The organism is Roseibium sp. MMSF_3544, from assembly GCF_030732845.1.
GTDB lineage: Bacteria > Pseudomonadota > Alphaproteobacteria > Rhizobiales > Stappiaceae > Roseibium.
This window is the reverse complement of record NZ_JASHKA010000007.1, coordinates 1-226,437: the sequence shown is the minus strand read 5'-3', so window position 1 is coordinate 226,437 and position 226,437 is coordinate 1. Positions and strand designations below refer to the sequence as shown.

The 226,437-nt window shown below is 58.0% G+C and carries 221 protein-coding genes, 3 tRNA genes, 1 other RNA gene and 2 pseudogenes (1 of these 227 only partly in view); 94 read left to right on the top strand and 133 right to left on the bottom strand.

Annotated features, from left to right (window positions below; genetic code table 11):
• The 7 genes from RBB47_RS12675 to RBB47_RS12645 form a co-directional block, all read right to left on the bottom strand.
• Positions 1-1,025: the 5' portion of a UDP-N-acetylmuramoyl-L-alanyl-D-glutamate--2,6-diaminopimelate ligase gene (locus RBB47_RS12675; RefSeq protein WP_305986170.1), read on the bottom strand. The gene continues 445 nt to the left of window position 1, outside the view; the window shows 1,025 of its 1,470 coding nt (coding positions 1-1,025); its start codon is at positions 1,023-1,025; its stop codon lies beyond the left edge, outside the window.
• 98 nt (positions 1,026-1,123) lie between these two features.
• Positions 1,124-2,836: a penicillin-binding protein 2 gene (locus tag RBB47_RS12670; protein ID WP_305986169.1), complete on the bottom strand. Its 1,713-nt coding sequence runs from the start codon at positions 2,834-2,836 to the stop codon at positions 1,124-1,126.
• An 11-nt stretch (positions 2,837-2,847) separates the two neighbouring features.
• Positions 2,848-3,204, bottom strand: a complete 357-nt coding sequence (locus tag RBB47_RS12665) for a hypothetical protein (protein ID WP_305986168.1) — start codon at positions 3,202-3,204, stop codon at positions 2,848-2,850.
• 2 nt (positions 3,205-3,206) lie between these two features.
• On the bottom strand, positions 3,207-4,247 hold the full coding sequence (rsmH, locus tag RBB47_RS12660; RefSeq protein ID WP_305986167.1) for a 16S rRNA (cytosine(1402)-N(4))-methyltransferase RsmH: 1,041 nt from the start codon (positions 4,245-4,247) through the stop codon (positions 3,207-3,209).
• Positions 4,244-4,711 carry a division/cell wall cluster transcriptional repressor MraZ gene (locus RBB47_RS12655; protein WP_305986232.1) on the bottom strand — a complete coding sequence of 156 codons (468 nt, stop codon included), beginning with the start codon at positions 4,709-4,711 and terminating at the stop codon, positions 4,244-4,246. The genes rsmH and RBB47_RS12655 overlap by 4 nt, the downstream gene beginning before the upstream one ends.
• A gap of 452 nt (positions 4,712-5,163) precedes the next feature.
• Positions 5,164-8,229, bottom strand: coding sequence for a hypothetical protein (locus tag RBB47_RS12650; RefSeq protein WP_305986166.1), 3,066 nt, complete (start codon positions 8,227-8,229; stop codon positions 5,164-5,166).
• A 270-nt stretch (positions 8,230-8,499) separates the two neighbouring features.
• Entirely contained in the window at positions 8,500-9,177 is a 678-nt protein-coding gene (locus RBB47_RS12645) for a helix-turn-helix domain-containing protein (RefSeq protein WP_305986165.1), read from the bottom strand.
• Between the two features lie 186 nt (positions 9,178-9,363).
• Between RBB47_RS12645 and RBB47_RS12640 the strand changes: the two genes are divergently transcribed.
• Complete coding sequence (locus RBB47_RS12640; protein ID WP_305986164.1) at positions 9,364-10,953, top strand: ABC transporter substrate-binding protein; 1,590 nt, start codon at positions 9,364-9,366, stop codon at positions 10,951-10,953.
• Between the two features lie 59 nt (positions 10,954-11,012).
• On the top strand, positions 11,013-13,004 hold the full coding sequence (locus tag RBB47_RS12635; protein WP_305986163.1) for a CocE/NonD family hydrolase: 1,992 nt from the start codon (positions 11,013-11,015) through the stop codon (positions 13,002-13,004).
• Between the two features lie 44 nt (positions 13,005-13,048).
• Here the strand turns inward: RBB47_RS12635 and RBB47_RS12630 are convergent, their stop codons facing one another.
• Entirely contained in the window at positions 13,049-14,044 is a 996-nt protein-coding gene (locus tag RBB47_RS12630) for an AraC family transcriptional regulator (RefSeq protein ID WP_305986162.1), read from the bottom strand.
• 164 nt (positions 14,045-14,208) lie between these two features.
• On the opposite strand from RBB47_RS12630, the gene RBB47_RS12625 reads away from it, so the two are divergent.
• Both RBB47_RS12625 and RBB47_RS12620 read left to right on the top strand, forming a co-directional pair.
• Positions 14,209-14,655, top strand: a complete 447-nt coding sequence (locus tag RBB47_RS12625) for a cupin domain-containing protein (protein ID WP_305986161.1) — start codon at positions 14,209-14,211, stop codon at positions 14,653-14,655.
• A gap of 30 nt (positions 14,656-14,685) precedes the next feature.
• Positions 14,686-16,173 carry an NAD(P)/FAD-dependent oxidoreductase gene (locus RBB47_RS12620; RefSeq protein WP_305986160.1) on the top strand — a complete coding sequence of 496 codons (1,488 nt, stop codon included), beginning with the start codon at positions 14,686-14,688 and terminating at the stop codon, positions 16,171-16,173.
• Positions 16,174-16,182: 9 nt separating this feature from the next.
• Here the strand turns inward: RBB47_RS12620 and rnpB are convergent.
• An RNA gene (gene rnpB / locus RBB47_RS12615) (RNase P RNA component class A) lies at positions 16,183-16,580 on the bottom strand.
• 33 nt (positions 16,581-16,613) lie between these two features.
• The gene (locus RBB47_RS12610) at positions 16,614-16,775 is read right to left on the bottom strand and encodes a hypothetical protein (RefSeq protein WP_305986159.1); all 162 of its coding nucleotides are present in this window, start codon (positions 16,773-16,775) and stop codon (positions 16,614-16,616) included.
• A 159-nt stretch (positions 16,776-16,934) separates the two neighbouring features.
• Between RBB47_RS12610 and RBB47_RS12605 the strand changes: the two genes are divergently transcribed.
• From RBB47_RS12605 to RBB47_RS12590, 4 genes are all read left to right on the top strand, one after another.
• On the top strand, positions 16,935-17,501 hold the full coding sequence (locus tag RBB47_RS12605; protein ID WP_305986158.1) for a carboxymuconolactone decarboxylase family protein: 567 nt from the start codon (positions 16,935-16,937) through the stop codon (positions 17,499-17,501).
• Between the two features lie 53 nt (positions 17,502-17,554).
• Positions 17,555-18,136 (top strand): TetR/AcrR family transcriptional regulator, encoded by a 582-nt coding sequence (locus RBB47_RS12600; RefSeq protein WP_305986157.1) that lies wholly within the window; start codon positions 17,555-17,557, stop codon positions 18,134-18,136.
• A 128-nt stretch (positions 18,137-18,264) separates the two neighbouring features.
• Positions 18,265-18,927 carry a CoA transferase subunit A gene (locus RBB47_RS12595; RefSeq protein WP_305986156.1) on the top strand — a complete coding sequence of 221 codons (663 nt, stop codon included), beginning with the start codon at positions 18,265-18,267 and terminating at the stop codon, positions 18,925-18,927.
• Positions 18,917-19,567 (top strand): 3-oxoacid CoA-transferase subunit B, encoded by a 651-nt coding sequence (locus RBB47_RS12590; protein ID WP_305986155.1) that lies wholly within the window; start codon positions 18,917-18,919, stop codon positions 19,565-19,567. Before RBB47_RS12595 ends, RBB47_RS12590 begins: the two co-directional genes overlap by 11 nt.
• Before the next feature lie 11 nt (positions 19,568-19,578).
• On the opposite strand, the gene RBB47_RS12585 is transcribed toward RBB47_RS12590, so the two are convergent.
• Positions 19,579-21,048, bottom strand: a complete 1,470-nt coding sequence (locus RBB47_RS12585; protein ID WP_305986154.1) for a PLP-dependent aminotransferase family protein — start codon at positions 21,046-21,048, stop codon at positions 19,579-19,581.
• Positions 21,049-21,130: 82 nt separating this feature from the next.
• On the opposite strand from RBB47_RS12585, the gene RBB47_RS12580 reads away from it, so the two are divergent.
• Positions 21,131-21,805, top strand: coding sequence for a pyridoxamine 5'-phosphate oxidase family protein (locus RBB47_RS12580; protein ID WP_305986153.1), 675 nt, complete (start codon positions 21,131-21,133; stop codon positions 21,803-21,805).
• A 113-nt stretch (positions 21,806-21,918) separates the two neighbouring features.
• Here RBB47_RS12580 and RBB47_RS12575 read toward each other — a convergent pair whose 3' ends face one another.
• The 3 genes from RBB47_RS12575 to RBB47_RS12565 form a co-directional block, all read right to left on the bottom strand.
• Positions 21,919-22,530: a lytic transglycosylase domain-containing protein gene (locus RBB47_RS12575; RefSeq protein WP_371932780.1), complete on the bottom strand. Its 612-nt coding sequence runs from the start codon at positions 22,528-22,530 to the stop codon at positions 21,919-21,921.
• A 471-nt stretch (positions 22,531-23,001) separates the two neighbouring features.
• Positions 23,002-23,766: an N-acetylmuramoyl-L-alanine amidase gene (locus RBB47_RS12570; protein WP_305986152.1), complete on the bottom strand. Its 765-nt coding sequence runs from the start codon at positions 23,764-23,766 to the stop codon at positions 23,002-23,004.
• The gene (locus tag RBB47_RS12565) at positions 23,763-24,455 is read right to left on the bottom strand and encodes a DnaJ family molecular chaperone (RefSeq protein WP_305986151.1); all 693 of its coding nucleotides are present in this window, start codon (positions 24,453-24,455) and stop codon (positions 23,763-23,765) included. Before RBB47_RS12565 ends, RBB47_RS12570 begins: the two co-directional genes overlap by 4 nt.
• A 643-nt stretch (positions 24,456-25,098) precedes the next feature.
• Between RBB47_RS12565 and RBB47_RS12560 the strand changes: the two genes are divergently transcribed.
• Positions 25,099-27,177, top strand: coding sequence for a bifunctional diguanylate cyclase/phosphodiesterase (locus RBB47_RS12560; protein WP_305986150.1), 2,079 nt, complete (start codon positions 25,099-25,101; stop codon positions 27,175-27,177).
• 213 nt (positions 27,178-27,390) lie between these two features.
• Here RBB47_RS12560 and arsC read toward each other — a convergent pair whose 3' ends face one another.
• The 3 genes from arsC to RBB47_RS12545 form a co-directional block, all read right to left on the bottom strand.
• Positions 27,391-27,798, bottom strand: a complete 408-nt coding sequence (gene arsC / locus RBB47_RS12555; RefSeq protein WP_305986149.1) for an arsenate reductase (glutaredoxin) — start codon at positions 27,796-27,798, stop codon at positions 27,391-27,393.
• Positions 27,795-28,148 carry a helix-turn-helix transcriptional regulator gene (locus tag RBB47_RS12550; protein WP_305986148.1) on the bottom strand — a complete coding sequence of 118 codons (354 nt, stop codon included), beginning with the start codon at positions 28,146-28,148 and terminating at the stop codon, positions 27,795-27,797. The genes arsC and RBB47_RS12550 overlap by 4 nt, the downstream gene beginning before the upstream one ends.
• Positions 28,149-28,213: 65 nt before the next feature.
• Entirely contained in the window at positions 28,214-28,672 is a 459-nt protein-coding gene (locus RBB47_RS12545; RefSeq protein WP_305986230.1) for a winged helix DNA-binding protein, read from the bottom strand.
• A 241-nt stretch (positions 28,673-28,913) separates the two neighbouring features.
• Between RBB47_RS12545 and RBB47_RS12540 the strand changes: the two genes are divergently transcribed.
• The gene (locus RBB47_RS12540) at positions 28,914-30,380 is read left to right on the top strand and encodes a glycosyltransferase family 39 protein (protein ID WP_305986147.1); all 1,467 of its coding nucleotides are present in this window, start codon (positions 28,914-28,916) and stop codon (positions 30,378-30,380) included.
• Positions 30,381-30,424: 44 nt separating this feature from the next.
• On the opposite strand, the gene RBB47_RS12535 is transcribed toward RBB47_RS12540, so the two are convergent.
• Positions 30,425-30,805, bottom strand: a complete 381-nt coding sequence (locus tag RBB47_RS12535; RefSeq protein ID WP_305986146.1) for a hypothetical protein — start codon at positions 30,803-30,805, stop codon at positions 30,425-30,427.
• A 237-nt stretch (positions 30,806-31,042) separates the two neighbouring features.
• Between RBB47_RS12535 and RBB47_RS12530 the strand changes: the two genes are divergently transcribed.
• Positions 31,043-34,627, top strand: a complete 3,585-nt coding sequence (locus RBB47_RS12530) for a hydantoinase B/oxoprolinase family protein (RefSeq protein WP_305986145.1) — start codon at positions 31,043-31,045, stop codon at positions 34,625-34,627.
• Between the two features lie 116 nt (positions 34,628-34,743).
• Here the strand turns inward: RBB47_RS12530 and RBB47_RS12525 are convergent, their stop codons facing one another.
• Positions 34,744-35,382 carry a DUF1062 domain-containing protein gene (locus tag RBB47_RS12525; protein WP_305986144.1) on the bottom strand — a complete coding sequence of 213 codons (639 nt, stop codon included), beginning with the start codon at positions 35,380-35,382 and terminating at the stop codon, positions 34,744-34,746.
• Between the two features lie 350 nt (positions 35,383-35,732).
• Positions 35,733-36,509: a HugZ family protein gene (locus RBB47_RS12520; RefSeq protein ID WP_305986143.1), complete on the bottom strand. Its 777-nt coding sequence runs from the start codon at positions 36,507-36,509 to the stop codon at positions 35,733-35,735.
• Between the two features lie 181 nt (positions 36,510-36,690).
• Here RBB47_RS12520 and RBB47_RS12515 point away from each other — a divergent pair, with 181 nt between their 5' ends.
• From RBB47_RS12515 to RBB47_RS12505, 3 genes are all read left to right on the top strand, one after another.
• Positions 36,691-37,116 carry a BA14K family protein gene (locus RBB47_RS12515; protein ID WP_305986142.1) on the top strand — a complete coding sequence of 142 codons (426 nt, stop codon included), beginning with the start codon at positions 36,691-36,693 and terminating at the stop codon, positions 37,114-37,116.
• 473 nt (positions 37,117-37,589) lie between these two features.
• A complete protein-coding gene (locus RBB47_RS12510) occupies positions 37,590-38,018 on the top strand; it encodes a BA14K family protein (RefSeq protein WP_305986141.1) in 429 nt (142 codons plus the stop codon).
• Between the two features lie 158 nt (positions 38,019-38,176).
• Positions 38,177-38,923, top strand: a complete 747-nt coding sequence (locus RBB47_RS12505) for a hypothetical protein (RefSeq protein ID WP_305986140.1) — start codon at positions 38,177-38,179, stop codon at positions 38,921-38,923.
• Between the two features lie 8 nt (positions 38,924-38,931).
• Here the strand turns inward: RBB47_RS12505 and RBB47_RS12500 are convergent, their stop codons facing one another.
• Positions 38,932-39,696, bottom strand: coding sequence for an extensin family protein (locus RBB47_RS12500; RefSeq protein ID WP_305986139.1), 765 nt, complete (start codon positions 39,694-39,696; stop codon positions 38,932-38,934).
• A gap of 89 nt (positions 39,697-39,785) precedes the next feature.
• On the opposite strand from RBB47_RS12500, the gene RBB47_RS12495 reads away from it, so the two are divergent.
• Positions 39,786-40,412, top strand: coding sequence for a LysE family translocator (locus RBB47_RS12495; protein WP_305986138.1), 627 nt, complete (start codon positions 39,786-39,788; stop codon positions 40,410-40,412).
• 13 nt (positions 40,413-40,425) lie between these two features.
• Here the strand turns inward: RBB47_RS12495 and RBB47_RS12490 are convergent, their stop codons facing one another.
• The 7 genes from RBB47_RS12490 to RBB47_RS12460 form a co-directional block, all read right to left on the bottom strand.
• Complete coding sequence (locus RBB47_RS12490) at positions 40,426-41,571, bottom strand: DUF2336 domain-containing protein (protein WP_305986137.1); 1,146 nt, start codon at positions 41,569-41,571, stop codon at positions 40,426-40,428.
• A 763-nt stretch (positions 41,572-42,334) separates the two neighbouring features.
• Positions 42,335-42,934 (bottom strand): FMN-dependent NADH-azoreductase, encoded by a 600-nt coding sequence (locus RBB47_RS12485; RefSeq protein WP_305986136.1) that lies wholly within the window; start codon positions 42,932-42,934, stop codon positions 42,335-42,337.
• A 207-nt stretch (positions 42,935-43,141) separates the two neighbouring features.
• Positions 43,142-44,560, bottom strand: a complete 1,419-nt coding sequence (locus RBB47_RS12480; RefSeq protein ID WP_305986135.1) for a carnitine 3-dehydrogenase — start codon at positions 44,558-44,560, stop codon at positions 43,142-43,144.
• Entirely contained in the window at positions 44,557-45,468 is a 912-nt protein-coding gene (locus RBB47_RS12475; RefSeq protein ID WP_305986134.1) for a 3-keto-5-aminohexanoate cleavage protein, read from the bottom strand. The genes RBB47_RS12480 and RBB47_RS12475 overlap by 4 nt, the downstream gene beginning before the upstream one ends.
• Positions 45,469-45,479: 11 nt before the next feature.
• Positions 45,480-46,262, bottom strand: coding sequence for a carnitinyl-CoA dehydratase (locus tag RBB47_RS12470; RefSeq protein WP_305986133.1), 783 nt, complete (start codon positions 46,260-46,262; stop codon positions 45,480-45,482).
• Complete coding sequence (locus RBB47_RS12465; protein ID WP_305986132.1) at positions 46,255-48,291, bottom strand: acetate--CoA ligase family protein; 2,037 nt, start codon at positions 48,289-48,291, stop codon at positions 46,255-46,257. The genes RBB47_RS12470 and RBB47_RS12465 overlap by 8 nt, the downstream gene beginning before the upstream one ends.
• A 3-nt stretch (positions 48,292-48,294) precedes the next feature.
• Entirely contained in the window at positions 48,295-49,455 is a 1,161-nt protein-coding gene (locus tag RBB47_RS12460; protein ID WP_305986131.1) for an acyl-CoA dehydrogenase family protein, read from the bottom strand.
• A gap of 77 nt (positions 49,456-49,532) precedes the next feature.
• Here RBB47_RS12460 and RBB47_RS12455 point away from each other — a divergent pair, with 77 nt between their 5' ends.
• Positions 49,533-50,480: a GlxA family transcriptional regulator gene (locus RBB47_RS12455; protein ID WP_305986130.1), complete on the top strand. Its 948-nt coding sequence runs from the start codon at positions 49,533-49,535 to the stop codon at positions 50,478-50,480.
• A 191-nt stretch (positions 50,481-50,671) separates the two neighbouring features.
• Positions 50,672-52,624 carry a cytochrome c3 family protein gene (locus tag RBB47_RS12450; protein WP_305986129.1) on the top strand — a complete coding sequence of 651 codons (1,953 nt, stop codon included), beginning with the start codon at positions 50,672-50,674 and terminating at the stop codon, positions 52,622-52,624.
• A 207-nt stretch (positions 52,625-52,831) separates the two neighbouring features.
• On the opposite strand, the gene RBB47_RS12445 is transcribed toward RBB47_RS12450, so the two are convergent.
• The 11 genes from RBB47_RS12445 to RBB47_RS12395 all read right to left on the bottom strand — a co-directional run bounded on the left by RBB47_RS12445 (position 52,832) and on the right by RBB47_RS12395 (position 65,280).
• The gene (locus RBB47_RS12445; RefSeq protein WP_305986128.1) at positions 52,832-53,218 is read right to left on the bottom strand and encodes a hypothetical protein; all 387 of its coding nucleotides are present in this window, start codon (positions 53,216-53,218) and stop codon (positions 52,832-52,834) included.
• Positions 53,218-53,976: a hypothetical protein gene (locus RBB47_RS12440; protein ID WP_305986127.1), complete on the bottom strand. Its 759-nt coding sequence runs from the start codon at positions 53,974-53,976 to the stop codon at positions 53,218-53,220. The genes RBB47_RS12445 and RBB47_RS12440 overlap by 1 nt, the downstream gene beginning before the upstream one ends.
• Before the next feature lie 71 nt (positions 53,977-54,047).
• Positions 54,048-54,605 (bottom strand): hypothetical protein, encoded by a 558-nt coding sequence (locus RBB47_RS12435; RefSeq protein ID WP_305986126.1) that lies wholly within the window; start codon positions 54,603-54,605, stop codon positions 54,048-54,050.
• Positions 54,605-56,590 (bottom strand): hypothetical protein, encoded by a 1,986-nt coding sequence (locus RBB47_RS12430; RefSeq protein ID WP_305986125.1) that lies wholly within the window; start codon positions 56,588-56,590, stop codon positions 54,605-54,607. The genes RBB47_RS12435 and RBB47_RS12430 overlap by 1 nt, the downstream gene beginning before the upstream one ends.
• Before the next feature lie 352 nt (positions 56,591-56,942).
• Positions 56,943-58,349, bottom strand: a complete 1,407-nt coding sequence (locus RBB47_RS12425; protein ID WP_305986124.1) for a hypothetical protein — start codon at positions 58,347-58,349, stop codon at positions 56,943-56,945.
• A 116-nt stretch (positions 58,350-58,465) separates the two neighbouring features.
• Complete coding sequence (locus RBB47_RS12420) at positions 58,466-58,960, bottom strand: hypothetical protein (protein WP_305986123.1); 495 nt, start codon at positions 58,958-58,960, stop codon at positions 58,466-58,468.
• Between the two features lies 1 nt (position 58,961).
• A complete protein-coding gene (locus RBB47_RS12415) occupies positions 58,962-61,394 on the bottom strand; it encodes a hypothetical protein (protein WP_305986122.1) in 2,433 nt (810 codons plus the stop codon).
• Positions 61,391-61,978 (bottom strand): hypothetical protein, encoded by a 588-nt coding sequence (locus tag RBB47_RS12410; RefSeq protein WP_305986121.1) that lies wholly within the window; start codon positions 61,976-61,978, stop codon positions 61,391-61,393. The genes RBB47_RS12415 and RBB47_RS12410 overlap by 4 nt, the downstream gene beginning before the upstream one ends.
• Positions 61,979-62,001: 23 nt before the next feature.
• Complete coding sequence (locus tag RBB47_RS12405; RefSeq protein WP_305986120.1) at positions 62,002-62,340, bottom strand: hypothetical protein; 339 nt, start codon at positions 62,338-62,340, stop codon at positions 62,002-62,004.
• Between the two features lies 1 nt (position 62,341).
• On the bottom strand, positions 62,342-64,813 hold the full coding sequence (locus RBB47_RS12400; RefSeq protein ID WP_305986119.1) for a hypothetical protein: 2,472 nt from the start codon (positions 64,811-64,813) through the stop codon (positions 62,342-62,344).
• Positions 64,810-65,280 (bottom strand): hypothetical protein, encoded by a 471-nt coding sequence (locus RBB47_RS12395; protein ID WP_305986118.1) that lies wholly within the window; start codon positions 65,278-65,280, stop codon positions 64,810-64,812. Before RBB47_RS12395 ends, RBB47_RS12400 begins: the two co-directional genes overlap by 4 nt.
• A 390-nt stretch (positions 65,281-65,670) precedes the next feature.
• Here RBB47_RS12395 and RBB47_RS12390 point away from each other — a divergent pair, with 390 nt between their 5' ends.
• Positions 65,671-66,237 (top strand): cadmium resistance transporter, encoded by a 567-nt coding sequence (locus RBB47_RS12390; RefSeq protein WP_305986117.1) that lies wholly within the window; start codon positions 65,671-65,673, stop codon positions 66,235-66,237.
• A gap of 19 nt (positions 66,238-66,256) precedes the next feature.
• Here the strand turns inward: RBB47_RS12390 and RBB47_RS12385 are convergent, their stop codons facing one another.
• The 6 genes from RBB47_RS12385 to RBB47_RS12360 all read right to left on the bottom strand — a co-directional run bounded on the left by RBB47_RS12385 (position 66,257) and on the right by RBB47_RS12360 (position 71,231).
• Positions 66,257-67,150, bottom strand: coding sequence for an aminoglycoside phosphotransferase family protein (locus tag RBB47_RS12385; protein ID WP_305986116.1), 894 nt, complete (start codon positions 67,148-67,150; stop codon positions 66,257-66,259).
• A 48-nt stretch (positions 67,151-67,198) separates the two neighbouring features.
• Positions 67,199-67,825: a LysE family translocator gene (locus tag RBB47_RS12380; protein ID WP_305986115.1), complete on the bottom strand. Its 627-nt coding sequence runs from the start codon at positions 67,823-67,825 to the stop codon at positions 67,199-67,201.
• A gap of 177 nt (positions 67,826-68,002) precedes the next feature.
• The gene (locus tag RBB47_RS12375) at positions 68,003-68,605 is read right to left on the bottom strand and encodes a hypothetical protein (RefSeq protein ID WP_305986114.1); all 603 of its coding nucleotides are present in this window, start codon (positions 68,603-68,605) and stop codon (positions 68,003-68,005) included.
• A gap of 115 nt (positions 68,606-68,720) precedes the next feature.
• On the bottom strand, positions 68,721-69,182 hold the full coding sequence (locus RBB47_RS12370; RefSeq protein WP_305986113.1) for a hypothetical protein: 462 nt from the start codon (positions 69,180-69,182) through the stop codon (positions 68,721-68,723).
• Between the two features lie 14 nt (positions 69,183-69,196).
• Entirely contained in the window at positions 69,197-70,777 is a 1,581-nt protein-coding gene (locus RBB47_RS12365) for a hypothetical protein (RefSeq protein WP_305986112.1), read from the bottom strand.
• Entirely contained in the window at positions 70,749-71,231 is a 483-nt protein-coding gene (locus RBB47_RS12360) for a hypothetical protein (protein ID WP_305986111.1), read from the bottom strand. Before RBB47_RS12360 ends, RBB47_RS12365 begins: the two co-directional genes overlap by 29 nt.
• A 160-nt stretch (positions 71,232-71,391) precedes the next feature.
• On the opposite strand from RBB47_RS12360, the gene RBB47_RS12355 reads away from it, so the two are divergent.
• Complete coding sequence (locus tag RBB47_RS12355) at positions 71,392-71,904, top strand: hypothetical protein (protein WP_305986110.1); 513 nt, start codon at positions 71,392-71,394, stop codon at positions 71,902-71,904.
• A gap of 241 nt (positions 71,905-72,145) precedes the next feature.
• Here the strand turns inward: RBB47_RS12355 and RBB47_RS12350 are convergent, their stop codons facing one another.
• The 9 genes from RBB47_RS12350 to RBB47_RS12310 all read right to left on the bottom strand — a co-directional run bounded on the left by RBB47_RS12350 (position 72,146) and on the right by RBB47_RS12310 (position 80,452).
• Entirely contained in the window at positions 72,146-72,970 is an 825-nt protein-coding gene (locus RBB47_RS12350; RefSeq protein ID WP_305986109.1) for an ABC transporter permease, read from the bottom strand.
• Complete coding sequence (locus RBB47_RS12345) at positions 72,963-73,730, bottom strand: ABC transporter ATP-binding protein (protein WP_305986108.1); 768 nt, start codon at positions 73,728-73,730, stop codon at positions 72,963-72,965. The genes RBB47_RS12350 and RBB47_RS12345 overlap by 8 nt, the downstream gene beginning before the upstream one ends.
• Before the next feature lie 85 nt (positions 73,731-73,815).
• A complete protein-coding gene (locus RBB47_RS12340) occupies positions 73,816-74,832 on the bottom strand; it encodes an ABC transporter substrate-binding protein (RefSeq protein WP_305986107.1) in 1,017 nt (338 codons plus the stop codon).
• A gap of 39 nt (positions 74,833-74,871) precedes the next feature.
• Complete coding sequence (locus RBB47_RS12335) at positions 74,872-75,537, bottom strand: GntR family transcriptional regulator (protein ID WP_305986106.1); 666 nt, start codon at positions 75,535-75,537, stop codon at positions 74,872-74,874.
• Positions 75,538-75,665: 128 nt separating this feature from the next.
• Positions 75,666-77,135 (bottom strand): aldehyde dehydrogenase, encoded by a 1,470-nt coding sequence (locus RBB47_RS12330; protein WP_305986105.1) that lies wholly within the window; start codon positions 77,133-77,135, stop codon positions 75,666-75,668.
• Positions 77,136-77,144: 9 nt separating this feature from the next.
• Complete coding sequence (locus tag RBB47_RS12325) at positions 77,145-78,179, bottom strand: LLM class flavin-dependent oxidoreductase (RefSeq protein WP_305986104.1); 1,035 nt, start codon at positions 78,177-78,179, stop codon at positions 77,145-77,147.
• A 2-nt stretch (positions 78,180-78,181) separates the two neighbouring features.
• Complete coding sequence (locus RBB47_RS12320; RefSeq protein WP_305986103.1) at positions 78,182-79,105, bottom strand: flavin reductase family protein; 924 nt, start codon at positions 79,103-79,105, stop codon at positions 78,182-78,184.
• Entirely contained in the window at positions 79,102-79,881 is a 780-nt protein-coding gene (locus RBB47_RS12315) for an alpha/beta fold hydrolase (protein ID WP_305986102.1), read from the bottom strand. The genes RBB47_RS12320 and RBB47_RS12315 overlap by 4 nt, the downstream gene beginning before the upstream one ends.
• A complete protein-coding gene (locus tag RBB47_RS12310; RefSeq protein ID WP_305986101.1) occupies positions 79,853-80,452 on the bottom strand; it encodes an amino acid synthesis family protein in 600 nt (199 codons plus the stop codon). The genes RBB47_RS12315 and RBB47_RS12310 overlap by 29 nt, the downstream gene beginning before the upstream one ends.
• A gap of 172 nt (positions 80,453-80,624) precedes the next feature.
• On the opposite strand from RBB47_RS12310, the gene RBB47_RS12305 reads away from it, so the two are divergent.
• Positions 80,625-81,521, top strand: coding sequence for a LysR family transcriptional regulator (locus RBB47_RS12305; RefSeq protein ID WP_305986100.1), 897 nt, complete (start codon positions 80,625-80,627; stop codon positions 81,519-81,521).
• A gap of 36 nt (positions 81,522-81,557) precedes the next feature.
• Here RBB47_RS12305 and RBB47_RS12300 read toward each other — a convergent pair whose 3' ends face one another.
• The 4 genes from RBB47_RS12300 to RBB47_RS12285 form a co-directional block, all read right to left on the bottom strand.
• Positions 81,558-81,902 carry a DUF6362 family protein gene (locus tag RBB47_RS12300; protein WP_305986099.1) on the bottom strand — a complete coding sequence of 115 codons (345 nt, stop codon included), beginning with the start codon at positions 81,900-81,902 and terminating at the stop codon, positions 81,558-81,560.
• Between the two features lie 159 nt (positions 81,903-82,061).
• Entirely contained in the window at positions 82,062-82,226 is a 165-nt protein-coding gene (locus RBB47_RS12295; RefSeq protein WP_305986098.1) for a hypothetical protein, read from the bottom strand.
• A gap of 162 nt (positions 82,227-82,388) precedes the next feature.
• Positions 82,389-82,751 carry a hypothetical protein gene (locus tag RBB47_RS12290; protein WP_305986097.1) on the bottom strand — a complete coding sequence of 121 codons (363 nt, stop codon included), beginning with the start codon at positions 82,749-82,751 and terminating at the stop codon, positions 82,389-82,391.
• Positions 82,752-82,804: 53 nt separating this feature from the next.
• On the bottom strand, positions 82,805-83,167 hold the full coding sequence (locus tag RBB47_RS12285; protein ID WP_305986096.1) for a hypothetical protein: 363 nt from the start codon (positions 83,165-83,167) through the stop codon (positions 82,805-82,807).
• Between the two features lie 162 nt (positions 83,168-83,329).
• Between RBB47_RS12285 and RBB47_RS12280 the strand changes: the two genes are divergently transcribed.
• From RBB47_RS12280 to RBB47_RS12270, 3 genes are all read left to right on the top strand, one after another.
• Positions 83,330-84,055, top strand: a complete 726-nt coding sequence (locus RBB47_RS12280; RefSeq protein WP_305986095.1) for a LexA family transcriptional regulator — start codon at positions 83,330-83,332, stop codon at positions 84,053-84,055.
• A 153-nt stretch (positions 84,056-84,208) separates the two neighbouring features.
• Positions 84,209-84,535 carry a hypothetical protein gene (locus tag RBB47_RS12275; protein ID WP_305986094.1) on the top strand — a complete coding sequence of 109 codons (327 nt, stop codon included), beginning with the start codon at positions 84,209-84,211 and terminating at the stop codon, positions 84,533-84,535.
• A gap of 173 nt (positions 84,536-84,708) precedes the next feature.
• Positions 84,709-89,106, top strand: coding sequence for a P-loop NTPase fold protein (locus RBB47_RS12270; RefSeq protein ID WP_305986093.1), 4,398 nt, complete (start codon positions 84,709-84,711; stop codon positions 89,104-89,106).
• Positions 89,107-89,116: 10 nt separating this feature from the next.
• On the opposite strand, the gene RBB47_RS12265 is transcribed toward RBB47_RS12270, so the two are convergent.
• Together RBB47_RS12265 and RBB47_RS31015 are read right to left on the bottom strand one after the other, a co-directional pair.
• Complete coding sequence (locus RBB47_RS12265; RefSeq protein ID WP_371932779.1) at positions 89,117-89,686, bottom strand: IclR family transcriptional regulator; 570 nt, start codon at positions 89,684-89,686, stop codon at positions 89,117-89,119.
• A 12-nt stretch (positions 89,687-89,698) separates the two neighbouring features.
• Positions 89,699-89,872 (bottom strand): annotated as a pseudogene (locus RBB47_RS31015) (helix-turn-helix domain-containing protein); the annotation flags it as partial.
• Between the two features lie 177 nt (positions 89,873-90,049).
• Here RBB47_RS31015 and RBB47_RS12260 point away from each other — a divergent pair.
• The 11 genes from RBB47_RS12260 to RBB47_RS12210 all read left to right on the top strand — a co-directional run bounded on the left by RBB47_RS12260 (position 90,050) and on the right by RBB47_RS12210 (position 99,511).
• Positions 90,050-90,889 carry a cyclase family protein gene (locus RBB47_RS12260; RefSeq protein WP_305986092.1) on the top strand — a complete coding sequence of 280 codons (840 nt, stop codon included), beginning with the start codon at positions 90,050-90,052 and terminating at the stop codon, positions 90,887-90,889.
• A 65-nt stretch (positions 90,890-90,954) separates the two neighbouring features.
• Complete coding sequence (locus RBB47_RS12255) at positions 90,955-91,302, top strand: cupin domain-containing protein (protein WP_305986091.1); 348 nt, start codon at positions 90,955-90,957, stop codon at positions 91,300-91,302.
• On the top strand, positions 91,302-92,102 hold the full coding sequence (locus RBB47_RS12250; protein ID WP_305986090.1) for an SDR family NAD(P)-dependent oxidoreductase: 801 nt from the start codon (positions 91,302-91,304) through the stop codon (positions 92,100-92,102). Before RBB47_RS12255 ends, RBB47_RS12250 begins: the two co-directional genes overlap by 1 nt.
• 3 nt (positions 92,103-92,105) lie before the next feature.
• On the top strand, positions 92,106-93,029 hold the full coding sequence (locus RBB47_RS12245; RefSeq protein WP_305986089.1) for a 3-hydroxyacyl-CoA dehydrogenase family protein: 924 nt from the start codon (positions 92,106-92,108) through the stop codon (positions 93,027-93,029).
• Positions 93,030-93,071: 42 nt separating this feature from the next.
• Complete coding sequence (locus tag RBB47_RS12240; RefSeq protein WP_305986088.1) at positions 93,072-94,358, top strand: ABC transporter substrate-binding protein; 1,287 nt, start codon at positions 93,072-93,074, stop codon at positions 94,356-94,358.
• A 63-nt stretch (positions 94,359-94,421) separates the two neighbouring features.
• Positions 94,422-95,150: an ABC transporter ATP-binding protein gene (locus RBB47_RS12235; RefSeq protein WP_305986087.1), complete on the top strand. Its 729-nt coding sequence runs from the start codon at positions 94,422-94,424 to the stop codon at positions 95,148-95,150.
• Entirely contained in the window at positions 95,137-95,847 is a 711-nt protein-coding gene (locus RBB47_RS12230; RefSeq protein ID WP_305986086.1) for an ABC transporter ATP-binding protein, read from the top strand. Before RBB47_RS12235 ends, RBB47_RS12230 begins: the two co-directional genes overlap by 14 nt.
• 1 nt (position 95,848) lies before the next feature.
• Complete coding sequence (locus RBB47_RS12225) at positions 95,849-96,712, top strand: branched-chain amino acid ABC transporter permease (RefSeq protein ID WP_305986085.1); 864 nt, start codon at positions 95,849-95,851, stop codon at positions 96,710-96,712.
• Complete coding sequence (locus tag RBB47_RS12220) at positions 96,712-97,725, top strand: branched-chain amino acid ABC transporter permease (protein WP_305986084.1); 1,014 nt, start codon at positions 96,712-96,714, stop codon at positions 97,723-97,725. The genes RBB47_RS12225 and RBB47_RS12220 overlap by 1 nt, the downstream gene beginning before the upstream one ends.
• Positions 97,726-97,734: 9 nt before the next feature.
• Complete coding sequence (locus tag RBB47_RS12215; RefSeq protein WP_305986083.1) at positions 97,735-98,673, top strand: 3-keto-5-aminohexanoate cleavage protein; 939 nt, start codon at positions 97,735-97,737, stop codon at positions 98,671-98,673.
• A gap of 25 nt (positions 98,674-98,698) precedes the next feature.
• On the top strand, positions 98,699-99,511 hold the full coding sequence (locus tag RBB47_RS12210; RefSeq protein ID WP_305986082.1) for a glutathione S-transferase family protein: 813 nt from the start codon (positions 98,699-98,701) through the stop codon (positions 99,509-99,511).
• A gap of 313 nt (positions 99,512-99,824) precedes the next feature.
• Here the strand turns inward: RBB47_RS12210 and RBB47_RS12205 are convergent, their stop codons facing one another.
• A complete protein-coding gene (locus RBB47_RS12205) occupies positions 99,825-100,304 on the bottom strand; it encodes an RNA polymerase sigma factor (RefSeq protein ID WP_305986081.1) in 480 nt (159 codons plus the stop codon).
• A gap of 517 nt (positions 100,305-100,821) precedes the next feature.
• Here RBB47_RS12205 and RBB47_RS12200 point away from each other — a divergent pair.
• From RBB47_RS12200 to RBB47_RS12190, 3 genes are all read left to right on the top strand, one after another.
• Positions 100,822-101,124 (top strand): hypothetical protein, encoded by a 303-nt coding sequence (locus RBB47_RS12200; RefSeq protein WP_305986080.1) that lies wholly within the window; start codon positions 100,822-100,824, stop codon positions 101,122-101,124.
• Positions 101,125-101,586: 462 nt separating this feature from the next.
• Positions 101,587-107,094: a 5'-nucleotidase C-terminal domain-containing protein gene (locus RBB47_RS12195; protein ID WP_305986079.1), complete on the top strand. Its 5,508-nt coding sequence runs from the start codon at positions 101,587-101,589 to the stop codon at positions 107,092-107,094.
• A 179-nt stretch (positions 107,095-107,273) separates the two neighbouring features.
• The gene (locus RBB47_RS12190; protein ID WP_305986078.1) at positions 107,274-108,530 is read left to right on the top strand and encodes a hypothetical protein; all 1,257 of its coding nucleotides are present in this window, start codon (positions 107,274-107,276) and stop codon (positions 108,528-108,530) included.
• A 31-nt stretch (positions 108,531-108,561) separates the two neighbouring features.
• Here the strand turns inward: RBB47_RS12190 and RBB47_RS12185 are convergent, their stop codons facing one another.
• From RBB47_RS12185 to RBB47_RS12160, 6 genes are all read right to left on the bottom strand, one after another.
• Entirely contained in the window at positions 108,562-109,968 is a 1,407-nt protein-coding gene (locus RBB47_RS12185) for a PolC-type DNA polymerase III (protein WP_305986077.1), read from the bottom strand.
• 5 nt (positions 109,969-109,973) lie between these two features.
• On the bottom strand, positions 109,974-110,495 hold the full coding sequence (locus RBB47_RS12180; protein ID WP_305986076.1) for a hypothetical protein: 522 nt from the start codon (positions 110,493-110,495) through the stop codon (positions 109,974-109,976).
• A gap of 60 nt (positions 110,496-110,555) precedes the next feature.
• The gene (locus RBB47_RS12175; protein WP_305986075.1) at positions 110,556-112,385 is read right to left on the bottom strand and encodes a DUF294 nucleotidyltransferase-like domain-containing protein; all 1,830 of its coding nucleotides are present in this window, start codon (positions 112,383-112,385) and stop codon (positions 110,556-110,558) included.
• Between the two features lie 105 nt (positions 112,386-112,490).
• Positions 112,491-114,278: a sodium:solute symporter family protein gene (locus tag RBB47_RS12170; protein WP_305986074.1), complete on the bottom strand. Its 1,788-nt coding sequence runs from the start codon at positions 114,276-114,278 to the stop codon at positions 112,491-112,493.
• Positions 114,279-114,291: 13 nt separating this feature from the next.
• Complete coding sequence (locus RBB47_RS12165; RefSeq protein WP_305986073.1) at positions 114,292-114,552, bottom strand: DUF4212 domain-containing protein; 261 nt, start codon at positions 114,550-114,552, stop codon at positions 114,292-114,294.
• 693 nt (positions 114,553-115,245) lie between these two features.
• The gene (locus RBB47_RS12160; protein ID WP_305986072.1) at positions 115,246-115,773 is read right to left on the bottom strand and encodes a CGNR zinc finger domain-containing protein; all 528 of its coding nucleotides are present in this window, start codon (positions 115,771-115,773) and stop codon (positions 115,246-115,248) included.
• Positions 115,774-115,902: 129 nt separating this feature from the next.
• On the opposite strand from RBB47_RS12160, the gene RBB47_RS12155 reads away from it, so the two are divergent.
• Together RBB47_RS12155 and RBB47_RS12150 are read left to right on the top strand one after the other, a co-directional pair.
• The gene (locus tag RBB47_RS12155; protein WP_305986071.1) at positions 115,903-116,553 is read left to right on the top strand and encodes an AzlC family ABC transporter permease; all 651 of its coding nucleotides are present in this window, start codon (positions 115,903-115,905) and stop codon (positions 116,551-116,553) included.
• The gene (locus tag RBB47_RS12150) at positions 116,543-116,851 is read left to right on the top strand and encodes an AzlD family protein (RefSeq protein ID WP_305986070.1); all 309 of its coding nucleotides are present in this window, start codon (positions 116,543-116,545) and stop codon (positions 116,849-116,851) included. Before RBB47_RS12155 ends, RBB47_RS12150 begins: the two co-directional genes overlap by 11 nt.
• Positions 116,852-116,866: 15 nt before the next feature.
• Here the strand turns inward: RBB47_RS12150 and RBB47_RS12145 are convergent, their stop codons facing one another.
• Positions 116,867-118,090 carry a pyridoxal phosphate-dependent aminotransferase gene (locus RBB47_RS12145; protein ID WP_305986069.1) on the bottom strand — a complete coding sequence of 408 codons (1,224 nt, stop codon included), beginning with the start codon at positions 118,088-118,090 and terminating at the stop codon, positions 116,867-116,869.
• An 11-nt stretch (positions 118,091-118,101) separates the two neighbouring features.
• On the bottom strand, positions 118,102-118,746 hold the full coding sequence (locus RBB47_RS12140; RefSeq protein WP_305986068.1) for a TetR family transcriptional regulator C-terminal domain-containing protein: 645 nt from the start codon (positions 118,744-118,746) through the stop codon (positions 118,102-118,104).
• A gap of 247 nt (positions 118,747-118,993) precedes the next feature.
• Between RBB47_RS12140 and RBB47_RS12135 the strand changes: the two genes are divergently transcribed.
• The gene (locus RBB47_RS12135) at positions 118,994-120,160 is read left to right on the top strand and encodes a M20 aminoacylase family protein (RefSeq protein WP_305986067.1); all 1,167 of its coding nucleotides are present in this window, start codon (positions 118,994-118,996) and stop codon (positions 120,158-120,160) included.
• A 22-nt stretch (positions 120,161-120,182) separates the two neighbouring features.
• Here RBB47_RS12135 and RBB47_RS12130 read toward each other — a convergent pair whose 3' ends face one another.
• Positions 120,183-121,133 (bottom strand): LysR family transcriptional regulator, encoded by a 951-nt coding sequence (locus RBB47_RS12130; protein ID WP_305986066.1) that lies wholly within the window; start codon positions 121,131-121,133, stop codon positions 120,183-120,185.
• 98 nt (positions 121,134-121,231) lie between these two features.
• Here RBB47_RS12130 and RBB47_RS12125 point away from each other — a divergent pair, with 98 nt between their 5' ends.
• Genes RBB47_RS12125 through RBB47_RS12050 form a run of 16 tightly spaced genes read left to right on the top strand, consistent with a single transcriptional unit; the run spans position 121,232 to position 136,438 of the window.
• Positions 121,232-122,107, top strand: coding sequence for a dioxygenase (locus RBB47_RS12125; protein ID WP_305986065.1), 876 nt, complete (start codon positions 121,232-121,234; stop codon positions 122,105-122,107).
• Positions 122,104-123,165: a maleylacetate reductase gene (locus tag RBB47_RS12120; RefSeq protein ID WP_305986064.1), complete on the top strand. Its 1,062-nt coding sequence runs from the start codon at positions 122,104-122,106 to the stop codon at positions 123,163-123,165. The genes RBB47_RS12125 and RBB47_RS12120 overlap by 4 nt, the downstream gene beginning before the upstream one ends.
• Before the next feature lie 24 nt (positions 123,166-123,189).
• Positions 123,190-124,470: an ABC transporter substrate-binding protein gene (locus RBB47_RS12115; protein WP_305986063.1), complete on the top strand. Its 1,281-nt coding sequence runs from the start codon at positions 123,190-123,192 to the stop codon at positions 124,468-124,470.
• Between the two features lie 53 nt (positions 124,471-124,523).
• A complete protein-coding gene (locus RBB47_RS12110; protein ID WP_305986062.1) occupies positions 124,524-125,243 on the top strand; it encodes an ABC transporter ATP-binding protein in 720 nt (239 codons plus the stop codon).
• Positions 125,243-125,950 (top strand): ABC transporter ATP-binding protein, encoded by a 708-nt coding sequence (locus tag RBB47_RS12105; protein WP_305986061.1) that lies wholly within the window; start codon positions 125,243-125,245, stop codon positions 125,948-125,950. Before RBB47_RS12110 ends, RBB47_RS12105 begins: the two co-directional genes overlap by 1 nt.
• Positions 125,947-126,810, top strand: coding sequence for a branched-chain amino acid ABC transporter permease (locus RBB47_RS12100; RefSeq protein WP_305986060.1), 864 nt, complete (start codon positions 125,947-125,949; stop codon positions 126,808-126,810). The genes RBB47_RS12105 and RBB47_RS12100 overlap by 4 nt, the downstream gene beginning before the upstream one ends.
• A 12-nt stretch (positions 126,811-126,822) precedes the next feature.
• Positions 126,823-127,896 (top strand): branched-chain amino acid ABC transporter permease, encoded by a 1,074-nt coding sequence (locus RBB47_RS12095; protein ID WP_305986059.1) that lies wholly within the window; start codon positions 126,823-126,825, stop codon positions 127,894-127,896.
• 1 nt (position 127,897) lies between these two features.
• The gene (locus RBB47_RS12090; RefSeq protein ID WP_305986058.1) at positions 127,898-128,476 is read left to right on the top strand and encodes a VOC family protein; all 579 of its coding nucleotides are present in this window, start codon (positions 127,898-127,900) and stop codon (positions 128,474-128,476) included.
• Positions 128,477-128,497: 21 nt separating this feature from the next.
• Positions 128,498-130,255 (top strand): FAD-dependent monooxygenase, encoded by a 1,758-nt coding sequence (locus tag RBB47_RS12085; RefSeq protein WP_305986057.1) that lies wholly within the window; start codon positions 128,498-128,500, stop codon positions 130,253-130,255.
• Positions 130,256-130,265: 10 nt separating this feature from the next.
• Positions 130,266-131,153, top strand: coding sequence for an intradiol ring-cleavage dioxygenase (locus tag RBB47_RS12080; RefSeq protein ID WP_305986056.1), 888 nt, complete (start codon positions 130,266-130,268; stop codon positions 131,151-131,153).
• A gap of 1 nt (position 131,154) precedes the next feature.
• On the top strand, positions 131,155-132,000 hold the full coding sequence (locus tag RBB47_RS12075; protein WP_305986055.1) for a 3-keto-5-aminohexanoate cleavage protein: 846 nt from the start codon (positions 131,155-131,157) through the stop codon (positions 131,998-132,000).
• Positions 132,001-132,009: 9 nt separating this feature from the next.
• A complete protein-coding gene (locus tag RBB47_RS12070; protein ID WP_305986054.1) occupies positions 132,010-132,666 on the top strand; it encodes a malonic semialdehyde reductase in 657 nt (218 codons plus the stop codon).
• Between the two features lie 12 nt (positions 132,667-132,678).
• A complete protein-coding gene (locus tag RBB47_RS12065; protein ID WP_305986052.1) occupies positions 132,679-133,071 on the top strand; it encodes a YciI family protein in 393 nt (130 codons plus the stop codon).
• A 26-nt stretch (positions 133,072-133,097) separates the two neighbouring features.
• Positions 133,098-134,147, top strand: a complete 1,050-nt coding sequence (locus RBB47_RS12060) for a C4-dicarboxylate TRAP transporter substrate-binding protein (RefSeq protein ID WP_305986051.1) — start codon at positions 133,098-133,100, stop codon at positions 134,145-134,147.
• Between the two features lie 15 nt (positions 134,148-134,162).
• On the top strand, positions 134,163-136,124 hold the full coding sequence (locus RBB47_RS12055) for a TRAP transporter large permease subunit (protein WP_305986050.1): 1,962 nt from the start codon (positions 134,163-134,165) through the stop codon (positions 136,122-136,124).
• A gap of 8 nt (positions 136,125-136,132) precedes the next feature.
• Positions 136,133-136,438 carry a YciI family protein gene (locus RBB47_RS12050; protein ID WP_305986049.1) on the top strand — a complete coding sequence of 102 codons (306 nt, stop codon included), beginning with the start codon at positions 136,133-136,135 and terminating at the stop codon, positions 136,436-136,438.
• Positions 136,439-136,482: 44 nt separating this feature from the next.
• Here RBB47_RS12050 and RBB47_RS12045 read toward each other — a convergent pair whose 3' ends face one another.
• The 14 genes from RBB47_RS12045 to RBB47_RS11980 form a co-directional block, all read right to left on the bottom strand.
• Complete coding sequence (locus RBB47_RS12045) at positions 136,483-137,178, bottom strand: RraA family protein (RefSeq protein WP_305986048.1); 696 nt, start codon at positions 137,176-137,178, stop codon at positions 136,483-136,485.
• Positions 137,175-137,870, bottom strand: coding sequence for an alpha/beta fold hydrolase (locus RBB47_RS12040; protein WP_305986047.1), 696 nt, complete (start codon positions 137,868-137,870; stop codon positions 137,175-137,177). Before RBB47_RS12040 ends, RBB47_RS12045 begins: the two co-directional genes overlap by 4 nt.
• Positions 137,867-139,000 (bottom strand): cobalamin-independent methionine synthase II family protein, encoded by a 1,134-nt coding sequence (locus RBB47_RS12035; RefSeq protein ID WP_305986046.1) that lies wholly within the window; start codon positions 138,998-139,000, stop codon positions 137,867-137,869. The genes RBB47_RS12040 and RBB47_RS12035 overlap by 4 nt, the downstream gene beginning before the upstream one ends.
• Before the next feature lie 48 nt (positions 139,001-139,048).
• Complete coding sequence (locus tag RBB47_RS12030; RefSeq protein WP_305986045.1) at positions 139,049-140,014, bottom strand: cupin domain-containing protein; 966 nt, start codon at positions 140,012-140,014, stop codon at positions 139,049-139,051.
• Positions 140,015-140,036: 22 nt separating this feature from the next.
• Positions 140,037-141,005 carry an ester cyclase gene (locus tag RBB47_RS12025; RefSeq protein ID WP_305986044.1) on the bottom strand — a complete coding sequence of 323 codons (969 nt, stop codon included), beginning with the start codon at positions 141,003-141,005 and terminating at the stop codon, positions 140,037-140,039.
• Positions 140,992-142,023 (bottom strand): LacI family DNA-binding transcriptional regulator, encoded by a 1,032-nt coding sequence (locus tag RBB47_RS12020; RefSeq protein ID WP_305986043.1) that lies wholly within the window; start codon positions 142,021-142,023, stop codon positions 140,992-140,994. The genes RBB47_RS12025 and RBB47_RS12020 overlap by 14 nt, the downstream gene beginning before the upstream one ends.
• Entirely contained in the window at positions 142,023-142,790 is a 768-nt protein-coding gene (locus RBB47_RS12015; RefSeq protein WP_305986042.1) for an SDR family NAD(P)-dependent oxidoreductase, read from the bottom strand. Before RBB47_RS12015 ends, RBB47_RS12020 begins: the two co-directional genes overlap by 1 nt.
• Entirely contained in the window at positions 142,787-143,836 is a 1,050-nt protein-coding gene (locus tag RBB47_RS12010) for an ester cyclase (RefSeq protein WP_305986041.1), read from the bottom strand. Before RBB47_RS12010 ends, RBB47_RS12015 begins: the two co-directional genes overlap by 4 nt.
• A 2-nt stretch (positions 143,837-143,838) precedes the next feature.
• Positions 143,839-145,149: a histidinol dehydrogenase gene (gene hisD / locus RBB47_RS12005; protein WP_305986040.1), complete on the bottom strand. Its 1,311-nt coding sequence runs from the start codon at positions 145,147-145,149 to the stop codon at positions 143,839-143,841.
• 144 nt (positions 145,150-145,293) lie between these two features.
• Complete coding sequence (locus tag RBB47_RS12000) at positions 145,294-145,830, bottom strand: ester cyclase (RefSeq protein ID WP_305986039.1); 537 nt, start codon at positions 145,828-145,830, stop codon at positions 145,294-145,296.
• Positions 145,831-145,872: 42 nt separating this feature from the next.
• Positions 145,873-147,039, bottom strand: a complete 1,167-nt coding sequence (locus tag RBB47_RS11995) for a carbohydrate ABC transporter permease (RefSeq protein ID WP_305986037.1) — start codon at positions 147,037-147,039, stop codon at positions 145,873-145,875.
• The gene (locus RBB47_RS11990) at positions 147,036-148,061 is read right to left on the bottom strand and encodes a carbohydrate ABC transporter permease (protein WP_305986036.1); all 1,026 of its coding nucleotides are present in this window, start codon (positions 148,059-148,061) and stop codon (positions 147,036-147,038) included. Before RBB47_RS11990 ends, RBB47_RS11995 begins: the two co-directional genes overlap by 4 nt.
• 71 nt (positions 148,062-148,132) lie before the next feature.
• A complete protein-coding gene (locus tag RBB47_RS11985) occupies positions 148,133-149,338 on the bottom strand; it encodes an ABC transporter substrate-binding protein (RefSeq protein WP_305986035.1) in 1,206 nt (401 codons plus the stop codon).
• Positions 149,339-149,417: 79 nt separating this feature from the next.
• Positions 149,418-150,473, bottom strand: coding sequence for an ABC transporter ATP-binding protein (locus RBB47_RS11980; protein ID WP_305986034.1), 1,056 nt, complete (start codon positions 150,471-150,473; stop codon positions 149,418-149,420).
• Positions 150,474-150,623: 150 nt separating this feature from the next.
• Here RBB47_RS11980 and RBB47_RS11975 point away from each other — a divergent pair, with 150 nt between their 5' ends.
• Positions 150,624-151,613, top strand: a complete 990-nt coding sequence (locus RBB47_RS11975; RefSeq protein WP_305986033.1) for an ester cyclase — start codon at positions 150,624-150,626, stop codon at positions 151,611-151,613.
• Between the two features lie 70 nt (positions 151,614-151,683).
• Here RBB47_RS11975 and RBB47_RS11970 read toward each other — a convergent pair whose 3' ends face one another.
• The 11 genes from RBB47_RS11970 to RBB47_RS11920 all read right to left on the bottom strand — a co-directional run bounded on the left by RBB47_RS11970 (position 151,684) and on the right by RBB47_RS11920 (position 161,080).
• A complete protein-coding gene (locus tag RBB47_RS11970; RefSeq protein WP_305986032.1) occupies positions 151,684-152,094 on the bottom strand; it encodes a universal stress protein in 411 nt (136 codons plus the stop codon).
• A 31-nt stretch (positions 152,095-152,125) separates the two neighbouring features.
• Positions 152,126-153,133, bottom strand: a complete 1,008-nt coding sequence (locus RBB47_RS11965; RefSeq protein ID WP_305986031.1) for an Ldh family oxidoreductase — start codon at positions 153,131-153,133, stop codon at positions 152,126-152,128.
• Between the two features lie 51 nt (positions 153,134-153,184).
• Positions 153,185-154,366: a UxaA family hydrolase gene (locus tag RBB47_RS11960; RefSeq protein ID WP_305986030.1), complete on the bottom strand. Its 1,182-nt coding sequence runs from the start codon at positions 154,364-154,366 to the stop codon at positions 153,185-153,187.
• Between the two features lie 12 nt (positions 154,367-154,378).
• A complete protein-coding gene (locus RBB47_RS11955; protein WP_305986029.1) occupies positions 154,379-154,669 on the bottom strand; it encodes a UxaA family hydrolase in 291 nt (96 codons plus the stop codon).
• Between the two features lie 10 nt (positions 154,670-154,679).
• A complete protein-coding gene (locus RBB47_RS11950) occupies positions 154,680-155,675 on the bottom strand; it encodes a zinc-binding dehydrogenase (protein WP_305986028.1) in 996 nt (331 codons plus the stop codon).
• The gene (locus RBB47_RS11945; RefSeq protein WP_305986027.1) at positions 155,672-156,442 is read right to left on the bottom strand and encodes an SDR family NAD(P)-dependent oxidoreductase; all 771 of its coding nucleotides are present in this window, start codon (positions 156,440-156,442) and stop codon (positions 155,672-155,674) included. Before RBB47_RS11945 ends, RBB47_RS11950 begins: the two co-directional genes overlap by 4 nt.
• Positions 156,429-157,742, bottom strand: a complete 1,314-nt coding sequence (gene hisD, locus RBB47_RS11940; protein WP_305986026.1) for a histidinol dehydrogenase — start codon at positions 157,740-157,742, stop codon at positions 156,429-156,431. The genes RBB47_RS11945 and hisD (RBB47_RS11940) overlap by 14 nt, the downstream gene beginning before the upstream one ends.
• A gap of 8 nt (positions 157,743-157,750) precedes the next feature.
• Complete coding sequence (locus tag RBB47_RS11935) at positions 157,751-159,082, bottom strand: TRAP transporter large permease (RefSeq protein ID WP_305986025.1); 1,332 nt, start codon at positions 159,080-159,082, stop codon at positions 157,751-157,753.
• A gap of 11 nt (positions 159,083-159,093) precedes the next feature.
• On the bottom strand, positions 159,094-159,609 hold the full coding sequence (locus tag RBB47_RS11930) for a TRAP transporter small permease (protein WP_305986024.1): 516 nt from the start codon (positions 159,607-159,609) through the stop codon (positions 159,094-159,096).
• Positions 159,610-159,726: 117 nt separating this feature from the next.
• On the bottom strand, positions 159,727-160,869 hold the full coding sequence (locus RBB47_RS11925; protein WP_371932775.1) for a TRAP transporter substrate-binding protein: 1,143 nt from the start codon (positions 160,867-160,869) through the stop codon (positions 159,727-159,729).
• 28 nt (positions 160,870-160,897) lie between these two features.
• Positions 160,898-161,080 carry a hypothetical protein gene (locus tag RBB47_RS11920; RefSeq protein ID WP_305986022.1) on the bottom strand — a complete coding sequence of 61 codons (183 nt, stop codon included), beginning with the start codon at positions 161,078-161,080 and terminating at the stop codon, positions 160,898-160,900.
• Positions 161,081-161,210: 130 nt separating this feature from the next.
• Here RBB47_RS11920 and RBB47_RS11915 point away from each other — a divergent pair, with 130 nt between their 5' ends.
• Entirely contained in the window at positions 161,211-162,269 is a 1,059-nt protein-coding gene (locus RBB47_RS11915; RefSeq protein ID WP_305986021.1) for a LacI family DNA-binding transcriptional regulator, read from the top strand.
• A 43-nt stretch (positions 162,270-162,312) separates the two neighbouring features.
• On the opposite strand, the gene RBB47_RS11910 is transcribed toward RBB47_RS11915, so the two are convergent.
• Positions 162,313-162,867 carry an RNA polymerase sigma factor gene (locus tag RBB47_RS11910; protein ID WP_305986020.1) on the bottom strand — a complete coding sequence of 185 codons (555 nt, stop codon included), beginning with the start codon at positions 162,865-162,867 and terminating at the stop codon, positions 162,313-162,315.
• A gap of 368 nt (positions 162,868-163,235) precedes the next feature.
• On the opposite strand from RBB47_RS11910, the gene RBB47_RS11905 reads away from it, so the two are divergent.
• Positions 163,236-163,625, top strand: coding sequence for a helix-turn-helix transcriptional regulator (locus tag RBB47_RS11905; RefSeq protein WP_305986019.1), 390 nt, complete (start codon positions 163,236-163,238; stop codon positions 163,623-163,625).
• Positions 163,622-163,975, top strand: coding sequence for a hypothetical protein (locus RBB47_RS11900; RefSeq protein WP_305986018.1), 354 nt, complete (start codon positions 163,622-163,624; stop codon positions 163,973-163,975). The genes RBB47_RS11905 and RBB47_RS11900 overlap by 4 nt, the downstream gene beginning before the upstream one ends.
• A gap of 107 nt (positions 163,976-164,082) precedes the next feature.
• Here RBB47_RS11900 and hisI read toward each other — a convergent pair whose 3' ends face one another.
• Together hisI and folE are read right to left on the bottom strand one after the other, a co-directional pair.
• Positions 164,083-164,559, bottom strand: a complete 477-nt coding sequence (gene hisI, locus RBB47_RS11895; RefSeq protein WP_305986017.1) for a phosphoribosyl-AMP cyclohydrolase — start codon at positions 164,557-164,559, stop codon at positions 164,083-164,085.
• Positions 164,556-165,197 carry a GTP cyclohydrolase I FolE gene (gene folE, locus RBB47_RS11890; RefSeq protein ID WP_305986016.1) on the bottom strand — a complete coding sequence of 214 codons (642 nt, stop codon included), beginning with the start codon at positions 165,195-165,197 and terminating at the stop codon, positions 164,556-164,558. Before folE ends, hisI begins: the two co-directional genes overlap by 4 nt.
• 394 nt (positions 165,198-165,591) lie before the next feature.
• Between folE and RBB47_RS11885 the strand changes: the two genes are divergently transcribed.
• From RBB47_RS11885 to RBB47_RS11870, 4 genes are read left to right on the top strand one after another with little or no spacing between them, the layout of a single operon-like run.
• The gene (locus RBB47_RS11885; protein ID WP_305986015.1) at positions 165,592-165,945 is read left to right on the top strand and encodes a nuclear transport factor 2 family protein; all 354 of its coding nucleotides are present in this window, start codon (positions 165,592-165,594) and stop codon (positions 165,943-165,945) included.
• 57 nt (positions 165,946-166,002) lie between these two features.
• Positions 166,003-167,181, top strand: a complete 1,179-nt coding sequence (locus RBB47_RS11880) for a GTP-binding protein (protein WP_305986014.1) — start codon at positions 166,003-166,005, stop codon at positions 167,179-167,181.
• Entirely contained in the window at positions 167,178-168,167 is a 990-nt protein-coding gene (locus RBB47_RS11875; RefSeq protein ID WP_305986013.1) for a GTP-binding protein, read from the top strand. Before RBB47_RS11880 ends, RBB47_RS11875 begins: the two co-directional genes overlap by 4 nt.
• Positions 168,164-168,439, top strand: a complete 276-nt coding sequence (locus tag RBB47_RS11870) for a nitrate reductase (RefSeq protein ID WP_305986012.1) — start codon at positions 168,164-168,166, stop codon at positions 168,437-168,439. Before RBB47_RS11875 ends, RBB47_RS11870 begins: the two co-directional genes overlap by 4 nt.
• A gap of 188 nt (positions 168,440-168,627) precedes the next feature.
• Here the strand turns inward: RBB47_RS11870 and RBB47_RS11865 are convergent, their stop codons facing one another.
• The 7 genes from RBB47_RS11865 to RBB47_RS11835 form a co-directional block, all read right to left on the bottom strand.
• Positions 168,628-169,791, bottom strand: a complete 1,164-nt coding sequence (locus RBB47_RS11865; RefSeq protein ID WP_305986011.1) for an S-(hydroxymethyl)glutathione dehydrogenase/class III alcohol dehydrogenase — start codon at positions 169,789-169,791, stop codon at positions 168,628-168,630.
• Positions 169,792-169,908: 117 nt separating this feature from the next.
• Positions 169,909-171,171: a metal ABC transporter solute-binding protein, Zn/Mn family gene (locus RBB47_RS11860; protein WP_305986010.1), complete on the bottom strand. Its 1,263-nt coding sequence runs from the start codon at positions 171,169-171,171 to the stop codon at positions 169,909-169,911.
• 11 nt (positions 171,172-171,182) lie between these two features.
• Complete coding sequence (locus RBB47_RS11855; RefSeq protein WP_305986009.1) at positions 171,183-172,052, bottom strand: metal ABC transporter permease; 870 nt, start codon at positions 172,050-172,052, stop codon at positions 171,183-171,185.
• Positions 172,049-172,792 (bottom strand): zinc ABC transporter ATP-binding protein AztA, encoded by a 744-nt coding sequence (gene aztA / locus RBB47_RS11850; protein WP_305986008.1) that lies wholly within the window; start codon positions 172,790-172,792, stop codon positions 172,049-172,051. Before aztA ends, RBB47_RS11855 begins: the two co-directional genes overlap by 4 nt.
• Complete coding sequence (locus RBB47_RS11845) at positions 172,789-172,917, bottom strand: hypothetical protein (RefSeq protein WP_305986007.1); 129 nt, start codon at positions 172,915-172,917, stop codon at positions 172,789-172,791. The genes aztA and RBB47_RS11845 overlap by 4 nt, the downstream gene beginning before the upstream one ends.
• A complete protein-coding gene (locus RBB47_RS11840; RefSeq protein WP_305986006.1) occupies positions 172,914-173,315 on the bottom strand; it encodes a Fur family transcriptional regulator in 402 nt (133 codons plus the stop codon). The genes RBB47_RS11845 and RBB47_RS11840 overlap by 4 nt, the downstream gene beginning before the upstream one ends.
• 196 nt (positions 173,316-173,511) lie before the next feature.
• Positions 173,512-173,588: transfer RNA gene (locus RBB47_RS11835), tRNA-Ile, on the bottom strand.
• 324 nt (positions 173,589-173,912) lie between these two features.
• Here RBB47_RS11835 and RBB47_RS11830 point away from each other — a divergent pair.
• Together RBB47_RS11830 and RBB47_RS11825 are read left to right on the top strand one after the other, a co-directional pair.
• Entirely contained in the window at positions 173,913-174,983 is a 1,071-nt protein-coding gene (locus RBB47_RS11830; RefSeq protein ID WP_305986005.1) for an AI-2E family transporter, read from the top strand.
• Positions 174,984-175,100: 117 nt separating this feature from the next.
• Entirely contained in the window at positions 175,101-175,862 is a 762-nt protein-coding gene (locus RBB47_RS11825) for an SIMPL domain-containing protein (RefSeq protein WP_305986004.1), read from the top strand.
• Positions 175,863-175,940: 78 nt separating this feature from the next.
• On the opposite strand, the gene RBB47_RS11820 is transcribed toward RBB47_RS11825, so the two are convergent.
• On the bottom strand, positions 175,941-176,918 hold the full coding sequence (locus RBB47_RS11820) for an NAD(P)/FAD-dependent oxidoreductase (RefSeq protein ID WP_305986228.1): 978 nt from the start codon (positions 176,916-176,918) through the stop codon (positions 175,941-175,943).
• A 6-nt stretch (positions 176,919-176,924) separates the two neighbouring features.
• Positions 176,925-177,053 (bottom strand): annotated as a pseudogene (locus RBB47_RS11815) (NAD-binding protein); the annotation flags it as partial.
• Between the two features lie 102 nt (positions 177,054-177,155).
• On the opposite strand from RBB47_RS11815, the gene RBB47_RS11810 reads away from it, so the two are divergent.
• Positions 177,156-177,497: a MerR family transcriptional regulator gene (locus RBB47_RS11810; RefSeq protein WP_305986003.1), complete on the top strand. Its 342-nt coding sequence runs from the start codon at positions 177,156-177,158 to the stop codon at positions 177,495-177,497.
• 41 nt (positions 177,498-177,538) lie between these two features.
• Here the strand turns inward: RBB47_RS11810 and RBB47_RS11805 are convergent, their stop codons facing one another.
• Entirely contained in the window at positions 177,539-178,390 is an 852-nt protein-coding gene (locus tag RBB47_RS11805; protein WP_305986002.1) for an ABC transporter substrate-binding protein, read from the bottom strand.
• A 287-nt stretch (positions 178,391-178,677) separates the two neighbouring features.
• On the bottom strand, positions 178,678-179,199 hold the full coding sequence (locus tag RBB47_RS11800; RefSeq protein WP_371932774.1) for a GNAT family N-acetyltransferase: 522 nt from the start codon (positions 179,197-179,199) through the stop codon (positions 178,678-178,680).
• Between the two features lie 249 nt (positions 179,200-179,448).
• Here RBB47_RS11800 and speD point away from each other — a divergent pair, with 249 nt between their 5' ends.
• Positions 179,449-180,006, top strand: coding sequence for an adenosylmethionine decarboxylase (speD, locus tag RBB47_RS11795; RefSeq protein ID WP_305986000.1), 558 nt, complete (start codon positions 179,449-179,451; stop codon positions 180,004-180,006).
• Positions 180,003-180,875: a polyamine aminopropyltransferase gene (speE, locus tag RBB47_RS11790; RefSeq protein ID WP_305985999.1), complete on the top strand. Its 873-nt coding sequence runs from the start codon at positions 180,003-180,005 to the stop codon at positions 180,873-180,875. Before speD ends, speE begins: the two co-directional genes overlap by 4 nt.
• Before the next feature lie 5 nt (positions 180,876-180,880).
• Here the strand turns inward: speE and RBB47_RS11785 are convergent, their stop codons facing one another.
• On the bottom strand, positions 180,881-181,732 hold the full coding sequence (locus tag RBB47_RS11785; RefSeq protein WP_305985998.1) for a LysR family transcriptional regulator: 852 nt from the start codon (positions 181,730-181,732) through the stop codon (positions 180,881-180,883).
• A 119-nt stretch (positions 181,733-181,851) separates the two neighbouring features.
• Here RBB47_RS11785 and RBB47_RS11780 point away from each other — a divergent pair, with 119 nt between their 5' ends.
• A complete protein-coding gene (locus tag RBB47_RS11780) occupies positions 181,852-182,859 on the top strand; it encodes a DMT family transporter (RefSeq protein WP_305985997.1) in 1,008 nt (335 codons plus the stop codon).
• A 59-nt stretch (positions 182,860-182,918) separates the two neighbouring features.
• Here the strand turns inward: RBB47_RS11780 and RBB47_RS11775 are convergent, their stop codons facing one another.
• Positions 182,919-183,911, bottom strand: coding sequence for a GNAT family N-acetyltransferase (locus RBB47_RS11775; protein ID WP_305985996.1), 993 nt, complete (start codon positions 183,909-183,911; stop codon positions 182,919-182,921).
• Between the two features lie 297 nt (positions 183,912-184,208).
• Positions 184,209-185,111, bottom strand: coding sequence for a cupin-like domain-containing protein (locus tag RBB47_RS11770; RefSeq protein WP_305985995.1), 903 nt, complete (start codon positions 185,109-185,111; stop codon positions 184,209-184,211).
• Positions 185,112-185,280: 169 nt separating this feature from the next.
• On the opposite strand from RBB47_RS11770, the gene RBB47_RS11765 reads away from it, so the two are divergent.
• A complete protein-coding gene (locus tag RBB47_RS11765; RefSeq protein WP_305985994.1) occupies positions 185,281-186,624 on the top strand; it encodes a lipopolysaccharide biosynthesis protein in 1,344 nt (447 codons plus the stop codon).
• Between the two features lie 249 nt (positions 186,625-186,873).
• Here the strand turns inward: RBB47_RS11765 and RBB47_RS11760 are convergent, their stop codons facing one another.
• Entirely contained in the window at positions 186,874-187,971 is a 1,098-nt protein-coding gene (locus tag RBB47_RS11760; RefSeq protein ID WP_305985993.1) for an FAD-binding oxidoreductase, read from the bottom strand.
• 242 nt (positions 187,972-188,213) lie between these two features.
• The gene (locus RBB47_RS11755) at positions 188,214-189,128 is read right to left on the bottom strand and encodes a MurR/RpiR family transcriptional regulator (RefSeq protein ID WP_305985992.1); all 915 of its coding nucleotides are present in this window, start codon (positions 189,126-189,128) and stop codon (positions 188,214-188,216) included.
• Positions 189,129-189,293: 165 nt separating this feature from the next.
• On the opposite strand from RBB47_RS11755, the gene RBB47_RS11750 reads away from it, so the two are divergent.
• The 7 genes from RBB47_RS11750 to RBB47_RS11720 all read left to right on the top strand — a co-directional run bounded on the left by RBB47_RS11750 (position 189,294) and on the right by RBB47_RS11720 (position 196,027).
• Positions 189,294-189,797 (top strand): TRAP transporter small permease, encoded by a 504-nt coding sequence (locus RBB47_RS11750; RefSeq protein ID WP_305985991.1) that lies wholly within the window; start codon positions 189,294-189,296, stop codon positions 189,795-189,797.
• Positions 189,794-191,080, top strand: coding sequence for a TRAP transporter large permease (locus RBB47_RS11745; protein WP_305985990.1), 1,287 nt, complete (start codon positions 189,794-189,796; stop codon positions 191,078-191,080). Before RBB47_RS11750 ends, RBB47_RS11745 begins: the two co-directional genes overlap by 4 nt.
• Positions 191,081-191,107: 27 nt before the next feature.
• The gene (locus RBB47_RS11740) at positions 191,108-192,154 is read left to right on the top strand and encodes a DctP family TRAP transporter solute-binding subunit (RefSeq protein ID WP_305985989.1); all 1,047 of its coding nucleotides are present in this window, start codon (positions 191,108-191,110) and stop codon (positions 192,152-192,154) included.
• A 72-nt stretch (positions 192,155-192,226) separates the two neighbouring features.
• On the top strand, positions 192,227-193,693 hold the full coding sequence (locus tag RBB47_RS11735) for a M81 family metallopeptidase (RefSeq protein ID WP_305985988.1): 1,467 nt from the start codon (positions 192,227-192,229) through the stop codon (positions 193,691-193,693).
• A complete protein-coding gene (locus tag RBB47_RS11730; protein WP_371932773.1) occupies positions 193,690-194,748 on the top strand; it encodes a D-TA family PLP-dependent enzyme in 1,059 nt (352 codons plus the stop codon). Before RBB47_RS11735 ends, RBB47_RS11730 begins: the two co-directional genes overlap by 4 nt.
• A 51-nt stretch (positions 194,749-194,799) precedes the next feature.
• On the top strand, positions 194,800-195,186 hold the full coding sequence (locus tag RBB47_RS11725) for a RidA family protein (protein ID WP_305985987.1): 387 nt from the start codon (positions 194,800-194,802) through the stop codon (positions 195,184-195,186).
• 151 nt (positions 195,187-195,337) lie between these two features.
• On the top strand, positions 195,338-196,027 hold the full coding sequence (locus RBB47_RS11720) for a dimethylsulfonioproprionate lyase family protein (protein WP_305985986.1): 690 nt from the start codon (positions 195,338-195,340) through the stop codon (positions 196,025-196,027).
• Positions 196,028-196,037: 10 nt separating this feature from the next.
• Here the strand turns inward: RBB47_RS11720 and RBB47_RS11715 are convergent, their stop codons facing one another.
• The 5 genes from RBB47_RS11715 to RBB47_RS11695 all read right to left on the bottom strand — a co-directional run bounded on the left by RBB47_RS11715 (position 196,038) and on the right by RBB47_RS11695 (position 200,242).
• Complete coding sequence (locus RBB47_RS11715) at positions 196,038-196,886, bottom strand: transglutaminase-like domain-containing protein (protein WP_305985985.1); 849 nt, start codon at positions 196,884-196,886, stop codon at positions 196,038-196,040.
• Positions 196,887-196,896: 10 nt separating this feature from the next.
• On the bottom strand, positions 196,897-198,018 hold the full coding sequence (locus RBB47_RS11710) for a permease (RefSeq protein WP_305985984.1): 1,122 nt from the start codon (positions 198,016-198,018) through the stop codon (positions 196,897-196,899).
• Positions 198,019-198,023: 5 nt separating this feature from the next.
• Complete coding sequence (locus RBB47_RS11705) at positions 198,024-198,341, bottom strand: helix-turn-helix transcriptional regulator (RefSeq protein ID WP_305985983.1); 318 nt, start codon at positions 198,339-198,341, stop codon at positions 198,024-198,026.
• A gap of 306 nt (positions 198,342-198,647) precedes the next feature.
• Positions 198,648-199,322: a GntR family transcriptional regulator gene (locus RBB47_RS11700; RefSeq protein WP_305985982.1), complete on the bottom strand. Its 675-nt coding sequence runs from the start codon at positions 199,320-199,322 to the stop codon at positions 198,648-198,650.
• A gap of 125 nt (positions 199,323-199,447) precedes the next feature.
• A complete protein-coding gene (locus RBB47_RS11695; RefSeq protein ID WP_305985981.1) occupies positions 199,448-200,242 on the bottom strand; it encodes a glutaredoxin domain-containing protein in 795 nt (264 codons plus the stop codon).
• Between the two features lie 406 nt (positions 200,243-200,648).
• On the opposite strand from RBB47_RS11695, the gene dctP reads away from it, so the two are divergent.
• The 4 genes from dctP to trxB all read left to right on the top strand — a co-directional run bounded on the left by dctP (position 200,649) and on the right by trxB (position 204,587).
• Positions 200,649-201,656: a TRAP transporter substrate-binding protein DctP gene (gene dctP / locus RBB47_RS11690; RefSeq protein ID WP_305985980.1), complete on the top strand. Its 1,008-nt coding sequence runs from the start codon at positions 200,649-200,651 to the stop codon at positions 201,654-201,656.
• 93 nt (positions 201,657-201,749) lie between these two features.
• On the top strand, positions 201,750-202,280 hold the full coding sequence (locus tag RBB47_RS11685; protein ID WP_305985979.1) for a TRAP transporter small permease subunit: 531 nt from the start codon (positions 201,750-201,752) through the stop codon (positions 202,278-202,280).
• Positions 202,270-203,559 (top strand): TRAP transporter large permease subunit, encoded by a 1,290-nt coding sequence (locus tag RBB47_RS11680; protein ID WP_305985978.1) that lies wholly within the window; start codon positions 202,270-202,272, stop codon positions 203,557-203,559. Before RBB47_RS11685 ends, RBB47_RS11680 begins: the two co-directional genes overlap by 11 nt.
• An 83-nt stretch (positions 203,560-203,642) precedes the next feature.
• Positions 203,643-204,587, top strand: a complete 945-nt coding sequence (gene trxB / locus RBB47_RS11675) for a thioredoxin-disulfide reductase (protein WP_305985977.1) — start codon at positions 203,643-203,645, stop codon at positions 204,585-204,587.
• A gap of 125 nt (positions 204,588-204,712) precedes the next feature.
• On the opposite strand, the gene RBB47_RS11670 is transcribed toward trxB, so the two are convergent.
• From RBB47_RS11670 to RBB47_RS11630, 9 genes are all read right to left on the bottom strand, one after another.
• Positions 204,713-205,096 carry a nuclear transport factor 2 family protein gene (locus RBB47_RS11670; protein ID WP_305985976.1) on the bottom strand — a complete coding sequence of 128 codons (384 nt, stop codon included), beginning with the start codon at positions 205,094-205,096 and terminating at the stop codon, positions 204,713-204,715.
• 22 nt (positions 205,097-205,118) lie between these two features.
• Complete coding sequence (locus tag RBB47_RS11665) at positions 205,119-206,564, bottom strand: aldehyde dehydrogenase (protein WP_305985975.1); 1,446 nt, start codon at positions 206,562-206,564, stop codon at positions 205,119-205,121.
• Between the two features lie 22 nt (positions 206,565-206,586).
• Positions 206,587-207,366: a coniferyl-alcohol dehydrogenase gene (locus RBB47_RS11660; RefSeq protein ID WP_305985974.1), complete on the bottom strand. Its 780-nt coding sequence runs from the start codon at positions 207,364-207,366 to the stop codon at positions 206,587-206,589.
• Positions 207,359-208,108 carry an ABC transporter ATP-binding protein gene (locus RBB47_RS11655; protein ID WP_305985973.1) on the bottom strand — a complete coding sequence of 250 codons (750 nt, stop codon included), beginning with the start codon at positions 208,106-208,108 and terminating at the stop codon, positions 207,359-207,361. The genes RBB47_RS11660 and RBB47_RS11655 overlap by 8 nt, the downstream gene beginning before the upstream one ends.
• A complete protein-coding gene (locus tag RBB47_RS11650) occupies positions 208,108-208,839 on the bottom strand; it encodes an ABC transporter ATP-binding protein (protein WP_305985972.1) in 732 nt (243 codons plus the stop codon). Before RBB47_RS11650 ends, RBB47_RS11655 begins: the two co-directional genes overlap by 1 nt.
• Positions 208,836-209,762, bottom strand: coding sequence for a branched-chain amino acid ABC transporter permease (locus RBB47_RS11645; protein WP_305985971.1), 927 nt, complete (start codon positions 209,760-209,762; stop codon positions 208,836-208,838). Before RBB47_RS11645 ends, RBB47_RS11650 begins: the two co-directional genes overlap by 4 nt.
• Positions 209,759-210,622 (bottom strand): branched-chain amino acid ABC transporter permease, encoded by an 864-nt coding sequence (locus RBB47_RS11640; protein WP_305985970.1) that lies wholly within the window; start codon positions 210,620-210,622, stop codon positions 209,759-209,761. The genes RBB47_RS11645 and RBB47_RS11640 overlap by 4 nt, the downstream gene beginning before the upstream one ends.
• Before the next feature lie 68 nt (positions 210,623-210,690).
• Positions 210,691-211,908 (bottom strand): amino acid ABC transporter substrate-binding protein, encoded by a 1,218-nt coding sequence (locus RBB47_RS11635; protein WP_305985969.1) that lies wholly within the window; start codon positions 211,906-211,908, stop codon positions 210,691-210,693.
• Between the two features lie 32 nt (positions 211,909-211,940).
• A complete protein-coding gene (locus RBB47_RS11630) occupies positions 211,941-213,365 on the bottom strand; it encodes an aldehyde dehydrogenase family protein (RefSeq protein WP_305985968.1) in 1,425 nt (474 codons plus the stop codon).
• Positions 213,366-213,473: 108 nt separating this feature from the next.
• On the opposite strand from RBB47_RS11630, the gene RBB47_RS11625 reads away from it, so the two are divergent.
• Together RBB47_RS11625 and RBB47_RS11620 are read left to right on the top strand one after the other, a co-directional pair.
• A complete protein-coding gene (locus RBB47_RS11625; RefSeq protein WP_305985967.1) occupies positions 213,474-214,337 on the top strand; it encodes a helix-turn-helix domain-containing protein in 864 nt (287 codons plus the stop codon).
• Positions 214,338-214,440: 103 nt separating this feature from the next.
• Positions 214,441-216,048 carry an FAD-dependent monooxygenase gene (locus RBB47_RS11620; protein WP_305985966.1) on the top strand — a complete coding sequence of 536 codons (1,608 nt, stop codon included), beginning with the start codon at positions 214,441-214,443 and terminating at the stop codon, positions 216,046-216,048.
• 21 nt (positions 216,049-216,069) lie between these two features.
• On the opposite strand, the gene RBB47_RS11615 is transcribed toward RBB47_RS11620, so the two are convergent.
• From RBB47_RS11615 to RBB47_RS11605, 3 genes are all read right to left on the bottom strand, one after another.
• Complete coding sequence (locus RBB47_RS11615; RefSeq protein ID WP_305985965.1) at positions 216,070-216,867, bottom strand: SDR family NAD(P)-dependent oxidoreductase; 798 nt, start codon at positions 216,865-216,867, stop codon at positions 216,070-216,072.
• Positions 216,867-217,847 (bottom strand): LLM class oxidoreductase, encoded by a 981-nt coding sequence (locus RBB47_RS11610; protein ID WP_305985964.1) that lies wholly within the window; start codon positions 217,845-217,847, stop codon positions 216,867-216,869. Before RBB47_RS11610 ends, RBB47_RS11615 begins: the two co-directional genes overlap by 1 nt.
• 93 nt (positions 217,848-217,940) lie before the next feature.
• A complete protein-coding gene (locus RBB47_RS11605; RefSeq protein ID WP_305985963.1) occupies positions 217,941-218,243 on the bottom strand; it encodes a DUF1330 domain-containing protein in 303 nt (100 codons plus the stop codon).
• A 128-nt stretch (positions 218,244-218,371) separates the two neighbouring features.
• Here RBB47_RS11605 and RBB47_RS11600 point away from each other — a divergent pair, with 128 nt between their 5' ends.
• Positions 218,372-219,280 (top strand): LysR family transcriptional regulator, encoded by a 909-nt coding sequence (locus RBB47_RS11600; protein ID WP_305985962.1) that lies wholly within the window; start codon positions 218,372-218,374, stop codon positions 219,278-219,280.
• Between the two features lie 12 nt (positions 219,281-219,292).
• On the opposite strand, the gene RBB47_RS11595 is transcribed toward RBB47_RS11600, so the two are convergent.
• The gene (locus tag RBB47_RS11595; RefSeq protein ID WP_305985961.1) at positions 219,293-219,766 is read right to left on the bottom strand and encodes a DUF6428 family protein; all 474 of its coding nucleotides are present in this window, start codon (positions 219,764-219,766) and stop codon (positions 219,293-219,295) included.
• Between the two features lie 79 nt (positions 219,767-219,845).
• Between RBB47_RS11595 and RBB47_RS11590 the strand changes: the two genes are divergently transcribed.
• Positions 219,846-220,172 (top strand): helix-turn-helix transcriptional regulator, encoded by a 327-nt coding sequence (locus RBB47_RS11590; RefSeq protein ID WP_305985960.1) that lies wholly within the window; start codon positions 219,846-219,848, stop codon positions 220,170-220,172.
• Between the two features lie 177 nt (positions 220,173-220,349).
• Positions 220,350-221,165 carry a universal stress protein gene (locus RBB47_RS11585; protein WP_305985959.1) on the top strand — a complete coding sequence of 272 codons (816 nt, stop codon included), beginning with the start codon at positions 220,350-220,352 and terminating at the stop codon, positions 221,163-221,165.
• Between the two features lie 358 nt (positions 221,166-221,523).
• On the opposite strand, the gene RBB47_RS11580 is transcribed toward RBB47_RS11585, so the two are convergent.
• On the bottom strand, positions 221,524-221,958 hold the full coding sequence (locus RBB47_RS11580; RefSeq protein WP_305985958.1) for a ketosteroid isomerase-related protein: 435 nt from the start codon (positions 221,956-221,958) through the stop codon (positions 221,524-221,526).
• A gap of 368 nt (positions 221,959-222,326) precedes the next feature.
• Between RBB47_RS11580 and RBB47_RS11575 the strand changes: the two genes are divergently transcribed.
• The 6 genes from RBB47_RS11575 to RBB47_RS11550 form a co-directional block, all read left to right on the top strand.
• A tRNA-Thr gene (locus tag RBB47_RS11575) sits at positions 222,327-222,402 on the top strand.
• Between the two features lies 1 nt (position 222,403).
• Positions 222,404-222,469 (top strand) — tRNA-OTHER (locus RBB47_RS11570).
• Positions 222,470-222,937: 468 nt separating this feature from the next.
• Positions 222,938-224,092 (top strand): slipin family protein, encoded by a 1,155-nt coding sequence (locus tag RBB47_RS11565; RefSeq protein WP_305985957.1) that lies wholly within the window; start codon positions 222,938-222,940, stop codon positions 224,090-224,092.
• Positions 224,093-224,289: 197 nt separating this feature from the next.
• Complete coding sequence (locus RBB47_RS11560; RefSeq protein WP_305985956.1) at positions 224,290-224,841, top strand: RNA 2'-phosphotransferase; 552 nt, start codon at positions 224,290-224,292, stop codon at positions 224,839-224,841.
• 196 nt (positions 224,842-225,037) lie between these two features.
• Positions 225,038-225,646: a cytochrome c oxidase assembly factor Coa1 family protein gene (locus RBB47_RS11555; protein ID WP_305985955.1), complete on the top strand. Its 609-nt coding sequence runs from the start codon at positions 225,038-225,040 to the stop codon at positions 225,644-225,646.
• Positions 225,647-225,780: 134 nt separating this feature from the next.
• A partial coding sequence (locus RBB47_RS11550; RefSeq protein ID WP_305985954.1) for a M91 family zinc metallopeptidase occupies positions 225,781-226,437 on the top strand: 657 nt, incomplete at its 3' end.

Sequence of the window (226,437 nt, the reverse complement as noted above, 5' to 3'; positions counted from 1 at the left end):
TTTCCGGCGAGTTCCAGCCGCCCCGGCGCTCCTTTCAGGTTCTCAAGCGAGCGCAGGACCAGGCCCATATCCGTTCCGGCGGCAATCGCCAAACCGGCGGCAATCAGTGCATTGGAGACCTGGAACCTGCCGATCAGCGGCAATGTAATCTTGTATTCACCGCGCGCGGTCTGCAGCGTCAGTTCCTGACCGGCGCCGCTTGGCTTGAGGCCAGTCAGTTTCAGATCAGTGCCGGTCTCACCAACCGAAAACACCGGGAGGCCGCGGTCTTCGGCAACCTGCAGGACGCGATCGGCATATTTTTCGCCCGGATCGACCACGACCATGCCGCCATCCGGCAAGAGATCCTTAAACAGACGCAGCTTGGCCTGCAGGTAATCCTCCATGGTCGGATGATAGTCCATGTGGTCCCGGCCGAGATTGGTGAAGGCCGCCGCCGTCAGCCGCACCCCGTCCAGGCGGAACTGATCAAGGCCGTGGGAAGACGCCTCCATCGCGGCGTGATTGATCCCCTTTTGCTTGAGTTCGGCAAGTTCCTTGTGAAGCGCAACGGGATCCGGTGTCGTGAGGCCGCCATAGCTGATGCCGTCGGGCTTGACCGTTCCGAGTGTGCCGAGGCTGGCTGCCGGATGCCCTGCAGCCTGGAAGATCTGGCGGACAAAATGGGCGACAGAAGTTTTTCCCGCGGTTCCGGTCACCGCAACGATGATATCAGGCTGCGCACCGTGGAACCGTGCCGCCATTTTGGAAAAGACCTGCCGAGGCTCTGTCACGGGAATGACGGCAACGTCTTGCCGTACGCTTCTTCGGACAGTGTCGGCGGCGTTTTCGGCGCACAGGATCGCCACGGCACCAGCCTCCGCTGCGCCCGGCGCAAACCGTATTCCGTCAACGACCGCACCCTTGAACGCGGCAAATAGGAAGTCGGGCCCTACATTCCGGCTATCTGCCGTGAGCCCTGAAATTTTCAGATCCTTCGCCGACTCAGGCAATTCAATGCCGCCGGCAAGAGTTTCAAGATCCATCACACCTGATCGTTCGGTTTGTGCGTCGTCGTCTGCAAGCTTTGATCCCGGTAATCGGCTGCGACCCCGCCGGTGACCACTGCTTTCCTCATGTCTCCTTAATAGGAAATCTCGATCGGTTCATCCCCCTTGCCGAAACGCGGCATCACTCCAAGCATCGGTGCAGCGCGCCGGATGATCGCCCCTGTCGTCGGTGCGGTGTTCAGACCTGCCGTTGCACCAATCCCCTCGCGCTCCGACTTCGGCTCGTCAAGGACGACCAGCACCACGTATCTCGGATCATCCATCGGGAAGGCCGAAAGGAAGGAGTTCCGGCGCTTGTTGCTCACGTAGCGGCCGTTCTCGATCTTCTCGGCGGTGCCGGTTTTGCCGCCAACGGTATAGCCCGGAACGTCTGCCCGGCGCCCTGATCCAGACAGGACATTCAGGCGGAACAGGTAACGCATCATGCGGCTGACTTCCGGGGAAATGACTTGTTTTCCAACCGCTTGAACCTCTTCAGGGCTTCTTGGCAGGAAGGTCGGCGGCAGCAGGGTTCCACCATTCACGACAGCGGCGGCAGCAACGGCAGTCTGCATCGGCGTCACCGAGAGGCCGTGGCCGAAGGAGATGGTCATCGCGGCCAGCTCGTTCCATTTCGGAGGAAGCAATGGCGCGGCATTTTCCGGCAGTTCCGTCTTCAACCGGCTGGTCAGGTGCAAGCGCTCGAGAAACTCCTTCTGCCGAGCAACACCTGTTGCCAGCATCATTTTCGCCGTTCCGATGTTGGACGAATAGATGAAGATTTCCGGCACCGAGAGGATGCGGTTTTTCCCGTGGAAATCCGTAATCGTGCGGCCCGCGGCCCGGATCGGACGGGTCGCGTCGAAGCTGTCATTGATGGTGACGGAGCCGGAATCAAGTGCCATTGCCGTTGTGAAGGCCTTGAACACCGAGCCCATTTCGAAAACCCCGCCGGTTGCGCGGTTCAACCGGTCACGCTCCAGCGCCTGCGACCTGTCATTCGGGTCGTAGTCCGGCAGAGAGGACATGGCGACGACTTCGCCGGTCTTTGCGTCAAGCACGATGCCGGCAGCGGCAATTGCCCTGTAGCGCTCCATGGCCTTGACCAGTTCGTCGCGCACTACGTGCTGGACGCGCAGGTCGACCGACAACCGGACAGGCTCCATGGTTCGGCCAGACGCAAAGCCAAGCGATTGCAGATCCCCAAGCCATTCGTCGTCGATGTGCTTTTCAATTCCGGCAAGGCCCTGATTGTCGACATTCACCGACCCGACAATGTGCCCTGCCGTCGGACCACCTGGATAAAACCTCTGGTTCTCGGACAAGAACCCGATCCCCGGCAGTCCGAGATTATGAATTTCATCGGCCTTCTGGCGGGTCATTTCCCGCTTCAGCCAGACAAAGCCGGCGCCGCTTTCAAGACGGCGGCGAACCAGTTTCTCGTCCAGGTCCGGAAGTGCACGGATCAGACCCTCGACAGCCTCGTCGACGTCCAGGATCCTGCGCGGCTCGGCATAAAGAGACGCGGTCTTGATATCGGTTGCCAGAATTTCGCCGTTCCGGTCGATCAGGTCCGGCCTTGAGGCCGAAACGGAGTCCTGCGCGGAGATCCAGGCACGGGAGGGCGCTTCTTCCATTTGCGCCAGAAGCACAAGACGTCCCCCGATGGCCGCATAGACACAGGCGAAAGCCAGCATGGCCACATAAACCCGGGATTTGACGGCACTGGAAGAGACCGAACCGCGCACGATCTTCGGATTTGCGCGTCTGACCTGAAGGAAGCTTGTCGGTTCACTTATCATCGTCATCCGTCAGCCCCTCACTGGATTGCCGAAGACGAGCCGGCATAACCGCCCATCTGGTTGGGGCCACCGATCGGCTCGAGCATCACGGGCCGGGCCGGAAGCTCTTCCGGCGTCACGATCTGCTTCACGTCGAGCGCTTCGAGTTGAAGATAGTCGTTGTAGCGTTCCACAAGACCCTGAAGGCGCTCCGGCTTGTTCAGCTTGCTCCACTCGGCTTTGAGATGCCGGATCGCGTCGCGTTCCTCGTCGATCTGACGCTGAAGATCGGCAACTTTCTCTGCCGACTTCGTCGCCGCCAGTTTCATGTCGTAAACCGTCGCAGCTCCTATCACGACCGCCAAGATGAACAGGATGTTCAGCGTTCGCACCATCTTCAGCCCCCTAACCCATGAAACTCTGCAAGGCGCGGTACGCCGGCAGCATGGATATCCAGTTCTCGTGCCGGCGCATCCGTGCGCCGCCCTGCCCTGAGTTTTGCAGACCGCGCGCGCGGATTGGCCTCTGTTTCTTCAGAAGCCGCCTCGACCGCCTTGCGCGTCATCAGCTCGAATGTTGCCGGTGGAACCTCTTCCTCCGGCATATGACGGGACCCACCACCCCTGGTTCGGGTCCGATCCTGGAAGAACCGCTTCACGATCCGGTCTTCCAGGGAATGAAAGCTCACCAGAACCAGGCGTCCACCGGGCCTCAAGATGCGCTCCGCAGCGCCAAGTGCCTCCGCCGCCTGGTGAAGTTCTCCGTTCACGTAGATCCGCAATGCCTGGAAGGTGCGGGTCGCCGGATGGATCTGCGCTTTCTTGGGCGAGCGGCCGAGCACTTTTTCGATAAGGTTCGCAAGTTCCAGGGTGCGCGAAAACGGTTTTTCCTTGCGCGCGCTGTCAATCGCATGCGCGACGGAAGTCGCCCGCTTTTCCTCACCGAGCAGGCCGATGACACGGATCAGATCCCTGACCGGGAGACTGTTGACGATATCCGCCGCTGAAGGGCCAGCCTGCTCCATGCGCATGTCGAGCGGCCCGTCGCGCAGGAAGGAGAATCCGCGCCCAGCCTCGTCGAGCTGCATGGACGACACACCGAGGTCGAGAACCACACCGTCCACGGCATCGAAACCGCTTGCACGGGCGTGGTCTTCCAGTCCCGAAAATTGCCCGGGAACCAAAATCAGGTCTCCACCGGCCTCCTTGACCATTGCCTGACCTGCGGAAATCGCATCGGGATCGCGATCGATGCCAATCACCCGAGCCCCTCTTGCGAGGATCGCCCGGGAGTAGCCGCCCGCTCCGAATGTGCCGTCGATGATTACCTCTCCAGGCTGCGGCTCAAGCCAGTGCAGTACTTCACTCAGGAGAACCGGCACGTGACGCCCGGGTCCGCCAGCGGCAGAAGCTGCATCCCTGTCGCCGAGCGCCATCATGACGGCTCTCCCTGTGAAGGTGCGGGGGCTTGCCCCGACAGCATCGCGAGCGCACGCCTTTGGGCCTCTGCGCGATACTCGCGAAACTTTTCCGGTTCCCAGATCTGGAACTTGTAATTCATCCCGACGAAGGTGACGTGGTCGGTAATGCCCGTGTGATCCCGGATCATGTCGGAAATGGTCATTCGGCCATCTCCGTCGATTTTCGGGCTTTCGCTTGCTCCAAACAGTGCAACGGCAAGCGCGTCATGATCTGGAGACAGTTTTGTAAAGGCCTCCGAGCGCTTGTTGATCTCGGCGAGCAGGTCATTGCCGCCCGCATCGACGGCGTCGCAATGGGAAGACGTGATACAATAAAGGCCCTCAAATCCGTCTCTCGCCAGCACCGCGCGGAAGGATGCAGGGATCGACACGCGACCCTTGGCATCCAGCCGGTTGGTAAAGTGAGCAACAAAGCCGGCCATAAATCCCCGCAAGACGGGTCCCCACCCGTCAAAATCCCCTAAATCACCTCCGGGAAGAAGCGGCCAAAGCAGGCCAAGGACATGCAATTTGCAAAACCGGCCGCTGCCCAGCCGTCAATCCGATGCCCCGAACCCTGCTAAAATGGGTCCGCACTCCCCTTTCTGGGTTCTTATGGGATACCATGGGAAAACATGGGCGGTCAATGGAATCTCATGGATTCCGGCTCGATTTGATCGCGCACGACCCCGTCGATCCACCTTAGTGGAAACATGTTTAATGAAGCCTTGACAGAAAGCGAGAATCGGATTCGCAGGATTACGGAGGTTTTGGTGTCCGCCCTCGCCAAACCCGGCAAAAACTGCCCAGTAATCCTTGAGTCTCAATGACCTGTGGAGAACAAAAAACGCCGCGCAGTGGCGCGGCGTTCCTTGCAGAAATTCTCGTTTGGCTATCAGGTAAGCAATTCGGAATTCCCCAGACCTGCCAGTTGTTCGGCAATGCCACCGGTGTCGGTGACAATCGAATTCCAGTCAGCCGCCGTCAGATTGGCAAGAGACAGATCTTCCGCCTGCACGCCCTCCAGCAGATAACTGTGACCGCCATTGTTCTCGACCGTTATCATCAGGTCCCCGCCAACCTCACCGATCGAAACATCCGAAGCTGACAGGCTACCGAAATTTATGACGTCCTCCCCCGGATTGAAGGCCTGGACCGCAAACTTGCGCCCCCAGTCCCAGGTCACGAGCACGGTATCGGGCCCGTTCTGAAGCACGATGTCGTCGTCGCTGACCGGTGGAACCACAGGAGTATCCGGGGTGTCGGGCGTATCCGGAGTGTCGGGCGTGTCTGGACCCCCGACTGCTCCGACACCTTCCCTCACCTGATGACCATCCGTTGTTTCACCCGGAGGAGCAGCCGGGGTCAGTAGTTCCGCACGGGAGACGAGGGAAACATCATTCTGGTCGATGCCGAACGGCGCCTCCAGATTGTCCTCCATCACCTGGTCGTGGTGGAATTCGAGATTTCCCGGAATAAGATCGGCTTTCGACACGCCGGGGAACGCGAAGCTCTGTCCGCTTGGAAGCGAACTGATCACCATGCCTTCCGGCGTATCCTCGACACTGAGCCGCTCACGCGTACCGAAGTAAAGAAAGCTTATCTTCTGAGTCGCCGGATCAAAGTCGTTGACGACCTCCGAGACACCGTATTCGTGGGACCGGATATAGACCGTGCCTGCATCTCGCGGCCCGACGTCGGTGATCCAGGAAAGGATCCCGCCAAGATCCTGCCGCAAATGTTCATTTCCCACCACGCCAAAATTCTCAATCGAGAGTTCCGAGAGTTGTACGCCCTGGAGGATCTGCATGTCCGGTCCCCAGGGGTTGTCGATCACCGGCTCGCCGTTTGGCGTCATGTTCAGGATCATCCCGTGCACCGAAGCATTGCCGAAGTCGATTTCATCGGTTGCCGGATTGAACCCGATAATGTCGTCGGCGCCGAAATCAGCAGCGAATTTCACCCCGCCGAGATCGCTTGCACCGGTTGGAACCGGCGGGTTTGACCCGTCTGCGTCGTAGATGACATCGAAGCCGCCCGTATCGGGCGTCACGATGGACTGCCCCAGAAGGCTGGCGACTTCGTTGAGTGCGGATTCTTCGGCCACCATGAAGTTGTTCATGCTGAGATCCGCGGCGTCGATCCCGACAAGCAATGTCTCGCTGGCGATTTCGCCGGTCGGGGTCAGGACACGAACCGTCAAGCCGTCAGCCACATCGGCGATCGTGATCGGATATTCCCCGAACTCCAGCCGCTCGGCGATAATCCCGCTTTCCAGATGGATCATGTCCGTTGCCGGATTGAAGTTGTCGATCACTCGCGACGGGCTGTTCGGCATGATCATGATCATCTGCGGTCCGACCGGATCAACCGGATCAACTGGATCAACTGGATCAACCGGGTCGACGGGGTCGACAGGGTCCACCGGATCCGGGCCGCCATCCCCGGAGCCGACCTGAGTGAGGATCTCCTGCCCGGTTGCTTCACTCATGATGGTGAAGTTCGCCGGTGAGAGATCGCTCAGCGAAATGCCCTCAATCGTCACCGTCTGGTTGTTGGACGCCATCGTGAAGACGACGTTGCCGCCACTCTCTGTAACGTCGATCGCTTCCGGACCGAACCAGTCGATGAAGATGGTGTCGCTCTGAGGGTCGAAATCGGAAAGCGTCCGGTTCGCTCCCCAGGCCCAGGTGATCACAAGCGTGGCTGAAGCAGCTGTGACACCGGCTGTTCCGTTCCAGTTGTCTCCGGCCACGCCACCGCCGGTATCGCCTGTCCCGTCATCGGTATCGCCGGTACCGTCATCGGTGTCACCAGTGCCGTCATCGGTGTCACCAGTGCCATCATCAGTGTCGCCGGTACCGTCGTCAGTGTCACCCGTTCCACCGGAACCATCCCCGACCAGGCCGAGCACTTCCGCAGCCGCGGTGGCATCGAGGATCGTGAAATTGTCAGCGCTCAGATCGCTGAGCTGGATGCCGGCAAGTGTTGTCGTCTGGTTGTTGGATGGCACGGCAAATACGACACCCGCCGGCGTTTCGGAGACCTCAAGGTCACCCGCACCGATCCAGTCGATGAAGATCGTGCCGGTCGCCGGGTCGAACCCGTTCACCACGGCGTCCTGCCCCCAGGACCAGGTGATCACAACATCGGCGTCGTTTTCGGTGACGTCGGCTCCGCCATTGCCACCGTTGCCGCCATCGCCTGTACCACCTGTTCCGGGTGTCCCGCCTGGCGTTCCGAGCCCCTCGTCCCCCGTCAGCCGGTCTTCGTAAAAGGCAATCATCTGCTCGACGGATGGCGATGAGAAGCCTCCGAACTGATCGATATATTGCAGGATTGAGGTGCCGTATTCATCGGTGCTGACGGCGCCGCTTTGAAGAAGAGACGCCGTTCCCCAGGCACCGCGCAAATGCGCTGCCGCAAGAATGCCGGTCAGCGTCAGCTCGACGGTCACGGTTTGACCGTTCTGGGTGTAGCTCGCCGTCTGACCAATGAAGTCGCTGAGCGATTGCCCACTATTGCCCAGCTGGTTTTCCAGGACCTGCAGGTTGTAGCCAAAGGCCTCCTGGATCGCGACGGTTTGCGCCTCCTTGGTCATGAATTCCTCGAGGGAATCCACACCGTTCTTGCCCGTCCAGGCCCCGTCCCAGGTGTTAGAAGCGGCCCCGTTTCCATAGAAAACGTCGTCGTCGTAGTAACCGAGGTCGATCAGCAGCGCTTCCCCGAACTGAAACCCGACGAACCCAAGTGAGTTCATTGAGCGATAGGCCATGGTCTCCCACTCAACGTCGGTTAACTGCGACCAACTGTTGTATTGAGGAAAGTGGCTCTCCACGGCACCACCAGCCCACTGGTCCAGCTGCCAGTCCTGGATCACGCCGGCATTATACCTGTCCCTGTCCCATCCGGACTCAAATGCCAGCAAAGCAGCAAGAAAGTCGTCGAAAGTTCCTTCCATTATCGTCCCGCCTGTATTGAATTGTAAGATTCAAGACTAGAAAGGAAGAAAGAGAGCAACATGGACAAAACATTAAATGTTCAAGGCCATATGGTGGCTACTTCGTCACAATTTCCGCAAATTTACGGACAGGAAAAACTGCCGAATACATAAAACACCTCAAGGCAAAAAACCTTCCCCCGCAAACCAAAAAATTTCCCTCGACCACAATCAGGGATTAAGCGCCGACAAAAAACTCTTGATGATAGCAACTGTTCTGCCAGCGAGGCTTTAGTCTTGAACCGATGGGCCGACTCGCTGGCTCAGACCATCTGCTTCAGCAAGGTCCTTTGGGATCACCACCGGAGACACAGCCCAGATCAGCTTGCAAATCCGGTCGGTTCGGTTGCGCGCGTGGTGCGGAATACGGGCATCGAAACTGTAGCTGTCGCCCTCGCGCAACGTAATGATTTCGTCGGCAATCTGGATTTCCAGTTCGCCTTCGATCACGAGGCCGTGCTGCTCCCCGTCATGCCTCTGCAGCCGGTTATCAGGCGTTTCGGAGTTCGGCTCGTAGACCGCGAGACCCATATAGAATTCACCGCCGACAGAACTCGAGAGAAGCGAATCCGTATAGCCAAGCTCAGATGCATTTTGCCCATAGAGCGAATTGAGGTTGCGGCGGTTTTGCGAGCGGACGACGTAGGCGCGTTCCATCGGGCCGGCACCGGGCCGCCTGGCAAAAAACCAGTCGGGCGACACAGAAAGGGCGACAGAGAGCCTTTCCAGCACATCCATGGAAGGGTTCGACGCTCCGCGTTCAATCGCACTGAGATGACTGAGTGAAATACCGCTCGCCTTGGTGAGATCCTTGAGCGTCATTTGCCGGGCCTTGCGCAGCTGGCGGACTTCCGAGCCCAAAGACAGCAGATTTTCAGCGAATGAAACCACCTTGTCGGCCTCGGCCATATATCTAACCCGTCGCTTGCAAAGAAAACTCCGCCCGAGGGTAGCGGACCACAATTTAATTTCAATAACGAGCTCAAAAAAGAATTTTTGCAAAAAATTCTTTTTTGAGCGTAATATAAAACTTAAGACGCTACTCAGAACAAAAGAAAGGCGTCCGCTAGTCCATTCCAGAAGGTGAAAAAAGTCATGAACGATTCGAAGTTGGCGCACCTGAAATCATTTGCCGCATCAGGTGTTTCTCGCCGCGATTTCATGCGTACCACAGCCGGTGCAGGCGTCTCCATTGCCCTAGCGGGCGGGGTCTGGTCCGAAGCCCGGGCAGCGACACCGGCAAAAGGCGGAACATTGAAGGCCGGCGCCGATGGCGGCGCGACCACGGACACTTTCAATCCGATTGAAATGAACGGGGCCGACCATCCGACACTTTCAATTCTCTCAAGTTTCGACACCCTTACGGAGATCGACGATGCAGGTGCTCCGGTTCCCTCCCTTGCGGAGAGCTGGGAGAGCAATGCCGATGGGACCTGGGCATTCAAGCTGCGCAAGGGCGTTGAATTTCATGACGGGAAAAGCCTGACAGCGGATGATGTTGTCTGGTCGCTCAATCGTCACCTGAACAAGGACAACCGGGTCGCAGAAGCACAGCAAATCGTTCAAAACTTCGATGAACTGCGCGCCGACGGCCCCGACACGGTTCTGATCAAGCAAAAAGAGATCAACTTCGATCTGCCGTCCCATCTTTCGTCATATGCGATGATCATCGGCAAGGAAGGAAACGAAGATTGGGCGTCGGGCATCGGCACAGGCCCCTACGTCAAGGAAGACTGGGAGCCGGGCGTGCGCTACCTCGGACGCAAGCATGCCAATTTCTACCGGGACGATCAGGGCCATTTCGACGACGTCGAGATACTGAACATCACCGATCCGGGCTCTCGGATGTCGGGCCTTTTGTCCGGAACGTTGCACGCCATCGGCTCGCCTGAAACAAAGACCGCAAACCGTCTCGCGCAGGCACCGGGTTTCGAACTGGTTCAGGTTCCGGCCACCCAGCATTTCACCTGCGACATGCGCGCGGATATGGATCCGTTCACGAATTCCCATCTGCGCCAGGCCGTGAAGTGGGGCATCAATCGTCAGGAAATTGTCGACAAGGTGTTAAGTGGTTTCGGGACGACCGGAAACGATCTACCCATCAGCCGCGGACAACAATTCTACAACGACCAGCTGGAACAGCGTGAATTCGATCCGGACAAGGCACGCTTCCATCTGAAGGAAGCCGGCCTTGAGAGCGCCGATCTAACCCTGGCAACAAGTGACGGCGCTTTTGGCGGTGCTGTGGATGCCGCGTTGCTCATGCAGAACTCCATGGCAAACGCAGGCATGAATGTAACCGTTGATCGCCGCCCAGCAGATGGCTATTGGTCCGAGGTCTGGCTCAAAGTGCCGTGGTGCATGGTTTATTGGAACGGGCGCCCAACCGTGGACTGGATGCTGAGTTCAACCTACACATCCGATTCTGCATGGAATTCAAGCGCCTTCCGAAACGAGACCTTCGACAACCTGCTCGTTGCCGCCCGGTCCGAAGCCGACGAAAACAAGCGCCGCGACATGTACTTCGAGGCCCAGCGTATTTTCTGGGAAGAGAGCGGCACCGCCGTTCTTGCTTTCGCGAACATCCTGATCGGCCAATCCGACAAGCTCGGGCACGGTGCAGTTGGCGTTACACGCAGAATGGACGACAGCCGCCTGCCGAGGCGTTGGTGGTTCAAGTCTTAACGTTTCAAGCGGGGCGCTCAAGACCGGGCGCCCCGAAGTGAACTGAAACCCGGATCACAATGAACAAGCATTTCACTGGCATTCACCGCGTGCACGAGACCGAACACGTGTGGATTCCGATGCCGGATGGGACACGCCTTGCGGCCCGTTTGTGGCTGCCGGCCGGGGCACACGAACAGCCGGTTCCCGCGATCGTGGAATACATTCCCTACCGCAAGCATGACATGGTTCGAGCCAGGGACGAAAGGAACCATCCCTACTTTGCTGAACACGGCTATGCCTGTCTCAGGGTCGACATGCGTGGGTCGGGGGACAGCGAAGGCGACATGCCGGACATGTACTGCGAAAACGAACTTGCCGACGCGCGCGACATGATCAACTGGATCGCCGGTCAATCCTGGTGCAATGGCCGCGTCGGCATGTTCGGCACCTCCTGGGGCGGCACGGCGAGCCTTCAGGCAAGTATCGATGCACCGGCAGCGCTGAAGGCCGTTGTCGCCGTCTGTGCAACGCATGATCGATATGAAGACGACATTCACCACAAAGGTGGTTGTCTTCTGACGGACACTTTCGAATGGGGGGCAACACTTCCGGCCATTCTCGCCTCCCCGCCGTCTGATCATGTGGGACCGGACTGGATGGCGCGCTGGAAGTCCCGGCTGGAGACGCTGACCTTCCCGGTTGAGAACTGGGTCAGAGAAGAAGCGCGCGGTACCTTCTGGCGGCACGGCTCCGTCAAGTATCAGACAGACCGGCTGTCCTGCCCGGTTTTAGCGGTCGGCGGCTGGTCGGATCGTTACTCAAACTCCGTTATGTCACTCGTCGATGCCAGGCCTGACCTGGTTTGGGGGATCGTTGGCCCATGGGGTCACCATTATCCCGATCAGGCACATCCCGGGCCGGGAATTGGATTTCAGAGCCTGGCGCTGGAATGGTGGGATCAATGCCTCAGGCACGAAACCGTTCCCGACTGGCCACGATTGCGGGTGTGGTTGCGCGAGTTTGAAGAGCCTGCGGATGTGATCGACACGCGCAAGGGCCACTGGATTGAAAGCGGCCCGGCCCGCAGCGAAACCACTCTCAAGCGCCTGTCTCTCTCATCAGGCGGCTTGTCACACAGTCCGTCGAGTGAAACCTTCGACGTCGAGCCCGATCTTGGCGTTGGCCAGGCATCCGGAGACACCGGATATTTCGGGCGCTTTGGCGGCCTCCCGCTTGACCAGTCCGAAGACGACGCACGGTGCCTTGCGCTCGACACCCCCACTCTGGATGAGGATCTCATCCTGTTCGGCAGCGCCGAAGTGACTTTGACGGTGTCTGCGGAATTCGATCGCAGCCAGCTCTGCCTAAGGCTGTGCGATGTCGCGCCAGACGGACGCTCGAACCGCGTTGCTTTGGCTGTTCGAAATCTTGCGCTGGACGATGAGCTGGATGAACCGGATACGTCCTTTGGCAGCGCGCCTCGGGAAATCCGCATCAGGTTTCACACCAAGGCCTATCGCTTCGCCAAGGGGCACCGTATCAGGCTTGCCATCGGGACCTCTTACTGGCCGCTTGTCTGGACGCCGCCCGAACAGGGTTCTGTCCGGATACTGGAAGGCTTTTTGGATATGCCCTGCTCTGCTGGCAAAGCCACCACTTTGAAAACGGACATGCCCCTACCGGAAGATCTTCCGGCCCAGAAGTCACACGAAGTTCTCGCTGCCCCGAAACTTTCACGCTACGGGTATGACGACGAAAGCGGCGGGCTATCCAGTGGTTGGCACCAGGGTGAGACCGCAGTGCGCCATGATGCGATCAACACGACATTCGCCTATGAAACAACCGGTGATATGCACCTCCACCCGCACGATCCGCTGTCTGCAAAATGCGACTTCAGGCATCGGATGCGGTTCGAGCGGCCGGATGGCACAGCGCATATTGACTCGACCCTTAAGGCCCGCTGCACCGGGGACACCTATTCCCTCGACGGCGTCTTGGTAGTTCGCTGGAACGGATCGGTGTTGCACGAAGCGACCTGGAAACGCTCCATTCCAAGAAAGCTCTCATGAAGCCGTAGGTGGTCTAATTTACGGTAGCGCCAGATCCAAACCCTTTAGCCGAAAGGGCGACCGCGCAAGGTATCGCGAGGCGACTCTCCAAAGCGTGCCTTGTAGCTGACGGAAAACCGCCCTGCATGCCTGTGCCCCGAATGCGATGCAATGTCTGCGATGGACGCGTTGCCGCCTTGCGACAGCAACAGGTGGCGGGCGTAAGTCAGGCGGACGTCCTGCAATTTCTCCATCGGGCTACAACCCAGCTCGCGCTTGAAAAGGATCTGCAGATTGCGGGGTGTCGTGCCGGCATAAGCGCAGATGTCCAGGAGACTGAGATCGTCTTCAAACCGTTCGTTGATCAAATTAAGCGCCCGCCTCAGAACTGCCGGTGCAGCGCCGGTGAGACCTCGGCCGAGCAGCGGTGAAACCGTGCTGGGTTGAGCCTGCAACAAAGACGTCACGAGCGTTTCTTCCAACATGCGCTGATGCGTTTCTTCGGGAAGGCGGAATATTTCTCCATCATCCGCGGCTCCGTAAAGGCCGCGTAACAGTCGCGCCCAGGCAGCAACGGACGGATTTTGCATATCAAGTTCCGGCGCAAAGCGCACCGTCGTGAGGTCCGTTCCGGCCATCCGAACTGCGACCTCCTGCATGAAAGTCTTTTCGATCTGCACCAGCACCTGCTCGCAGCCCTCGTGCCACTGCATGGTGGTGCTTCGGTCGGGATTGAGCACAGATCCCATGAAGGGTGTCGAATAAACCGACCGGACCCCGTTCCTCACCTGGGCCGTCCCGGCTATCGGGATCTGTATCAGATAGAAATGCGATAACTCGCCCGGATCGATGGTCACGTCGGCGCCATACCGGATGTAGTTCAGCGAAAGTCTTTTGCCCGGGACCCTGTTCTGACACGCGTCGAACCGGTCAGAGGCGGATCGTCGCTCCAGCCGGTGGCTGCAAAAGTGCCGCGCAACGATCTCGCGTGCTTCGTCAACGTCATATGTTTGAAAGCACCGGAAGTCGCTGAGTGGAGGTCTGTGGTCTGTCACGGACATGCCCAAAGGATGCCTCCGTCCACGGTTTCATTCAAGTATTTGAAAACCTGCACTGCGGCACTTTAATGCACCGGGTCAGTTTTTTTCGCATTCCGGATAAAACCAATCCGCCGGTCTCGCTTAGCATTTTATCGCCAACACACCGCATGAGTGAGGGGAACAAAATGCAAAACGGAGCTGGCATCACATCTGCCGAGGCAGGTCTCGACGGCACAAGCTGGAACGTCGTCGGTCACACCTACACACCCAAGGTTCATTCCACCAACGCCTTCATCTGGCACGCCGTTGTCCCTGCGGACACGTTCGTGCCGCCCCATATTCACCCCACACAGGACGAGTGGATCGTCATGCTGGACGGTGAACTTGAAGTGGAGATGGGCGGACAGACTCACACGGCGAAGGCCGGCGACACGGTGCGCATGCCGATGGGTGAAGCGCACGGGATCTTCAATCGCTCCGGCAAGACAGCGACATGCGTCTTTGGGGTCGCTCCGGCACGAAAGCTGTTCGATCTCTTCGGAGCGCTCGACGGCATCACCGACCCTCAGGAACTTGTCAGGCTTTCAGCATTGCACGAGGTCGATTTTCTTCCACCACCGGACCAGGCCTGAAACGCAGGTACGAACAGGAGGAAGCTGACCATGACGAAACGCAAGAACGTTGCCGTTATCGGTGGCGGTGTGAGCGGTCTTGCCGCCGCCAAGGCCTTTGACGAACGTGGGCACAGGGTTTTCGGTTTTGAACGAAGCCACGATTTCGGAGGCGTGTGGGAACTCTCGCGGTCCTATCCCGATGTGCAGACCCAATCGCCGAAAGATCTCTACCGCTATACCGATCTTGCCATGCCCGGGGACTACCCCGAATGGCCCAAAGGCCCACAGGTGCATGCCTACCTTCATGCCTATGCCGCCAAGCACAAATTGGCACGGCTGTTTCAGCTAAACACCAATGTCGTCTCCATGGACCGCAGGCAAGATGGCCTGCCCGGCTGGACGCTTGAGCTGGAAGCAGCCGGCAAAACCTGGACACAGGACTTTGATTTCGTTGCGGTCTGCACCGGCCAGTTCTCGGACAAGAACATCCTCACCCATCCGGGTCAGGACGCGTTCACGGCCGCCGGCGGCAAGGTCATGCACAGCTCCGAATATACCGATCCGGCACTGGTCAGGGACAAGAACATTGTCGTTCTCGGAGGTTCCAAGTCCGCCACCGATATCGTTGTCAATGCCGCCAGGAACGGCGCGAAATCCGTGACACTTGTCTACCGCGAACCGGTCTGGCGGGTGCCCTACTATGTCGGCGGGATCAATTTCAAACGGTTGTTGTACATGCGGGCTCAGGAACAGCAGTTCAACGGCTGGGGCGGTACACCTCTCGGCAAAGCAATGTTTACAGCTTTCAAACCGCTGATCTGGGCGAATTTCCGCGGCCTTGAGACCCTGCTCAAGCTTCAGCTCAAGTTGAAGAAGTGGGACATGGTGCCTGATGTTCCGATTGAAAAGGACGCCTCCTGCTCATTGCCGATCGTGACGCCGGGCCTGTTTGAAGGGTTTGAGGATGGCTCGATCAAACCGATCCGAGGAACCTATGATCGCTATGAGAACGGCGAAGTTGTTCTCACCAACGGTGATCGGGTGCCTTGCGACGTGTCGATCCTGGCCGTCGGCTGGAAACTCGGCGTTCCTTATCTGGCACAGGAATTTCAGGACAAGCTGATCGAGCCGGACGGACAGTATCGTGTCTACCGCCTTGCCGTGAACCCGGATTTGCCGGACATGGGATTTGTCGGCTTCAACTCCAGCTTCTGCACGATTTTGTCGGCTGAAATGATCGCAAACTGGCTGGTACGCTATGCGGACGGCAAGCTGGCAAAGCAGCCCAGCGCAGAGGAAATGAAGAAGAACATCGATGACATGCTGGTGTGGCGCCGAACGGAACGCCCCGCAGCCAAGGTTTATGGTGGTCTTTGTTCTGCACCGTTCCATTTCCGGCACTTCGATGAGCTGCTTTCGGACATGGGCGCAGCCAAAGTGAAGCGCTCAAATCCGATTGCCGAGCAGTTCTCCTATCCGGACGCAGATGCCTACGGAACGTTTCTGGCAAGCGCGCCGCAATATTCGGCGGGATGAACAACAAAAAAAGCCAGCCGGCCTGTAAGCCGGGTTCTGTATGGCCCGCTTTCGCGGACGCGACAGCCATTCATCTGGGACGCCTGTTGCCAGGCACCTCGCGCAACCAACCCGGACAACTGGCCTGGAAACCGGCCTGGCCCGGGATTGCTCCCGGAGCCGCGCTGTCCCTATTCGGTCTTGCTCCCGGTGGGGTTTGCCATGCCGCTGCTGTTACCAGCCGCGCGGTGGGCTCTTACCCCACCCTTTCACCCTTACCCCGGCACGCCGGGGCGGTTTGCTTTCTGTGGCACTTTCCCTGAGGTCGCCCTCGCCGGGTGTTACCCGGCACCGTGTTTCCTTGGAGCCCGGACTTTCCTCCCCCGCGGCCTTTCGGCACTTGCGGCAGCGGCTGTCCGGCCGACTGGCGCTTGCGGACTTAAGTGGCTTTCGGACCAAGGTCAAGCAAAGGCAGAGCCGATCGGCCTGTTTCCATAAGAAGTTATGATGTTTCCAAGCCGCATCTCCTGCAGCTCCAGCATCGATCTGCGGGCCGTATGCGCATCTGCGTCTTGCAAGCGTGTTGCTGCTCTTTGGCCTTCAAGAGCTCCCAGGCGGAGCATGGCACGATCCTGATCACGTTTGATTGAAGTTGGCATAAACGCGCAGATTTTTGCCGTTTTCTTTTATCGATTAATTTTTGACTAGTCAGTACAGAATACCTATATCGCGTTTGCCGATGATCGGCACCACAGATGCGACCACCACAACAGGAGATGCAAATGACCGACTTCACGCTTCATACTCAGGACTCCGCCCCGCAGGACAGCAAACCGCTTTTGGACGGTTCGCTGAAAGCTTTCGGCATGATCCCCAATCTGCATGCCGTCATGGCAGAATCCCCGCAACATCTGGAGGCCTATCAAAAGCTCCATGAGCTGTTCCAGCAGACAAGCCTGACACCGGTCGAGCAAACGGTCGTCTGGATGACGATCAACGTCGAGCATGCCTGCCACTATTGTGTCCCCGCCCATACGGCGATTGCGCATATGCAGAAAGTTGATGGTGACATCATCGAAGCGCTCAGAAATGCGGCACCTATCGGTGATGCGAAATTGGAGGCGCTGCGCCAGTTTACCCTGAAAGTGGTTCGCCAGCGCGGCGTCGTCTCCGATGCGGATGTCGAGGCATTTCTGGCGGCGGGCTACACCAGGCGGCATGTTCTTGACGTCATCCTTGGCGTTGCCCAAAAAGTCATGTCAAATTACGTCAATCACTTGGCGGACACACCGGTTGATGCTCCGTTTCAGAAATTCGACTGGAAACCGGCTGCGACCGCAGCTGCATAATCGCACAGGCTCCGGCGACCCCGATTGCCGGAGCCTGTTCAGAACGAGGAAAAATGGCCGGACGTCCCAAATCCTTTGACATGGACAAAGCTCTGGATGCCTTCGTGGATGTCTTTTGGACGAAGGGATACCAGAATACGTCCATTGACGACTTGCAGGCGGCGGCCGGGATCAAGAGAGGCAGCTTTTACGCAACGTTTGGCTCCAAGGACGATGTCTTTGCGACGATCCTTGAAAAATACTGGCACGAGGCAACCGAGCTTGGCTTGTCCCATATGGACAGTGCTCCGGACCCGCGCCAGGCCGTTGCCGGGCTGATCCGTCACGTTGGAACATTCATGAGCCGGAATATCCCGCGCGGATGTCTTCTTCTGACCTCATCAGGCAATACGGTGAGCGAGCAAACGAACGATGCGGCCATTGCGCGTGAACGCATGGGCATGCTCGAAAAGCGCATATTCGATACGCTTGCCCGCGATGACAGCCTAAGCGAAGACAAGGCACGTGATCTCGCAGCGTTCGCGGTGTCGTGCCTTTTGGGCTTGAACGCCTTGGCGCGCCTGGGCCAGCCAAGCGAAAAGATACTCGCTGCCGCGGACTACGGAGCCGGATTTTTTGAAACGCCTGGCATTTAGTCAGCCGCTTCCCCCTAATGCAGTTGCCGCTCGCCTCAGTAGTACCACTGCGTCGCACAATTTTCATTTTTCACGAGGCGTTTCAGACGCTAACGTCCTGCTAACGGGTTGAATTGCGGGGACGCACCATGAAACACGCGATCAAGGCCGCGGAAGCAGCCGAGCTCATTCCGGATGGATCGACACTGCTCATCGGCGGCTTCATGGGGGTCGGGTCACCCCACCGGCTGATTGACGCCATCGTCGACAAGGGAGCAAAAGACCTGACCGTTGTTGCAAACGATACCGCGATGCCGGGCCGCGGGATCGGCAAACTTGTTACAGCTGGTTGTCTTTCCAAAGTGGTCGCTTCTCATATCGGTCTCAATCCCGAAACCCAGCAGAAAATGATCTCCGGCGAGATCGAAGTCGACCTGGTTCCACAGGGAACGCTCGTCGAAAGGATCAGGGCAGCAGGTGTCGGGCTTGGCGGCATCCTGACGCCGACGGGCATTGGAACGCTGGTGGCGGACGGCAAGCAAACGGTGTCGGTAAATGGTGAGGACTTTCTTCTGGAAGAGCCGATCCCAGGTGATTTTGCGCTGATTGCGGCGCACCAGGCGGATTACGTGGGCAATCTGGAATACTCGCTCACAGCACACAATTTCAATCCGATCATGGCGCTTGCAGGTGCAACGGTAATCGCCGAACCGCACACCATTGTACCGATCGGTGTCATTTCGCCGGACAGCGTGAAGACCCCCGGCATTCTTGTCGATTATCTTCTGGAGAGGCAGCCCGATGGAAGCTAAGGAAATCATCGCCCGGCGTGTGGCTCAGGAAATTGAGCCCGATACGCTCGTCAATCTCGGTATCGGTCTGCCTTCGATGGTTGCCAACTATCTGCCAAAGGAAGTTCACGTCTTCTTCCAGGCTGAAAACGGGGTAATCGGTCTTGGTGCCCGTCCTCCCGAAGGCATGGAGGACCCGGACCTGACGGATGCCGGAGGCGGTTTCGTGACTGCTGTTCCCGGTGCGGCTTCGATCGATAGCGCGATGAGCTTCGGCCTGATCCGCGGCGGTCACCTGGATATGACCGTTCTCGGCGGCCTCCAGATCGACGAGCGCGGTTATCTCGCCAACTGGATGATCCCCGGCAAGATGGTGCCCGGTATGGGTGGCGCCATGGATCTGGTTGCCGGCGCGAAGCATGTGGTTGTTGCAATGGTGCACACTGCAAAGGGCAAGCCAAAGATCTTGAAGGAATGCAACCTGCCCCTCACCGCCCAGCGCCGGGTCAGCCTTATCGTCACAGAGATGGCTGTTATTGAACCGACAGAAGCCGGACTGGTTCTGAAGGAGACCGGACCGGACGCGTCTGTTGACGATGTGATCTCGGCAACGGAAGCCAGTCTGATTGTTCAAGGCGACGTGCCGAAAATGCGGCTCTGACATACAGCTTGTCAGGACTGAAATTCATCCAGGATAGCGCCCAGGGCATTCACCCCCTGGGCGATTTGTTGTGGCGTCGCATCCGCAAAACCGATGATCAGACCAGACAGGCTGTTTTCCCCCAGATAACAATTGCTGAGCGGCGACACGGAAAATCCGCGCTCCTGCATGGCTCTGGCAACGTCAATGTCGTTCAGAGGCCCGCGAAATTTCACGGAAACCTGAACATTGCCATTCGGCGGTTCGGCCTCGATCCGGTTTCCAAGCCGCTCTGTCAGGCTCCGAACCAGCAGGGCACCCCGCTCCTCATAGATTTTCCGGATGGTCCTGAGGTGTTTCTGATAAGCGCCGCTTTCCATGAACCGGGCGAGTGCAGCCTGCGCCTGGACATTGGCTGCACACCCCATGTTGCGCAGCATTCGCATCAGTGGATCGACCAAAACCGCTGGGACAACACAGTAAGCCACCCGAAGCCCCGGCATCAGGCTTTTTGAAAACGTGCCGAGATAGATGACCTGACCTTCTTCCGCCAATCCGTAAAGCGCAGCGACCGGGCGCCCCGAAAACAGGAATTCACTGTCGTAATCATCTTCCAGGATCACGGCACCGGCGAGGCGTGTCGCTTCAAGCAACGCCAATCGACGCGCCAGCGGCATTCGAACCCCCAGCGGATACTGGTGCGACGGCGTCACGTATATCAGCCTGGGCGCCACACCCGTGTTCGCCAGTCTGGTGACATCCGCACCCAGCTGATCCGTTGGCAAAGGCCGAATGCGCAGACCTGCGACCCGAAAAGCTGTTCTGGCGCCGAGGTAACCCGGTTCCTCGAGCCAGGCTTCGTCTCCCGGATCTGCGAGCGCCTGTGACAAGAGGGACAGGCTCGCCTGCATGGAGCTTGTGATGAGGATCTGTTCCGGCTCGGCCCGAACGCCTCGCTCGGCGGCAAGATGGTCCGCAAGCTGTTGCTTCAAGGCAGGAATTCCGGAGTAGTTCTGATATTGAAGATCGGAGCTGCGCTCCATTCTGGCAGCACGGCGCAAGCACCGCGCCCACTCCTCATAAGGAAAGCAATCGAGCGCCGGGGCTCCCGGTTGAAGCGCCCCGTGGCGGGACGCCGCCCCCTCGCCGCGCACGTTTTCCGACATCTGCAGACCGCGGCCGGACAGTCCCGGAGAGTGCTGAGGTTCCGCATTTCGTCCCGGACTGCCCTCAAGCGGCAAGCCTTCGGTGATCCTCGACGCCGCTCCCACCTTGACCGAAATTATGCCTTCTGCCTCAAGCAGCTCGTAGGCTGCATTCACGGTGTTTCTGGCAACGCCGAGAGACGTGGCAAGCCGTCGGGTCGACGGCAGTCTGGTCCCCGAAGGCATCAAGCCGCCACGGACCGCGCTTCGAAACGAGCGGTAGATCTGCTCAGACAGGGGAACATGTCCCGATCTGTCCAACGTCAGGATACCTTCGGGGACAACTGGTTCTTTCATTTTTTAAAAACCGGATCTTTTACTGAACCAATTTATCAGGGAAACACTTGCTGACAAGACCAATAATCACTTGGAGAAAGCCATGTCCTCTTTGGAAAAACGTCAAGAGGCAGACCTGCCAGGGTATGCGAAAATCCGGCAAATGAACCGGGGCAGTTATGATCGTGGCCTCGCTTACGAAATCCTGGACGCGGGCCTTGTCGCGCATTGCGGCTTCATTCACCAGGACAGGCCGATGGTGATCCCCATGGTCTATGCCAGGGTTGAGGACAAACTCTATATTCACGGCGCCAGCACAACCCGGATCGTCAAGGACAATGCCAAGGGTGTCCCGGCGAGCCTGACCGTCACGCTTCTCGACGGTCTCGTTGTCGCCCGCTCTGCCTTCCACCATTCCATGAACTACCGGTGTGCCATCGTGCACGGTACGGCCCGGTTGGTTGAAGATCGCGACGAGCAGATCATGGCACTCGCGGCAATTACCGACCACATGCTTCCCGGTCGCTGGGACGAATGCCGCGAGATGATACAAAAGGAGCACAAGGCAACCGGTGTTCTTGAGATGGACATGGAACACGTGAGCACAAAGGTGCGCACCGGTGGACCTGTCGATGACAAAATTGATCTGGGAACGGATCTTTGGGCTGGTGTCGTTCCGGTTACCACCGCACTCGGACAACCCTTCAATGCCTATGATGTGCCGGACGGAACGCCTATCCCGGCATCGATACCGGCGGCGCGACGCAAGTTCGCCTGAAAACTTACCGGACCAACAAAAAACCCCGCTGCCTTGGCAGCGGGGTTTCGCTTTGCCCACGAATACTAGGGTCAGTCGAAATTGACGTCTTGCCTGACCGCCCTGCCAGGCAATCAGCTGGATGCCATGATCCGCTTGACCTTGCTGCAGTAACGGCGGCTGATCGGATTCATCCGTTTGGCGTAGTGTCCGGCATTGTAACGCAGGATCGTGCCGCAAAGATCGCCTCCTGCTCGCTCATGCGCCCCGGCCAGGTATTTCATGCCCCATTCGATATTGGTTTCCGGATCATAAAGCGCCTTTGTGGATCCGCGATAGCCGATGCCACGTGCGGTCGCCGGCTTGATCTGCATGAGACCGACTTCGCCGGCGCGCCCGCGCGCCCGCGGATTGAAGTTGCTTTCCACTTCGACAACCGCTTTTGCGATATTGATCGGAACGCCGTGTTTGGAAGCCGCCTTGCGGATCAGCTTGGCAAATTCTTCCTTCTTGGCCGGTATATTTTTAGCTTGCGTGCTCTTGGCCGGCGCTTTTTTCGTAACTTTAGTCGTCGCTTTTGGTTTGGCCTTCGAAGTGGCCTTCGCTGTCGACTTTGGTTTCGTGGCCGCCTTTTTGGCTTCCTTGCTGCCCGACGTCTCTTCGTCATTGCGAAGGACGTGCAGAACAGGTTTCTTGCCCGTCCCTGCCTTGTCCTGCGATTCCAGAGCTTCGGCCGTCTTGGCCATTTTCTCCGGATCGATGATGTGAAGGATCGGGTCCGAACCCGACCCAGCCGCCACGACAGTTGGCGTAATTGCTGCAGTTGCGAAGGCGAAAAGGCAAAGCGCCCCAGTGAGTTTGTTGAGTGACCGTAACATCCGTCCAGCCCTTTGGTTTTATTGCGGTTGAAGTCGGGACGGAGAAATGAAGGACCGTTTGGACGAAATTTGGCGCTGTCTAATCACGATTTATTTCAAGTTCTTACAGTTTTTTACCACCAATTCGGGCACGAATTTGTCGGCTCAGCGGGTTTGTGACCAAATCGTGCCCGGTTTCCGGCGACTCGCAGACTTTCTGGAGAAGATCTGTGACAGGCATGGATCCTGAGGATTTGAAAAATGCTGCAGCGCACTCACATCTTGAGAGTGCTCCAAACGACCGAGAAATCGCGGAACGCTCGGCAGCCTCCTAGACCGCTCTTGCCAAGAGAAAAGCGATCAGGTGGAAAAGGAGGGCAGTTGCCGAAGAAGCGTGTTCAGTGTCTCGATCGTCGAATGGTCGGCGACCCCATCCACTTTTTCCTGCCTGAAATGACGCTGGAAAGCCGTGACCACGTCGCGCGTCTTCTCGTCGAAGTGACCGTTGATATCGACGTTGTAGCCATAAAGAGCGAGCATGGACTGAAGGGCTTCAACCGGCTGCCCGCTGTCCCCCTCCTGCATCAGCAGCCCGGCAACGATAGGATAGGCTTCGACGGAAAGCCCGACACCGGCGTCGGCAAGACGGTTCCAGGGAAACAACTCGCCCGGGTCTTCCTTTCGTCCAGGTGCGATATCGGAGTGAGCAAGCACCATCCAGGGATGGATATCGTGTCGACGGCAAATGTCCAGCCCGAGCCGGATGACGGCCTCGATCTGTTCGTCCGGAAACGGTCTGTATCCGAATTCATGGCCGGGATTGACAATTTCAATCCCGATCGACCTCGAATTAACGTCGGTTTCCCCCTTCCAGAAACTGTTGCCGGCATGCCAGGCCCGTCTTGCCTCGGGAACACATTGCAAGATGGTGCCATCCTCGTGCACCAGGTAATGGGCAGAAACCTCTGCACGCGGATCACACAATCTTTGAAGCGCTGTTTCCGCCGTCTGCATGCCGGTGTAGTGCAATATGATCATGTCGATCGGCGCGCCTTGCGCACGCTCGCCGTGATTGTGCGACGGATGTACGCGTGCGTCCACGCTTGTATCGGTTGCAACGCTCATATGCCTCTTTCCGCGCAAATCTTTGCCCAGGCCTCGTTCAAGGCGGCAAGACGATCATTCGCGATCCGGACAAATTCTTCCGGCACCCCTCGCGCGATCAACCGGTCGGGATGGGTTTCCTGAACTTCGCGCCGATAGTGCGCCTTCAGATCCGCGTCACTGGATTCCGGGCCGAGCCCGAGCACTTCGTAGGGATTGCCGTCGCTGCGGACATGCCGGGCGAGCACTTTCGCGAACTCGCGGTCGTCCAGACCAAAAACCTCGGCGACTTTGGCCAGATAGCCGACTTCACTCTCGTGAACGACACCGTCAGCCTTTGCAATGTGAAACAGGCCATCAAGGATATCGAGCAATGTCTTGCGATCATACGGAAACAGATCGGCGAGCTTTTTGGCATAGACCTCAAAACCGGCGACATCTTCCTGGGCAAGATTGAAAAGCCGCGTAACGTTGCGCTCCTCCTTGGGCGGCACTTCAAAAAGTTCCCGAAACGCAATTATCTCGTCCGTGGTGACGACACCGTCTGCCTTTGCCATCTTTGCCGACAGCGCGATCATTGCAACGGTGAAGCCGACGCTGCTGGTTCCCTCGGGACGCGCAAGAACCAGCTGTACCAGCCTGTCGACAACTTGAGCGCCGCCGGTTCCGATCGCACTCACGATACTGCCGATACTGCTCCAGACGCTCACCAACAAGCTCCCGTTGGACTCGAAGACCGGTCTGGTTCATTCGCAATTGACCGGACGAATCAAATTTCCCGTTTCACTCTTATCGGCAGCCGCCGGATTTGACCAGAGTACGGACTGAGAAATGAAGCTGGTTTTGTTCGGATCGTTTTTGCCAGATGCGAGAAGCGATGAGGTGGGAATTGTGTTTCGTTTTCAAGTCCTTCGCGGCGCGTAAGACGGTCAACCCGGCCAGATCCGAGGGACGGCAGGTCGCCGCCCCAAGCAGCGCCAAGGCGCTTCAACGGGCCAATAAGCCAACTCTTCACACGCGTCTTTACAAGCTGCCGTCGTTTCAACCGTCAAATCAAAATCGTGTATGAGGCCGCCCCTCAGGAGGGAGGTGAAACGAAACAAACGCTCCTGAAATATCGGCTCTGTAACAGCGGCCAAATATCCTGCTTTCGCGTAGATCAAACCCTCACGAAGACAATGCTCAATGATTCATGATGGTTAAAGACTTTCTGCTTAGGATTGAATCACACGTGTTCGAAGAATGGTAACGAGCCGAATGGCGCACCCACTCGTAAGAAGCAACATTGTCATATTTTTCGTATCCATGTCGCTGGTCCTTACGCTGGCGCTTGGAGTCTATGTGAGCAATCGAATGCTCACCGATTGGCTTTTGATGCGCGGGCTGGAACAGGAGTACAGCCTTCAGCAAGCAAGCGTTCAGGAAATACTGGCCACGTCGGCTGTCGAAGGATCCGCCCCGACGTCCACCAACCTTCAAGGCTTGCGTCTGACCCGTACTGATGCGGCACCGGCCAATCAGCCGATCTCGGCGGCCCAACTGGAAAGGTTGCAGCGCAGTCTGCAACGGGAAGCCGCCAACTCGGAAATTGTGGAAACGGCGCTGGTTTACCCGAAGGCCGCGATCGCCAGCAATCCGCAACTTCCTGCGTTTGCACAAATCGACTGGCTTTCGAAAAACGAGCTTCGCTCTGTACGAACGCTGAACCGGGCCTGGTCGGCTTTCAATTCGAAACGTTCACTTGCAGTCATTCCGGATATGACCTGGTACGGCTCTTTCGGAAACAACGCCGTCGTCGTCTTCAAACCCGCGCAATCCAGTGCGTTGGCGCCCAGCCTGGTGCTTCTGGTCGACCAGTCCGCCATTCTGGCAAGCCTGGCCGGATTGATATGGTCGATCAGCGCAACCATCGGAGCCTTGTGCCTGATCTCGTTCGCCTTTGCTGCCATCCTTCTCTGGATGCGGTACTACGATCAGGTCAGAACCAACAGCAATATCGAATATCTCGCCCATCATGACACGCTGACAGGGCTCCCGAACCGGGCGGTCTTCAATGCGCGTCTGGCAGGTGCACTGCGCCACGCCCAGGCAAAAGCGTCCAATGTCGGTGTCATGCTGATCGACGTCGACAAGTTCAAGGAAATCAACGACACCCACGGCCACGGCATTGGTGACGTCTTCCTCCAGATCGTCGGCGAACGCCTGCAAACCGTCTTTCACAAACACCTTGTCGCCCGGTTGTCCGGTGACGAGTTTGCCGTCCTCTTGGAATCCGTTTCTGATCCTGCACGCATGACCCGTCTGGCGACGGACATGATTACCGCGACGTCGGAGCCTTGCATAATCGATGGACGGGAAATCAAGCTTTCGCTCTCGATCGGAATTGCGCGCGCCACAGATGGGTCCTGGCGTGTCTCCAGGTTGCTGCATTGCGCCGATCTGGCCCTTTATCACGCCAAACACAGCGGCCGTTCCACATTTGCCTGGTACACGCCAGGGCTGGATGCGGAAGCACAAAAGCGCAAGGAAGTGGAAAACGGACTGGTCAAAGCGCTCAAGCTGGACCAGTTCAAGCTGGTGTATCAGCCGCAATATGCCCTGCGTGACGGTACGCTGAAGGGATATGAAGCGCTCGTGCGGTGGGAGCATCCGAGCAAGGGCGAGATCAGACCGGATCTGTTCATTCCAATCGCGGAAGACTGCGGCCTGATCGACGAAATCGGCACGTGGGTGCTGAACCACGCATGCCGCGAAGCAATGCTGTGGAACGATCAGAGCCGTCGCGTTGCGGTCAACATTTCCGCAGCCCAGTTCATCGCCGGCGAAACGCAAAAACGTGTTGCCCAGGCCCTGCTCAACTCCGGGCTGGACCCGCGCCGCCTGGAAATCGAAATCACCGAGAGCCTGCTTATCTCGAACACTGACGCTGTCATCGAAACCTTGCGGCAAATCCATGAAATGGGCGTTTCGATCGCCATGGACGATTTCGGGACAGGGTATTCCTCGCTCAGCTATCTCAGCCTGTTCCCCTTCGACAAGATCAAGATTGATCAGGCCTTCGTGCAAAATCTCGGCAAGGACACCAGTACGGACGCAATCGTCACGTCGATCGTGGGTCTCGGGCGTTCACTGAATGTCACGATTACGGCCGAAGGCGTCGAGACGGAAAATCAGGCCGTGCTTTTGAGTGCTGCGGGCTGCGATCTCGTCCAGGGGTACATGTTCGGAAAACCGGCCTCCGTTGCCCAGCATGAAGCAGACTATCCGGTCTTTCCGCACAACAAAGATGGCGGCTTGTGGTTTCCGCAAAAGAAGAAAGCAGCTTTGGAAGCACCAAAGATTTCGCTGTCACCGGAACTTGCTCAGGTCGCGACGCTCGCGACACCGGAAACCTCTGCCAGCCAGGACAGCAACGAAGCCGCGACCGTCTGATCGCGTGCCGTTGGCGCGACGATGACCTGACCCCGATCAGGGTCAGGCGAAACAAGTTTGTCGTCATTCCCCAAGCGCGGACTTCGGGCTGAACACAATCGCGCGTGGAGCCGCCACGTCCGGAAAAACCTGCTCGCAGAAAACCTTTGCCGGGCGCCGGCAGTCGCCAACCATCACCAGTTCAGGTCTGTTTCCATGAGGAGCCGCGCCGGGTTACGCCTTGCTGGACGATACGACTTCACCGTCTTCCTTCGTGAACGAGCCGATATCGGCGGGTAGCAGATCCATCACTTTTTCCGACGGCCGGCACAGACGGACACCCTTTTCGCTGACGACGATCGGCCGGTTGATCAGGATCGGGTGCTCCATCATGAAATCGATAAGCTGGTCGTCTGTCCATTTGTCCTCGCCGAGTCCCAACTCGTCATAGGGCGTTCCCTTCTGGCGTAGAAGATCACGTACAGAGATCCCCATGCGTTCGATCAGATCGACCAGCTTTTCCCGGTTTGGCGGTGTCTTGAGATACTCAATGACCTCAGGCTCGACACCGGCCTCGCGGATCATCGCCAAAGTGTTCCGGGACGTGCCGCATTTGGGATTGTGATAGATCGTAATGCTCATTTCGTGTCCTGCAATGTGTTGGGAGAATGTGTCATATCGTTTGCGGATAACCCGCAGATGACAGGGTTGCTGCCACAGCAATCTTCCATCAGGAACTTCAGCAGATGTCTCATCTGGCCATAGTCAACGGCATATCGGATGAGCCGCCCTTCCCTTTGCGCCGTCAATAACCCCGCCCGTTCCAGCGTGGTGAGGTGAAAGGACATGCGCGTTGGCTGCACATCAAGCCTGTCTGCGATGACACCCGAGGGCAACCCTTGCGGGCCCTGGCTTACAAGAAGCCTGAACGCCGCAAGCCGGTCTTCCTGTGCGAGTGCGCCAAGTGCGGCAATGGCTGTTTGTTCCTTCATATTTCGATCCTACAAGAATTTTTGCAGTATACAACGCAAGAACCTGCAGTGCAGGCGCCCAAATTTCACATGGCTGCGGCGGCGCGCGCAGCCTGATCGTAGTTTCCGGAAACGAGACGCAGGGTAGCAGCAAGCCGTGAGAGTTCGGTTTCATCGAGGCCCAGCGCTTTCATGGGCTCAACCAGAAGGGCCTCGCGCAACTTCTTGTATTCCATGCAGGCCGTCTCACCTGCGGCGGTTATCTCGGCTGTTTTCTCTTTTCCCCGGCGTCCGGACTTGATCAATTTGGCCCGTTCCAGCTTCTTCATCGAATAGGTCACCGTGTAGGTGTCTTCGATGTTCAGCACCAGGCAGATGTCCGAAAGCGTCTTGGCGCGGCCTCGGTGGTTCACGCTGTGCAAGACGATCACATCGAGGGGGCTCAGCCCCTCCGATCCGCTGGCTGCCATGCACCTGACCATCCACCGATGATAGGCATTGACCATCATGGTGACGGCAAACTCGACTTCCGACAACGCCGGCATGGCACCGGAGGCGAGATGGGCTGCAGACACGACGGGCCCAATGCTGGTCTCTGACCCTGCAGATGATTTGGGTTCGGACTTATCGGACAAGCGGAAAACCTCAGACTCAGTATCTTCAAAACGGCTTCAAGAGCTTAGCGGCAAATGTGCGGGCTCAAAATCCCCTGACAAAGATAATCTTTTCACCGGCCGCCGGATTGGCTAGCGTTCAGCCCTCTCAATCTCAAGAGGACACGGCTGCGTGCGACCGGCAGACAAACAGTACATTTCGGATCTGGCCGCGAGCGTTCTTCTCCTGATCATATTGGCCGTTGCAGCTGCAATCCGTTTTCAAGATCTGGCGAGAACCAGTCTCTGGTACGACGAGGCCGTTTCGTGGAGCCAGTCCAATGGGTCCTTTGCAGACCTGCTTGCCTCCGTTGCCGCGGACAATTACCCGCCGCTTCATAATGTTGTGCTGTGGCAGACCATGCCGCTGATCGGTGACAGTGAAACAGCACTGCGTCTGCCGTCTGCTCTTCTGGGTGTTCTGTCCGTCTGGCTCGTTTATCTGATTGGGCGCCACCTGCGCGACAAGACGACCGGGCTGCTGGCAGCGGCCCTGCTCACATTTTCGCCGTTTCACATCTGGTACTCGACAGAAGCCCGAATGTACGCGCTTCTCGCGGCCTGCGGCCTCGCGTTTCTCTTGGCTGCGCTGAAAGTCTTGAAAAAGCCGTCGGCGATCTGGGTGGTGCTTTTGGCGCTCAGCGGGGCGTTGTTCTTATACAGCCACGTCTATGCCCTTTTCGGGTTTGCATGTGTTGGTTCGGCTTGCGCGGCATTTGCACTCAAGGATGTCCTCGATCCGGAGAAGCGACTGCGGTCCAGCGCGCTGGTGGCTTGTCTTGCGATGGCCGCAAGCGTTGTTTTGTTTGCACCTTGGCTCGTCATTCTTGCCGGACGCGCAAGGTCCGTTGCCAACGAAGGTTTCTGGATCGCCTTCCCTGACCTGACGTTCCTGCGCACGACCGCCTTCACGCTGTCGGGATCTCTCGTGCTCTTCTGGGTGCTTGTGGGCCTCGCCGTCGTCGGGGTCGTGTCAACGCTTCTCAAACGGCCTCATCACGGCGACAATTCAGTAGAAGCAAGGCAGTCGGTGGTGATTTGCGTCGCCTATACGCTCGGTCCGGCATTGCTCGCCTATTTCTATTCAATTCTTGTCCAGCCGATCCTGTTCGACCGGTATCTGATCGCGGCCTGGCCGGGATTGCTTTTGCTGGCAGCGCTTGGCGCCGGTTTTGGCTTTCCGCGTTTAGCGCCACTTGCGCTGTTCGGTGTGGCGCTGGTTCTCACCTATCCGCAGCTGAAATTTACCCTTACCGAGAAGATCAGGCCGGAGTGGCGGGAGGTTGCTGCCTATTATCTGGAGAACCGGGAACCGAACGATCGGCTTGTCCTTTACAAGGGTTTTGCCGAACCCGTCCTTTCCTATTACCTGCGCGGCGAAAACCAGTTCGAGGCCGTCGAAAGCGTCGACGCGGTACCGCATCTCTCATACGTTCCTGAAACCGGAAACACATGGTTGTTGCTCGCTCACCTCAGCGGGCGGGAAACAGATGATGCAAGACAGGCATCCGCGACAGAGAGCGTCCCTCCCGCAATCCAGAGATTTGGCTGGGGTGCAAGCGGCCTCACGCTTCTAAAGTCCGGTCCGGCGCCGAAATAAGGGTATTTTCATAGCGCAGCTCCAGACACACCAACCGGTACCGTTTATGAAAACACGTCCGGCGTCAGTTTCGGCCTGCCCGGCACAAAGAGCAGGACCAGAACAAATACGAGGTTGACGAGTGGTACATAGGCCAAATGGGCCAAGAACCGCGAACAGCCCACATCCTGAAGCCGCATGATCTGAAATCGCATATTGAAAAAACCGATCACGAGACCGCCCAGCAGCACGATGAGGACACCGGCAAAGCCTTCGTCCGGCTGATTGGCCACAACGAAGACGAGCGCCGTGCCGGCCGCCAGCAGGATCAGAAGTCGAACGAAAAACGCCAACCTGTTGAGAGTGCGATCCAACGCCGTCGTGAAATAGGCGGCAAGGAAAAGAACGGCGGGTATCACGACAAACTGCAATACCAGAAAACCCATGCACCGCCCCTCTCAAAAACCTGTTTTGTCTCAAATGTCTCTGTCAGTTCCAGACCGCATCTGAAATTGAAAGGTTACATTCAGTTCCTCAGCATTGAGTTCGCCCAAACAGTTTCTTTGAATTTTTCATCGACAATTTATCGATAAAATGTCAATGTAGTTTGAGAATGACCTTGCAAGGTTCGCTCGTGTGCGACCGGGTCATATCTTTTGATCGGCAAATCTGAGGGATTGAACATGACATCCAGGTGGGATTTTTGGGTCGACCGCGGCGGCACATTTACCGACATTGTCGGGCGCGCGCCCGACGGTACGCTGCATGCACATAAGGTCCTGTCTGAAAACCCCGAGGCCTATCGCGATGCCGCCATCCAGGGAATACGCGAGATCCTTGGCCTGGAAAGCGGCGCGCCAATTCCGTCTGAAAAAATCGCGACGGTGAAGATGGGAACGACCGTTGCGACCAACGCGCTCCTTGAGCGCAAGGGGGAACGGACAGCCCTGTTCATCACGAAAGGTTTTCGCGACGCACTCGAAATCGGCTACCAGGCCCGCCCCAAAATTTTTGCCAAGGAAATCATCAAGCCCGAGCTGCTGTACGAAAGTGTTCACGAGATTTCCGAGCGCGTGCGTGCCGACGGAACGGTGGAACTGACGGTCGATGAGACAGACGCACGCAGACAGATGCAGGAAGCCTGGGACAACGGCATCCGGTCCATCGCCATCGTCATGATGCACGCCTATGCCTTTCCGGCACACGAACAGGTTTTGAAAACAATTGCCGAGGACATCGGCTTTCCGCAGATTTCCGTCTCTCACGAAGTTTCACCGCTCATGAAACTGGTCGGGCGCGGCGACACAACTGTGGTGGATGCCTATCTCTCCCCGATCCTGCGCCGTTATGTCGATCAGGTTCAGGAAGAACTCGGTGAAGGTCCAAGGCTGATGTTCATGCAATCGTCGGGCGGTCTGACGGCTGCCGATCTTTTCCAGGGAAAGGACGCGATCCTCTCGGGCCCGGCCGGCGGCGTTGTCGGTGCGGTGGAAACCTCGCGCATGGCCGGCTTTGACAAGATCATCGGCTTCGACATGGGCGGCACGTCCACCGATGTCTGCCATTATGACGGCGAATACGAGCGCGCCTTTGAGACCGAAGTAGCCGGAGTGCGCATGCGCGCGCCGATGATGATGATCCATACCGTTGCAGCAGGCGGTGGTTCGATCCTGCACTATACGGATGGTCGCTTTCAGGCTGGTCCGGACTCTGCCGGAGCGAATCCCGGGCCGGCCTGTTACCGCCGCGGCGGTCCCCTTACTGTGACAGATGCCAATCTGATGACGGGAAAACTCGCACCGGAGTTCTTTCCCAAAATCTTCGGCCCGAACCAGGACCAGCCGCTGGACGGCGACGTTGTCCGGCAAAAATTTGCCGACCTTGCCAATGAAATCGGCGATGGCCGTTCGCCAGAGGAAGTCGCTGACGGTTTCCTCAAGATCGCCGTTGAGAACATGGCAAATGCCATCAAGAAGATCTCGGTTCAGCGCGGCTACGACGTGACAGAATATGCGCTGACCTGCTTCGGCGGCGCCGGCGGGCAGACGGGTTGCCGCGTTGCGGACAGTCTCGGCATGAAAACCGTCATCCTGCACCCCTTTTCTGGCATACTGTCAGCCTACGGTATGGGGCTCGCTGACATTCGCGCAGACCGGCAACAGGCCGTGGTCAAAGTCTTGAGCGAAAGCCTCATGCCGGAGTTGCTGGCGCTTCGCGATCAATTGGCTGCCGTCACCGAAGCTGAACTCGACCGGCAGGCAATTGCCGCAGTTGAGCGCCGGACAACCGCAACAGCTCATTTGCGCTACGATGGCACAGACACGCCTCTTCCGGTGCACCTCGGCAGTGTCGACGCGATGCGCAAGGCGTTTGAGGAAGCCCACAAAAAGCAATTCGGCTTCGCCTATGACAATAAACCGATTGTTGTGGAAGCCCTGGAAGTGGAAAGTGCGGGCGGCGGCGCCGGTCTTGTTGAGCCCGACCTAAACCTGTCCTCCGAAGGCGCTGCGCCCGCGACAACAACACGGATCTATTCGGAAGGTGTCTGGCACGACGCGCATATCTATCGGCGCGAAACGCTGAAGCCCGGAATGAAGGTCGCTGGTCCGGCGGTGATTATCGAATCTCACGCAACCATTGCCGTTGAAGACGGGTGGCAGGCTGAGATTAACGCGAAGGATCATGTGGTACTGCACCGGATCGTGCCACTGAAACGCGCGGACGCCATCGGCACGCACGCCGATCCGGTGATGCTGGAAGTCTTCAACAACCTGTTCATGTCGATCGCCGAACAGATGGGTGTCACCCTGCAAAACACCGCCTATTCGGTCAACATCAAGGAACGCCTCGATTTCTCCTGTGCCGTCTTCAATGCGGACGGAGCGCTGGTCGCCAACGCGCCGCACATGCCCGTGCATCTCGGTTCCATGGACCGGTCGGTCGAAACCATCATCAAGCTGAACACGGGCAAGATCAAACCGGGTGATGTCTTTGCGCTGAACGCGCCTTACAATGGCGGCACGCACCTGCCGGACATCACCGTTGTCTCGCCTGTCTTCGATGACGAGGGCAAGGACATTCTGTTCTGGTCCGCGTCGCGGGGGCACCATGCCGATGTCGGGGGCTCCGCGCCCGGTTCCATGACCCCGCGCGCAACCAATGTGGATGAGGAAGGTGTCCTCTTCGACAATTTCAAGATCGTCGATCAGGGCCGGTTCTGCGAGCAGGAGCTGATCGATCTTCTGACCAACCACCCCTACCCGGCCAGAAACCCGCACCAGAACGTCGCCGACCTCTCGGCCCAGATTGCCGCCAACGAAAAGGGCATTCAGGAACTGAAGAAAATGGTGGCGCATTTCGGGCTGGACGTGGTTCAGGCCTATATGGGCCACGTTCAGGACAATGCGGAGGAAAGCGTCCGCCGGGTCATCGAGGCCCTGAAGGACAGCGAGTACGAATACCCCACGGATCAGGGCTCGGTGATCAAGGTCAAGATTACGGTCGACAAGGACAAGCGGGAAGCAACCGTCGACTTCACCGGTACGTCTCCGGTAAAACTCAACAACTTCAACGCACCGGAACCGGTAACCCGAGCGGCCATCCTGTATTGCTTCCGCGTGATGGTGAACGGCGACATCCCGATGAACGCCGGCTGTCTCAAGCCAATCCACATCAACATTCCGGACGATTGCATGCTGCGTCCCTCCTATCCGGCAGCCGTTGTCGCGGGGAACGTGGAAACTTCGCAGCACGTCACGAATGCGGTCTTCGCAGCCCTTGGAGCCATGGCGAACGCACAGGGGACGATGAACAATCTCACCTTCGGCAATGACACCTACCAGTACTATGAGACCATTTGCTCTGGCTCGCCGGCCGGACCCGGGTTCAACGGTACCGATGGCGTCCACACGCACATGACGAATTCCCGTCTCACGGATCCCGAAGTGCTGGAGTTCCGTTTTCCGGTCCTCCTGGAGGATTTCCATATCAGGAAAAAGTCCGGCGGGCGTGGCAAATGGTCGGCCGGCAACGGCACGCGCCGGACACTGCGGTTCCTGGAAAAAATGGATTGCGCCATCCTGTCATCCCACCGGACGATCAGGCCGAAAGGGATGCAAGGCGGAGAAGACGGCGAACTCGGCAAGACTGAGGTGCGCCGTTTGACCGGAGCCGTGGAGGTGCTGGAGGGCTGTGATCAGACAGTGCTGGAACCGGGAGAAGCGGTGACGGTGATCACCCCGACAGCCGGAGGCTGGGGTTCGGCATAAAGCGTACAGCGAACCTGGTGCCGCCCTGAAAACTTCAGGATACGGACCCTAGCGCCACATTGGGACGGATGTGACCGGAACGCAAACGTTCCGGTCACCAGACAGGTTGAGACCGCTCATTCGAGCGGATGCACCAACCCGAAAAGCCTGTGTCTCAGGTCCGGAACAGCGCTTGGCTCAAAGCTGAAATTGACGCGCATCTTGTGACGAAGTGGTTTTTTCAGAGCCTTTTTGGAGCCATCGATCAACAGGATCACGCCATCATCTGCCAGTTGGTGGATAAGGCGCCGTGAGAGGTTCAGGCCTTCGGCAAGAACCCGGTCCAAACGGACGCGGCACGCACCGGGATTCAGGAGTGTCAGACTGAGTGGGGCATCGCTTTCGACAGAAAGGCCTAAAAGCTTCTTTTCGATCGAAAAAGCCATGTCTGTGTCAGCCGCCAGCCCGGTGGAGGCTGTTGGCAGATCAACGGCAACCTTCCTGGCGAGGGCAGGATCGTTGGTTTGCAGCGATTGAAGCAAATCGTCGGAAATCGACTGGCGCGCGCGCCGTTCAAAGAACGGGCGGTTCCAGCGGTTCCCGCATTTGGCGCAGACATAAATCAGCCAGGCATCGAGGCGGTTGCCATTGGCATTCAGCCTGAATTTCCCGGTGGACGAAAAAGGTTGAACATGGCCACAGCGTCCGCATGGGCGCTTGACGCGCGGCGTTTCTACCGTGCGCACGGTCCATTCAACATGCAAAAAAGAGGACATTCCGTCGGTCTTCCTTCTAAAGGAAGTCCGTCAACGGTCAGTCGGGATGCCACGGCAAAAGGGCCGAAGGCGCTCGGTCTGGCTTTTGTGAAAATTTGAATTGAAGGCGTATCGGACGTGCAATACGGCAGGGCCAAGCCACACCGGTCCCGATCCGCCGCATGACGAACAAGTCAGATCGCACTCAAGGGTGGGTCGCACACTGGAGTGACAAGCGGATACAAAGACCGGTCAGAGCGTAGGCAATTCAGTCGTCCTGATTGAAAAAGGAGGCTTGTTCTAACCGATGGTGGTGGCACGGGCAAGATTTGCAAGGCGACATATTTCGTCCCCAGCGCTTGCTGGTTCGATCAGGTGCGACGCGCCTCTTTAGCAAGATCCACCAGAACCGGGCGGACATCGCTGGGCGCTTCAAGGGGTTCGGCAAACCAGAGCCGTTCGATCCTGTCTCCCGCAACCAGATCCAGTCCTTCCGGATCGAGACCGGCAAGGTTCCAATTCGCGGTATCAGCCTTGCAAAGCACTTCGGCGTACAATTTGATCGCATCGCCGTGGTCTTCATTCATATGCGCAACGGCACCACCTTCCATCGCCTCCCAGCCCTTCGCATCACCCAGATCGGTCAGCAGATCCGGCTGTTGCAATTCAAAGGCCTTGCCGAAACCGCCGTTCAGGCTGGCGCGCTCAAGTTCCAGCCGAAAAAATGCAAAATCTCCGAAATCTGCGTAAAGCGAAGCCTTCGGGTGCCGAAGCAAATAGCGCCGTCGGGCCCGCTGGTGAGCATCGCTATCTCGTGCGATTCTGGCGGCGTTGCAAAAAAGCGAAATTCTGGGATGCGCCAGCGGATCGCCTTTTCCGGGCTCCCCGACCAGCAGCGAACAGGCGGGCGTCTCCAGTATTGCCGAGGTGTGACCGGACAGGGTGCTTGTCAGGATGAGCGGTGTTCCGTCGAGATCCGTCGCGACCGCGACACGGCTGGCAAGCGGGTGCCCGGTCCCGGCCTCGATTGCTGCGAGGGCACCGAAACGGGCGGTCCTGATCAGGGTCTTGGCCATCCGGCGCGCCTGATCGTCCGTCGGACGTATGACGGACTTGGGTTCTTTGCCGGTGTCGTTGCCTGGTTCCACGGGTGATCTCCTGCGCTGGCACTACGTGCCGAACTCCCCCTCCGGGCCAAAAAACACCACAGCACAAACCTGAACGCAAGATGAACGGCCATCTCAGAACCGGTTCAGGGCGCTTGTGCGATTGTCGCATCATCAGTTACGGCGCCAGGAAAAAAGGCGCGGGCAGTTGGAGATGAAACCGATGAAGACTTTGAGCAAACGCCTACTTGCCGTCGCCTTGTCCGGCGCCCTGATCGTGCCGACAATCGCCACAGCCGAAGCAGGCCCCAGGCATGGCTGGAAAGGCCAGCAGCACCACCATCATCACCACCACTACAATCACAAGCGCTACAAAAAGAACAACAATGCAGGCGCCGCTGTTGCTGCCGGTGTGATCGGTCTTGCCGCAGGTGCAATCCTGCTCGGTGCCGCCAATCAGCCGCGCTACGCCGGCCCGCCGCCGGTAAACTACTACCCGCCGGCGCCCTATCCGCCGGCTCACTACCCGGCAGCGCCTTATCAGCCGGCGCCCTATCCGGGACAGGTCAGCGGTCCGGGCGGCTACCAGCCTTATGCCCCGGGATGCTCGATCTACCACCTGAACGGAACCTGCGCCGACCGTTACTAAGTCGCCAGTATGGTCACAGTGCCTGCAATTGCCCCTGAACCACAATGGGTTACCTCGGATGAGGAATCCGTACCTACCCTGAAAGGCACTGTGGCCGCCCGTGGCGCGCGCCCTCAACGAGAATTTCGGAAACCGGCCGGAAGACAATGCAACGCTGCTCAAAAAATCACGAGCATCCGGCCCTCTCAGGTGACGCCTGGACCACCAGCCTGGCGTCACCTGAGCTGAACCAAACGGTCGCTCCCGGGCCTGTTGGGCGGTTCCCATCGCGCTCTCTTTTTTGATCGCCGAGCTCCGTTACCGGGGACATGACCCTTAAGACAGATCGCCGACTTTTCTGGCAAATGTATCCGCAGCAGAAATCTGAACGTCAGATGAACGAGCATCTCAGAACCGGTTCAGGGCGCTTGTGCGAAGTTTGCAGCATCAGCCACGGCGCCGGAAAGAGGCGCGGGTACCTGGAGACGAAACCGATGAAGAATTTGAGCAAACGACTGCTTGCAGCTGCCCTTTCCGGCGCCCTGATCGTGCCGACCATCGCCACGGCCGAAGCCGGTCCGAAGCGCGGGTGGAAGGGGAAACAGCATCACCATCATCACCACTACCACAATCAAAAGCGTCACAAGAAAAACGACAACCTGGGCGCTGCCGTCGCCGCCGGTGTCATCGGTCTGGCAGCGGGCGCAATCCTGCTCGGTGCGACCAGCCAGCCAACCTATGCCGCTCCGCCGCCGCCAAATTATTACCCGCCGGCTCCCTATCCCGGCCGGGTGCACGGCGCCGTCGGCTACCAGCCCTGGAGCCCTGCCTGGTACCAGTACTGTTCGAACAAATTCCGGTCCTTCAATCCCTCGACCGGCACCTACACCACCTACCGGGGCGAACAGCGTTTCTGCCAATAACTTTCCGAGCTCGTCCCGAAACTTCCGGCAACAGGCAACCCGTCAGCCCAACTGACTTCCAGCCTGTTGCCGCTTTCTTGTTTGGCGGCCGGTATGCAGAAAACCCGCAAAAACGACTGCACGTTGACAAGTGAAAACTGAAACGCCTTAAGGTAGGCATGCGCCGGTTGCTGCTGCACGCCTCAATTTTTTCCGTTCTGACCCTACTCACCCAGGTTGGGGGCATCGCCTGGTTACTCTCGCTCTTTGCAAGGCGAAGGTTGATTGCCTTTGTTCTGGTGTACGCAGTCTTGACAGTTGTGACCGTGCAAGTCGCCCCGATGTTCGGGCGTGTGCCACTGTCCTGCTGGACCGGAGACACACTCAGAATGCAATCCGGTCTCTATTGTGTGCTCAACAGAAACTATGTCTCACCCGAGCTGCGAACCGTCGTGCACGATTTGGCAGATCACATGTCTCGGCAGCACCCTGGAACCGTGACGCTTGCGTTGGATGGCAGTTTCCCGTTTTTCGACGGGTTTCCCCTTTTGCCGCATCTGTCCCACGACGACGGACGAAAACTTGACCTTGCATTCTACTATCAGGACGAGACGGGTTACCTGCCCGGTCAAACAGCGTCCCCAATTGGCTATTTTGATTTCGAAGACGGACCCACCTCCTGTTGGGACACCTGGAAGACAATGCGATGGAACTTGCGATGGCTACAGCCACTATGGCCTGACTACCAATTGGACCGGCTTCGAACGAAATCCGCTGTCACTTGGCTCGCAAGAGACGCGCGTGTCGAGAAGGTGTTTCTTGAACCTCACCTGCGTGACACTTTGCAAGTCGGATTTGGCAAGGTCAGGTTCCAGGGGTGCTTTGCTGCCCGCCACGATGACCACATCCACTTTCAGATCTACTGAGACAGCTCTCACTGGCAGATCAAATAGGTGCAATCCTTGCCATGACAGCCGATATCGAGATGCAGGTGGGACTGGTGAAAAGCGTCGCCTTCCGGACTGAGAACCGTGGTGAACCGCTTGCACGCGCTGGCGTGGATCGTCTTCAGAAACCGGCCTTTCTTCGTATCCTTGCCCCAGTCCTTTTCGACAGAAACAAAGGTACCGTCGCTCAGCCGAAACCCTGAAATGTCGATTGCCTTGCCCAGCGCATGCTCTGACAATTTGCCGTCCGGCTGGTTGTTCCTTCTTCGGCACTGATACCCGGGCCCGGTCGCGATTGTCTCGATTCTTGCGTCGAAGTGTTTTTCGGAAATGGAAAGGACGTCGGAGCGCACCCAGTCTGTCACGATTTTTGCGAAATCGCAGGAGATCGTGACGGTGCCTCTGAAATTCACGCGTTCGGCGCCTGTTTCGATCGCCGTTACGGCAACCGGCTCCTCAATACCGCAGCCGGCATCGCCGGACTGTTCACCTGAAATCGGAGTCCTGATCTCAAAGACCGCGCCTGCAAGGTCGCAGGCCGCCTTTTCCACTCTTTCCTGCTTCGCGGAGGCTTTAGCTGCCTTTTCAGGCACCGGCTTGCGCAGCGGAACATCGACACCTTCAACAAAGCGCGTGTTGCCAGGGACCTGCAGCGGCTTGGGCGCTGGGACCGGCTCTTCAGCAATCGAAGGAACGGAAAGCGCCATGCCGATCGCCAAAACGAAAACACTCGGCAGCGCGATTTTCAGCATCCGTGTTTCACCCTCTTGCGGCAAGACTCTTTTTATGGATCACTGCCGGCAAGCATTAATGAATGATCTTCTTTTGTCGAGCCATCCGAATGACGCTTGAACTCTATACGGCCTATGTGATTGCAACGCTGATCGTGCTCGCAATTCCAGGACCAACGATCATGCTGGTCGTCAGCTACGCGCTGACTCAAGGGCGCAAGTCCGCCTTTGCGAGCGTCATGGGCGTCGGTCTTGGAGACGCGACCGCCGCCACGGCTTCCCTTTTGGGCCTCGGGGCCATCCTGGCGGCTTCGGCAACGGCGTTTACAGTGCTGAAATGGGTCGGGGCGGCCTATCTGGTCTGGCTTGGAATAAAGATGTGGCGCAGTCGTCCGGGAAGGCTCGACGTGCAACAGATGGACGACATTCCCGCCAAGAAAATATTTTGGCACGCCTATGTCGTGACGTCGCTCAATCCCAAGGGCATTGTCTTCTTCATGGCCTTCCTGCCGCATTTCATTGCGCCGCAGGCCGCTGTGGCTCCGCAGCTTGTCTTGCTCGGGTCGACATTCGTTGTTCTTGGCATCCTGAACGCAGCCGTCTATGCACTTGCCGCAGCAGCAGTCGGCCAAAAACTCAGAAGCCCGTCGCTTCTTCGTCTGGTCAACAAGGTTGGTGGCGGTTTTCTGATTTCAGCAGCGGCTATGACAGCCACTTTGCAACGGTCGAGCGGGTAGCTCTGTCAGCCGGCTACCGGCTGGATGCAAACGGAATATTCTTCTTCGAGCGAGAGCCGCTTTTTTCGTCGGCTTCATCGTCGGACTTGAGCCCGAACGAAGCACCGGATTTTCTCAAGGTCTCCAGGGAGCGCTTCGCGCCCTCTTCACTCAACGAGTCATAGCGCTGAATGGCGGCATTCAATTCAAGTCCGCCCATTCTCAAACGGCGGGCACGCATGGTCAAAACATCCTTGTAGGCCGCCGCTGTGACACCATTGGCCTTGCAGAGAATGATCAACGCTTTGTCGCTCGCGCCGAACAGCAATTGCGATACGGCCGCAGGAGGCAAATCGCTCACCCTTGCCAGCAGCATACCCAACTCGGCGGTCCTGTCGGACCGGGCAAACATCCTGACGGCGTCGTCGATCCTGGTCTTCTTGGCAATCACGTCCTTGATAAGAGCGTTGGATTCCTCGCGCGCATCCTCAAGCTTTTGAGCGCGCGCGGCCACTTCCGTCGCAGCACGTTCTGCCAACAACTGCACAAGCGTGTTGTCGGCGCCCAGCGCCGTAATACGTTCCTGCAATGCGTTGGTCAGGAATGGCAACAAGGCTTGCGCCGCGTCTTCGGGCAAATCCGGCCGGTTCACGAGAGCCGCCTGAATGGCTTCATCCGTGCGCGCCTTTTCCACCAGCTTGAGGAATGAAGACTGGGCGAACTCCGCGCCTTCGTTCTCGGCAACTTTGGTCAATACCTTGCTGTCGCCTCGGTCGACCAGCACAGATGTGACCGCCTTGTCGACCGTCTTCCGGCCTGCGATCGCGCCCAGATGTTCCATCGACGCCGATGAGGCAATTGCGACCAGGTCTTCTGAAGTCAGAGCGGGTGAATTCGTCAGTACAGGTTCAGCTACGGCGATCGCGTCGTTTGCCAGCTTGACCATGAGATCGCGGGGCGCACCCTGTTCGCGGCAAACTCTTTTTGCCAGGATCATGCGGGTTTCTTCTTCCAGCTGCCCCAAAACTTTCAAAACGATGTCGCCGAAAAGCAGACTGATCTGCTCATCACGGTCATCACCGGCAGTGACAAACAGATCCGTAAGCGTGCTCACCAGGCTTTTTCTGCCGATGGCACTGGGATCCCTAGCCAGTTCCGCCAGTTTTGAAAGATTGATCATCTTGACTCCGATGCGCCGAGCACACTTCGGGTCAAGGTAGCAAAAGCTTATTAACATTAAACTACTGAGGCTTAGTCACCGGAAGAGCCCAGAATCCATGCACCGGCACCGGTTTGAATTGTGTCACCTCGTCAAGTGGAGTGTCGCGCCGAAAAAAAATCCGGCCCAAGGAAGCAGGCCGCCCGCGGTCAAATTCGGCTCGTATTTCGTTGACGATCAAGACGTTACGAAAAAGACTTCAACACACTCAACCAATGAGCGCATTGCTTCCGCCGCATTGCAGCATCTTTTTTGCTTCGTTTCCCGGAATCGCTGTCATAGTATCGGGGGGTCGAAATGAGGTAATCGGGAGTGAACAGATGACTCTTGCGCGGAACCTGAACAGGATTGCCTTTATTGCAGCATTTGCTTTTCTGGCTGCAATTGTCGTCGGCCTTATCTGAGGCGACGCACGAAAGCGAGCAAAAACAGCACCTTAAAGGGCACCTCGCTTAGACATTCAACAAGAAGAAAAATGAATATCGACTATTCGAGCCCGCCGCACCAGAAGGTGTCGGCCGGCACCGAATGTCGTTGAGCCTACGACAGAGCGTCATTTGGGTGTCACTCTGTTGTCAAATTGCGGGAAATTGAGACGAGACATATCAAAATCAACACGCCTCCAACAAATGCAATCAAAAATTGTATATGACTGGATTGGCGCTGTCAGTTTTGTCCAACCGGTTCAAATTTTCTCCGGTTGGACTCGTTTGGATTGTCAGTCTTACGCGGCAAGTGCCAAAGTCTGTGCCAGGGCCTCATCCCTCTTTGCCGGATCCATCATCAGCTGGTCCGCCGCGACGATCGTGACATCCTGGATACCGACAAATCCGAGAATGTGCTTGAGGTAAGTTGCCGCGAAATCGATTTCCGAACCGACTTTGGTTCCACCCGACGCAACCAGCACATAAGCTTTCTTGCCTTCCAGCAATCCGACCGGTCCGTTTTCGGTGTATTTGAATGTCTCGCGGGCTCGGGCGATCTGATCGATCCAGGCTTTGAGCGCGGCTGGAACCGAGAAATTGTAGATGGGCGTCCCAATCACGATTGTGTCCGCCGCCTTCAATTCACCAACCAAAGTGTCAGAAAGCGCAAGTTTGGACCTTTGATCTTCGCTGCGATCCACCGGATCGGTAAAGTTCGCGCCAACCCATTCCTCATCCAGAAACGGCAGGCCTTGAGAGACATCACGCGACACCACCTTCGCGGCAGGGTCCTTGTCGACGAGCGATTTGACCAGGATTTCCGTCAGTTCACGCGTAACCGAATCCGTCTTGCGGGCGGAAGCATCAATATGAAGAATGGTACTTGCAGCGTTGCTCATGATCGTCTCCAATTTGCGATGTCACAGTCGCTTTGTTCATGAATTGGAGATAGTCCGAGCTAAACACATTCACTAGATCTAAAATTGTGAACAGTCTGTTGACCCCTGGGGCAGCGGTGTAAACGCGTCTGGGGCCGAGGTCCGGACGTCGTTTTGACAACGACGTCCGCAGCGTACAGCTGGAGAAATTTGGTGGTAACCGGGTGGTCAGCGCCTTTGCCCAACGAAGCGCTGCGCTCCTTCCGGAGACGGCAACCCGGCATGTTGTGTCGCATATTTCAGAAGGTTTTCAGAAACTTCCGGTTCAGGAAGCGAGCTGCCACGGGTTTGCAAATCAACATGAAGCAGCAGCGTTTCAACGGTTGCCGCGAGCTTCTCCCCCTCACCTTTCAGAAAATGAAAGAGATGTAGTTTCTTTCCTTCGCCATTCAAAACCTGCGTCGTCACAATCAGCCGCTCTCCGGCATGCATTTCGTCGAGATGGCGTATGTGAGTTTCAACGGTGAAATAGCTCTTTCCTGAAGCGATGTAGTCGGCATCTGCGCCGATCATTTCCATAAACTTGTCGGTCGCCGCCGCTCCGGCTTCAAGATAGTGCGTTTCATTCATATGGCCGTTGTAGTCAACCCAACTTTGTGGAACATGCCGACTTCCCGTCACCGGCAGGTCAGGGTCCGAGTGGACGGTAAGTGAGGCTTCGTGGCGATTGATGACGCCTCCCGCACCACTGCCGGTCTTTTTCAGTGCCCGCATCATGCCGACAAGATTATCGTCACGCTGGCGCTCCAGCTCACGGATCGACATATGACCTGACTGGGCGTCGGATTGACCGGCGATCAGATCGACCAGCTCATCGGTAAATTCCGGAACATCCATCAGTTTCGTCCAGGGCCATTCCAATGCGGGGCCAAACTGGGCCATGAAGTGCTTCATACCCGCCTCGCCGCCGGCAATCCTGTAGGTTTCAAACATGCCCATCTGCGCCCAGCGAATGCCGAAAGCCATGCGGATTGCTTCGTCGATTTCTTCTGTCGTAGCAACGCCGTCCTTGACCAGCCAGAGGCTTTCCCGCCAGACAGCTTCCAGCAGCCGATCAGCAATATGCGCGTCGATTTCCTTGCGCAAAGTCAGAGGGAACATTCCGATGTCGTTCAGGATTTTCGCAGCCCTGGAAGTCGCAGCCGGATCGCCGACAAGTTCGACCAGCGGCAGGAGATAGACCGGGTTGAAGGGATGGGCAACAATCGCTCTTGCACCGTTGCTGTTCAGCTCTGACGGTTTGAAACCGGACGTGGACGACCCCAGGATGGCGTGACCGGCCGCGATTTCTGATATCGCCCCCAGAACACGATGTTTGAGTTCCAGTCTTTCCGGAACGCTTTCCTGAACCCAGTCGGCATCCTTGACAGCTTCGGCAAGGTCCTGATGAAAGGTCAGACTGCCTTCCTTCGGCAACAACCAGTCATAAAGTGACGGCAGGCTCCGACGCGCGTTTCCAATCACTTCACTGATCTTGCGTTCTGCTTCCGGATCCGGATCGAAGACCGCAACGTCCCATCCGTTGAGCAGAAACCTGGCCGCCCAGCCTCCGCCGATAACACCGCCCCCGATGATAGCTGCCTTCATCTTGGTGCCCTCTTCGTCAGGCCAAGCTGCGACCTGACTTCCTCCGGTCCCACGATCTTTGCACCCATTCCCTCGATCACCTTTACGGCTTTTTCGACGAGCTGAGCATTTGTTGCCAGAACGCCCTTTTCCAGAAAAAGATTGTCCTCCAAGCCGACGCGGACGTTGCCCCCGGCAAGGACCGCTGCCGCGGCATATGGCATCTGATCCCTGCCGAGACTGAATGCCGACCACGCCCAGTCGTGCGGAATAGCGTTCACCATGGCCAAGAGCGTGTTGAGATCGTTCGGTGCGCCCCACGGCACACCCATGCACAATTGCACAAGGGCAGGCGACAGAAGCGTGCCCTCGCTGACAAGTTGCTTGGCAAACCAAAGATGCCCTGTATCGAAGGCCTCGATTTCCGGTTTGACCCCAAGCTCGGTCATCATGGCGCCCATTGCGCGCAACATGCCGGGCGTGTTGGTCATGACATAGTCTGCCTCGGCGAAATTCATGGTGCCGCAGTCAAGCGTGCATATCTCCGGCAGACACTCAGCGATATGTGCCATGCGCTCACCTGCACCGATCATATCGGTACCGCTTTCATTCACCGGAAACGGTGCATCTGTTGAGCCGAAAACAATGTCGCCACCCATCCCAGCAGTCAGATTCAGGACAACGTCAACGTCAGCGGCACGGATGAGATCCGTGACCTCCCTGTACAAATCGAGCCTGCGCGACGGTGCACCGGTTTCCGGATCACGAACGTGGCAATGCACAATCGCAGCACCGGCCTTCGCGGCATCAATTGCACTATCTGCGATCTGCTTCGGGCTGCGCGGAACATGAGGCGACTTGTCCTGGGTCCCTCCAGACCCGGTCACGGCACAGGTAATGAAAACGTTGCGATTCATCTGCAGGGGCATTGTTCCGTCTCCTATCGGCCCTTCCAGACCGGGTCGCGTTTTTCGGCAAAGGCTTTGGCGCCCTCCAGTTGATCTTCGGAGCGGTAAAGCTTTTCAACGGTAGCAAACTGGCTCTTGGTGATGCGGTTCATGGCATCCTGGAACTTCATATCCTCCGCTTCCCGAACAACCTCCTTGATGGCGGCATAGACCAGCGGCGGACCGGACACCAAAAGATTGGCCAGTTTCCAGGCTTCCTCCATCAAAGCGTCTGCGGAATAGATGTGATTGATCAATCCCCAGCGAGCCGCTTCTTCGGCATCCAGCCATCGGCCGGTCAAGAGCAATTCCATGGCGATATGATAGGGAATGCGTTTGGGCAATTTGATGCTGGCAGCATCCGCGACTGTGCCTGAACGTATTTCCGGCAAGGCAAAAGTCGCATGTTCGGCGGCGAGGATCATATCCGCAGACAAAGCCAATTCGAGCCCGCCACCACAGCAAATGCCATTGACGGCTGCGATGACGGGTTTGTTGAGGCCACGCAATTCCTGGAGACCGCCAAATCCGCCGACGCCATAGTCGCCATCGACCGCGTCTCCATCGGCCGCTGCCTTCAAGTCCCAGCCAGGACAGAAGAACTTCTCCCCGGCGCCGGTAATGATTGCCACACGCAACTCGGGATCGTCACGGAAATCGGTGAACACGTCGCCCATGATCCGGCTTGTTGCCAGATCGATCGCGTTCGCCTTTCCCCGGTTGAGCGTGACCTCAAGAATTCCGTTCTCCTTGCGGATATTCAATGGGCTATCCATCTTTCGTTTCCTCACATCTGATCAGCGCATCCGCGGCAATTGCAAAATTCTCGCCGCACAGGAGTGGATTGACTTCAACTTCCGATACGGGCGTCGACAAGGCAAAAGCCTGGACCGACAAGACTGCGTCAATGATCGCTTCCCGGTCGCATGCAGGCTGCCCTCTGAAGCCGCTCAGAACACGCGATATCTTCAACTGATCAAGGGCGGCAGCCACATCCTCCCTGGAAACCGGCAAGATCAGGGACGCGCTGTCTTGCAGAAGTTCCGTCAACACGCCACCTGCGGCAAGGGTCAGAACATATCCATGAGCCTGATCCTGTACGACGCCAACGAGAAGCTCAGCCACGACACCCGTGACCATCTCCTCAACAAGAAACGTTTCGGCTGGCATACGCCCCGCAGCAGTCAAGATCTCGTCCCTTGATCGAAGATTGAGGGCAACGGCACCGGCTTCGCTTTTGTGGGCAAATCCATCACCCTTCAGCACGACGGGGAAGCCGATCCGCTCGGCGGCGCGGACAGTGCTTTCAAGATCCGTTGCGACAATGCTTTCAGGTATCCGAAGACCGTGCGCACCAAGCAACGCTTTTGCCCTAGCCTCGCTGACGTTCACCGGATTTTTCAAGGCAACAGGTTTCGCGATCGGCTCGCGGGACGGCGATCTGCCAAGATCGGCCGAAGCCGCGATCGCCGTCATTGCATCTTCCATCCCGCACAATGGAACGATCCCTCGCTCCAGAAGCTCAAATGCCACGGGTTCAGGCATTGTTTCTGGAAGTGAGCTTAAGATGCCGATCGGCTTGCCGCTTTTTTTGATTGCAACTTCGACAGCATCGATCACTTTCAGCCATTCCACCGGAGAACATCTGTCTGAACGGGGAAAATCGAGAACGACAAGACCGAAGGACGCTTCGCCAGCCATCATCAACGCAAAGACTTGGCCCATGGCCTCGACATCGGACCAGATATAGGTGTGATAATCCAGCGGATTGGCCAAAGCCACTTTGTCACCCAATACCTCGTTCAAAGCCCCTTGCTGAAACGGAGTGAGCCGGGGAAAGAATACCTTGCGATCCAAAGCCACATCGGCAATCAGACTCGCCTCGCCCCCGGAACATGACATCGATGCAATACTGTTGTTGCCAAGTCTTCCGACAACATGCAGAAATTTCAACGTCTCCAGCAGAGCGGACAGACTGTCGACTTGCGCCAATCCAAGTCTGGCAAACAGGGCTCTTGCTCCCACGGCACTTCCGGCGAGCGATGCCGTGTGGGACACCGTCGCAGCGCGGGCCTGGTCGGACCTGCCAACCTTTAAGACGACAATCGGCTTTCCGACTTCTTGCGCCATGCGTGTGAACTTCTCGAATGCGAACAGGTCATCCAGGCCTTCTATGTGAAGACCTATGGCTGTTACTCTTTCATCATCAAGAAGCGCTTCGGCGACGGCTGACAAACCAGTCTGCGCCTGATTGCCGACGGTCATAAGATAGGCGATCGGCAAACCACGCGTTTGCATTGTCAAATTCAAGGCGATGTTCGAGGACTGCGTCAGGATCGCGACGCCTTTGGACACCTTGGTCAGCCCATGTTGGTCAGGCCAAAGCGCAGCACCATCAATTGCGTTGATAAAGCCGTAGCAATTCGGTCCGAGAAACGGCATTCCACCGGCCGCGTCCACAAGGCTGTCCTGAAGTGAACTGCTGTCTTCAAGTTCCTTCGCCGCCTCGCGGAAGCCTGACGCAAAACAAACAGCACCACCCGAGCCGATCTTCGAAAGCTGCCGAACAACCTCTACCGTCGCGTGCCGGTTTACGCCCACGAATACAGCATCAGGAACAAATGGAAGCTCGCACACCGACCGGACAACCGGACTGCCGCTTAGTTCTGTCCTATTAGGATGAACGGCGCATATCTCGCCGCGAAAACCGGTCTTCCGGCACTCGCGGATCACATTTTCGCACCAGGCTCCCCCACCGACAACGGCAATGGATTTCGGACGGAGCAAGCGTTCCATGGCTTGCATGCGTCACGCTCCAAGCGGCCGGAAAATGTCACGACTGATGATGTGACGCTGGATTTCACTGGTGCCGTCCCAGATACGCTCGACGCGGGCATCTCGCCAGAACCGCTCGATTGGAAAGTCGTCCATCAGGCCCATGCCGCCATGGATCTGTAGTGTCGCGTCGGTGACCCTGGCCAGCATTTCGGTGGCATAAAGCTTGGCGCTGGCAATTTCCCTGTTGGCCGGGAGCCCTTCATCCAGTCGCCAGGCGCCTGCAAGTGTCAGCCAATCGGCGGCATCTATTTCAGTAATCATGTCGGCAACCTGGAAGCCGACACCCTGAAACTTGGCAATAGATTGTCCGAATTGCTTGCGTTCGGCGGCGTAGCTCACGGCGTAGTCGAAACAACGCCTTGCGCGGCCGACACTCATCGCGGCGACGGTTAGACGTGTCGCATAGAGCCATTCATTCATGACTGCGAAACCACCATCCACTTCTCCGAGAACCTGAGAGTCGGGAAGACGGCAACCATCGAAGTAAAGAATGTAGTTCTTGTAGCCCTTGTGACTGACCGAGTTATAGCCTTCGCGGACTTCAAATCCTGGAGTGCCACGGTCGACAAGGAAACACGTGATCCGTTTCTTTGGCCCCTTTGGGGTATCATCGACACCGGTCGCAACGAAAACGATAAAAAAATCAGCGTGTTCCGCACCGGAAATAAAGTGTTTGGAACCAGACACGATCCAGTCGCCACCGTCGCGCACAGCCTGGCACTTCATGCCACGCACATCCGAGCCTGCATCCGGTTCTGTCATCGCGAGCGCGTCCATTTTCTCACCGCGCACTGCCGGCAGCAGATACCGTTCGCGCTGCTCTCCCTCGCAGGCCATAAGTATGTTTTGAGGTCGCCCGAAAAAGTGCGTGAGCGCCATCGAGCCGCGACCAAGCTCGCGTTCGACAAGTGTGAAATCCAGATGGCTCAGTCCCGCACCCCCTACGGCTTCAGGGAAGTTGCAGGCGTAAAAACCAAGATCGATACACTTTTGTTTGATCTCTTCGCCGAGCTCTAAAGGAACCTGCCCCGTCTTTTCGACAAGGTTTTCGTGGGGATAGATCTCGTTTTCAACGAAAGAGCGTACCGTTGAAACGATCATCTCCTGCTCATCGCTCAATCCAAAGAACATGTTCTTCTCCACTTGCCACAGCAGTTTGAGGATGAGACAAATCGGTAGGGGAAACTGTGCAATTTTAGGCTAATAATATGCAGAATTTGGAAAAATCAGGTTCTTTGCAAACAATTAGCGTTTTGCTGTTTGAGAATTTTTCAAACCACTGTCTGGCCAACACAATCGAGCCGTTTCGAGCGGCAAACACCATCGCTCGACGAGAACTTTATTCGTGGCAGCATGCCAGTCTGACGGGCGGGACGGTGAAATCCTCCAGCGGACTACCCGTTGAAACCCTTTCTATGTCGGATCTGGGGGCGAAAGGGGACTATCTGATTGTCATGCCGAGCTACGGATTTTCGAGCCTGGCAAGCCCCAAGATGAACCAAACTCTCCGGGCAGCAAGAAAACGCTTCGCAACAATCATAGGCATGGACACGGGCGCCTGGCTGCTGGCCAAAGCCGGTTTGCTCGACGGTCGCAGAGCAACAATTCACTGGGATGAGTTTACGAACTTTTTGGAGGCGTTCCCGGCGGTGGACGTCGTCGAAGACCGATATGTCATCGAAGAGGACCTGGCGACATGCGGAGGTGCTTCCACAGCGTTCGAGCTGACTCTGGAGCTGATCCGGCGGAAACACAGTCCGATGTTTGCATTGGAGATTGCGGCACTGTTTATGCACGGCGATAAGCTGGAGATGCACGATCCCTTGCAGCGCCGGACGACGGATGCGCTGGTTCGCAGTGCAACTGCGTTGATGCGAAAATCGCTGGAAACACCTCTGCCGATTCCGGAACTCGCGCGCCAGCTGCGGTCAGATCAGCGTACGCTGGAGGATAGATTTCAGCGTCAGATGAACATGACGCCGCGAAAGGTCTACAAAGGAATTCGGCTACGCGAAGCGCGGCGTCTGGTGGAATTGACCAACTTGAGCGTTGCCGAGATCGCTGAGCGCTGCGGGTATCGGAACACAAGCGCAATGATCCGGGCATTTCGGCAGGAGTTCGGTTTTGCCCCCGGTCATTACCGGCGGGGGACTTGAAGTTGGCAAAGCGGAGCGAGTCAGATGAGATGTGTGGAAACAATTTGTCTTTGCTTATGAGCGGTTTGGACAAGACCTAGTCTTGACAAAACTACCGTTACGAGACCCGATAGATTTCATCAAACGATGAGATTATCGAAATGCCTTGTCCTCACAGTTATACAAAATCCGATCATTCAGGACGAAGTTGAATGATAGCTCTTGTGCGAATTGCATTGTTTGTTCTGGCGATCGGGTACACGATCAGTGCATCAATCGGTCAAGAAACAGAAACTCCAAACTACATTGGTTCTGACAAGTGCGTCGGTTGCCATCAGGATGAGATGCTTGCTTGGCAAAGCTCTCACCACGCAAAAGCATGGATGGATCCAAGCAACGAAACCGTCGACGGTGATTTCAACAACACAGAATTCACGCATCGCGGCCGCAGGACGCGATTCTATAAAACAGATGAAGGTTTCTATATCGAGACAACTGACTTTCGGGAGAACCCAAAAACCTTTAGGGTAGAAGGGGTTGGCGGCATAGCTCCCTTACAACAGTACTTGATTGAAACGGAGCCGGGCCGACTGCAATCATTCGACGTTGTCTGGGATCAGGAAAAAGAAGAATGGTACCACCTTTACCCGGAGCAGGTTTTGCCACCCGACGACGGTTTTCACTGGAGCGGTCCGTATAAAAACTGGAATGCACGGTGTGCCGAGTGCCATTCAACCGGATTTAGCAAAAACTACAGTTTGCGCGAACGAAAATACCAAAGCGATTGGGCTGAAATCGGGGTGGGATGCGAAGCCTGTCATGGCCCGGCGGAAGCGCATTTGACTTGGGCGGAACAAGGAAACTCATTCGACGATGATTTGTTTCCTGGAACGACCGAAAAGGGCCTGGTTGTTGCGTTCCCCGAAATGCGCGACCAATCCGAGGTTCAGCTTTGCGCCGGATGTCACTCGCGTCGCGAACCGTTTCAGGATTCAAGCCCACTGCCCGGAACGCCATACCACGATGCGTACCGACTAGCGCTTCTGCGTGATGGCCTTTATCACTCCGATGGACAGATCCAGGACGAAGTTTACGTCTATGGGTCTTTCCTTCAGTCGAAAATGCACCAAAACGGTGTTCGCTGCTCTGATTGTCATGACCCTCACGACGGTCAACTCGTAGCAAATGGAAACGATGTTTGTACTCAGTGCCACTCGCCGACAGGTAATGACGATTTTCCATCTTTGGCATTGAACAACTACGACGACCCTTCACACCATTTTCATGAAAGCGGAACAGAAGGTTCGCTTTGTATTTCCTGTCATACGATTGAACGCACCTACATGGGAATAGACGGAAGGCGCGACCACTCTTTCAGAATACCACGACCGGATGTTTCTGCCAGGATCGGAACACCAAACGCCTGCACGGATTGTCACAATGACAATACGCCAGAATGGGCGGCCGAAGAGATCGAAAGGAGGTTTCCTTACAGCCTGAAACGCACTCCACATTTCGGTGAAGTCTTTGCCATTGCAAGAAATGGTTCGCAAGAGCTGGCAGACGACCTCTTGTCGATCGCACGACAAGCAACTTATCCCGCGATTGTTAGGGCAACGGCGCTTGACCTTCTGTTGCGAACACCGGATTCGAAGACTTTAGAACAAGCGGCTGATTTATTGGACGACCCTGACCCACTTGTCAGGGCAAGCGCTGTCACGCTTCAAAGACACGCACCGCCCGAAATAAGTGCCCGACATATTGTGTCTGCACTTGAAGATCCGTCGAAAGCGGTTCGCATTGCAGCGGCTCGGCAACTCCTTACTCTTCAAAGAGGGCAGGTTCCTGAAGAATCTGTCGGAGCTGCACAACGCGCAACAAGGGAATGGCAATCATCATTGGCCGCGAAATCGGATTTTCCCGAAACACATATGGTTCTTGGGGGTACGGCACTCGCCATGCGCAACACAGCGGCTGCTGTCTCTGCTTTTGAAGAAGTGACTTGGTTGGATCCTCAACTGGTCGAAGCTTGGGTGTACTTGGTGCGGTTGCACCTTGCTCAAGACAACTTCGCCGAGGCAGAATTTGCACTGCAACGGGCACTTTCCCTTAATCCGGGAGAAGAGACTTTGATGGCACTGAAAAATCAGCTTTCCAAACAATGATTTTGGGTAGGCTCATTGTGCCCGCTTAATCCCTTTGCTTTAGCCAAGTATTGTAGATTTTTGCCAAAATCTGAACAACGAGCCATATGACGCCAAGTAGGGGCAGCACGAGCTGTGCTTCAGCCGCTATCGATTCAACATACGTATGAACCTGCGGCCACGCGATCGCACCGACCGCAACGGGTGCTGTAACCATATCTTGCTTGTTCACCGTCGCCCCCTGATTGCACTCGAGAGTGCTTGTGCCGTCGCTACCAGGCCGCCGGATCCGAAGATTGACGCAACAATGGTGTCGACATACGGCTTGACCGTGTCCGGGTAATCCGACACCGACCACGAGAAATCAAAGATCGTGTCTATCGTGATGGCGAAGAACCAGACACCTACCGACCCGGAGAATAGGCACCAGATCACCCAGAACGCCCGATAGCGCCGAGCGTCCGCGCGCTCTTCCGCCGCCGTTTCCGCAAACCGGTTGATTGCATTGGCGCGGATTTCCTGCCGCTGGCTCTCATTGCTGACCGCGTGATCCACGCTCTTCATGATCCGATCAAAGGGGCCGGTCAGCAGGAACGATGCGAATTTCCCGAACATCACCGTTCATCCTTCCAGCGGGCATAAAGCCGGTTTGCGATGAAGCCGACAGCGACAGCGCCCAGGATGAGCGCCGATGTTCGCCCCTCGAACTGATCAAGGAATGCCGTTACCGCCGCGACCAGCGCGGTCAGACCCCCGATCATTTCCTTGGATTCGGTCAGAGACTTGTGAAGCTTCGGCTTAGCAGTCGGGACAGCGATCGGCTTGGCGTCAGCAACGCCGTACCCTTCGGCTTCAAGGGCTTCGTCATAGTCCTTCGCCAGGCGGGCAATCTCGGTTGCCTTGTCGGTTCCGTTAATGACGCGGCGCGCGTTGCGGAAGTCGGATTTTTGAAGCGTGATATAGTCGCCGATCTTCTTGCCGGTGAACCACCCTTCCATGGAGCCGAAAACAAGTACCTTGGCAGCAGGGCCGCTTTCGAGCGCGGTCGCCGGGTTGTCATGGAAGGGTAAGCCAAGCTCTTCTTGTGCCTTCCGGTAGTTCCGCTCGTGGGTCAACTGCACGAATCCGCGGCCAAACCAGTACGAGCGCCAATAGGGTGACTTCACCCATCTCAGTTGACCCTTTGCCCACGCCCGATCAAGCCGATCGGTTGCCTGCTTGTCGGTCTTTGCAAGGGTTTCACGCACCGGCTTCATGGTCCGGGCGGTTTCCCAATAGGCTGTCGCAAGGATATAGGCCGCCTGATTGCGAAAGCAGCCATATTGCTTGCAAAGGTCAATGATCAGACGCGTATCACCAAGTTCCAGATTCATAAGACACCTATTTGCCAAGACACAAAAAAACCGCCTCAAAGGCGGTGTGAATGGTTCGAATGTGGGTTCGTTCAGGTTTCCCAGGCCATGGGCTCAAGCCCGAGGGAAACCGCGAGGGCATCGGCCTTGGCCAATGCGGTTTCCAGAATGGCCCTGTACTTCACCGGATCGGCCTCGGCTTCCAGAGCCCTGAATGTCGACCGGCGAAGCCCTGCCACTGATCCGGTGATTTGCTGCCAGGCAGTGGCGTTTGAGAGGATCTTTGCGGACAATTCGTCGACAGTTTCACCGGTCTGAGCAGCTTCCGCTTGCAGCAAGGCCAAGTGATCAGCGTCCGCAGTTCCGGCCGTCTGGGCACGTGCCGCGGCCTCCTTTGTCGCCCATGACAGTTTTTCGCCTATCGAAACCGACCCTGTTATGTGATCTTCGAATGCCGCCGCGTATTCGACAATCAGGGCCTTGGCGGTTTCGAGCGTGTGCTTTGGCCGCGCCGGCGGACGTGAAAACGTGCCATCTCCGTTGTCTGTGTCGCCAGGGAACACGCTATCGTGAACAGCGGGCCATCCAGTCTTAGGGTCAAAGCTGATCGTGACGACTTTGCCGTCGATGATTTCTGCGTATTTGGTCATCAGATCGCCCTTAACATGACTTCGCCGTAAATCTCGGCATTGCCGAAAGACATTTGAATTCCAAGACCTACATCAACTCTCGTCTGCTCTACTTGATATTGCAATTCGTAAATCTTTCCTGCCTTTAGGAGGCAAGATCCAAGAACCATGCCGGAACTCAACGTTCCCGACCGTAGGAATTGATTTATCGACCACCCTACATCTACTCCATCAGTCACGTTGCGCACCGCCAGAATGACTCTGTGAACGTTGTAGAAGCCTGCCTTAAAAAAGCACAAAACCGGCACTGTAGGCACGAACTGAAAAGATGAAAGGTCCACAATCCCGTTTGGGTCTAAAACTTCAGTGTTGATTGGGTATGTCTGACGAGACCCGTTCGTAGCGAGACCGCCGTCAGTGCCAAGCGGTTGTTGGTACTGAAGGATCGCAACTGAGCCGATCTTGGTTTCGTTCACATTTGCCTTGGACAGAGCATTTGTTGCGTTCTGTACGACAGCCACCGCCGCCAAGACGGTCGGATCATCGATTCCATCGGAGACCTTGACAATCCAGGCCGTAACCAGACCCTTTCCGCGTGTTTCGGATGACACGTTGACGGTACCGTCCTGATGCACACCATCTGTGATGTTTTGAAAGCCGGTCGAGCTGGATGCATTATTGCCACTGATGAAGTGCGCGTTACGACCTTCCAATGGGACGTCGGTATCGACAAGAACACGCTCCGGGAAACTGCCGTTTCCAGTATTGGCAGAGTTTTGTGGGTGGATGTGATCAGGGAACGCATCTTCCTGCGTCCCAAGCGCACCGCTCATATCCGGATTAATCGTTGCGCCAGGATCCCAGCCACGAACTGTGCGCCCAGCAAAGTTCGGAAAGTTGGCAGTCGTCGACCCATCACCATTGCCAAAGGGAAAAACACGGCAGGTCGTACTGTTGGCCATGGCATTGGCCGAAAGCGTGACCTGGCTGGCACCGTCGACCGACAGGATCGTTGTTCCGGCCGGGATTTGATCGCCTTCAACCGCCATGCCGGCAGCGAACCCGTTGGATGAACCAATACCCGTGACAATAGGCGAACCGCTGGTGATCGTGACCGTCCGTTCTGGCGCATAGACATCAAGCAATTGCGGATAGGTCGCGCGCGAAAAGGTCTGGTCAACGTCTTTGACCACAATCCAGAAAGAATTCGGTGCAACGTCGCTCGGCCAGGGCATGGCGGCGCCGACTGGAATACGGCCATACCCTAAAACCGACGTTGCGTTGGTTACGGCATCAGCGGCCGATTGTGCAGCTTCCAAGGCAGACGTGGCAGCCACGGTTGCAGATCCGGCAGCAGACGTTGCCGCGGTGCTAGCACTGGTTTCGGAAGCTACCGCGGCAGTTGCCGCCGTTTCTGAGCCCGTCTTTGCAGCCTCAGCATCTGTTCGTGCCGTTTCCGCCGCAGCTTGCGCGGACTGTGCCGACGTGACCGCCGTTGAGATTGCCGAGCTGTCGATCAGTGCCGGGACAAGGCCATCGCCGCTGCGCACAAACCCGTATCCCTCCGGAAGATCCGGCACTTCGAAATCCGGCAGTGTGCCGGCGAGACTTGGAGATACACGCAAGGAACGACTGACCTCACCTGCCAGAGATTGTACCTGCAGTGCAGTTCGATCCATTCCCTTTTCCAGAACGGATGGATCGATCTCACCGCCGTCAAGGGAAAGCGGTTGGTCGTATCTGCTGGTCAGAACCACGGTCAGGCGCTCACCGGACAAAAGGTCCGAGGCTGTGAAATGGATCGTTCCCGTCGCAAAGTTACCGCCGGAAAAATACCAACTGCCCGGCGATTGCTGATAGGTCCATTCAGTGTCCACTCCGTTCGCGTCGGTATGAACGACCAGCAGGTCGTTTTCGTCAACAAACTGAAATGTCAGATCGATCCGATCGGTTGCACCGTCACCCAATATCTGGGCGCGGGCATCCGTCATGGCTGCTACTGTCATAGGAAAGTCCGTTCGTTCGCGGCTGGCATACGAGCCGCTGTTTCGATTTTGTTGGGAAATGGTGCGTTCGAGAAACGCCTCACCCAAGGCCAGCCACTGAAGCAGGCCGGGCTGAGGCTTGCGTTGAATGCTTCAACTCCAGGAAACGCAGGTTTATGTCTTGTCTTATGTGAGGCACCCGGTTGCCGACCATCCGGGTTTTTTCATAAGCGCCAATGGATCCACATCGACGGTGTCGCGCCAACTTTTTTAGATGCTGGGCGCGCCTCTATAGTCCTGAGCAGACTTGGTGCATGAGACGGTCCCCTCGGCACGCGAATGTGGCATCGATCGCGATGCTGGATATTCAGGGCTACAGCCGATCCAACAGACTAGCCGCGTTAAAGGTGAGCGCCGTGTTCGGCATAGAAAATGCCGAGAAATCGGTCTCTCTTTCTTTGCGGGCTTGTGGTCGGTTGGCAGTCGCAAGCTGTGTGGCAAGCTCGTCAACCGTCATGCCGAATTGTCTTTGCAGAACTTCTTGCCGAACCGACATATTCTGAAGCAGCTCTGTGCTGCCCCAATCGAGTCTACTCCGGTCAGCGAACTGCTTTCGAACCGAAACTGACTTGAGCGCTTGGGCAATATCTGCAACCTGCGTTCCAGCAAGATCTTTGACCAGAATTTTTTCGTACTGGTTTGGCAACATGCCCTTGCTGTGCAGAAAACCCCGAGCCAATGCATTTGCGTCAGCACCGCTGCTGAAGAGATGCGAAAAAGCAAGATCAGCCCGCCGCTGATCATCCTGATCGAGAGGATCAGCCATGCCGGCGGAAGCTGTCCAGCCTACCGCCGCGAGCTCTTGCGCATGATGGCTGGTCGCATCGCTGTAGCGATCCAGCAACTGCAACTTCGTTTCAGTCCCCAGAAACGGATTGCCTTTGAGTGCCACTGGGTCGACATCTTCGTGCGCGGTGTCCACTCGCACGGCTATGCCATCAGCTTCCTCTGTCACCACGGCGACCTTTTTCCTGATGGCGTCCATCAGAAGGCGGTTTCGCTGGCGTTCAGGCAGAATGGATGCCCGCGCAAAGAATTCAGCATCAGGTCCTTCGCTGGGCGATTTCTTGTTCGCGCCAGGCTGCCCCGGGGAAGCCTGAGCGATCTGCCGCGATCCAATATCAGTGAGCCCGCTGATCTGCACATCAAGTGGTTGCCCCTTGACCCAGGCTTCATGAAGACGCTGGTCCGCCTCCTCCAAGGCTTTCCTCTTCATGTGCTGCGGCAGTGGTGCTGTTTCAACCAACCCTTTGAAATGACTAAATACCTGGTCGATACGGCCAGGCGTCGTCAAAACGTCGTTGACAGCAAGCTCTCTTGTCTCTTCGATGCCGGCAACAAAATAAGCTCTGTCCTCCTCATGTTCTGCTGCGGCGATGTCGAACTGAAGCACATCCCTCGCCAGCTTCGACTCGGCGGCAAAAACAGGTCTTTGCGTGTCCGGCAACCGCGCATTGATGCTGGCTTCGGTCTTGGCAACAAAATCCTGCATTTCATCGCTAAGGCCTTTCGCCTCGATGTCGGCTTCGGCGCGCCGGTCCAAAAGCTTTCTGCGCACCGTCTGCTGGTAGCGCTCAGCCTCTTTCATGCCGACAAACGCGTTTTTTCGGTCGACGAGGTCTTTTGCGCGGGTTGCCAGATCAACAAAATCATTTGCCGATCGTCTGATTTGCACCCCAAGGTCTGCCGTCGCGGCACCAACTGCCGTATCGGCGACCACTGGCGGACTGCCGACACCCGGCAGCGATTGCGTTCCACTGAATTTCTGCAGTCGAGCCATCTAAGTAATCCGAATTGTGTTGGAAAAATCGAGTGCGCCAGAGCGCGATGCGCCCATCAGCCGGAGGCGAGTTTATAGGCTGTATTGCCCAAGGTTGTCAGCGCACTGGTCGCGCCCCCGAGAATTGCACCGAAGGCCCCTATGCGCCCTGATTTGCGATGCGAGAGGGCGCGCTCACGAGCTGTGTTGGCTTCGAAGGTCAAGTTGTCCCGCTGCCCTTCAACCCGGTAGCGGATTGCTTCGATATTCTGCGCGGCCTCATAGGCGTTGTCGTCGGCAACATCGGTCAAGGACCCCGTCTCCGACAAGCCGCGTTCAGCGCCCGCTGCCCGGTTGAAACCCATGATGCGCTGGTACTGTTCGAGGGTTCGCTTGCGCTCGAACGACCCCTGTGTCTGGTTGACTTCCTTTTGGCGCTCCGCCAATTCTGCCCGCCGCTCCTCAGCCCGGGCCTGTGCGTCCGCCTGTTGGCGTATACCTTGGGCTTGCACAGCGCTGCCGGCAAGCGACCCCGCAACAGAGACTGCTGCGATCACTGCTGGATGACACATGTTATGGCTCCGAATCTCTTCCAAAATTAACCGCGAGAATTGTGCACGGCTTGCCGCCGGACGCTTCCAGACTGAGCTGCCCGCCGTCTTCCCAGCGTGTTTCGATGACCTGGTCGAGCACACCGGTGCGCAATGGGGCCGGTTCGCCGTAGCTGTCGCCCGCTTCATAAAAAATCAGCTCGTCCAGATAAGTGTTGTCCGACCCGGCCTTCAGCGTTCCGGTCTCAAACACCGCCGTTCTGCAGTCGTCGATACGGGTCTTTCGACCCATGGCAGAACCATCCTGCGCATTGATGGGAAAGGGCAGCGTTTTCGCCTGCGCCTTGACATCCAGCCCGATCAGGATGTTGCCGGCCGTGCGGCCGTTCGGCAGGCTCACCTGCCCGCCCGCAACCGTTGCCGGGTAATCTGTTCCGTCTGCGTAAAGGACAACCGCCATGCCTTCCAGATGCGAAAGGCCGGAAAGCGAATTGACGGCAGCACCGCTGTAACGGGCCGCGCAATCCAGATGCCAGGCATCCTCGATCTGGCCGCCCAGAAACGGTCTTTGCATGATCTCGATATAACGCCGGACCTGCCCGTTGATCGTCCGCTTTATGATCATCCAGACCTCGTCGGAGTTGGCACCGGTCAGATCCGCCATGCATTCGACCACACCACCAAAGTCATGCCGGTGCATGCCATAGACCTGCTGCTGCCGCTCGTAGGTGAACCCGATCGCGGTCCCGCTGGCATCCCATGCCCAGATGATACTGTCGGGATATTGCTGGTAGCAGGCGCCGGAAATCCCGTTCCGGAACAAATGCGATTGCACTTCGCTGACCGATTGCGAAATCCGCCCGTCAGCGCTCAGGTCATAGGCCATTTCCCGCATGTCCGTGCCATAGGGGCCGAAGTAAAACAGCACCGACCCAACCTTGATTGGCGCAATCGCGTTTGCACCGAAGTTGGTGTCGGGACTTTGTTCGACATTTTCCGGCCCGTATGGGTCCTGCACGGTTGCCTTGCCCAACGATCGAACGGCTCGTGTTGTGCCGATAATGAGGTCGTTGTCGTCAACCAGCCACTGGATGCGGTTAACCTGTCCAGACAGAATTCCGGCGGTCACGGCATCGGAGGCCTGCAACACATGGGAAACGGAAAAGTTGTTGAAGTCCTCCGTTTGACTTTCCCAGATTTTTTGCGGTTCCTCGCTCGTTCCGGCGAACGCCAGCCGGTTCTTGTGCCAGCCGACTGTCTCGGGCCAGCCGGTCGTTGGCGACCACGCTCCCAGGCGCCAGATGCTTTGCGAGGAGGTGTCCGGAAGCGTCTGACCGAAGACCTGCACCTTGACTGCAGTGGTTGACGTGACCGACGTAACCTTGAGCCACCGCCAGAAACCGTCGGACCCGCGCAAACGGATATGCCGGCCGGTGTCGGACGCCTGAAAGCCGGTTCCGCCATTGATGCCGGTGACATCCGATGCGGTCAGGTCGAACGGTGTCTGCGTGGCACCGGACTGGTGAAAGACGAGCTGGCCGATGGCCGAATTGTCTGAGTTGGCGCCTCCCCCTTGCGTGAAGCTCAGCCGGTAATGGCTAAAGGCTGTCTCGTTGTAAAAGGCATAGTCCCGCCATTCGCTTGAGGCCCAGGTGTCTTGCCCGTCCTGCGAGTCGAGAATGGTCCAGCTGGCGCCGTCATTGGACGCCTCGATGTTCCATTGCCAGGGCATGTCGTCGTTCTGGCTGTTGTCGCTTGGCGCTTGCAGCATGTAGGCGTCAATGACGACGGCGGCGGGAAACTGGTACTGCACCCAGCCTGTTGAACCGCTGGATAGGACCACTTTCCCGGGGGACCGGTTGAAAACCTGCCAGGCGGACGAAGAGCCATTGGACGCACTCACCGCACCGCTCGGCGCCGTGTTCGACGTCATGTCCGGGACAGGATTGCCCGTCTCCGCCGGCGTCAGGTTTGTCGGCGAAATGTTGACGTCCAGAAACGGCCCGTCTTCGAACGCCATGGCTTCGATCGTCCAGGAGGTTTCGCCGAGCCGCTTCAGGGCCTGCGGCGCAACACCGCCCCCGGCAATGAACAGCGTGTCGGTTGACTGAACGAATTTCAGATTGGCCAGAACCGATTTTGCGTAAGGCGTCGCGACCTCGACGGTGCCCACCCTGCCCGCGTTGGTGTAAACCCGGAAATAGAAATCCCCGAATTCAAGCATGTAGTACTGTCCGTTACCGAACTCGAACGGGATCAGCCAGCCGCCGCTCGCACTGTCCTTCAGTTCGGCAATGAATTTGGTGCCGCCGCGGCGGCGCAGGCCGCCACGTTTGAGCGTGACGAAGTTCCGGCATTCGGCGAGCGAGGACCGGAAAAACTCCAGATCGGCACGGTAAATCAGCTCGGGGTCCAGTTCCCCCCGGCTGAAAGTTGCTTGCAGGTGATAGCTCATCTGTCCGTAATGATTTCCAGATCGACCATGGGCAGCGGCGTGCCTTGGGTGGCATCATGGCTGCCGGCTTGTTGAAATGTTTCCAGCGCAGCCTGACGCAAGGCTTCGGCGCGGCTGTTCTTTCCCGTAATCACATGCGCAGCGCTGGCTGCCAGAAACTGCGAAAACCCATGTACGAACAGCGGTGGGAACTCCGTCTCCCGGGTTACGCGTCTTATGTAGCGCAGGGGAAAAGGCGCTTCATGATCCGTCAGGATCTTCTCCCCGATCACTTCAAAGGCGATGACATTGCCGTCCGGGTTTCCCTCAAAGGTCTGTTGCGGAATTCGCAGGCAATCGGCCGGCTTTTGATACTGGTATTGCCAGCGGAACGGAGGACTGACGCTTTCAGCGGGCAGCTTGACAAGAGCCGTCGCAAAATCCCAGTCATGTTGCGCCAGATAGGCGTCCAGGTGGGCTGCGTAGTGGTTCTTGAACCAGCGGGAAGCAACCGAGGAATAATCGAAATCGCGGATTGGCGCTTCCTTCAGATGCGCGAGCGCCAGGTTCGCCATCTCCACGGATGTGTGTACGGTGCCGGACATTGAAAAGGCCTTTTTTGGTTTGATCAGGCAGCCGGCGGCTGGGTGAAGCCGGCTTCATAAGCTTCAAGCGCGCTCAGGGCTTCTTCCTTTTTGCGGGCTTCGACACCAGCATAATCCGCCGCCATGGACTGAAGGGTTTTCCAGTGTTCTCTGCGCCAGTTGTTCGGCAAAGGTTTACCGCCGGCGGACAGCGCTTTCTGCTTGCGCTTCCGGTTCCAGTCCGCTGAAACGACATTGGACAAGTCTTTGCTCTGAAGCGCATCGTCCGATTTCCCGGAACCGTTCCGCTCAAGAAAGTCTTTCTCGTGATTTTCTTCAAGTCGCTGCAGGTGCCGCAACCGGCGCATGATGATCTCATCCATGTCAAATTCCTTTCGAAAAAAGAAAAGGGCGGCTTTCGCCGCCCTGTTTTTTGGGACCGGATCCCGCGAGGCTTTGTGTTGCCGAAGGTTCCGGGGGTAGTGTCTCGTTTCGCTCCACAGGCACCGGTCTTGCGTCGACCGCCATCTTGTCAGTGGGCTGCTGGCGCAGCTCCGGCAGGGTGGCTGCGTGCAGCAGCCTGGTTCTTGCCACCTCGAACGGTTTCATGTCGCGCGTCTCCGGCCAGTCGATGCCATATTGCTTGGCGCGCTCCCGGTCCTCGCGCTCGAGCTCGGCCCGCCGGCGCTGGCGGGCCACGTTCACATGCGCCTGGAATGCGTCCGTCAACACATGCCGCTGGCCGGCCTCATCGTCATAGCTCAGCGTCATGCGCGGGCCATAGCCGTCCCGGTCCATGATCCCCCGTGCCCGGTCCGATGCCGTCTTGCCGTTCGGCTCCAGATACCACCGCCGCGCCTGGATACCTTCCCTCTTCAAGAGCGTCTCGACATCTGCCCGCACATACCCGTGGCCGTCCCCTTCCGGGTCGGTGTAAGCCTTCTCAACCGGGTATTTCATCACCGTGCCGTCATCGGCAGCAAAGGCGGAGCGGTCCCACTGCAGCTTGAAGAGCGCCACCGCGATCTCCTCGGCCATGTAAAGGTTGCCGGTGTCGAGATAGCTTTCCCTGCGCAGGTCTTCAAAATGGGCCAGCGCTTCTTTCTCTTCTTCCGGCGTCCGGCCCAGCTTGCGATAGGTGTCGTAGGACGTCTTGCGGGCAAACCGGTCTTCGCCCGGCTCCACAGCCCGCTCCACCGGTGCCCGCACCTCGTCAACCGCACCGGCGCCAGCTTCAGGCAACAGAGCCGATGGCAGGATCGGATCGGACCCCGGCAGCTGCTCGACATCCGACAGCGGTGCTTCGCCCTCTAGGACACGCTCGGGCGAAAGGTCCGGATTGCGGAAGTCCGGAGCAACCAGTGGTGCCGGAGCGCTCTCTTCAGCTTGCCTGATCAGAAGATCGGATAGCTCTTCCGCCGTCGCACCTTGGGACACGGCTTCGTCCAGCTCCGCGCTGCCCTCGCGGATCGCGCCGCGCAGCTTGCCGATCGCCTCGGCGGTCTCTTCTTCGCTCGAAGCACTGCCGAACACGAAGTCGATGGCCCCGCCGACCGCCCCGGTCAGGGCGTCGCGCCCGTCCACATAGGCGGCCAGCGCTGCAGAATCGGCGACCTCATCGGCAAGGGCCGCCATCTGCTGGATCGTTTCGTTATCCGGATAGGCGTCACCGTAAAGCCGCATCAGCGAGACGATGTCGTCGATATTGCCCAGAACATCCCAGGCCTTTTTCAGCGGTCCGATTGGCGTGAACGTAATCGCAAGGTCGACACCGGCTTCGGCAGCCAGGTCCTTGAACTCTTCTTCACCGAATTCCAGACCCAGTTCACGCGCAGCCTGGTCAAACGGAATGTTCCGCTCTTCAGCACGCGCCCTGACTGCCGAGAACACCGGCGGGATCGCCAGTCCGAGAACGACGACGGGCGCGCCTTTGCGCAGCATGGTCATGAACCGCCGGCCGATGCTTGGCCCTTCCTGGAGTGATCCGCTCGCCTTGCCGCTGAGACCGGCCTCCGGATCGATCCGACCTCCAATCTCACCGCCGCTCTGGCTTCCCGTCAGACCGTCGAGCTGACCCTTGAGAGGTGCACCTGACGGAGACAGGGGCACAGCAGATCCCTGGTCAACCGGTGCAACGCCAAGGCGGGCGTTGGCTTGGCTGCTGAGGCCAAATGTTTCTCCGCGCGGTTTTGAGCGAAACGCCCGTTGCCGCAACGCCTCTTCATAGGTTGGCGGAAAGTACAAAAAACCCTGGTCGCGACCCTTGGTCTCACCAAACGCCGTGCGCCAATTATCCCTGATGTTCTCGTATTGTTCTCTCGTTAGATTGAGATCAGGATGAACCACCATCACCGCCATCAACTTTTTCATGGTCGTATAGCGGAACGGGACATCTACGATCTTGGCGTGCTTGCGAGTGACAGGATCAAAATTGTTCCGGTTCTTGTTTTCGTAAAAGTCCTTCTCCCGGGAAATTATTTCATAATCAAACTGCGGATGAAGGGCCATCCGTTTGCGGATCGACATGTCCCAGGTTTCATACCCGCCTTTTTTCGTCTTTCTTTTCTGGTTGGGATCATAATCGTCCATTTCATCGATCAGCACATCATCGATTTCCGCAATGCTGACATCTGGCGTATAGCCTTTCGGAGGGTTCCTCTGCTTCTTGATCCAGGCCTCAAAAAGCTTGCCGTTTGGAGACTTCAAAAAGCCTGACCGCTCCAGCTCAACTTCAAAGTCCTTGCTGTAAAAAAAATGATCGCCCCGCTTTGCGATGGTGATCAATCCGTCCAGCCCGAGATATTTCATGATCGGGCCGACCTCGGAGGCGTCTATGGCAACAATCGTCTCCATCATTTCGTCTCCCCCGAAAAGGCGACATAAAGTGGATAATGCTCCTTGATGAAATCCTTGGCCTGTCCGATTCTCAAAGACGTTAGCTTTCCTTCCTCGATATCGGTGGCCAACCATATCGCAACGATCAGGTTGCTATCGTCGAATGGAACTGGTGCTTTCATCAGATACCAGCGCTTAAACGCAATGAGCGTGTCGTGAGCTTCAATCGGATTCAGTTCCCAGAACTCTTCCTGATGGGGTTCCAGGTCGTGCTCTTCTGTGTATGCGGTCCACCAAATCCCTTTCTTCAAAGCCTCATGCAGTTCTTCGTCCGCGAAGATCAGATCAACCATCTGCACCACGTTTTCATAAGGCATCTTGCGGCCGCGATAGCGCTTGTTCCCGGCAAAAAAGGCCCGTCCCTCTTCCGTCTTTTCAAACGCTTCCAGTTCATCCTGCCAACCGGTGATATCTTCAAAATCTGCCATCAGAACCATTCCTGCCTTGCCGCCGCAATATGTTCATGAATTGTTCTGCAATGCAACCAATGCGCGCGTAACCGCGCGCGCAGCTCAGAAGAAGCTGCTCTCCTATGTCGTGCGATCCTGGCCGCACTTTCCCAATGTACCGTGATGAAGCCTATTTTAGCTCCGTTTTGACGAAGCGTCCATCAGGCGCGGTTGTCTGAAACCCATACTCAGACAAGAACGTCAAAATTTCTGAATAGAAACAACAGCCTCCGGCGCTTTTCCGTTGCGCGCAACGAGCGCAAAAACAATCTCGTTCGCGTGTGGTTTTGTTTGAAGTGCCGAAATCGGTTGAACGGAGGCCGAATTCCAATTGTCTTTCCGCCTCTCACCGCCTACAGCAAACAGCAAATGATCTTTGCCCTTTCCATTGCGCTCGCCTATGCGCTGACCAATATTGACGGTCTCTTCGCCTTCTTTGCGATCGCCACCTCCGGCAGGTATCGCCAGGCCCTGATCGGCTTTCTCGGCGCCCAGGTGCTTGTGGTAACGGGCGCATATGTCGCCGGCGCCGGGGTGACTGTTCTGACACCGCATGCGCTTGGCTATCTCGGTTTGGTGCCGCTCTGCCTCGGCATATGGGAAGTCTGGAAAAACATGTCGCGCGACGGTTTGGGCGCGGATACGTCAAAACCAGCGCATTCGGTCTTCAGTGCGGCGGTCATTTTCATTGCCCTCAGCGCCGACACATTCATCCTGATGGCCGCGTTCTTTGCCGACACGGCTGCAGTTCTCGACCGGCACGTGCTCCTGGGTGCCTTGGTTGCCGTTGCCGGACTGGTTACCGCCGGAACCCTGCTTGCCAGGAGCCTGGGCCAAAACCGGAAAGTTCAGCGGTTCTTTGAAAAACTGTCGCCATTCGTCATGATCGCCGCCGGCATCTACATTCTCCTTGATACGGCAACGGACAGCTATTGAGCGCCGGCCTCCTGCACAATCAGATCGTACCCCGCAGGAGCCCCAGCCGGCTCAGCGTTTGACGGCTTTGCCGGCACTGAGGCTCGTTCTTGCCGCCGCGATAGTAGCTGAGCGCGATCACGGCGCCGTAAAGCGCCCATCCCTTTGCGCGAAGCCAGGCTGTGTCCGAGATTTCGGCCGTCTCGCGAAAGACGCTTTGCGCCTCCGGTGACACGAAAGACCACGCAGCGCAATAGTCGGCTGACGGATCACCCACCGCGCACAGGCCCCAATCGATCACGGCACGCAACCTGCCGTTCCGTGCCAGCAGATTGTCAGCCTTCAGATCGCCGTGCAGCCAGGATCCCGGCCCTTCGAAGGGCACCGAACAGGCGTCTTGCCAAAGCGACAATGCTTGCGCAACATCGATCTCGTCGGTGAGAACGTGAATGGAGCGTCTCGTCTTATCGTCTAACTCTTCAAGCACAACGCCGCGATGGTGATTGCAATCCCCGGCCTGTGGCGCGCCGGCGGTCTCGATCGCGCGCAAACTTCTTAAGAACCCGGCAAGATCCCTGGCTGCCGCGTTCATGTTCCCGATCGCCTCGTTCGACGCAGGCACTCCCGAAATCCAGCGAAAAACGCCGAACGCATGTCCAAAGATGCCTGACGGCCGGCCGGCGGCAACAAGTCTCGGCACCTCCAACGGAAGCGCCTTGAACAATGGCAACCAGGTTATTTCCTTGGTGAGCAGCGGCACCGCTTCCGGCCGTCTTGGCAACCGAATCACGTGGTCGTCGCCGATACGGTAAAGGGCATTGTCCGTGCCGGAGCTTTCCACCCGGCGCACCGGCAAACCGGCAAGAGCCGGCACCTGCTCCTCAATCAGGCGCGCGGCGACGGCTTCATCGGAAATGATCTCGTTGGCATGCATCACAGGCGCCGTTATCGGGTATCACTGCAACACCCGGACGACAGGCTGTCACCGCTCCTGCAGCGCCAGCCGCGCACCGAGCGCACAATAGATGCTGCCGACGACCTTGCCCTGCCATCTCACCACAGCCGGATGCCGGCGCAGAAAATTGCCGAGGCTGCCTGCTCCCACTGCAAAGACCACGGTGCTCAAAAGCCCAAGCAGAACGAAGATTACGCCGAGAGTGGTCAGCTGCAGCATCACCGACCCGTTTTCCGGTTTCACGAACTGCGGCAGAAACGCCAGGAAGAACAGGGCCGTCTTCGGGTTCAGCACTTCCGCGATGATGGCCTGGTTGAAGGCTTTTGCCGCGGTGATCGGCTTGCTGCCGCGCGCAAGATCCAATGGCGTCTTGTCGAAAATGGCGACGAGCCCGAGATAGATCAGATAGGCCGCACCCAGATACTTGATCAGACTGAACAGCACCGCCGATGTCGCGATGATCGCGGACACGCCGACAATCGCCATGAATGTGTGCACAACGTCTCCGGCCGCAATTCCCGCCCCGGTCGCGATCCCGACGCGTGTTCCGGAACCGGTCGCCCGCGCCACGGTCAAAAGCGTTGCCGGTCCGGGAATGAACACGAAGCCGAGAACGATGGTGACATAGGCAATCAGCGTGGCGGTATCGATCATCTCTCACGTCTTTCAGATTGGGGAAACCAAGGACGACGGCTTTGATCAATCAAAGCTGCTCGCTCTTGATCGTAAGCACATGTTCTCACGATGAGCAACGCGTAAGAGGAAGCTCCGTTCGACTTGCCGAGGCAAAAGACCGGCTCTCCAATTGCGTGTAGTCGATGAGGCAGAGTTTCAGACCTGTCGAAGGAACTTTTGCAATTCTTCCCGCTCAGGATAATCCGTCAGAAAATTTCCCGAATTGATCCGATAGGTTCTGTCCTTGGTCCGGACGCTGCCGTCGCTCATGAACTCGGCCGCGAAAAGAAATGGAAGACCGGGTTTTTTCAGGTCCCACTGCAGAAATCCACCTCCCATCGGGTATTGGTCGGACGGGCTCATCGCCCCATCGTGCCGCGTCGTGGGCAGTATCTTCACCAACCGGTCAGGCCCGGAGACCGAGGTAAACCCCAGGGCCAGTTCCTGCAGATCCCGATAGCCTCCCTGCCCGCGCTGGCTCACGATGCTGTCATGCACCGAGCCGCGCTGAGCGTCTTCCGCTTCCGTTGACCTTGGCAATCCGAACTTGCCGCCTGACCGCAAGGTCGTGCCATGAAGCTCGAAATGCTTTGGTTCCGGCATGCGCTTCAGCAACAACAGCTTGTACCCCTGATCCAGCCTGCCGGCGTGATAGCCGATATTTGTCTCAGTCCGGCGGAAACTCGCCAGGATGATGGCTTTGAGTTGGGTGATGTTTCCGGATATGGCCGGCGTCAGCGCGCCAAGCGTCAGGGACATGTCAGAGCTCCAGGACCAGGCAATACTTTAAAAAATGCCGTCTTTCGAAAGACGTGCGGTTAGCCTAGTACCGATGTCTCGGGTGCTCAAGCGCTGTGCCGGCGCCACTGGTGTATCAGGTTGGCGTCACGCGCCGCACCCAGCCGTAAACAAAAAAGTCTTCCCCGCCGCGTCCATACGACCTCAGCACGCCTTCGCGCTTGCCACCCAGCGCCTCTATCCAGCCATGCGCGATGTCGTGCTCCTTGTGCGTCAACACCTGCAGCCGCCGGCAGTCCCGCTCGATCGTCGGTCTCAGACGGGTCAAATGCCGCGTCATCAGCGGCACGCACCGCCTGAAACGGTCCGTGCCGAACGCCCAGGCCTGCCAGTGATCGGGATCGAAGGCCGATGCATGGCTGAAGCCGTAAGCCGCCGCAGGCTGCCCCTCGTACCAGACCGACCAGACCATTCCGGAAACGGCTGTTTCCAGAGCGCACACTCCAAGCGCGCGCGTGTCCCAGGTTTCCCAGAGACAAGCAATTTCCCGATGATCTTCAGCACGCATATTGGCCGCAATGTAGCTCGCGTCGCGCACAGTCAGCTCCCTGATCAGAAGCCGTTGAGCGGGTCTTCCAATGGCGCGGCCAACGCTTTTCGTTCCGTCCGCGACACTTTTCTGAATACCGCCTTCTCCTTCCATCCGAGCGCCTCGACAATTGCATCCGCCTCGTCCGGGGAAGTCCCGAGGCGTTCCTTGATCTCTTCCTTGCTCTCAATCAGGATCCTGCCACCTTTCAGCTTCCAGCGATGCGCGGTCAGCTGCGCTTTCACGGTCGACGAACGTTTTATGGCAAGACCCAACCCGCTCTTGGGATGCAGCGCCTCGCGGAGGCGCCAGTAGAGCTGGGCTCTCAGATTGTAGAACGGGATCCGGCTGTCCTTCGCGCATTCCCCCGATTGCGCCGAGAAGACGCATTTCTCGACCGGGATACTGTTCTCCCGGCTCAGGAATCCGACCGTATCGCCGCCCCAGCCACCGGTGCAATCCACCACGATCAGTGCATTGTCGCGGCGTTCCCTGACGATGAGGGACCCGACTTCGGCGCCATCGCGCGTATCGGCTCCCTTGCGCACGATGCTTTCCTCAAACCGCCGCCCGTGCAGCGGCTGCAGCACCGTCTTGTCCTTGCCGCCCTGGGCAACATCGACCGCCAGAACGTCCATCGGCTTGTCGGCATCAAGACCGGCGTCATAGCGCTGAAACGCCAGTTCGACCCATTCGGAGGGGATCACCTGCCAGTCGTGGTCCTGGCGCGCCGCCTGAAAATCACCGGTCCTGAGCGCGGTTCGCATCGGCTCGGGCATCTGGTCCAGCTGTGCGTCGTAGTCTTCGCCAAGATAGCGGTTGTCCTGCCGCCGTGCCGGTATGAAGGTCCGGCTTTTCGGCGTTCTGAGTTCGCCCTCGACTTCCACCGGCTCGGGCCCGTCCGCCCAGACCGTGCGCACCGTGTCGCCGTCATCGATGAAAACGGCCCAGAGCAATTCGCCGGGCCTGGCCTTTTCATAAAGCGGATGCAGCGGGTCGAGCCAGGGTGCGAACCATTCGAGCAGGAAATCGCCCTGTCCACCCAGCGGCGGATTGGTCGCGATCAAGCCGCGGCACCGCTGCGCCTGCCGCGTCGTCCTCAGCCAGCCAAGCACGAACAGGATCTTGCGCGGATCCATCTGCGCGCCTTCATCGAACGCCTTCAGGTCATGATCCCGGCCCTGCCAGTCGTCTTCCGAACCCGGCAGGCTCAGATGCCCGAACTCGATGATCCGTTCGTCCGGGCCGGTCCAGCGCGGTGGATTGCCCGCTATCTTTCCCATGCCGGCCAGCCGCATCAGCGTGTTCATACGCTCAATGAGGCCTTTCAGCGACTTCAGGGATTGACGGAAAATCGCTGCCTTGTGATGGGCAAACAAGGCGAGGCCTGCAATCAGGTCTGTCTTGCCGCCCCCGGCGGCCCCGCCGTAAAGCGTAAGGTCTGCCTCGGAAAAATATCCTTCCGTCTGCGGTCCCGGCTGCGGCCGCCAGACGTCGAATTGCTCCAGCACACCCGCTTCATCCAGTTGTTTCTGAAGCGCGACCCGGTCGGGCGCTTCCAGCTTGTCAATGTGATCAATCAGCGTTTGAAGAGCTGTCGTCATTCTCTTGTCTGCCCTTGCGCGTCAACAATGCCATCACCCCAAGGGCGATCTCCTCCGAGCTCCTCGGCTTGAACTTTTCGATCTTCGAGATCTCTTCGGGACTGCTTAAGACATTCCAGGCTTCCACTTCCGACCTGTCGCGCCAGCCGGCCCGGTTCTTCATGTTGAAAGCCCAGGCGGTCGCGCTGAATTTGGCGAGATCGCCGCGCGCACCGTCCTTGCCTATTCTTTCCCATTCCAGAAGCCCGCGGCGCGCTGCTTCCCGCAGCTTTTCCGGCGGAAAGTCCTCCGGAAATTGCTCTGCGTAATAGCGGACCGTCTTCCGGTCGGCGTCGGGAAAGCTCTCAACGGAAAACCCTGCGGCAATGTGATCGCAAAGGGCAGTGCAAACTTTGCGCCGTGCCGCCGCCGTGGACCATTTCAGCGCAATCGGTTCGATATCAGGTGGTGCCATGATCGGATCAGACGCTTTTCTTTTCTGGAATAGACTGGCATCCTTTCAGGACCCGCGGAGATTGCAGGAAATGCCGTTGTTCAATTGAATTGATCGATCTGCAAACGCCTTTACCCCGTGCTGAAGGCGTCTCTCCGAGACACCGGACAGGACAAAAACGATGCGAACAGTCAGACACTTCACGAAGCCCGCAATCTGCCTGTTGGCGCTCGCAGGTACGATTGCACCGGCAAGCGCCTTTTCCCTGACGGGCTCTTACAAGGGGGTCGTCGCCTGCGAAAGCACGACTGCGGGCAAAAGTTCAAGCTGGGGCTGGAACATCGAGCTGCTCATCGTTCAGGACGGGGACGATTTGCGAGTCGACTACAAATATGTCGACACCGCTGAACTCGGCAACGAATACACGCTCTATAACGGCAAGGCGACGACTAACAGCGACGGTTCGGTTGTCAGCGCCTACTTCAAGTCCTGTGACGCGACCTTTCCCGCCGACGAACTGGTCCAGATGTTTCCGACCTCCACGGCGAGCACACCGTTCAACTTTGCCGCCGACAGCATCTGGGCGTCGGATCAGGTTCCGAACCTGCCCGGCCTGACGGTGCAGAGCTGCCGCTGGTCGCTGACCCGCACCTCGACCGAAGCTCCTTCAGTGCGGAACTGCCCGCAACAGTAAGTCTTGCGAAAGATCGCCGCCCCGGCCCCGAGCCGGGGTATTTCCCCGGATCAGCCGGGGAACCTCCAACCCGGCCGCACTTTCCCAATGTACCGTGATGAGGCCCGTTTTAGCCCCGTTTTGACGAGGCGTCCATTGCGCGTCAAAGTCTCAAACCCCTGTTCAGACGGCGTTTTTCCAATCGCCCCCTGATTTCAATTGGTTGATGTCTGGTGTGCGTTGAGCGCTTGGCGGAGCTTTCTTATATTCGCCAGCCGAGCAACCGCCGTTCGATCAGGCCGATGATCGCGCTGACAAGAACCCCCAGCAGCGACAGGATCACCACACCTGCAAATAAACGCTCCAGATCGTAAAGCGATCCCGCTTCCAGGATGTAGGCACCGATACCGTATTCCGCACCCAGCATCTCCGCGGCGACCAGAAGAATGATTGCGATCGCAAGGCTGATACGCAATCCGGACAGGATGCCCGGCATGGCACCGGGCAGGACGATCTTGCGCACGATAGAAGACCAGGAAAGCCCGAAGCTCTGTCCCATGCGGATCAGCGAGCGGTCGACATTGTCCACCGCGCCGTAGGTCGCCACCACCGTCGGCGTGAACGTGCCAAAGGCAATCAGTGCATATTTCGAGCCTTCATCGATGCCGAACCAGATCACGAAGAGCGGCAGGAGCGCGATCTTCGGGATCGGGAAAATCGCCGCAACCAGCGGCACCAGGCCGGCCCTGACATAGGAAAACAGACCGATCAGAACTCCGATTGCGATCCCGGTGCTGGCACCGAGCGCCGCGCCGATCACCAGGCGGGTCAGGGAAGGCTGTAAATGTTTGAACAACAGCCCGCTTTCCCAAAGTTGGCCGAAGGTCGCCAGGACATCGGTTGGCTTGGGCAGCGTCAGTGCGGAAATCCAGCCGGTTTCCGTGCCCCACTGGATCAGCGCAATCAGAACGACAAAGACGGCGACGCCAACCCAGCGACGCGATCTCGGTGCGAATCCACCACCGCGAAAACGCACCTCGATCGGGCTGTCCCCCTGACGGTGTTTCACGCCTTCTGCGTCAGCCATCGATCAGCTCCTCGTCCGCCGCGCGCGCCTCCTCACGCATCAGCTCCCACAAGAGGTCGTGCTTTTGCTGACAGACCGGGTCGCCCGCGCGGCGCTGGTCGATGGGCGTTTCAATGGAAACAATTTCGCGTATCCGGCCCGGTCGGCGCGACAGCACAACGATCGTGTGTCCGAGCCGAACGGCCTCCGCAAGGTTGTGGGTGACGTAAACGGCCGTAAACGGCTGCCGTGTCCAAAGACTCACCAGATCGTCGAGCAGCAATTCCCGCGTCTGCGCGTCAAGCGCCGACAGAGGCTCGTCCATCAGCATCACCGCCGGATTGACCGCAAGCGCCCGGGCAATCGCGACCCGTTGCTTCATGCCGCCGGAAAGCTGTTTGGGAAGCGCATCTGCAAAGTCGGCAAGCCGTGTGCGGTTCAAGACGTCATCGATAATCGCCTTGGCACGGGCTCCGCGAATGCCGTGGTCTTCCAGGACCAGAGATATGTTGCCTTTCACTGTCCGCCAGGGCAGCAACGCAAAATCCTGAAACACGAAAGTCAGCGGGTTGAGGCTGCCCTCGGGTGGTGTGCCAAGCTGCAAAACCCGGCCGCTTTCCGGCCGCTCCAGCCCACCGATAAAGCGCAGCAAGGTGGATTTGCCGCAGCCCGACGGGCCGACAAGGCAGACGATTTCACCGGCGGGTATGTCAAGCGAGATGTTGCGCAACACCTCCGTCGCGCCATAATGATGGCTGATGGCGTCCAGTCTGATGTCCATATCCGATTGATAGCCGTCTAAAGGTTCCTGATCCAATGGAAAACGGCGGCCCGCAAAGACCGCCGCTTTTCTGCGCGTCTCAGTGTCACCCCTCGTAGGTCTCGACGTAGCTGCCGTCGACGAGCGTATCCATCGTAATGTCTTTTCCAACCAGATCTTCCGACTGGAACCATTCAAGCTGGTCACGAATGGAGGCAATGTTCAACTTGGACCCCTCGTTGATCCGCATCGTGCCATTGATGATGGAAGGAGCCGCCTTTTCACGCGGCCGGTCGGTGTACACGTATTTGTGGATCAGATCGACCATCTCGTTCACACCGTCATCGCCGTCGGCCTTGTCGATCATCGTGGAATTGTAGTCGCTGACACCCTTGCCGAAACCGGCGAGGAAATCCTGTGTCTGCTCACGCTCGTCCGCCGCATTCTTCGCCGATGTGAAAACGGTCGTGACCTGGTAGCCCGGAAGGTAGTCCGAGATATCTCCGATAATGTGCACAGCTCCGGATCCGGCGAGCGGTTTGGCGATATGGGGAACGATCGACCAGGCATCGATCTGGCCCGACTTCAGCGCTCCGATGATCGCGCCGACCTTCTGCAGAGGCTTGAAGGACATTTCAACGCCTTCGGCCTGTGCCACCTTGGACCCCATGTAGTGAAACGACGAACCGGCAGTCGACATTCCGAACGTTTTGCCGCCAAGGTTCGCAGGCGCCGTCAGCCCGCCCTTGAAAGCAGCATCCGATGCCAGGATTTTCTGACCGTCAATGCCCTTTTCTTCGCTAAGCGCCCCGCCGATAACCTTGATGGCACCCTTGTCGGCGAGCGAAATCAGGCCGCCGGAGACCGCCGTTACGGCATAGTCTACGTCGCCGGAGGCAATCGCGACCGCCATCGGCTGTGCGGCCTGGAAGAACTTCAGTTCCACGTCCAGACCGGCTTCGGCGAAATAACCGCGCTCAACGGCAATGAAGCTGCCGGAATGCGAAGTGAAGCGAAGCGCCCCCACCACGATCTTCTTGTTCTGGGCAATGGCAGGTGCCGCCAGCGTGGACGCTGCTGCTGCACCCATCAGACCGAGGGTCTGGCGTCTGTTCAATCTCATGTTCCCGTTCCTCCCTTAAAGGTCTATTTTTGTCTTTGTTCAGGCGCCGAGGTCAGCGCGGATATCTTCTTCAAGCAGCGACAGCGCGGCGTCTTTGTCCCGGCCAAGGACTGCTTTCTGCAACCTCTCCAGTCGGTTTGCGCGGGCTGCAAAATCAATGCGCCCCTCCCGAAGCAGAGCAAGGCGAAAGCGCCGCGACTGGTTGTAGAATTTTCCGGCCACCTGGATCAGCCGGGGCGATCCACAGGCTGACAACATCGTTTCCATCGCCCCCCGGCACGCTTCGTCCCATTGCAGGGCCGTAACATCGTCGGGCTGCGCCTGGACTGCGGCTTCGGCACGGCTGAGTGCATGAAGGGCGGCAACGACGCGCGCTTCCCAAGCCACGTCACCGCGGTCGAGCGCACGCGCAAGCCCCAGTTTTTCGGTCTGCAGCCGCATCAATAGAATGTCTTCAAGATCATCCTGTGTTGCAGACGTTACACGAAAGCCGCGCTGGCTGGTCGCCTCCACCAGACCTTCGGCGGCAAGCATCCGCAGGGTTTCTCGCATGGAATGGTTGGAGCCGCCGTAGGACTGCCGCAGTGCTTCGATCTTGAGTTTTTCGTCAGGCCTCAAAACACCGAAGGATATATCCCGGCGGATAGCCGACGCCAGCATGGCGACGACTGTTTCGTCATCCCTGTTCCATCCACCAAAAAGCATTCTGTGCCCTATTTGAAAAAATATTGGATATTTTTCCAATAATCGACGAGGCCATGTCAAGTGCTACGACACATGACCTCAGCTTCTTGTCAGACGCAAATTAAGGTTTTGACAGAAACAGGACGGTTTCACCGCATAACAAACGGATTTGCCATCGGCTGGTCCGACATGTTGATCCATGTCGTTTTCGTCCGCGTGTAGTCGAGGATTGCTTCCAGACCCGCTTCGCGCCCGTATCCGGACTGGTTGTACCCGCCAAAAGGCGCGATCGGAGAGACAGCCCGATAGGTGTTGATCCAGCAGATGCCAGCCCGTAGCCGTGACGACACCCGATGAGCCCGCGCGACATTCTGCGTGAAGACGCCGGAGCCAAGACCGTAAGGCGTCTCGTTGGCCAGCGCGATCGCCTCCTCTTCCGTATCGAAGGGCAAGAGTGACATGACCGGGCCGAACATCTCGACTTGCAGCGTCGCCGTCTGTGGCGTGGCGCATTCGACCAGAGTTGGCGCCATGTAATTGCCGGGCTGCGCCAGTGGCGCACCGCCAAACCGTATCCTGGCACCATCTGCGATGGATTTCTCCAGCGTTGTTTTGATCTTTTCAACCTGTGCGCTGGTGCAAAGCGGCCCGACATGCGTCGCCGCATCCAGCGGGTCGCCGACAACAATCGCTTTGGCTTTCTCTTCGATCCGCTCGACAAGCGCATCGAAAATTGACTGGTGCACAAACCCGCGTGTCCCGGCAACGCAGCTTTGACCGGATGCCCCGAAATTGCCGGCGATCAGTCCGTTGGCCGCCCCTTCCAGATCCGCGTCTGCGAACACGATGATGGGCGACTTGCCGCCGAGTTCAAGGGTGGTTACGGCAAAGTTTTCAGCCGAATTGCGAACGACATGACGTGCCGTCTCAGGTCCACCGGTAAAGGCAATCCGGTCGACATCCGGGTGACGGGTCAGTGGAATGGCGCAGTTCTCGGCATCTCCCGTGATCACAGAAACGACGCCCGGCGGAAACCCTGCCGCTTCAACCAGCCTGGCGAACTCCAGCATTGGAGCCGGGGCAATTTCCGAAGCTTTCAGTACAACAGTGCAGCCGGCAGCAAGCGCGGGACCCAACTTGGTCGCCGTCAGGAACATTTGAGCGTTCCATGGAACAATTGCTGCAACCACACCGATCGGGTCACGCTTCGTGAACACGTGCATGTCCGGCTTGTCGATCGGCAGTACCTGGCCTTCGATCTTGTCCGCCAGGCCTGCATAGTAGCGGTAGTAGTCACCGACATATTTGGTCTGGCTGGCGGTTTCGGCCAACAGTTTGCCGCTATCCGTCGTTTCGACTTCGCCCAGATGCGCGGCGTTTTCTTCAATCAGCTCGGCCAGACGGTAAAGCAGCTTGCCGCGCGCCGTTTGTGTCATGTCTCGCCAGAGAGGATCGTTGAGCGCACGGCGTGCCGCGGAAACCGCGCGGTCCACATCTTCCGGCGCAGCACAGGCGAACGTTGCCCAGTCTTCACCCGTCGCCGGGTTCTCGCTCGACATGACGAGACCACTACTGCCTTCGGTCCAGGTGCCGTCGATGAATAGCTGATAGTGCTGCATCAAATTCCCTTACCCGAATGCCGGCATCACATCTTCGATAAAGCGGCTGAGCGATGCCCGTTTGCGCTCCGCGCTCATGCCGCTGTCGATCCAGAACGAAAACTCATCATAACCGAGATCCTCGTAGCGTTTGATCCGGTCGATAACCTCCTGGGCCGTTCCGATGGTCAGGTCGCGGGCGAGGTTCTCCGGCGCCATCATCTGGTTGGCAGCCATCTCTTCTTCCGAGAGCTCGGCAATCAGACCCTGTGAGACAGGGCGCTTGTTCTGAAACCAGGCCCCAAAATAGCAATAGAACCGAGACAATTCCTGGCTTGCCCGACAGACATCGTCGCTGTCGGAACCGACATATGTGTGGTGCAAGATCATGATCTTGGGCCGCGGACCGTCCCAAGAGGCACAGGCCTCGTTGAACCGTCCCATCAGCGTTTCGGCCTCCTCAAGCCCCTGCCAAAGCGGTGTCACCTGAATGTTGAACCCGTTCTGGACACCGAATTCGTGACTGTTCGGATCGCGCGCCGCAATCCAGATCGGCGGCCCCTCCTCCTGCAGCGGTTTCGGAGACGAGGTCGAGGCGGGAAAGTTGAAGAACTCGCCGTCATGCGCGTGGTCACCTTGCCAAAGCTTTCGCAGCAGCGGTGTCGTCTCGCGCATGCGCTGACCTGCTTCCCACGCGTCCATCCCCGGCATCATCCGTTCGTATTCGTAGGAATAGGCCCCCCTTGCGATCCCGAGCTCGATCCGTCCGCCGGTCATGAGATCGGCTGCGGCCGCCTCCCCGGCGAGTTTGATCGGGTGCCAGAAAGGAGCAACGATCGTTCCCGTCCCGAGCCTGACGTTGCTGGTGTGATGAGCCAGATCGACAAGCGACAGAAACGGATTGGGTGCAATGGTGAACTCCATGCCGTGATGCTCACCTGTCCAGATCGCCCGCATTCCGCCTTCATCGGCCATCCTGCAAAGCGACAGAAAGTTCTCGTAGAGCTCGGCGTGAGGTTCTTCCGGCGTCAACCGTTCCATGTGAGCAAAAAGGGAAAACTCCATGCTCAGGCCCTTTCGTTCAGACGGTGGGTTTCACCTGAAACCGAATCACCGAGATAGAGGTTGAAATTTCGCGTGCGGACCTCTTCTGCAAAGCGCTGCATCATGCGCGCAGTCGCCGGTGAGTTGAATTTAAGGCCCGCAAGGTCGGCGAAGGGAATGTGACTGAGCGCGCATGCCCCGTTCACGGGACCTGCCTTTGCCAGTAGATAGGCAAAATGGGTTTCCTGGGCATGATCGTCGAAGACTGAAAACACCGGTCCGAGATCCGCGCTCACGCCGAGATCTTGCAACTCGGTTCGCAGGCACTCTCTCATTGAAGTCCTGTCGGGAGCGACGCACTCCGGCAGTTTGTAGCCCTCCGGTGTCGGCCTGAGAAGAACGCCCTCCGCTGTCTCCACGACAGCACCGCATACGTTCTTAGTGGCTCCTGGGTCGCGCGTTTGGCGCTCAAGACCGAGACTGAAAAACTGGCCGTTTGCGTAGCCGATGCCACGTCCCTCCCGTTGAAAGAAGTCCGTGACCTCACCCATGAGAACCGAATGGTCGCCTGCTGGCACAATCTGGTGTGTCTTGCAGGAAAACGTCGCGATTGCCCCATCGATCACCGGGACACCGTGTGCGTTGCACGTATGAACCACACGGGCGAACCGGTCGCCCTTGTAACCGGCAAAAATATTGGCCACGTCCTCCTGGCCTTCGCTCAGCACACTGACCGCGAACTTCTCGCAGGTGGAAAAGACCGCGTAGCTCGACAGGAACTTGCCCGGGCAAACGAGCAGAAGCGGCGGGTTCAACGAAACCGAGGAAAACGAATTGGCCGTAAAGCCGACAGGACGGTCTTCAGCATCCAATGCCGTGACCACGGTCACACCGGTCATGAAACGGCCGAAAGCATCGCGTAAGTCGCGCGGATCAATCTTGCTCACGATGAACACCCTCCTGCAAACTCCGAAAGGACCCGGTTCACGATTTGCGAATGGGTCATCGGCATCATGTGCGCGGCGCCTTCAACGATCCTGGCCGTGCCATTTCGGGCCAGTTCCGCCATGGCTTCGCTCATCAGAGGCGTGGAGTTCGGTTCCAGCGCACCCGTCAGGAAAAGAGCCGGGCAGCGTAAGGCTTTCAAAGACGCCTCGCTTGGACCGTCCTCGCTGGCGAACACGGTATAGGCGGACCTGTATCCAGATGGGTCCGTGCCGATAAGCCAGTCTTTGCAGGCCTGACGTTCCGGGGACGGCTCGTTGCCGAACCAGCGCGTCAGCGTTGCTTCCGGGTCGGCCGTGCCAGCGCCACTGAGGCTGTTGGCGCGGTCCTGCACGCTTTTTCGCGCCGAGGCGCTCCGCCTGTAAATCGCGTTGAGCGCCGCAACGCCTTGCACCCGGTCCGGGTAACGGGATGCCACGTCAAGCGCGATCATGGCCCCCATCGAGTGTCCGGCAATCACAGTGGGCCGGTCCAGCAAGTGCGCGACCGCGTCGCCAAAGTCCTGCAATGAAGCGTTTGCCGGCAAAGCCGTACTCTCACCGTGTCCTGGAAGATCCGGCGCCAGGATTTCGAAGCGACCGGACAAAGCGGCAATCTGGGCGTTCCAGGCTTCCGCACGCAGTCCGACCCCGTGGATCAGCAGCAGGCGCGGTCCTGCGCCCGACTTGACCACAGCCAGTGCGCCCGCTTCAGACCGCGGCTGGGTTGTCCACGTCATGGCCCATCTCTTTCAGATCCTGGTACCTGTCTCCGATCCTGTGAAAAGGCCGGCCCGAAGTTGCCCCGCCCAGAACCACGACAATTTCGTCCGCCCTTGGCGCATCAGGGATCGCGAACTGGATCGTCAGGTAGTGGGATCGCCGGCCGGCATCGTTCTTGTCCATGAGCGGCACCATGATCGGCGCGTTCGCCGGTCCGCGCGTGTTTGTGAACGCAAGATATGATTTCGCCCCGACAGCTTGCCGGTAATGGTTGCCGAACCGCAGCGTATGGATCAGGCCGGAGGCATGTTCCACCTCCCCGTCTAGGCCGACAACGGCAGCTTTGCCATAGGCCTCAACGGCATCGCCGCTTCCCGCCAGCTTGATGACGCGTTCCGTCAAGAGGCTGCCGAGCACGGGACCGAAAGCCTGGATCTGCGGATTGAGGTCCTCGACGAAACGTCCCGCCCAGGGGTTCTGCACCACGGCAGCGACTGCAAACATGCGCCAGGGCGTTTCCGCCTTTCGAAAGCCCTCGATCAGGACTTCCTCCTCAAAGGTCACGATTTTCCTGATGTCTGGATCCATCCCCGTCCTCCACGACAACACCGGACGTCGAAAATTCGGACCGTCGCCGGGTTGCAAGAATGAGTGTCAGCCCCCTCCAGGCTGATCGATCCAATATCAGGCGCCTTGACTTTTTGGACAAACGATTGATTTTTGGTCTCAGGCATTAGTCAAACTTATAGGTAACTTGATCATGGCGATTTCACTGCCGCCGCTGAACTGGTTTCGCGCCTTCGAAGCGGCCGCCAGAAACTTGAGTTTCACAGCGGCGGCAGAAGAAATCGGAATGACCCAGTCTGCTGTCAGTCAGCAGGTCAAATCACTGGAGCTGCGTCTGGGCGTACCGCTTTTTGAGCGCAAGGCCCGCGGTCTTGCCCTCACTGACCACGCCCGCCGGCTCCTCCCGCAGGTGGACACCGCCTTGGCGACCCTGACCACGGCGACAGACGCTTTCGTGACCGATCAGGAAAAAGAACTGCTCACCGTTTCAGCCTCTGTCAGCGTCATTCAGTGGGTGATAGCTCCCTTGCTGCCGGACTTTACGGATGACCATTCCGACATCTCGCTTCGATTGATCAGCGCCGTCTGGCCGGATGAATTCACCCGGATCGCAGCAGACGTCGAGATCCGCTTCGGGTCACAAAAGCAGGCAGGAGAAGAGGCCCGCCTGCTCGGTTCCGACAGACTGATCGCGCTCAAAGCCCCTGGCCTGCAAGGCAGAATTGAGGACCTGCCCCTGATCGAAGCCGTGGGTATTTCCGATGGCTGGAAATCCTGGGCGCGCGCCACGGGTGCCGCGACAAAACCACCGGCGCTATTCGTGGATTCCTATGGCCCCGCGCTTCAGCTGGCAGTTCACGGCAACGGTGTTTGCCTGGTCCATGAACTGCTAGCCGCTCATCCAAGGCAGCAGGGTCTCATCGAACTTGCTCATGACGTTCCGGTACCGGCGCATGAAAGCTACTATCTGTCGGTCAAATCAGACACGAAAGCAGCCCGCGCCTTCAGCGATTGGATTTCCGGAACGGTAGGGCAGCTGCTCTCAAGTGGTGCAAACACAAAAAGCCCTCCTGCCAAGAGGGGGAAGTAGACCGCCTTCCCCAACTGGAGAGTAGAAACGCTTCGATCAGCTGGCTGATTTCAGTCTTTCCACCAACTGTCCCAGCACAACCTTGTTCCGGCTCGTCACGGTAGTGCGTTTCCAACCGTACTTTTCGCAAAGCTTGCTGAAGGAGCCGCCGCCCGCCTTGCACATGACCTCGAACTGAAGCGCGCGCCGGGCGTCGGGTTGATCGATCAGTGCAAACCAGGTCAGCGCTTCTTCTGCACGCGTGATCTGAGCGGGCGGAAACACCTTGCGCCTTTTTGCTATCTTGCGGCGATACTCCGGCCAGGCTGTGAGGATTGTTTTCGGACCGTCTCCCTTACCGGTCACCGCGATCACTTCAACAGCCTCGATCAGCCGTTCCATCACATCCCCAGGCTCTCTTGGCCGCGTCGAACAACCCATGCTTGAGCACCTCTTTTGCAATTGGATTTGAGAAATACCGGGAACATCCCTTTCCTCACTCCAACTTGCGAAGAGTGCTGCGCTTGAGGATCCGCTCACCTTCGGACCTGATGATATCAGTTAGTGTGCTTCTGTATCGCGAGCCTTGAGATAGCCTTGCTCCCAGAAGTCGAAATAGTCGGCCTCGCGTGGATAGGGATTGTCGGTTTGCGACTTGCCCTGGCGGAAGGCCTCCGCGCCGCGCTCGAAGGCATGGATCTGTGCCTTCGTCTGATATGTATTCATGTGCCCCACCGAAAACTGCGGCAATCATGTCGACTGCCTTGCCCCTTGCCCCCATCGGCTGGACAGCGCACCACAAGGAAAACGCGCATTCTTTGCTCAGCACTACACAGCCGGTGATTGCTGACGGGAGTGTAATCAACTTCCCTGTTGAGGCAACTGGTCTCAAGCTGCTTTCCCCCGCAATTCAGAAGACATCATCCGGTCGAGTTCGTAGGACAAAAGCACCGCCAGCGTAATCGTCGGAGCGCCGGGATTAAGCTCCTTGGCGCTTTTGAGCAGAGCTCCCAGGTCAAGCGTGTCGAATAGATTCAGAAAATCTCTGTGCAGGATCCATTCAGACTTGTTCAACACAAGCCAGGACACGGCGGTGACGACCGTCGCTGACCAGTTTCCCCGGTTGTGGGGGGTGTTGATCAATCCGAAAACCAGCCGCAAGTGCTCTGCGCCGTGTTTCTTCAATAAGGTCTGACAAGTACGCCGGGCCTTCGATTGGTGACGCCCCTCGATACGCTTCGCAGCTGACACAAAGTGCACTCCATACTCGGCAGCAATTCTGTCCACTTGCGCGCCTGACGACATCAGCGGCCCTCCGTATCTGCGGGCGTGGTTTTCCTTAAAGCAGCAAACGACGCCTCGGCCCGCTCGCGCGCGCTCATGCTCAAATGTTTATGTTTTGTTCTCATAACTTTACCAAGATCGGCCCGTGCACGCTCCTTGCCAATCCGCTCTGCAGCAGCGTGATGTCCTTCGGGCGATTTCATGCGAGAGCCGCCGGACGCCAGCTCGGACCTCAGGCTCCGCAGCTCCAGCGTTAGCAAACGCGTCCGAGCTTTTTCCAGCGCGTATTCGTCTTCAAGACGTGCGCTCGGTTTTTCGGCTCGCAGTCGAAATTGGGCGACCCTGTCCCTTGCTTCTTCAATTTGCTCCTTCAGTCCGCTCACAAGCAGCTCCTCTTTTGCCTTCTCACTACAACCACTTCCCGAGGTTCCTTTTCTCCCTGAAACTCACACGCGAATCGTACGCATATAACGTACACTTGTCAACGCAAGTTCCATACGCTACAACGAAGTTCACTCCGTTGGGACAAGATTGCCGATAATGACATGAACGAGACCGGATTATCCCTGCACACCAGGCTTCAGGACCTGAAAGAAAGGTCCGGCCTTTCGCTTCGGGCCATTGCCCGCGAAATGGGATATTCCCAGGCCTCGTCCATTCAGCGGTACTTTTCAGTTGATTATCCAGAGACTGGTCTGCCGGCGAATTTCATCAGCAAATTGCTGGCCGTCCTTCCCGGCAAGGGCGAACCGGCGATCACCCGTGAGGAGGTCCTTGCGCTCGCAGACGGCTCGGTTGCCGAAATTCAGCGCAAGGCCCCGGCATTACCAAAGACCGGCGTTCCCGTCGTGGGCGAGGTCGCTGCCGGACTGTGGATGGAAGCGGCGCTTTTTGAAACTGAAAATGCAGAAGAATCAACGATTTCATATGATATACGTTTCCCCCCGCACGCCCAGTACATTGTGCGCGTCCGTGGTGAGTCGCTCAACAGGATTGCAGCCAACGGCGATCTGCTTTTGTGTGTTGACTATCTCGCCGCCGGCATAGAACTGAAAGAAAATGATCTGGTACTGGTTGAGCGCTCCCGCGACAACGGCATGACCATTGAGCGCACGGCCAAGCGTCTGGTCAAGCTGAATGGCGAGTCCGAATTGATGCCGGAATCTGACGATCCGAGGTTCCAGGACACGATCCTTTACCGGGAAGGTGATTTCGACCATACGGAAGTCACCATCAAGGCCAGGATTGTTATGGTGTTCAAGCCGCTTTAGGACCGAAATCTTTGAAGGAGGGGTTGGCCTCGGCAGATCTTGTCGCCGTCAGCATCGACGCCGCCTCGATGCTTTTTGCGTACAGAATTGCTCATTAAGCTTGAAATGTACGCAGTATGCGTATATTCTTTCCTTCAGTTGAAGGAGGCATTTATGAAGGTTGATCTCGATACGTCGTTCTTTTCGGTCGTTTGCGAACTTGGAAATGCTCTCTACACACCGGAAATCGACCTCACCGACATGAGGGTTGGCCAGCTAATTGAAGACATCCGGACAGGACAGTACGAGAATGTCAGGGCAGTGCTGGAGTGCAACCCGGTAGAAGGCTGGTGCAACGACATCACGGAAGATGTACTAACGGCGGCCTTTCCCGAAACCTCAGACGGCGAGAGCCACATCCAGGAGGAAGACTGGTCGGACTACAGGCGCGATCGCATCGATGCCTGGCGCGCGGGGGTAGTCTCCCGCGCTGCGGCCTGATCCAGGCCCCAAGATCTTGGCTCGCCAGTCGTTTGGCCAAACAGGGTCCTTGAATGCATTTCTACGGTTACCCTTTTCGGCAATACCCTTTGAACACACACACCAATTACGTTTACACTTGGCATTGAACGCGCAAGAGTTTCGAAAGCCCAGATAGAATTGCTGAGTGGGCGATGGACAAGAAACAAAGTAGCACCGCCAGGAAAATAGAAGGCAGAACCATTTGGGACTGGCTTGTAGATCCGCTTGTGCGTGCTGCCGTTGCCGGTGTTTTGGCGGTCGTTTTCTTTGCCGTGGCCTATTACGGCTTTTCCGTATCCAAACCGTCAGGCAGCCCGTTTTGGGATACGTCCACCTCCGTATTGCCGCCGGTCTTTACCAGAGATCATGAACCAGCCTATGCGGGTCACGAGTACAGGCCTGTCGGACCGCGCGACCAGTTCTTTTTCAAGGAGCGGCTTTCGAAATGGTCCTCGGTCGATCAGCCCGTAAAAGGACTTTTGCGCGCTCCCGGAAATTCTCCCTGGCGGATTGACCGCAGCGCGGATGACAGACCGGATGCAATCGTCACCCGTCTCTTTCTCAGCAACGACCGTACCCAACTGGGCGCGATCAGCGTGGACGGTGAAGTCCACTTTTACCAGAACGAATCCTGGCAGCTGCAGGAAACCCGTGTGCGTGGAGGCGCTGAAAGTCTCAGGTCTTCTGCACAGATTGCCGGAGATCTGCTCGGGGCAAGCTACGCCGTCTTTTCGCCGGATGGTTCGAGGATCGTCACGACGTCATCGGACGGCACGAACAGGATCTGGGATTCGGTAACCGGCGAGGAACTCGCCATCTTGTCCCAGGACACCGGAACAACCGCACCTCCCTATTATTCGGAAGACGGATTGCTTTTACTGGGCACGTCGGAGAACGGAACGGTTCTCCTCTGGGATGGGGTCACCGGTCAGCTGGTCAAGGAAATACAAAACGAACAGGGCCGCATGCTCGATGCTCGCTTTGTCCCGAACTCTTCCATGATCGCGATCGCATTTGATGATGCGACGATCCAGTTCATTGATCGCGAAACCGAGCAGTTGAACACCGTTTTCAAGGGCGACTACGGCAATGTTCTCGGCCTTGAATTTTCAAACGACGGCAGCAGGCTGTTATCGCTCACCGAATTCGGCATCGCGCAAGTGTGGGACGTGGCTGCCGAAAGCTGGTTGCTGGTTGCTGAGGAACCGAAACAGCCCATCCGGCTTGCAGCGCTCTCAGGCGACGGAAGCACGCTGATTACAGTGACGGAAGCTGGTACCGTAAGCAGCTGGAATGTCGACGCAGGAGACCAACAGTCGCCCACGATCGGCAACAGGGACATCCGGCAAATTCTTTTCGCTCCGGACGGAGAGCGTTTCCTGACCTTGTCCGCCAATGGAAGCTTGCTGTTGCACCGCCTTGGCGCATCCGAGATCGAACCCCGCGGCCTTTCGTCAGACGCCCGGATAATTGCCGCAGCGTTTTCCCCCGATGCGTCCCAGGTTGCTGCACTCCATCAATCCGGCCTCATTGAAATTCGTGACACGAACACCTGGGAACAGCTCACCTCCAATCCGGACGACGCCCAGTCTCCGACCGCTCAACAGACGCAGGAGCTGTTCGAAGCCTGGGGGGTTGGCCCCGTTGTCAGTGATAGCGGACTGATAAAGGGCCGTCTGTCTTTTTCCGGAGACGGCAGCCGGCTCATGGCGGTGCCAAGTGTCGGCTTCACCAACATTTATGAAATCCAGTATGCCAACGATCAGTCCGTCCGCCCCACGGCCCTCGATGCAAGGAGCCGCTTGATCTTCGGTGAGGAGCGGATTCAATGGTTCGAGGGAACGACGCGGAGAAACGTACCCTCGTCGTTTCTCCATCCTATCCACGCGGTCGCTGAAGTCGGCCGGAATGGAGACCGCGTCGCGGTGGGTGGCGCCGGGGCAATTTACGTCGGCATCCCTGTCAACGCAGAGTATGCACCCGATCTTCCGGATGCGGGTGAACTGGGCGGATTTGACTGGTACGTGGCCGTCGCCCCGTCCACGGCAGACATTGCACCATCCCTGCTCGCGGTTGATTTCGACGGTGACACGGGTGTCGCCGTTGGCGAGGCCGGAACCGTCATGGTCTCGCATGACAGCGGCACGACCTGGACTGCTGCTGCGATTGAAAACACACACGCGCCCCGCCTGACGGATGTCCGCGTCGATCGTGGCAAGAACTACGCGGTTGCCGTCGGACGCCCGGCATTCGAAGGAGCGCCTTCACACGCACTCCTCTACAAGACCAAATCGCTTCCCCAGCGGGGTGAAAACGGAGTTGGCGACTGGTCGCATATCCAGTGGGAAGCAGGCGCTCCGGTCTTCTCCTATGTCGCAATCGTTCTTGGTCTCTGCGCGTTGCTCGCCGCGATCTACTTCCTGCGCCTGTGGTGGCTGATCAAGAACAGCGACGAGCGTCCCGTCGCCGCCGGAAAATCAGATCGCGAAATCGGCTGGGATGATGAAGACGCGCTGGGACTGAAACAACTGGCGACGCAAGTATCGCTGTTCTTGCGCAATGCGCAGACCGAACCGCCTCTCGTCATGGGCGTCGCCGGCGGCTGGGGCTCGGGAAAAAGTTCCCTCATGAACCTGCTTTGCCAGGACCTGAAACGGCGCGGCACGTCAGCGGTCTGGTTCAATGCCTGGCATCACCAGAACGAAGATCATCTTCTTGCCGCCCTGTTCGAGGCGGTGCGCTCACGCGCAATTCCCAGCATCTGGACCTGGCGCGGCCTCTTGTTCCGCGCAAGGCTCGTTGCACCGCGTCTTTGGGCCCAGCTCAAATCCCTGTTTCCGATCATCCTGTTGATCATGTTGGCCGTGGTTCTTGCCGCTCTTGCCATCACCGATCCGCAAATCGCCTGGCTGCATGAGCAATATGAAGCCTTCCTCAAGACGATATCGGAGGAAGAAGGGGTTTCGCTGACAGGGATAGCGGTCAAGGCAATTCCGGCGATCGGTCTGTTCTTGTGGCTACGCTCGCTTTGGATCGCGCTTCCGGCAAAACCCGTCAAACTCTTGCGGGACTTTGCGTCTTTCACAAGGCTGACCGATTTTCAGGACAAGCTGAGCTTCCGCTACAATTTCGGGAAAGCGTTCGGCGAGGTGTGCACCGCATTGCGCATGCCGGGTGTTCCCGGGCTGGTCATCTTCATCGACGATCTGGACCGCTGCCAGGCGAAATCGGTTCTGTCGATCTTTGAAGCCGTCAATTATTTTGTCTCGGTCGGCGACTGTATCGTCGTCATGGGCTTCGACCGCGCCCAGGTCGAACATTCCATCGGCGACGAACTGAAGGACATCGCCGACGGCATTCCGGACCGGGAAATCCCGTTCAATTTCGGCAAGTCCGAAACAGACAAGCGCCGCGCCTATGCCCGGCACTACATGGAAAAACTCATCAATCTTGAAATTGCGATCCCGCCAATGACGCCGGAAGCTGCGGCAGCTTTGGCGGAATCGCGCAAGGAGCAAAGAAGCGAACCGTTGGACGAGGACAAGAAGTGGCTGAATGTCCTGAAGCCTCGGGTCACCTTTGCGCTGCAAAACCTCTCCCGGCTCGCCCAGATTGTCGTGCTGGCAGCACTCGGCTGGTCCTTCTGGCTTTATGGTGGCTCTCTCTATGACAAAGTGACAAGCCTGACACCCACGCTCACAGCTCAGGATACGCCTGCTGTTTCCGGCGGTGCCGGCGGAACATCAAGTGGAACGGGATCCACGACCGCACCTCAAAATCAAGGACCGGAAGCAGCGCCCCTGACGCCAGTGCCGGTCCCGGCAAATGACGGTGTCGGCTCTGAAAACCCGGTTCTCGACGACCCCGAGCCTGCACCGACACCCATCGATCCCATGTGGAACTATCAGGAACTCTGGATTCTCGTCCCGTTCGTCCTCGGTCTGGCTCTTTTCGCTCTGTGGATTTATCTGCGCCGCGCCTATGAAATCTCCAAAAACGTTGAATACGACCCGAGCACATTCGTCGACGCCCTGAAAGACGCGAACCAGGTTATTGAAGGCATCAACGGCACGCCGCGCGCCGTCAAACGGTTCATGAACCGGATGCGTTTTGCCTCAGCGCGCATGCGCCAGATCAACTACAGGGTCGATTTCCTGGACCTGATCGCGCAACGCCTCGGATTGGTGTCCTACCAGTTTGAAGCCGGCGCAGAGAGCGCTCCCAAGATGAATGACAAAAAAGTCGTTGCGCTCGGTTCGGCCGAGGCCTTTCTGCAAGGCCTGCCAGAGCCTGACGATGCGGGTGGCGGCTTGGGACCCCTCGTTGATGCGCATTTGAAGAAAATGGACGCCGGCGAGGAGATCGCCAAGGTCGCAAACCGGGTAAAGAACCTGATCGGCGAAGCGAACGTCAACAAGGACGATTTGAGAAATTACGCCGAAACGCTTCATTCCTCGGCCTTGCTTGACCAAAGCGACCAAGGCGTCGCAACCGGCGAAAACGCTCAAAAGAGCGGCACTGCCACCTTGCCGAACCAGGCTGCCGAATAGAGACCCTTGATTAAACCAGCTTCAACACCGTCTGCCGCGCTTCCAGAAGCTGCACGGCAAGGTCGTCTTTCAGTCGCTCGAACCGGTGCGTCGGTACCGGGACGGAAATGGCATAGATCAGCCCGACAGGGTCCTGGAAGGAAAAGCCGGCAGCCGAGATCCCGTCCGTATGTTCGTTGAGATCCCAGGCGACGCCGGTTGACCGGATATCCTCGATCTCTTTCAAAAACTCCGACAGCGGCCGGTGCCCCTCCCCGTTTGCCTTGAGTTCGCGCCCGGCAATCGCAACAACCCTATCGTCTTCCATGAGCGAAAGGGCGGCCTTGCCGTTTGCCGTGTCCGTCATCGGAAAGACCTCACCGACAGCGGAAACGGTTCGAAGGCGGTGCGTGCCGACCACCTGATCCAGGAACACCATGTGATCATCCCGGAAAACGGCCAGGTCGACCGTTTCCTTGGTCTTCTTCGCAAGATCGGTCAACACGGGATGCGCCAGCTCGCTCATGTTGACCCTGCCGGCTGCAGCAAGGGACTGAATTTCAGAGCCAAGGCGCAGGCCTCCCTCTGCGCTCGAGGACATGACCAACCGCTCCGCCAGAAGCGCATTGACAATCCTCTGTACCGTAGAGCGGGGCAGTCGTACGCGTTCTGCAATTTGCCCAAGGCTGAGACCCGAATTGTCCTGCTTCAGCACGCGTAGAATTTCTGCCGCCCGCGATATGACTTGAACACCTTGATTTGATTGAGTCTTTCTTTCAGGTTCCATCGTCAAAACCATTTTCGCCCTCTTTGACCCAACGCTGATTCTGCGTTTCATGCACAGTGTTAAATGCAGCATATAGGTCAAATTTCACAATAAGTCGAGAATTCCTCTTGACCACATTATGATGCATCTGTACCGTTTAGCAATACAGTAAAACACTGACTGACGGGAGGAACACATATGTCAGTGACGATTCGCGGCATCGATTTTCAGGAAAACCTGAACAACGATATGGGCCTGGAGTTCTACAACCTCTCCCACCGCTACGGCTTCCAGTGCCCGAACTGGCCCTACTTCCAGGACGTTCAGATCGACCGGAAGCACTACATGGCCAAATCGGGGGTGCTGTCGCAGACCATCACCACGACCATGCACGTGACCACGCACATCGATGCGCCGGCTCACGTCGTTCAGGGCACGCCCTTCATTGACGAGGTCCCGCTGCCGCACTTCTTCGGGTCCGGGCTGGTCGTCTCGGTCCCCAAGAAGAAATGGGAGCAGATCACCGGCGACGATCTGGAAAAGGCCTGCGGTCATGCCATCCGCAAAAACGATGTGCTGATCATCAACACCGGCTGGCACAAGCAGTATGAGGATGGTGACTACTTCGCCTACTGCCCGGGACTGGTCCCGTCCGCCGCCGACTGGATGATCGAAAAGGGCGTCAAGGTTGTCGGCCATGACACCCAAGCCAATGACCACCCGCTTGCAACAGCCATCGGCCCGCAGCGTAACGGTCCGATCATGCCCCACCTGGAAGCCGAGTATCTCGAATGGTCGGGCGGCATCGACTGGAAGGATGCCTTCCCCGAATGGGAGCCGGTCCACAACAAGCTCTTCTCCAACGGCATTCTCGGCATCGAGAACGTCGGCGGCGACCTCGATGCCGTCACCGGCAAGCGCTGCACATTCGCGTTCTTCCCATGGAACTGGGATCGCGGCGACGGCTGCATCATCCGTCTTGTCGCCATGATTGATCGCGGCCAGGGGTATCGCATCGAACCGGGCGAAGACTTCTGATCAACTGAAATACCGAGACCGCCGGGCTGCCCGGCGGTCCCGAATGCCGCGTCTGGGAGGAAGCGATGCATGTAAAGCGTTTCGACGACGCCGAACCTTACGAAGCCCCCAATCACCGGGGTGTGGTCGGCTTGCGTTTGCAAGGTTTTGAGGAAGGCGGCCCTGAAAATCAGTGGCTCGGTCTCAGCCAGTTTCTTCCGGGCGGCGGTGCCGGACCCGACTCGACGCCGTTTGAGAAGGTTTATGTCGTCCTGGAGGGCGAAATGACCGTCATATCAGGCGCAACCGAGACGGTTTTGAAGAAATACGACAGCTGCACGATTGCGCCGGGCGAAGTGCGCACCATCGAGAACCGGTCCAATCACATCTGCACGATGCTCGTCGTCATTCCCTATCCGCCGGAGGCAAACTGATGGCTGACGTCTGGACCCATCCACTTGAACTCTTTGACATCAAGGGCAAGGTTGCTCTGGTCACGGGAGCGACCGGCGCTTTCGGTGCGGTCGCTGCAAATGCGCTCGCCGGTGCCGGCTGTGATCTCATTCTGGCCGCTGGCAACAGCGAGGCGCTGGAGAAGGTTGCGGAAGAATGCCGTGCCAAGGGGGCAGCGGTCGAGACCGTCAACAAGCGCCCCACGGACGCCGCGGTCTGTGACGAAATGGTCGAAAACTGCGTGAAGCATCACGGATCTCTCGACATTCTCGTCGTCGCGTCAGGCATGAACAAGGTTGCGAAGATCAATGACATGGAACCAGCCGACTTTACCGGTGTCCTGGAGGCCAATGTCACGCAGTCCTGGTTGCTGGCACGCTCCGCAACCGCTCAGATGATGCAGCAGCCACAAGGCGGCAAGATCGTGTTGGTCTCCTCGGCACGGGGTCTTCTGGGTCACCCCGCGGGTTACACTGCCTACTGTGCTTCGAAAGCAGCGGTGGACGGCATTACCAAGGCGCTCGGCTGCGAACTCGGCGCTGACAACATCACCGTCAATGCCATCGCTCCAACCGTCTTCCGCTCTCCGCTGACCTCCTGGATGTTTGAGGACGACGAGCTCGCCAAAGGTTTCCGCGACGGGTTCCTGGCCCGTGTTCCCAAGGGACGTCTTGGTGAGCCGGAGGACCTGATCGGCCCGCTCCTGTTTCTGTCCTCCAAGGCTTCGGACTTTTACACCGGACACATTCTTTATGCCGACGGCGGCTATACGGCAGGATAGGCAATGAGCGAGAGCAAAAACATCGCGGTTCTCGGTGCCGGACTTATGGGACACGGCATAGCACTGACATTTGCCCGCGCCGGCCACTCTGTTCAGGTCTTCGACACCTTCCAGGCAAGCCTCGACACGTTGCATGAGAGGGTCAGGACGAGCCTCGCGGCTCTCGGCGTAGAGGGCGGCGATGCAGATGCAGCCATTTCCCGCATCACATGCCAGCCGGATTTTTCAGCGTGTGTTGCCGATGCGGACTTCGTGTTTGAGGCCGCACCGGAAAAACCGGACCTGAAACGCGCCCTGTTTGCAGACGTTGAACGCCATGCGCCGGCAAGGACTGTTTTTGCATCCAACACTTCGGTGATCCCGATCACGAAGATCATGTCGGACCTTGAGGATCGGTCACGGGCGCTCGGCACCCACTGGTGGAACCCGCCGCACATGATCCCGCTGGTCGAAGTCATCCGGACAGAGTGGACGGCTGAACCTGCGATGGTCGCGATGGTGGATCTGCTGGCTTCGGTCGGCAAGACGCCGGTCCGGGTGGAAAAGGACGTTGCGGGCTTCATCGGTAACCGCCTGCAACACGCCATGTGGCGCGAGGCCATCAGCCTTGTCGAAAACGGCGTGTGCGCTGCTGCAGACGTCGACACTGTCGTCAACGCAAGTTTCGGCAGGCGCCTTGCAGTTCTTGGGCCGATGGTAAACGCCGATCTGGTCGGTACGGATCTGACGCTCGACATCCACGAAAACGTTTTGGCTGATTTGGACAATCGGCCGGCCCCTTCCCCTTATCTGCGCGAACTTGTGGAGGCAGGAAAGCTCGGAATGAAAACGGGTGAAGGATTTCAGAGCTGGACGCCGGAACAAGCGGACGAAGTCCGTCAGCGCGTTGCAGCTCACTTGCGGAAACTCGAAACCATCTTGGGTTGACGCGCCTTGCGACCATGAGTGGCGCATCTGGGAGGAAAAACGATGACGCTATTGGGAAAGAAATTTGGCATTACCCGCCGCGGCTTCATTGCCGGTGCAACGGCGGGGCTTGCTGCCCCTGCAATCCTGACAAGAACCCGGGCTTACGCGGCTGATCCGATCATCAAGATCGGTCATGTCAGCCCGCGCACTGGACCGCTGGCCGGTTTCGCCGAAGCAGACGATTTCGTCCTTGCAGGGATCCAAAAGGCCCTCGCCGGCGGTGTTGAAAACAACAACAAGTCCTACAAGGTCGAGATCATTTCCAAGGACAGCCAGTCCAACCCGAACCGCGCGGCCGAGGTCGCGTCCGAACTGATCCTGAGTGACGAGGTGGACATTCTGGTTGGCGCATCGACGCCCGATACCACCAACCCGATCTCCGATCAGGCCGAACTCAACGAGGTTCCGTGCATCACCACCGATTGCCCCTGGCAGCCTTACTTCTTCGGCCGCAATGGTGATCCGGCGCAGGGTTTTGATTACACCTACCACTTCTTCTGGGGTCTGGAAGACGTCATCAAGGCGTTCCTGGCGCTTTGGGAAGAAAGCGGTGTCGCGCGCAAGGTCGGTGGGCTCTTTCCCAACGATGCGGACGGCAACGCCTGGGGCGATGACAAGGTCGGCTTCCCACCTGCTCTTGTCGGCAGCGGGTTCGAGTTGACCGATCCGGGCCGTTACCAGCCGCTGACTGATGATTTTTCAACCCAGATTTCCGCCTTCAAGGAAGCTGGCTGCGAGATCGTCACCGGCAACATGATCCCACCCGATTTTGCAACTTTCTGGTCCCAGTCCGCTCAGCAGGGCTTCCAGCCGAAGGTCGTCACGATCGGCAAGGCACTCCTGTTCCCGTCAGTCATTGAATCGCTCGGCGACCGCGGCGATGGCCTGACCTCGGAAATCTGGTGGACGCCGGAACATCCCTTCTCCTCGTCCCTGACCGGCGAGTCCGCCAAGCAGCTCGCGGACGGTTACGTCGCCTCGTCAGGTCGCCCCTGGACCCAACCGATCGGCTTCAAGCACGCGCTCTTCGAGGTCACCACCGATGTGATCAAGCGCAGCGCCGACCTCGACGACCCGAACGCGATCCTCGAAGCCATCCAGGCAACCGACCTGCCAACAGTGGTCGGTCACGTCAACTGGGGCTTCGGTCCGGTCAAGAACGTGTCCAAGACGCCTTTGGTCGCCGGACAGTGGCAGAAGGGCGCAAATGGCATGGAACTGGTCATTACGTCCAATCACAGCGCACCCGAGATTCCCACCACGGGCGAGTTGAAACTGCTGTCGTAATGAACCCTGGCGCACGGCGGCAGCGCCGTGCGTCATCAGCTGCATAGAGTCTGCGAGACATTCATGGCGCCTGTTCTTGAATTAAAAGGCCTGTCAAAGGCTTACGGTGCAATCACGGTTGCTGACGAGTTGTCCTATCAGCTCGCGTCCGGCGAAGCACTTGGTGTCATCGGCCCCAACGGCGCGGGAAAGACGTCCATGTTCAACCTGATCACCGGAACGGTCAGGGCCGATCGGGGGCAAATATTTTTCAACAGCGAAGAGATCACCCGTTACTCGGCCGCAAGGAGATGCCGTCTCGGCATTGCCCGCTCCTTCCAGATACCGCAACCATTTGCCGGCATGACCGTTTTTGAAAACGTCCTGGTCGCAGCAACACATGGCGCAAAGATGCCAGCGCCCCTGGCCGACAAGCATTGCCTGGAAATGCTGGAACTCACTGGCCTGATCGACAAGGCGAATGATGTCTCGGGAAGTCTCACACTGCTCGGCCGCAAGCGGCTGGAACTTGCGCGTGCGCTTTGCGCACAGCCCCAAATCCTGTTGCTCGACGAGATCGCCGGCGGGCTGACCGAAAACGAATGTCACGCGTTGGTGGAGTCCATCAATTCGATCCGGAAAACCGGCATCTCGATCATCTGGATCGAACACATTGTGCACGCGCTGCTGTCGGTTGTGGATCGCCTCATCGTTATCGACTTCGGTCGAAAGATCGCCGAGGGCGATCCGAAGGAAACCATGGCAAGCCGCCAGGTTCAAGAGATCTACATGGGGGTGGATGCCGATGCCTGACACGCTTCTTGCCACCAACCGGCTCGACGCCCACTACGGTGATTTCCAGGCGCTTTTCGGTGTCGACATCGAAGTTCACAAAGGTGAAGTCATTGCCATCATCGGCGCCAATGGCGCTGGCAAGACCACGCTTATGCGCTCAATCACCGGGCTTTTGAACAACAAGCCTGACATGGTGACCTTTCGTAACACGCCGATTGGCGCCCTAAGGGCCGACCAGGTCGCCAAGACGGGCATTGCGATGGTTCCCGAAGGACGGCAGCTCTTCCAGTCGCTCTCCGTTGAGGAAAATCTCATCATCGGCGGGCAGATGGGCCGCAACGGTCCGTGGGAACTGGAAAAGGTATTTCAGCTCTTTCCCGTCCTGAAGGAGCGCCGCGCCGTTCAGGCAACAGCGTTATCAGGTGGCCAGCAGCAGATGGTCGCAATCGGCCGCGCGCTCATGTCCAACCCGGAACTCATTCTCTTCGACGAGATCAGCCTGGGCCTGGCTCCCATCATCATCAAATCGATCTACGAAGTGCTGCCGGGCATCATCGGCGAAGGTATGAGCGCGGTCATCGTCGAACAGGACATTGCCAAGGCGCTCAGCGTCGCAGGCAGGGTTTATTGCATGCAGGAGGGCAGGATTTCGCTCGAGGGACGTTCCGACGAACTCACCCGCGAGCAGATCAGCGCTGCCTATTTCGGAGTCTAACATGGAGTGGATCAACGCCATTGTTCAAGGTGTGCTTCTGGGTGGCCTCTATGCCCTGTTTGCCGCTGGCCTGTCGCTGATTTTCGGCGTCATGCGGCTGGTCAACATTGCCCACGGTGACTTCATTGTCCTGGCCGCCTTTCTGGCCCTGTCCATAACCACCGCGCTCGGTGTCAATCCGATGCTGACCCTGGTTCTGGTCGTGCCCCTCATGGCCGTTATCGGCTACTTCCTCCAGCGCGGCATTCTCAATCAGACCTTGGGTGATGACATCCTCCCGCCGCTTCTGGTGACGTTCGGTCTTTCGATCATCATTCAGAACGGCCTCCTGGAGATCTACAGCGCAGATCCGCAGAAGATGAATGCCGGTGCAATCGAAACCGCCAGTATCGCGCTGCCCGGTGACCTTAATGTCGGCGTTCTGCCGCTGTTGATGTTCGCCGTTTCCGTTGCCGTCATCGCGGGACTTCAATGGATTTTCTACCAGTCCGCACTCGGGCGGGCGTTCCGTGCCGTATCGGACAAACAGGACATTGCCCAGCTTATGGGGCTCAACAAGGCCCATGTCTTCGGACTGGCCATGGCGCTTTCCCTTGCCGTGGTCGGCATCGCCGGCGTGTTCCTCGGCATTCGCACCAGCTTCGATCCGTCGATTGGCCCGGGTCGCCTCATCTTCGGCTTTGAAGCCGTCATCATCGGCGGGTTGGGGAATCTCTGGGGCACGCTCATCGGCGGCATCATCCTGGGTGTCAGCCAGAACATCGGTGCCCAGATCAATCCGGGCTGGCAATTGCTCGCCGGACATATCGCCTTCCTGATCGTACTTGCTGTGAAACCGCGCGGCCTCTTTCCACGGATCGACTGATGACAACAGCTTCCTACACCATCTCCAGATCATCCCCGGCAAGCAGGATTGCCGCGGTGATCGGCATATTGTTCCTTGGCGCGCTCATTGCGGCGCCCTGGTGGGCAGGCCGCGCAGACATGCGCCTCCTGAGCGAGATATTCCTCTATCTGTCGCTCGCCTGCCTCTGGAACCTGCTGGCCGGTTACGCGGGGCTTGTCTCCGTCGGCCAGCAGGCCTTTGTCGGTTTCGGCGGCTACATGCTCTTCGCGCTTGCGATCTTTGCAGGATTGTCGCCGCTTGCCGCGATTCCGCTCGCAGGCATTCTCGGAGCCATCGTCGCCGTGCCGGTCGCGGTTCTGATATTTCGGCTGCGGGGCGCCTATTTCGCGATCGGAACCTGGGTCATTGCTGAAGTCTTCCGCCTCAGCTTCGCGCAGGTCTCGGCGCTGGGCGGCGGTTCGGGAACCAGTCTTCCCGTCGGTATCGTGCGCTCCATGGCTTCCAGCCGCTCGATGCGTGAAGCAACCACGTATTGGCTTGCGCTCGGCATGGCCATCCTGGTCATCGCGGTGATCTACCTGCTGCTCAGATCCCGAAACGGGCTCGCCCTGACGGCCATCCGGGACAGCGAAGTCGCCTCCAACAGCTTCGGCATCGACATCTGGCGCCACAAGTTCATCGTCTATGTTGTCACCGCCGGGCTGACCGCCTCGACGGGAGCCCTGATCTTTCTTCAGAAACTGCGCATCTCGCCGGACGCGGCCTTCAGCGTGAACGACTGGACCGCGTTCGTGATTTTCATCGTCGTCATCGGCGGCATCGGCACCCTGGAAGGTCCGATCATCGGCGTCATCGTTTTCTTTCTCTTGCGCGAAACGCTGGCGGACCTGGGCACCACCTATCTCCTGATACTAGGCCTCGTCGCAATCGTCGTCATGCTCAAGGCACCGCGCGGCATCTGGGGCTTCGTCAAGGACAGAACCGGTCTCGAAATCTTCCCGCTGTCGAGGCGGGTGGTCGAAAAAGAATAGGAGGCGACCTTGGCTCGCAAACGCAAAAAAACGATCATCACCTGCGCAATCACCGGCGCGATCCACACGCCGACCATGTCGGACGCCCTCCCCTTCACCGCCGAAGACATTTCAGACCAGGCGATCGAGGCGGCCAAGGCCGGCGCCTCCATCCTCCACCTCCACGCCCGCAACCCGGAAAACGGGTCCGTCTCGATCGCACCGGAGCATTTCAAGGCCTTTCTTCCCGTGATCAAGCAGGCCACGGATGCGGTCGTCAACGTCTCCACCGGCGGCAGCCTGGTCAACACCATGGAAGAGCGGATCGCCCCGGCCAAATGGGCATCGCCTGAAATGTGCTCGCTCAACATGGGATCCATGAACTTCTCGTTCCACCCGCTCGCCGACCGCATCCAGGACTTCAAATATGACTGGGAAGAAGCCTATATCCGGAATTCGGAAGGGTATATTTTCAGGAACACATTTGCCGACATCCGTTATGTCGCGACTGAGCTTGGGGGCACGCACGGCGTCAAGTTCGAGCACGAATGCTACGACGTCGGTCATCTCTACAATCTGAAATTCTGCATGGACGCCGGCCTCTTCAAACCACCGGTCTTCATCCAGTTCATTTTCGGCATTCTCGGCGGCATCGGTCCCGATATCGACAATCTCATCTTCATGAAACGCACGGCCGACAGGCTCTTTGGTGACGATTATCAGTGGTCGGTTCTGGGGGCTGGCGGTGCACAGATGCCGTTTGCAACGACAGCAAGCCAGATGGGCGGCAACTTGCGCGTCGGCCTGGAAGACAGTCTTATGATCGCGCGCGGTCAACTGGCCAAATCGAATGCGGAGCAGGTCACTAAGATCCGGCGTATCGTCGAAGACCTCGGCTGCGAAGTCGCGACACCGGACGAGGCCCGTGAAATGCTCGACCTAAAGGGCGGCGACCGCGTCGCTTTCTGAGGTACATTGGAAGGAGCCAGGCGACATGCCGGAAATCGAACCGCGAGACCCGAGCTTGAAGGATCTTGAAGGCCTTCATTTGTGGCATGCGCCGATGTCGAGCTGTTCACAGCGGGTTCGCATCGTGCTCGCGGAAACGGGCAAGGACTACACCTCGCACCTCGTCGACCTTGCCAAGGACGAGCATGCGTCCCCCGCCTACCAGGCGATCCACCCGAATGGGCTGGTTCCGGCATTTGTCGACGACGGACACCTTTTCATCGAAAGCGTCGACATAATACAGCAGATTGCCGGGCCGGCGTCTGACCTCGCCGGATCTGCATCACCCGATTTGTTGAAGCTTGCCGACGAAGCTCAGCTCGATCTGAAACTTGCGACCCACGAATTCCTGTTCAGAGGTGTCGAGCGCGGTTCGGAAGAGAGTTTCGACGCATTCCAGGAAAACCATCAGAACGAGTGGCTCAAACAGTTCCGCCGTGACTTTAAGGTCGGCTTTGAAAAATCACGCGTAGATGCTGCCGTAACGCGAACCGACGATGCCTTCCGGAAACTGGACAACCTGTTGTCTGACGGGCGGCTTTTCCTGACCGGCGATACGTTCTCTCTTGCCGATGTTGCCTGGATGCCGAACGTTCACCGTTTTGACCTTATGGGCTGGCCGTTCGAGCGAACACCCCATTTGCAATCCTGGTTTGAACGGATTGCAGCGCGGCCAAGTTACAAGGACGCCCTTCTGGCCTGGCAGAATGAACACGCTGCTGGTGCATTTGCGGCGTACACACGCGAACGCCGCTCAGAGGGGACCGATATCACCGCATTCGGCAGTTTGAGCGGCTGAGACAGCCGCTTTTTGGCATCTGCAAGTTCAAAGTCTAGGATACGGCCCTAGGGTACGGACCCATAAATGAAGTCGATTTGGTTTGGATCGTTTTGACCAGATGAAAGGAGGGAAAGCGCAGGAAATGTGGTTCATTTTCAAGTCTTTCGCGACGAAGCAGATGGCCAAAACGGCCAAATCCGAAGGACGGCAAAATGGCTTCACCTCGCAGCGTCAACGCGCTTGACCGGGCATAAAGCCCGCTCTTCACACGCTTCCTTGCGTGATTTCGCCATTTCTGCCGCTAAATCGGCTTCATTTATGAGTCCGTACCCTAAGCCGCCAAGGCCTGGCGCGCTCTGGAGAGGCGGCTCTTCACTGTTCCGACAGCGACGCCCATTTGCGTGGCGATCTGGTCATGTGACAGGCCGGAAAACACGCACAACTCCAGGACATCGCGCTCTTCCGGACGCAGGCCTTCGATGCTCTTGGCCACATCGCCCAGCTCAACATATTTTTCTTGCGCCGGGGCAAACTGGGCTTCGTGATACCATTCCTCGATCGGCACATGATCACCGCGGCGCTCGCTTTTGCGGTATTCGTCCAGTTGGGCATTACGAACGATAGCGAACAGCCAACTGCGCAGCTTCGTTCCACGCACATATTGGTCTTTGTTGCGTAATGCGCGTTCCAGCGCTGTCTGCACCAGATCATCGGCTGCCTCTCTAGTCGCAGCGATGGATCTGGCGAACCGCCAGATGTGTGGAATTTCGGCTTGAAGGTCTTGAGTGAAGCTGTCTTGAAAGCGGGTCATTTAGCCCTCCCTTGCGGCTGTCTCGATGACCCGGATGTAATGATTACTGAAAAAATATTTATAGACCTCAACGCAAGTTCATCGCGAGTTGACATCTGAAAACAGAAAAGCCCTTCACAGCTTAGTTTACAAAGATGTTACTTGAAGTGATCAAGAAAAAACCAAGATCTCTAACAGCAGGATTTGAAAGACAAATTTCCGAGGGCCGCGAACACACTTTTCCAATCCGGGCTTCGAACGGTCACCGGACAGGCCAGCCTTTCGGAGACTGAAGCATTATCAAGTAAAAAGTGAAGAGTGATATAGATCACACATAATATAATTGATCATAAAATCAATTCTATTAAAAATAAACTCCATAGAAGCGTGACTCATTATAATATAGGAAAAATAATTTTAAAAAATTTCGGAACCAAATACGAGGAGAGACGTTCTTCTTTTGTGAAAGCGATGCAGACACCGGAACCACGGTAAAGCATCGAACCAACTGAAAGCATTTCCACAAGGAGCTTGATCCATGCGTACTCAAAAGAAACTCGTCTCTTCCCTTCTGGCCGCTGTCTTCGTATCCGGAGCATTTGTTGGCTCGGCACACGCAATCGACCTTGGCGGTGTCTTCGGTGACGCTTCCGGTGATGAGCCGGTCTTCACCAGCCGTCAGATTTCCTCAAGCGGTAACACCGTTCGCATCAACACCAACAACAACGCTGCTGCCTATGCTGATTTCCCGGATCAGGCCTATGGCGACCTCAACGGCAGCGAGCCGGTTCCGGTCCGCAAGCTGCAGGCTGACAACGCACGCGTGCTGAGCGGCAGGTAACAGGCTTGACGCTGGCGCGTCAGGAAAAACCACCAGGAAAGGGCCACGCCGGCAAGCGTGGCCTTTCTTCTTTGCGCTGACCTGAGCCCGCCCGGATGCACCCTTGAGATACGATAGGGCATTTTCATCGGGACTAAATCGATCACCCTGGCTGCAGAGCGTAAACTTTTAACCTGATAAATTCCCTGAATTCACCAACCTCTTTCAGGCAAAGCGAAAAGTATTTCGCTGCCTAGGTATAAATATTAATCTGTATTTTTACTGCATTAACTAAATTTTAACCATTCATTAATTCGTCAAAAAACACTGATACCACCGCCTCCCTATGCATTTACAGGCGGCACTTAAGTAATATTGAAAGCTTACAGTCAATTAATTGCCATTTCGGCAAAGCTTCTCAACACAAATGCTGAAGTTCCGCTCACGATTGGTCAACGCCTTAAGTAAAAGTGAGGGACAATTATGGGTTTTCAGTACGGGTCCAGGTTCGAGCCGGTTGTCGAAACGGACGGTCTTGATGTCGTTCAGCGTCACAATCTGATGATGGACGGTGCTCTGGAAAACTTCAGCGCCAATCTGAGGGGATACCAGTTTTCAAAATACAGCCTCGACGGCGGGCTCTCTTCACTTTTCGGTTGGTCGCCAGACGACTACGGCTTTGGGTTCGGCTTTGGGTTCGGGCGCTTGATCATCGGCACGCCGGGCGAAGACAACATCAAGGGCAACGCGCTGGGCAACATCATTTTCGGCCTCGGCGGCAACGACGACATTCACGGGCGGCGTGGCAATGACATCATCTTCGGCAACCGGGGAGACGACAATATCAAGGGAGGTCGAGGCGATGATTACGCGAATGGCGGTGCTGGAATCGACACCCTGATTTTCTCGGGTGAACGTAAATATTACGAGATCGATTTCGATGCCGGCACGGTCACAGACTTGCGTGAGGGCAACAGGGAAGGAACCGATACCTACGTCAATGTCGAATTTCTTCAGTTCAAGGACGAAGCGATCAGCCTTGATCCTGAAGTCTTCACACTTGAGCTGCTTCACTTTGCCGATCAGGAGGCAAATGCCGCGACGATCGACAATATCGACAATCTGTCTGGTGTCCTGAACGCCCTGCGCGCAGAAGACCTTGGCAACGATGGCATAGCTGACAACACTCTGACACTCAGTTCCGGCGACGCGATTATCCCAGGTCTTTTCTTTGATGCGTCCGAGGCCGTTTTTGGCTCCCAAGGCATTGCGGACATCCAGATCCAGAATGAACTGGGCGTCCAGGCCATCGCACTCGGCAACCACGAGTTCGACCTGGGCACTGGACTGCTCGCCGGTCTGATCGACGGCTCCGCAGTGGGCAACTTTGAAAACGCGGCGTTCGTGGGAACGGACCTGGAAGATGCCGACTTTGCGGGTGCACTGTTTCCCTACCTCTCCGCAAATCTGGACTTTTCCACGGATCCCAACCTTGGTCCGCTTGAGGTTGCCGGTGGACAGGACACAGCCACGCTCCAGAATGTCGTCACGTCCTCAACTATCTCCGATGTGAACGGTGAAAAGATCGCGATCATCGGCGCGACGGTCCCCACAATTCGGTCGATCTCGAGCCCCGGTGACGATCTTGGCATTTTCCCGGCCTGGGCCAGCGGGAACCCGACCGACGCGGAACTGGACGCACTTGCGGCCATCCTTCAAGCCGAAGTGGACCAGCTGCTGACCGACAATCCCGAGCTCAACAAGGTCATCCTTCTGAGCCACATGCAGCAGATCAGCATCGAGCAGGAACTCGCTGCACGGCTCGAAAACGTCGACATCATCGTGGCCGGCGGTTCCAACACGCGCCTCTTTGACGACAACGACCGTATCCGCGACGGAGACAGCGATCAGGGGCAGTACCCGCTGTTCATCACCAACGCCGGAGGGACCTCCACAGCCGTTGTGAACACGGACGGCAATTATAAATATGTCGGCCGCCTTGTGATCGAATTCGACAAAGACGGCAACATCATCCCGGAGAGCTACGACGAAAATGTTTCCGGTGCCTACGCAACCGATGCGCAAGGCGTTGCGGATTTGAATGCAGAAGGTCTGATCGACCCGGAGATCGACGCGATCACCGATGCCATCCAGGAACAGATCGTGGCAACGGAATCGAATGTTTTCGGCGTGTCGGATGTCTTCCTGAACGGCAACCGTTCGGGCACTTTTGCACCGGATGATCCGGACGGCGTGCGGACCCAGGAGACCAACCTCGGCAACCTCACCGCGGACGCGAACCTCGCCTACGCGAAGGAAGTGGACTCATCGGTTGTCATTTCGATCAAGAACGGTGGCGGTATTCGCGCTAACATCGGCGAGATCGTCGTTCCGGCTGGTGGCACGGAAGCTGTGCGGCTGCCTAACAGTGAAGTTGTCGACGGCAACGGCGTTGTGGTCAAACCGGAGGGCGGCATCAGCCAGAACGACATCGCCACGACGCTTGCCTTCAACAACGGTTTGACGCTGCTCGACATCACCAAGGAAGAGCTGAAAGCCTTCCTTGAAGGCGCCGTCAGTGCCCTGCCGACAGGTGTGTCGGGCGGCTTCCCGCAGATCTCCGGCCTGAAGTTTTCGTTCGACGAGACGAAAACCTCTCAGACCTACGACGTGGACGGCAATATCGATGTTGCCGGCGAGCGTGTGATAAACGCCGGCATCTTCGACGAGGACGGCAATCTGATTGCCGAGGTTGTCCGCGACGGCCAAATTGTCGGTGATCCGACCGAAAGCTTCCGGATCGTGACGCTGAACTTCCTGGCCAATGCCGGAGATGAAATCCTGTCGTCCCTGTCCAATCCGAACCGGGTTGATCTGATCGACCTTGATGCGGACGGGGTCGACGATGATCTGTTCACCGGAGACGCAACCTTTGCCGCCGACGGCACGGAACAGGACGCTCTGGCCGAATATCTCGATGACAATTTCAATCCGGACGAGGGCGGCACGGCCTATAGCGAGGAAGACACCGGCCCCGACTCCGACGAGCGCATTCAGAATCTCACGTTCCGCGACGACACTGTCTTCGACGATATCCTCCCGCCAACCCCGTCTGAAATCGTCATCAACGAAATCAGGATCGATCAGCCGGACGCGGACAACGACGAGTACTTCGAGCTCTTCGGCACTCCCGGCGCCTCACTGGACGGTTTGACATATCTTGTCATTGGTGACGGCACCGGTGGAAGCGGCGTTGTCGAAGCGGTCATCGATTTGTCTGGTCAAACGCTGGACGAGAATGGCTATTTCGTCGCTGCTGAAGCCACGTTCTCACAAGGCACGGCGGACCTCACGACAACGATCAACTTCGAGAACGGCGACAACGTCACCCATCTTCTGGTGAGAGACTTCACCGGCAGCGTCGGCGACGACCTGGACACCGACGACGACGGCACGCCTGAAACGGCGCCTTGGTCCGAGATCGTCGACAGTGTGGCCCTGATCGAAACCGTCGGCTCCGGCGACCTCGTCTATAGCGAAACCGAGGTCGGACCGGACGGTACCTTTGTACCGGGTCATGTCTTCCGTCTGCCGAACGGTACGGGCGACTGGCAGATCGGTCCCTTCGATCCGGCGGTCGGTTCCGACACGCCGGGTGAAGAAAACTCTGCTGAGGTCCAGGGGCCGGCTGAATTGGCCATCTACGAGATCCAGGGCGCGGGTCACGTCTCCGATTACGCCGGACAATCTGTGCGCACAACCGGCATTGTCACTGCGGTCGACTTCAATGGTTACTACCTGCAGGATCCCGACGGTGACGGCGACACTGCGACCTCGGACGCCATCTTCGTCTTTGTCGGCAACGGCAATGCCGGCGGTATTTCCGTAGGCGATGAAGTTCAGGTTGAAGGCTCGGTGTCCGAGTTCATTCCCGGAGGGGCATCCACCGGCAACCTGTCGATCACGCAGATCTCCGATACAGGCGCAGCCAATTCAACAGTACTATCGAGTGGGAACGCACTGCCGGTTGCCGTTGTTCTGGGCGCCGCCGGGCGCACGCCGCCAGACGCGACGGTCATCTCCGATGATGAACTGCCCGTAAACCTGCAAAACGAGCCAGGTACCTTCAATCCCGACGTTGACGGCATTGACTTCTTCGAAAGCCTCGAAGGCATGCGTGTCACGGTCGACAATCCCGTTGCCATCTCGGCAACCAACGGCTTCGACGAAACCTGGCTTGTGGCCGATGACGGAGCGGGCACGACGCCGGGCCTAAACGGGCGGGGAGCATTGCCGCTTAACGCCGACGCGGATGGATACGGCGACGTAAATCCTGAGCGCATTCAGATGCAGTACGATGGTTTCTTCGACCTGCTGCCCGATGGCTTCACACCGCCTGAGCTGAATGTCGGCGACAACCTGAGCGACGTCACGGGCGTTGTCTCTTACTCCTTCGGGAACTTTGAAGTTCTGGTGACCGACACCTTTGAGGTGGAAACTGCCAGCGACAATGTTGCCGAAACGACCGAGATTGCTGCAAGCGAACGGGATCTGACGGTAGCCACGTACAATGTTCTGAATGTCAGCGCCGGACCCGATGCCAACGATGGCGACCAGATCGCAGCCCTCGCCCAACAGATTGTCGCCAATCTCGGCTCCCCGGACATCCTGGCCTTGCAGGAAATCCAGGACGACAATGGCTCTGCCGGCGAAAACGGCAGTGAGGACGACGACGGTAACGCCATCGACGATGGCATTTTGAGCGCGGATGCAACGCTGCAGGCACTGGTGGACGCGATTGTCGCGGCCGGTGGCCCGGAATACTCGTTCCAGTCTGCGGAAGTCGACGAATTCGGTGAAACAGGCGGCGTGCCGGGTGGCAACATCCGCAACGCGTTCCTCTATAACGAGGATCGTGTGGAAGCCGTCGAAATCAAGACGCTTGAAGTCGAACAGCTCACTGACCTGGGTGTGACGGACCCGACCGCCTTTGACGGAACGCGCGATCCCTTGCTCGGCACTTTTGAATTCAATGGGCAAGAGATCACGTTGATCAACAATCACTTCTCGTCGCGCTTCGGTTCCACCCCAATCTTTGGCGGCCCGCAACCCTTTGTTCAGGCTGGTGAAGATGCGCGAGAGCTTGAGGCAAAAACCATCAATGAAGTTGTTGATGCGCTTTTGGCAGCTGATGCGAACGCAAACGTTGTTGTGCTCGGCGACCTCAACACCTTTGATTTCACGGACGAGCTGACCGAGGATCTGCCAGGTGTCGGTGATGAGCAGGTTCTCACCAACCTCTCGGTTCTTGCCGAGGACAGCTATACGTTCAACTTCCAGGGCAACAGCCAGGCACTCGACCATATCTTCGTCACGGACGGTTTGCTGGACGGGGCTCAGGTGGACGTTGTGCACACCAATGTCGACTTTACCGACCCAACGTCCGATCACGAGCCGATCGTGGCATCGTTCAACTTCGGGGTGCCCGGTGAAGAGATCGCCGGAACCAACGGCAGAGACACCCTCATCGGCACCGCCGGCGATGATACGATTACCGGTGAAAGAGGCGCAGATCTGATCTTCGGTCTCGATGGCTTTGACAAGATCGAAGCGGGCCGTGGCCGGGACATCGTCTTTGGTGGTGCCGGCGACGACATGATCTTCGGTCAACGTGGAAGAGATGAGCTCTTTGGCGAGGAAGGCGAAGACATGATCAACGGCGGCAATGGCCGTGATCTCATCGATGGTGGCGCTGACAACGACATCCTTACGGGAGGCGCGGCCGTGGACACTTTCTTGTTTGTCGAAGACTTTGGCGACGATGTCATTACTGACTACGAGGCCGCTGACGAGTTGGTGTTCGCGGGGATCGACAATGCCGATCTCGTCTTCGAGGACACGGACGACGGTCTCAAGATCACGGCAAGCAACGAAGAGATCGATGGCACCGTCACTTTGCTTGGGATCAACTCGGCGGACTTCATCGTCTAGCGAATGCGGCTTTGGAAAAAGCCCTGTCAGCGTAAAAAAGGGGGAAGCGGCATGCCGCTTCCCCTTCCCTTTTCCGGACAGCGAAATCTGCGTCTCTGCCGATTGACGGGCTTGCACCGATCCTGCCTAATGGCCCCGTTTCCTTTTCAGTTGCAATCCATTTGAAGGACACAAGGACGATGGACGCGATCCCCTTTGACTTTGACGGCTACGAGCCCAAGGGCGACAAGAAAAACTCTGAGTTTTTCCAGGCCTATCTGCCGAAAATCTACGCGCGGCGGCAGGAATCGGGGGTCAATGATCTGGTTGGTGAGATGAAGGCGGTCGTCATTCAGGTCGAAGCAGGCGACGGTGTCGCCACCATGGCCGAGCTACATCGCATGACACCCAACCGGTACCAGGCAAGTTATGTTTCCGGAACGCACAAGTTCCACATCCTGCAGAACAAACCCGAGTTCCCGGCTGTCATTCTGATGGAGCCGTTGTCCGACACCTACGAGGACTATATCCGGCGCCTCAATGTGCTTTATCCGCTGTCCCGTCCGAAGCCGAATACACGCTACGTCGGCGAAGTGTTTCACTGCCCGGACACCGGGACGCTGCGCAGCACCCTTGAAGCCCAGAGCATTCGCTTTGAGTACACTGGTGACACCGAGAACGATCTCTACACGTCGCGAGGCATTCTGTTTTCAACCCCGTCGGATTTCACCGGCAACCGGATCGGCTACAGCAATCACGATTTCAACGACCCGGACAGCCTTGGCCTTGGCGAGCACCTTGAACTGACCGATGAGGAAAAGGCGTCGCTGCAGGACGGCATCACCTTTGCCGAGGAACACGGCCTCAACGACCTGATGCTCGGTTATGACCACATGGCGACACGCATTCTCGCAGGCGAGCGCGAAGACGCGATCCTCGAGTTCCAGACCATGGTGCCCTACTATTTCTGGGGCGCTTACAATATCTCCGACATGAATTCCTCGACCAACGTCAATCGTTGCCCGTCGGTCACCGACGACAAGCGATCGCCTGCAAAGGTCTTCACCGCCAACAACACGCCTTCTTTCGTCAATTCATTTGAAAACCTGCCGATGCCGACGGAAGACTTTGTCCGCAATTTCGGCCGCAGGATGCATCACATGGCAGTCGAGATCCTGGATGGCGACCATCCATCTGGTCAGAAGAATGTCGATTATGTCGTCGGCATCCTCGGCAAGCAGGGCGTGCCGTTCCTGGCGCATGTCGTGGGCGAGTGCAAGGACTCACCTGATCTGAAACAGATCTTTTCCAAACACTCGCAACACACGCTGCTGATCACGGAATATATCGAGCGCTGCAAGGCATTCGACGGCTTCTTCACCAAGTCCAACGTCGCGGCGCTGACCGAGGCGGCCGGCAAGGACGAGCGTTATCAGCACGGCCACGTCTTCGACTGAGTGCCGAAATTCCCTGAAAGCCGGCAGGCGGTCAGTTGAGGTCCTTCAACAGCCTGCCGTGCTTGCGGGTCTGCGCAATGACGTCGCCAAAGGTGGTGTAGCCCCGCGATGACAGGATCGGCAGCATCTTGCACAGCGCCTCGGCGGTCGCCTGCGCATCGCCGAGCGCGGTATGCCGGTGCTCGGGCGGGATCGTGATGTCGAGCCGCTCGCACAAGGCGTCAAGAGAATGCCCTTCCGTATCGCCAAACAGAACGGCTGACAGCAGGACGGTGTCGAGCATGGGGTGGTCCCAGGTCAGACCGCAGATCCTTGCATGCCGGTTGAGAAAGGCCATGTCGAAGGGCGCGTTGTGAGCGACCATGACGCAGTCGCGGGCAAAACCGTGGAACTGGCCCACGGCCGTGCCCGGGTCCGGCGCGTCTGCGACCATGTCATCGGTAATGCCGTGAACCTTTGACGACCCGGGAGGAATGGGACGCCCCGGATTGACTAGCTGATCCACCTTCTCACCGGGAATGATCTTGCCGTTGACGACCCGGACGGCCCCGATCTGCACAATCTCGTCCTTGTTGGGCATCAGGCCGGTTGTTTCCGTATCGAACACGACAAAGTTGAGATCCTTGAGAGGCCTGTTCTCGATCGCGTGTTCGCTTGCCTGTTCGTTCAGGTCGAAGTCGTAGATCAGCGGCCGCTCGGCTTCCGGAGCGATCTGGGCTTTCGTTCCGTCCACCAGGATCATGTAGCCCGGCACCTGCTTCAGCTTCTTGAGACGGAGTTCGAAGCGCAGGTTTCCGTGGGTGCACTTGACCTGCGTGACCACTTCGGTCCGCCCTTCCGAGAGCTTGTCCTGCGCAGCACGCAGCTCCAGTTCGTTGAAATAGTCGAAGACAGATGCGCTGAGACGCGGCACATGCACCTGTCCCAATACGTCGGCAGCCTGTCCGTCGTAAAGCATGATCTTGTGGTTCGGGCTGACCAGGATGATCGCGACCGGGATCTCGGTCAAAAGCATGGCCAGATGCGCCTTTTCCGCCATCAGGCGCGCCGTTTCGGTGGCCACCACATCATCTGTGTCGGCGGAGACTTCCGTCAGTTTTCCGGTCACCGCCTTGACGGCAGGTCCGAGGTCACCAAGGAAGCGTGACTCATGCAGATCCACAATCGCATCAACGCCCGCATGCGCCCGGGTTCGGATTGCTGCCGACAGGCGTTCGATCGGCTTGGCGACATTCTCGTCGAACAGCATCCAGATAGACGTCGTCACGCCCACGATCGCAAAAGCCGACAGGGATCCGGATGTCATGAAAGCGGACATTTCCTCACCGACATCCAGCCGGCTGAATGCGAAATAATGCGACAGGCCGACCAGGCCTGAGCAGGCGATAGCCGACCCGAAGAAAAGGAGAAATGTTCGCAGGCGAAGACTGAGTGACATCAACATCATTTCCCTCCGCAAATTGTTGAGACGATGGGATCGTCAGCAGGAACAGGGATCCAGTCCGCACCGGTAACGGCACCGTCGTCCTCAAACGAAATTGCATCTGTAAGCGCCGCGCGACGATGACCGGCACAATCGGCAAGAAAGGTGATCTTGTTGACCGGTGCCCATCTGCCGAAGAAGTAGGTTTCACCAAGCTTTTCGTCCGGCCGCTCCGGATGCAGCCGGATCGTCTGCATATCAACGGCAACGAAACGCTCGACGAATGGCTGGATATAGGTCCAGGGCCGGTAGAAGGCCTTGTTTTCCACCGTCAGCGCGATGACGAGACCCTCGGGCAAGGCCTCCTTGGTGCGGGAGAACCAGCCGTATTCATTTGAAATCGTGGTCAGGATCATCGCGATGCCGGCGGCAACAGGGGCAAACCAGCGCGGCAAGCGCCCACCCAGCACGCGGTTTACGAGCATGACGAGGCCCGCTGCCGCGATACCGGCGACGAAGGTCGCGATCAATTCCACAAACATGTCATTCCTCCCGCCTGGAGTTCGGGCTTATCCCCCTGCCCGTTTCTCCTGAATTCTTTCCTACCCCAACATGCCGCGTCCGTGCCCGATCGATGACTGCATTGTTTTGACCACCACAAAGGCGTCTCGCAAATGACTTCGCTCAAAATCGGACAATTCCGATGGCTGCAGGAAATTGTCCGGCTTTTGTCCGAGTTTGATCAGGCCGGCCTGGTGCAGCAACCGGGTCTCGGCGATCAGGTCATAGGCATCCAGCAAATCGCTGCCGCCGGACTGACTGAGCCGTCCGTTTGCCCGCGCCTCCAGCAAACGTGCCTTTGTGTTCACAACCGTGATCTGACCCTGAAGCGCGTAAATTCGCGCAAGATCGACAATCGGCACAACGCCATTGAGCTTCATGTCGAGTGAGTTCTTGTTTTCTCCGCTGCGAATGGTTGCCAGACCTCTGAGCAGATTCAACGGCGGATGATGTTTCAGTGAATTGCTGACCATATGCGCCACGAAAATCGAGTTGCTTGCCGCAGCATTCAGCGTGGTTTCCTGCAGGTCTTCGTAAAGATCCTTTTGGCCGCCGATTGGGCGCAGGTCAAACATGACCGAGCTCAGCATCTGCGCTTCCGGATCAGGTTTCTGGATCCAGCCCTCGAAGTAGCTCTTCCAGACCCGGACCGGCTGGCACCAGCGCGGGTTCGTCGCCATCATGTCGCCCGGGCAATAAACGTAGCCGCAGGTGTTCAGCCCGTCGCAGACGAATTTTGCCAGCTCCGCGAAGTAGCCGTCCCTGTCTGCATCGCTGACGCCATCATCCAGAAACAGGCAATTGTCCTGATCGCTGACACCGGTCTGTTCCTGCCGCCCTTGCGAACCGCAGGCGAGCCAAAGATAGGGAACCGGCGGCGGGCCAAGCCTGTCTTCCGCAAGACTTAAGAGACGTCTCGTTGCCGTGTCCGCAATATCGGTAATCAGCCGCGTCACCACTTCGTGCGGGCTGCCGGCAGCCACAAGCTGCAGCAGCAGCTGCGGGATATGCGCCGTCACCTTTGCCATGTCTTCGGCGGTTCCTGCGCGTGTGATCTGGCCGACCATGTCAGCGGAGCTTATCGCCTGAAAGCGGGTCAGATCGGTCTGGGTCACCATGCCGACCAGCTTGTCGCCTTCCACGATGGGAACATGTCCGATCCAGCGTTCCATCATAAGGTGCAGGATATCCGTTCCGATGGCCGACGGCGGCAGCGTCAGCGGTGACGCCGTCATGACATCGGCAACGGCGGTTTCAACCGGCTTGCCCTCCGCGAGGATCTTTCCAGTGAGATCCCTGTTGGTGACAATGCCGAGCAGCGTCTCGTTCGGGCCCGTTATGCAAAGGGAGGAAATGTGCCGGTCACGCATGATCCTGGCTGCTTCCTGCACCGTCGTTTCGGACTGGCAGGTAATCGGATTGCGCGCCATAAGCGTTTCCGCGCGGCTGGTGGCAAGATCGCGGCCGCGTGTGCTCGACTTTCTGGCCCGGTCGAAGAAACGGGCGACGACCTTCTGGTCGTCCATGAGTTTTCGGAAGTCGGCCGGAGGCAGGACCAAAAGGATCGAGTGTTCGTCTGCCTGCGCGGACGTGGCAGCCTTCCCGTCTTTCAAAAGCCCGCGTTCCCCGAACGTGTTTCGCAGCACCAGATGACTGACAATGACGCTGTTTTCGTCCCTGATTTTGACAGCGCCCTCATAAATCACGAAGAGGCCTGGCAGCCTTTCACCGAGCGAGTAAATATGTGCATCCGGTTCGACCCTGCGGACTTCGAAACGTTCTGCGAGCCTTTCCTGGACGTTGTGTGGCAAGGCGTCATAGGGGTGCAGCGACTTCAGGAACCGCAATATCTGGTCGACACTCAGGGACATCTCGATAGCCTCGCCAAAACGGAAAAATCCTGCCCGGCGACGGGCCGGGCAGGACGGGATCATACCTGTTGCAGGCGGCCGGAAACCAGCCGCCTGCAATCCGGATCAGTGATCCTGTGCAACACCGGCACCACGCGGGATGCGGACGCTTTCGACCAGATCCTTGATCGCCTGCGGCGTTTCCTTGGTCATGCCGGAGACGACATAGGCAACCAGGAAGTTGATCGCCGCACCGATCGCACCGAAGGATGTGGACTTGATCGGGCCCAGCAGCGGGTCGGCATCCGTGAAGGTGTTGGTTCCGGGAATGAAGAACCAGCCCTTGTGCAGGAAGATGTAGACCAGCGTCACGACCAGGCCTGCCAGCATCCCGGCCACCGCACCGGTGTTGTTGATGCGGGTCGAGAAGATACCCATCATCAGTGCCGGGAAGATCGACGCCGCGGCTAGTCCGAAGGCCAGCGCCACCGTTTGCGCCGCAAATCCTGGTGGATTGAGACCCAGATACGTGGCGACAACAATGGCCACGGCCATGGCAATTCGGGCTGACAGCAATTCTCCCTTTTCAGAGATTTGCGGGTTCCAGGCCCCCTTGATCAGGTCATGACTCACCGCCGAGGAGATCGCGAGCAAGAGACCCGCCGCGGTCGAGAGCGCGGCCGCAAGACCACCGGCTGCGACCAGACCGATCACCCAGCTCGGCAGGTTTGCGATTTCCGGATTGGCGAGAACGAGGATGTCACGGTTGAACTTGGTCAACTCGTTACCCAACCAGCCCTTTTCCTCGGCAAGTGCCTGCATGTCGGCATTGGCGTCATTGTAGTACTGGATCTTGCCGTCGCCGTTCTTGTCTTCCCAATCGAGCAGACCGGTTTTTTGCCAGGTATCCATCCAGTCGTATTTTGGATCCTCGGCAATCGTTTCGACGGCAACCGCACCTCCATTGATCCCGCCGTTCGGCCACATCATTTCGGTGATGTTGAGGCGTGCCATGGCACCGACTGCCGGAGCGGTCAGGTAGAGCATCGCGATGAAGACCAGCGTCCAGCCTGCGGACCAACGGGCATCGGAAACCTTCGGCACGGTGAAAAAGCGCATGATCACGTGCGGCAGACCAGCTGTACCGATCATCAGCGACAGCGTGAACAGCACCATGTTGAGCGTGTTGGAATGGTGAGCGGTATAGGAGTTGAAGCCAAGCTCCGTCACCACCTGGTCCAGTTTGGTGAGCAGCGGCACACCGCTGGCAACATCGTTTCCGAACAGGCCGAGACCCGGGATCGGATTACCGGTCAGCTGCAGCGAAATGAAGATCGCCGGGATAGTGTAGGCCGTGATCAGGACCACGTACTGCGCCACCTGCGTGTAGGTCACACCCTTCATACCGCCGAAAACGGCATAGGCGAACACGACGCAGGCGCCGATCAGAAGACCGGTCGTGTTGTCCACTTCCAGAAAGCGGCCAAAGGCAACACCAACGCCGGTCATCTGTCCGATAACGTAGGTTGTCGAGGCCACGATCAGGCAGACAACCGCCACGATGCGGGCCGTCTGGCTGTAGAACCTGTCACCAATGAATTCGGAAACGGTAAACTTGCCGAACTTGCGAAGGTAAGGCGCAAGCAGCAGCGCCAGCAGCACGTAGCCACCGGTCCAGCCCATCAGAAAGGTGCTGTTGTCATAACCGGTAAAGGCGATCAGGCCGGCCATGGAAATGAACGATGCCGCCGACATCCAGTCCGCCGCGGTGGCCATTCCGTTGGTGACCGGATGCACGCCGCGCCCGGCCGCGTAGAATTCGGAAGTCGAGCCCGCCCGGGCCCAGATCGCGATGCCGATGTAGAGCGCGAAGGAGCCGCCCACAAACAGCAGATTGATAGTAAACTGATCCATCTGTCAGATGCCCCTATTCTTCGTCCACACCGTGTTCGCGGTCGACCTTGTTCATCCAGGCTGCGTAAAAGAAAATGATCGCCAGGAAGACAAGGATTGAACCTTGCTGAGCGAACCAGAAACCGAGATCTGTGCCGCCGACGGGAATCCCGCTCAGGAGCGGGCGCAGCAGGATGCCGAACCCGAAAGAGACCAGCGCCCAGATCACGAGGCTGATCGAAATGATCCGCATGTTTGCGGACCAGTATCCGTTTTGGGATGGCTTTTCGGACATGTCGTCTCCTCCAGTTCGTCCGTTTGTTTCCAGGAAACCGCGGCAATCTGCGGCTCCGACTTCCAATCCCCTGCTCCTCGTCGCCGCACCGGCCTTCGTGCTTCACGCATGATGCCAAGTGAAGTGCTGCCGCGACGGTTGCAGGGCTGAGGTTTAGAGGTTCAATTTGGAAAAGGCGGATGCACGGAGTGCGCAATCCGGTTCGGTAGACACGGTCAAATCCAATGGCAACATGGCGCAGTTTCCCCGTCTGCTCCAAACCGTACGTCGCGCCCGCCTCACTCGGACCCGGCAACGGCTTCAGAACACCTTTTCAGACCAAAACTGATGAATGATCAGAACTGAGATCGGGAAACTACCAGCACGCCAATGGGATTCAACACTACTTACGAATTACGATACTTAGGTATTAGAATACGTAGCTATACTAATAATCTTGAAGGTTAATACTTAGGTATGAGTGTAATAAACCGGCAGATTTCTGCGGTTTTTAAGACTTTTACGCCAAAAAAATCGTGACGCTGTCCCGTTTCAAAGCCCTCTTGGATTTCTTGCGCAGAAATTACCGGCGCTGTGTATTGAACCAAGTGCTTAGAAAAGAACGATCCCTGACCGCAAACACGGCTGCTTTTCAGCACGGAATTGACCGCGACCGACAGAGTTTCAGAGTCAAATCGGCCGTCAGGAACATCTTCAAGTGACGTTGCGATCTTTCCGCCGGGCATAGTGCCGCGCGGCCTTTGCTCTGTTGCCGCATGTTTCCATGCAACACCATGTGCGCCTGCTGTTTTTGGTTTCGTCGATGAAGAGCCAGCCGCAGTCATCTCCGGGGCACATTTTCATACGGCCATACTCTTTCGGGTCACACAGGACCGAAATTGCCGACGCGGCCAGCAGCGCCTTGAGCGGCGGAAACTGCGCTGACTTCGCTTCGTCCGAAGCGCCACTGAATTCAAGCTTACGCACTTCGTTCAGAGCGGTCCGCGTCTCGCCTGCCCGCAGCATTTCCCGAAGGTCTCGCCGAAAACGCACGAGATCCGCCAACTCATGGTCGTCATCAATTTTCACCTGAGCAGCCTTCAACCATGTCTCCAGATCCGCCAGAGAGACGAGTTTTTCATGCGCGACCTTTCCGTCCGCCGTCCAATCGGCTGTGTTGACGAAATCGAGCGCAAGCCGGCCGCCGACCAGACGGATGGGGTGTCCCTTCGAATAGCTCATGGCCACTTCTAACCTCTATAGGGGTTGACATGCAACGGACAGAATATTCTAACTATTGCTATGGTTAGAGAGTCGGAAGCAGCACGCCCACACAGCGCCACTTTGACAGGTCAGGGAGTCTTGCGCGGAATGAGCCGCCTGCTCCCGATTTGCATGTTTGTGGTCCCTTTCGGAATTGCCTTTGGCATCGCTGCCGTGGAGCAAGGCATCGGCCCTTATCAGGCAACAGCAATGAGCGCCTTTGTCTTCACGGCGACAGCCCAGTTTGCCTCGCTTGAATTCCTGCATGACCCGGTCGCCTTTGCATCGCTTGGACTTGTTGCGCTCGCACTGAGCGGCCGGCACATCATCATGGGCGCAGCCCTGTCAAAGTGGCTCAATCATCTCCCCCTCGGAAAACGGCTTGCCACGATCATGTTCCTGAGCGATGCCAATTTTGCAGATACGCAGACCCTGCTCCAACGCGGCGAAACTGACCTCGGACCACTCATGGGCGGCGGTGTCATGCTCTGGATTACCTGGGTTTCCAGCACGGCACTCGGTGCCTTTGGCGGCGATCTGCTCGGAGACACTGACGCCTATGGCTTCGGTGTCGTGATGCTGTGTTTCTTTGCCGCGACCGCATTCGGCATGGTGCGCAGGGCGACAACGATGGCCCTTCCAGCAGCAGCTGCAATCGCTGTTTCAGTTGCAACCTATCCTGTGCTGCCGACAGGTTGGAACATTATCCTGGCGGCCGTCATCGGCGGCTTGGTATCGGCCTTTGCCAATGTTGAATGACGGGTCGTTCTTCATTGCCGTTGCCGTGCTCGCGGCAACGGCCTTCGCAACGCGGCTCGCCGGTGTTGTCTTGATGGCATGGGTGCCACCCGGTCCAAGGGTTGAACGCTTTCTCGAAGGTCTTGCCGTATCGGTGATTGCGGCCCTTGTGGCGTCTGCCCTCGTTACGGCCGATATCAAAACGGTCGCTGCTATCCTTGTTGCAATCGCCCTGATGGCGCTGACGCGCAGCATCATTTGGGCAATGCTTGCGGGCATGGTTGCTGCAGCGACCTATCCGCTGGTGATGTCGCTCTGACCTCCTAAGCTTCGATCAGGTCGTCGTCAACAGGTCGTGTTCCAGGACACGAGCAGGATCTCTTTCAGGTCCATCAAGACCTTTCGAGAATGCGGAAATTCTCTCCACCGCATCAGCAAGCTGACCGTCATCGACCGTCAGCGACAAGCGAATGAACCCTGCCGCCTGCTCGCCGAAGGAAGCTCCGGGCATAACCGCGACATGTTTTTCCGCCAGAAGCCGATCGGCAAAAGATGCGCCGTCCAGTCCCATCGCGCTGACGTCGATCAGCAGAAACATGCCGGCTTCAGGCATCATCGGGTGCAATAGATTTTGACCGGCAAGGCGCTCGATGATCAGCTGGGCCCGTCCGCGATAGCGTTCACGCATGCGCGCTGCCGTGTCGAAGTCTTCGGACAGGGCTTTCGCGGTCATGTCGGCGATAAACGGCTGGCCACCGAACAACATGGTTTCCGATACGGCCAGAAGCCTGGTGCAGAATTCCTCTGGCCCGACCGCCCACCCGGACCGGAAACCGGGGGCGGCATGCGACTTTGAAATCGATGAGACGACAATGGTGCGCTCTTCCAATGCAGGGTCGTCGAACGGAGACGCGAACGCGCCGTCGAAAATCAGCTCTTCATAGACCTCGTCGCACACGATCCAAAGATCGTGACGTCGGCAAACCTCACCAATCGCCGCGATTTCATCGCGGGTCAGAGTCGCTCCAGTGGGGTTGTGCGGCGTGTTCAGAAGAAGAACCCTACAGTTCCGCGTAACCGCTTTTTCCAGGTCTTCTGCCTGAAGATGAAACCCCTTCTCCGGCCGAAGCGGCACAGGAACCATTGACGCGCCGGATGCCGCTATAACCCCTTCATAAGTTGCGTAAAGCGGGTCGCAGACGAGGACGGCATCACCGGTTTCAACAAGTCCCAGCATGACGGCAAACAGCGCTGTCTGGGTTCCGGGAAAGCACAAGATATTGCGCTCGGTCACGTCTTGCCGTCGCTGACGGTACTTTCCTGCAAGCGCCGCAAGGACACCCGGCTCGCCGCGCCCGTTTGAATAGCGCGTGCGGCCGCTTCTCATGGCGTGACTGGCTTCATCCAACAACGCCGTGTCCGGCAGAATATCCGGTTCACCGATCGTCAGCTCGATAACATCAATGCCATTGGCCGCCATCTCGCGCGCCTTGAGGTGCAGGCTCCACTTGCCGGATCCCAGATGGGCCAAACGGTCGGTTATTGAGGCATATCGCATACTAGGATCTTTCAACTTGCGTGGAGTTCATCTGCCAGGCTGATCCCGCCTAGCAGTGCTTCGGCAGACCGGATGGCAATTTCGGCCGCAGGTTTTTCGGCAAAAAGGTCGTCAACCAAAGTGCCCTCGAGCCACAAGCCGTCAATCAGGCCGTTGAGCGCGATCGCAAGTTCGCGGCACCGCGCCGGATCCGGATCCTGCCCGGCATCCGTGAGCACGTCCGCCACAAGCCCTTCCACAGTGTCGCGAAAGGCGAGATAGTTCTCCTTGTGGATCTCCGCGAATACCGGATCGACCCTGACATGGCTGATGAAGGCTGCCCAAAGGGACAGTTTCTTTGCGTCTGCGACTGGGGCGCTCAGATTGGAGACAATGAATTCTCGCAACCTTCGACGCGCGGTCAAAGGACGGTGGTCTGCTGTATTCTCGGCGCTCGCGACCATGCTGGCCATCAGGTCCCGGTAAGCAGCCTGGAGCATAAGATCCTTGCTCGAAAAGTAGTGTCGGATCAGCCCTTGGGTCACCCCGGCTCGGGCAGCGATTTCACGCACGGTTGCGTTCTGCAAACCACATTCCGCAATACAGTCGAGCGTCGCAACGATAAGGTCCCTGCGCCGCTCAGCTTCACTGGCGCGATGAAAGCTGCGGCGGCTCATTTCATCTTGGCTCCAGGCAAACAGACGGGCCGGTCCATAGCCGCACAAGCACTTGGCGTTTCGAGTGGAGGTTTCAACGCGAGGAACCGGCCTTTTCTAGATGATCACGTGAGACCGCGCGGATACCAAAAATTCGGGGATGCGGCGCTGTTATTATACGCTTGAATAATTACTGGGCAAGTGCAAAGCTGCAGCCTCCTAGCGGGCGCAAGAAACCGCCCTCAGTCTGAATCTTTCCTGGGCTTGCATGACCATCCAGTTCCCAAACATCGATCCCGCTCTGGTCGCCACAAGGCGCCATCTTCACGCAATCCCGGAAATCGGCCTGTCCGAATTCAAGACCTCCGAATTCATCGCGGCAGAACTCGAAGCGCTCGGCTATGTCGTCACGCGCGGATTGGCGGGAACCGGGATCGTTGCAAGTTTGAAAAACGGTTCGGAGACCAAAAGCATCGGACTGCGAGCCGATTTCGATGCACTGCCGATCCAGGAAGAAACCGGACTGGAGTATGCAAGTACGCATGAAGGCGTCATGCACGCCTGCGGTCATGACGGCCACACGGCAATGCTCCTGGGCGCAGCGCGAATGCTGGCCGAGCGCCGGCAGTTTGATGGAACAATCCACCTCATTTTCCAGCCGGCAGAGGAAAACTTCGGCGGCGCGCGCCTGATGATGGATGATGGGCTATTCGAGCGTTTTCCGTGCGATGCGGTCTTTGGCCTGCACAACGAACCATCGCTTCCGCTTGGTCATTTCGCCTTCATCGAAGGCCCGATGATGGCGGCGGCCGATGAATGCCATATCACCGTCATTGGCCAGGGCGGGCACGGCGCCGAGCCTCAATCCACAGCCGACCCGATCGTTTGCGGGTCCAGCATCGTGATGGCGCTTCAGTCAATCGTTGCCCGCAACATCCATCCCATGAACCCGGCGGTAATCACCGTGGGTGCCTTCAATGGCGGCAGTGTCAGCAATGTAATTCCGGAACGCGCCGAATTGCAGCTTACCATTCGCGCGCTCGATCCGGAGGTACGCGACGACCTGGAAAGGCGGGTCCACGCCATTGCCGAAGGCCAGGCCGCAAGCTACGGCATGCGCGTGGAAATCAACTATGACCGCAGTTATCCGCCGTTGATCAATCCGCAAGCCGAAACACGATATGTGCGCAGTCTGGCGGAACGTTTTGCCGGCAAAGAGAAGGTTGCGGACATGCAGCGTCCCATCATGGGAAGCGAGGACTTTGCCTACTTCCTGGAGGAAAAGCCCGGATGTTATTTCCTGCTCGGAACAGCGAAGACAGATGACGATCCACCGCTTCACCACCCCAAATACGATTTCAACGACGACGCTCTGCCGATAGGCGCAGCATTCTGGGTCGAGCTTGCCGAGGACTTTCTGTCCTCGGGTTCATGACAAGCGTCCTGCTTGAACCTGCTCAACCGCCCCAGACGACGGCATCCTCGTGACGTTTGATCAGGTGCCTGAGGTTCTCGAAGCTGTCGGCGATGTGCTGCGCATATTTGTCGACGGAAGGCAGGTAGGGCGCATCGGCCAGCCGCAAGATCCCGAGCGCCCGATCCGGATGCGGAATCTGGAACGGCAACGCGGTCATCGTCCTTTCCTTCCGATAGGCAAAGACGACGCTGTGTGGCAGCACCGTCAGCGCATTGGTGCGCGTCATGTAGTTGATCACGCTTGCAAGCGACCCTCCTGAATACCTGACCTTGATCTCGGTCGCGCCCAGCGACAGGAGGATTGAATGAAGGTCTGCGTAAAGCGGGCTGCCCGGCGGCGGCGCAATCCATGGAAACTCAAGCAGCTCCTGTGCCCCGGTTTTTCGCCTGCCCAGCAACGGATGCAGCACGCTGCAGGCAACGACGTTGCGTCCCGGCAGGATCTCCTCGAACACCAGCCCGGACCCCTCGCCCAGAATGTCGATCGGACAGATCGCCAGGTCGATCCGGTCGGCATGCACGGCTTCCCTCAAATCCTTGACATAGCCGTAGCTTTGATCGACCCGGATGTCCGGATAGGTGTTCTGGAACTCCGCGGTCATACTGGAAATGAGCGCGTCCATGAAAAAGGGCGTCCCGCCGACGCGCACGGTTCCCGCTTTGCCTTCCCTGAAGTTCTGAACCGTTTCCGACGCCTTGCGCGAAGCCGTCAGCATTACCATTCCCTGGTCGGCCAGTGCGCGCGCAAGCGGCGTTGGCTGAAGGGGCCTCTGGCCTTTCAGGAAAAGCGGCTCTCCAAGCCGTTTTTCAATAGAAGACAAGGTTCGCGAGACTGCGGGCTGGGTCATGCCCAGGAGCTCGGCGCCCTCGGTGACACTTCCGGTCTGGACCACCGCAGCCAACTGGATCAGATGCCGCTCATCGAGTTTCATAGCAATTTGTTATAAACTCGGCTCGAAAAATCATCAACCGCACTTTTGCCGCCCGTTAACGTTTCACCAAGGTCAGAAACTGACCGTTGGGAGGAACCATGGCTGGCATGTCCGACATTGCCTTTTTTGAAGCGGAAAGGTCTGAGCGTCTCTTTGCAGACCGGCTCGACACGACGTCAGACGAACGGCTTGCCCTGGTGCTGTGCAAGATCGCCGAACACCTCCATGCAATCGTGCGCGAAACCCGTCCGACGCTGAAAGACTGGCGTGCCGCAATCGAGTTTCTCACCGAAGTCGGCCACCTTTGCGACGACCGACGGCAGGAATGGGTTCTGGTCTCCGATCTCCTCGGCATGTCCACGCTCATCGATGCGCTCAATTCCGACCGGCCCGCAAACGCGACGCCCAATACGATGCGTGGTCCGTTCTACCGGCCGGACGTTCCGGTCATGAACCATGGCGAAAACATCTGTCTGGATGGTGCCGGCACACCGGTTGACGTCACCATCCGTCTTTTGGACCTTGATGACCGGCCAGTTCGCGGAGCACGGGTGGAAACCTGGCAAGCGAACGCCCAGGGCTACTACGAGAACCAGCAGCCAGACTTGCAGCCCGAACATAACCTGCGCGGTCACTTTGTCTCAGACGATGCAGGTAGCGTCTCGTATCGCACCATCCGTCCATCCGGCTACGAAGTCCCGAAAGACGGACCGCTTGGAGACCTCCTCGGCAAACTGGGCGCTCCGCTTTGCCGTCCGGCGCATATCTATTTTCAGGTGACGGCAGACGGGTTTGAGACCCTGACCACGCAGATCTTCGACAGCGAGGATCCCAACCTCGGCAAAGACCCGCTCTTCAGCGTCAAACCCGGCCTTGTCGGTGACTTCGCTGCGACTGGCGCAGGATCGGACGCCGCTCTGAAGCTCGACATCGACTTCAGGCTCAACCCGCACAAGCAGGAGCATGATGCATGACCCGCGCGTTCACCTACAGAGGCAGCGCAGCCCATATCGTTTTCGGAGCCGGCAAACGCGCCGAGACAGGTGACTGGGTCGAAAAACTCGGCTGTGGCAAGGCGCTGGTTCTGTCGACGCCCCACCAGGCCGACGACGCCGCTGCGCTTTCCGAGCAACTCGGCGGGCTTTCGGTCGGTGTTTTTGCGAAAGCCGCCATGCATACCCCGGTCGATGTGACCGAAGAAGCGATGGAAGTGGTCAAACAGACCGGTGCAGACAGTGTGGTCGCGCTTGGCGGCGGCTCCACCACGGGCCTCGGCAAAGCCATTGCCTACAGGACCGATCTGCCCCAGGTCGTCATCCCGACGACCTATGCAGGCTCGGAAGTCACACCGATCCTCGGCCAGACCGAAGGCGGCCGAAAGACAACTGTCCGCGGCGACAGCATCCTGCCGGAAGTGGTCATCTACGATCCCGATCTGACGACTGGTCTTCCCCTTCCCATGACGATCACCAGCGGTCTCAATGCCATGGCCCACGCGGCCGAGGCGCTTTATGCGCAGGACCGCAATCCCGTTTCCAGCCTCATGGCGGCTGAAGGTCTTGGAGCCTTCAGCGAGGCGCTTCCTCTGCTTGCAGCAGATCCGGCAGATGCCGAGGCCCGGTCCGCAGCGCTCTATGGTGCGTGGCTCTGCGGCACGGTCCTCGGCACTGTCGGCATGGCGCTGCATCACAAGATCTGCCACACGCTCGGCGGCAGTTTCGACACCCCGCACGCCGAAACCCACGCGATCATGCTGCCGCACACGGTCGGCTTCAATGCCGGCGCGGTGCCCGACCAGTTGGAACCGGTGGCCAAACTCTTCGGCGCGACACCGGGCGCCGGCCTGTTCGACTTTTCCGAAAAGATCGGAGCGCCGCAGGCGCTTAAGGACCTCGGCTTGAGCGAGGCGGACCTGGACCGCGCTGCCGACATCGCTACCGAAAACCCCTACTGGAACCCGCGTCCGATCGACCGCGAATCCATTCGCAACCTTTTGCAGGACGCTTGGGACGGAACCCGTCCGGCAATTTGAACCTTTGGTTTGGGAGGAACCAACATGTTGAATAGAAGGGCATTTCTGAAAGCTTCAGCCGCATCTGCCGCTGTTGCAGGAACATCCGGGCTGGCCTTGCCGGCCCGCGCCCAGGGCGCGCCGATTAAGCTGGGCTATGTCAGCCCGCAGACCGGCCCCCTCGCTGCCTTTGCCGAGGCCGACGACTACATCATCAGTGGTTTCAACGCGGCCGCCAAGGCTCAGGGCCTCAACATCGAGGTGATCGTCAAGGACAGTCAGTCCAACCCGAACCGGGCTGCCGAGGTCGCCCGCGAGCTGATCATCGACGACGAGATTAACCTGATGCTGGTGGCCTCGACGCCGGAGACGACCAATCCGGTGACGACCACCTGTGAGAGCGAGGAAATCCCCTGCATCTCGACCGTTGCTCCCTGGCAGCCCTGGTTCATCGGGCAGCAGGGCAACCCTGGCGATCCGGGAAGCTGGGAACCGTTCTACTACTCCTATCACTTCTTCTGGGGTCTGGAGGATGTCATCGCGGTCTTCACCAACATGTGGGGGCAGCTCGACACCAACAAGCAGGTTGGCGGACTTTTCCCGAATGACGGCGACGGCAACGCCTGGGGCGACCCGAATGTCGGCTTTCCGCCGGTTCTTGAAAAACTCGGCTATGGCCTCACCGATCCCGGTCGCTATCAGAACCTGACCGACGATTTTACCGCGCAGATCAACGCCTTCAAACAGGCCAATGCGGAAATCGTTACCGGCGTGATGATCCCGCCCGACTTCACAACCTTCTGGACCCAGGCAAAGCAGCAGGGTTTCACCCCGAAGGTCGCGTCCATCGGCAAGGCCATCCTTTTCCCGCAGGCGGTCGAGGCGCTGGGCGATGCCGGCAACAATCTCTCATCCGAGGTCTGGTGGAGCCCGACGCATCCATTCTCCTCCTCCCTCACGGGCGAAAGCTCAGCTCAGCTTGCGTCGGGCTTCACCGAAGCCACGGGTCGGCCCTGGACCCAGCCGATCGGTTTCGTCCACGCCCTCTTCGAACTGGCTGCCGACGTGATGAAACGGGCGGACGATCCGACCGATGCGGACGAAGTTTCCGAAGTCATCGCCGCAACGAAGCTCGACACAATCGTCGGTCCGATCGCGTGGGACGGTAAGGGACTGCCGCCATTTGCAGCCAAGAACGTCGCCAAGACACCGCTTGTCGGTGGCCAGTGGCGTCTGAAGGACGGCGGCGGCTACGACCTCGTAATCACGGACAACCAGACGGCACCGAACATTCCGACCGGCGGCAAGATGGAACCCATCACCTGACGGCTGGACGGCGCAGACCAGGCGTCTGCGCCTCGACTTTAAGGACAGGATCAATGGCAATCCTAGCGCTCGACAATGTGTCGAAAGCCTTTGGCGCGCTTCGTGTTTCGCAGCACATCACCTTTGATCTCGCTGAGGGCGAGGCATTGGGTGTGATCGGACCGAACGGCGCTGGCAAATCGACCTTGTTCAATCTGATCACCGGCAATCTGCCGGTCGACGAGGGCCGGATCGAGTTCCTTGGACGTGATGTTACGCAAGTTCCGCCGATGGAACGTTGCCTGAGCGGTCTGGGCCGTACCTTCCAGATCCCGCAACCGTTCGAAAAGCTGACTGTCTTTGAAAACCTCGTCGTTGCCGGCGCCTTCGGCAACCGGCTTCCGGAAAACGAAGTCTCTGATGAGTGCGCGGATATCCTTGTTGAAACAGGCCTGATCGGAAAGGCGAACGAAGTCGCTGGACGGCTCAGCCTGTTGGAACGCAAGCGCCTCGAGCTAGCCCGGGCAATGGCAACCCGTCCGAAGGTGCTCCTGCTGGACGAGATTGCCGGCGGCCTGACGGAAGGTGAATGCCACGCGCTCGTTGCAACGATCCAGAAGGTCCACGCCGGCGGCATGTCGATCATCTGGATCGAGCATGTCCTTCACGCTCTCACGTCTGTCGCCGAGCGCCTTCTGGTCCTCGACTTCGGCAAGGTCATCGGCATCGGCGACCCTGACACCATCATGAATTCGCAGGAAGTGCGCGAAATCTATCTGGGGATCGATGTCTGATGGCGCTGCTTCAAACAGAAAACCTCACCGCACACTATGGTGACTTCCAGGCGCTCTTCGGTGTCGACATTCGGCTCGAGGAAGGCGAAACGGTCGCAATTATCGGCGCCAACGGCGCCGGCAAGACCACGCTTATGCGCTCCATCTCCGGTGTTTTGCGCAACCAGCCGGAAGCCATTGTCTTCGACAAGGACCGGATCGGTTCCACGCATGCGGCGGATATCGTCAAGAAGGGCATCGCCATGGTGCCCGAGGGCCGCAAGCTCTTCCCGTCCCTGAGCGTGGAAGAAAACCTCCTCATCGGCGCCTACGGACGCAAGACAGATGGTCCCTGGAACCTGGAAAGCATCTATTCAATGTTTCCGGTTCTGAAGGAGCGGCGCACCAACGCAGGCACGGCTCTGTCCGGTGGCCAACAGCAAATGGTTGCGATCGGCCGGGCCCTGATGTCAAACCCGCGCGTTCTTTTGTGCGACGAGATCAGCCTCGGCCTTGCACCGGTCATCATCAAGGACATTTACGCCGCGCTTCCCAAGATCAAGGAAACCGGCACATCAATTGTCGTGGTGGAACAGGACATCGGCCAGGCGCTCAAGGTCGCCGACCGGGTCTACTGCATGATGGAGGGCCGGATCACACTTGAGGGCTCCCCTTCGGATCTCAGCCGCGACGCCATTCACAACGCCTATTTCGGAGCCTCTGCATGATCTGGATAGATACAATCGTGCAGGGTGTCCTGCTCGGCGGCCTTTACGCGCTGTTTGCTGCTGGACTGAGCCTCGTCTTCGGGATCATGCGGCTGGTGAACCTTGCCCACGGCGATCTCATCGTCATGGCGGCCTATCTGATCCTCGTTCTCGTGACGCTGCTCGGCATCGATCCGTTCCTTGCAGCCCTTATAGCAGCGCCATTTCTGTTCGGCGTTGGCTGGCTACTTCAGATGCATGTTCTGAACCGGACACTTGGTCCGGACATCCTGCCGCCGCTCCTGGTCACGTTCGGTCTGTCGATCGTGATCCAGAATGCGCTGCTTGAAGGTTTTTCGGCAGACAGCAAACGACTTTCGGTCGGCCAGCTTGAAACGGCGTCGCTCGCGCTCGGTCCTGTGAATGTCGGCGTGATGCCACTGCTGACATTCATCTCTGCCATCGTGGTCATCGTTGCCCTCAACCGGCTGTTCTACAGCACGTCGCTCGGTCGGGCATTCCGCGCCACCTCCGACGATGCGGTCACCGCCAGCCTCATGGGTGTGCGCCCGCAGAACATTTTCGCAACCGCAACCGGCATTGCGATGGTCGTCGTAACGATCGCCGCGCTCTACCTCGGCACCCGCGCCAATTTCGATCCGACAATCGGCCCGGCACGTCTGATCTATGCCTTCGAAGCGGTGATCATAGGCGGTCTCGGTTCGCTCTGGGGCACGCTCGCCGGCGGCATCATCATCGGTGTCGCGCAGACGCTTGGGGCTGCAATCAATCCCGAATGGCAAATCCTGGCCGGCCACGTCGCCTTTGTCGTCGTCCTGTTGCTGAGACCGCGCGGGTTGTTCCCGCGGGCGGTGGATTAAGGGAGCGCGACCATGACCATGCCCGCTCAGACCAACTGGACTGTAGAGACCAGAACGCGCACGTCGACAATCTTCCTCGGACTGGCCGCCGTCCTCGTCGTCGTCCTTGCGCTTGCGCCATTTTATGCCTCACGCAGCCTTATCCAGGATCTGTTTTTCATCCTCACCATGCTGGTTCTTGCACAGGGCTGGAACCTTCTGGCCGGGTACGCCGGTCTCGTCTCGGTCGGCCAGCAGGCCTTTGTCGGTATCGGCGCCTACGCAATGTTCGGTGGCGTGATCCTCTTGGATCTCGATCCACTGGTCTCCATCGCACTTGGCGGGATCGCGGCAGCTTTGCTCGCCATCCCGACCGCGTTCTTCACATTCCGTCTTCAAGGCGCGTACTTCGCAATCGGGACATGGGTCGTTGCGGAAATCGTGCGCCTCACCGTTGCACAGTGGAAGGCGCTCGGCGGCGGTACCGGAACCTCGCTACCCCGCAGCGCGACCCGCGAAATGTTCGGACTGGAGTTTCTCAAGGACACTTTCGGTTTCAAGACCTCCGCCGCGACCGACGTCATCACCTTCTGGCTGGCGCTCGTCCTTGCAGTGGTGACCGTCGGTGTCGTCTACCGGCTGCTGCGGTCACGGCAGGGCCTTGGCCTCGCCGCTGTCCGTGACAACCAGAACGCGGCGCGGTCCGTCGGTGTCGATGCCCAGCGCATCAAGACGATTGTTTACCTCAGCACCGCCTTCATCACGGGTCTCGCCGGGGCACTGATCTATGTCCAGAAAGCCAGGATTTCGCCAGACGCAGCCTTCTCGGTTCTGGATTGGACGGCCTATGTGATCTTCATCGTGGTCATCGGCGGCATCGGTACCATCGAAGGTCCGATCATCGGGGTTCTCGTCTTCTTCGCCCTGCAGAACTCCCTGTCCGGATATGGCTCCTGGTACCTCCTGGTCCTCGGCCTTCTCGGCATCGTCATCATGCTTTTCGCACCCCGCGGTCTCTGGGGCCTCTTCACCGATCGCACGGGAATCGAACTCTTTCCTATCCGCCGCAGGCTCTCCGGCGACCCCAACGAAAAATCGGGAGGATGAAATGAAAAAGACACTCGCAGCCTTGTGCGTACTCGCAAGCGGATCGATGGCATCGGCAGACGGCCTACCGGGAATGACCGGCATGGACCATATCGGTTTCACCGTGCCGGATCTTGAACAGGCCGTGGACTTTTTCACCGGCACGCTTGGCTGCCAGGCGTTCTACCCGCTCGGCCCGTTTTCGGGCGGTGAAAGCACCTGGATGCAGGACCACCTGAACGTGGATCCGAAAGCGACGATCCCGGCAATGCGCCTGGTCCGCTGCGCCAACGGCGCCAATCTGGAAATCTTCCAGTACACGGCACCCGATCAGGACAGCAAACAGCCGCGCAATTCCGACATCGGTGGCCATCACCTGGCGTTCTACACAACCGACATGGATGCCGCTGTCTCCTACCTGCAAGACAAGGGCATCAAGGTCCTGGGCGCACCGACAACGATGACGGAAGGCCCGTCGGCCGGCGAGACTTGGGTCTACTTCCTCGCCCCCTGGGGCATGCAGCTCGAGCTCGTCAGCTACCCCGACGGAAAAGCCTACGAAGCGAATTTCGACGCGCGCCTGTGGGACCCCCGGTCCTGATTGAATTTGGAGGAAACTGACATGGCTGATTACAGCACAGACGTCCTGATCATCGGCACCGGCCCCGCGGGATCTGCAACCGCAGCGCTTCTGTCGAGTTACGGCATCGAGAACATGGCGATCAACCGGTATCGCTGGCTTGCCAACACACCGCGCGCACACATTACCAACCAGAGAACCATGGAAGTGCTGAGGGATCTCGGGCGCGAAGTCGAGGACGAAGCCTACATGTTCGCGGCACATCAGGAACTCATGGGCGAAAACGTCTTCTGTGAGAGCCTTGCCGGTGAGGAAATCGGGCGCATGAAGAGCTGGGGCAATCACCCGCTCTCAAAGGCCGAACACCTTCTGTCGTCCCCGACCATGATGAATGACCTGCCGCAAACCTTCATGGAGCCACTCCTGTTCAAGACGGCCTGTTCGCGCGGCACGCAGGCACGCATGTCGGCGCAGTATCTGTCACATGAACAGAATGCCGAGGGCGTCACGACAACCTGCCTGGACCGCCTGTCCGGCAAGGAGTTCACCGTGCGTTCGAAATATCTCGTCGGCGCCGATGGCGGCAACTCTCTCGTTGCCGAACACGAGGATCTGCCCTTCGAAGGCAAGATGGGTGTTGGCGGGTCGATGAACATCCTCTTCAGGGCGGATCTCTCCCGGTTCGTCGCACACCGGCCGTCGGTTCTTTACTGGGTGATGCAGCCCGGCGCAGATGTCGGCGGGATCGGCATGGGTCTCGTGCGCATGGTCCGGCCGTGGAACGAATGGCTGATCGTCTGGGGCTACGACATCAGTCAGCCCGCACCCGAAGTCGACGAGGAAATGGCGACCAGCGTCGCGCGTCAGCTTGTCGGCGACCCGGAGCTGGAGATCGATCTGATCTCCGCAAATACCTGGACCGTCAACAACATGTACGCAACGAACATGCAGAAGGGACGCGTGTTCATCATGGGCGATGCCGCCCACCGGCACCCGCCCTCCAACGGGCTTGGGTCCAACACGTCCATCCAGGACAGTTTCAACCTCGCCTGGAAACTTGCCGCCGTTCTGAAAGGTCAGGCCGGCGAAGCGCTGCTGGACAGTTACAGCGTTGAACGCGCACCGGTGGCAAAGCAGATCGTTACCCGCGCCAACCAGTCCATCGCCGAATTCGGACCGATTTTCGAAGCGCTTGGCATGGGCGAAGGTGTCGATCCGGAAGTGATGCAGGAAAACCTGGTTGCCCGCTGCAACAGCACCGATGCAGCAGAAGCTCAGCGAGACGCCATCCGCAAGGCAATCGCCTTCAAGAAGTACGAGTTTGACGCCCACGGCGTTGAGATGAACCAGCGCTACAAGTCCTCCGCTGTGGAAACGGACGGCCAGCCCGAGCCCGCCTTCGAAAGGGACGCAGAGCTTCATTACCAGCCAACCACCTGGCCAGGAGCGCGTATCCCCCATTGCTGGCTCTTTGACCATGACACCGGCGAAAAGTTCTCAACGCTCGATTTGTGCGGCGGCGGAAAATTCACCGTCTTCACTGGCATCGGAGGGGAAGCCTGGGAAGAAACGGCCAAGTCGGTCGGCGCCGAATTTGGATTGAACGTGGCCGTCCACGTCATCGGTCCCCGCCGCAAGTTTGTCGATCACACCGGTGACTGGGCGCGCGCTCGCGAAGTCAGTGACAGAGGCTGTGTCCTGGTTCGTCCCGACCAGCACGTCGCCTGGCGCAGCACCGGACTGACCAGCGACCCGGCCGGCGATCTGCGCCGCGTCTTCACCAAAATTCTCGCACGTTAAGGAGAACCCGATGGAAGCTCATGAGCTTGGATATTTTACCGAAGAAAACTCCGCAGAAGTGGTCACCGGCCGGAACAAGAATGCCAGCGACCCGCGCCTGAAGGAAGTGATGGAAGTCGTTACGCGCAAACTCCATGAAGCCGTCAAGGAGATCGAACCGACGCAGGAAGAATGGTTCAAGGCCATCCAGTTCCTGACGGCGACAGGCCACAAGTGTGACGACTGGCGCCAGGAATTCATCCTGCTGTCGGATGTGCTCGGCGTTTCGATGCTGGTCGATGCCGTCAACTCACGCCGCCCGACAGGCGCATCGGAAAACACGGTCCTTGGGCCGTTTCACCTTGGCGATGCTCCCGAATACGAAATGGGCCACAACATCTGCCTTGACGAGAAGGGCGAAGATCTTCTGGTCCATGGCACGGTCAAGGACATCGACGGTAATCCGATGGAAGGCGTCAAGATTGACGTCTGGCAGGCCAATGACGAAGGCTTTTACGACGTCCAGCAGAAGGGCATCCAGCCGGACTTCAATCTGCGCGGTGTGTTCCGCACTGGTCCCGATGGAAAATACTGGTTCCGGGCCGTCAAGCCGAAGCACTACTCCATTCCGGCGGACGGTCCTGTCGGTGACATGCTGAACCGCCTGGGACGCCATCCGTTCCGGCCGGCGCATCTGCACTACATCGTCTCCAAGGATGGCTATGACGAACTGACCACCCACATCTTCGATCCGGAAGATGAATACATCCATTCCGACAGTGTGTTCGGCGTCAAGGAAAGCCTGATCGCCGATTTCAGAAAGATCGAAGACGCCGGCAAGACCCGCGAAGCAGGTTTTAGCGGTCCCTATTACTGGGACGTCGAGTTCGACTTCGTGCTGGCACCCAAGCAGGCGTAACATGTCCAAGCCCTGCATCATCTGCGTTGCGATCACTGGTTCCCTGCCGCGCAAGGAGCACAATCCGGCCGTGCCGATCACGGTCTCGGAACAGGTGGAAAGCACGCAAGAAGCCTTCGAGGCCGGGGCAACGATCTGTCATGCGCATGTGCGCAACGGCGATCAGACCCCCAGCTCCGATCCGGAAAAGTTCGCCCGGCTCAAGGAGGGACTGGAAAAGCACTGCCCCGGCATGATCATCCAGTTCTCCACCGGCGGACGGTCCGGTGCCGGCAAGGAACGCGGCGGCATGCTGCCCCTCAAGCCCGACATGGCTTCACTGTCGGTCGGCTCCAACAACTTCCCGACGCGCGTCTACGAGAATGCGCCGGATCTGGTCGACTGGCTTGCGGGCGAAATGCGCACGCACAACGTCAAGCCGGAGATCGAGGCCTTCGACCTGAGCCACATTCACCAGGCGGCAGCCATGAACAGGGACGGACGCATTCCGGGCGACATCTACATCCAGTTCGTCATGGGTGTGAAAAACGCCATGCCGGCGGACAAGGACGTCTTCGACTACTACGTCCGGACGGTCGAGCGCCTGATGCCGGGCGCGGAATGGTGCGCGGCCGGGATCGGCGCCAGCCAGCTCACCCTGAACGAGTGGTCCATCGCTGCCGGCGGCCATGCCCGCACCGGGCTGGAGGACAATATCCGCCTCGACCGGGACCGGCTTGCGCCTTCCAACGCGGCGCTCGTAAAGCGCACCGCCGAGATCTGCGCCGCCAACAACCGTTCCGTCGCAACACCTCAGCAAGCCAGGAACATTCTCGGCCTTGCACCCGTATCCCCGACACTTGTTTAGGAAACCAGAATGACTGATCCACATGAAGCTGCACATGTTGAAGCCCGCGAGGCAGCCAGGGTGTTCCAGGCCCAGGAACATGCAGCGGACGAGACAACTCTGGAGCTGCTCTTCACCGTCGCCCGCACGCATTACGGCTGGCAGGACCGCGATGTTTCCGAAGAGACGCTCAGGGCGCTCTACGACATCGCCAAGATGGGCCCGACCTCGATGAACCAACAGCCAATGCGGGTGCTGTTCGTCCGCTCGGACGAAGCCAAGGACAGGCTCGAACCCTGCCTCATGGAGGCCAATCGGCCGAAGATGCGCACCGCTCCGGTCACCGCCATCATCGCCTACGACCTGAACTTCTGGGAAGAACTGCCGAGGATGTTCCCGCCCAACCCCGGAGCGCAGGACATCTTCCGGAACAATTCGACCGCCGCGCAGGTCAACGCCTTCCGCAATGGCACCTTGCAGGGCGCCTACTTCATGCTCGCGGCCCGTGCGGTTGGCCTCGATGTTGGCGCCATGTCCGGTTTCGACAACGCCAAGGTCGACGAGGAGTTCTTTCACGGCACGTCACTGAAATCCAACTTCCTGGTCAATCTCGGCTACGCGGACACATCCAAGATTTTCCGCCGCTTGCCGCGGTTCGACTACGACGAAGTCTGTCAGACGCTTTAGGAGGAGAAAGCCATGTCAGGTCCGAACATTACCAAGGACGATATTCTCAAGGCCTCGGCGGGGATGCTTCAAAAGCAGCTCTATGTGGTCTTCACCACCCCGAACGACGGCATGGGCCCGGTGATGGAAAACATCGAGGAGCACCTGAAGTTCCAGGTCGAACTGGAACAGAAGGGCATCATGCTCGGTGCCGGTCCCTTCTGGGCCGATGACGAGCACACCTGGAACGGCGAAGGCATGGTCATCATCCGCGCCGATAGCCTGGAACACGCCCGTGAGATCGCAGCAACAGACCCGATGCACTCCTCCGGAGCGCGCAGTTTCAAGGTGCGGCCGTGGCTGCTCAACGAGGGCCGGGTCACGGTCGAAGTGAATTTTTCAACAGGAAGGCACGCGGTCACCTGATGACCGCCCAATTGGGAGGAAAGACGATGAAACGCATTCTTGCAACACTCGCCTTGTGCGCATTTGCAGCAACGGCAGCAGATGCAAAAACCTACAATCTGACTATGGCATCCAGCCACCCGACGGTGGTGCCCTGGGTTGGCCAGCTCTCAACCCTCGTGGTCGCTGAAACCAACAAGCGCCTTGAGGAAATGGGATCGGAAGATCGTGTTGAGTGGACCGAAGCCTATGGCGGCGCACTCTACGGCTTCAAGGACACGCTTGAGGCGGTTGGCGACGGCCTGACGGACGCCGGCTGGGTTGGCACGCTCTGGGAAGGCTCGAAGATGCCGCTCCAGAACATGACCTACTTCACTCCGTTCGTGTCGGACGACCTTGTCGCCACCTTGAAGATCATGAACGAGCTTCACCGCGAGGTCCCGGAACTGAAAGATGCGTGGGAAGACCAGAACGTTGTCTTTCTTGGCGCAAGCGGCGTTGAGACTTACCATCTGCTGACCAATTTCCCGGTAAACTCCCTGAAAGACCTGGAAGGCCGGAAGATTCTTGCGCCCGGACCGTCCGCGAACTGGTTGAAGCATCTGGGTGCAGTCCCGGTGAACGGTGCCTTGCCGACTTACTACAACCAGGTGCAGACCGGCGTTGCCGACGGCATGGTGGTGATCATCACCGGTGCGTTTCCGAACAAGCATTATGAAGTCGCCCCCTATGTCACGCTTGTGGGCATCGGTGCGCAGATGACCGGAGGCCTCGGCATCAACAAGGATGTCTGGGACGGGTTGTCGGAAGACGTGCAGAAGGTCCTGACCGAGCTTGGCGAGGAATACACCGTCGCGCATGCCGAAGAAGTCATGCAGCGCTACGACACGTTCCTTGAAAAGCTGCCGGAAGTCGGCGCAACGGTCACGAACCTTCCGGCGGAAGATGTGGCTGCCTGGGCCGACACGCTTCCGAACCTTGCCAAGGAGTGGGCGGACGCCAACGCCGACAAGAACGCTGCGACCGTACTCGACGCCTATATGGCCAAGGTCAACGAGGCGGGGCTCGAGCCGCGCATCGACTGGTCTAAACGATAAAAGTGGGGGCTCGCCGTGGCAGACATAACAAGACAATTCCGCCACGGCGCTGACCGGGCGGTGGGCGCGGTCTCCGCGCTCACGGGAACAATAAGTGCGGCAGCATCAATCTGGATCTTCTGCCTGATGCTGCTGATCTGCGCCGACATCATCGGCCGGACATTCCTGAATGCACCGGTTCAGGGGGTCGCGGAAATCGTTGCCAACTCGATCGTGGCGATCGTTTTCCTGCAAGCCGCACACACTGTGATGAGCGGCCGCATGACCCGAACAGACATCCTGATCGGCAGCATTGAGGAGAACCGTCCCTTCGCCGCAGCCGTCATGCGGGTCTTTTTCCACGTTGCCGGCATCTTCGTGTTTGCTCTGATTGCCTGGGGGACCTGGCCGAAACTGGTCGATGCCTGGGTCGAAAATGAGTTCTTCGGGGCACAGGGCGTCTTTACCGCCCCTGTCTGGCCGATCAAGGCCTGCCTCTTCGGCGGATCGCTGCTGACCTGTCTCGCCTTTGCAACGCAGGTTCTGCGTGACATCAAGGAAATCCTGAATTCCACCCGTGTTGAACCGCTTAAGGTTCGCCACTCGGTCATCATACCGCCGCGTGGCCTGCCGATCCTGATCGCCTTCGCGCTGATCCTGGCGCTCGGCTACGGATTGTTCGTTGCCGATCTCGGCCGCATCGCGATCGGTGCTGCGTCAATCGGTTTCATGTTGCTGCTGATCTTTTCAGGAGCCCACATCGCCGTCGTCCTGATCCTTCTCAGCTTCCTCGGCATCTGGCTGATCCGGGACAACCCGACGGTTGCCATTCGCTCACTCGCACTGGCTGCAGACGGGGCCATCAATCGCTATCTCTTCGGCGTTGTGCCACTCTTCGTTTTGATGGGCCTTATTGTCGACACCGCCGATATTGGACGCGATGCCTACCGCGTTGCAGCCTGGATGCTGCAAAAAATCAAAGGTGGCCTCGGCATGGCCACAGTGGCCGCAAATGCGGTCTTTGCTTCGATCACCGGCATCTCCATCGCATCGGCGGCCGTGTTCTCGCGCGTTGCCGTGCCGCAGATGGTCGCCAACGGCTACAACAACCGCTTCGCGCTGGGCGTTGTGGCGGGGTCCTCGGTGCTCGGCATGCTGATCCCGCCGAGCTTGCTCCTGATCATCTATGGTGTTCTGGCGGAGCAATCGGTCGGCGCGCTCTTCCTGGCCGCCATCGTCCCGGGCGTGCTGCTGGCCTTCGTCTTCGGTGTCGGCATCTACCTGATGGCCCGCTACCGGCCGAAAATGGTCATGCAAAGCGAGCGGCCGGCGGTCATCGAGGGTGAGACCTGGGGAACTGCCTTCATAAAGCTGATCCCGATCACCGCACTTGTGATCATCGTTCTCGGCGGCATCTACACCGGTTTCTTCACCCCGACCGAAGCCGGTGCCGCAGGTGCTGCCGCGTCGATTGTTGTCGCCCTTGCCAAACGCAGCCTGACCTGGGCGCGCTTCTGGCGTGTTCTCGTTGACACCGGCCTCGTCTCCGTGTCGATCCTCCTGTTGATCATTGCGGCCTCCATGTATTCACGCATGTTGACCCTCTCCACGATCCCGCAGGAAATCACATTGATGTTCTCGGATGCCGGCCTTGGCCTCATGGGCTTCATGCTGATCTATCTGGTGATCGTCGTCATCATGGGCATGATCCTCGATTCCACGTCGATCATGCTGATCCTGCTGCCACTGTCCCTGCCGATCGTCACGGAACTCGGCGGCGACCTCATCTGGTTCGGCATCGTGACGGTGATTGCCGTTGAGATCGGCTTGCTGACACCACCGTTTGGTCTAACGGTCTATGTGGTCAAGGCGACGATATCGGACCGGAGCACCACACTCGGCGATATCTTCATCGGGACATTCCCCTTCGTGGTGATGATGACGATTGTGACGTTGATCCTCACATTCATCCCATCTCTCAGCCTCGTGTTTGAATAGGTGGTGACATGCGTTTCGTGATTTACGCCCTCGACAAACCGGATGCCCTGCCCCGCCGCCTGGCCAATATCGACGCCCACCGCAGCTATCTCGGTGAAGCTCCGGAGCGTCATGGCATCAAGATCCTGCTGTCGGGGCCGCTGACACAGGATAACGGCGAGACGATGCGGGGCTCTTTCTTCCTGCTGGAAGCCGAGAACCGCGCGGTCATCGAAGAATTCCTGGCCGGTGATCCAATGGGAGCGGCCGATGTCTGGAGCGATCTGCAGATCTCTGCCGTGTTCGTCCGGCAAGACAACATGTCGGCAGTCTGAATCCCTTCACCCGCGGATTGAGTGCGATCTGCGGGTGAATTGCGTCAGGTCCGTGCCTTTTCGAAGGCTCCCCAGGCTTCCTCGAATTTTTCGAAGGTAAAGTCCGGTTCCCTGGCAGGACCGAGCACAAGATGCTCCGTCGCCAGCAGCTTCCGGATTGCATCCGCGAGAGAGGGAATGACCGCCTCTGGAACAACCAGAGCCCCGTGCCGGTCAGCGTGGACCAGTTCTCCGGGCCGGATATCCAGTCCGAAGACCTTTACTTCGATATCGATTTCCTTGACGTGCACATAACCGTGGCTCGGACCAATTGATCCGGCAATGACCTGGAACCCGTCCGGCAGATCGCCGAGATCCCGCATGACGCCGTTTGTCAGGGCGCCGGACAGTCCGAACCCCTTGTGAACGGTCGTGTTGATTTCGCCCCAATAGGCGCCGATCGCATTCGGAAAGTCGACATCCTCGACAACCGCCAACCCGGGCCGTGCGCCTTCGGACATGTAACGATAATAGTCCATCCGCCGTGCCTTGATGACCTCGGCCGGCTCTGTCGGGGGGGCGAGCGCTGAAATGCGGGCTGTGCGCGCATACCCGACCATGGCTCGGGCGGTGGGGTCGGATGCCAGCATTGTGCCGCGCGTGAAGCGGTTGAAACCGCGCCTGCCTTCCGCCACCTCGATGGCGTTGCAGACCGTCGGCGTGTCAACGGATTTCAGAAGGTCCAGAAGCTCGGTGTTCATTGGATGTCCAGCCAGGTCTTGAAGGCCGCATTGACGGCGTCGGGTTGTTCAAGGGTCGGCAGATGCCCGGCCCCTTCAATGATCTCGAATGTTGAACCTTCGATGAGGCTCTGCATCAGTTCGTGCCGGTCCACGGGGCAAAGCCGGTCTTCCCTGCCCATCAGGATCAGGGTCGGAACGTTTACTGATTTCAGCGTTTCCTGCTGGTCCGGACGTTTTTGAAGGGCGCGGGACTGGCGTTCAAAAACATCAGCGCCGAGATCAAGCGCCATCTTCATGCAGGTGTCCAGAACATCCTGCCGAAGCGGACCGTTCGCCAGATAATTGGGCTTGAGTTCGTCGCGCATGACATCATGCAGACCGCCTGCCCGTACCTTTTCAATCTGCGGCTCGCGGCGCTGCTTGACCTCGTCAAGTTCGGCGCGCGGATTTGTGTCCAGCAGCGCGAGCCTTTCAACACGATCCGGTGCCTGCCGGTAGACTTCCATCGCAACGATCCCGCCCATGGAAAGTCCCGCCATTGCAAATCTGGACGGCGCATTTTTCAAGATGCCTTCCGCGAGCGCTTCAACCGTGTCGTGTTCGGTGATCGGCGCCAGGTGAATCGCAATGCGCCCGGACAGCGCGGCGATCTGCGGACGATACAGTCTCGCATCGCACATCATGCCAGGCAACAAGACGAGAGGTGTCACGCACGCGCTCCGGCGATTGCCGCCCCATCCGAAAGGGCTTGTAGTTTTGCGAACGCGATTTCGGGATCGACAGCTCCAAAACCGGCAAAGGTACCGAACCCGCAATCGGAGCCGGCAATGACCCGGTCTGTGCCAACGATCTCGACAAACCGGTCGAGACGCTGCGCCACCACTTCCGGGTGTTCGACGAAGTTGGTCGTCGTGTCGACAACGCCCGGCACGAGGATCTTGTTATCCGGAATTTCGGATTTGCGGTCGCGGAAGACAGTCCACTCATGTGCATGGCGCGGATTTGAGGTCTCGAACAGGACATAATCCGCGCGCGCCGACATCAGTGTCGAAAACACCTTGTCCATTGAAATATCGCAGACATGCGGACCTTCATAGTTGCCCCAACAGATGTGGATACGCACCTTTGCCGGATCGATGTTCTGGAGCGCATGGTTCAGCGCGTCCACATGACTTGCGGCAATCTTGAGGAATTCCTCATCCGAAAGATCCGTGAACAGCATGTGCCGCGACAGCGCCAGATCCGGACAGTCAAGCTGAAGGTCCAGTCCGGCGCCAACGATCGTTTCGTATTCGTCTTTCATGACATCGGCGAGCGCCTCCAGATAGGCTTCGCGCGTCGGGTAATAGTCGTTTTGCAGAAACAGCGAGATCACGCCCGGCGACGCCGCGTTCATGAAGCCGCGCTCCGCGCCGTGTTCAGCCATCGCCGCCTTGAGATGAGCGATGTCCTTTTCCAGCTCGCCCTGCCCCTTGGAGCGCACCTCGCCTGTGCACATCGGCCGCGCATATTGGGGTGTTCCCCCGCTTTCCGCGATCCGCTTCAGAAAACTGGGATAAAGTTTCAGATCTGCCGGGGCATTGCGCGGGCTATCACCCGAAAACCCGGTGTAGCGGTCCTTCACGTATGTCGCGTAGGAGATCTTCGACGTTTCACCATCGCTGACAATGGTGACGCCGGCATCAACCTGCTTGCGAACCGTCTCTGACACAGCGCTCGCCATCGCCGCATCGAAAGAAGCTTCGTCGTAGGTCTCACCGCGTTCTCTTGCGAAGATGAAGTCGACGACTTCCTGCGTTCTCGGCAGCGAGCCGACATGGGTGACGTCAATCTTGCTCATGATCTCCCCCGGAGGTCCCGGGCAGAGTTCGCCCCTGCCCTGTTATTGTCAGCCAACCCAGGTCGGACCGGCCGAATCTTGCGTGTTCATGACACGGTAGAGGCTGGCTTCACCGCTCATGGATGGTGTGAGGCTGTGTTCCAGGCCCGGCGGCACTGCGCAGGTATCGCCGGGTGCAAGGATTTTATCGCCGCCCGACCAGCTAAGCTTCCAATGCCCGCGCATGACCATCAGAATCTCGTGGCTGTTGAGGGTATAGCTCGTTTCCGGGATCGACCCACGGGTCAGGAACTCAACCTCAAATCCGGGCTTGTCCTTCAAGAGACCGGATTCACCGATCACTTCGCAGGGCGCCTTCGCGGCGAGCGCCATCATGTCCCAGTAACGGGCGACATAGTCGCGCACAACCGCCTCGTTGCCGGGTTCCGGATAGCCCTTGAGCTCCTCGTCGCTCAACAGCGGCATCGGGCTGATGCCATCGGGCAAAGACTGGCCCTGCTTGGTGTCATAAAGAACGCCGTTCTCGCCAAGTACGAGCCCATGGTCGGCAGCATCTTCAATCACCTGCGGCGCCCAGGTGACCCCACCACCGGCATCGTCGCCGCCCAGGATCGCCATGATCATTCCGTAGTCAGTGCCGATGTTTTCGAACCCGCGGAAGATGCCCGTCGGAATGTTGAAGATATCGCCCTCTTCCAGCACGACCTCACCGGCCGTTCCCCAACGCCCCCAGAAGAACCGCCAGCGGCCCTTGAGCACGAAGAACACTTCCGCCGTCGTGTGTGAATGGAGCGAGTTCCGGCACTTCGGCGGTTGTCCCGCCGCGCCGATATTGAAGCCCGGCGTGTCCTTGATGTGGACATGCTGATCGGGGCTTTCCGACACACCGCCGCCAATGATCGTGAAGTTTTCCTTCTGATCGGACCCGGGTGTGTGGGCATCGATAAAGGCTGTGCGGCACGGTTTCAGATCGCCATAGCGGACTGTCCGGGTTTCCATTTCTTCAGGGCTCATAACCAAACCTGTTTGTTTAAGATTATCCGGTCTTCAACGCGATCTGCTTCCAGACCGCCGTCTCATCGAAAAGCGTGTATTCACGGCGCAGGCCCCACGGACCGAATTCGGCATGCGAAGCGCCCATGACATAGACCTCCGCACCGGTCGGCTCACCGAACGCACCCCAGCCGTCATGTTTGCCATGGAGCGACCAGCGCACGGCAGCGCGCGGCGGCATCATCGGGTCGTCGCGGCCGATCTGATGTTCGATCTTGAATTCAGCGGACGGGAAGCTTGCACGCAGCCCCATCCAGAACCGGTCTGCCGGACCCCAGGAATAGCCGCTCACATGGCCCGGATAGGCAAGCTCGCAGGCCCGGTCGTACTCGGCTTCGATCACAGCCATGTCCGCATTCATGATGCGGCTCAGGATGTCGGCATGTTTGGCGCCCCACTCGTTGTCGTTGCCCTTGCCCTTGTAGGGACCGGGCTTGTCGATCGCTGGTGAAAACGGCTGGACGCAGCTTTCAGCACCGCCCTCACGGGCAATCAGATCCCTCGCATAGTCTTTCGGGTCCCAACCCATCTGACGCACGATTGCGCCCTGGTCACGGATAAGCCACTCGTCATTGATCTGGTTGTTGATCGCATGACAGTCGGCGATGATCCGGTATTGCAGCTTCCTGCCCGTCGCCTTGCCGTAGACACCATCACCGAGGTGGGTCGCGGTGGAGATAATCCGGTGAGAGGAAAGCATGCCCTCTTCCGGCGTCCCCGACCAGATAACATCCTCGCCGAACAGTGTCCTGTCGGGAAACTCCGAGAGCGTTGCCATGGTCGCGCCGATCACACCCTGGTTGCCGACGACGACAGACGCAGGTGAGCGGACAACGATGTCCTCGGAATAATAATGATGTAGGGTTGCGATCTTCCGGTCTTCCCAGATCTCCTTGGTAATCCCGATTATGTAATCGGGGAAATCCTTCCAGCGCGGGTCAAAGCCTTTCATCGGGCCATCCTTCGGGTACACGGGCCGAACCGCGTATCATCAGCGGTCCGTCAATCTGAATCTTCTGAACGTCATTGCTGCCTTCCTCGATCCACCCCAGCAGCGTAGAGACTGTTGCCTCCACCATCCGGTTCGAAGGCTGGCGCAATGTGGTGAGGTCGTAGGCGGGCCAGGACGCAAGAGGCACGTCGTCATAGCCGACGACGGAGACATCGCCCGGAACATCGAGCTTGAGTTCGAACCGCAAGACATCCATCACGGCAAAGGCCATATGGTCGTTGCCGACGAACACCGCATCGGGCCGGTCCGCTGCCGAGAATATCTCGCGTGCGGCGGCCGATGCCGTCTCGCGGTTGTACATGCCGTCAATGCAGACGGCGACATCGATGCCCGCCGCTTTAAGGCCTGCCCGCAGCCCGGCCTCGCGGTCGCGTCCGGTGGACGATCCGGACCACCCGGCGATGTGAGCGATCTTCCTGTGCCCCCCGGCGACAAGAAACTCAGCGATCTTGCGGCCACCTTCGAAATTGTTGGACGTGACCTGGTTGAGCCTTTCATCGTCCTGTCCGCGGTTGAAGAGCACCACGGGAACGCCGACAGCAGCACAACGGGCAGCAAGCGCGTTGGACATGCCAACCGATGCGGTGATGATGCCGTCGACCTGATAGTCGAGAAGCTCTCCCATGACCTTGTCGACGCTGTCATCATCGTTCGAAACCATGAAGACGAGGATGTGGTAGCCATGTGCCTGCAGGGCCGTAGACAGCTTTTCCAGGGCATCGGGATAGAACTGGTTTTCGAGATAGGCGACCACCAGGCCGATGATCCTGGAACGGCCCGTAATCAGCGAACGCGCCAGAACATTCGGCCGGTAGCCAAGCTCCTGAGCTGCTTTCAAGACCTTCTCCGCCATCTTCGGCGAGACGGATGCACCGGGCGTGAAGACACGGCTGACGGCGGACTGGCTGACCCCGGCCAGCTTGGCAACATCGACAGACGTGACCTTCTCAACACGCATCAGTCCGCGGTCCAACCTCCATCGACAATCAGCGAAGTACCGGTCACCAGGGAGGCAGCGTCACTCGCAAGATAAAGAACAGCGCCCATGATGTCCTCGACGGTCCCGGTCCGGCCCAACTTGATTTTCTCCTCGATCCACCTGACCCGGTCCGGGTTGTCGAATGTCGGCTCGGTCAAAGGTGTACGGATAAAGGTCGGGCAGATCGTGTTGACCCGGATCTGTTTCGGCCCGAATTCCAGCGCCATTGCCTTGGTGAAACCTTCAACGGCAAATTTGGACGCACAGTAAACCGCCCGGTCGATGCCGCCGACATGGGCCATCTGCGAGCTCATGTTGATCAAGGATCCGGGCTTGCCGGCGTCGATCAGTCCTTTGGCGACACACTGCGTGACGAAATAGGCACCACGCAAATTGACGTTCATCACCGCATCGAAGTCTTCCGGCGTGGTCGCGATCGCGGCCGAATGGCGGGCAAGCCCTGCGCTGTTGACGAGGATATCGAACGGCCCGTGCTTGGCGACACTGACCTGGACTTCCAGCACATCGGCAATATCGAGTTGAAGCGCCGACGCTTTCCATCCCTTTGCCGTCATTGCCTCGACGGCCTCAGCAAGCTTGTCCGCTCTGCGCGCTGCAAGCACCACGTCGCCACCAGCTTCGGCCAGGGCACTTGCACAAGCAAGGCCAATGCCTGAGGAGGCACCGGTGACCAGCACCTTTTTGCCGGCAAGGGAAAAGCTTGGCGTTGATGGAAGCTCAATCATGCCAGCGCCACTCCGGTTTCCGGATCAAACCCTGCACGCGCCTTGTTGAAGTCGCGCAGTCTCTTGAAGACATCGACACCCAGCTGGTTATAGGCGTCCAGCAGATCGACCAGCACCCAGTTTTCGCGAATGAGGCCGTTTTCCACGCGCCAGAAATCCAGGCTGCGCATGGTGATGCGCTTGCCGCTCGGCGCAATTCCCATCCAGCCGTCGTCGGTGACGGTTTGAATCATGTTGGGCCAGCCTGTGACAGCGGCATAGTTCCTGTCGCCAAAGAAGTGGTAGGTGATTTCGTCGACATACTGGCCGCGATCCGGCATTCCGTTCAGGAACGGTATTTGGTGCCAGTTGCGGAAGCCCTTGATGCCGCGTCCAGTCCCGATGCCGGACGGACCATACCAGCTCATGCGGGGATGCCAGAATTTCGGCATCTCCATCACTTCCGGCCCGCCTTGAGACGGGTGCTTCTTGAGGTGTTCCAGCATGTCGATGATGTGCTGGCACGTGGCCCGCCCGGTCTCTTCATCGTAGGGCCCGGGAACAAGCCCGTCATGGGTCGCCGGTCCCGGCACATGCCATTCGCGCCCGAGGCTCGGCGCCATCGGCCAGGCGTTTGCCTGGATCATCATTTCGGGAATGTCCCAGAGCGCCTGGAATTCGACAACCTTGCCATTCACAAAGCGGAAGAACTCGTGAAAGCGCATCGAGACCTGATGGCTTGTGGCAGGAATATCCAGCCAAGGTTTTTCAAAGGAGCCGGTGTAGTAACCGCCGCAGCCAACCCAGTCGTGACCTTCCGGTGTCGGACCGGCCATCACGATCGTGTCGCGGCGCTCCAGATCCGGAACCGCCTCAAACAGCGCGGCATAGGCCTTGTCGTAAAATGCATCCGTGCCGGTTGTATCGCCAAATGGATGACACAGTCTGAAAACCACGTCCGGCGTGCACAAATCTTCAAGCGCCTTGCGGACGGCTCGTTCTTCAAAGTCATACATCGCCGCCCGCAGCGGCGCGATCAGGTCCTTGTGCTCACTATGCCTGTCCATTTTTACTCGGCGGCCTCTCCGTAAGGCACGTTGCCTCCTCCATATCTGCGGACCCGGACATTGGCCTGTTCGGCGTGGCCGACGAAACCTTCAAGCATGCACAGCCGCGAGCAGTAGGCACCGATCTCGGCGGCCGCTTCATCGGTCAGCACCTTCTGGTATGAATGGGTTTTCAGGAACTTTCCGACCCACAATCCACCAGTGTACCGCCCCGCCTTTTTCGTCGGCAGCGTATGATTGGTGCCGATCACCTTGTCGCCATTGGCAACGTTGGTTCGCGCACCCAGGAACAGCGCGCCGTAACAAGTCATGTTGTCCAGGAACCAATCGTCCCGATCGGTCATCACCTGCACATGCTCTGACGCAATGTCGTCGGCAACGGCAAGCATTTCCTCGTAGGTGTCACAAAGGATCACCTCGCCGTAGTCTTCCCAGGATTTCGACGCAGTGTCCGCTGTCGGCAGGATCTTCAGGATCCGGTCGATCTCTTCAAGCGTTTCAGTTGCAAGCTTGCGAGAATTGGTAACCAGAACGGCAGGCGAGTTGTAGCCGTGTTCTGCCTGCCCCAGCAGGTCGGTCGCACACATTTCCGCATCAACCGTTTCGTCAGCAATCACCATGGTCTCGGTCGGGCCCGCGAATAGGTCAATGCCGACACGTCCGAAGAGCTGGCGTTTGGCTTCGGCAACAAAGGCGTTGCCCGGGCCGACAAGCATGTGCACCGGATCGATCGTTTCGGTGCCGAGCGCCATGGCGCCGACGGCCTGAATGCCGCCGAGAACGTAGATTTCATGCGCACCGCCCAGATGCATCGCCGCGATCACGGCCGGGTTCGGCGCGCCTTTGAACGGCGGCGTTGCCGCGATGATGCGCGGAACCTCGGCAACGGATGCGGTTGCAACCGACATGTGGGCGGAAGCGACCATCGGAAACTTTCCGCCCGGTACATAACAGCCAACCGACTGCACCGGGATATTCTTGTGCCCCAGGATGACGCCCGGCATCGTCTCGACCTCGATGTCCAGCATGGAGGCGCGCTGCGCTTCGGCGAATTTTCGAACCTGTTCCTGGGCAAACTTGATGTCTTCCATGTCTCTTGGCGAGACCTGACTCATCAGCGCTTCGATTTCCGACGCGCTCAACCGGAAAGAAGCGGGAGAATAATTGTCGAACTTCTCGGAGAGTTCGCGCACGGCGGCATCGCCGCGAGTTTCGATTTCCTTGAGCGTTCCCTCCACGATGGAGCGAACCTTGGCATCGTCTTCCGAGCGTTCAGCTTCGGGCTTGCCGCGCTTCAGATACTCAACAGCCATGTTTCATCCCTTTCAGGACGCAGCCGCTCTGGTCTTCTTGCGGACCGTGCGCCTGCGCCGACTTATCATTTTTCTTCAGTTTGCATACGTATGCAGAAAGTTCAAGTGGCCTTCCGCGAAACACGAAAAACTACTTAAGTCTCGTCACGCGGCCTTTTCCGGCGTCGGCGGCACGCGTTCGCCCCGGTCGAACGCTTCCCAGCCCTGACCGTCGAAAACATCCTTGCCGAGCTGGGCCAATACATGCGGAAAGTCGACCATCACCCAGTTGTCGACGATTTTGCCGTCGACCACTTTCCAGAAATCCATGTAACGGATTTCGACCCGTTTGCCCGTCGGCGCAAGTCCCATGAACTCACCGGAATGGGTCGCTTCCTGGCGGCCAAAGGCGGCCGCCCATTCGCCCATGTAGAGCCTGGCTTCGTCAACGCAGACCTTGTCTGAAAACGCAGCCTGAAACGGCTTTTGCCAGTTTTCCTGGAATTCCTTCAGACCTGTCTTGTTGCCGCAGCCGGTATTGCCAAGCCAGCGGAAACCGTCTGCAAAGAACTCGCCGATATCGGCAATCCGGTGGTCGTTCAAACCGTCGACCATGTCCTCAATGACACGGCGGGTGTCCTCCGTCTTGCTCATATCCGTGTCGCGGCTCAGAACCGCCTGCTCGGGACGCGATCCCTTCATGTTTCACCTGTTTGTGTAGTGCGAGTGCAAAGAGCGCATGACCTATCCCTTCACGGCTCCGGCTGTCAGACCCGACACGATCTGGCGTTGGAAAACCATGATGAGGAGGAACAGCGGCGCGATAATCGACACGGCTGCAGCGACTGCCTCGACCTGGTCGGTGGTTGTTGTCTCCCGGTTGAAGTAGCCGGCGATCGCCGGAACCATGGTCTGGTTCTGCGCGTCGAGCAGGAGTGAACAGACCAGATAGTCGTTATAGGCCAGCAGGAAACTGAACAGACCGGTCGTGATAACGCCAGGCCACATCACGGGCATGATCACCCAGCGGAATGCCTGGAAGTGCGTGCAGCCATCCACGCGAGCCGCCTCGTCAAGCTCGTTCGGGATGTTCTGGAAGAACGAACGCAGCATCCAGATCGTGAAAGGCTGGTTGATCGACACCAGCACCGCAATCACGGCCCAGGGCTTGCCATAAAGAGTTGGTGCAGCGTCGCCCAGGATCGGGCTGAGAATCTCGGCGGAGTTGATAAAGGGCGGCAGGTAACCGGCCACGAGCACCGAGTGCGGCAAGGCGCGGAAGACCAGTGCGATGATAAGGATCCAGAAGGCAATGAACGATCCGGCTGACCCGGCTCTTGCAAGCCCGTAACCGGCCAGCGTTCCCACGGTCAGCGAAACCGTCACCACGCCGACTGTAACGATCATCGAATTGATGAAGTTCTCGTAGAACGCGTTTTCGACCCATACGGCTCTGTAGTGCTCGGTGGTCAGACCGAGGATCGGCTTGCCCAAGGGGCCAAGAATGGAATTCACGGCACTCAGGACAGGAGGAAGGATGCCGGCGAACACAATCAGGAAGCCGATTGCAAACACAAGCGCACCAATGATCCAGCCCGGGACGAGCAGATGGGGCGGCGTGTACTTGTTGACCATCTTCGGCAGAAGCGTCAGCGCCAGATGAACGGTGTACCAGAGAAAGGCGATACCGACGACGATGCTGACGATCGACAGGCCACGCCCCGTTGCAACGGTTTCAGGTCCGAAAATCACGCTGAGCGGATTTGAGGCAAATGCATCAATCGGATCCTTGAAGCTCATGACCGCGATCCAGAAGATCGGGAACGCTGCGATCAGACACCAGAATGCCAGGAAGCCGACTGAGGTCAGTTGCAGCGCCATTGGCTGCTGCATGGATTTTGGCAGGCTCATACCCGTCCTCCCTTGTGATCGCGCCAGGTCTTGCGCAGGAGCGGAATTAGCAGAACGACAATGCCGATCATTGTGAGCATCGCGCTTGCGGATGCACGTGAAATGGACCTGTTTCCGCTATCGTCGGGTGTCAGCAGGTCATAGGTCAGCCACTGCAGCGAAATGCGGTAAGCCTGACTGGAGAAGCCGACGATTTCCTCAAACACGCGGTAGGAATCCATCAGGTGGATAAGCGAGACGAAGACGATGAGTGGCATCAGGTGCGGAATGATCACGTAGCGAAGCCGTTCCCAGCGGCTCGCACCGTCGATCACGGCCGATTCCAAAGTGTCCTGGTTGACAGTTTGCAGGCCGGCATAAAACACAAGGAACGCAAACGGGGCCACGTGCCAGACACGGTAGAACATCATCAGCAACTCAATGGTCCAGCCTTGGGCGAACATTGCGATGTCCTGGTTCAGCCACCATTCCAGGAAGGCGGTCATGATGCCGTCGCCGATAAACAGCCAGCGGATGGACAGCGCGCCGATGACGGGCGTGATGATGAATGGCAGAAGCGACACGAAGATGATGGGGCCACGTATCATGCGGGTGGCATTGTTGACCGTGATCGCAATGGCCAGCCCGACACCGATAACGAGGGGAAGCGTTACCAGAGTGAAGGTCAAGGTGAACCGGAGCGCCTTCCAGAAATCAATGGTAAGCAGTGCATCGAAATCGAAGACTTTCAGCGCCGCCCAGGCCCGGTCAGGCTCCAACACATTATAGTAGCTCTCCAGCCCGACATATTTGACGTCTGTCACCACTTTGCCGTCTTCCCCAAGAACCGGCTGAATTTTTGTTTCGGTGACGCAGGTCTGGGTTGGGAAACCGGGGGTGCAGGTTTCGACTTCAACCTGCTCGAAAATAGGCTGCGTGACATAGAAGCTCTGCATGAACACGCTGACAAGCGGCGCGGCGATAAAGAGCAGCATCAGGAAAATGGACGGGCCGACAAAGGCGGCAAATGTCTTGGTGTTCATGCTGCCCTCCCATGAAACGTGCTTGGATAGGGCGAAGGGCGCTTACGCCCTCCGCAAGGACGGTCGCCGGCTTACTTGATCAGGCCAGCTTCTTTGGCCGACGTCGTGTAGGCGCCAGCGATGTCCTTCAAGGTGGTCTGGGCGTCTTTTGCTCCCGTCAGGAAGTCGGCGACACCATTGCCGAGCGCTGTGTGCATCAGGCCCATCTGCGAGCTTGCAGGATAAGGCAGTGCACCTGCTTCAGCCGTCTGCACAACACCAAGCGCAAGCGGACCGGGCACGTAACCCTCGATCAGCCATACGGCCACGTCGTTGTTTTCCTTCACCATTTCCGGTGTCATGCCGTTCATGGCGACACGGAAAGCCGCTTCAGCTTCTTCATCGGACGTGTTGTTAGCAATAACGATACCGTCCCACCAGATCGTCGATGCGGCACGTGCATCCGCGGTCGGGGCGCCGGCCATCTTCACCTTGCCGACAACTTGGGATTCGTTGGCATCATCCATGGCACCTGCGCGGCTCGCCCACAGGTTCGCCATCGCAATCTTGCCCTGCTGGAACTGCTGCTGAACGTAGGTGGAATCGGAAACGAGATATTCCGGATCCATGTACTCGGTCAGCTTCTTGAGCATCTCAAGGGAAGCGACGCCCTGCTCGTTTTCAATTGTCGCTTCATTGTCCGGGCCGAAGAACTCACCGCCCATGCCCAGATACATGTTTACGAATTCCTGGCCGAGGTTCCAGCCGGTCTTCATGGTTGCGCCAATCGGATATTCGACGACACCGGCGTCCTTGATCTTTGCCGCGGCTGCCAGAACCTCGTCATAGGTCTTGGGAACCGGAATGCCCAGTTCGGTCAGAATATCCTCGCGGTACATCAGGTGCTGAGCGTTCACCATCATGGCAATCGCCATGGTTTCGCCGTTGATCTTGATGAGCTGGTTCGGAGTGAGGTTCTGGCCGTATTTCTCCACCAGACCATCGAGCGGACGAACGGTGCCCTCGTTCATCAGCGGAACCAGAGTGCCGTTGGCGACGCCCCCGATCTGGTAAAGCGAAGGATCTGCGGCAAAGGCGGCCGGTTGCTTGGTGCGGAATTCCTGGTCAAGCTCGGCTTCGAAATCGCCGCACTTTGCCATGAACGAGGTAACGGCTTTCCAGGCCTCAAAGCCTGCGGAAAGGGATTTCACCGGTGTGGTGTTCTCGAAATCACAGGCGCTTGCCGCACCGGTGACCGCCAGCGACATCGCGCCGGCAAGAAGCAGTTTCTTCAACATCTGTCAGGTCTCCCTGCTGTTCCATGCGCCGAAGGGCGCAGCTCTGGTTTTTTCGGCGAAGTGCCGGGTCCGGACGGGTTTACGCGTCAATGCGCGCGCCTGTCTCGTGATTGAAAAGATGGCAAATATCAGCTGGAATATGCAAACCGACCGTCTCGTCGATTTCGATCCGGAAGTCCTTGTTTGCCTTCACGGACACCAATGCGCCACCAGCCTTCACCGTGATCATGGTGGCGTCGCCAAGCAGTTCCATGGTGTAGACAGGAGCGCTGATTTCCGCTTCCGCGCTGCTCTCGGCAACAGCAGCATCCTCGGCGCGGAAGCCCAGCGTTATCGGGCCGTCCGGTCCGTTGAGACCGTTGATGGTCACGTTTTCGCCGGTGAAGGTTCCACCCGACAAGGCGCCTTCCATCAGGTTCATGGCGGGTGAGCCGATAAAGCTGGCAACGAATGTGTTTGCAGGCCGGTCGTAAATCTCCGTCGGGGAACCAACCTGCTGCACGATGCCACGCTGCATCACCACGACCCGATCGGCGAGCGTCATCGCTTCGATCTGGTCATGGGTGACGTAAATCGTGGTGACCTGCAGTTCATGCTGAAGGTTTTTGATCTGCGCCCGCGTCGAAACCCGCAATTTGGCGTCTAGGTTGGACAGCGGCTCATCCATCAGGAAGACGTTCGGTTCGCGAACGATGGCGCGCGCAAGCGCCACGCGCTGGCGCTGACCACCGGAGAGCTCTGCGGGCTTGCGGTGCAGGAATTCGTCCAGCTCAACCATCGCACTCGCCCGGCGCACCCGTTCGTCGTGGGTCGCAGGATCCACCTTCCGAACCTTCAGCGGAAAGCGGATATTCTCGTAGACATTCATATTCGGATAAAGACCGTAGGACTGGAACACCATGGCAATGTCCCGGTCTTTAGGGTCGAGATCATTGACGACCCTGTCACCAATGACGATCTCGCCGCCCGTGGCATCTTCCAGACCGGCGATCATGCGCATGGTCGTTGTCTTGCCGCATCCGGACGGTCCAAGCAAAACCAGAAATTCGCGGTCAGCGATGGTCAGGTCGAAATTGTCGACACCGACAAAAGATCCCCAGCGTTTCGACACATTTCTTAGCTGGATTTCAGCCACAGCGTCCCCTCCTCGACTGTCCGCGAGCCAAATTTTGCATTCCTATGCAAATTAGCTAGACACAGAGAAATGACTTTGGCAATGATTTTTTGCATACGAATGCAAAATTGTTGCTATACGTAGATCTCCATAAACCCCACAAGGTTCAAAATGTCCGATTTCCGGCAAGTGCCGCACAGCTTCCTCAGCACCATACTAACGGCGACGGCAGCAGAAGAAGAAGACCTGATTTCCAGTCACTTAACCGAAGACGTCATCTGGGACGTCGCTCATCCCGTCAATCGATTGACTGGTCGGCAGAGCGTTCGGGAGAGCTTTTTTGCACCCCTGAAAGAGGCTCTGAGTCATGTCCGACGCCGGGACGAAATCTTCATCGGCGGGCCCAACCGGCGGGCTCCAGGTGGCCACTGGGTTACCAGCGTCGCTCACTACGTCGGCAACTTCGAAAAATCTCTCTTCGGTGTTCGGCCGTCAAATCATCTCACCTTTCTAAGGTCGGGAGAGTTCTACCGCATCGAACCGGACGGCCGGATTTCGGAAGCCAAGATCATCATCGACCTCATCGACCTGATGCGTCAGGCCGGCCGGTTTCCCCTGCCCCGAATACTCGGCACTGAAATGCTGTTTCCAGGGCCGGCAACGCATGACGGTGTTCTGCCGTCCGGACAGGGCGATGGAGAAAAAACGCTCGACCTGTGCGAGGCCATGCTCGCGGACCTCAAGAACTACGACCCAAAGACCTTCACATCGAACAAGCAGACCGGCGAAGACGGCTACTGGCACGATGACATGCTCTGGTATGGTCCGGGCGGGATCGGTTCGAACTATCGCTGGAGCGGCTTTGAAAAGGATCACCGGGCAGCTTTCCTGACCGCGTTTCCGGACCGTATCGGCGGCAATCATTACTGCCGGATCGGTGATGAAAACTACGCAGCGGTCAGCGGCTGGCCATCCATGACCATGACCCACCAGGCGGACTATCTGGGCGTTCCGGCTTCCGGCAAGTCGCTGACCCTTCGCGTCATGGATTTCTACCGCTGCGCAGATGGAAAGATTATGGAGAACTGGGTTCTGCTCGACTATCTGGATCTCTTTCAGCAAATGGGCCGGAACCTGATCGCAGAACAGGCAGATCGCTGACGCCAAGCGCCACAAAAAGGCAGCAGGCCGCAATTGCCGCCTGCTGCCTCAACCTGTCTCGCGCTGCAGATCAGTCCCTGACCACGAAGACGGAACAACCGGACCGCCGCACCACCCTTGAAGCAGTTGAGCCGAGAAAATAGTCCTGCGCAGAGGGATGGTGCGAGCCGACGATGATGAGATCGGCGTGCTTGTTTTCAGCAAACCTTGCGATCTCCACGCCGGGCTTTCCCTGAACGACTTCGCACGCCGTCTTGCCGTCATTTCCGACCGCATTGCGCAACTTGTCTTCGATTTTCTTGGTCAGATGATTGTCGATCTTCAGATCAACGAATTCCGAAACAAACCCTGGGATGTTTTCCAGAACGGTGAGCAGCGTAATCTGACCGTCGTCGGCCAGAAGGTGACGGGCAATATCCAGCTTTCGGGCAATCAGTGTTTCATGATCAAGCGCGACAGGAATGAGGATATGCTTGTACATCGGTTCAAAACCCTTCTGTTCCGCTGGCTGCTCACGCAGGACCGCCTGCAAGCGGCCGGATCGCATCCAGATATCGTTTTGGCACGTCTATGCCATTCCCGACCGCTTCCCGGATGGCGGTAGCCCTCCGTGTGCCCGGCAGCCGCGCGCTTTCCATGTTTTCGATAAGTCCGAGCAAGTCCTCGAGCCGTGACCCGAAGAGGTCGTCCTGCGGCTTCATCGCAATCAAGAACTGACCGACACCGGGCGGTGGCCCATCGGCCTTGAAGAAGGAGGAAGCCTGATTGCTGAAGGCTGCCCCGGTCATGACCGAGGCGAGAATTTCGACCATTAGCGCGAGGCCCGTGCCTTTCGCTCCACCGACCGGCAGCATTGTCCCGGCAAGGGCAGCGGCTGCATCGGTGGTTGGATTGCCGTCGCTGTCGAGCGCCCAACCTTCGGGAATAGGCTTGCCCGCCTTGTGCGCATTCATGACCTTGCCACGGGCAACCGTGGACAGCGAAAGATCGATCACCAACGGGTCGGTACCGTCGCGTGGCGCGGAAAAAGCGATCGGGTTGGTGCCGAAGACAGCGTCCTTGGCGCCGAAGGGTGCCATCGCTGCGGGGGAATTCGCCACCATGATCGCGACCAGACCCTTGCGTCCCAGCTTTTCCACCTGGATGGACAAGGCACCGCAGTGATGAGAGCGGGTAATTCCCATTATGGCGCAGCCGTGTTGAAGGGCCAGATCTGCCCCCCTTTCGATGACCGCATCGAGCGCCGGATAGGCAAATCCGTTGCCGGCATCAGCCAGGAGGCTGGTTGTTCCGGCTTCTTGGATCTCAACAACGGCATCCGCCTTGATCTTCCCGGTTTTAACTTGCGCGATATAGTCCTCGACGCGCGAAAACCCGTGACCGACCTGACCTTCCGCTTCAGCGGCAACAAGTGCCCTGGCAACAGAATGGGCGGCGGGCTCCGGCACGCTTGCGGCAACGAAAGCCGATGTGATCAGGGCCTCAGCGTCGGACAGACTGAGACGTTCGGAAGCTTGCATGATTTCCCTTCAGATCCCGGTGGCCGGCAAACCGGCCACCGGATCGTTTCCTTAAGCGCTGCGATAAAGCTTGGTCATGGAGAATTCCCGGTGACCAAGGGCTTCGGCAGCAGTGCTTCTGCCATTCGCAGTCCGGCAGATCATGTCAATCAACTCGTCGCCCGCTTCGTCGATTGTCATCTCCCGGCGCAAGATACCGGAAACGTCCACGTCCACATGCTCGCTCATCGTGCGAACCGTGCGCGGATTTGCGGTGATCTTGATTACCGGGACAATCGGGTTGCCGACCACGTTGCCTTGCCCTGTCGGGAAGGTATGGATCACGGCGCCTCCCGCAGCCATCAGGGTCACGCATTCAGCAGCCGCAGACGAGGAATCCATGAAGTAGAGCCCCTTTCCGGATTGCGGGGCTTCCGCGGGATCGAGAATGTCGATGTATTGGCTTGTCCGTCCAATCTTTTCCAGATTGCCGAGCGCCTTTTCCTCGATCGTTGTCAGGCCACCCTCGATGTTGCCCTTGGTCGGCTGGCTGTCGGAAAGATCGTCCGTCTGGTGGGCGAAGATGACATCGTCCTGATAGGCCTTCCACATCTTGTACCAGCGCTCGCCCACCTCTTCGTTGATGGCCCGTTTCTGGCAGATATGCTCAGCACCCGTGATCTCGGAGGTTTCGCCGAAGAACCCCGTGATGCCTTCCGGCAAGAGCTTGTCGTACATGTTGCCGACGGTCGGACAGGAGCCGAGACCGGTGGTCGTGTCGCTCTCCCCGCATTTGGTCGAGATCCAGAGTTCGTTCAGCGCACACTCTTCCCGCTGGTATTCAGACGTCTTGTGCACGAAGTCCTTCGCTGCCCAGGAGGCCCGGCGGATTGTCTCGAAATCACCGTTCTGCTCAATGGAAAACTCCGCGACCGGCTTGCCGGTTTCCCGGATGCCGTCAGCAATCCGTTTGGTCCAGCCGGGCTCGATCCCGATCACGACAACGGCGGCAACATTCGGGTTTGCGCCAGTGCCGATCATGGTGCGGAAATGCAGTTCCAGATCTTCGCCGAACTGCAGCCGGCCATAAGCATGCGGGATCGCAAGCGTTCCCTTCACGTTGTTCGCAACAGCCTCGCAGGCTGCGTTGGAAATGTCATCAACCGGCAGGATCAGGACATGATTGCGGACGCCGACCCGGCCGTTTTCGCGCCGGTAGGCCTTGACCGTCATGTTGGAATATTTGGTGGACATCTGGACGGCTCCTTACCAGCGCTTCGTTTTGCAATTGTGGGTATGGACGTGACCGCCCTTTGGGATATCGGCAATGATCTTGCCGATGTCCTCACCGTATTTCATGGCCGTGTCGCCCTCTTTCAGATCCTGGAGTGCAATCTTGTGCCCGATCGGCACATCGGCACCGGCTGTCAGGCGAAAGGTGGAATTGTCGTGGGTAACACAGCACAGCATGTCAGTGCCCGCTGTCAGGCCTTCCACAACGACCACCCCGACATTGTCGGCATGCTCGTGGACAAGCAGATGGGGGATTTCAGACATGAATGTCTCCTCAAGTGTCTGGTGTGAGTAGAATTTTCGGAACTGCAACCTGCCCGGCCCGCAAGTCTGCGAATGCCTTCAGCCCATCCGACAAGGGGCGGGTTTCGGTCCAGTCAAGCGCACCCAGTCGACCTTCAAACATGGCGCTGGCGGTGTCGCGGAAGTCCTGGGCCGTGTAGGTGTAGGTTCCGATGAAGGTGATTTCCTGAAGGGTCATCCTGCGGATATCGAGCCCGCCCTCAGCCGAGCCGAGACCGATATGAACAATGACACCGCCCGGCTTTGCGCGGGCGGAGGCTGCCGCACGTGTTGCGGCATGTCCAACGCCGTCAACAATGAGATCGTACTGTCCGCTTGCATCAGCCTCCTGAGGGGTCAGGACGTTGACGCCGCAGGCGTTTTCGAGGAACCGTGCCCGCTCTTCATTGGGTTCAACAAGTCGGACATTCCCAATTCCCTGTGCCTTCAGCGAAAGCGCGGCACCCAGTCCAATAGCGCCACCGCCATAGACAAGCGCCTTTGCTCTTTCCGGGTCACTGGTGAGCGCGCGCTTGGCAAGCCGCACGGCATGCCAACCGCAGGCAATCGGTTCGGCAAGCGCTGCCTGTGCATCGCTGACATGGTCCGGCACAACCACCAGATTGTCTTCCGGCATGGCCAGATAGTCAGCGAACCCGCCTTCTCGCGGCGGCATGGAGATGATCTGGCGCTCTGGGCACAGATTGTCCCGGCCGGACAGGCAGAATTCGCATTTGCCGCAACTCACCAGAGGATTGACCGTGACCCGCTTGCCTTCCAGCGAACCGGAAAGCACGGTTCCCGCAACCTCATGGCCGAGGATCAGCGGTGCGGGCCTGCGCGCATCATGACCCAGGAACGCATGCATGTCCGAACCGCAGATGCCTGTGTGCGCAACGCGGATGAGCGCTTCACCGTGTGCGGGAGACGGATCGGCGACCTCCCGGTACGATTGGGCTTCCGGGCCGGTATAGACGAGCGCTTTCATTTTGCGGTGAACCCTCCGTCGACCATCAGGATCTGACCTGTCACATAAGCAGATGCGTCGGAGCAAAGAAATAGAAGCGGCCCGTCGAGATCTTCCATTTTTCCGTTGCGGCCGATGCAGGTCTGCGCAGCGTTGCGCTGCGCGCGCTCTTCGTCTCCGAAAACGGCAGCCGTCAGTTCGGTCGGAAAAAAGCCCGGCCCGATGGCATTGGCATTGATTCCGTCCTTTGACCAGGCCTCGGCCATGGCCCTTGTCATCTGGCCAACACCACCCTTGGACGCGCCGTAGGCGATCCCGCCCGGGAAGGCACGCGTGGTCTGCAGCGAGGCGAAGTTGACGATCCGGCCCCAGCGCCTTTCGCGCATGGCGGGGACAAAGGCCTGAGACAAAAAGAACGGGATCGTCAGATTGAGGGTGAGCGTCACATCCCAGCCTTCCGGCGTGACCTCGTCCGCGACCTCGCGCGTGTTGATGCCGGCGGCGTGCACAAGAATTTGCGGAGGCCCGAATGGCCCGGCTATGTTTCCGGCAACGTTGTCAAGCGCGCCCTGATCGGCAAGATCAGCTGTCACGGCTGCGGTCTGGCCCCCTGCTTCCCGCCTCCAGTCTTCAAGATCCGACGACCTCCGCGCAACGCCGACAACAGAAGCGCCGGCATTCGCCAGGACCGTCGCGGCACGGCGCCCGAGACCGGAACTTGCCCCGGTCACGCAGGCAACTTTGCCGCTCAGATCAAAGAGTGTGCTTATGTCTTCAGGCGTCGGCATCGGCGGTCAGATCGAACGATTCTTCCGGAAAATACTTCTTGAGACGGATATCGGCTGTACGTGCATGTCCTTCCATTCCCTCCAGTCGGGATATGCGTGCCGTCGCTTCAGCCACCGGCTTCGCCCCATCGCGCGTTGCACGTTGCCAGGTCACGATCTTCATGTATTTGTGGACCGAAAGCCCGCCGGTATAGCTGGCGGCACCGGAGGTCGGCAGGACGTGGTTGGTACCTGACGCCTTGTCGCCGAACGCGACCGTGGTTTCTTCTCCCAGGAAGAGCGAGCCGTAGCAGGACAATCTGTCGAGCCACCAGTCCAGATCCTGCGCCTGCACCGTCAAGTGCTCGGGTGCGTAGGCATCGGAGGTCACTGCCATTTCCTCGCGGTCGCTGCACAGGATGACTTCCGCATAATCGCGCCAGGCGGCTGTCGCATTGTCGCGATTGACGTCCGGAAGGTCGTTGATCATTCCCGGCACCAGCGCCATCACGTCCTCGGCAAGCTTCCGGGAGTCTGTAACCAGCCAGACCGGAGAGTTGTAGCCATGCTCTGCCTGTCCGACGAGATCTGCGGCAACCACTTCGGGATCTGCCGTAACGTCGGCAAGGATGAGACTGTCCGTCGGACCGGCGATCATGTCGATGCCGACACGGCCGAACAGGATCCGCTTGGCTTCGGCGACGAACTGGTTTCCCGGCCCGACCAGGATGTTTGCACGCGGTAGTCCAAACAGCCCGAACGTCATGGCGGCGACGCCCTGCACCCCGCCCATGGCAAGGATCCTGTCGGCCCCGCACACCTTTGCGGCATAGATGATGGCCGGATTGATGCCGATGCCCGGACGTGGCGGCGAACAGGCAATGATGTTCTTGCAGCCGGCGACCTTCGCCGTCGTCACGGTCATGATCGCGCTCGCGATATGACTGTAACGGCCGCCCGGGATGTAGCAGCCGGCGGTCTCCACCGGGATGCTCTTTTGCCCGGCGACAAGCCCCGGAATGACCTCGACCTCGACATCCTGACAGGTCTGCTTCTGAACTTCAGCGAACCTTTGCACGTTGGCATGCGCAAATTCTATGTCGCGTTTGAGCTTCTCCGGCACCTTCGCCGAAGCTGCCTCGATCGCCGCCTCGTCCAGCAGAATGTCGCCGTCATACTTGTCGAACTTGGCGGCATAATCGAGTGCAGCCGCATCGCCCCCCGCCTCGATCGTGTCGAGTATTTCCTGCACGATCTTGGTCGTTTCGGAGGCATCGGTCTTGGACGTGCGAACTGCTTTTTTCAGATATTCAACAGTCATGGCTGAGCCTATTTGTAAATCTCGGGAAGAAGCGTTGTCGAGATCGCCGGAACATAGGCGATCAGCAGCGTCACGAGCAGCATGAAGAAGACGAACGGAACGGCTTTGGCAGCGATTTTGAGGATCGACTCGCCCGTCAAACCCGACACCACGAACAGATTGAGCCCGAGCGGTGGCGTGATGAACCCGACACCGAGTGCAGTAATCATCATGATGCAGAACTGGATCTCGTTCATGCCGATATTGTCGGCAAGCGGCTTGAGGATCGGCGCCAGGATCACAATGTTCGGCGTTGTCTCCATGACGCAGCCGGCGGCAATCAGGATGAGGATCATCATCAGGATCAGGATCGCCGGTTCATTGGTGATCGACGTCAGTGCGTAGACGAAACCCTGCGGCACGCCGAGAATCGCAAGCGCCTGGGCGAGCGGCAACGAGAACGCGATGATCGGCACGATCACGCCGTTTACCTTGGCCGAACTCACCAGCATCGCCGGGAAGTCGGACAGCTTAAGTGTTCCAAGGATGAAACCCATCGCGATCGTGATCATCACCGCAACGGCACCGGCTTCTGTCGGGGTCAGACGTCCCGAAAAGATGCCGTAGAAGATGATGCCGGGAACGATGAAAGCATACCACCCGGACTTGAGCGCCTTGCCAAGATTGGCCGCCCATTCGCCGAACGTCATCAACCCGCCGCCCTCATAGGCGTAGATCCGGTTCATGACGATATTTGTCACGAGGATGGACACCAGAATGGCAATCCCCGGGATCAGCGCTGCCAGAAACAGCGTCGAGGCGGAAATACCCAGAACCAGGCCGATAATGATGTAGGCGATCGACGGTGGGATCAGGATGCCGGTACAGGCACCAGCGGCGACAAGGGCACAGGCGTAGGGACGTGGATAACCGCTTTCCACCAGCCTGTCGATGGTCATCCGGCCGACGGCGGCCGCACCTGCGGCATCAGAGCCCGAGATCGCGGAGAACATGCCGCAGACCAGGACGGTCGCAGATCCGAAACCACCCTTGGCCCAGCAGGTGAGCGCTTCGGCAACGTCGAGGAACTTGCGGCTGAGGCCCGTTCGCACCAGTACATCGCCGGTCAGAATGAAAAGCGGTACCGCGGTGAGTGCAAAGTGGTCGATCCCGTGGAACAGGCTTTCGCCGACAAGCGAAAGCGGCAGGGCGCCGGAAATCATCAGCATGGCGATGGCGGCGGCCCCGATGGCGGCCCAAACGGGCACTGCGAGGGCGACTAGGCCGACAAATATCAGGACGGGAGCATAAAAGGACCAGCCCAGTTCGACTGTTTGTTGCTGTAGTTGTTGCCAGAGCATTGTCGCCTCCCTCAGTCGAACAGCTTGTCGCCTTCGTAGACGGGACGGCCGTCACGAAAGTCGCGCACATCGCGCAGGAGGGACTGGGCCAGCCGGAACAGGACCAGGGCGAAACCGAAGGGAACCGCGGACAGGAACCAGACCTGGGAGATCCGAAGCCCGTGAGTGACGGAGCCGAATTTTGCGGAGACCAGAACGGTTTCCAGTGACCAGTAGAAAGCGATCACTGCGACGAAGGCCATGACGAGGTCGCCGAAAATGTAAAGCAGGGCTTTCACGCGCGGCCCGACATATTGCATCAGGACGTCGATGCGGATGTGCCCACGCTCCTTTACCGCCGCCGCAGCGCCGATCCAGGCCAGGTAAATGAAGGAGTAGCGGACGATTTCCTCGCCCCAGATCGACGAATACGCAAAGACTTCGCGCCGGACCACTTCAACGAACATGGTCATGACGAGCATGACGTAGAAGACCAGCAACAGCCAACGTTCGCCGTTCCGGTCCAGGGCTTGAATGACATTCGACATGGGCACTCCTCTGCCGTTCCCATCAGACAAGGGTCTGATGCGGCGGTCGCGCGAATTGGATGATTGAAATCAGGTCCGGTACCGGCGCCGAAAGGCGCCGGCCGGTTGACGCAAGGCTTATGCGTCGTGGACGTAATAGCGGCCCATGGTGTTGGCGGCTTCTTCAAGGCGGCCGAACGCTTCCATCGAACCGGCCAGTTCAACCTTGAACTGATCCCATTCTTCGCGCTGATAACCGCCGGCTGCCTTCCATTCGTTCAGCTGATCTTCCGTCAGCGAATGGAACTCCACGCCAGACTTCACAAGCTCGGACATTGCGTAAGCCCGTGCCGCCGGAACCTTGGCCAGGTTTTGCTGCGCGGTGATTTCACCGGCAAACTCGATGCCTTCCTGCACATCTGCCGGCAGCGAATTGAACCACTCCAGGTTCATGGAATAGACCTGACTGTCCGGCACCGCCTGGGTGAAGGTGACGTTGCTCAGGATATCCTTGAAGCCGAAGACATAGAGCGCACCGACGGACGGATCGAGCGCATCGGCAACACCCTGCTTGATCGCGGACGGGGTTTCGCCCCAGGCCACAGGCGTCGGGTTGGCTCCGACCATGCGGTAGTATTGCTGCAGCATGGCGGATCCCGGTACGCGGAACTTCACGCCGGAGAGGTCGCCAGGTGTAATCACCTTGTTACCGCCCTTGCGCACGGCAACCACGCGCGGGTCGATCACCACATAAAACAGAGCCTTGAAGCCTGACGCTTCGATCTTGGGGTGAACTTCCTTCTTCCAGGCTTCAGACGTCACCAGGTTGGTGAACCGCTGATTGGACCCGCAGAAATACGGCATGTTGATGAGGTCGACAGCCGACGCGAAAGGCGCAAAGTTGGACAGCGAATGCTGGGCCGCCTGAATGGTGCCGCCCTGCACGGCCTGGGCAAGTGCACCGCCTGCGCCGAGCTGCCCGCCGGGGGCGAGTTTGACGTAGACCTTGCCGTTGGTTGCGTTCTGAATGTTCTCCTTCAGGTCAAGCTGCATGATCGGATAGCTGCGCGACGCACCCAGCACGTAGGCTGTTGCGAGCGTCATGATATGGTCTGCCCCCTGCTCGCGGGCCCGCTCTTCCTGTGCGGTCTGCGCGACAGCTTCGTCTGACCACAGCACACCTGCGGCACCTGCAACAACAGCCGCCGTGAAACCACCGGCGCTGGCCAGCTTCAGGAAATTGCGGCGCTCGACAGAGGCCAGGTCTTCAGTCTTTTTCATCATTTCCTCCCAAAAATCCGAATCTGATCTAGGTTTTGTCGGTTCGCTTTTGCGCCTCTTTTTTCAGGACAGATGCGGTAAACGCGATAGACACGGCGAACAGCAGAATCATCTCGCCGACGTTGCCTAACGGCGGCGACCCACCAAAAGAACCGATTGAAACGTTGATCACGAAAGCGGCAAACAGAACGGCCGCCAGAACCAAAAGCATGATCACCTCCCAACGATCAATTAACTTGGTCAGCAAAAATGTAAGCGCTTACATTTTTCAATGCAAGCGAAAAAAATATTCTCTGGAGCTGGAAATGACGGTAATTCAGGTTCACTGATGGAATAACCGAGTGGCTTACACATCATCCGGGCAGATGGAACAGACAACAAAACAGCCGACCAGCGAGGTCCCGAAGCTTGCAGATGTTGCCGCTGCCGCCGGTGTTTCGACGGCAACCGTATCCAGATGCCTGAACACCCCGGACAGGGTGACGAAAAAGACTCTTAAGATCGTCATGGATGCGGTCGACAGGCTTGGGTATTCGCCCAATTACAGCGCACGCGCCCTCGCCGCCGGACGCACCAACACCTTCGGCGCGATCATCCCGACCATGGAAAACGCGATTTTCGCACGCGGCATCCAGGCGTTTCAGGAAGAACTGCAGGAGAACGGATGCACGCTTCTGGTCGCCAGTTCGTCATACCGTGAAGACCTGGAAGAAGAACAGATCAGAACGCTGACGGTGCGCGGCGCAGACGCCTTGCTTTTGATCGGGTACCAGCGCGATCGGCGTGTTTACGAATTTCTGGAAAAGCGCAAGATCCCGGCGGTGATGACCTGGGTTTCCGACCCGGAAAAAAATCTCCTGTCCGTTGGTTTCAACAACCGAAAAGCCATGAAATTGCTGGCAGACCTTGTCCTTGAAAAAGGGCATACGTCCATCGGCTGCATTTCGGCAGAAACGGCTCCCAACGACCGTGCCAGGGACCGTGTCCATGGCATTCGCGATGCCATGCAGGCCGCCGGTCTCGATCCGGCGGCATTGATGGTCGAGGAAACCCAGTACTCGATAGAAAACGGCGACATCGCCTTTCGCAAGCTGATGTCGGGTCCTGTCCGTCCAACAGCCGTTATGTGCGGCAACGACGTGCTTGCCGTCGGGGCGCTCCGGGCCGCGTCCGCATTGAACATGCGCATTCCACAGGACGTTTCCATAACCGGCTTCGACGACATCGAACTGGCCAGCGTTGCACCGGTGCCGCTGACGACCGTTCACGTTCCCCACCGCCGAATGGGTCAGTTCGCCGCCAAGGCACTTATGGCCGCCCTGAATGGCGAGGAACCAGACAGCGTCGAGTTGCCAACCAACATCTGCATTCGGGACACGCTGGGAGCGGCGCCACGCTGACACAGTGCCTGATCGTCCTTAGTGCGCGAAATGCTGACCGCTTTCAGCTCTCGCAACAGCCCTCGTAAGCGCATTTGCAATCGTTGCAGCTGCTCGGACTTGTTACGCCGCAGTGCTCCTGCAGCCGTTTTTTGAGCGCTGCGCGTGCTCTGTGGAGCCGCACCGTTGCGTTGTTGACGGAAATATTGAGAGCCTCTGCCGCCTGGTTGAGTGATTTACCGGAAATGTCGACGAGGTCGAGGATCGAAGCGTAGTTGCTGCCGAGCTGCCGAGCGAGCGCGACACTGCAGCCACAAACGGGTTTGTCCCGGCTCTCGACAGGTTCGTCCTCGACTGCCATTGCCTCGCGCAAGCGCCGCTCGCTCGCATTCTTGCGGCTGAGGTCGATCGCGACATTGGCGTGAACGCGATAAAGCCAACGCAGAACCAACGCCGGGTCCCGAAGGTCCCCGGCCCTTTCAATGGCACGCAGCGCCGCAAGTTGAAGCACGTCTTCCACGTCGCCCGGAGGCACCCGGGACGACACATACCGCATCAAGTCCCCCCGATGGGACCGCAATGCGGAGGCAACGCACGCATTTGGATCAAACTCCGGCATAGCCAGAATCTAGCTCATTTCGCCCTGTTTGGACACCCGCACTCAGGCCCGCAAGTACAGTCCTTGCAGGTGCACTTGTCACCGCAACAACACCCCTGGTCCCCGGGCGTTCTCTGCGCGCAATTGCAGGAAGGGGGGCAATTCTCGCAGGCGCATGACTTGGAACCGGCCATTGGTTTCTCCGTGGTTTTTTGGTGTACCTGGTCATATGACGGACGCCGGAGCGCGATCCTTACACTTTCCGCAAAGAAATTTTTCAGCCCCGACCCGAGATCGGAGGAGACGATTTCGATCGAGGCTCCGATTTTGCTTGAGAGACAGCTTTGCCTATGACATTCTATCAATCCATTGAATGACAGAATAATGAGATGACCGATCATTCTGACGTACCGAGCTGCGACGAAAGCAGTCACCAGAAACGCCCGCCCCTGACCTTGCCTGCAATGGCGACCGTCGAAAGCGCGGCCATGATGCTACGCGCTGCAGGAGATACGGCGCGCCTGCGCATCCTGGTGTTGCTGGCAAGTGGCGAAAGATGCGTCACCGAGCTGGCGGCAGAAGAAGATGAGAAAGTCGCAACGGTATCCGCACGTCTCAAACTTCTTCATTCAGCCCGGCTTGTGACGCGGCGGCGTGAAGCCAAACACATCTACTACGCGCTTGCAGACCATCACGTGGCGCATCTTTTGCGCGACATTCTGGACCATGCGGCTGAAGACACCGCGACAGATTTGGAAGACCAAGGAGAGAATTCATGACCAGCGACCACAACGACGACCCCAACCACGATCACGTGCACGGACCCAATTGCGGCCACACCGGCATTCGCCACGGAGACCATGTCGACTATCTCCACGACGGTCACCTTCATCACCAGGATGGAGATCACGTGGAAGAACATGTCATAGAGGTCTCAGCGACCAATCCCGGCGGATGCGCTCCGGTTGGCTCCAGTGAACTTGGCCACGATCCGGATCACGTTCATGGCCCTGGCTGTGGCCACGAAGCAGTGCCACATGGCGACCATATCTGCTACCTGGTGAACGGCCGCCTGCATCACCCGCATAACGGTCACTGTGACGATCACGGCCCGGTCGAGGTCGTCTGACTGCTTTTCGCGGGCGCAAGGAAGTAAGACAGTCTTTGCGTAATCTTCGCCGGGATACGGACACACGCCCATAGTGAGCGAATGTCCGTTTTCCCGGCGAACAGCCATCACAACTGGGTTGGGTTTGGAGCGTCACCATAGACCTCGACCGGGTCGAAGGCCTTCTCTGTCTCCTTGAAGCTCAATTCGATCGGCCCCTCATCTGTCGTCACCGGAACCGCACGATAAAAGCAGGAGCGGTAGCCGACGTGGCAGCTGGCACCACCTTCAACGGCGACGCGCAGCCAGACCGCGTCCTGATCGTCGTCAATTCGGATTTCGACAACCTTCTGGACAAGCCCGCTTGTCGCTCCCTTGTGCCAAAGGCACTTTCGGCTGCGGCTCCAGTAATGCGCTTCACCTGATCGGATCGTTCGAAGCAGGGCTTCTTCGTTCATGACGCCCATCATCAACACCTCGCCTGTCTCAGCGTCGGTGGTGACGACGGGCAAAAGACCGTTTCCGTCGAATTTGGGCGCCAGCAGCGCACCTTCTTCGACCTGTTCGACGGAAATCCGGTTCGCAAAAGGTTTGTTGTCCGTCACGCGCCCTGCCCTCCGCTGGCCACCGCGACAGAGGAGAGGAAGTCCCTGCGGAGCTCCGGATCCGTTTGAAAGGCGCCGAGAAGCCGCCGCGTCAGCATGGATACACCCGGTTTCTTGACCCCGCGGGTGGTCATGCACATGTGCGCTGCTTCGATAACGACGGCAACGCCGCGGGGTTGAAGCACTTCCTGAATCGTGTCGGCAATCTGGGACGTGAGCGTCTCCTGGATCTGAAGACGCTTGGCATAAACCTCCACAACACGCGCAATTTTGCTGATGCCGACAACCCGGTTTGCCGGAAGATACGCCACGTGCACTTTCCCGATAATCGGCACAACGTGATGTTCGCAATGCGACTCCAGCCGCATGTTCCGAAGCACGATCAAATCGTCGTAGTCGGCTGTCTCTTCGAATGTGCGGGCAAGCAGCTCCGCCGGATCGATCTTGTATCCCTCGAAAAATTCTTCATAGGCGCGCACAACGCGGGACGGTGTATCGACCAATCCCTCGCGATCGGGATCATCGCCACTCCATTCCAGCAAAACACGGACAGCAGCTTCAGCATCCGCGCGCGAAGGCCGGATCCCGTGTTCTTTTCTGTACTCTGCCATGGCCGCAACACTCGCAGCATAAGTCATACTATTCAAAACCTCTGTCGTTGATTTTCCGGGCTGAGTTGCTTTGTCTTGGCGCGGCATTCAATGAGCGCGCTTGCGCAAAAATCCGGACACTGGATCACTCACGCTATCGCCCGTTTCAGATAGAGCCCTTCTGAAGGCCGTTCTTTCCTTCGGGATAAGCAAAATCGAACTTCCTTGATTTGGACATGATACGATATAACATAACATTTCAAGATGGAAATGGCGCACCCGCCGATTCCGGTCAAGCGCGACAAAGTGCCGGATCAAACGTTTCCGATACCGTGTCGCCGGCAGGATCGTTGGGTGAAAATAGGGGCAAAATTTGGAACAGAGCCTGGCTAACCACGCAAATAATCGTGAACGTTCGCCTTTGGAACACGCGCGCGCAACCATGACAAAATGGACGGAAGCTGTGGCATCGGGTCGGATCGATGAGATCCTGGATCTTTATGCTCCAGACGCAATTCTCGTACCCACCTTGTCCAACGAAATCGTTGTCACGGAGGACGGGCGCCGCCGCTATTTCGAATTTTTCTTGACCGATGGCGGCCCTGACTGCGCGATCGACTTTGAGAAAATAAGAACCGACCGCATTCGCTGCACTGTCGCGATTGGCGGCATTTACACGTTTTGCTTTCATCGGCCCGCCGGGGATGAAACCGTGCCCGCGCGCTTTCTGTTCACCTTCGAAGAGATCGGGTCGCGCTGGCTGATCACCGGACACCACTCCTCACGCTGCGTTTGAAGCCAGCGTGGAGCTTTGAATGCGAAAAGGCGCACTAGACCAAGTGACTGGACCTTCATGAACACCCCCGGCCGCATACCTGTCATTTTGCTGAGCGGATTTCTCGGTTCGGGCAAGTCAACCTTGTTGAACACGTTTTTGAATGATCCGTCGGTTCAGGATACAGCCGTTATCATCAACGAATTCGGGGAAGTGCCGGTCGATCACCTGCTCGTGCGCCGGGGGGAAACGACAATCAGCCAGGTTTCGACAGGCTGCCTGTGCTGCTCGGACACGACAGACATCCACCAAACGCTTCAGGATCTCAGCAGCGCCGCTTTGGAGGGCGTGACGGGCAAATTCTCGCGCGTGATTGTCGAGATGAGCGGGCTTGGTGATCCGGCTCCGCTGGTCAACGCACTCTCTGGCGAAAAAAACGGGACTGAGCAACCGCAAGGTGACGCCAAATCCATTGAGTTTTATCTAGCCGGGGTTGTGACGCTGTTCGATGCGGTTGCAGGTGCAAGTTCGGTTGAAAACCACTTCGAAGCGCTCAAACAGATCGCTTTCGCCGATCGGATCGTCCTGACGAAGACGGACCTGGCGAGCAATCTGGAGACGCCAGCGGATTTCGCAGCTCTTTCGAACGAACTGCGAGAACTCAACGCAAGCGCCGAGATCCTGGATCGTCAGTCAGCAGATGTCTCAGCCTTGTTTTCTCCAAGACCCTACGCCGTCTTGGATCGCGGAGAAGATGTTGCCGGGTGGCTGGCATTGGAAGCCGCGCTGGCGCTTGAAGCAGGTCACGCCACCCGGACCGACCAGAAAAATGGCCAACTCAGACACGGGGCCGGTATTCGCACCTTCAGCATTGTCAGTGACACTCCCCTGCCCGAGCAGAAGTTTCGCCGGTTTCTTTCCCTCCTGCAGGATTCGGCAGGGCAGCGCCTGCTCCGTGTCAAAGGGATCGTCTCGACTGAAGCCACGCCTGAGGAACCGCTGATTGTCCATGCGGTGCAACATGTCGTTTCCAGACCCGTTCGGCTCCCGGCCTGGCCCGACGAGGACCGCCGCACCCGGCTCGTCTTCATCACCGACGGTGTCGATCCCGAGCCGGTGCGCGCACTGTTCACAGCCGTTATCGACGCCGTTCCGTTTTCCTTTTCCGGGTCCTTCAAAAAGGCAGGCAACGCCTTTTGGGCTTCGTTTACCCGAGCCTTCTCAACCCTCACCAGTATTTCTCGGAGGTCGCAATGAACGCTTTGCAGAGAACACCTGTCACCGTGCTCACCGGTTACCTGGGCGCAGGTAAAACCACCTTGCTCAACCGCATACTTTCTGAAAACCACGGCAAGAAATACGCGGTCATCGTCAATGAATTCGGCGATGTCGGCATCGACAACGATCTCGTTGTGGATGCGGACGAAGAAGTCTTTGAAATGAACAACGGCTGTATCTGCTGCACGGTGCGCGGTGACCTTATCCGCATCATCGAAGGCTTGATGAAACGACGTAACCATTTTGACGCGATCCTGATCGAAACGACAGGACTGGCCGATCCGGCTCCGGTTGCCCAGACCTTCTTTGTTGATGAAGACGTGCAATCCAAGACCAAGCTTGATGCGATTGTGACCGTCGTTGATGCCAAGCATTTGCTGGAGGAAATCGACAAGGCACATGAAGCCCAGGAACAATTGGCCTTTGCCGATATTGTCCTTCTGAACAAGATCGATCTTGTCAGCAGTGAGGAACGCGCCGAAGTCGCAAAACGGATCCGCAGGATCAATCCGACGGCACAGATCCACGACAGCGAACGCTGCCAGGTGGCGCTTGATGAAATTCTTGGGCGCAATGCCTTCGATCTGGACCGGGTGCTTGAAATCGAACCGGAGTTCTTAAAGCATTTCCATGATCACGACCACGACGATCACGTCACGAGTTTCTCGCTTGTGAGCGACGCTCCGCTCGATCCGGAAAGGTTCTTTCCCTGGATGCAGGCGATCGCACAAAATCATGGCCCCGACATGTTGCGCATGAAGGGGATCATCGCGTTTGACAACGATGACGACCGCTTTGTGATGCAAGGTGTTCACATGCTGCTGGAAGGCGATCATCAAAGGCCCTGGAAAGCGGACGAACCACGGACCTCCCGGCTCGTCTTCATTGGACGCGATCTGCCGCGCGATGCCATCGAAGACGGCTTCCGGCAGTGTGTCGTTCCGCGAGGAGTTGCTGCGGAATGACAAGGTTCCACAATCCGCTCGCACCAAAATTCACGCGGTTGAAAAACAGGTCGACGGAAATAAAGGGCTGGGTTCGTGAGCTGATGCAGCTGCCGGAAGATACAGCGATCACCGTCGCTGAACTCGCCTGCCGTGAAGAAGGTTGTCCCGACATCGAAACAGTGATCGGCGTGCTGGAACCGGACAAGCCCATCGTTACGATCCGGGTTCACACGACGATGGCTGACGTGACAAAGGCGGATGTCGCCGAAGCGGCGGACGTGAAGGCATGATCAGAAGGGCTATCGCCCTTAACACCGAGCCAACGAAGAAAGGCGCCCGATCTGATATTCGGCGCGAGGCGCTGAGGGTGCAGACACTGCAAGGAAGCAGACTCTTTCCTTGAAGCGGTTGAGCAGCGGGCGGTGCAAGACACCCGGCCCGCTGCTCATGAGACCCCTATAGAGGGAACGGTTTCGCCTTAAGCCGGAACAATTTTCCCGGGAAGCGAATTGACCGTCATTGTGTCGCTCGGGCGGAAATGAATGACCGACCGGATCGACTCGCCTGCTTTGAGAAGATCAAACGCCGTGTTGATCTGCTCGTGGTTCATGTGATGCGTGATATAGGGATCCACGCTGAAATCGCCTCGCAGCCATTCATCGACCATTCCCGGCAATTGGCTGCGGCCCAGGACACCGCCAAAGGCCGTCCCGCGCCACACCCGGCCGGTGACCAGCTGGAAGGGTCGTGTTGCGATCTCCTGTCCGGCGCCGGCAACGCCGATCACCGTGCACTCACCCCAGCCTTTGTGGCATGCTTCAAGGGCGGAGCGCATCAACTCGACATTTCCAACCGCCTCGAATGTGTAGTCCAGGCCGCCATTGGTCATCTCGACCAGGACGTTCTGGATCGGCGTGTCATAGTCCTTCGGATTGAGGCATTCAGTGGCCCCGAGCGCCTTCGCAAGCGGGAACTTTGCCGTATTGATGTCAATGCCGATGATCTTGGAAGCACCGTTCAGCACCGCGCCCTGGATCACCGCCATGCCGACCGCCCCAAGGCCGAAGACAGCAACCGTCGCACCGGCTTCGACCTTTGCGGTGTTGCGCACAGCGCCGATACCGGTCGGAACCGCACAGCCCATAACGGAGGCCTTGGAAAGCGGCGCGTCCTTGGTGATCTTTGCAACTGAGATTTCAGGCAGCACGGTGTATTCGCTGAACGTGCTGGTGCCCATGTAGTGAAGGATCTGCTTGCCCTTGTAGGAAAAGCGCGACGTGCCGTCCGGCATCAGCCCCGCGCCCTGGGTCTTGCGGATCGTCTGGCAAAGATTGGTTTTGCCCGACTTGATATAGGGGCAATCGGGATCTTCCGGGATGTAGAGCGGAATGACATGGTCGCCCGGTGCGACCGACGTGACACCCTTGCCAACCTCTTCGACGATACCACAGCCTTCATGGCCGAGGATGCACGGAAACAGGCCCTCCGGGTCTTCACCCGAAAGGGTGAAAACATCCGTGTGGCAGAGACTTGTCGTCACGATCCGGACAAGCACCTCTCCCTCTCTGGGACCTTCGAGGTCAATTTCCTCGATTTCGAGCGGTTGGTTCGGTGCCCAGGCAATGGCAGCACGCGTTTTCATTTTGGACCTCCCTGAATAGATGAATGCAAAAGTTTTGAAAGGACGGACCGGTCGTCACTGCCACCGTTCAGGATCGCAGAACGACCGGTCTCGCCAAAGTCACGACCTCATGTCGCCTCAGGACCCGAGCGCGTCCGACAATGTCTTTGCGTTGTGACGCATCATGTCGAGATACGTTCCAGCCGGGCCGTCACCGCCCGACAGCGCATCCGAGTAAAGCGTCCCGCCGATCGTCGCACCTGTCTCGTTTGCAATCTGCTCGAGCAGCCGGTTGTCGGTAATCGACTCCACGAACACGGCAGAGATGCCGTCTTCGCGGATCTGGGTGATCAGCTCGGCAACATCAGCGGCTGACGGCTCGCTTTCCGTGCTGAGGCCCTGCGGTGCTTCGAATGTCAGTCCGTAATGGTCTGCAAAATAGCCAAAGGCATCATGGGACGTGACGACCGTCCGGCGATCTTCGGGTACGGCTGCGATCATCGCGTCGATTTCAGCTTCGAGCGCCTTGATCTCTGCGACGTAAGCTTCGCGGTTTTCGTAGAAAACGCCTGCATGAGCTGGGTCGGCCTTTGCGAGCGCGGCAGTGATGTTGTCGACATAGATCACCGCATTGTCGAGGCTCTGCCAAGCATGCGGGTCAAACGCCCCATGATTGTGACCGTGGTGGTCGTGGCCAGCGTGGTCATCGTGACCATCTTCTGCCTTGGCATGTTCCTCATGCTTGTCATGATCGTGGTCGTCATGGTCCGCATGTTTTTCGTGATCGTGATCGTCGTGGTCGTGCTCGGCTTCGGCATGTTCCTCATGCTTTTCATGATCGTGGTCATCATGATCCGCATGTTTTTCGTGATCATGGTCGTGATCGTGTTCAGCCTCTGCGTGTTCCTCATGCTTTTCATGATCGTGGTCGTCATGATCCGCATGTTTTTCGTGATCGTGGTCGTCGTGATCATGCTCGGCTTCGGCGTGATCATCACCATGGTCGTCATGGTCGTCGTGGTCGTCGTGGTCGTCGCCCTCTTCAAAAGGAATGGCCTCGATGCCGGTCGTGGCAACGACAAGCGTTCCCTTGAAGTCTGCCGCCTCGGACAAGCGCTCCAGCCAGCCCTCAAACTCAAGTCCGTTTACAATCAGCACATCCGCTTCGCTCACGGCGCGTGCGTCCTGGGGAGTCGGCTGGTAGACGTGCGCGTCGCCATCCGGGCCGACCAGAGTGGTCAACTCGATATGATCGCCGCCGATACGCTCGACCATGTCGCCCAGGACGGAGAAGGTCGCGACAACATGCTTATGATCATCTGCCCAAGCGATCGTTGGGGACATCAGGGAGAGAGCGACAAGAGCGGTCGCGGACCTCAGGACGGTTCTGCGGGACTTCATGAAATTTCCTTTCAGTTCTGCAAGGGCCGGCGTGGCAGCACCTGTGCGATGAGACCACCTGCCGGACCAAGCACCAGGGACACCGCGTAGACGATCCCGGCTACGAGGATGATCGCTGGCCCGGACGGCAAGCTGTAGTGGTAAGAAAGCAAAAGGCCGCTCAGGCTCGACAGAAATGCGACGGCGATCGCGACAAAGATCAACCCGCCGATGCTGTTGGCCCAGAAGCGCGCGGCAGCGGCCGGCAAGATCATGATCCCAACGGCCATGAGCGTACCGAGGGCGTGAAAACCGCCAACGAGGTTCAACACCACGAGCGAGAGGAAGGTAAAATGTGTGACAGCGCTGAGCCGGCTGACGGAGCGCAGGAACTGCGGGTCCGCACATTCCAGAACAAGCGGTCTGAACAGGACAGCAAGGATCAGAACCGAAATGCTGGCGATTGAGCACAACAGGATGAGCGCCGCGTCGTTAAGCGCCAGAACCGTGCCGAACAGCACATGCATCAGATCAACATTGCTGCCGCGCGTGGAAACAATCAGAACGCCAAGCGCAAGGGAGATAAGATAGAACGCTGCCAGGCTGGCATCTTCGCGCAAGGCCGTCACGCGGGTCACGAGGCCAGACAAAAGCGCCACGGCCATCCCGGCGATCAGTCCGCCAATGGTCATGGCGCCGAGCGATAGCCCCGCCACGAGGAAACCGACGGCGGCCCCCGGCAGGATTGCGTGAGCCATCGCATCTCCGGTCAGGCTCATGCGCCGGAGCATCAAAAACACGCCCACAGGCGTCGCGCCCAGCGAGACCGCGATACATCCGAGCAGTGCGCGCCGCATGAAGCCGAAATCGGCGAACGGTTGAATGACAGCTTCCCAGATCATGCCGCATCCCGCCCACAAACGTGAGGTGGCCCGGCACACGCCTCGCACATCTGGCGGGCACGAAACTGGTTTTCAGCGGTCATCACCTGTTCGGTCGGCCCGTGTGCCACGAGTTCGCGCGCCAGCATAAGCGTTTCGGGAAAGTGAGCACGAACGGTTTCCGCATCATGCAGCACAGCCAGGACCGTGCGTCCTTCCTTGTGCCAACTGCGAACAACTTCGATAAGATCGGCCATCGTACGGGCATCGATTGCGGTGAAGGGTTCATCCAGCAGCACCAGATGAGCGTCCTGCAGGAGAAGCCTTGCAAAAAGTGCGCGTTGCATTTGGCCGCCGGACAGCGAGCCGATCGGACGCGACTCAAGCCCTGTCAGACCCACGGACGCAATGGCGGCATCGACGCGCGCCCGCTGCTTTTTGCCGAGCCAGCCGAATGGCCCGATCTCACGCCACAATCCCATGGCCACGAGATCGACCACAGACAGAGGGAAAGAACGGTCGATGTCGGACTGCTGCGGCAGATAGGCAATGTCGTCGCGCTCCAGCGAACCGAGATCCACCTTACCTTGCAAGGGCGCCAGCGCGCCCGTCACGCCCTTGAGCAATGTCGACTTGCCGGCGCCGTTTGGTCCAACGATCGCCGTAAGGCTGCCTTCCGCAATATCGGCCCGAAGCTGTTGCACGGCAGGAAGCCGGTCATAGCCTAACGTGAGGTCTTTGAACGCGAGAGCAGATGTCATAAGGCCCCCGGTGTCGATGTTGCCCAGTAAAAGCCGGCCCAGAGTGCGGCCACAACAATAACCGCACCGATGAGCCGGGCACCCGCTCCAACGAGCAGCAGTCGCAGTGATTTTTGGGCGCTCATGACTGTGCCTTCCTCGAACCACAGGAAGCACATGTGCCGTGCACTTCGATCACATGACGCATTGGAGAAAATCCGGATTTTCCGATCACGCTCGAAAGGTCTTTCAGAATCTTTGGGGCGACGCTCTCCTCGACAGCGCCACAGTCTTCACAAATTGACAGGATCGATGTGTGCTGGTGCTGGCCGCACTGGCAGGCAATAAAGGCGTTTAGGGATTCCACTCGATGCACACGCCCGCGTTTCGTCAGCGCCGACAGCGCACGGTAAATCGTCGGCGGCGAGATTTTTTCATGGGTCTCGCGCAAGGTTTCCAGAACGTCATAAGCTGAAATCGGAGTATGGTGCCGGTTCAGAACCCGAAGGATCTCTGCCTGCCACATTTCTCCCCGCGTATTCATCAAGTGCCTCCAGCGATCCTGCTTCTGCGATTACGTTACTATATAACATTGCGCGATCAGGCAACTGGGATATTCGATTGCGGAGAGTCCGGCAAAAAGAGCAAAACGACACATGTCCGCCGAACGCTGGCGACACCCGAGCATTCAGGCGTGAAACACCCAATATTTCGATTTGAATTCAGATACATAGGAAAAATGGTGGGCCCGGAGGGACTCGAACCCCCAACCAATCCGTTATGAGCGGACGGCTCTAACCAATTGAGCTACAGGCCCACGGCACGGCTTTGACACATAAGCTCTGCCGTGCACGGTTTCCCCTATACCACGGCCTGAGGCCGGAGCAAGTGCTTTGCGGCGGGAAGCTTAAAAAGGTCTTGGAAACGCGTTGCTCTCCCGTCACCCGATCGATCGACCGAAGGATTGGCCGATTGCGCGAACGACATCGGTGAGCATCGCCGACGGCATCTCCCGCCTGCTTTTGCTGTTCCGATCAATGCCTTCTTGGAGAAACCGGCTTCCGTTCCGGTGCCGCATGGGGTCTAAATGGGTGCGTTCCATGTTGCCAGAATCACACGAATTATCGGAACCGGAGCCGCAATGCGAAGTCCCCTTGTGTCCTTGACGCTGACCGTTCTCCTGGTTTGCATGATCGGGTGGCTGCTTGTGGTCGGCCGCTCGCTCCTGCTCCCCTTCGTCATTGCGCTCATCGTCTGGTATATGATCAATTCACTGGCGCACGTCTTTGAAAAGATCCCGATCGGCCGGTGGCGCCTGCCCGGGCTCGTATGCTTCACCCTCTCGTTGCTGACGATCTTCGCGGTCTCGACCGTCGTGCTCGATATCGTCGCGGTCAACCTTTCCCAGCTTGCCCAGGACGCGCCGACCTATCAGAGGCGTCTTGAAGAACTCTTCAACCAGATTTCGTCGCATCTGGATCTGAACGATCCGATTGAAATGAAGGATCTTTTGCCCGACTCCGTGGTCCCGCGCATGGTCACCGCCGGTGCCAGCCTCGTCACCACGCTTGCCGGATCCGCCAGCCTGGTTTTCATCTACGTCTTGTTCCTGGTTCTGGAACAATCCACCTTCGACAGAAAGTTTGAGCGGCTGTTCGCCTCGCCCGAGCGCGCCAAGGCCGCCTTCGCGATCCGCGCGGAGATCAACCGCTCGATCATGCATTATTTCTCGATCAAAACCGCCGTTTCGGTTGCGACTGGTGTCCTCACCAGCCTCGTCCTGATCCTGATCGGCCTGCCCTACGCGGCCCTCTTCGGCTTCATCGCCTTCGTGCTCAACTACATTCCGACCATCGGCTCGCTGATCGGTGTGATTTTCCCGAGCCTTCTGGCGATCGTCTATTACGACACGCTGGCGCCATTCTTTGCCATTGCCACCGGCCTGGGGCTCATCCAGTTTGCGGTCGGTAACCTGATCGAACCGAGATTGATGGGGTCCAACCTCAACCTGTCAGGTCTTGTGATCATGCTGTCGCTTGCCTTCTGGGGGGCGATTTGGGGGATCGTCGGCATGGTCCTGTGCGTTCCGCTGACCGTGATGATCGTCATCGTCTGTGCGCGTTTCGAAGGATCAAGGCCAATTGCCGTCCTCCTGTCCGAAACCGGCGATGTCGGCATTCGGGAAAGCGACCCGCCGGCTGGTGCCGGGTGACAAGCTCTGCGTCGAAGCCCTTGAAAATGAACGAAAGCTGAACCGGCAAGCCTTATCCATGCCTCAATGGCCAACAATCTTCCCGGCCAAGTCACAATGTCTTGAAAGGACCTCCGCATGACCGGACCAATAACCAATTATCAGGCCAATCCGTTTGCCTTTGCGCGCAAGTTCGCGCTTGCCGCCATGCTTGGCGCAGCCATGTTGACGACCGGTGCCGCCCAGGCCCAGGAAACGCCGGTCGCGGTGGGCAGCATCACCATGGACGGACGCGGCACGGTTTCTGTCGCCCCCGACATGGCGGTGATCTCCACCAATGTGGTTTCGACTGCCAAGACGGCCGCCGATGCGTTGTCTGAAAATTCGGCGGCGATTTCCAAGGTGATTGACGCGATCAAGGGCGCCGGCATTGAAGCCAGAGACATCCAGACAAGGGGATTTGGAATCTATCCTCGATATGAGCGCATCACCGGCAACTCGGATCGCCAGCCGAACATTATCGGCTACGAGGTCCGCAACGGTGTCGAAGTCAATGTCCGCGATCTGGCCAAACTCGGCGGCCTTCTGACGCTCGTCGTCGACAGCGGCGCCAACTCCGTCGATGGCATCCGGTTCGAAGTCAGCGATCCGAACGAAAAGCTCGACGAAGCCCGCAAGAGAGCCGTCGAAGCCGCACGCCACAAGGCGGAGGTTTTCGCCGCTGCAGCGGGTGTCGAACTCGGCAACATCATCACCATTTCAGAAACCGGCACCCAGATGCCGCGCCCTTTGATGATGCGCGCTGAAAGCATGATGGCTGCGAGCGCCGAAGCGGTTCCGATCGAAGCGGGTGAGGAAACAATCGCCGCCAATGTCACTATCCGCTGGGCGTTGAAGTAACGGAAGAAACTGGTCCTTTCCGGAGTGTGCCGAAGCCGCTCCGGAGAGGCCCTCCGTCCGGACCAGCCAAGAGACCCGTCAGGATTTCGCGCGTGCGTTCGACGCCGCTCCGAGGTTTTTCCGGTATTTTGTCAAGAACATATCCGCACCCTTGATCTTGCTGGTCACCCAGTTTCCGGCCGTAAACAAAACCAGGAACGAGCTACCGATCACCGGCCCGAGCGGCAACAGAATGGGCGCCCTGCCCCAGGGTGCGTAGGGCTTGATGTCCTCGATGGCTCTGCCGCTCATCAACGCTCGCAGCGTTTTGGCGAGCCAGGGCACTTGCCGTGTGATCGCAACGATCGTCATCGCGTCTCCATTGTCCACGACGTCGCCGGCTGCAAACACATTCGGCAAGCTCGAGGGACGCATCCGGCCGTCGGTCGCGAAGCGGCCGGAGCGAGATTTCCGGATATCCGGCAAAGTTTCCAAAAGACGTGTGTTCGCATGCGATCCAACGACCGGAAAAATGAGATCCGCCAACAGCTCACGGCCGCTTGAAAGGTCAAGAATACCGGCATAGGGCTCGTCTGTGTGCTCAAGGTTTTCCGCTTTTGCGCCGAAAATGATCTCAACACCTGCTGCTTCCAGCTTCTGCTTGAGAGATCTGCCCAATGTTGCCGGCTTTACCGGCATCAGTCTGTCCGTGTTGCAGACGAGGATTATGCTTTTGTCCGGCATTGCATGCGCAATCTCGCCGGCCAACTCGATGCCGACGGCACCAGCGCCGACAATCGCGACGGTCTTTGCCGAGACCAGTTGCGCATGCACGCGGGCATTGGCCTCTCGCAAGGCTTCCACATCGCCGTCGACCGGCTTGAAGGGAAGGCTGTTTCTCGATCCGGTCGCAACGACAACATAATCGCCCTCAACGCGCGACCCGTCCTCCAAAGTTACGCCTTGCGCATCAATGGCACTAGCGGTGCCCTGAACGAACGCCCCCCGCGTCAGCAACTTGTCGTAGGGAATAAAAGCGCGTTCAAGAATGGCAGGATCTGTGACGGCCCGGATCATGGCGGGCGCATGAACAAAATAGGGTGCCCGCTCTATCAGCGTCACCTCGGCCTCTTGCTCCAGCGACTTGGCAAGTTCGGAGCCGAGATACCCGCCTCCGATGATAACGATACGACTGGACATGTCTCGATCTTCCCAGGTCTGCTGTGTCGGACGATTGCAAAATCTGTAACGATTCCCATCTAATCATGATAAAACAAAAAACAATAGACCATTGTCCATGGTTTGGAGTTAATGATGAAAATCGGTGAACTCGCCGAAAGGTCCGGTGTCACGCGTGACACGATCCGCTTTTACGAACGAAACGGGCTTATTGTTTCAACGCCCGGCAACAGCGACACCAACAATTACCGGGATTATCCGGAAGAAAGTCTGTTCAGGCTCGGATTTCTGACAAAGGCGCGCGAAGCGGGTATGTCGATTGCCGACCTCAAGGACATCGCCAACGCAATGGAAGGATCTTGTGACAAGGACGTGGCCAAAGAAGTTTTTCGTGCGAAAATCGCTGAGCTTCAGGACCGGGAAAACCAGATCCGAAGCGTCATATCCTTTCTTCAGACGGATCTTGAAACGCTGTAGCGGGAAATTCGAAAGAAAGTTTGCTAGAGCCTGAGCCACGCTCAGGAGCCTGTCTTGTCCTGAGGGTTCGATATTGCGGAGAGACCGTCCTCAGAGCTGAAACGCAGCGAAATTCCAAGCTGCTCGCTCCACTTCTTTGCCGCGTTCTCAAAAAAATCCGTCTGCTTCAGGTCAAGATAGGCATTTTCCCAGCGGGCAATGACGTCCGGATCGCTACCCTTTGAGATCATCAGGAAGGACGGTGACCGCCGGACTGCGTGAACCGGTTCCACCCGGTCTGCGTCTTCGCCCAGATCTTTCAAAATCACAGAGGCCTGGAGACTGGAGGTAATCCAGAGATCGACACGCTCGGCCAAAAGCATCCGGGCACCGGTTTCGTGGTTTTCCGTATCGACGGTCTGAACGCCAGCTTCCTCTAGCAAGCGCATCTGCCAGGATCCGCGTACGCCGGCAACGGTGAGGTCTTGAGCTTTCACGGCATCCAGATCGTCAATTGACAGGTTCGCGCCGCTTTTTGCCATCAGCGCATGGGTCCACATCACGACTGGACCGATGAAATGGAAGCCATTGCTGACCCGCTCTTCCGTGCGCCCCGCGGTAAACAGCATCACGTTCGGCTCGGATTGTGCAATCAGGTAGCCCCGTGCCCAAGGCAGTATTTCGACAGGCGTATCGAGCTGGAGCTTTTCCTTCAGCGCTTCGATGACGTCAATGCTGATGCCTGCAGGAGATCCGTCCGGCCCGACGAAATTGGATGGTGGCCAGGGTGATGTGATGAGCCTCAATTCTTGCGATTTCGCTGGTCCGGCCATTGCAACAGCCAGGCAGACCAAAAACGCGACAGCGAGCACACGAAAAACCATCCCGCTACCGGGGGCTGCGTCCAGCCTCATGGTCACTCGCCTGGCAGTTCCAGTCATTGCGCACAGTCTTTCCGTTTTCTCAATCATGAACGAAAGCAAGCACGCGAAAAAGCCTCGCTTGCCGCTGTCCCGTCACTTTAATGAAGGCAACTCGCAAATTGCGGGCGTATGAACGCTTCAAGTCAGCAGGAGGTTGCCAACGCGCTCGACAAAAGATGATTGGATATTCGCAATAATCACGATTGCTCAGTCGGGTTCGCGATCGCGATTCACGGGCGGACTGCGGCTCGATGCCAAAAAAATCGACTTACAGCCCGTCACAAACGTCTGTACCACACCTGCATGGGCTTTTCGGTCTCTTCATGTTCGCCGATGTCCAACCAGGGGAAGGTCACGATGGCGTCTTGCAGTTTCTCGTAACCGCGTTTCTTCCAGAAAGGATCAAGGGGCCGATAGTTTTCAGGCTTCATCGGGTGATTGTCGGGACGAATGACGGCACAAAAGGCAGCCTGGTCATAACCCAGCCTTCGCGCATGGGCCTCGCGCTCATCGAAAAACCGGTGCCCAATTCCGTGACCGCGATAAGCAGGTTCAAGCACGGATTCCGCCAGATAGAAGATTTTGTCGGGATCATAGCCCCGTTCCTTTAGCGGCGCCTGGAAGGCTTCGAACTCATCTCCAAGGGGTTCTCCGGTCGCCGCACCAACCAGCTTGCTGCCATCATAGGCGCCAACGATCAACGCCCCGTCCGTCTCCAGATAGCGCTGAAGGTACTTCGCCTCGTATTCCATCGACCCTTCGTAGAGATAGGGCCAGTCGTGAAAGACTGATATCCGCAATCTGGCGAGATCGCCCAAAACGTTTTTTAAATCTTCGCCGCTTAAATTCTTGATCTGAAGCGTCACAACTAACCCTCTCTAACGGCAACAGGATTTGACCAGCGAGATGTCAATGCGCGGAATGCGCACAACTTTCACGAGATTCTTTAGAAAGATTTTGCAGATTTCCCATTGAGATTAAACACCCTTTTCTGTAAGGAGTGCGCTCCGGAAATATCCCGGGGACATCTGCTGGTTTGGGAGAGCGATATGGAAAGCAACGCCCTCTTCGAACTGGGGATGGACTTGGAGGCTCGTGTAGCAGAAGACGCAAACAGCGTTGCCGAGCCGAGAAGCACCACCCAGAAGGAAGAAAACGTTTCGACCGCGGTCGCTGGCGTTTACGCAGACGACCGCCTGGATCACTTCATTCAGAAGGAAGGGATCCACTGCGCTGGTGCGCATCTGATAATTGATCTTTACGATGCCGAAAGGCTCGATGACCTGCCCCATGTCGAACAGGCGCTGCGCACCTGTGTCGAAGAAGCCGGGGCGACACTGTTGCACATTCACCTGCATCCGTTCGAACCGACGGGTGTGTCCGGCGTGGCCGTGCTCGCGGAGAGCCACATTTCCGTGCACACTTGGCCGGAGGCCGGATACGCAGCTTTCGACGTTTTCATGTGCGGTGACGCGCAGCCGGAAAAGTGCGTTGCGGTGCTTGAGAAGGCGTTCAATCCAGGCAAAACAGCGGTCTCCGAACTGCTGCGCGGACGGGAAGTCGCCCACCAGCTGTCCAAGCCGCACACGCTGGAAGCAGCCGAATGAAAAACGGCCTGGTTTTCAACGAAACCCTCTATCCCGGCGTTCAGGTCAGCTACGGCTGCGACGAAATACTTTATCAGGAAAAAACCGAGCACCAGGATCTGGTGCTCTTTTCCAATCCGGTCTTTGGCAAGGTGCTGATGCTGGACGGGGTGACACAGGTCACGACGGCTGACGAATTCATCTACCACGAGATGATGTCGCATGTGCCGATCCTTGCCCATGGCGCTGCCAAGACCGTTCTGATTGTCGGCGGAGGGGACTGCGGCCTGGCCGAGGAGGTGCTCAAGCACGCATCGGTCGAAAAGCTGGTCCAGGTCGAAATCGATGCATCGGTCGTCGATTTTTCAAGAGAGCATTTCGGTGATTTCAACCAGGGTGTTCTCGACGATCCACGCTTTGAGTTGGTGATCGCCGACGGCATGCAATTCACGGCCGAAACCGAGCGCCGCTTTGACGTTGTGATCGTCGACAGCACGGATCCGCATGGGCCTGGCGCGGTGCTTTTTTCAGAAGAATTCTATCGCAACATTCACCGCTTGCTGACAGCGGGTGGCGTTCTAGTCACCCAGAACGGCGTGCCGTTCCTGCAAAGGGACGAACTGGTGACAAGCGTCGAGCGGTTCGCACGCATCTTCAAGGATGCCGCCGCCTATATCGCGGCGATCCCGACCTATTTCGGCGGTCACATGACCCTCGGCTGGGCAACCGACAATCCCGACTTGCGCAGGCACGCTGTGTCCGTCCTGGAAGAACGCTTCGGCTCGGCAGGTTTTGAAACGACCTACTATACGCCCGAGGTTCATGCGGCCGCGTTCGCGCTGCCAAAATTCATCCTGGACGCGGTCGAGGAAGGCCGGGCAAAGGCCTGAGCGGCTTACACATTGCCCGCAATCTGCCTGAGACCCTTTATGGCCGTTTCCACAGCTGCGGCATCAATCGGGTCGTTTCTGTAGACCAGATAGGCTGGCCTTTTCAGCAACGGGGCCGCATCCAGCCGGAACAGCTTTCTCTCGTCGAGCAGCTCCCTGACGACCCTCAGCGGGAAATAGCCCGATCCGCCGAACTGCAGGATGTACTGCAGCCCCAGGGCACCAAGTCCGACGGTTACGGCAGCCGTTTCCGCGTCCGGAAACGCTGCAGCGTGTGCCTCCAGATAAACGTCGCCCCAGTCCACGAACACAAAGTCCTCAATCCAGCCTGACGACATCTCCCGCTCTCTGGTACTCACAAGAACAAGTTCGTCATCCAGCAGCTTTTCGATCGTCAATCCGGTCGTGTGCCGTGGCTGATACATGATACCGATATCCATCAGGCCATCGGACAATTTCGACATCTGGGCAACGGAATAGTCCGCCTGGATGTCGAGCGCGATATCAGGGGCCTGCCGGCGCATCCAGGCCATCCAGTCGACAACCAGACTGTCCCAGAAGCTGACCTGCGTTCCCAGCGTCAGGACGCCGCGAAACTCCGGCCGCAGCGTCACGGTTTGCAGTGATTTTTGCCAAAACATCTGAATGTTGGCAGCGTGAGACAGGAACTGATGACCTGCAGCGGTCAATCGGCATCCGGAATGCTCACGTATCAAAAGCGCATGACCCAAAGCCTGCTCGAGCATTTTCAACCGTGCACTCACGGTCGACTGGGTGACGTTCAAAATGTCGGCCGTTCGATTGAAATTCCCGGTCTTTGCCAGGACGAGAAAGGTTTTGATCTGGTCAAGCGTCATGCGGGAGTACGTTCTCTAATCGGAATATTCGATTGATCCTATCATACAATTTCGTTTTTCAGATTGACTGTTGAAGCTCATCATTCGCCTCTCAGCTTATTCGAGACGGTGGTTCCGGCATGGCTTCCAATCCCAACGCCAATCTGCTCAAAGCGGCAATGCCGCAATCGGGAACGGATGCATCAGTTCAAGGAATTGTACTGATCACGCTGGGCATCGGCGTCTTCAGCATCCAGGATGTTTTCATCAGAGTGCTCGGCGATACCTATCCCGGTTTTCAGATCATGTTCATCCGGGGGCTCGTCGCGATCATACCCATTTTCGTCTTCGTTATGTTCAGCGGTGGATTGCAGACACTGAGAGTGGCTCATCCCTGGCTGAACATCCTGCGCGGCGTCCTGGCCCTCACCTCCTACACCTTGTACTACATGGCGTTGCAGGCACTGCCGCTTGCCGTTTCAACCGCGCTCTTTTTCGTGGCCCCGTTGATCGTTACGCTGTTGTCGGTTCTGTTCCTGAGGGAAACAGTGGGCGTTCGGCGCCTTGCCGCCGTTCTCGCAGGCTTCATTGGGGTTATGATGATCGTGCGTCCTACCGACGGAGCTGTTTCCATGGAAATGCTCCTGCCCGCTCTGGCGGCTTTGGCATACGCAATCAGCATCATAATTACGCGTCACATCGGCAGAAATCAGACCGGACCATCGCTCGCGTTCTACGCGATGCTGAGCTTTATCGCCGTCAGCGGGCTGGCAGGACTGTTCCTGGGATCCGGGTATGGCGCAGCGTCCTATCACCCGAGCATCGACTTTTTGCTTCGCGGATGGGTGTTGCCGACGTCCGGCGACATGTTCCTGATTGCGATTTGCGGTGTGATCGCGGCCTTCGGCTTCTATTGCCTTTCGCAAGGATACAGGGTTGCGCCCGTCAGCGTGGTGGCGCCTTTCGAATTCGTCGCGATGCCGCTTGCGGTCTTCTGGGGCTTTCTGGTCTGGTCGGAAGTGCCTTCGCCGCTCACCTTTTCAGGGATCGCGGTCATCATTGTCAGCGGAATCTACGTCCTGCAGCGCGAGGCGCGCCCTGACACAAAACGCCTGACCTCAGGAAAAGGCGTTCGGCTAAGGTTGTGAACCTGCAAAAGCAATTCGGGCTCCGGCACAGACAAGGCACTGGCCTCGATTGCTTCCGTTCAAATGCCTAATGATTGCGTCTGGCCCTTAAAAGAGGAACCGTCTCCGGTTTTGGGCAACTTATAATCCGGCAATATCGACAAGGTCTTCTTGACCGCATCCTTTAGCCCACGCTTCGTTCTGTGCGCAGCCAGATAAAGGGTACCGACCGGCGACATCGGTTCTTTCACAATCACTCTGTGCAACTCATCGACCCCGAAGCGTCCTTTGTAGTTGGCTTTTCCGGGGCCCAGATTGTAGGTGCTCAAACCGTTTGCATAGGCCCATTCGATTTCCAGCGCCATGGTTACGACACCGGGAGAGTGGCGCGACCAAGGACCGTCGGCAAAAGATGACAGCTGCGCATTCATGACGCCGTTTTGAATCAAGGCGAAGCTGGTCGCGATCCAGTCGTCATTGATACGGATACCCAGAAACAACGCTTCTTTCTTCGGGCATCTTTGACGAGCGATAGAACGAAACAGTTTCTGCCGCCGGGGGTCGGCCATGCCATCCATCTTCCCGATGGCCTGAAAGCGGACGCGGCGATGCTCGAACATTTTGTCGAAGGCCGCATCGATGTCGCCCGTTTCCGTGAAATAGTCAATTTCAGCGCCGAACTCCTTCTTCATTCGACGCATCTTCTTCAGAGACTGTTTGAACGCGCTGTTGCTTTTCCGATAGCTCTCAAATTGTTCTGCCAGGAGGGGTACGCTGTAAGTCACTTCGCAGGTGCGCGGCGACTTGTCGAGAAGCGGCTGTACACCTTCCAGCGCACCGGCGCCGATGCTCCAGTTCTTGGACTTCAGAACATCGAACTTGGAGGCATACTCCAAAAATGCGATTGTTGCCTGGTCTGCCGCGGTGCTTTCGGAAAACACGTCTGGACAGTAGATCGGTCTGGCGTAGTCGATCACGTCGTAGTCCAGGGTTTCCAGAATACGGAGATTCAGCCGCCTTCTCTCGACCATGGACATGATGAGAACAATTCGATTGTCGGCCTGGTCGCGCAATGCAACGTAATGCGGTTTGTGCGACCCGCTTTCAAAAAAGGCGTTGTGCACGGCAGACACGTAATCATAGCTTTGAAACGCAGTCCCCGTTCCGGTTTCCGCAAGCCTGTTCCAGGCGTCTACAAGACACTGGTCGTCAATCGACGAAAAACACTCAATTGAAAATCGATTTTGTTTCATGACCCTCTCTTCATGAAATCAAATAACCCAACACCTCTTTCTTGACCGAGCAGGCTGTTCTGTCGTCCCTACTACCTCAATAACGACAGACAGCCATGCAACGCTCATCAGGTGTTTCTATGACGTGGTCTCGGGAACCGCCGTATTCGAACGCGTGTCCGTTTTGGACATGGATTGAACCAAACGTGGCCCGATACCGCTCCGGCGCAAGGCATAACTCATCATCACCTTTGACCAGAAACCCGGGCCCTCGACGGCCTGAGACCTCGGCCGGTAACCGAAAACGTGGCTCAGCATTCCGTTTGCATAGTTCACATTGAAATGCCGCCGTGTCGTCTTCGTGCTGTACTCGACTGTAGCGGAGATATTGACCGTATTGCCGTTAACGACGCGATGTGGCCAGTTGAGCGGCCAGAAAAGGCCTGCTCCCGGCGTCAGGTCGTAGACTGTCGCAACCTTTTCGAACGACGGATCGTATGTGATTTCTTCGGCGGTGCTGTGCGTGACCACTTTCTCAAAGTCGCGCTGGTTCAGGAAAGGCTCCTCACCCGGATACAGCCAGATCCGCTTTTCACCGCTGATATGCAAGAGCGCCTGGCCAGGCACATCTGCATGGTAGAATACCCGCGCATTCGGTGAAGAAATCAAAATGCCGATCTGCCGATTGAACGTGGCAAGCCCGGGAACCTCGTTTTCGATCTGATCCATGATCTGATCGACAACTGTTTGATACCTGCTGTCCCGCTCACCTATCTTGCCAAGATTGGCCCAGATACTTCCGTTCTGTATCGCGTCGATAAGCTCGTTCGACGGAGCATTGGCTATGCCTGCGTCTCGCCAGGTACTGGCATCTTCGCGGCTGTTGTTCATCGTCGCCGCTTCACTCACGCAATCCGGGTTCTGCCGGATCAGTTCCGCCAGAGATTCCAGGGAAAAGAGAGCGTTTTCGCTCAGGTCATGCTGAACTTCCGCAATTCCCTCGCCCCACTTCTCCGAAATGTTCCTCAGATCAGTTAACAAAAACCAACCTCCTACACGCACTGCTACACACAGATACTTAGTATTTATTTGTTTAGAATCCCCTAGCGCGATAGAGAGAATCGCAAAGTTCTCGTTTTGGGTTAAAGAAGTATTTAAATGAAGAACAGCACATGCTTGGCCGCCTTCGCATCGTTCACGTGGAGCGCCGATGTCACTTCTTGAGCGGGTAGCAGGCCGCATCGACGTCAGGAGGCTTTTCCTCACGCTGGTGAGCCGAGGCTTGAGCACCGTTTTCAGTTTCGCTCTGATTATTTCACTCGCACGGGTGCTTCCCGCTGCTGAGTATGGTCTTTATGCATTGCTTTTTTCGATTGCCAGTGCTCTTGGGCTGGTCTTGACCAGCGGCCAAACCACGCTGGTCGTCAAGCACCTTCATCGAGAGGATCTGCCGGGAGATCTCAACAATCAACTCTTGGTCGCGCGAAACGTAAAGTGGCAGGCGATCGCAGCCGGAATTGCCTGGGTTGCGGGATTAAGCGCCGTGGCCTCGGGACTTGGTCCGCTGCAGTCCGGGGCTGTGCTTGCGGTTCTGATTTTCGCGTCCGTCTTCATGGCGAGCGAGTATTTTCAGAGTTACTTTCGAGCGCGCAATCAATTGAAGTTGGCTCTGATCCCGCGCGAAAATTTCTGGCGTCCCTTTGCAACCGCGGCAATCTGGATGGCGGTGCTGTCTGGTCTGTCCCTGAACGGTGAAAACGCGCTGATCCTGGTTGCAGCTTGCCTGGCACTTGCCGTTGCCTTGCAAGCCCACTTTTTTGTTCGCGACGCAAGGCACCGCTACCAAAAGCCGGCGGAGCCGGGAAAAGTCGAGCCAACCGCGTCAACCTGGAACCGTGAGTCGGTTTACTTCGGCCTGAACGGTCTCATGACCGCGGTGGCGCTTCACATTGAAGTCGTCATTGTCGGCTTCGTTCTGGGACTTGAAGAAGTGGCTCTCTTCTTTGTCCTGTTCCGGCTGGCAATGCTCCTCAATCTTCCTCAGATCAGCATGGAAACCTACGCGATGCCGATGGTGGCAGAGCGTCTTCGAGAAGGCGACCGCCACGGTGCGCAACAGATCCTGAGCGCATTTGCCGTGGTCACGTTTGTGCTGTCTTTGATAGGAACAGCCATTCTGGTTCCGTTATCACCCTATGTGGTGAAGATCTTCAATCCGGCGTTCGAAGTCTCGCCCCTCCTCATGCTGGCCGTGGCCAGCCAGACCGTCGTGATGGCCTTCTTCGGTCTCGGGACCAGCACGTTGATGATCAGCGGCGGGGAACGTTTCTTCCTGATCTATCGCTCGTTTCTATATGCGGTCTACGCGGCAGCACTCGTTCTTTTCGGATGGCTCGGCGGCCTGATGGGTATTGCCCTTACCATGGCGGGCTTCGTGCTGATCGAGCACGTGTTTGCCGCGGTCTGGTGCCGCCGGGAGGCGAAGGTCGACATCACTGCCACCGGAGCAATAAGGGCGTTTACCGCAAAGGGCACACAATTGCCGGCGGATTAAGGTGAGAGCCCCATCAGCCAACCGACACGTCCGAACTTTACGCGACGATCAAAAAGACCAGGTCACTTTAGAACCGCTACCGGCTGGTATGATTGCCACTTCGGAACTCGCTTCGTTGAGCGGCAAAGCCTCCGTCTCAGAGTCCCATCGTAGAACCGTTGTCAGGCTGCCCGACTGCCTCTTCTTCAACGCGCGGAGCGCCGTTCTCGAAAACAACTGCGGTGTGCCGACCATCGATACCGACTTTGATCAGTCTCGCGCTTCCAGCCACAAACGGGTGGCCTCCAAATCCTTCGACACGATGCCCTCAGCAAGCTTTTGTCCGACCACGGCGCCGAACTTGTATCCGTGCCCGGAGCAGGCCGAAACAACGGTGGCCCTGTCCTCGGTCTTGACGAAAAAGTGCTCGTCGGACGTGAACGTATAGGCGCAGGTCACCACATCGTCGACACGATACTCTTCGATCCTGGCAAAGGGTGGCGCGAAATGATTGCGTAAAGTCTCCCCCTCACCGTCTTTCGCCACACGGTCCTGGTTCGGCCCGGCTTTGTATTTATGAATACCTGCTCCGAATTTCAGACCGGTCCCGGCGACCGGCGGGAGAATGTAACCGTCGACCGGCCCGCCCGGATCGAGGATGGCGGGTGATCTCTGCCATGCGTCGCGCAAATCCTTCGGCGGTGACAGATAGACAACGGCCGTACGATAGGTCGTCAGGCTTACACCCAGTTTCGGAAACAGCCCGAGCGTCCAGGCACCGGAGGTGACGATGACATGATCCCCGCTGTGGCTGCTGCCATCCGCCAGCGTCACAGATCCTGCCGACGGGTCGACGGCAATGACCTCGGCTTTTTCGCGTACGCTCGCGCCGTTGGCGCGCAGCCAGTCGCGAAGGTCTGCCGCGATCTTCTGGCACAGCAGCACTCCGCCCTCTTCGCTCAACAGGCCATAGCGGATGGTTGCCGGATCAACGTAAGGGAAGCGCTCTCCTGTTTCGTCCGGCGTCAGTTCCTGGAACGGATATCCGCCCGCAACAAGGCCACGTCTGTAGTCTTCGCCGCCGTCGTCTTCGGTTTGGGACATCACCATGAAGCCGGTATCGACTAAGTGTTTCTTTCCTAGATCTGACCACATCTCGTCCCAGGCTGCATAGGCGTCGCCGATCCGGCGCTGATAGCCGCCCTGCCCGCCATAGGCCCGCCGGATGATCCGGTGCTGATCGCCGGAAGCCGAGAGCGGATTCGGGACCGGGCCCTGTTCGAAAAGCGTGACCGGAATGCCGCGCTTCGTCAGGGCCCAGGCGGTGGAAAGGCCGGAAATACCGGCTCCGACAACGAGTATTGTCATGAAAAAACCTTGCGATGTGTTCCGGCAATTTAGCCGGAGGAACGCTGTGCGCAAGGGGCGATTTGCCGCCATTCACGCATGCCGGTCATGTGCCATTTAAGCGCTGACACGACGGTTGAAGCCGTTGAGAATTCACATGAAGGCAACCCATTGGCGCCCTCAAAAAATCAAAAGCCGGATAAGAAAATCATGCAAATTTATCAATGATCTATTCTTGACACTGGAATCAACTCCTGAGCCATTTAGTCGCCGAGCGGCTGCGGTCCGGTGCGTCCGTGATAGGCCGTCAGGGATGCTCTTATCCGGCGCAGGTTTTCCGTTGTGTCATCAGACCTCAACTGCGCCACTGCCATGGCGAGCGCGTCGATTATGACCAGATAGGCGTAACGGGACGCGGTCGGTTTATAAATGTCCGGGTCTTCCGGAAGATCGATCTCAAGCGCGCATTCCACACTGCGGGCAAGCGTACTCTCCGACTTGGTGATGGCAAGGGTTGTCGCGCCATAGCCACCCGCAATTTCTGCCGCGCTCAACACTTCGTCGGCTTCTCCGCTGGAGGAAATCAGGAGGATCACATCGGACTTCGAAAGGGTCGCGGCGCGCATCTGCAATAGATAACTGTCGGAGACGGCAGCAACCGGGATGCCCAGGCGAAACAGACGGTTTGACGTTTCCTGAGCAAGCATTGACGAACCTCCGCCGATGCCGCCGACGAGTAACGTTCTGGCGCCGGCGATGTGGTTTTTTGCTGCTTCAAACGCCTCCCCGTCCAGTTGACGCCGCATCACATTGAGTGATGCCGACAGAGCCCCGATGACCTGGTCGAGAATTCCGGAACCGGTCTCCGGTTCGGACCGGTCACCAACGTCGAGATACTGCAGACTGACGGCAAGGTTCTGGGCAAGGCGGATCTTGAACTCCCGGAAACCGTCACAGCCCATGGTGCGGCAGAAGCGAACCACCGTCGGCGAGCTTACATCGCAAGCCTGTGCCACCTCGGCAATCGTCATGGAACTGATACGCTCCAGGTTGGACGAGACGAAATTAGCAACCTTCTGCTCACGCGCGGAAAGCTGTCCGTCGGACTTTTTCAAATTGGACAATACGTCAACGGCCGCGTGACCGAGACCGTCATCAACTTTCAACCTTGCCTGCATGTTTCCTCCTGCCCATTCTGTAACTCAGTTACAAAAATCGGTCAATATTGACGCCATTCGCAGCGTGTTAAAACGCATTTTTGTAATTAAATGACAAATTTGGCTTGACTTTTGGGCTTTCTCCAAGAAATTATCTAACGGAGTTTCATTTGGGAGGGTGGCAGTTTGAAAACTCTGGCAGAAGGAATCAGCCGCAGACTGAACCGTGCCATCGAGGCGATTGTCGCGTTGCTGATGCTGGCACTGGTGATTGATGTCTGGATTGGCGTCATCGATCGCTACTGGTTTCACTGGCAGCTGCCCTGGCCGGAAACCCTCGCTCGCTATCTGATGATCTGGGCCGCCATGCTGGCGGTCTCGTCGGGCATTGCCCGCCGCGAACACATCGGCCTGACATCCTTTTTGATGACGCTGCCCGCCTGGTTCCGCCGAGTGGTGCTGATAGTCATCGACCTACTTGCCATCGCACTGTTCTTTTACGTGTTCTGGTTCGGCATCGGCTTTGCCCAAAGCGGAGCAACGCGACAGGCCATGATCTTCGGCGCAACGCTGGAGCCCTTCTTCTGGGCGATACCCACTTCTGCGTTTCTTGCAATCGTTCAACTGGCTCTTGTTCTGGTTCGGGATCAGGGCCTGCAGCTCGACCAGGCAGCGGAGGCAAGCGCATGATTGTTGCCGTTACCTTCGTTCTTCTGATCCTGTTCGGTATGCCCATCGGCTTTGCCATTGGACTTGCCGGTGTTGTCGGCCTCATCGACATGGGAGGTGGTCCGAATTTCCTCGCCATCGGCCCGAGCAAGATCTTTAACGGCCTGAACATCTTCCCTTTCCTGGCCATGCCTTTCTTCATTCTCGCAGGCGAGATCATGAACGGCATCGGTATTACCGACCGGCTGGTGAAACTGGCGCAGGTTCTGGTAGGCCGGTTCAGGGGCGGGCTCGCGCACACCAACATGCTGGCCTCCGTGTTCTTTGCCGGGCTGACCGGTTCAGCAACCGCCGACGCGGCCGCCTTTGGCCGAACGCTCGTTCCGGCGATGGAAAAGGAAGGGTACTCCCGCGACTATGCCTGCGCGGTCACCGCCGCCGGTTCAATCATAGGTCCGACAATCCCGCCTTCAGGGCTGATGGTGGTCTACGGATCACTCATGGGCGTTTCGATCGGCGGTCTGTTCGCCGCCGGTATCCTGCCCGGTCTCGTCATCTGTCTCGTATGCATGGCCGTCATCGTGATCGGCGGCAAGCGCGAGAACCTCCCGAAGGCAGCGCGCGGTGCGAGCTTGAGCGAAGTTTGGAAAACGTTCGTCTCGTCGATCACCGCATTGTTGATGCCCGTCATCATCCTGGGCGGCATTCTCGGTGGCGTCGTTACGCCGACCGAAGCTGCATCAATCGCGGTCGCTTATGCGCTCTTCATCGGAATTTTCGTCTATCGCACGCTGACCGTTCGCAATTTCTATTCGATGCTCGTGCGCACGGCGCGGATCACCGGCGTCATCTTCGTGATCATCGCCTTTGCCGGCATCCTCGGCTGGTGGATGAGTTTTGAACGCATTCCGCAAATGCTTGCCGGAACCGTTCTCGGGATCTCCGAAAACCCCTATGCCGTGATCGCCATTGTCATCGGGATCCTGTTGCTCGTCGGCATGGTCATGGACATTACCGCGATCCTGATCATCCTGGCCCCTGTTCTGGTTCCGCTTACCGAGCAGATCGGGCTGGAGCCGATCCATGCCGGCATCATCTTCGTCCTGGCTTTGAACATTTCGCTCATGACGCCGCCCGTCGGCGCCTGCCTGTTCGTCCTGTCCTCGGTCACAGGCGAAAAGCTCGAACGGATCGCAGTGAAGCTGATGCCGTTCCTGATCGCAGAAATCACCATCCTGTTCCTGTTTGCATTCTGGGAGGACGCGGCGCTGCTGCTGCCGCGCGCCTTCGGATTTGCCCAATAGGCCACGTCTTCAACAGAGGAGGTACTTATGAAGACATTGAAAGTAGGGCTCGTCGCAGGCGCTATCGCAGCGCTGACGGTAACCACAGCATTGGCAGAAGGCGGCGTGATCCGTTTCGGCCATGACAACAAGACAGATCCGTTTGAAAACCCGGCTCACGCCTGCACTGCAGTCTTTTCCAATATCGTTGCCGCGGACACCAACGGCAGTGTGACGGTTGAGGTCTTCGGCTCCAACCAGCTCGGCTCCGCGGCCGAACACGTCCAGCAGGTTCGCGATGGCGTTATTCAGGCGACGCTGACATCGACCGGCGCGCTCGCCAGCTACTATCCGCGGATCGACGTTCTCAATCTGCCCTTTGCGTTTGCCAACAACGCCTCGACCTACGCTGTCTTCGACGGCCCCTTCGGTGAAGCGCTTGCAGCAGACATTGAAGAAGCCCTTGGTGACGTCGTGGTGCTCGGCTTCCCAGACACGGGCGGTTTCTTTGCCGTGACCAACTCGCAGCGGCCGATTGCCGATCTTGATGACTTCGACGGCATCCGCATCCGGACGATGACCCTGCCCTCGCACCAGAAAATTGTCCAGGCTCTGGGCGCCGAAGCCTATCCGCTCAGCTGGGGTGAGGTTTACTCCGGACTGCAGACGGGTGTCATCGACGGTCAGATGAACCCTGTGCCGATCATCTCCTTCGCGAACTTCGCGGAAGTCCAGAAATACATGACACTCACCAACCACCTGTTTTCGCCCTACACCTTCATGGTCAATCGCGCCTTCTTCGAAGGATTGAGCGAAGCCGAGCAGAACACACTGCGTGTCGCGGCGGAAAACTGCGTCGCTGCCAGCCGGGGCCTCTCCCGCATCATCGAGGCGTCCGATCGTGGTCTTGCCGGCCTCATGGACAAGATCGAGGTGACCGCTCTCACCGACGACCAACGCAAGGCAATGGCGAGCGCAACCCAACCGGCGTTCGAAACCCATGTGGCTGAAAATCTTGATGCGAAGGCGACCGAACTTCTGACCCTCTTCAAGGGAGAAGTCGACGCCGCCAACAACAGCAGCTACCTGAACTGATTTCAGCGGTCCTCCCAGGCGGGGGGTGCTCCGGCTCCCCTCGCCGACTTTTCCTACTGACCTGGGGTTTTCATGCGCGTTTTTTGTGCGTCTGTCGCAACCGAAACCAATACGTTTTCTCCCTTGCGAACTGACTTCTCGGATTTCCAACAGAGCTTTTATGCCCCTCCCGGACGACATCCGGAAACACCGACCCTGTGCAGCGCCATTTTTCCGGCTCTGCGGAATCGCGCAGCAAGCGGCGAAATCGAATTGGTAGAGGGCACCGCAACCTGGGCCGAACCCGGGGGCCTTGTCAGCGCGGGCACCTGGCAGCGCCTGAAAAACGAAGTCCTTGATCAGCTCAAAGCCGCCCTCCCCCTTGATGCGGCCATCTTCGGGCTGCACGGCGCCATGATCGCCGACGGCTCTGTCGACTGTGAAGGCGAACTCCTGGAGGCAGCCAGACAGATTGTCGGGCCCCAGTGCCGCATTGGAGCCAGCTTCGACCCGCACAGCCACTTGAGTGAAAAACGCGTCAGAAATGCCGACGTCATTACCGTTTTCAAGGAGTTCCCGCATACGGATTTCGTTGAGGCCGGCGAAACATGTGTCGACCTGACACTTCGCGCCGTGCGCGGAGAGATCAGACCGGAAACCAGTGTCTTTGACGTGCGCATGATCGACGTGCTTCCAACCAGCACACAGCCGATGCGCGGCTTCATCGACAGGCTGCGGCAGTTGGAACGGTCCGGCCAAATCCTGTCGGCCTCCATCATTCACGGTTTCATGGCAGGCGATTCACCCGATCTTGGCGCCAAGGTCATTGTCACAACCGATGGAGACCGGCCAAAAGGCGATGCGCTCGCCCGCGAGCTCGGCATGGAGCTTTTCGGATTTCGCGGTCGTGCCGCACCGGACTTCCTGGCACCACTCGATGCACTGCAACGGGCCGATGAAAGCAACGCACCACCGGTTGTCATCGCCGATGTCTGGGACAATCCCGGTGGCGGTGTTGCCGGCGACTCCACCATTTTGCTGCAGCATGTTCTGGACCAGAACCTGAAAGGGGTTGCCCTTGGAACGATCTGGGACCCGATGGCGGTCCGCCTGTGTTTCGCAGCCGGGGAAGGTGCCGAACTCGATCTTCGCTTCGGCGGCAAAACCTCGGCACATGCCGGTCAACCCATCGATGCCAGGGTCAAGGTCACCGCGCTTGTCGAAAACGCCGTCCAGCGCTTCGGCGCATCGGTCGTACCACTTGGAAACAGCGCTGCCATTCGGATCGGAGATCTCGATATCGTGCTGAATTCCAACCGGTCCCAGGCTTTCTCGCCGGACCTCTTCACTAATCTCGGCATTGATATCGGCGCAAAACGCATCCTGATCGTCAAGTCGACAAATCATTTTCACGGAGCATTTGCACCTCTTGCGGGAGAAATCCTTTATGCCGCCGTTGATGGGCCCTATCCTAACGATCCGCGCCGGACTGCCTATACGCGTCTGAAGCGTGCGCTCTGGCCAATGGTAGACAATCCCCATCAAGAGGAATTTGCATGATCTTCGAGACCCTCGACACGCCCGCCGTCCTTGTCGACCTCGATGTTGCCGAGGCCAATATCCGCAAATACCAGGCGTATTGCGACACCCACGGACTGAAACTGCGCCCCCATATCAAGACCCATAAGCTGCCCTCGCTGGCCAAATACCAACTTGCGCAAGGCGCCGTCGGGATCACCTGCCAGAAGGTCAGCGAAGCTGAAGCGATGGTCGCCGAAGGCGGCATCGAGGACGTTCTGATCACCTACAACATCGTCGGCGAGAGAAAGACAAAACGTCTGCGCGCGCTCGCCGAGAAAGTCAGTCTGTCGGTCGTCGCCGACAGCGATGTTGTTGCAGAGGGCTTGAGCCAGGCCTTCGCAGATGCGTCCGATCCACTTTCAGTGCTCGTGGAATGCAACACCGGGGCTGATCGCTGTGGTGTCGCGACACCGGAGGATGCGGCAAGACTGGCGCGCCGGATCACGGAGTTGCCCGGATTGAGCTTTGCCGGCTTGATGACCTTTCCCGCGTTCGGCGGTTTCACCGAAGCAGCCGACTGGCTGAGCCGGGCAAAAGACCTGATCGAAAAAGACGGGATCAAGGTTCCCCGTGTGTCTTCCGGCGGATCGCAGGATATGTGGCAAGCCCATCTCGCAGCCCCGGTCACGGAACATCGGATCGGCACTTACGTTTACAATGACCGCTCGCTTGTGACCCGGGGCAATTGCAGCTGGCAGGATTGCGCACTGACGGTGCTGGCAACCGTCGTGTCGGTTCCCTCCGAAACTCATGCGATCGTGGATGCCGGGTCGAAGGTACTGACAACCGATCTGTTCGGCCTTCAGGGGCACGGACATGTACTGGGCCGCGAGGATCTTTCGATAGACCAGCTCAGCGAGGAACACGGTCGCGTCGTCTCATCCGGGCCGATCAACCTTGCGGTGGGTGAAAGACTGCGGATCGTTCCCAATCATGCCTGTGTCGTTGCCAACATGCTGGAGCATGTCGAAAGCATTCGCGGCACCGATGTCCTCGGCCCCTTACCGGTCGCCGCGCGCGGCCAGGTCTGGTGAGCGGACCGACAGAAGGCTCAATCTTCAGCAAAAGCAAGTCAGGAGACACTTATGCCAATCGAACGTATCGGTGTTGAACGCACCGGAGCGGGTGGACAGAACCTGCCCTTTTCACCGGCCGTGCGCGCAGGCGATTTCGTATTCATTTCCGGTCAGGTGGCAATGAACGAAAAAGGCGAGATCGAACCTGGCGGGATCGAAGCCCAGACCAAACGCACAATGGACAATGTCGTCGCAGTTTTGAAGAAAGCCGGGTGCACATTGGACGATGTGGCAAAGGTCAATGTCTGGCTTGATGACACAAGGGACTTCTGGACCTTCAACCGGATTTACGCGGGCTACTTTCCCGATGGTGCGCCTGCGCGCTCAACCGTCCGCTCCCAGCTGATGGTCGATGCCAAGGTCGAAATTGACGTGGTCGCCTACAAGCCGCTTTAGGTTCAGAACAAACCTCGGTGTTGCGGCACTCCGTTGCGCCTGAACCGGCATCGCAAAGAACTCGCGTCGTTTGGCGTAAATCCTGCTTGCCCGAACCCCGGACCTGGGTGTTATGGAAGCACGAGATCGGGAAACGGCGTAAGAGGCACACGTGTTGGAAGACGGCAAGACAGACGAGCAGGAATTGGCACCGGAATTCCTGTCCGATTACCCGGACTGGGGATATCTGCTACGGGAATTCTACGAGGTGTACCGGTTCTTGTCGTCGGGCGGGAGCGACAAGATCCGGGCTCACCAGCGCACCGTTCGTGAGGCGATCAGCCGGGTCAGCAGAGCGAAGACGGTCATCCGCTTCGGCGAGCCTGCCCAAAAACCGGTCACGGCGCATCTGAAACGTGCTTTGGACGAAGGCAGGCTCGAAAGAACGGCACCGCTTATCCGCGCGATTGAAAGCGTCCAGGGAAACCTTGCCTGGCAATACGGCTACGAAAAAGTGCCAAGAGGACTTAGCAAAAGCTACGCCTACGCGGAGCTGTGCGGACCCAATGGTCCCGTGCTCACGACGGAAGTCATTCTCGGCCTTGTGCTGTTTGCACCGGGCTGTGTTTATCCCTCCCATGCCCACAGCGGCATTTCGGAGAGTTACATCTGCCTGTCCGGCGCCGTCTCGGAGAACCACCAGGGGGTCTATGCGCCCGGCTCGATGATCTTCAACCCGCCGGAGCACACCCACCGGATCACGGTGTCGAAACTTGAACCGGCGCTTCTGGCCTACGCCTGGACGGGTCCTCAGGAAAAACTCGGCAACCAGAAAATGGTGTTCAGCCGCAAGCGCGGCTGATTGCCGGATTTCAGGCTACAGCCTCGGATGACTGGATCGTGCGCCTGATCGTCACGTCCGACTTCTCGAAACGGCCCTCGCCAGAAATCCAGGCCGGCTCGCTGATCAGTTTTTCGCAGACGATGCCGAGTTCGGGAAAGGTGAGCCCCATGGAATGCGCGACCGCGACGCGGTCGCCCGGCTTGGGATTGAGACCGCAGCAAACGTTACGCGTGCCCATCTTCAGGTGATGGGCAATGTCCCACTCCAGGACAACACCTTGATGTCGCGTCACCACCCAGCAATGGGCGTCCTGACAGCATCCGTTCTTCTCTTCGGGAAAGAAATATCCGGTGATGTAGCCGGCCTCATAACCCGCCGCCCTCAGAGACGCGATCAGGTAGGTGTTTATGTCGATGCAGGACCCCTCGGTCAGACCGCAGGCAAGGTATGGAACTTCGTCGCACCCGTCGTTGAAGCGCGCCTCGGGATGGGCGTAGCGGAATTTTTCCGCTGCCGAATTCACCAGGGCCTGGATCGCCGCATGCCCGTCCGGCTGTGCTTCAGAGATGTTGATCGCATCGAAAACAAGAGTTTCTGCTGCTTGCGTAAATCTGTTCCGGTGCGGTGTGAAGATGGCGTCCGGATAGCCGGGTCCGCGTTCCCGGAACGTGTAGCGGACTTCGACGGCCTGTCCGGGCTCCGGTGCGACAACGGCGACGATCTGGCCTGTCGTCTCTTCGCCCGTCAGATTGAAGCTGCCGCCGGAGACGTCGAAATGAACCGGCATCTGGTAGGGGGTCGGCAGTCCGACGGGAACGAGCAATTTCCGGGACGCGTCTTCATGTGGCGCGACAGTTACCGAAACTGAAGTCTGCATCTGTCCGTCCTCAGATAACGAGCTGGAAGATCAGGCCGGACAGAACCGCGCCCACGAAACCAAGTCCGAGATAAGTCGCAAAGACCTGCGGCTTCACCAGTGACCAGACCGCGGCCATGGCGGGAATGGAGCTGACGGCACCGGCAATCATGAAGGCCATGGCAGCGCCCGCGCTCATGCCCTGTTCCATGAGACCGGCCAGAAGTGGCGGTGCGACATAGCTGTTCAGGTAAGCAGGCATGCCGACGAGAGCGGAAATCGCGATCGATCCGACGCCTTCACCGCCGACCACACCGGCAATCAGGTTGGCCGGGACATAAGTCACAAGCGCAGCTTCCAGCACATAGGCCAGCGCCAGCCACTTCACCAGAAAGAAGGCGTTGGCCTTGAGTTCTTCGAAAAACTTGTCGGTGCGCTCGGCTTCGCCCCAGAATTTCCAGACCGGACGGCCTGTCTTGGGGGAAGCGCCGCACCCGCAGCCGCTTGCCGAAGATCCGATCTTGACGGGGTTGGAAAACACACCGGTCTTCAGCAACACGGAAACAAGGAAGCCTCCGAAAAGACCGAGCGCGACGGCAAAGACCGCCTTGCCGATGGCGAATGGCCATCCAAGCGCACCTGCGGTGATCAGCAGTGTCGGTGGATCAATGAGTGGTGACGACAGCCAGAACGCCATGATTGCCGAAAGCGGCGCGCCGACGGCCAGCAGCCCGGCAATGAATGGGATGACTTCGCAGGAACAAAAAGGGGCAAGGCCGCCGAAAAGGGCAGCGAGAAAAATCGCCTGCGTTTCGCGGCCTTCAAAGGCTTTGCCCACATAAGCTTCTGCTCCGGCTGCCTTGAGCCACGCGATCAGCGCAACTGCAAAAGCAATATACGGCAGCGTTCCAAGGAACGCCTTGACTGCAAAACTGACGAAGGGAACAAACTGGACCTGGTCGAGCAGAAGAACCAGCAAGGGGCCGCCGATAACAATTGTCCAGGTCGAGAGGATGTAATTCCTGCCCGGAAAGCTTTTCCAGGACCATTTGGATTTGGCTTCGGGTGCCGCACAACACGCGCTTCCCGAAGAACCACCACTTGCCGTTCCCGAGCCCGGGTCGATCTCGATGCGTTCCAGCGTATCGGACATTCCAGTTACCCCTTCCCCGCCTGCGGCTCGCAGCCGTTTTCGTCAGCGCAGCATTCCTTGAGAATGTACCCGGCAAGGCCTTCCAGGTGATCGAACGCCGCCCGGTTGATGACGGACCTGCCGTCCTTTTCCTGATGAACCAGCCCGGCCGAGGAAAGAAACTTCAGATGATGCGCAAGTGTCGACGCGGCCATGCCGGTCCGGGATTGGATGTCTCCAACCGTCAGGCCCTTCTGCCCCGCCTTCACCAAAGTCAACACCACCTGCAAACGGGCTTCCGAGCCTAGCGCCGCAAACCCCTGCGCAGCTTCCTCAAGTACCATTCTCGCCTCATTCAATATAACTATATTTCTAGTTATATAGTTTCTTGAAGCTTGTCAAGGACTGTACTTTCCTGGGAAATGACCCCGTCGGGTACTCAGGAGCAGATGGCTTCGACCGAAACTGATCAACGGAAAAGAGCCTCTTGCGCAAACTGCCACGCCGAGACTGGCATCACCGCGCCAATTAAGAAAAGAGGCAGGTTTTACCTGTTCACACGTGTGAAAGTTTCTACCGGGAGTTCGGTCATCGCACGTGTTCCCAAAAGATCGGAACCGGTGCTGCGATGCGCATTCCGGGCGCTCGCCTTACGAAAAGAAGACGCCGTCATCGAAATTTTTGCTGACAGTCGAATAGGCTGAAAAAATATGCTCTTTCATGAGCGCCTCGGCGCGCATACCGCTGCGCCTCAAGATGCATTCGAGAATCATCCGGTGCTGGTCATTGAATGTTCTCAAGTCATTGAGCGTGTAGTGCCCGATGACCGGAGGAAACACGGATGGGATTTTTTTGACGTCCTCGAGAGCATTGTCGAAGAACTTGTTGTCTGAACTCGACAGAATGGCCGAATGGAATTTTTGGTTATGCGTGCGCCACTGGCTGCGCAGATCCGAATCCACCACGGAATTCTTGTCGGTCAGCTTGTCGACGAGTTCCAATGCGTATCTGGCTTCCCGCTCGGCCTCCAAGGACATGCCTCTTTCCGCCACACGGCGGCACACCGCCCCCTCAACCAGGGACCGCATCTCAAAGGCTTGCCGGACATCATCGTGACTAACGGACCGGACCAGAAAACCCTTGTTGGGCTCATATTCCAACAACCCATCCTGCGCGTTCGCAGTCAACGCGACACGCACCGGCGTTCTGGAAGCCTTGAACATTTCTGCCAGCGGCTGTTCGCGCAAGTGTTCTCCAGGAAGAAACTCTCCACTCAGGATCTTGTCCCGAATGGCCTGAGTGATTTTCTTGGAAACAACGGCCATTGCCGAACCTCACCAACCTGGTTTCAACGCTAATTTGAGTCCAACTTACAATAGCTTGGGAGCGAATTGGAAACAGTAATCCGCGCAGATGAGCCTGTCGTTTACAGATCCGGCAAGGCAGTCACTCAATCGTTGGCGTCATCCCAGACATTCTCCGGCATTGGCAGGTTCGCCATGAGGCCGGAGTCAATTTTGGCGGCAGGTTCAATGCTCAGGTTTTCAAGGACCCATACGAGTTGCCTTGCGTGCTGCATGGAATGCCATGTCGTGCGCTCAAGAAACTCATGCAAGGTCTGCGTGCCGTAATAGACGTTTGCAGATGCACCCCAGTCGGTGTCCGGTTGAAAGGATTGCAAAAGCCCGTCAAAACGGTTGCGCACATCTTCGCCGTATTCACTCAATGCTCTCGTGGTCATCAAATCGGAAGCTGGTGTGCGGAAATACGATTCATAGACCAATGGCTGACCCTCTTCGTGCTCCAGATAGGCGTCAACAATATTGACGATGTGGTAGACGAGGTCGGCATAACTGCGCGGCCGATTTGGGAGCAGATCCTGAAGTTTTTCCTCCGGCAAGCATCGAGTGTTTGCGATCGTCGCATCCAGCACCGAGAGGGTGCGTTCTCCCAGCTCTAAAGGAGAAACGGTCTCGCGCCTCCCGAGCGAAATTCCACAAAGCTCGGCGACATCTGCCAGAACCTGCCCATCCGCCCACTTGTCACCGTGAACAACGATCGGCACGCGGCGAATACCAAGCCGGGCCAGTTCTTCGAACGCCGTCTCATCAGCCAGAACGTTCCTGGACTCGAACGCGACACCGTTTCTTGTAAGAAACTCCTTTGTTCTCAAGCAACTACTGCACCCTGGCTGCCAATACACCGCGATATCGTGCGTGGAAGCCCCTCCTCCCTGAGTTGTCATGATCAGCTCTCCTGAACCAAATTCGGAGGCGAATATATCAGCTATTGTTTTTTTTACAAGTTTTTAAAAAACATTAAAAACAATAGTTTATATTGTTTTCAGAATATATTGTTTAAATTTGTAAATCGACTCTCTTACATTCAAATGCCGTCGGGTGATTGCCATTTCCAGTTAATTCTTTCATTTAAAAAGTCAATTTTGTCAGACGCTTATGAAAAGCTTATTACAATACACCTTGTACAAAAGTGAAAAATTCACGAATTATAAAGGGCAGAGTCAAACTTATCTTTCAAAGATTGACTATTGCATGCAATATGATAATCAAGAATTCATCTTGTGACGCTTTTGCGTTTCAAAAGGAGGGTCAGGAGGGGCCCGGCCTTTTCCGAAGAGGGGAAGAATCAAAATGAAAACTGTTCTAGTAAGTGCCTGCAGCGCCATCCTGATACTGGGTGCAGTATCCACCGCCAGTGCAGAAAACTTGCGGATTCAGTCCGTGGTCTCCGCCGGCTCGTCCGCGAACCAGCAGCTGGAGAAGTTCGCTGAAAATGTCGGCCTGATGTCAGGGGGCCGGCTTACGATTGAAATTCTGCCTGATGGAGCGGTGGTCGACGCCAGCGAGACGCTCGATGCGATTGGCAAGGGCCTGTTGGACGGTCACTTTGCGTCCGTTGGCTATTTTGCCGGCCAGGACAAGGCCTTTGCCGTCCTGGGTCATTTCATGGCGGGTTACGAAACTCCTGATCAGTTCAAAATGTTTTACGATCAGTGTGGCGGCAAGGAAATGCTGGGCGAGCTGTACGGCGAATATGGCGCTCATCTGGTTGGCACCGCCTTCTGGCAACCTGAAGCGATCCCATCAAATATCCCGCTGCCGGGAATTGGCGCCATGGAAGGCATAAAAATGCGGGCACCTGGCGGCGTCGTTGGGTCTGTGTTTTCTGCCGCGGGCGTGAGTGTCGTGACCTTGCCTGGCAGCGAGGTCTTTGAAGCACTGAGTTCAGGACTGGTGGATGCGACGGATTACAGCACACTCGGCACAAATCTGCAGGCTGGACTGCACGAGTTCGCCAAGCACACTATTTATCCAAGCATAACCTCGATGCCTGCTTTTGAAATCTCGTTCAGCTCCAAAAAATGGGACGCATTGGATGACGATTTGAAGGCGATCGTTGAGGTTGCTGCAAACCAGTTTGCAACCGATCTGGCCCAGGTCACTTTCCTTGAAGACCAGGAAGCACTCGGCGGCATGCAGGATCTTGGCGTCACCGTTCACGACTGGTCCGTCGAAGACAGACAGAAGTTCCGCGCACTCGCTGCGGAAGCTGTCAAGGAATACGCATCAGACAGCGGCAGCGCGCAAAAAGCCTATGATCTTCACATTGCCTGCATGGAAAAGCTGAACTTGCTGTAACGCCCCTTCCGGCAACAGTTTCTACGCGCGGGGCGCCTTCATAACGTGCCTCGCGCTCCACAGTGAACTATCGGCGATTTGGAGCTGAAAATCGTGGATCTGACCCTGATTGATCGATTGTCTCTTGGTGCCGGAAAGATTGCCGCGCTGATGATCGTGCCCGCAATTCTTGTGTCGGCCTACGAGGTCCTCGCCCGGTATGTTTTCAATGCCCCGACGAACTGGGTCTTCAATACCGCGGTTTCATTTGCGGCCATATCATTTGTTCTGGCAGGGCCCTATGTCCTGCAACAGCGGAAGCTGATCCGGGTCACGTTTTTGTATGACAGGTTGCCTCCAGCCGGCTGCAGGTTGGCAGACCTGCTCAGCTCGGCTCTTACGGTGCTCTGGGGGCTGACGCTCGCCTACGCTGCTTCAATCCAGGCCTATGAGGCGACTTACCGGTTCCGGGGCGGCGAATGGCGGCCGGAAACATTTCCCGGAACCTGGGACGTGCCCATTCCGGCAGCTCTTCGGGTGATCTTTGCGTTAGCCTGCCTTTTGTTCCTGGCGCAGGCAATTCTGGAGTTCAAGCGAACACTGTCGGCGCAAAGAAACGGGCGGAGTGGCCACGATGCCCATTGAGCTGATCTCCATACTGCTGTTTGGGTCGGTGATTGTGCTGATGTTGATCGGCGTACCGATCGGGGTTGCCACCGGCATCGTTGCCACGGTGTTCCTCTTCGATCCGGACAATTTGCAGCTTCTGGTGCTGATGTCAGGACGTATTTTCAGCTTCATCAACACCTATGTTCTGGTGTCGTTGCCATTCTTCATTTTCATGGCAACGCTCATGGAAAAAAGCGGCATTGCCGATGACCTGTTCAATGGAATGAGTCTTCTTGGAGGGGCGATGCCGGGCGGATTGGCGGTCATGACGATGATCGTCGCGGTCATTCTCGCTTCGATGACCGGCGTCATTGGCGGTGAGATCATGCTTTTGGGAATGCTGGCCCTGCCCCAATTGCTGCGGCACGGCTATGATGAGAACCTCGCGATCGGAACAATAGGCGCCGGCGGCTCGTTGGGCACAATGATCCCGCCAAGCATCAATCTCATCTTCTTTGGCCTCATTGCCAATGTCGCGGTTGGAGATCTCTTCAAGGCAGCCGTCGTCCCGGGCCTGCTGCTAGGATCTCTCTATATCCTTTACATCATGGGACGCTGCACAATTAATCCCAAACTCGGACCTCCCACAGGCCGCGAACGCCCTTCCCGTGGAGAGGTCCTCTCCATCCTTTTCCGCCTTGTGCCGCCACTGCTCGTCGGCGGCGGAGTGCTCGGAAGCATTTATCTGGGTATTGCCGCCGTTACCGAGGCAGCCGCGCTTGGGGCCGCAGCAATGATCGTGGTCACGGCGCTGCGTGGGCGGCTCAACTTTGAAACGCTCCGCAAGGCGTCGATGCAGACGATCGAAACTTCCGGGATCGTGCTTTGGCTCGTCTTTGGAGCAATTTCCCTGATTGGCGTCTACAATTTTCTCGGCGGAACGACGTTCATCGAGAAGCTCTATCTCGATTCCGACCTTTCACGGGCCGTCCTCATGGGCTCCATTTTAGTTATCTGGTGTCTTCTCGGCCTTTTCATGGACGGCACCTCGATCGCCCTTCTGACCGTTCCGGTGTTTGCGCCGATCGCCTCGGGCCTCGGCTATGACCTGATCTGGTTCGGCGTCATGTTCGCGATCGCCTGCCAGATCGGATACATGACACCGCCTCTGGGAACTGCGGCTTTTTATATGAAAACAGTAACCCCGCCGCATATAAAACTGGAGAAGATCTTCCGGTCCTATCTTCCTTTCGTCTGCATCCAGGTGCTTGTGCTGTGCGTTTTGTGGGCCCTGCCCTGGCTTGCGATGTATTAGCCCCACCATGCGTTTTCAGGTTCCGTGAAAGCCATGCCCAGCGAAGGCAAATCAACAACGCGATTTGAGAGGCGTATGCGGTCATGACGAGCGTCAAACACACAAAGCTGCTGATCATTGGATCCGGCCCGGCAGGATACACGGCTGGCATTTATGCAAGCCGTGCGATGTTGGAGCCAATCTTGGTTCAGGGTCACGAATCCGGTGGTCAACTTGCAACCACGACAGATGTGGAAAATTGGCCAGGAGATACCTCCGTCCAGGGGCCTGACCTGATGGTCCGGATGGAGGCCCACTGCAAGGAAACGGGTTGTGAAGTGGTAACTGACCACATAACCCGCCTTGATTTGTCCACCCGCCCTTTTACGGCACAGTCCGAAGGCGGCCTCAGCCTGAGCGCCGATGCGGTCATTCTGTCGACAGGTGCGACGGCAAATTGGCTTGGACTTCCCTCAGAGGAGAAATTCAAGGGCTTTGGCGTATCAGCATGTGCCACCTGCGACGGTTTCTTTTTTCGCGGACAGGATGTCGTGGTTGTCGGAGGCGGGAACACAGCAGTTGAAGAGGCTTTATTTCTGACGAACTTTGCATCCAGGGTGACCTTGATCCACCGGCGCGACAAGCTCCGGGCGGAAAAGGTTCTTCAGGACCGGCTGTTCAAGAACGGGAAAATTAACGTTCTCTGGAACCACACCCTTGAAGAAGTGACCGGTCAGGAGACACCTCTCGGTGTGACCGGGGTGAAAGTCAGGGACGCGACCACCCAAAAGGTGCGTGCACTGGATTGCCAGGGCGTGTTTGTCGCGATCGGACACTCACCGGCGACAGAATTGTTCAAAAACTCCATAGAGTTATTGGACAGCGGTTATGTGAAACTGACGGGGAACGGCACCGAAACATCGGTTCCCGGTGTCTTTGCAGCAGGCGACCTGACCGACAGTGTCTATCGGCAAGCTGTAACAAGCGCGGGCATGGGCTGTATGGCCGCTCTTGACGCGGAACGATATCTTTCCGAGATCAACACATGACCTCCGAAGTTGCGTCTGGCGCGTCTACGAGGAAGCAGCCATACAACCGGCGCTGAGACGATTGACGGTCGCCCACTGGCCTCTCATCGGTGCCTTCGTGTAACCCCCACCCCGTATCTGCACCTTCAGAACATGCCGTTGTCGTTCTTGCTGGTGGCGGGCAGTTCCTGGAGTACGTCCCAGTGTTCGACAATCTTGCCGTTCTCGTCCAGCCGGAAGATGTCGATACCGGCGTATTCCAGGCCTTCCGGCCAGATCTGGTGGCAGTGCAGGACAACGTGATTGCCCTCCGCAAATGCCCGTTTGATCACGACCCTCTTGCCCGGATACCCGGCTGCCATTTCTTCGAAATAGGCAATGAAAGCCTCCTTGCCGTCGCCGACATGCGGATTGTGCTGAATGTAGTCCGCGCCGGCATAGGTCTCGATGGCTTCACGTGGGCGGCAGTCGTTGAACATCATTTCATAAAACGCGGTAACGTTCTGCTTGTTCTGCTCAAGATCGCTCATGGGAAATCCCTTCTGTGCTGAATTAGAACGGATAGTGCTGGTGCGGGTCTTCAATCGTGACCCAGCGGATCGAGGTGAACGAGTCGACGCCTGCCCTGCCGCCGAAGCGGCCGTAACCGGAGTCCTTTACGCCGCCAAACGGCATCTGGGCTTCGTCTCCGACGGTCGGACCGTTGATGTGGCAGATGCCGCTTTCGATCCGGTCAGCGACGTAACGTGCCCGCTGGATGTCAGAGCTGTAGACAGCGGCGGAGAGCCCATACTCGGTGTCGTTGGCTACACGTATTGCCTCGTCATCGTCTGCAACCCGGATGATCGATTTCACCGGACCGAAGCTCTCTTCGGCGTAGATGCGCATGTCCGGCGTGACGTTGTCGATCAGCGTCGCCTCCACAATGGCGCCGTCTCGTTTGCCGCCGGCGACGACATGGCCGCCCTTGGCAGTCGCATCCTCCATGAGCGCGTCCATTTTTTCGGCAGCTTCCCGCGTCACGAGAGACCCGAGCACCACCTTTTCACGCGGATTGCCTGCGGGAAGCGCTGCCGCTTTCGCCGCCAGGGCTTCAACGAACTTTTCGGCTATGCCCTGGTGGACAATGATCCGTTCCGTCGACATGCAGATCTGGCCCTGGTTCATGAAGGCGCCAAAGGCGGCACCATTCACAGCGCCGTCCAGATCGGCATCGTCCAGAACGACCATGGGTGCCTTTCCACCCAGTTCCAAAAGAACAGGCTTGAGATGTGTTGCCGCCTTCTGGGCAATAATCCGGCCGACGGACGTCGAGCCCGTGAAATTGATGTGCCTGACCTCCGGCGCACTGATCAGTGCCGAAACCACATCGGCGGCATCTTCCGGGGCATTGGTGACGACGTTCAGAACGCCATCGGGAAACCCGGCGCGGCGGAAGGCTTCGCCGATTGCAAGATGGGTCGCCGGGCACAGTTCCGATGCTTTCAGGATCGCGGTGTTCCCGCAGGCGATCGCCATCGCGATGGCACGCACGCCAAGAATGACCGGAGCATTCCACGGGGCGATGCCGAGACAGACACCAAGCGGTTTTCGCTGCGCCATTGCCAATGTGCCGGGCTTGTTGGCAGGGATGACCTCACCGGTGATCTGAGTTGTCATCGACGCCGCCTCGCGCAACATGCCCGCACCGAGCATGCAGTTGAAGCCGATCCAGGGTGCCGTCGCGCCCGTTTCTGCGGTCGCGGTACTGGTAATTTCCGGAGCCATAGCATCCAGTGCGTCGGCCGCCTTGAGCAGCAGACTGCGTCGCAGGGCTGGAGCGGTCGCCGACCACTCCGGATAGGCTTTGCCGGCTGCCCCGGCGGCCGTCCTTGCGTCTTCGACTGAAGCTGCCGGAGCAATGGTTGCGACGTCCCCGGTCACAGGATCGTGCCGTTCGAAGGTTCGGTTTTCGCGCGCGGAAACGTCGGCGCCACCAATCAGCATGGAAATTTTCATTTTGATCTCTTCATGTCTTGGCTCAGGTGAGCCCGTTGGATGTGGCGTCGATATGGGCGCGCATGCCGCCGTCGGCTGCGATGTTGGCCCCGCGCAGCCAGACAGACCCGTTACCGAGCAGAAACACCACCACCGGCGCGATATCGGCGGGCGTTCCGGGACGGTCCATGATTTTCATGTCCTCCTCCGCGCGCTCGCCGAGCGTCTCCAGGAAGTCTTTCAGGATCGGAGTGTTGACCGGGCCGGGACTGACGGCGTTCATTCGAATACCGCGGTCGCGCCACACCCAGCGCAATTCATGCGTCCAGGCAACCAGCGCCTGTTTCGTGAAGAAATAGCTATTGTCCGGCGTGATGTTGTTCGCGTCACAGAATTCCGAAACACCGGCATAGCTCAGCTCGTCTGCGGCCTTGATCCGGTCGACCGCGCCTTCCCAGCCTATACCCGCGAGCGAGGCGAGGTTCACGATGGAAGCGTTGTCGGCAAGGTGTTGCACAAGGCCAAGCGTCAGCTTTTTCAACGCGACGAGATTGGCGGTTACGACCACTTCGGGCGGTGCTGTCGGCGGTACGCCCGCAATATTGGCAAGGCCGTCGGCGTTGACCGGCTTCAGGGTCTCGATCAATGCATCGACGGCTGCTTCATCCGTCAGGTCCACCTTGTGAAACGCATCGACATCGACGCGTGGCTCGTCGCGGTCAACGGCGATGACCTCGGCACCCCCGGCTTTCAACTGTCTGGCAGTCTCTTCGCCGATGCCCGATGCTGCACCGGTGACAATGATCTTCTTGCCTTCAACCATCTTCGCCTCCTTGAGATCGGTTTTCTGAACCAGCACCACCACCCAGATAGGCCGCCTGCACGGCGGGATCGGTCAACATCGCTGCTGCGGTGTTCTCGCCGGTGATCTCTCCGTTTTCGATCAGGTATCCTCGGTCGGCGATGGCCAGACTTTGCTTGGCGTTCTGTTCGACCAGGAGCACGCCCATGCCTGTCTCCCGGATATGCGACAGGTTTTCGAACAGCTCCTTGCACAGGAGTGGTGACAGTCCCAGGGACGGTTCGTCCAGCATCAGGATTTCCGGATTTGCCATCATCGCCCGGCCGATTGCCACCATCTGCTGCTCACCGCCCGACATCGTCCGTGCCAGCTGGCTCTTGCGCTCCTTGAGCTTGGGGAAGAGTTCCAGGACCCAGTCCAGATTCTTCGTCTTGCCGCGCCTGCCCCTTTCCGAATAGGCGCCCAGCATCAGGTTCTCCCAAACGGTCAGATCGCCGAATATGCCCCTGCCTTCGGGTACAAACGCGATCCCGGCCTCCACGATCTCATCCGATTTGCGAGTCAGGATATCCTTGCCGCTGAGGTCGATGCGGCCACCGGTCTGGCCTTCACAAATGCCGGCAACGCTGCGCAACAAGGTGCTTTTCCCGGCTCCGTTTGCGCCGAGCATGACAACGATCTCACCCGCGGAAACGTTGAGGGAAACGTCGCCGAGGGCCCGATGCAGGCCGTAAGAAACCGTCAGATTGGAAATTGTCAGCATCAGTCGTCTCCCAGGTAAGCCCGGATGACATCCGGGTCTGAAAGGACGTCTGCGGGCGTGCCTTCGGCGATCTTCACCCCCGAGTTCATCACGATGCAGCGGTCGCAGAGGGAACGGATTGCGTCCATCACATGCTCAACGAGGATGATGGTGCGGCCTTCCCTGCGCAGATTTGCGATCAGCTCGATACCGATCTGAAGCTCGCTGGGGTTCAGGCCGGCGAGCCATTCATCGAGCAGCAGGATTTCCGGCTCCGCCGCAAGTGCTCTGGCAAGCTCAAGCCGCTTCTGGTCGATGTAAGTCAGCGACCCGATACCGAGGTCCTTCTTGTCTCCCAATTCAAGCCGGTCAAGGAGTGCCGCAGCAAAGGATTCCGCTTCCGCGCCCCATCGCGGTTTATGGGCAAACGCCGCGCCGGCAACAACGTTTTCGATCACGGTCAGCTGCGGCAGAATACGGACAAGCTGAAACGTCCGGGCAACGCCGAAACGGGCAATCTTGTGCGGCGGCAGCGGCGTCAGGTCGTGCCCCTCCAGAACAATTGATCCGCTGGTTGCCTTCAACGCCCCGGAGATCAGATTCATGGTCGTCGACTTGCCCGAACCGTTCGGCCCGATGATGCCCATCACCTCGTGTTCCTGCACGTCGAAGGAGAGCCCGTTGACCGCCACCAATCCGCCAAACCGCTTGGTGAGATCATTTACTTTCAGGATCGTGTCACCCGGTGTCATTTGCGGATCCTCCCGGTGACGGTTTCAAATGCACCCACGAATCCGTTCGGAATGAGATAGACGATCAGCAAGAAGGTCAGGCCGAGGAAGAGTGTGGTCGAGGCCGGAAACGAGATGGTGATGGCTTCCCAGATGAGGGTGAACGGGATCACGCCAAGCAACGGCCCCCAAAGACGGTGCACACCGCCAAGAAGCGCCATGATCACGACCAGGAAACTGAGCTGCGGTGAAAAGACGACATTGGGTTCAATGTAAGAGTAACGCGGTGCGACAATCGCTCCGACCAGGGCTGCAAAGAAGCCTGTCGTCATGAACAGGATGACCTTCGACCACGCCGTATTGATGCCGACATGCCTGGCGACTTCCTCGTCGTTTCCGATGATCCGCAGCGCGAAACCGAGCCGTGACCGGTTGACCCACCAGCCGGAGAAGAAAACCACCGCCGCGACGGTCAGAAGCATCCAGTAGATATGAGCTTCCGTGAAATCGGTCAGAACATAAAGACCGCGCGAGCCGAGGAAATTGTTCTGAACCCACGAGACGAGGTTGCGGATCATCTCAGACAGGCCGAGCGTGAAGATGACGAAGTAAACGCCCTTCAACCGCAGTGTCGCCAGACCGATCAGCAAAGCCAGGACCGTCGCAACCAAGGGCGCGATCAGCGCCATTGTCCAGAAGCCCTGGTCATAGTCGCTCATGCCGGACCCGACCAGATAACCGCCGATCCCGAAGAAGGCACCTGTCGACAGCGCAATCAGGTGGGTCGGTCCGGAAAAGAGTGCCCAGCTCGTGGACAGGGCAATGTACATCATTGCCGTTGTCGCGATCGACAGCCAGTAGCCGTCGGAAAAGAAGGGGGCCGACGCAGCAGCCAGAACGCAGACGGCGCCGAGTGCCAGTTTACCCGTTTCAGCCGACGTCATGAGGACCGCCTCCCGAACAGTCCCTGCGGCCGGAACAGCAGCACCGCGAGAAAGATGACATAGGCGGATGCAAGCGTCAGGCCGGGATCGATGATTGTCGCAACCGCGGTCTCCACAAGGCCAAGGATCAGCGCCGCAATCACCGCACCGCGGATGTCACCGACACCTCCCATGATCATGATGATCAGCGCCTTCATGGTGAAAATCACACCAACGGATGCATCCAATGTGATGAAGGTGGAAATCAGCGTACCGCCGACCGCCGTCACTGCGCCCCCGAGTGCAAACGCCATCGCCGAGACTTTGTCGACATTGATGCCCACAAGCCCCGCAGCCTCCGTGCTCACGGAGACAGCACGCACAGCCGTGCCCGCATAGGTGTGGTTGAGCCAGTAGTAGAGTGCAAAGCCGATAGCGGCCGCCGCCAGAAAGGCGATAAACCTGTTGAGGGCAACCGTGCTGCCGAGGATCGAGAAGGGATCGGCCAGGTAAGAATAGGTGAAATACTCGCCGTGGATCGAAACCATAATGCCAACCAGCGCAAAGCTCATACCGAATGTCGCCAGGATCGAGTCGACTTCCAGCTGTCCCGTTGACTTTGCGCGCCTGACAAGCGGCAGCAAAAGGTAGCGGTAGATCAGCCAGTTGCCTGCGAAGGCCAGTGGCGCGACGACGAAGGCCGTCAGAAGTGGACTGACGGCAGCGGTAGTGAACAGCCAGAAGGCCGCCAGACCGCCGAGAACCAGCATCTCGCCATTGGCAAGATTCATGATGCGCGCAACGCCGTATTGAAGATTGAGCCCCATAGCCATGAGGGCATAGGTCCCGCCCAGGAGCAGTCCCGAAATGAGGATGTCCATTTGAATATCTGCCTGAAGATTGAGGAGCCGCCCGGCATCAGGGCACCGGGCGGGTAGACAGGAAGGCCTTAGTTCCAGCCTTCCTTTGCAACTGCCGGAACCGAGTCGCCCATTCCCGTGTCAGCCACGGCCCGGAAGACGCCGTCGCGCCACTGGCCGACCGACCAGTATCTCTCCGAGTTGTTGTTGTCGTCGAAGGAAACAGTCCCGATCACCGTGTCGAAGCTGTTGTTCTTGATGTAGTCGACGGTCGCAGCGCGATCGATTGTGCCGACATTCTCGATCGCCTGTTCGAGGATCTGCAGACTGGCGTAGTAAGTCGCAGACGCCCAGTAATCGGCTTCCTTGCCCGTCACCTCCTTATGCGCCTTGCGGTACTCCTGCATTGCGGGTGTGTCGGGGTTCACGCCGCCGGCGCCGAGGTTGCCCTCAATCTTCGAGCCGAATTTATCCGCATAAGCCGGGAAGCATGTGGCAACAGCGGTATAGAACGCTCTCACGTCGAGACCTTCAATGATCGCCTGTTCCGTCAGGGCGAACGTGTCGGGAGGATAGGACCAGGCGACGAAAGCGTCCGGTTCTGCAGCCTTGGCGCCCTTTACCACTGGTGAAATGTCTGGTGTGCCGAGCGGGTAGGACTTGTCGTAGACGATCTCGAAACCCGCCTCGGAGAGAATTGGACGCGCCTTGTCCGCAAGTTCGATACCGAACGCATCGGCCACGTTCACCATGGCGATCTTGTTGCCGATGGTGCCGTCGTCGCGCATCTTGACCAGCGTATCGCGAACACCTTCAACAAAGCCTGTCGTCGTGCCGAGCGTGAAGAACATGTTCGGGAAACGCTTGGAAAGCTCCGGGATCTTGTCGGTGATCGCGCTCACTGCGATCAGCGGATACTCATATTTCGCGTAGATCGGCGCGGCAGCAATATTGAACCCTGTGCCGTAGGGCGAGAGCATGAAATCGACCTTGTCCTGGGTCGCAAGACGCTGCACTGCCTTGATGTGTTCGGCGGGATCGGTCTTGTCGTCATAGGTGATGATCTCAACCGGCCGCTGGCCACCGTCGACCTTCAGTCCTCCGCGATCGTTCACCTGTTTGGCCCAGAGCTCGATGTTCGGCGTGTGGGTGACAGCTTCACCGCCGGCCAATGGCCCGGTCAGATGCGAGACAACGCCAATCTTGATCGGTTCGGCGGCAAGCGCGGTGGTTGTCAGCAGCATGGACAATCCGACCGCAGCACCTGCGCCCATAACAAGTGAGCGGCGTTTGATCTCTAAGGTCATTTGGTTTCCTCCCGTTTTCCGCAAGCAGACGTTTATCCGTCTGCTGCAGCGCTGGAGATCCAGCGCAGTTCCGTGAATTCATGAATGGCCCAGCGGCCGCCGAACCGGCCGTACCCGCTGGATTTGACGCCTCCGAAGGGCGCATGGGGATTGTCGTCGACCGTGCAGCGGTTGATGTGGCAAATGCCGCTATGCACCTGGCTCGCTACGGCTTCCGCGCGGTCTCGATCCGAACTGAAAACAGCACTCGCGAGGCCGTACTCGCCGTCGTTAGCGACCGTCACGGCTTCAAGGTCATTTGCAACCCGCGTGACCGACAGGACCGGACCGAACAGTTCCTCCCGATAGATCCGCATGTCCGGTTCGACACCGTCCAGAAGCGTCGGCTCCAGGTAACAGTCTCTGACACGGCCACCGCCAACCAGATGAGCGCCTTTTGAAACAGCATCGCTGATGAGACCGGACAGTCTTTCGGCGGCCGCAAGGCTGATCACAGGGCCGACCTTCGTCTCCGCGATGTTTGGATCGCCATGCCGAAGGTTTTTCCGCCCCGCTTCGATCCGCTCGACAAGCTGATCGGCAACCGCATCGTCGACGATCAGCCGCTCTGTCGACATGCAGATCTGGCCCTGGTTGAGATAGGCCCCCTTGAGTGCCGCGGCCGCGGCCAGTTCGACATCTGCATCGTCCAGGACAAGCATCGTCGACTGCCCGCCAAGCTCCAGCAAAGGCCGCTTCAGATGCTTCGCGCACAATTCCGCCACCAGCCGCCCTACGCGGGTCGAACCGGTAAAATTCACGCGGCGGACGACCGGCGAGGCTATCAGAGCTTCGACGATCTCTTCGCTGTCTTCGGCTCGGGTCAGAATGACCCGCGCAACGTCTTCAGGTATGCCAGATGCCTGCAACACCTCCCCTAGAAGCCGGAAGACGCGGGGCGCGAATTCGCTGCCCTTCAGCAGAACCGTGTTGCCGCAGAGGAGCGGCGCAGCGACCGACCGAATACCGAGGATCAGCGGTGCGTTCCAAGGAGAAATACCAAGGCAGACACCACAGGGAACCCGGGTTGCTTTGCTGACGACGCCGCGGTCTTCATGGACCGCCTCGACCCGTTCTGTTTCATCGGCATAGGTTGCGACCTGACGCAGCATGTCAGCCGCAAACCTGACATTCTCGTGGCACCAGTCCTGCGGCGCGCCGATTTCATCGATCATTGCCGAAGAAAAGTCCTCGCGTCGTCTTTCAAGAACATCGGCAGCTTCGATGAGATATTTCGCCCGTTCCGAAGCTCGTTTTGCGGACCAGCCGGGGAACGCCGACGCCGCCCTCGCGGCGAAGTTCAGGCATGTCGATTTGTCGTGTGCGCGTTCGATGCTCACGACACGTCTGCTTACCGGGCTCACACGTTCGATGACCGGTTCATTCTCAGAAACTGGCGCTTGACTGGTGACTGCCATTTCGTTTCCGGGTCTTGCCCGGCCTCCCTTGCTCTCTATTATCGATTGCGACAAAATACATTAAATGCTCATTTCTGGGCATTTGTTGTTAGATTTTTGGAAAACTGAATGAAAAACGATTACGCGAGCGCACAGACCGAACGGGAAGCCCTTCACAAACGGTCGCTGAGGCTTCGCATTCCGGAGACAAATTCAACGCTCTTGTTTCTGGAACAGGGTGAACTCGGCATTGAGGGTGTCGAGCAGCAACTGTCGGGTCCGGCACTGTGCTATTGGCCGCCGCTCGAGCGCCCGATCCTTCATCTGAATGCAGGAGCGCGCGCCACCATCCTTGGCCTGAGCGATACAAGCGTTCTCGATGCGATCGGAGCGCGCGCGGAATCGGTCCATTTGCGCATGCTTGTCGAGCAGTCTTTCGAAGTGAGGCTCCAGGATGGACCGGTGCTCCAGCAGGTCCAGACATTGATGGATTGGTTTGGCGCCGAGCTGGAGGATGCCGAACGGCAGTCGCCCATGTCGCTTGCGGCATATCTGCGACTGCTACTGATTATCGCGCTTCGCATTCACCAGCCTGATCCGGGGCAAAAGTCCGGTGAGCCAACAGGCCTTTTGAGCCGATTCCGGCATTTGGTGGAACTGCATTACCGCGACCATTGGAAGGTTGCGAGATACGCGGAAGAACTGAACATCGACTACGACAGGCTCAACAGGATCTGCAAGCGGGAGACCGGGCGCAGCCCTGCGGAACTTGTCCATGAGCGCCTGACCGCTGAGGCAAAAGCCCGGCTGGAGAAATCGGGTGCGCCGCTCAAGAAGATAGCCGCGGACCTCGGCTTTGCCGACGCCACCCGCTTCAGCCACTTTTTCAAACGCCGCACCGACATGTCGCCAGGGGCTTACCGCGCCATCGTTTCAAGACCGGACAGCCAGGACATCTCGGAGCTGAAGCGTGAATTTTCAGACTGGCCTTAGGCAGGTCCCTTCTTCGGGGCGCGCGGTTAGGATCACCCCTCCGCCAAGCAGGATGTTTCCAATCTGACCGAGAAAGGGTCTAATGACGCTGGGAGGAGACACCATGGACACGGTATTGGTTGTCGGCGGAAGAACCACTGGCCTGATGATGGCTGCCGAACTGGCAAGGCGCGGTGTACCCACGAGGTGCATCGACAAATCGCCCGGAATTGATCCCCATGTCAGGGCAAACCTTATTCATTCGCGCACGCTGGAAATCTTCCAGGGCCTCGGGCTCGACGAAAAAGCAACGGTGGGGTCTGTTCCCGAAATCGGCCTTGCCTTTTATCGCGACGGTGCCCGCTTCGGCGAAAGCCCCCATGCGCCGGTGGACTCACCGTTTCCCTTCGGCATGTCGCAATCGCAGGCGCATACCGAGGCCACTTTGGAAACCCATCTGAACAGCCTGGGCGTCGAAGTGGAGCGCAACGTGTCCCTCACCGCCTTGTCACAGGATGAAGACGGCGTCACCGTCACCCTCCAGCGTGACGGCGCTGGGCAGGAAACCGGCCGTTTTCAATGGGTGATCGCCTGCGATGGTGCGCACAGCTCAGTCCGCCACTTCGTCGGCCTGGACTTTCCCGGCGAAGCCGACGGCATTCCCTACATCCTTGGAGACGTCTTGATCGATGGCGACGACGATCTGGAAGCAGACAAGGGACACATCTTTTTTCACGACAGCGGCGAACTCTATGTGTTCACGCGGCTCCCGGGCAACAGGCATTTCATTGTCGCAACCCTGAATAAGGATGCTGAAACCGGGGGCGCAGCGTCCTTGGAGGAGCTCCAGGCCATTGTCACCGAAAGGAGCGGGCCTACCCTTCGTTTGCACGATCCGCATTGGCTGGGATTTTTCAGGATCAGCTACCGGCTTGTACCGCACTACCGTGAGGACAGGGTCTTCCTTGCAGGTGATGCTGCGCATGTTCACAGCCTGCTCGCTGGCCAGGGTATGAACACCGGCATCCAGGATACACACAATCTGGCCTGGAAACTGGCGCTCGTCGCGAAGCAGAAAGCTTCCGCCGACCTCTTGGACAGCTATGAAAGTGAACGCCGGATTGTCGCCAACGAAGTCGTGGAAACGACTCGGAAAATCACGAACATGATGGAGAGCTACGCGAACCTGTCTAAGGAGGAGCGGGACACGTTTGTCGCCAACCTGTTCACGCCGGAGGCAGCGAAAAAAGACGCCGCCCGCCATTTACAGGAACTCGATCTCGACTACGGTGCAAGCCCGCTCAGCCTGTCGCTCGACGATGACTTCGGGGGCGGTCCTGCGCCTGGAACGCGGGCACCCGACGCGGAGGGCCTTGCTGTCAACAACGAAGCCACGAGCTTGTTCAAACTGCCTGCAGACGACCAGTTCAGGCTGCTTCTCTTTTGTGGTGTTTCGAACGACGCTCCGGCAGCCGACATTCAAAGAGCTGCGGATATCTCAAAACGCTTCGCGTCCTGGCTGAAGCCTTACGTCGTGAGCACAAAACAGACCAGCGGTCCTTTTGCAGACCACGACGTGATTGTCGACGGGCAAGGAAAGATGCATCGCAACTTTGCTGCAGACAGACCATGCATCTATCTTCTCAGACCTGACGGTTACGTCGCCTATCGCAGCAAAGATCTGGCGAGTGTCGCCACATATTTCGAGCATCTGGGAATGTTCAGGGCGTGAGCAGACACCTTGGTGTTCAGCTCACCCCACAATTTCATCCACCGCTCGAACCAGCGCGCTCACCTTGTCGTCATCCAGCCCATCCGAATGCGGATTTGCGAAACGGCCACTGTCGTTATCGAAATACTTGCCATGCGCGGAAGCGAATTCGTCGGACAGCGCGGCACGCATCAGGATGTCGACGCCAATCCCGAGATCATTACCGGCAAGGCCAAAGCCTTCCTTGACCATTTTGCTGGCGAGCAGTGAACCCGGATTGACCGCGACAACGACCGGTCCCTGCGCGCCCAATTCCGCTGACAGATGTCGCGACCACATGGTCAGCGCCAGTTTGCTTTGCGCATAAGCGTCCATCGCGGAAAGACGAAGCTTTCCTGCGAGTGCCTGAAGGTTGACCGGAGCCTGCGCAGCAGACGACAGGTTCACCACCCGGCCCGAGGCGTCCATCAGCGGCAGCAACTCGCGCGTGAGCAAAACCGGCGCCAGAAGATTGACGACAAAACGAATGTCGAGACCTTCCTGTGTCACCTCGTTCGGAGCGCGCAGTATCCCCGCATTGTTGATCAGGACATCAAGCCCTGAATGACGGGACTTGATCTCCTCAGCCATTCGGCCGACATCGCCGAGCCTTGAAAAGTCCGCTTGATACGTCTCCACGTCGCCGCTTGCACGCGTTGCCAGCAGCTCCGCTTTTGCGCTTTCAAGTTTTCCGGCGTTGCGGCCGTGCAACAGAACAAAATGTCCCTGGTCATGCAGTGCTTTTGCGGTTTCAAGACCGATACCGTCAGTCGCACCAGTCACCAATATTGTCTTTGACATCACGGGTTTTCCTGTCCTTGAAAGTCCGGCAGAAGTTCTTCGGAGAGCCGGTTCAGAGTGGTTTCGATATTTGCGTGGTTGAACCGCAAATTCAGAGCAACATGATTGACACCGATGGCCTCGAGCCCTTTCAGATAGCTGCGCAGAGCGTTGATACCCAAACGAAAACCCAGGTGGATCGGCTGCACCGGAGCATCGGCTGTGTCCGCCAGATCAATGTACAAAGGCTGCATTACCGGCTTGTCAAAAGAGCCTTCCGCCCGGACTTTGCTCCTGTAGTCGGAAATGGCCTTCTCCTGGAAGCTCACCTGGCGCGGATACGTCATCCAGCCATCACCGTTTGCAGCAATCCAGCCCGGGTCCTGCTGGCTGCCACCGGTGATCAGCATCGGCAGCTTGCCCGCAATCGGCTTTGGCAGCATGTCCATCCCGCCGCTCGGTGCGCCCTGCCCGCTTTTGAAATCCGGCTGCTGTTCGGCCATGTGGCGGATGTAATCGAAGCTGTCGCGAAAACGGGGGCCCCGGTACTCGAAGGACATGTTGAGAGCAGGATATTCCTCGGGCCGGTCGCCCGAGGCAACACCCAGAAGCAACCGGCCGCCGGACAGCACATCCGCGCTTGCTGCCGCCTTTGCCACATGCGCCGGATGACGGAGCGGCAGGATGATGCTGGCGACACCAAGCGCGATCGACCGGGTTCCGGCCGCGAGATAACCAAGGTAGACGAACGGGTCGAACATCTGTCCTGCATCCCCAAAGGACGGCACATTGAAGGGCACGTCGCGCAGCCAGACCGACGAAAAGCCAAGGCGCTCGGCAAGCTGGACGCGCTCCAGGTGGCGCTGCATTTCCGGCACGGCACTTGAACTGTAATTCTCAAGCGGCACCACCAGACCAAGTGTCAGCCGGCCCGGCTGAAATACGGAATTGTAGCCTCGATTGATCTGCTCGAAGCCAGGGGTCTGCACACGCGTTAGCATTTCATCCTCTCGCCGTCGCCATTCCACGGCTAAATCGGGTATCCGAAAACCGTCCCGCAACACACGGGACGGTCATTGGTCAACTTCAGCCGTTCAGGCGAGATCGTCCTTGCCTTCGATAAGGAAGTGGAAGCTGTTTGACCCGGCGGTCCGGGCTTTCAGATGCGGGCCGTATTCGGCGTCGTTCATGAAGTTGACCGCAGCCTCGCGCGACGGCCATTCAATCACGATGCGAAGCGCGGCTTCGTCTGTGCTGCCTTCCAGCTGTTCGTGCGACGACGTGCGCGCCAGGTATTTGCCGCCGTACTGCGCGACAAGCCTGTTGGCCGGAGCGATATAGTCTGCGATCCAGTCCTCAGTGGTCGGGGTAACTGCAAGAACCGAGTAGTATGCCATGTCATAAGTTCCTCTTTGCTGATCCGGGCCGCTGTGTTTCGCAGCGTCGAACCGCAAAATAAGAATCTTGAAATTCGATATAAATACGCAAATCATGAGTTCAAAATTCGGATTTTGGATATAATCAAATGGACACTGACAGCTTGCGCCTCTTTGTACTGGCGGCTGAAAAGCTCAACATCAGCGCCGCCGGACGGGATCTGGGAATGCCTCCTGCCGTGGCAAGCAGCCGCTTAGCCAAGCTTGAGCAAAGCCTTGGGTCCGACCTGTTGCATCGCTCGACGCGTAAAGTTTCCCTGTCGACGGAGGGCGAGGAGTTTTTGCCCTTCGCAAGGGAAATGCTCGCACAGGAAGACGCTGCCCGCGCCGCACTCGGCCTCACCCGTCCGCAGGCAACCGGTACGCTCAGATTTGCCGCATCGAGCACCTTCGCACAGCTTTACATTGTCCCATTGCTGCCGGAGTTTCTGGACCGGTATCCGGGCATCAGCCTCGACCTGAAACTATCCGACACCCGCTTCGACCTGATCGAGGGGAGCTTCGATCTTGCTCTTCGAAACTCCGCCATCGAGGACAGCAGCCTCAAAGGGCGAAAGCTGGCCAGGGATACGCGCATTCTGTGTGCGTCACCTGTCTACCTTGCCAGACGCGGAACGCCACAATCACCGTCCGATCTCAACGGCCATGACCTGATCGCGTTTCAAAGCAAGGCACCGAGGCAACTTGTCGGCAAGGACGGAGAAGTTGCGCAATTCGACCCGCGAGACGCGCAATGCCGGCTCGTCACTGATGATGGCCGGTCCCTGAAACTCGCCACCCTTGCGGGCGCGGGCATTTCCATGAACTCGCTCTGGAACATTCACGCTGAACTTCAGGAAGGGTCACTGGTACGCGTCCTGCCCGAATACGAGGTGGACGACCAGTCGGTCCTGTGGCTGGTCTATCCGAAATCCAACGTGCTGACCGCAAAAGTGCGCGTCTTCATAGATTTCCTGCTAGAGAAAATCGGCAGGTCTCCAGTCTGGGAAAAAACCTGATCCGAGGCTCTTTCAACCGCAACACGCGGCAGCCGCACCTGAGCCGCAACAGCGGGCGACTTCGTTTGCCGCCGCATAGTCCAGAGCTGGTTTGCAGTTCGCGCGCGTTTCGGTGAGGGCGACTTCGACCTGCCCGCTCAGCAGCTCCGGCAGTTCAATGTCGTAAAGACGCATACCCTTGTTTCCGTGTGCAAATTCCACATGCACGGGACAGTCGCCGAGCCCTTTCACCCTGGCAATGCTCTGGTTGAGAATTGCAGCAAATTTGCCAACCGGCATATGACCTCCACCGTTCCCGTCCAGGAGCTGCAACGCAGCCTCGGTCCACGCGGCAAGCCTGCCGCCGCAGTCAATGCTGCTGATCTGCGCCAGTTTCAGCTCGGTTACATGATAGCCATCGCCGATTGCACCCTCCTCCGTCCGGAACACGAGAGGCAGATCGGAAGGCAAAGCTTGCAGGGTTTCAAGCAGGGATAGAGGTGTCATCGGCGCAGCCTTTCATTTCAAATAATCTTGAAATATATTAAATGCACAATCCAGCACTCATTTCAAGAGAGTTTGAAATATGAATGAAACCGGCGCTCTTGCAGCCTTTTCCTCGATCTCCAGCGCAACGCGCCTGCGCATCCTCAAACGCCTGGTGGAAGCTGGCAGCGAGGGTCTTTCCGCAGGCGACATCGCGTTGGCGGTCGACGCGACGCCATCACGCGCTTCCTTTCATCTGTCGAACATGTCCGACGCGGGACTTGTCGTCTCCAGCAGGTCGGCACGTCAGATTACCTACCGGATCGACTTTGAAACAGTCGGCGCCCTGATGCGCTATCTCCTGAATGACTGCTGCAAGAACAATGCAACCGTCATGGCCTGCTGCATGCCCGCTGGTAAATGTTGAGAAGCACAGGGAAAAATCCGGAAAAGATGCCAGAAACGAAAGGCTTGATCCGAAAACGGGTATCGTGAAACTGTAGGCCTTCAATTGGAAAGCGCCAATTGATCGACCGCAATGCCATCGGCATTGGGTCGGGCATAGTGCGCCTTCTGATCCTGATACCGCTGCCGGAGAGAACAGATGGCCTGTAAATCAATATTGTGCGCCTATAGCGGAGAAGCCGCGCGAGGCAGCGGACTCAGACATGCAATCAAGATCGCAAAACACCACGATGCGCATCTCACCGGAGTGTTGCGTCACGGCAGAGCTCTGATCGAACAGAAGTTCGGTTTTCAGGTACCTCAGTCACTTCTTTCCACCCTCATGGAAATTGACAACAAACAAATCAAGGAAGTCGAGGAACGCTTCACCAACATGGTGTCGGAGGCAGGTCTTGCAGGAAGCTTCGAATTTGTTGATCTGATCACCGAGAAGGATGGATCACTGTCCGAATTCGCGCGCGGGTTCGATCTCGTCGTGACGGGTGTGCATTCGAACCTTGCCAACGAGGCGCATATGTCAGCCTATCCCGACATGATCGCCCTGCGGAGCGGCAGGCCCGTGCTGGTCGTGCCGGACGGTTACACGGCCGACGGTCTTGCCGAAAGAGCAGTTGTCGCCTGGGACGGCAAGCGCTCCGCTGCCCGCGCCATCGGCGATGCCATGGACATCCTGTCTGAAAAGGTCTCTGTCACCCTTCTGACCGTGGGCGATGAACTGCGCGGGACCGAGCGCATGGTCCGCAACATGGAGCGGCACGGCATCACCGTCGAGGCCAAGTCGGTCAAACGCCAGGGCAGCATAGCCAACACGCTCATTTCGCATGCAAAGGAAGCCGATGCGCGCCTGATCGTCATGGGCGCCTACGAACACAGCAAGTTCAGCCACGACCTGATCGGCGGCGTCACCACCGACGTCATCCGAGACACACCTGTTCCGGTTTTCATGGCGCATTAGGTGAACCCCTTGGCTTGAGGCGCAACGCGCCGCGAAGCCTCGAGAGATAGGTCGCGAACTCTGGAGCCAGCCGCCCATCCTTCGAGACAGCGCTCTGCGCTTCCTCAGGATGAGGTAGGTTGGATTGAAGTTGAAAGACCTGAACTGAACGGAATGGTCTATTCGGACAAAGGGACGAAGCCGAAAGCCAATCTGGGATCCGGATCGGTCCCTAGCATTTGCTGCATTCGCCTGGAAAGGCAACGACCAGCTTTACCACAGTCTCCAACCTCATCCTGAGGAGAACCGAAAGGGTCGTCTCGAAGGATGGCGTCATGCGATGCGTTTCCAGCTCAAAATTGTGTTCTCAAGGCCAGCCTCAGCCCACCGCCTCGTCACCGCCTTCGCCCTTCACCTGGTCAATCCAGTTCTGGAGATTGTAGTAGGTGGTAATGCGGGAGATCTGGCCGTTGCGGATCTCGAAGAAGCTGCCTGCGGGCAACTTGTAGGTCTGACCGTTCGCGGGCGGCAAGCCCTCGTCGGTGCCGATATAGGTCCCGTGGACGATGAACTCCGCTGCCGCGCGCGTCCCTTCCTCATTGACGAAGAGTACGATGTCCGACAGCCGCTCCTTGTAGCAGCGGGTCATGTGCACGTTGAAGGACCAGAACTTGTCCTTGCCGTGCCGGCGTTCTCCCTGGTTGACATCGTGGACCAGATCCTCGGTGACAAGGCTTTCCATCTTCTTGGTGTCGCCCGCGTTGAAGGCGGCAAAATAAGTGTCGATCAGAAAGCGGGACTGCTTGTTCGGCATGACATCTCGCGAGGCTTGATTTGCAACTGGGCGGCGAGTGTGCCTTTCGCGTAAGTCTCGCGCAAGGGCCGCGAGGCGCGCTGGTTTACAAAGTGTTCCGGACGGTTGACCGGCAGGGCGCGTTTCACCGCCCATCAAATCACCACGAATTCGCATAGTTGCAAATTAGCAACATAAAGTGATCTTTTTGCACCAACTTTGTTGCGTCATGAAATTGTCACTTGAACTTGACGGTCAATCTGCAGTATCACCCTGCCACCGATCAGGAGACTGGCGCAGACGTCAACGGTCAGGCTGTTTTTTGCCGCCCGCGTGATCCGGCCCTGCCGACTTCACGTCCGGATGCTGCTCTGTCGTATCGGTTGCCAGCGCGTGTAGCTCAGCAGGTAGAGCATCGGGCATGTTGCCCGAAGGTCACAGGTTCGACTCCTGTCATGTGTTCCACGGATAGCTCAGTTTGGTTAGAGCATCGGATTTCACTTCGACTGTCGTGGGTTCGATTCCCACTCCAAAACCGGCCTGCCAAGCCGAACTGGCCTCTTAAGCCAGCAGCTTTGAACGCTGATTAAAATTTGGGATTTGAAGGGAGCTTGCAGACGCAGGCCGGCTCTTTTCGCCTTCGGGTGGAAAAACCGGACCGCCGACGCCAGGCGCCCTCGCCCGGTCCCTGGTCAAGACCGCGCCGCGCATTAGCCGGTACCGCCCGTTTTCGAATGAGCGCGCCCCGCCAATCCGCCGCAAGGCCCTCTGGGCAGGAACCCGTCGGGAGCCCTCGTGCTCTCTTCAGGTCTCTTGAAATCAAAACGGGAGCAATTCTGCAGACGGGAACGGGGTTTCGGTCAGAAATTGCACCACGACATCACGTTTTTCACCCCGGGGGGCTCAAAATAGAGCGCTCCGGATTCCACTCACCCCCAACCGAACATCAACCTGAAGAAAGGACAGCCAAGTGCCTTAGAGCCATGGAAGGACTATTGAAATGACGACTTTTCTCGAAAGAATCCGCGGGCGGACCCGCGTTATAGTTTCCGAAAACGAAAGGGCGCTTCACCTCGTTAAAGGTAAGCTCCAGGGCATCCTCGGGCCGGGTGAGCACAGCCTTAAGACTGGGCGCGGCACACTGGTGATCGAGCGTCAGTCGCTGGCGACCCCCGAGTTCCGGTCCGGTTATGAGAAAGCGCTTTTCGATAAGCTTCCCGACGTGGCTGAAAAGCACCTGACTGTCGTCAGGACGAAGCCCGGAGAGGTCGCCGTCGTCGAACGGGACGGCCGTGTCTACACTGTTCTGGTTCCCGACCAGCGTCTTGTCCTTTGGACCGACGCAGGTCCGTGGACGTCTGAACTGGTCGACACCCAGGCTGAACCGCAGCTTTCCCAGAAGCTGATGCGCCGGCTTGGCGATGCCAAGCAGACACAGCAGTTCGTGATCGTACCGGTCACCGAAGGCAGCGTTGCGCTGCTCTTCGTTGACGGTGTCCTTGAGCGGACGCTGAACGCCGGTATTCACGCTTTCTGGAAGGCAGGCCGCACGGTTACCCAGCGGCTCATCGACCTGAAGCGGCAGAGCCTTGACGTCACCGGTCAGGAGGTCCTGACCCTCGACCGCGTCACCATCCGGATCAACCTGTCCGCGGAATTCCGTGTGGTCGATCCGGTCAAGGCGGCGCAGGAAGTGAAGGACTTCACCGACACGCTGCACCGGGCCCTGCAGATGGTGTTCCGCAAGCAGCTCGGTGCACTGAAGCTTGACCAGATCCTTGAACGAAAGGGTGAGGTCAATGCGGAAGCAACGGCGAAGATCAAGGCCGACATGGCCACGATCGGGATCGAGGTCTCCGATATCGTTCTGAAGGACGTGATCCTGCCGGGCGAAATGCGTGAGATCCTCAACAAGGTGGTGACGGCTGAAAAGGAAGCCGAAGCCAACGTGATCCGCCGCCGTGAAGAAACGAACGCAACCCGTTCGCTTCTGAACACCGCCAAGGTCATGGCCGATAACCCGGTCATGCTGCGGCTGAAGGAACTGGAAGCGCTGGAGTCGATCGCCGGCAAGGTGGACCGCCTGACGGTCCACAACGGAACCGGAGGCCTGATGAACGACCTCGTCAGGCTGCGCGAGGACAGTGTGGACTAAAACTGAACGGCGCGGGGCACCCTGCGCCGTTCTCATTTTCTAGGACCTTTGCAACCAGCCGGCCCGGCCTTGAGCCGGAGCCCTCAAACCACGCTTTTGGCCGCCCCGGCCCCGAGCCGGGGCCAGCTCAAGGTTTGGTCCGAAGGTCCCGGCCCAAGGCCGGGACGGCGCTATTGCAAAAAAATTGAACGACAAGAATGAGTACTGACAAAACAATTTCAAAACAGATGTCCTTCTGGCTCCGGCACCGGCCGGACGATGCCGGATTGACACTAACCGAGAGTGGCTGGACCGATGTGAGCGCCCTCCTTGAGGCGCTTCATCGAAAGGGTCTTGTGTGCGATATCGAACGCCTCCATGCGGTCATTGCCGAAAATGACAAGCAGCGGTTCGAGCTCTCTGCCGACGGCCGGTCCATACGTGCAAGGCAAGGCCACTCACTCCAGATCGAGCTCGGGCTGATCCCGGTAACGCCTCCCGAAAGTCTCTTTCACGGAACTGCCGAGCGGTTTCTGCCTTCGATCCTGAGCGAAGGCCTGAAGCCGATGAAACGGCATCATGTTCATCTGTCGGCGGATCGCGAAACCGCCACCAGGGTTGGACGGCGACACGGGAAACCCGTCGTCTTGCTCGTAAAGTCCGGCGAAATGGCCCTGAACGGGTACACATTCTACCGAACGGACAACAATGTCTGGCTCACCGATTGGGTTCCCGTGACATTCCTTTCAGAACAATCGCGCAACGTGTGACGCACCGGCATTGACTGGAGAAACGGCTCGGCGGAGACTTGACCCAAGATTTTTCAAAAGACCGGATTTTCCATGAGATTTCCTGCAACCTGTGTTGCCTGATGTTTCAAGTTTTTTGAGCCGGATTGGAGCTTTCCCGAACGTCCAAACAAAGAATTGGTTTGACGGACTTTTTTTGTTTTTTAAGGAGAGAATTTTGAGCAAGGAACCTTTGAACACCCCCGCTGAATTGCCTGCCGAATTTGATCGCTGGAACTGGGGCGCATTTCTGCTGAACTGGATTTGGGGCATCGGCAACAGCGTCTTCATTGCGTTGCTGATGTTTGTTCCGCTTGTGAACATCGTGATGATTTTCGTTCTGGGTGCGCGCGGCAGCCGTTGGGCCTGGCGAAACCGTACCTGGCGTGACCTGGACCATTTTCGCAGCACGCAACGCAAATGGGCGATTGCCGGATTTGTCGTCCTCGGGTTCTTCTTTCTTCTGACGGTTGGCATTGTTTTCTTGGTGCAGTCCGTAATCAAGGGATCTGACGCCTACCAATTGACAATGGAACAGCTTCAATCAAATCCCGTCGTCGCGGAACAACTTGGTGACAATATTGTCGCCGGATGGTTTGTCGCGGGAAGCATTTCATATTCAGGCGGAGGCACCGGAGAGGCATCACTCTCCATTCCTGTTGAAGGTGACCTTGGCAGCGCCAGAGCCTTTTCCTATTCGACGCTGGAAAACGGCAACTGGACTGTCCGCCAGCTCAATCTGACATTGGACAAAGGTGGTTCGGCGATCGACGTGCTTCGCCAGTGAAACTCGTCGAACTGGTCTTTTTGGGCACAGCATCGGCAGCCGGGCAATCACTCAAAGTGTGACGCAGCGGCATTGACTGAAAGCACATCTCGGCAGACACTTTTCGCAAGATTTTTTGAAAAGCTGGTTTTTCCATGAGATTTCCTGCAGCCCGGATTATTTTCGATAGCCATATCTGCCCGATGACCTTCGGGTTCCCAGTTCCTATTGTCTGGAAGGGCGCATGGACCGTTTGGACCGGCAAGATGCCTCAGGCACGCGTTACCGACCTGTGCCTTTGCCTGGGTCCTCCGCCTCCAATCGGAGGCGATCCGATCATAACTGGCGCCTGGACGGTCCTGGTTGAGAAACTGCCAGCCGCCCGAATGACGGATCTGACCTTGAAAGGCGGATCGATCGTCACGGGGCTGCCCAATGTGCTTATCGGCACTCAGGGCGGCGGTGGAGGTGGCGGCGGCGCTGGAGGAGGAGCGGGTGCCGGACCCGGCCCGGTCGGCACGACCAACGTCGGCCCGTCCATCCAGATCCAGGGCACCGAAGAGTTCAGGGAAAAGACCGTTCAGGCGCTTGCCAAGATCGCGCAGACGCCGTCAGGCGCAAAACTCTTGAACGATATGCATCGCTCCGGCAAGACCATCACGATTGTTGAAACCAGCGGCGGGAACCAGGTCACCGGCTTCAATAACAACGGCATGGTCGATTCAAGCGGCAACCCGGGATCGGGATGCGATACCACAGTGCATTACAATCCCAACCGCACGAGTTACGGCACCACCCACCCCTGGCAGACC

What these genes read in the sequence shown, in the direction of transcription:
- RBB47_RS12670 (WP_305986169.1), bottom strand. Translation starts at nt 2,836, where the DNA reads ATGACGATGATAAGTGAACCGACAAGCTTCCTTCAGGTCAGACGCGCA.
- RBB47_RS12665 (WP_305986168.1), bottom strand. Translation starts at nt 3,204, where the DNA reads ATGGTGCGAACGCTGAACATCCTGTTCATCTTGGCGGTCGTGATAGGA.
- rsmH (WP_305986167.1), bottom strand. Translation starts at nt 4,247, where the DNA reads ATGATGGCGCTCGGCGACAGGGATGCAGCTTCTGCCGCTGGCGGACCC.
- RBB47_RS12655 (WP_305986232.1), bottom strand. Translation starts at nt 4,711, where the DNA reads ATGGCCGGCTTTGTTGCTCACTTTACCAACCGGCTGGATGCCAAGGGT.
- RBB47_RS12650 (WP_305986166.1), bottom strand. Translation starts at nt 8,229, where the DNA reads ATGGAAGGAACTTTCGACGACTTTCTTGCTGCTTTGCTGGCATTTGAG.
- RBB47_RS12645 (WP_305986165.1), bottom strand. Translation starts at nt 9,177, where the DNA reads ATGGCCGAGGCCGACAAGGTGGTTTCATTCGCTGAAAATCTGCTGTCT.
- RBB47_RS12640 (WP_305986164.1), top strand. Translation starts at nt 9,364, where the DNA reads ATGAACGATTCGAAGTTGGCGCACCTGAAATCATTTGCCGCATCAGGT.
- RBB47_RS12635 (WP_305986163.1), top strand. Translation starts at nt 11,013, where the DNA reads ATGAACAAGCATTTCACTGGCATTCACCGCGTGCACGAGACCGAACAC.
- RBB47_RS12630 (WP_305986162.1), bottom strand. Translation starts at nt 14,044, where the DNA reads ATGTCCGTGACAGACCACAGACCTCCACTCAGCGACTTCCGGTGCTTT.
- RBB47_RS12625 (WP_305986161.1), top strand. Translation starts at nt 14,209, where the DNA reads ATGCAAAACGGAGCTGGCATCACATCTGCCGAGGCAGGTCTCGACGGC.
- RBB47_RS12620 (WP_305986160.1), top strand. Translation starts at nt 14,686, where the DNA reads ATGACGAAACGCAAGAACGTTGCCGTTATCGGTGGCGGTGTGAGCGGT.
- RBB47_RS12610 (WP_305986159.1), bottom strand. Translation starts at nt 16,775, where the DNA reads ATGCTCCGCCTGGGAGCTCTTGAAGGCCAAAGAGCAGCAACACGCTTG.
- RBB47_RS12605 (WP_305986158.1), top strand. Translation starts at nt 16,935, where the DNA reads ATGACCGACTTCACGCTTCATACTCAGGACTCCGCCCCGCAGGACAGC.
- RBB47_RS12600 (WP_305986157.1), top strand. Translation starts at nt 17,555, where the DNA reads ATGGCCGGACGTCCCAAATCCTTTGACATGGACAAAGCTCTGGATGCC.
- RBB47_RS12595 (WP_305986156.1), top strand. Translation starts at nt 18,265, where the DNA reads ATGAAACACGCGATCAAGGCCGCGGAAGCAGCCGAGCTCATTCCGGAT.
- RBB47_RS12590 (WP_305986155.1), top strand. Translation starts at nt 18,917, where the DNA reads ATGGAAGCTAAGGAAATCATCGCCCGGCGTGTGGCTCAGGAAATTGAG.
- RBB47_RS12585 (WP_305986154.1), bottom strand. Translation starts at nt 21,048, where the DNA reads ATGAAAGAACCAGTTGTCCCCGAAGGTATCCTGACGTTGGACAGATCG.
- RBB47_RS12580 (WP_305986153.1), top strand. Translation starts at nt 21,131, where the DNA reads ATGTCCTCTTTGGAAAAACGTCAAGAGGCAGACCTGCCAGGGTATGCG.
- RBB47_RS12575 (WP_371932780.1), bottom strand. Translation starts at nt 22,530, where the DNA reads ATGGCCAAGACGGCCGAAGCTCTGGAATCGCAGGACAAGGCAGGGACG.
- RBB47_RS12570 (WP_305986152.1), bottom strand. Translation starts at nt 23,766, where the DNA reads ATGAGCGTTGCAACCGATACAAGCGTGGACGCACGCGTACATCCGTCG.
- RBB47_RS12560 (WP_305986150.1), top strand. Translation starts at nt 25,099, where the DNA reads ATGCTCACCGATTGGCTTTTGATGCGCGGGCTGGAACAGGAGTACAGC.
- arsC (WP_305986149.1), bottom strand. Translation starts at nt 27,798, where the DNA reads ATGAGCATTACGATCTATCACAATCCCAAATGCGGCACGTCCCGGAAC.
- RBB47_RS12550 (WP_305986148.1), bottom strand. Translation starts at nt 28,148, where the DNA reads ATGAAGGAACAAACAGCCATTGCCGCACTTGGCGCACTCGCACAGGAA.
- RBB47_RS12545 (WP_305986230.1), bottom strand. Translation starts at nt 28,672, where the DNA reads ATGCCGGCGTTGTCGGAAGTCGAGTTTGCCGTCACCATGATGGTCAAT.
- RBB47_RS12535 (WP_305986146.1), bottom strand. Translation starts at nt 30,805, where the DNA reads ATGGGTTTTCTGGTATTGCAGTTTGTCGTGATACCCGCCGTTCTTTTC.
- RBB47_RS12530 (WP_305986145.1), top strand. Translation starts at nt 31,043, where the DNA reads ATGACATCCAGGTGGGATTTTTGGGTCGACCGCGGCGGCACATTTACC.
- RBB47_RS12525 (WP_305986144.1), bottom strand. Translation starts at nt 35,382, where the DNA reads ATGTCCTCTTTTTTGCATGTTGAATGGACCGTGCGCACGGTAGAAACG.
- RBB47_RS12515 (WP_305986142.1), top strand. Translation starts at nt 36,691, where the DNA reads ATGAAGACTTTGAGCAAACGCCTACTTGCCGTCGCCTTGTCCGGCGCC.
- RBB47_RS12510 (WP_305986141.1), top strand. Translation starts at nt 37,590, where the DNA reads ATGAAGAATTTGAGCAAACGACTGCTTGCAGCTGCCCTTTCCGGCGCC.
- RBB47_RS12505 (WP_305986140.1), top strand. Translation starts at nt 38,177, where the DNA reads ATGCGCCGGTTGCTGCTGCACGCCTCAATTTTTTCCGTTCTGACCCTA.
- RBB47_RS12500 (WP_305986139.1), bottom strand. Translation starts at nt 39,696, where the DNA reads ATGCTGAAAATCGCGCTGCCGAGTGTTTTCGTTTTGGCGATCGGCATG.
- RBB47_RS12495 (WP_305986138.1), top strand. Translation starts at nt 39,786, where the DNA reads ATGACGCTTGAACTCTATACGGCCTATGTGATTGCAACGCTGATCGTG.
- RBB47_RS12490 (WP_305986137.1), bottom strand. Translation starts at nt 41,571, where the DNA reads ATGATCAATCTTTCAAAACTGGCGGAACTGGCTAGGGATCCCAGTGCC.
- RBB47_RS12485 (WP_305986136.1), bottom strand. Translation starts at nt 42,934, where the DNA reads ATGAGCAACGCTGCAAGTACCATTCTTCATATTGATGCTTCCGCCCGC.
- RBB47_RS12480 (WP_305986135.1), bottom strand. Translation starts at nt 44,560, where the DNA reads ATGAAGGCAGCTATCATCGGGGGCGGTGTTATCGGCGGAGGCTGGGCG.
- RBB47_RS12475 (WP_305986134.1), bottom strand. Translation starts at nt 45,468, where the DNA reads ATGCCCCTGCAGATGAATCGCAACGTTTTCATTACCTGTGCCGTGACC.
- RBB47_RS12470 (WP_305986133.1), bottom strand. Translation starts at nt 46,262, where the DNA reads ATGGATAGCCCATTGAATATCCGCAAGGAGAACGGAATTCTTGAGGTC.
- RBB47_RS12465 (WP_305986132.1), bottom strand. Translation starts at nt 48,291, where the DNA reads ATGCAAGCCATGGAACGCTTGCTCCGTCCGAAATCCATTGCCGTTGTC.
- RBB47_RS12460 (WP_305986131.1), bottom strand. Translation starts at nt 49,455, where the DNA reads ATGTTCTTTGGATTGAGCGATGAGCAGGAGATGATCGTTTCAACGGTA.
- RBB47_RS12455 (WP_305986130.1), top strand. Translation starts at nt 49,533, where the DNA reads ATGCAGAATTTGGAAAAATCAGGTTCTTTGCAAACAATTAGCGTTTTG.
- RBB47_RS12450 (WP_305986129.1), top strand. Translation starts at nt 50,672, where the DNA reads ATGATAGCTCTTGTGCGAATTGCATTGTTTGTTCTGGCGATCGGGTAC.
- RBB47_RS12445 (WP_305986128.1), bottom strand. Translation starts at nt 53,218, where the DNA reads ATGTTCGGGAAATTCGCATCGTTCCTGCTGACCGGCCCCTTTGATCGG.
- RBB47_RS12440 (WP_305986127.1), bottom strand. Translation starts at nt 53,976, where the DNA reads ATGAATCTGGAACTTGGTGATACGCGTCTGATCATTGACCTTTGCAAG.
- RBB47_RS12435 (WP_305986126.1), bottom strand. Translation starts at nt 54,605, where the DNA reads ATGACCAAATACGCAGAAATCATCGACGGCAAAGTCGTCACGATCAGC.
- RBB47_RS12430 (WP_305986125.1), bottom strand. Translation starts at nt 56,590, where the DNA reads ATGACAGTAGCAGCCATGACGGATGCCCGCGCCCAGATATTGGGTGAC.
- RBB47_RS12420 (WP_305986123.1), bottom strand. Translation starts at nt 58,960, where the DNA reads ATGTGTCATCCAGCAGTGATCGCAGCAGTCTCTGTTGCGGGGTCGCTT.
- RBB47_RS12415 (WP_305986122.1), bottom strand. Translation starts at nt 61,394, where the DNA reads ATGAGCTATCACCTGCAAGCAACTTTCAGCCGGGGGGAACTGGACCCC.
- RBB47_RS12410 (WP_305986121.1), bottom strand. Translation starts at nt 61,978, where the DNA reads ATGTCCGGCACCGTACACACATCCGTGGAGATGGCGAACCTGGCGCTC.
- RBB47_RS12405 (WP_305986120.1), bottom strand. Translation starts at nt 62,340, where the DNA reads ATGGATGAGATCATCATGCGCCGGTTGCGGCACCTGCAGCGACTTGAA.
- RBB47_RS12400 (WP_305986119.1), bottom strand. Translation starts at nt 64,813, where the DNA reads ATGATGGAGACGATTGTTGCCATAGACGCCTCCGAGGTCGGCCCGATC.
- RBB47_RS12395 (WP_305986118.1), bottom strand. Translation starts at nt 65,280, where the DNA reads ATGGCAGATTTTGAAGATATCACCGGTTGGCAGGATGAACTGGAAGCG.
- RBB47_RS12390 (WP_305986117.1), top strand. Translation starts at nt 65,671, where the DNA reads ATGATCTTTGCCCTTTCCATTGCGCTCGCCTATGCGCTGACCAATATT.
- RBB47_RS12385 (WP_305986116.1), bottom strand. Translation starts at nt 67,150, where the DNA reads ATGCATGCCAACGAGATCATTTCCGATGAAGCCGTCGCCGCGCGCCTG.
- RBB47_RS12380 (WP_305986115.1), bottom strand. Translation starts at nt 67,825, where the DNA reads ATGATCGATACCGCCACGCTGATTGCCTATGTCACCATCGTTCTCGGC.
- RBB47_RS12375 (WP_305986114.1), bottom strand. Translation starts at nt 68,605, where the DNA reads ATGTCCCTGACGCTTGGCGCGCTGACGCCGGCCATATCCGGAAACATC.
- RBB47_RS12365 (WP_305986112.1), bottom strand. Translation starts at nt 70,777, where the DNA reads ATGACGACAGCTCTTCAAACGCTGATTGATCACATTGACAAGCTGGAA.
- RBB47_RS12360 (WP_305986111.1), bottom strand. Translation starts at nt 71,231, where the DNA reads ATGGCACCACCTGATATCGAACCGATTGCGCTGAAATGGTCCACGGCG.
- RBB47_RS12355 (WP_305986110.1), top strand. Translation starts at nt 71,392, where the DNA reads ATGCGAACAGTCAGACACTTCACGAAGCCCGCAATCTGCCTGTTGGCG.
- RBB47_RS12350 (WP_305986109.1), bottom strand. Translation starts at nt 72,970, where the DNA reads ATGGCTGACGCAGAAGGCGTGAAACACCGTCAGGGGGACAGCCCGATC.
- RBB47_RS12345 (WP_305986108.1), bottom strand. Translation starts at nt 73,730, where the DNA reads ATGGACATCAGACTGGACGCCATCAGCCATCATTATGGCGCGACGGAG.
- RBB47_RS12340 (WP_305986107.1), bottom strand. Translation starts at nt 74,832, where the DNA reads ATGAGATTGAACAGACGCCAGACCCTCGGTCTGATGGGTGCAGCAGCA.
- RBB47_RS12335 (WP_305986106.1), bottom strand. Translation starts at nt 75,537, where the DNA reads ATGCTTTTTGGTGGATGGAACAGGGATGACGAAACAGTCGTCGCCATG.
- RBB47_RS12330 (WP_305986105.1), bottom strand. Translation starts at nt 77,135, where the DNA reads ATGCAGCACTATCAGCTATTCATCGACGGCACCTGGACCGAAGGCAGT.
- RBB47_RS12325 (WP_305986104.1), bottom strand. Translation starts at nt 78,179, where the DNA reads ATGGAGTTTTCCCTTTTTGCTCACATGGAACGGTTGACGCCGGAAGAA.
- RBB47_RS12315 (WP_305986102.1), bottom strand. Translation starts at nt 79,881, where the DNA reads ATGACGTGGACAACCCAGCCGCGGTCTGAAGCGGGCGCACTGGCTGTG.
- RBB47_RS12310 (WP_305986101.1), bottom strand. Translation starts at nt 80,452, where the DNA reads ATGGATCCAGACATCAGGAAAATCGTGACCTTTGAGGAGGAAGTCCTG.
- RBB47_RS12305 (WP_305986100.1), top strand. Translation starts at nt 80,625, where the DNA reads ATGGCGATTTCACTGCCGCCGCTGAACTGGTTTCGCGCCTTCGAAGCG.
- RBB47_RS12300 (WP_305986099.1), bottom strand. Translation starts at nt 81,902, where the DNA reads ATGGAACGGCTGATCGAGGCTGTTGAAGTGATCGCGGTGACCGGTAAG.
- RBB47_RS12295 (WP_305986098.1), bottom strand. Translation starts at nt 82,226, where the DNA reads ATGAATACATATCAGACGAAGGCACAGATCCATGCCTTCGAGCGCGGC.
- RBB47_RS12280 (WP_305986095.1), top strand. Translation starts at nt 83,330, where the DNA reads ATGAACGAGACCGGATTATCCCTGCACACCAGGCTTCAGGACCTGAAA.
- RBB47_RS12275 (WP_305986094.1), top strand. Translation starts at nt 84,209, where the DNA reads ATGAAGGTTGATCTCGATACGTCGTTCTTTTCGGTCGTTTGCGAACTT.
- RBB47_RS12270 (WP_305986093.1), top strand. Translation starts at nt 84,709, where the DNA reads ATGGACAAGAAACAAAGTAGCACCGCCAGGAAAATAGAAGGCAGAACC.
- RBB47_RS12265 (WP_371932779.1), bottom strand. Translation starts at nt 89,686, where the DNA reads ATGTCCTCGAGCGCAGAGGGAGGCCTGCGCCTTGGCTCTGAAATTCAG.
- RBB47_RS12260 (WP_305986092.1), top strand. Translation starts at nt 90,050, where the DNA reads ATGTCAGTGACGATTCGCGGCATCGATTTTCAGGAAAACCTGAACAAC.
- RBB47_RS12255 (WP_305986091.1), top strand. Translation starts at nt 90,955, where the DNA reads ATGCATGTAAAGCGTTTCGACGACGCCGAACCTTACGAAGCCCCCAAT.
- RBB47_RS12250 (WP_305986090.1), top strand. Translation starts at nt 91,302, where the DNA reads ATGGCTGACGTCTGGACCCATCCACTTGAACTCTTTGACATCAAGGGC.
- RBB47_RS12245 (WP_305986089.1), top strand. Translation starts at nt 92,106, where the DNA reads ATGAGCGAGAGCAAAAACATCGCGGTTCTCGGTGCCGGACTTATGGGA.
- RBB47_RS12240 (WP_305986088.1), top strand. Translation starts at nt 93,072, where the DNA reads ATGACGCTATTGGGAAAGAAATTTGGCATTACCCGCCGCGGCTTCATT.
- RBB47_RS12235 (WP_305986087.1), top strand. Translation starts at nt 94,422, where the DNA reads ATGGCGCCTGTTCTTGAATTAAAAGGCCTGTCAAAGGCTTACGGTGCA.
- RBB47_RS12230 (WP_305986086.1), top strand. Translation starts at nt 95,137, where the DNA reads ATGCCGATGCCTGACACGCTTCTTGCCACCAACCGGCTCGACGCCCAC.
- RBB47_RS12225 (WP_305986085.1), top strand. Translation starts at nt 95,849, where the DNA reads ATGGAGTGGATCAACGCCATTGTTCAAGGTGTGCTTCTGGGTGGCCTC.
- RBB47_RS12220 (WP_305986084.1), top strand. Translation starts at nt 96,712, where the DNA reads ATGACAACAGCTTCCTACACCATCTCCAGATCATCCCCGGCAAGCAGG.
- RBB47_RS12210 (WP_305986082.1), top strand. Translation starts at nt 98,699, where the DNA reads ATGCCGGAAATCGAACCGCGAGACCCGAGCTTGAAGGATCTTGAAGGC.
- RBB47_RS12205 (WP_305986081.1), bottom strand. Translation starts at nt 100,304, where the DNA reads ATGACCCGCTTTCAAGACAGCTTCACTCAAGACCTTCAAGCCGAAATT.
- RBB47_RS12200 (WP_305986080.1), top strand. Translation starts at nt 100,822, where the DNA reads ATGCGTACTCAAAAGAAACTCGTCTCTTCCCTTCTGGCCGCTGTCTTC.
- RBB47_RS12195 (WP_305986079.1), top strand. Translation starts at nt 101,587, where the DNA reads ATGGGTTTTCAGTACGGGTCCAGGTTCGAGCCGGTTGTCGAAACGGAC.
- RBB47_RS12190 (WP_305986078.1), top strand. Translation starts at nt 107,274, where the DNA reads ATGGACGCGATCCCCTTTGACTTTGACGGCTACGAGCCCAAGGGCGAC.
- RBB47_RS12185 (WP_305986077.1), bottom strand. Translation starts at nt 109,968, where the DNA reads ATGTCACTCAGTCTTCGCCTGCGAACATTTCTCCTTTTCTTCGGGTCG.
- RBB47_RS12180 (WP_305986076.1), bottom strand. Translation starts at nt 110,495, where the DNA reads ATGTTTGTGGAATTGATCGCGACCTTCGTCGCCGGTATCGCGGCAGCG.
- RBB47_RS12175 (WP_305986075.1), bottom strand. Translation starts at nt 112,385, where the DNA reads ATGTCCCTGAGTGTCGACCAGATATTGCGGTTCCTGAAGTCGCTGCAC.
- RBB47_RS12170 (WP_305986074.1), bottom strand. Translation starts at nt 114,278, where the DNA reads ATGGATCAGTTTACTATCAATCTGCTGTTTGTGGGCGGCTCCTTCGCG.
- RBB47_RS12165 (WP_305986073.1), bottom strand. Translation starts at nt 114,552, where the DNA reads ATGTCCGAAAAGCCATCCCAAAACGGATACTGGTCCGCAAACATGCGG.
- RBB47_RS12160 (WP_305986072.1), bottom strand. Translation starts at nt 115,773, where the DNA reads ATGAGCTATTCGAAGGGACACCCCATCCGTCTGGTCGGCGGCCGGCTT.
- RBB47_RS12155 (WP_305986071.1), top strand. Translation starts at nt 115,903, where the DNA reads ATGAGCCGCCTGCTCCCGATTTGCATGTTTGTGGTCCCTTTCGGAATT.
- RBB47_RS12150 (WP_305986070.1), top strand. Translation starts at nt 116,543, where the DNA reads ATGTTGAATGACGGGTCGTTCTTCATTGCCGTTGCCGTGCTCGCGGCA.
- RBB47_RS12145 (WP_305986069.1), bottom strand. Translation starts at nt 118,090, where the DNA reads ATGCGATATGCCTCAATAACCGACCGTTTGGCCCATCTGGGATCCGGC.
- RBB47_RS12140 (WP_305986068.1), bottom strand. Translation starts at nt 118,746, where the DNA reads ATGAGCCGCCGCAGCTTTCATCGCGCCAGTGAAGCTGAGCGGCGCAGG.
- RBB47_RS12135 (WP_305986067.1), top strand. Translation starts at nt 118,994, where the DNA reads ATGACCATCCAGTTCCCAAACATCGATCCCGCTCTGGTCGCCACAAGG.
- RBB47_RS12130 (WP_305986066.1), bottom strand. Translation starts at nt 121,133, where the DNA reads ATGAAACTCGATGAGCGGCATCTGATCCAGTTGGCTGCGGTGGTCCAG.
- RBB47_RS12125 (WP_305986065.1), top strand. Translation starts at nt 121,232, where the DNA reads ATGGCTGGCATGTCCGACATTGCCTTTTTTGAAGCGGAAAGGTCTGAG.
- RBB47_RS12120 (WP_305986064.1), top strand. Translation starts at nt 122,104, where the DNA reads ATGACCCGCGCGTTCACCTACAGAGGCAGCGCAGCCCATATCGTTTTC.
- RBB47_RS12115 (WP_305986063.1), top strand. Translation starts at nt 123,190, where the DNA reads ATGTTGAATAGAAGGGCATTTCTGAAAGCTTCAGCCGCATCTGCCGCT.
- RBB47_RS12110 (WP_305986062.1), top strand. Translation starts at nt 124,524, where the DNA reads ATGGCAATCCTAGCGCTCGACAATGTGTCGAAAGCCTTTGGCGCGCTT.
- RBB47_RS12105 (WP_305986061.1), top strand. Translation starts at nt 125,243, where the DNA reads ATGGCGCTGCTTCAAACAGAAAACCTCACCGCACACTATGGTGACTTC.
- RBB47_RS12100 (WP_305986060.1), top strand. Translation starts at nt 125,947, where the DNA reads ATGATCTGGATAGATACAATCGTGCAGGGTGTCCTGCTCGGCGGCCTT.
- RBB47_RS12095 (WP_305986059.1), top strand. Translation starts at nt 126,823, where the DNA reads ATGACCATGCCCGCTCAGACCAACTGGACTGTAGAGACCAGAACGCGC.
- RBB47_RS12090 (WP_305986058.1), top strand. Translation starts at nt 127,898, where the DNA reads ATGAAAAAGACACTCGCAGCCTTGTGCGTACTCGCAAGCGGATCGATG.
- RBB47_RS12085 (WP_305986057.1), top strand. Translation starts at nt 128,498, where the DNA reads ATGGCTGATTACAGCACAGACGTCCTGATCATCGGCACCGGCCCCGCG.
- RBB47_RS12080 (WP_305986056.1), top strand. Translation starts at nt 130,266, where the DNA reads ATGGAAGCTCATGAGCTTGGATATTTTACCGAAGAAAACTCCGCAGAA.
- RBB47_RS12075 (WP_305986055.1), top strand. Translation starts at nt 131,155, where the DNA reads ATGTCCAAGCCCTGCATCATCTGCGTTGCGATCACTGGTTCCCTGCCG.
- RBB47_RS12070 (WP_305986054.1), top strand. Translation starts at nt 132,010, where the DNA reads ATGACTGATCCACATGAAGCTGCACATGTTGAAGCCCGCGAGGCAGCC.
- RBB47_RS12065 (WP_305986052.1), top strand. Translation starts at nt 132,679, where the DNA reads ATGTCAGGTCCGAACATTACCAAGGACGATATTCTCAAGGCCTCGGCG.
- RBB47_RS12060 (WP_305986051.1), top strand. Translation starts at nt 133,098, where the DNA reads ATGAAACGCATTCTTGCAACACTCGCCTTGTGCGCATTTGCAGCAACG.
- RBB47_RS12050 (WP_305986049.1), top strand. Translation starts at nt 136,133, where the DNA reads ATGCGTTTCGTGATTTACGCCCTCGACAAACCGGATGCCCTGCCCCGC.
- RBB47_RS12045 (WP_305986048.1), bottom strand. Translation starts at nt 137,178, where the DNA reads ATGAACACCGAGCTTCTGGACCTTCTGAAATCCGTTGACACGCCGACG.
- RBB47_RS12035 (WP_305986046.1), bottom strand. Translation starts at nt 139,000, where the DNA reads ATGAGCAAGATTGACGTCACCCATGTCGGCTCGCTGCCGAGAACGCAG.
- RBB47_RS12030 (WP_305986045.1), bottom strand. Translation starts at nt 140,014, where the DNA reads ATGAGCCCTGAAGAAATGGAAACCCGGACAGTCCGCTATGGCGATCTG.
- RBB47_RS12025 (WP_305986044.1), bottom strand. Translation starts at nt 141,005, where the DNA reads ATGAAAGGCTTTGACCCGCGCTGGAAGGATTTCCCCGATTACATAATC.
- RBB47_RS12020 (WP_305986043.1), bottom strand. Translation starts at nt 142,023, where the DNA reads ATGCGTGTTGAGAAGGTCACGTCTGTCGATGTTGCCAAGCTGGCCGGG.
- RBB47_RS12015 (WP_305986042.1), bottom strand. Translation starts at nt 142,790, where the DNA reads ATGATTGAGCTTCCATCAACGCCAAGCTTTTCCCTTGCCGGCAAAAAG.
- RBB47_RS12010 (WP_305986041.1), bottom strand. Translation starts at nt 143,836, where the DNA reads ATGGACAGGCATAGTGAGCACAAGGACCTGATCGCGCCGCTGCGGGCG.
- hisD (WP_305986040.1), bottom strand. Translation starts at nt 145,149, where the DNA reads ATGGCTGTTGAGTATCTGAAGCGCGGCAAGCCCGAAGCTGAACGCTCG.
- RBB47_RS12000 (WP_305986039.1), bottom strand. Translation starts at nt 145,830, where the DNA reads ATGAAGGGATCGCGTCCCGAGCAGGCGGTTCTGAGCCGCGACACGGAT.
- RBB47_RS11995 (WP_305986037.1), bottom strand. Translation starts at nt 147,039, where the DNA reads ATGAGCCTGCCAAAATCCATGCAGCAGCCAATGGCGCTGCAACTGACC.
- RBB47_RS11990 (WP_305986036.1), bottom strand. Translation starts at nt 148,061, where the DNA reads ATGAACACCAAGACATTTGCCGCCTTTGTCGGCCCGTCCATTTTCCTG.
- RBB47_RS11985 (WP_305986035.1), bottom strand. Translation starts at nt 149,338, where the DNA reads ATGTTGAAGAAACTGCTTCTTGCCGGCGCGATGTCGCTGGCGGTCACC.
- RBB47_RS11975 (WP_305986033.1), top strand. Translation starts at nt 150,624, where the DNA reads ATGTCCGATTTCCGGCAAGTGCCGCACAGCTTCCTCAGCACCATACTA.
- RBB47_RS11970 (WP_305986032.1), bottom strand. Translation starts at nt 152,094, where the DNA reads ATGTACAAGCATATCCTCATTCCTGTCGCGCTTGATCATGAAACACTG.
- RBB47_RS11965 (WP_305986031.1), bottom strand. Translation starts at nt 153,133, where the DNA reads ATGCAAGCTTCCGAACGTCTCAGTCTGTCCGACGCTGAGGCCCTGATC.
- RBB47_RS11960 (WP_305986030.1), bottom strand. Translation starts at nt 154,366, where the DNA reads ATGTCCACCAAATATTCCAACATGACGGTCAAGGCCTACCGGCGCGAA.
- RBB47_RS11955 (WP_305986029.1), bottom strand. Translation starts at nt 154,669, where the DNA reads ATGTCTGAAATCCCCCATCTGCTTGTCCACGAGCATGCCGACAATGTC.
- RBB47_RS11950 (WP_305986028.1), bottom strand. Translation starts at nt 155,675, where the DNA reads ATGAAAGCGCTCGTCTATACCGGCCCGGAAGCCCAATCGTACCGGGAG.
- RBB47_RS11945 (WP_305986027.1), bottom strand. Translation starts at nt 156,442, where the DNA reads ATGCCGACGCCTGAAGACATAAGCACACTCTTTGATCTGAGCGGCAAA.
- hisD (WP_305986026.1), bottom strand. Translation starts at nt 157,742, where the DNA reads ATGACTGTTGAATATCTGAAAAAAGCAGTTCGCACGTCCAAGACCGAT.
- RBB47_RS11935 (WP_305986025.1), bottom strand. Translation starts at nt 159,082, where the DNA reads ATGCTCTGGCAACAACTACAGCAACAAACAGTCGAACTGGGCTGGTCC.
- RBB47_RS11930 (WP_305986024.1), bottom strand. Translation starts at nt 159,609, where the DNA reads ATGTCGAATGTCATTCAAGCCCTGGACCGGAACGGCGAACGTTGGCTG.
- RBB47_RS11925 (WP_371932775.1), bottom strand. Translation starts at nt 160,869, where the DNA reads ATGAAAAAGACTGAAGACCTGGCCTCTGTCGAGCGCCGCAATTTCCTG.
- RBB47_RS11920 (WP_305986022.1), bottom strand. Translation starts at nt 161,080, where the DNA reads ATGCTTTTGGTTCTGGCGGCCGTTCTGTTTGCCGCTTTCGTGATCAAC.
- RBB47_RS11910 (WP_305986020.1), bottom strand. Translation starts at nt 162,867, where the DNA reads ATGCCGGAGTTTGATCCAAATGCGTGCGTTGCCTCCGCATTGCGGTCC.
- RBB47_RS11905 (WP_305986019.1), top strand. Translation starts at nt 163,236, where the DNA reads ATGACCGATCATTCTGACGTACCGAGCTGCGACGAAAGCAGTCACCAG.
- RBB47_RS11900 (WP_305986018.1), top strand. Translation starts at nt 163,622, where the DNA reads ATGACCAGCGACCACAACGACGACCCCAACCACGATCACGTGCACGGA.
- folE (WP_305986016.1), bottom strand. Translation starts at nt 165,197, where the DNA reads ATGACTTATGCTGCGAGTGTTGCGGCCATGGCAGAGTACAGAAAAGAA.
- RBB47_RS11885 (WP_305986015.1), top strand. Translation starts at nt 165,592, where the DNA reads ATGACAAAATGGACGGAAGCTGTGGCATCGGGTCGGATCGATGAGATC.
- RBB47_RS11880 (WP_305986014.1), top strand. Translation starts at nt 166,003, where the DNA reads ATGAACACCCCCGGCCGCATACCTGTCATTTTGCTGAGCGGATTTCTC.
- RBB47_RS11875 (WP_305986013.1), top strand. Translation starts at nt 167,178, where the DNA reads ATGAACGCTTTGCAGAGAACACCTGTCACCGTGCTCACCGGTTACCTG.
- RBB47_RS11870 (WP_305986012.1), top strand. Translation starts at nt 168,164, where the DNA reads ATGACAAGGTTCCACAATCCGCTCGCACCAAAATTCACGCGGTTGAAA.
- RBB47_RS11865 (WP_305986011.1), bottom strand. Translation starts at nt 169,791, where the DNA reads ATGAAAACGCGTGCTGCCATTGCCTGGGCACCGAACCAACCGCTCGAA.
- RBB47_RS11860 (WP_305986010.1), bottom strand. Translation starts at nt 171,171, where the DNA reads ATGAAGTCCCGCAGAACCGTCCTGAGGTCCGCGACCGCTCTTGTCGCT.
- RBB47_RS11855 (WP_305986009.1), bottom strand. Translation starts at nt 172,052, where the DNA reads ATGATCTGGGAAGCTGTCATTCAACCGTTCGCCGATTTCGGCTTCATG.
- aztA (WP_305986008.1), bottom strand. Translation starts at nt 172,792, where the DNA reads ATGACATCTGCTCTCGCGTTCAAAGACCTCACGTTAGGCTATGACCGG.
- RBB47_RS11845 (WP_305986007.1), bottom strand. Translation starts at nt 172,917, where the DNA reads ATGAGCGCCCAAAAATCACTGCGACTGCTGCTCGTTGGAGCGGGTGCC.
- RBB47_RS11840 (WP_305986006.1), bottom strand. Translation starts at nt 173,315, where the DNA reads ATGAATACGCGGGGAGAAATGTGGCAGGCAGAGATCCTTCGGGTTCTG.
- RBB47_RS11830 (WP_305986005.1), top strand. Translation starts at nt 173,913, where the DNA reads ATGCGAAGTCCCCTTGTGTCCTTGACGCTGACCGTTCTCCTGGTTTGC.
- RBB47_RS11825 (WP_305986004.1), top strand. Translation starts at nt 175,101, where the DNA reads ATGACCGGACCAATAACCAATTATCAGGCCAATCCGTTTGCCTTTGCG.
- RBB47_RS11820 (WP_305986228.1), bottom strand. Translation starts at nt 176,918, where the DNA reads ATGATCCGGGCCGTCACAGATCCTGCCATTCTTGAACGCGCTTTTATT.
- RBB47_RS11810 (WP_305986003.1), top strand. Translation starts at nt 177,156, where the DNA reads ATGAAAATCGGTGAACTCGCCGAAAGGTCCGGTGTCACGCGTGACACG.
- RBB47_RS11805 (WP_305986002.1), bottom strand. Translation starts at nt 178,390, where the DNA reads ATGAGGCTGGACGCAGCCCCCGGTAGCGGGATGGTTTTTCGTGTGCTC.
- speD (WP_305986000.1), top strand. Translation starts at nt 179,449, where the DNA reads ATGGAAAGCAACGCCCTCTTCGAACTGGGGATGGACTTGGAGGCTCGT.
- speE (WP_305985999.1), top strand. Translation starts at nt 180,003, where the DNA reads ATGAAAAACGGCCTGGTTTTCAACGAAACCCTCTATCCCGGCGTTCAG.
- RBB47_RS11785 (WP_305985998.1), bottom strand. Translation starts at nt 181,732, where the DNA reads ATGACGCTTGACCAGATCAAAACCTTTCTCGTCCTGGCAAAGACCGGG.
- RBB47_RS11780 (WP_305985997.1), top strand. Translation starts at nt 181,852, where the DNA reads ATGGCTTCCAATCCCAACGCCAATCTGCTCAAAGCGGCAATGCCGCAA.
- RBB47_RS11765 (WP_305985994.1), top strand. Translation starts at nt 185,281, where the DNA reads ATGTCACTTCTTGAGCGGGTAGCAGGCCGCATCGACGTCAGGAGGCTT.
- RBB47_RS11760 (WP_305985993.1), bottom strand. Translation starts at nt 187,971, where the DNA reads ATGACAATACTCGTTGTCGGAGCCGGTATTTCCGGCCTTTCCACCGCC.
- RBB47_RS11755 (WP_305985992.1), bottom strand. Translation starts at nt 189,128, where the DNA reads ATGCAGGCAAGGTTGAAAGTTGATGACGGTCTCGGTCACGCGGCCGTT.
- RBB47_RS11745 (WP_305985990.1), top strand. Translation starts at nt 189,794, where the DNA reads ATGATTGTTGCCGTTACCTTCGTTCTTCTGATCCTGTTCGGTATGCCC.
- RBB47_RS11740 (WP_305985989.1), top strand. Translation starts at nt 191,108, where the DNA reads ATGAAGACATTGAAAGTAGGGCTCGTCGCAGGCGCTATCGCAGCGCTG.
- RBB47_RS11735 (WP_305985988.1), top strand. Translation starts at nt 192,227, where the DNA reads ATGCGCGTTTTTTGTGCGTCTGTCGCAACCGAAACCAATACGTTTTCT.
- RBB47_RS11730 (WP_371932773.1), top strand. Translation starts at nt 193,690, where the DNA reads ATGATCTTCGAGACCCTCGACACGCCCGCCGTCCTTGTCGACCTCGAT.
- RBB47_RS11725 (WP_305985987.1), top strand. Translation starts at nt 194,800, where the DNA reads ATGCCAATCGAACGTATCGGTGTTGAACGCACCGGAGCGGGTGGACAG.
- RBB47_RS11715 (WP_305985985.1), bottom strand. Translation starts at nt 196,886, where the DNA reads ATGCAGACTTCAGTTTCGGTAACTGTCGCGCCACATGAAGACGCGTCC.
- RBB47_RS11710 (WP_305985984.1), bottom strand. Translation starts at nt 198,018, where the DNA reads ATGTCCGATACGCTGGAACGCATCGAGATCGACCCGGGCTCGGGAACG.
- RBB47_RS11705 (WP_305985983.1), bottom strand. Translation starts at nt 198,341, where the DNA reads ATGGTACTTGAGGAAGCTGCGCAGGGGTTTGCGGCGCTAGGCTCGGAA.
- RBB47_RS11700 (WP_305985982.1), bottom strand. Translation starts at nt 199,322, where the DNA reads ATGGCCGTTGTTTCCAAGAAAATCACTCAGGCCATTCGGGACAAGATC.
- RBB47_RS11695 (WP_305985981.1), bottom strand. Translation starts at nt 200,242, where the DNA reads ATGACAACTCAGGGAGGAGGGGCTTCCACGCACGATATCGCGGTGTAT.
- dctP (WP_305985980.1), top strand. Translation starts at nt 200,649, where the DNA reads ATGAAAACTGTTCTAGTAAGTGCCTGCAGCGCCATCCTGATACTGGGT.
- RBB47_RS11680 (WP_305985978.1), top strand. Translation starts at nt 202,270, where the DNA reads ATGCCCATTGAGCTGATCTCCATACTGCTGTTTGGGTCGGTGATTGTG.
- trxB (WP_305985977.1), top strand. Translation starts at nt 203,643, where the DNA reads ATGACGAGCGTCAAACACACAAAGCTGCTGATCATTGGATCCGGCCCG.
- RBB47_RS11670 (WP_305985976.1), bottom strand. Translation starts at nt 205,096, where the DNA reads ATGAGCGATCTTGAGCAGAACAAGCAGAACGTTACCGCGTTTTATGAA.
- RBB47_RS11665 (WP_305985975.1), bottom strand. Translation starts at nt 206,564, where the DNA reads ATGAAAATTTCCATGCTGATTGGTGGCGCCGACGTTTCCGCGCGCGAA.
- RBB47_RS11660 (WP_305985974.1), bottom strand. Translation starts at nt 207,366, where the DNA reads ATGGTTGAAGGCAAGAAGATCATTGTCACCGGTGCAGCATCGGGCATC.
- RBB47_RS11655 (WP_305985973.1), bottom strand. Translation starts at nt 208,108, where the DNA reads ATGCTGACAATTTCCAATCTGACGGTTTCTTACGGCCTGCATCGGGCC.
- RBB47_RS11650 (WP_305985972.1), bottom strand. Translation starts at nt 208,839, where the DNA reads ATGACACCGGGTGACACGATCCTGAAAGTAAATGATCTCACCAAGCGG.
- RBB47_RS11645 (WP_305985971.1), bottom strand. Translation starts at nt 209,762, where the DNA reads ATGACGTCGGCTGAAACGGGTAAACTGGCACTCGGCGCCGTCTGCGTT.
- RBB47_RS11640 (WP_305985970.1), bottom strand. Translation starts at nt 210,622, where the DNA reads ATGGACATCCTCATTTCGGGACTGCTCCTGGGCGGGACCTATGCCCTC.
- RBB47_RS11635 (WP_305985969.1), bottom strand. Translation starts at nt 211,908, where the DNA reads ATGACCTTAGAGATCAAACGCCGCTCACTTGTTATGGGCGCAGGTGCT.
- RBB47_RS11630 (WP_305985968.1), bottom strand. Translation starts at nt 213,365, where the DNA reads ATGGCAGTCACCAGTCAAGCGCCAGTTTCTGAGAATGAACCGGTCATC.
- RBB47_RS11625 (WP_305985967.1), top strand. Translation starts at nt 213,474, where the DNA reads ATGAAAAACGATTACGCGAGCGCACAGACCGAACGGGAAGCCCTTCAC.
- RBB47_RS11620 (WP_305985966.1), top strand. Translation starts at nt 214,441, where the DNA reads ATGGACACGGTATTGGTTGTCGGCGGAAGAACCACTGGCCTGATGATG.
- RBB47_RS11615 (WP_305985965.1), bottom strand. Translation starts at nt 216,867, where the DNA reads ATGTCAAAGACAATATTGGTGACTGGTGCGACTGACGGTATCGGTCTT.
- RBB47_RS11610 (WP_305985964.1), bottom strand. Translation starts at nt 217,847, where the DNA reads ATGCTAACGCGTGTGCAGACCCCTGGCTTCGAGCAGATCAATCGAGGC.
- RBB47_RS11605 (WP_305985963.1), bottom strand. Translation starts at nt 218,243, where the DNA reads ATGGCATACTACTCGGTTCTTGCAGTTACCCCGACCACTGAGGACTGG.
- RBB47_RS11600 (WP_305985962.1), top strand. Translation starts at nt 218,372, where the DNA reads ATGGACACTGACAGCTTGCGCCTCTTTGTACTGGCGGCTGAAAAGCTC.
- RBB47_RS11595 (WP_305985961.1), bottom strand. Translation starts at nt 219,766, where the DNA reads ATGACACCTCTATCCCTGCTTGAAACCCTGCAAGCTTTGCCTTCCGAT.
- RBB47_RS11590 (WP_305985960.1), top strand. Translation starts at nt 219,846, where the DNA reads ATGAATGAAACCGGCGCTCTTGCAGCCTTTTCCTCGATCTCCAGCGCA.
- RBB47_RS11585 (WP_305985959.1), top strand. Translation starts at nt 220,350, where the DNA reads ATGGCCTGTAAATCAATATTGTGCGCCTATAGCGGAGAAGCCGCGCGA.
- RBB47_RS11580 (WP_305985958.1), bottom strand. Translation starts at nt 221,958, where the DNA reads ATGCCGAACAAGCAGTCCCGCTTTCTGATCGACACTTATTTTGCCGCC.
- RBB47_RS11565 (WP_305985957.1), top strand. Translation starts at nt 222,938, where the DNA reads ATGACGACTTTTCTCGAAAGAATCCGCGGGCGGACCCGCGTTATAGTT.
- RBB47_RS11560 (WP_305985956.1), top strand. Translation starts at nt 224,290, where the DNA reads ATGAGTACTGACAAAACAATTTCAAAACAGATGTCCTTCTGGCTCCGG.